The sequence below is a fragment of the Avrilella dinanensis genome (assembly GCF_002807015.1).
Classification (GTDB): Bacteria; Bacteroidota; Bacteroidia; order Flavobacteriales; family Flavobacteriaceae; genus Flavobacterium; species Flavobacterium dinanensis.
Genome location: NZ_NIPO01000001.1, coordinates 920,678 through 1,151,363, shown reverse-complemented (window position 1 = coordinate 1,151,363; position 230,686 = coordinate 920,678). Strand labels below are relative to the sequence as shown.

Annotated in this window: 193 protein-coding genes, 5 tRNA genes and 2 pseudogenes (2 of these 200 cut by a window edge); 104 read left to right on the top strand and 96 right to left on the bottom strand. The window is 37.2% G+C overall.

The genetic code is table 11. The features are described from left to right. On the top strand, positions 1 to 147 hold the end of the coding sequence (locus CDL10_RS05350) for an LLM class flavin-dependent oxidoreductase (RefSeq protein ID WP_100677583.1). The gene continues 837 nt to the left of window position 1, outside the view; 147 of the gene's 984 nt are visible here — the last part of the coding sequence; its start codon lies off the left edge, out of view; it ends in the stop codon at positions 145 to 147. Positions 148 to 335: 188 nt separating this feature from the next. Here CDL10_RS05350 and CDL10_RS05345 read toward each other — a convergent pair whose 3' ends face one another. The 12 genes from CDL10_RS05345 to CDL10_RS05290 form a co-directional block, all read right to left on the bottom strand. Next, positions 336 to 1,268 (bottom strand): peptidylprolyl isomerase, encoded by a 933-nt coding sequence (locus CDL10_RS05345; RefSeq protein WP_100677582.1) that lies wholly within the window; start codon positions 1,266 to 1,268, stop codon positions 336 to 338. A 196-nt stretch (positions 1,269 to 1,464) separates the two neighbouring features. Beyond that, entirely contained in the window at positions 1,465 to 2,682 is a 1,218-nt protein-coding gene (gene odhB, locus CDL10_RS05340) for a 2-oxoglutarate dehydrogenase complex dihydrolipoyllysine-residue succinyltransferase (protein WP_100677581.1), read from the bottom strand. 34 nt (positions 2,683 to 2,716) lie between these two features. Next, positions 2,717 to 5,458, bottom strand: coding sequence for a 2-oxoglutarate dehydrogenase E1 component (locus CDL10_RS05335; protein WP_100677580.1), 2,742 nt, complete (start codon positions 5,456 to 5,458; stop codon positions 2,717 to 2,719). 187 nt (positions 5,459 to 5,645) lie between these two features. Then, a complete protein-coding gene (locus tag CDL10_RS05330) occupies positions 5,646 to 6,263 on the bottom strand; it encodes a LysE family translocator (RefSeq protein WP_100677579.1) in 618 nt (205 codons plus the stop codon). Beyond that, complete coding sequence (locus tag CDL10_RS05325; protein WP_100677578.1) at positions 6,248 to 7,276, bottom strand: quinone-dependent dihydroorotate dehydrogenase; 1,029 nt, start codon at positions 7,274 to 7,276, stop codon at positions 6,248 to 6,250. Before CDL10_RS05325 ends, CDL10_RS05330 begins: the two co-directional genes overlap by 16 nt. A gap of 63 nt (positions 7,277 to 7,339) precedes the next feature. Then, on the bottom strand, positions 7,340 to 8,440 hold the full coding sequence (gene prfB / locus CDL10_RS05320) for a peptide chain release factor 2 (RefSeq protein ID WP_100677577.1): 1,101 nt from the start codon (positions 8,438 to 8,440) through the stop codon (positions 7,340 to 7,342). A 267-nt stretch (positions 8,441 to 8,707) separates the two neighbouring features. Then, complete coding sequence (gene guaB / locus CDL10_RS05315) at positions 8,708 to 10,183, bottom strand: IMP dehydrogenase (protein ID WP_100678652.1); 1,476 nt, start codon at positions 10,181 to 10,183, stop codon at positions 8,708 to 8,710. A 57-nt stretch (positions 10,184 to 10,240) separates the two neighbouring features. After that, a complete protein-coding gene (locus tag CDL10_RS05310; protein ID WP_100677576.1) occupies positions 10,241 to 11,104 on the bottom strand; it encodes a hydroxymethylglutaryl-CoA lyase in 864 nt (287 codons plus the stop codon). Positions 11,105 to 11,289: 185 nt separating this feature from the next. Beyond that, a complete protein-coding gene (locus CDL10_RS05305) occupies positions 11,290 to 12,198 on the bottom strand; it encodes a lysophospholipid acyltransferase family protein (protein ID WP_100677575.1) in 909 nt (302 codons plus the stop codon). A gap of 12 nt (positions 12,199 to 12,210) precedes the next feature. Continuing rightward, complete coding sequence (locus CDL10_RS05300; RefSeq protein ID WP_100677574.1) at positions 12,211 to 13,659, bottom strand: glyceraldehyde-3-phosphate dehydrogenase; 1,449 nt, start codon at positions 13,657 to 13,659, stop codon at positions 12,211 to 12,213. Between the two features lie 118 nt (positions 13,660 to 13,777). Further along, positions 13,778 to 15,421 carry an acyl-CoA carboxylase subunit beta gene (locus tag CDL10_RS05295; protein WP_100677573.1) on the bottom strand — a complete coding sequence of 548 codons (1,644 nt, stop codon included), beginning with the start codon at positions 15,419 to 15,421 and terminating at the stop codon, positions 13,778 to 13,780. A gap of 221 nt (positions 15,422 to 15,642) precedes the next feature. Continuing rightward, positions 15,643 to 17,844, bottom strand: a complete 2,202-nt coding sequence (locus CDL10_RS05290; protein WP_100677572.1) for a TonB-dependent receptor — start codon at positions 17,842 to 17,844, stop codon at positions 15,643 to 15,645. A gap of 384 nt (positions 17,845 to 18,228) precedes the next feature. On the opposite strand from CDL10_RS05290, the gene CDL10_RS05285 reads away from it, so the two are divergent. Then, complete coding sequence (locus tag CDL10_RS05285; RefSeq protein WP_100677571.1) at positions 18,229 to 18,897, top strand: hypothetical protein; 669 nt, start codon at positions 18,229 to 18,231, stop codon at positions 18,895 to 18,897. A 472-nt stretch (positions 18,898 to 19,369) separates the two neighbouring features. Here CDL10_RS05285 and CDL10_RS05275 read toward each other — a convergent pair whose 3' ends face one another. After that, a complete protein-coding gene (locus CDL10_RS05275; protein WP_100677569.1) occupies positions 19,370 to 20,758 on the bottom strand; it encodes a dipeptidase in 1,389 nt (462 codons plus the stop codon). A 131-nt stretch (positions 20,759 to 20,889) separates the two neighbouring features. Here CDL10_RS05275 and CDL10_RS05270 point away from each other — a divergent pair. Next, a tRNA-Leu gene (locus CDL10_RS05270) sits at positions 20,890 to 20,971 on the top strand. Positions 20,972 to 21,091: 120 nt separating this feature from the next. Here the strand turns inward: CDL10_RS05270 and thiL are convergent. Together thiL and CDL10_RS05260 are read right to left on the bottom strand one after the other, a co-directional pair. Further along, positions 21,092 to 22,141 (bottom strand): thiamine-phosphate kinase, encoded by a 1,050-nt coding sequence (gene thiL, locus CDL10_RS05265; RefSeq protein WP_100677568.1) that lies wholly within the window; start codon positions 22,139 to 22,141, stop codon positions 21,092 to 21,094. A gap of 15 nt (positions 22,142 to 22,156) precedes the next feature. Next, positions 22,157 to 25,489 carry a glycosyltransferase family 117 protein gene (locus CDL10_RS05260; RefSeq protein ID WP_100677567.1) on the bottom strand — a complete coding sequence of 1,111 codons (3,333 nt, stop codon included), beginning with the start codon at positions 25,487 to 25,489 and terminating at the stop codon, positions 22,157 to 22,159. A 190-nt stretch (positions 25,490 to 25,679) separates the two neighbouring features. Between CDL10_RS05260 and CDL10_RS05255 the strand changes: the two genes are divergently transcribed. Together CDL10_RS05255 and CDL10_RS05250 are read left to right on the top strand one after the other, a co-directional pair. Then, positions 25,680 to 25,750 (top strand) — tRNA-Gln (locus CDL10_RS05255). Positions 25,751 to 25,806: 56 nt separating this feature from the next. Then, positions 25,807 to 25,877 (top strand) — tRNA-Gln (locus CDL10_RS05250). Positions 25,878 to 25,916: 39 nt separating this feature from the next. On the opposite strand, the gene CDL10_RS05245 is transcribed toward CDL10_RS05250, so the two are convergent. The 4 genes from CDL10_RS05245 to CDL10_RS05230 form a co-directional block, all read right to left on the bottom strand. After that, on the bottom strand, positions 25,917 to 26,765 hold the full coding sequence (locus CDL10_RS05245; RefSeq protein WP_100677566.1) for a bifunctional helix-turn-helix domain-containing protein/methylated-DNA--[protein]-cysteine S-methyltransferase: 849 nt from the start codon (positions 26,763 to 26,765) through the stop codon (positions 25,917 to 25,919). 68 nt (positions 26,766 to 26,833) lie between these two features. Next, the gene (locus CDL10_RS05240; RefSeq protein ID WP_100677565.1) at positions 26,834 to 27,502 is read right to left on the bottom strand and encodes a DUF1801 domain-containing protein; all 669 of its coding nucleotides are present in this window, start codon (positions 27,500 to 27,502) and stop codon (positions 26,834 to 26,836) included. Positions 27,503 to 27,512: 10 nt separating this feature from the next. After that, complete coding sequence (locus CDL10_RS05235; protein WP_100677564.1) at positions 27,513 to 27,875, bottom strand: DUF2200 domain-containing protein; 363 nt, start codon at positions 27,873 to 27,875, stop codon at positions 27,513 to 27,515. Between the two features lie 217 nt (positions 27,876 to 28,092). Beyond that, positions 28,093 to 28,347: a (2Fe-2S) ferredoxin domain-containing protein gene (locus CDL10_RS05230; protein WP_100677563.1), complete on the bottom strand. Its 255-nt coding sequence runs from the start codon at positions 28,345 to 28,347 to the stop codon at positions 28,093 to 28,095. A gap of 188 nt (positions 28,348 to 28,535) precedes the next feature. On the opposite strand from CDL10_RS05230, the gene CDL10_RS05225 reads away from it, so the two are divergent. From CDL10_RS05225 to CDL10_RS05185, 9 genes are all read left to right on the top strand, one after another. Further along, entirely contained in the window at positions 28,536 to 29,591 is a 1,056-nt protein-coding gene (locus CDL10_RS05225) for a DUF3810 domain-containing protein (protein ID WP_100677562.1), read from the top strand. Positions 29,592 to 29,994: 403 nt separating this feature from the next. Continuing rightward, the gene (locus tag CDL10_RS05220) at positions 29,995 to 31,131 is read left to right on the top strand and encodes an efflux RND transporter periplasmic adaptor subunit (RefSeq protein ID WP_100677561.1); all 1,137 of its coding nucleotides are present in this window, start codon (positions 29,995 to 29,997) and stop codon (positions 31,129 to 31,131) included. 5 nt (positions 31,132 to 31,136) lie between these two features. Continuing rightward, entirely contained in the window at positions 31,137 to 34,310 is a 3,174-nt protein-coding gene (locus tag CDL10_RS05215; protein WP_100677560.1) for an efflux RND transporter permease subunit, read from the top strand. Beyond that, positions 34,300 to 35,754, top strand: a complete 1,455-nt coding sequence (locus CDL10_RS05210) for an efflux transporter outer membrane subunit (protein WP_100678651.1) — start codon at positions 34,300 to 34,302, stop codon at positions 35,752 to 35,754. The genes CDL10_RS05215 and CDL10_RS05210 overlap by 11 nt, the downstream gene beginning before the upstream one ends. Positions 35,755 to 35,897: 143 nt before the next feature. Next, positions 35,898 to 36,059, top strand: coding sequence for a 50S ribosomal protein L34 (rpmH, locus tag CDL10_RS05205; RefSeq protein ID WP_100677559.1), 162 nt, complete (start codon positions 35,898 to 35,900; stop codon positions 36,057 to 36,059). A 129-nt stretch (positions 36,060 to 36,188) separates the two neighbouring features. Next, positions 36,189 to 39,041: a carbamoyl-phosphate synthase large subunit gene (gene carB / locus CDL10_RS05200; RefSeq protein WP_100677558.1), complete on the top strand. Its 2,853-nt coding sequence runs from the start codon at positions 36,189 to 36,191 to the stop codon at positions 39,039 to 39,041. A 113-nt stretch (positions 39,042 to 39,154) separates the two neighbouring features. Beyond that, positions 39,155 to 40,126, top strand: coding sequence for a T9SS type A sorting domain-containing protein (locus tag CDL10_RS05195; RefSeq protein WP_100677557.1), 972 nt, complete (start codon positions 39,155 to 39,157; stop codon positions 40,124 to 40,126). 123 nt (positions 40,127 to 40,249) lie between these two features. Next, complete coding sequence (locus CDL10_RS05190; protein ID WP_100677556.1) at positions 40,250 to 40,846, top strand: hypothetical protein; 597 nt, start codon at positions 40,250 to 40,252, stop codon at positions 40,844 to 40,846. Between the two features lie 16 nt (positions 40,847 to 40,862). Then, a complete protein-coding gene (locus CDL10_RS05185) occupies positions 40,863 to 41,219 on the top strand; it encodes a hypothetical protein (RefSeq protein WP_100677555.1) in 357 nt (118 codons plus the stop codon). Positions 41,220 to 41,469: 250 nt separating this feature from the next. Here the strand turns inward: CDL10_RS05185 and CDL10_RS11585 are convergent. From CDL10_RS11585 to CDL10_RS05170, 4 genes and pseudogenes are all read right to left on the bottom strand, one after another. Next, positions 41,470 to 41,991: pseudogene (locus tag CDL10_RS11585) on the bottom strand (phage integrase SAM-like domain-containing protein); the annotation flags it as partial. Next, the gene (locus tag CDL10_RS11560) at positions 41,988 to 42,116 is read right to left on the bottom strand and encodes a hypothetical protein (RefSeq protein ID WP_262483254.1); all 129 of its coding nucleotides are present in this window, start codon (positions 42,114 to 42,116) and stop codon (positions 41,988 to 41,990) included. The gene CDL10_RS11560 and the pseudogene CDL10_RS11585, both read right to left, overlap by 4 nt. A gap of 291 nt (positions 42,117 to 42,407) precedes the next feature. After that, positions 42,408 to 42,482, bottom strand: a tRNA-Pro gene (locus CDL10_RS05175). Between the two features lie 6 nt (positions 42,483 to 42,488). Continuing rightward, a tRNA-Ser gene (locus CDL10_RS05170) sits at positions 42,489 to 42,572 on the bottom strand. A 220-nt stretch (positions 42,573 to 42,792) separates the two neighbouring features. On the opposite strand from CDL10_RS05170, the gene CDL10_RS05165 reads away from it, so the two are divergent. From CDL10_RS05165 to CDL10_RS05130, 8 genes are all read left to right on the top strand, one after another. Continuing rightward, positions 42,793 to 43,971 carry an acetyl-CoA C-acyltransferase gene (locus CDL10_RS05165; protein WP_100677553.1) on the top strand — a complete coding sequence of 393 codons (1,179 nt, stop codon included), beginning with the start codon at positions 42,793 to 42,795 and terminating at the stop codon, positions 43,969 to 43,971. A 137-nt stretch (positions 43,972 to 44,108) separates the two neighbouring features. Further along, entirely contained in the window at positions 44,109 to 44,873 is a 765-nt protein-coding gene (locus tag CDL10_RS05160; RefSeq protein WP_100677552.1) for a C40 family peptidase, read from the top strand. Between the two features lie 92 nt (positions 44,874 to 44,965). Beyond that, positions 44,966 to 45,529 carry a DUF4199 domain-containing protein gene (locus CDL10_RS05155; RefSeq protein WP_100677551.1) on the top strand — a complete coding sequence of 188 codons (564 nt, stop codon included), beginning with the start codon at positions 44,966 to 44,968 and terminating at the stop codon, positions 45,527 to 45,529. Between the two features lie 2 nt (positions 45,530 to 45,531). Further along, positions 45,532 to 46,482 carry a glycosyltransferase family 2 protein gene (locus CDL10_RS05150; protein ID WP_100677550.1) on the top strand — a complete coding sequence of 317 codons (951 nt, stop codon included), beginning with the start codon at positions 45,532 to 45,534 and terminating at the stop codon, positions 46,480 to 46,482. Between the two features lie 61 nt (positions 46,483 to 46,543). Further along, entirely contained in the window at positions 46,544 to 48,268 is a 1,725-nt protein-coding gene (locus tag CDL10_RS05145) for a phospho-sugar mutase (protein WP_100677549.1), read from the top strand. A gap of 101 nt (positions 48,269 to 48,369) precedes the next feature. Then, entirely contained in the window at positions 48,370 to 48,984 is a 615-nt protein-coding gene (locus tag CDL10_RS05140; RefSeq protein WP_100677548.1) for a transcriptional regulator, read from the top strand. After that, a complete protein-coding gene (locus CDL10_RS05135) occupies positions 48,959 to 49,699 on the top strand; it encodes a DUF3307 domain-containing protein (protein ID WP_207760138.1) in 741 nt (246 codons plus the stop codon). Before CDL10_RS05140 ends, CDL10_RS05135 begins: the two co-directional genes overlap by 26 nt. Positions 49,700 to 49,744: 45 nt before the next feature. Then, positions 49,745 to 51,574, top strand: coding sequence for an ABC transporter ATP-binding protein (locus CDL10_RS05130; RefSeq protein ID WP_165772986.1), 1,830 nt, complete (start codon positions 49,745 to 49,747; stop codon positions 51,572 to 51,574). A 78-nt stretch (positions 51,575 to 51,652) separates the two neighbouring features. Here the strand turns inward: CDL10_RS05130 and CDL10_RS05125 are convergent, their stop codons facing one another. Together CDL10_RS05125 and CDL10_RS05120 are read right to left on the bottom strand one after the other, a co-directional pair. Beyond that, a complete protein-coding gene (locus CDL10_RS05125; protein ID WP_100677546.1) occupies positions 51,653 to 52,915 on the bottom strand; it encodes an aminotransferase class I/II-fold pyridoxal phosphate-dependent enzyme in 1,263 nt (420 codons plus the stop codon). A gap of 152 nt (positions 52,916 to 53,067) precedes the next feature. Continuing rightward, a complete protein-coding gene (locus tag CDL10_RS05120) occupies positions 53,068 to 54,258 on the bottom strand; it encodes a pyridoxal phosphate-dependent aminotransferase (protein WP_100677545.1) in 1,191 nt (396 codons plus the stop codon). A gap of 148 nt (positions 54,259 to 54,406) precedes the next feature. Here CDL10_RS05120 and ccsA point away from each other — a divergent pair, with 148 nt between their 5' ends. The 14 genes from ccsA (at position 54,407) to CDL10_RS05050 (ending at position 75,375) form a co-directional block, all read left to right on the top strand. Further along, positions 54,407 to 57,583, top strand: coding sequence for a cytochrome c biogenesis protein CcsA (ccsA, locus tag CDL10_RS05115; protein ID WP_100677544.1), 3,177 nt, complete (start codon positions 54,407 to 54,409; stop codon positions 57,581 to 57,583). A 111-nt stretch (positions 57,584 to 57,694) separates the two neighbouring features. Further along, on the top strand, positions 57,695 to 58,252 hold the full coding sequence (locus CDL10_RS05110) for a glutathione peroxidase (RefSeq protein ID WP_394363835.1): 558 nt from the start codon (positions 57,695 to 57,697) through the stop codon (positions 58,250 to 58,252). Positions 58,253 to 58,374: 122 nt separating this feature from the next. Next, positions 58,375 to 60,021 (top strand): 2-succinyl-5-enolpyruvyl-6-hydroxy-3-cyclohexene-1-carboxylic-acid synthase, encoded by a 1,647-nt coding sequence (gene menD, locus CDL10_RS05105; RefSeq protein WP_100677542.1) that lies wholly within the window; start codon positions 58,375 to 58,377, stop codon positions 60,019 to 60,021. Between the two features lie 8 nt (positions 60,022 to 60,029). Continuing rightward, on the top strand, positions 60,030 to 60,758 hold the full coding sequence (locus CDL10_RS05100) for a DUF4197 domain-containing protein (protein WP_100677541.1): 729 nt from the start codon (positions 60,030 to 60,032) through the stop codon (positions 60,756 to 60,758). 152 nt (positions 60,759 to 60,910) lie between these two features. Beyond that, entirely contained in the window at positions 60,911 to 62,686 is a 1,776-nt protein-coding gene (gene argS / locus CDL10_RS05095) for an arginine--tRNA ligase (protein ID WP_100677540.1), read from the top strand. A gap of 20 nt (positions 62,687 to 62,706) precedes the next feature. Then, positions 62,707 to 64,875, top strand: coding sequence for a S9 family peptidase (locus tag CDL10_RS05090; RefSeq protein WP_100677539.1), 2,169 nt, complete (start codon positions 62,707 to 62,709; stop codon positions 64,873 to 64,875). 58 nt (positions 64,876 to 64,933) lie between these two features. Next, on the top strand, positions 64,934 to 65,344 hold the full coding sequence (locus CDL10_RS05085; protein ID WP_100677538.1) for a hypothetical protein: 411 nt from the start codon (positions 64,934 to 64,936) through the stop codon (positions 65,342 to 65,344). 107 nt (positions 65,345 to 65,451) lie between these two features. After that, positions 65,452 to 66,735: an NAD(P)/FAD-dependent oxidoreductase gene (locus CDL10_RS05080; protein ID WP_165772985.1), complete on the top strand. Its 1,284-nt coding sequence runs from the start codon at positions 65,452 to 65,454 to the stop codon at positions 66,733 to 66,735. A gap of 198 nt (positions 66,736 to 66,933) precedes the next feature. After that, entirely contained in the window at positions 66,934 to 69,507 is a 2,574-nt protein-coding gene (locus tag CDL10_RS05075) for a GEVED domain-containing protein (protein WP_100677536.1), read from the top strand. 114 nt (positions 69,508 to 69,621) lie between these two features. After that, positions 69,622 to 70,305: a DUF4294 domain-containing protein gene (locus tag CDL10_RS05070; protein ID WP_100677535.1), complete on the top strand. Its 684-nt coding sequence runs from the start codon at positions 69,622 to 69,624 to the stop codon at positions 70,303 to 70,305. Positions 70,306 to 70,344: 39 nt separating this feature from the next. After that, positions 70,345 to 72,042, top strand: a complete 1,698-nt coding sequence (gene dnaX / locus CDL10_RS05065) for a DNA polymerase III subunit gamma/tau (protein ID WP_100677534.1) — start codon at positions 70,345 to 70,347, stop codon at positions 72,040 to 72,042. 44 nt (positions 72,043 to 72,086) lie between these two features. Then, complete coding sequence (locus CDL10_RS05060; protein ID WP_100677533.1) at positions 72,087 to 72,935, top strand: transketolase; 849 nt, start codon at positions 72,087 to 72,089, stop codon at positions 72,933 to 72,935. A 12-nt stretch (positions 72,936 to 72,947) separates the two neighbouring features. Further along, positions 72,948 to 74,414, top strand: coding sequence for a hypothetical protein (locus tag CDL10_RS05055; RefSeq protein ID WP_100677532.1), 1,467 nt, complete (start codon positions 72,948 to 72,950; stop codon positions 74,412 to 74,414). Positions 74,415 to 74,418: 4 nt separating this feature from the next. Continuing rightward, positions 74,419 to 75,375: a transketolase family protein gene (locus CDL10_RS05050; protein WP_100677531.1), complete on the top strand. Its 957-nt coding sequence runs from the start codon at positions 74,419 to 74,421 to the stop codon at positions 75,373 to 75,375. A gap of 51 nt (positions 75,376 to 75,426) precedes the next feature. Here the strand turns inward: CDL10_RS05050 and CDL10_RS11355 are convergent, their stop codons facing one another. The 7 genes from CDL10_RS11355 to CDL10_RS05020 all read right to left on the bottom strand — a co-directional run bounded on the left by CDL10_RS11355 (position 75,427) and on the right by CDL10_RS05020 (position 83,318). Beyond that, positions 75,427 to 75,555, bottom strand: a complete 129-nt coding sequence (locus CDL10_RS11355; RefSeq protein WP_394363834.1) for a hypothetical protein — start codon at positions 75,553 to 75,555, stop codon at positions 75,427 to 75,429. Positions 75,556 to 75,667: 112 nt separating this feature from the next. Then, a complete protein-coding gene (locus tag CDL10_RS05045) occupies positions 75,668 to 78,007 on the bottom strand; it encodes a GumC family protein (protein ID WP_100677530.1) in 2,340 nt (779 codons plus the stop codon). Between the two features lie 10 nt (positions 78,008 to 78,017). Further along, positions 78,018 to 78,800, bottom strand: a complete 783-nt coding sequence (locus tag CDL10_RS05040; protein ID WP_100677529.1) for a polysaccharide biosynthesis/export family protein — start codon at positions 78,798 to 78,800, stop codon at positions 78,018 to 78,020. A gap of 2 nt (positions 78,801 to 78,802) precedes the next feature. Beyond that, positions 78,803 to 80,698 (bottom strand): polysaccharide biosynthesis protein, encoded by a 1,896-nt coding sequence (locus CDL10_RS05035; RefSeq protein WP_100678649.1) that lies wholly within the window; start codon positions 80,696 to 80,698, stop codon positions 78,803 to 78,805. Positions 80,699 to 80,798: 100 nt separating this feature from the next. Then, positions 80,799 to 81,539 carry an LPS export ABC transporter ATP-binding protein gene (gene lptB, locus CDL10_RS05030; protein ID WP_100677528.1) on the bottom strand — a complete coding sequence of 247 codons (741 nt, stop codon included), beginning with the start codon at positions 81,537 to 81,539 and terminating at the stop codon, positions 80,799 to 80,801. Then, positions 81,520 to 82,353 (bottom strand): twin-arginine translocase subunit TatC, encoded by an 834-nt coding sequence (tatC, locus tag CDL10_RS05025; protein WP_100677527.1) that lies wholly within the window; start codon positions 82,351 to 82,353, stop codon positions 81,520 to 81,522. Before tatC ends, lptB begins: the two co-directional genes overlap by 20 nt. Beyond that, positions 82,350 to 83,318, bottom strand: coding sequence for a KpsF/GutQ family sugar-phosphate isomerase (locus CDL10_RS05020; RefSeq protein WP_100677526.1), 969 nt, complete (start codon positions 83,316 to 83,318; stop codon positions 82,350 to 82,352). Before CDL10_RS05020 ends, tatC begins: the two co-directional genes overlap by 4 nt. Positions 83,319 to 83,407: 89 nt before the next feature. Here CDL10_RS05020 and recQ point away from each other — a divergent pair, with 89 nt between their 5' ends. Beyond that, positions 83,408 to 85,603, top strand: coding sequence for a DNA helicase RecQ (gene recQ, locus CDL10_RS05015; RefSeq protein ID WP_100677525.1), 2,196 nt, complete (start codon positions 83,408 to 83,410; stop codon positions 85,601 to 85,603). A gap of 107 nt (positions 85,604 to 85,710) precedes the next feature. On the opposite strand, the gene CDL10_RS05010 is transcribed toward recQ, so the two are convergent. Both CDL10_RS05010 and CDL10_RS05005 read right to left on the bottom strand, forming a co-directional pair. Continuing rightward, the gene (locus CDL10_RS05010; protein WP_100677524.1) at positions 85,711 to 85,941 is read right to left on the bottom strand and encodes a ferredoxin; all 231 of its coding nucleotides are present in this window, start codon (positions 85,939 to 85,941) and stop codon (positions 85,711 to 85,713) included. Next, the gene (locus tag CDL10_RS05005; protein ID WP_100677523.1) at positions 85,941 to 87,194 is read right to left on the bottom strand and encodes a peptidase U32 family protein; all 1,254 of its coding nucleotides are present in this window, start codon (positions 87,192 to 87,194) and stop codon (positions 85,941 to 85,943) included. Before CDL10_RS05005 ends, CDL10_RS05010 begins: the two co-directional genes overlap by 1 nt. A 118-nt stretch (positions 87,195 to 87,312) precedes the next feature. On the opposite strand from CDL10_RS05005, the gene gldA reads away from it, so the two are divergent. Continuing rightward, the gene (gene gldA / locus CDL10_RS05000; protein WP_100677522.1) at positions 87,313 to 88,215 is read left to right on the top strand and encodes a gliding motility-associated ABC transporter ATP-binding subunit GldA; all 903 of its coding nucleotides are present in this window, start codon (positions 87,313 to 87,315) and stop codon (positions 88,213 to 88,215) included. Here gldA and CDL10_RS04995 read toward each other — a convergent pair. The 12 genes from CDL10_RS04995 to gcvP form a co-directional block, all read right to left on the bottom strand. After that, complete coding sequence (locus CDL10_RS04995; protein ID WP_100677521.1) at positions 88,212 to 88,949, bottom strand: GIN domain-containing protein; 738 nt, start codon at positions 88,947 to 88,949, stop codon at positions 88,212 to 88,214. The two genes, gldA and CDL10_RS04995, sit on opposite strands and share 4 nt — an antisense overlap. A gap of 5 nt (positions 88,950 to 88,954) precedes the next feature. Further along, positions 88,955 to 90,034, bottom strand: a complete 1,080-nt coding sequence (locus CDL10_RS04990) for an acyloxyacyl hydrolase (protein WP_100677520.1) — start codon at positions 90,032 to 90,034, stop codon at positions 88,955 to 88,957. After that, positions 90,031 to 90,930: a mechanosensitive ion channel family protein gene (locus tag CDL10_RS04985; RefSeq protein WP_100677519.1), complete on the bottom strand. Its 900-nt coding sequence runs from the start codon at positions 90,928 to 90,930 to the stop codon at positions 90,031 to 90,033. Before CDL10_RS04985 ends, CDL10_RS04990 begins: the two co-directional genes overlap by 4 nt. Before the next feature lie 20 nt (positions 90,931 to 90,950). Beyond that, a complete protein-coding gene (locus CDL10_RS04980; RefSeq protein WP_100677518.1) occupies positions 90,951 to 91,565 on the bottom strand; it encodes a deoxynucleoside kinase in 615 nt (204 codons plus the stop codon). 462 nt (positions 91,566 to 92,027) lie between these two features. Continuing rightward, positions 92,028 to 92,522, bottom strand: coding sequence for a trimethoprim-resistant dihydrofolate reductase DfrA45 (gene dfrA45 / locus CDL10_RS04975; RefSeq protein WP_100677517.1), 495 nt, complete (start codon positions 92,520 to 92,522; stop codon positions 92,028 to 92,030). After that, positions 92,522 to 93,346, bottom strand: a complete 825-nt coding sequence (locus tag CDL10_RS04970) for a thymidylate synthase (protein WP_049581831.1) — start codon at positions 93,344 to 93,346, stop codon at positions 92,522 to 92,524. Before CDL10_RS04970 ends, dfrA45 begins: the two co-directional genes overlap by 1 nt. Before the next feature lie 3 nt (positions 93,347 to 93,349). Beyond that, the gene (locus CDL10_RS04965) at positions 93,350 to 93,967 is read right to left on the bottom strand and encodes a bifunctional nuclease family protein (RefSeq protein ID WP_100677516.1); all 618 of its coding nucleotides are present in this window, start codon (positions 93,965 to 93,967) and stop codon (positions 93,350 to 93,352) included. A gap of 71 nt (positions 93,968 to 94,038) precedes the next feature. Continuing rightward, positions 94,039 to 95,223 carry a metallophosphoesterase gene (locus CDL10_RS04960; protein WP_100677515.1) on the bottom strand — a complete coding sequence of 395 codons (1,185 nt, stop codon included), beginning with the start codon at positions 95,221 to 95,223 and terminating at the stop codon, positions 94,039 to 94,041. Between the two features lie 144 nt (positions 95,224 to 95,367). Then, on the bottom strand, positions 95,368 to 96,333 hold the full coding sequence (locus CDL10_RS04955; RefSeq protein WP_100677514.1) for an electron transfer flavoprotein subunit alpha/FixB family protein: 966 nt from the start codon (positions 96,331 to 96,333) through the stop codon (positions 95,368 to 95,370). 28 nt (positions 96,334 to 96,361) lie between these two features. Beyond that, positions 96,362 to 97,108, bottom strand: coding sequence for an electron transfer flavoprotein subunit beta/FixA family protein (locus CDL10_RS04950; RefSeq protein ID WP_100677513.1), 747 nt, complete (start codon positions 97,106 to 97,108; stop codon positions 96,362 to 96,364). A gap of 98 nt (positions 97,109 to 97,206) precedes the next feature. Next, entirely contained in the window at positions 97,207 to 98,316 is a 1,110-nt protein-coding gene (locus CDL10_RS04945; protein ID WP_100677512.1) for a hypothetical protein, read from the bottom strand. Between the two features lie 58 nt (positions 98,317 to 98,374). Further along, a complete protein-coding gene (gene gcvP, locus CDL10_RS04940; protein ID WP_100677511.1) occupies positions 98,375 to 101,224 on the bottom strand; it encodes an aminomethyl-transferring glycine dehydrogenase in 2,850 nt (949 codons plus the stop codon). 163 nt (positions 101,225 to 101,387) lie between these two features. Between gcvP and CDL10_RS04935 the strand changes: the two genes are divergently transcribed. From CDL10_RS04935 to CDL10_RS04915, 5 genes are all read left to right on the top strand, one after another. After that, entirely contained in the window at positions 101,388 to 103,802 is a 2,415-nt protein-coding gene (locus tag CDL10_RS04935) for a TonB-dependent receptor (RefSeq protein WP_100677510.1), read from the top strand. Between the two features lie 17 nt (positions 103,803 to 103,819). Next, on the top strand, positions 103,820 to 105,157 hold the full coding sequence (locus CDL10_RS04930) for a hypothetical protein (RefSeq protein WP_100677509.1): 1,338 nt from the start codon (positions 103,820 to 103,822) through the stop codon (positions 105,155 to 105,157). Positions 105,158 to 105,258: 101 nt separating this feature from the next. Then, complete coding sequence (locus CDL10_RS04925) at positions 105,259 to 105,621, top strand: hypothetical protein (protein ID WP_133119456.1); 363 nt, start codon at positions 105,259 to 105,261, stop codon at positions 105,619 to 105,621. 142 nt (positions 105,622 to 105,763) lie between these two features. Next, on the top strand, positions 105,764 to 106,750 hold the full coding sequence (locus CDL10_RS04920; protein ID WP_100677507.1) for a hypothetical protein: 987 nt from the start codon (positions 105,764 to 105,766) through the stop codon (positions 106,748 to 106,750). Then, positions 106,713 to 109,049 carry a hypothetical protein gene (locus CDL10_RS04915; RefSeq protein WP_100677506.1) on the top strand — a complete coding sequence of 779 codons (2,337 nt, stop codon included), beginning with the start codon at positions 106,713 to 106,715 and terminating at the stop codon, positions 109,047 to 109,049. The genes CDL10_RS04920 and CDL10_RS04915 overlap by 38 nt, the downstream gene beginning before the upstream one ends. A 64-nt stretch (positions 109,050 to 109,113) precedes the next feature. Here CDL10_RS04915 and CDL10_RS04910 read toward each other — a convergent pair whose 3' ends face one another. From CDL10_RS04910 to CDL10_RS04895, 4 genes are all read right to left on the bottom strand, one after another. After that, positions 109,114 to 112,068 (bottom strand): DUF7507 domain-containing protein, encoded by a 2,955-nt coding sequence (locus CDL10_RS04910; RefSeq protein WP_100677505.1) that lies wholly within the window; start codon positions 112,066 to 112,068, stop codon positions 109,114 to 109,116. Between the two features lie 86 nt (positions 112,069 to 112,154). After that, complete coding sequence (locus CDL10_RS04905; RefSeq protein WP_100677504.1) at positions 112,155 to 112,796, bottom strand: rhomboid family intramembrane serine protease; 642 nt, start codon at positions 112,794 to 112,796, stop codon at positions 112,155 to 112,157. Continuing rightward, positions 112,793 to 113,443 (bottom strand): DedA family protein, encoded by a 651-nt coding sequence (locus tag CDL10_RS04900; RefSeq protein WP_100677503.1) that lies wholly within the window; start codon positions 113,441 to 113,443, stop codon positions 112,793 to 112,795. The genes CDL10_RS04905 and CDL10_RS04900 overlap by 4 nt, the downstream gene beginning before the upstream one ends. A gap of 6 nt (positions 113,444 to 113,449) precedes the next feature. Next, positions 113,450 to 113,755 (bottom strand): rhodanese-like domain-containing protein, encoded by a 306-nt coding sequence (locus CDL10_RS04895; protein ID WP_100677502.1) that lies wholly within the window; start codon positions 113,753 to 113,755, stop codon positions 113,450 to 113,452. A 367-nt stretch (positions 113,756 to 114,122) separates the two neighbouring features. Between CDL10_RS04895 and CDL10_RS04890 the strand changes: the two genes are divergently transcribed. Both CDL10_RS04890 and CDL10_RS04885 read left to right on the top strand, forming a co-directional pair. Then, positions 114,123 to 115,229 (top strand): MBL fold metallo-hydrolase, encoded by a 1,107-nt coding sequence (locus CDL10_RS04890; protein ID WP_243389293.1) that lies wholly within the window; start codon positions 114,123 to 114,125, stop codon positions 115,227 to 115,229. A 406-nt stretch (positions 115,230 to 115,635) separates the two neighbouring features. After that, entirely contained in the window at positions 115,636 to 115,887 is a 252-nt protein-coding gene (locus CDL10_RS04885; protein ID WP_100677501.1) for a type B 50S ribosomal protein L31, read from the top strand. A 61-nt stretch (positions 115,888 to 115,948) separates the two neighbouring features. Here CDL10_RS04885 and CDL10_RS04880 read toward each other — a convergent pair whose 3' ends face one another. Both CDL10_RS04880 and CDL10_RS04875 read right to left on the bottom strand, forming a co-directional pair. After that, positions 115,949 to 116,518 (bottom strand): C40 family peptidase, encoded by a 570-nt coding sequence (locus CDL10_RS04880; RefSeq protein WP_207760137.1) that lies wholly within the window; start codon positions 116,516 to 116,518, stop codon positions 115,949 to 115,951. After that, on the bottom strand, positions 116,505 to 118,385 hold the full coding sequence (locus CDL10_RS04875; protein WP_100677500.1) for a DUF349 domain-containing protein: 1,881 nt from the start codon (positions 118,383 to 118,385) through the stop codon (positions 116,505 to 116,507). Before CDL10_RS04875 ends, CDL10_RS04880 begins: the two co-directional genes overlap by 14 nt. A gap of 140 nt (positions 118,386 to 118,525) precedes the next feature. Here CDL10_RS04875 and CDL10_RS04870 point away from each other — a divergent pair, with 140 nt between their 5' ends. Further along, on the top strand, positions 118,526 to 119,182 hold the full coding sequence (locus CDL10_RS04870) for an HAD family hydrolase (protein ID WP_100677499.1): 657 nt from the start codon (positions 118,526 to 118,528) through the stop codon (positions 119,180 to 119,182). Between the two features lie 22 nt (positions 119,183 to 119,204). On the opposite strand, the gene CDL10_RS04865 is transcribed toward CDL10_RS04870, so the two are convergent. From CDL10_RS04865 to fahA, 4 genes are all read right to left on the bottom strand, one after another. Continuing rightward, positions 119,205 to 120,968 carry a T9SS type A sorting domain-containing protein gene (locus tag CDL10_RS04865; protein ID WP_165772984.1) on the bottom strand — a complete coding sequence of 588 codons (1,764 nt, stop codon included), beginning with the start codon at positions 120,966 to 120,968 and terminating at the stop codon, positions 119,205 to 119,207. 63 nt (positions 120,969 to 121,031) lie between these two features. Continuing rightward, on the bottom strand, positions 121,032 to 121,472 hold the full coding sequence (locus tag CDL10_RS04860) for a hypothetical protein (RefSeq protein WP_100677497.1): 441 nt from the start codon (positions 121,470 to 121,472) through the stop codon (positions 121,032 to 121,034). A 111-nt stretch (positions 121,473 to 121,583) separates the two neighbouring features. Next, positions 121,584 to 121,949: a hypothetical protein gene (locus tag CDL10_RS04855; protein WP_133119455.1), complete on the bottom strand. Its 366-nt coding sequence runs from the start codon at positions 121,947 to 121,949 to the stop codon at positions 121,584 to 121,586. A gap of 174 nt (positions 121,950 to 122,123) precedes the next feature. Then, complete coding sequence (gene fahA / locus CDL10_RS04850) at positions 122,124 to 123,413, bottom strand: fumarylacetoacetase (RefSeq protein ID WP_100677495.1); 1,290 nt, start codon at positions 123,411 to 123,413, stop codon at positions 122,124 to 122,126. 115 nt (positions 123,414 to 123,528) lie between these two features. Between fahA and glyA the strand changes: the two genes are divergently transcribed. Together glyA and CDL10_RS04840 are read left to right on the top strand one after the other, a co-directional pair. Continuing rightward, positions 123,529 to 124,803, top strand: a complete 1,275-nt coding sequence (gene glyA / locus CDL10_RS04845) for a serine hydroxymethyltransferase (RefSeq protein ID WP_100677494.1) — start codon at positions 123,529 to 123,531, stop codon at positions 124,801 to 124,803. 95 nt (positions 124,804 to 124,898) lie between these two features. Next, complete coding sequence (locus tag CDL10_RS04840) at positions 124,899 to 126,077, top strand: carboxypeptidase-like regulatory domain-containing protein (RefSeq protein WP_100677493.1); 1,179 nt, start codon at positions 124,899 to 124,901, stop codon at positions 126,075 to 126,077. A 95-nt stretch (positions 126,078 to 126,172) separates the two neighbouring features. Here CDL10_RS04840 and CDL10_RS04835 read toward each other — a convergent pair whose 3' ends face one another. Next, complete coding sequence (locus CDL10_RS04835) at positions 126,173 to 126,589, bottom strand: hypothetical protein (protein WP_133119454.1); 417 nt, start codon at positions 126,587 to 126,589, stop codon at positions 126,173 to 126,175. Between the two features lie 154 nt (positions 126,590 to 126,743). Then, the gene (locus CDL10_RS04830) at positions 126,744 to 127,721 is read right to left on the bottom strand and encodes a PhoH family protein (protein ID WP_100678646.1); all 978 of its coding nucleotides are present in this window, start codon (positions 127,719 to 127,721) and stop codon (positions 126,744 to 126,746) included. Between the two features lie 89 nt (positions 127,722 to 127,810). On the opposite strand from CDL10_RS04830, the gene CDL10_RS04825 reads away from it, so the two are divergent. The 5 genes from CDL10_RS04825 to dnaN all read left to right on the top strand — a co-directional run bounded on the left by CDL10_RS04825 (position 127,811) and on the right by dnaN (position 132,623). Beyond that, positions 127,811 to 128,629, top strand: coding sequence for an SAM hydrolase/SAM-dependent halogenase family protein (locus CDL10_RS04825; protein WP_100677491.1), 819 nt, complete (start codon positions 127,811 to 127,813; stop codon positions 128,627 to 128,629). A 3-nt stretch (positions 128,630 to 128,632) separates the two neighbouring features. Beyond that, complete coding sequence (locus CDL10_RS04820; protein WP_100677490.1) at positions 128,633 to 128,929, top strand: putative quinol monooxygenase; 297 nt, start codon at positions 128,633 to 128,635, stop codon at positions 128,927 to 128,929. Positions 128,930 to 129,022: 93 nt separating this feature from the next. Continuing rightward, complete coding sequence (gene gldF / locus CDL10_RS04815) at positions 129,023 to 129,745, top strand: gliding motility-associated ABC transporter permease subunit GldF (protein WP_100677489.1); 723 nt, start codon at positions 129,023 to 129,025, stop codon at positions 129,743 to 129,745. Continuing rightward, entirely contained in the window at positions 129,742 to 131,418 is a 1,677-nt protein-coding gene (gene gldG, locus CDL10_RS04810) for a gliding motility-associated ABC transporter substrate-binding protein GldG (RefSeq protein ID WP_243389292.1), read from the top strand. Before gldF ends, gldG begins: the two co-directional genes overlap by 4 nt. An 83-nt stretch (positions 131,419 to 131,501) precedes the next feature. After that, positions 131,502 to 132,623 (top strand): DNA polymerase III subunit beta, encoded by a 1,122-nt coding sequence (dnaN, locus tag CDL10_RS04805; protein ID WP_100677488.1) that lies wholly within the window; start codon positions 131,502 to 131,504, stop codon positions 132,621 to 132,623. A 52-nt stretch (positions 132,624 to 132,675) separates the two neighbouring features. On the opposite strand, the gene CDL10_RS04800 is transcribed toward dnaN, so the two are convergent. After that, positions 132,676 to 133,518 carry a universal stress protein gene (locus CDL10_RS04800; RefSeq protein WP_100677487.1) on the bottom strand — a complete coding sequence of 281 codons (843 nt, stop codon included), beginning with the start codon at positions 133,516 to 133,518 and terminating at the stop codon, positions 132,676 to 132,678. Positions 133,519 to 133,644: 126 nt separating this feature from the next. Here CDL10_RS04800 and mnmE point away from each other — a divergent pair, with 126 nt between their 5' ends. The 6 genes from mnmE to CDL10_RS04770 all read left to right on the top strand — a co-directional run bounded on the left by mnmE (position 133,645) and on the right by CDL10_RS04770 (position 142,815). Further along, positions 133,645 to 135,039, top strand: a complete 1,395-nt coding sequence (gene mnmE / locus CDL10_RS04795; protein ID WP_100677486.1) for a tRNA uridine-5-carboxymethylaminomethyl(34) synthesis GTPase MnmE — start codon at positions 133,645 to 133,647, stop codon at positions 135,037 to 135,039. Between the two features lie 139 nt (positions 135,040 to 135,178). Further along, positions 135,179 to 135,613, top strand: coding sequence for a PIN domain-containing protein (locus CDL10_RS04790; protein ID WP_100677485.1), 435 nt, complete (start codon positions 135,179 to 135,181; stop codon positions 135,611 to 135,613). 9 nt (positions 135,614 to 135,622) lie between these two features. Next, positions 135,623 to 136,930, top strand: coding sequence for a pentapeptide repeat-containing protein (locus tag CDL10_RS04785; protein WP_100677484.1), 1,308 nt, complete (start codon positions 135,623 to 135,625; stop codon positions 136,928 to 136,930). Between the two features lie 275 nt (positions 136,931 to 137,205). Next, on the top strand, positions 137,206 to 139,095 hold the full coding sequence (locus CDL10_RS04780) for a DNA methyltransferase (RefSeq protein WP_100677483.1): 1,890 nt from the start codon (positions 137,206 to 137,208) through the stop codon (positions 139,093 to 139,095). Positions 139,096 to 139,099: 4 nt separating this feature from the next. Next, on the top strand, positions 139,100 to 141,634 hold the full coding sequence (locus CDL10_RS04775) for a DEAD/DEAH box helicase family protein (RefSeq protein WP_100677482.1): 2,535 nt from the start codon (positions 139,100 to 139,102) through the stop codon (positions 141,632 to 141,634). 86 nt (positions 141,635 to 141,720) lie between these two features. Next, positions 141,721 to 142,815: a Fic family protein gene (locus CDL10_RS04770; RefSeq protein WP_100677481.1), complete on the top strand. Its 1,095-nt coding sequence runs from the start codon at positions 141,721 to 141,723 to the stop codon at positions 142,813 to 142,815. A 314-nt stretch (positions 142,816 to 143,129) separates the two neighbouring features. Here the strand turns inward: CDL10_RS04770 and CDL10_RS04765 are convergent, their stop codons facing one another. The 6 genes from CDL10_RS04765 to recG all read right to left on the bottom strand — a co-directional run bounded on the left by CDL10_RS04765 (position 143,130) and on the right by recG (position 149,954). Continuing rightward, complete coding sequence (locus CDL10_RS04765; protein ID WP_100678644.1) at positions 143,130 to 144,290, bottom strand: ABC transporter permease; 1,161 nt, start codon at positions 144,288 to 144,290, stop codon at positions 143,130 to 143,132. A gap of 2 nt (positions 144,291 to 144,292) precedes the next feature. Further along, positions 144,293 to 145,243: an HlyD family secretion protein gene (locus tag CDL10_RS04760; RefSeq protein WP_100677480.1), complete on the bottom strand. Its 951-nt coding sequence runs from the start codon at positions 145,241 to 145,243 to the stop codon at positions 144,293 to 144,295. Between the two features lie 7 nt (positions 145,244 to 145,250). Beyond that, on the bottom strand, positions 145,251 to 146,630 hold the full coding sequence (locus CDL10_RS04755) for a TolC family protein (protein ID WP_100677479.1): 1,380 nt from the start codon (positions 146,628 to 146,630) through the stop codon (positions 145,251 to 145,253). Then, positions 146,627 to 147,079, bottom strand: coding sequence for a MarR family winged helix-turn-helix transcriptional regulator (locus tag CDL10_RS04750; protein WP_100677478.1), 453 nt, complete (start codon positions 147,077 to 147,079; stop codon positions 146,627 to 146,629). The genes CDL10_RS04755 and CDL10_RS04750 overlap by 4 nt, the downstream gene beginning before the upstream one ends. A gap of 104 nt (positions 147,080 to 147,183) precedes the next feature. Beyond that, on the bottom strand, positions 147,184 to 147,762 hold the full coding sequence (locus CDL10_RS04745) for a non-canonical purine NTP diphosphatase (protein ID WP_100677477.1): 579 nt from the start codon (positions 147,760 to 147,762) through the stop codon (positions 147,184 to 147,186). A gap of 83 nt (positions 147,763 to 147,845) precedes the next feature. Next, entirely contained in the window at positions 147,846 to 149,954 is a 2,109-nt protein-coding gene (recG, locus tag CDL10_RS04740) for an ATP-dependent DNA helicase RecG (RefSeq protein WP_100677476.1), read from the bottom strand. Positions 149,955 to 150,028: 74 nt separating this feature from the next. Between recG and CDL10_RS04735 the strand changes: the two genes are divergently transcribed. Then, on the top strand, positions 150,029 to 151,039 hold the full coding sequence (locus tag CDL10_RS04735) for a peptide-N-glycosidase F-related protein (protein ID WP_100677475.1): 1,011 nt from the start codon (positions 150,029 to 150,031) through the stop codon (positions 151,037 to 151,039). A gap of 112 nt (positions 151,040 to 151,151) precedes the next feature. Continuing rightward, the gene (locus CDL10_RS04730) at positions 151,152 to 152,933 is read left to right on the top strand and encodes a MutS-related protein (RefSeq protein WP_100677474.1); all 1,782 of its coding nucleotides are present in this window, start codon (positions 151,152 to 151,154) and stop codon (positions 152,931 to 152,933) included. A 137-nt stretch (positions 152,934 to 153,070) separates the two neighbouring features. On the opposite strand, the gene CDL10_RS04725 is transcribed toward CDL10_RS04730, so the two are convergent. The 10 genes from CDL10_RS04725 to CDL10_RS04680 all read right to left on the bottom strand — a co-directional run bounded on the left by CDL10_RS04725 (position 153,071) and on the right by CDL10_RS04680 (position 164,162). Beyond that, the gene (locus CDL10_RS04725; protein WP_100677473.1) at positions 153,071 to 153,850 is read right to left on the bottom strand and encodes a nitrilase family protein; all 780 of its coding nucleotides are present in this window, start codon (positions 153,848 to 153,850) and stop codon (positions 153,071 to 153,073) included. Between the two features lie 140 nt (positions 153,851 to 153,990). Then, entirely contained in the window at positions 153,991 to 155,643 is a 1,653-nt protein-coding gene (locus CDL10_RS04720) for an ELWxxDGT repeat protein (protein ID WP_100677472.1), read from the bottom strand. 220 nt (positions 155,644 to 155,863) lie between these two features. Beyond that, the gene (locus CDL10_RS04715; RefSeq protein WP_100677471.1) at positions 155,864 to 156,418 is read right to left on the bottom strand and encodes a hypothetical protein; all 555 of its coding nucleotides are present in this window, start codon (positions 156,416 to 156,418) and stop codon (positions 155,864 to 155,866) included. Positions 156,419 to 156,666: 248 nt separating this feature from the next. After that, a complete protein-coding gene (locus CDL10_RS04710; RefSeq protein ID WP_100677470.1) occupies positions 156,667 to 157,290 on the bottom strand; it encodes a porin family protein in 624 nt (207 codons plus the stop codon). Between the two features lie 111 nt (positions 157,291 to 157,401). Continuing rightward, positions 157,402 to 158,010: a response regulator transcription factor gene (locus CDL10_RS04705; protein ID WP_100677469.1), complete on the bottom strand. Its 609-nt coding sequence runs from the start codon at positions 158,008 to 158,010 to the stop codon at positions 157,402 to 157,404. A gap of 28 nt (positions 158,011 to 158,038) precedes the next feature. Then, positions 158,039 to 160,048, bottom strand: a complete 2,010-nt coding sequence (locus CDL10_RS04700; RefSeq protein WP_100677468.1) for an ATP-binding protein — start codon at positions 160,046 to 160,048, stop codon at positions 158,039 to 158,041. Positions 160,049 to 160,305: 257 nt separating this feature from the next. Next, positions 160,306 to 160,986 carry a metal-dependent hydrolase gene (locus CDL10_RS04695; RefSeq protein WP_100677467.1) on the bottom strand — a complete coding sequence of 227 codons (681 nt, stop codon included), beginning with the start codon at positions 160,984 to 160,986 and terminating at the stop codon, positions 160,306 to 160,308. Next, positions 160,940 to 161,899 (bottom strand): 1,4-dihydroxy-2-naphthoate octaprenyltransferase, encoded by a 960-nt coding sequence (gene menA, locus CDL10_RS04690; RefSeq protein WP_100677466.1) that lies wholly within the window; start codon positions 161,897 to 161,899, stop codon positions 160,940 to 160,942. The genes CDL10_RS04695 and menA overlap by 47 nt, the downstream gene beginning before the upstream one ends. 222 nt (positions 161,900 to 162,121) lie before the next feature. After that, the gene (locus CDL10_RS04685) at positions 162,122 to 163,654 is read right to left on the bottom strand and encodes a PH domain-containing protein (RefSeq protein WP_100677465.1); all 1,533 of its coding nucleotides are present in this window, start codon (positions 163,652 to 163,654) and stop codon (positions 162,122 to 162,124) included. Next, a complete protein-coding gene (locus CDL10_RS04680) occupies positions 163,638 to 164,162 on the bottom strand; it encodes a PH domain-containing protein (protein ID WP_100677464.1) in 525 nt (174 codons plus the stop codon). Before CDL10_RS04680 ends, CDL10_RS04685 begins: the two co-directional genes overlap by 17 nt. A gap of 145 nt (positions 164,163 to 164,307) precedes the next feature. Here CDL10_RS04680 and CDL10_RS04675 point away from each other — a divergent pair, with 145 nt between their 5' ends. Then, positions 164,308 to 164,814 (top strand): lipocalin-like domain-containing protein, encoded by a 507-nt coding sequence (locus tag CDL10_RS04675; protein WP_165772983.1) that lies wholly within the window; start codon positions 164,308 to 164,310, stop codon positions 164,812 to 164,814. A 60-nt stretch (positions 164,815 to 164,874) separates the two neighbouring features. Here the strand turns inward: CDL10_RS04675 and arfB are convergent, their stop codons facing one another. Both arfB and CDL10_RS04665 read right to left on the bottom strand, forming a co-directional pair. Continuing rightward, positions 164,875 to 165,273 carry an alternative ribosome rescue aminoacyl-tRNA hydrolase ArfB gene (gene arfB / locus CDL10_RS04670; RefSeq protein ID WP_100677462.1) on the bottom strand — a complete coding sequence of 133 codons (399 nt, stop codon included), beginning with the start codon at positions 165,271 to 165,273 and terminating at the stop codon, positions 164,875 to 164,877. Beyond that, complete coding sequence (locus CDL10_RS04665; protein WP_100677461.1) at positions 165,266 to 165,901, bottom strand: 4'-phosphopantetheinyl transferase family protein; 636 nt, start codon at positions 165,899 to 165,901, stop codon at positions 165,266 to 165,268. The genes arfB and CDL10_RS04665 overlap by 8 nt, the downstream gene beginning before the upstream one ends. An 85-nt stretch (positions 165,902 to 165,986) precedes the next feature. Here CDL10_RS04665 and ahcY point away from each other — a divergent pair, with 85 nt between their 5' ends. Both ahcY and CDL10_RS04655 read left to right on the top strand, forming a co-directional pair. Next, complete coding sequence (gene ahcY / locus CDL10_RS04660; RefSeq protein WP_100677460.1) at positions 165,987 to 167,303, top strand: adenosylhomocysteinase; 1,317 nt, start codon at positions 165,987 to 165,989, stop codon at positions 167,301 to 167,303. Positions 167,304 to 167,429: 126 nt separating this feature from the next. Continuing rightward, entirely contained in the window at positions 167,430 to 171,914 is a 4,485-nt protein-coding gene (locus CDL10_RS04655) for a choice-of-anchor L domain-containing protein (RefSeq protein ID WP_100677459.1), read from the top strand. Positions 171,915 to 172,187: 273 nt separating this feature from the next. Here CDL10_RS04655 and CDL10_RS11500 read toward each other — a convergent pair. From CDL10_RS11500 to fumC, 3 genes and pseudogenes are all read right to left on the bottom strand, one after another. After that, a pseudogene (locus tag CDL10_RS11500) lies at positions 172,188 to 172,376 on the bottom strand (uL13 family ribosomal protein); the annotation flags it as partial. A 183-nt stretch (positions 172,377 to 172,559) separates the two neighbouring features. Continuing rightward, the gene (gene rpsA / locus CDL10_RS04645; protein WP_100677457.1) at positions 172,560 to 174,320 is read right to left on the bottom strand and encodes a 30S ribosomal protein S1; all 1,761 of its coding nucleotides are present in this window, start codon (positions 174,318 to 174,320) and stop codon (positions 172,560 to 172,562) included. 723 nt (positions 174,321 to 175,043) lie between these two features. After that, positions 175,044 to 176,444: a class II fumarate hydratase gene (fumC, locus tag CDL10_RS04640; protein ID WP_100677456.1), complete on the bottom strand. Its 1,401-nt coding sequence runs from the start codon at positions 176,442 to 176,444 to the stop codon at positions 175,044 to 175,046. A 154-nt stretch (positions 176,445 to 176,598) separates the two neighbouring features. Here fumC and CDL10_RS11405 point away from each other — a divergent pair, with 154 nt between their 5' ends. Further along, a complete protein-coding gene (locus tag CDL10_RS11405) occupies positions 176,599 to 176,769 on the top strand; it encodes a hypothetical protein (protein ID WP_165772982.1) in 171 nt (56 codons plus the stop codon). 67 nt (positions 176,770 to 176,836) lie between these two features. Here CDL10_RS11405 and CDL10_RS04635 read toward each other — a convergent pair whose 3' ends face one another. The 4 genes from CDL10_RS04635 to CDL10_RS04620 are packed head-to-tail and all read right to left on the bottom strand — an operon-like array spanning position 176,837 to position 179,427. Beyond that, positions 176,837 to 177,328 (bottom strand): metallophosphoesterase family protein, encoded by a 492-nt coding sequence (locus CDL10_RS04635; protein WP_207760158.1) that lies wholly within the window; start codon positions 177,326 to 177,328, stop codon positions 176,837 to 176,839. Continuing rightward, positions 177,325 to 178,602: a M64 family metallopeptidase gene (locus CDL10_RS04630; RefSeq protein WP_100677454.1), complete on the bottom strand. Its 1,278-nt coding sequence runs from the start codon at positions 178,600 to 178,602 to the stop codon at positions 177,325 to 177,327. Before CDL10_RS04630 ends, CDL10_RS04635 begins: the two co-directional genes overlap by 4 nt. A 14-nt stretch (positions 178,603 to 178,616) precedes the next feature. Further along, positions 178,617 to 179,216, bottom strand: a complete 600-nt coding sequence (locus CDL10_RS04625) for a Fic/DOC family protein (protein ID WP_100677453.1) — start codon at positions 179,214 to 179,216, stop codon at positions 178,617 to 178,619. After that, positions 179,206 to 179,427, bottom strand: a complete 222-nt coding sequence (locus CDL10_RS04620) for an antitoxin VbhA family protein (RefSeq protein ID WP_100677452.1) — start codon at positions 179,425 to 179,427, stop codon at positions 179,206 to 179,208. The genes CDL10_RS04625 and CDL10_RS04620 overlap by 11 nt, the downstream gene beginning before the upstream one ends. Before the next feature lie 104 nt (positions 179,428 to 179,531). Between CDL10_RS04620 and truA the strand changes: the two genes are divergently transcribed. The 5 genes from truA to CDL10_RS04595 all read left to right on the top strand — a co-directional run bounded on the left by truA (position 179,532) and on the right by CDL10_RS04595 (position 185,083). Beyond that, positions 179,532 to 180,269 carry a tRNA pseudouridine(38-40) synthase TruA gene (truA, locus tag CDL10_RS04615; protein WP_100677451.1) on the top strand — a complete coding sequence of 246 codons (738 nt, stop codon included), beginning with the start codon at positions 179,532 to 179,534 and terminating at the stop codon, positions 180,267 to 180,269. Further along, positions 180,266 to 182,020: an ABC transporter ATP-binding protein gene (locus tag CDL10_RS04610; protein WP_100677450.1), complete on the top strand. Its 1,755-nt coding sequence runs from the start codon at positions 180,266 to 180,268 to the stop codon at positions 182,018 to 182,020. Before truA ends, CDL10_RS04610 begins: the two co-directional genes overlap by 4 nt. A 158-nt stretch (positions 182,021 to 182,178) precedes the next feature. Further along, complete coding sequence (lpdA, locus tag CDL10_RS04605; protein WP_100677449.1) at positions 182,179 to 183,570, top strand: dihydrolipoyl dehydrogenase; 1,392 nt, start codon at positions 182,179 to 182,181, stop codon at positions 183,568 to 183,570. A 138-nt stretch (positions 183,571 to 183,708) separates the two neighbouring features. Continuing rightward, positions 183,709 to 184,521: a VanW family protein gene (locus CDL10_RS04600; RefSeq protein ID WP_100677448.1), complete on the top strand. Its 813-nt coding sequence runs from the start codon at positions 183,709 to 183,711 to the stop codon at positions 184,519 to 184,521. Positions 184,522 to 184,549: 28 nt separating this feature from the next. Continuing rightward, positions 184,550 to 185,083: a hypothetical protein gene (locus CDL10_RS04595; protein ID WP_100677447.1), complete on the top strand. Its 534-nt coding sequence runs from the start codon at positions 184,550 to 184,552 to the stop codon at positions 185,081 to 185,083. Between the two features lie 61 nt (positions 185,084 to 185,144). Here the strand turns inward: CDL10_RS04595 and CDL10_RS04590 are convergent, their stop codons facing one another. Continuing rightward, on the bottom strand, positions 185,145 to 185,732 hold the full coding sequence (locus CDL10_RS04590) for a DJ-1/PfpI family protein (protein ID WP_243389291.1): 588 nt from the start codon (positions 185,730 to 185,732) through the stop codon (positions 185,145 to 185,147). Positions 185,733 to 185,785: 53 nt separating this feature from the next. On the opposite strand from CDL10_RS04590, the gene CDL10_RS04585 reads away from it, so the two are divergent. Together CDL10_RS04585 and lpxK are read left to right on the top strand one after the other, a co-directional pair. Beyond that, positions 185,786 to 186,124, top strand: coding sequence for a tRNA-binding protein (locus CDL10_RS04585; RefSeq protein ID WP_100677446.1), 339 nt, complete (start codon positions 185,786 to 185,788; stop codon positions 186,122 to 186,124). Between the two features lie 45 nt (positions 186,125 to 186,169). Next, positions 186,170 to 187,192, top strand: a complete 1,023-nt coding sequence (gene lpxK, locus CDL10_RS04580; RefSeq protein WP_100677445.1) for a tetraacyldisaccharide 4'-kinase — start codon at positions 186,170 to 186,172, stop codon at positions 187,190 to 187,192. On the opposite strand, the gene CDL10_RS04575 is transcribed toward lpxK, so the two are convergent. Continuing rightward, positions 187,175 to 187,888 (bottom strand): ZIP family metal transporter, encoded by a 714-nt coding sequence (locus tag CDL10_RS04575; RefSeq protein ID WP_100677444.1) that lies wholly within the window; start codon positions 187,886 to 187,888, stop codon positions 187,175 to 187,177. The genes lpxK and CDL10_RS04575 overlap by 18 nt on opposite strands. Positions 187,889 to 187,978: 90 nt before the next feature. Here CDL10_RS04575 and CDL10_RS04570 point away from each other — a divergent pair, with 90 nt between their 5' ends. From CDL10_RS04570 to CDL10_RS04560, 3 genes are all read left to right on the top strand, one after another. Further along, complete coding sequence (locus CDL10_RS04570; RefSeq protein WP_243389290.1) at positions 187,979 to 189,139, top strand: THUMP domain-containing class I SAM-dependent RNA methyltransferase; 1,161 nt, start codon at positions 187,979 to 187,981, stop codon at positions 189,137 to 189,139. Next, positions 189,132 to 189,368, top strand: a complete 237-nt coding sequence (locus CDL10_RS04565) for a hypothetical protein (RefSeq protein ID WP_100677443.1) — start codon at positions 189,132 to 189,134, stop codon at positions 189,366 to 189,368. Before CDL10_RS04570 ends, CDL10_RS04565 begins: the two co-directional genes overlap by 8 nt. 72 nt (positions 189,369 to 189,440) lie before the next feature. Further along, positions 189,441 to 190,859, top strand: a complete 1,419-nt coding sequence (locus CDL10_RS04560; RefSeq protein WP_100677442.1) for a DnaJ domain-containing protein — start codon at positions 189,441 to 189,443, stop codon at positions 190,857 to 190,859. Here CDL10_RS04560 and CDL10_RS04555 read toward each other — a convergent pair. Both CDL10_RS04555 and CDL10_RS04550 read right to left on the bottom strand, forming a co-directional pair. Continuing rightward, complete coding sequence (locus tag CDL10_RS04555) at positions 190,833 to 191,564, bottom strand: DUF6048 family protein (RefSeq protein ID WP_243389289.1); 732 nt, start codon at positions 191,562 to 191,564, stop codon at positions 190,833 to 190,835. The two genes, CDL10_RS04560 and CDL10_RS04555, sit on opposite strands and share 27 nt — an antisense overlap. Further along, the gene (locus CDL10_RS04550; RefSeq protein ID WP_100677441.1) at positions 191,533 to 192,054 is read right to left on the bottom strand and encodes a DUF6452 family protein; all 522 of its coding nucleotides are present in this window, start codon (positions 192,052 to 192,054) and stop codon (positions 191,533 to 191,535) included. The genes CDL10_RS04555 and CDL10_RS04550 overlap by 32 nt, the downstream gene beginning before the upstream one ends. A gap of 185 nt (positions 192,055 to 192,239) precedes the next feature. Between CDL10_RS04550 and pgi the strand changes: the two genes are divergently transcribed. The 26 genes from pgi to CDL10_RS04425 all read left to right on the top strand — a co-directional run bounded on the left by pgi (position 192,240) and on the right by CDL10_RS04425 (position 218,349). Next, positions 192,240 to 193,787 carry a glucose-6-phosphate isomerase gene (gene pgi / locus CDL10_RS04545; protein WP_100677440.1) on the top strand — a complete coding sequence of 516 codons (1,548 nt, stop codon included), beginning with the start codon at positions 192,240 to 192,242 and terminating at the stop codon, positions 193,785 to 193,787. Positions 193,788 to 193,855: 68 nt separating this feature from the next. Continuing rightward, on the top strand, positions 193,856 to 194,275 hold the full coding sequence (locus CDL10_RS04540; protein ID WP_100678640.1) for an adenylyltransferase/cytidyltransferase family protein: 420 nt from the start codon (positions 193,856 to 193,858) through the stop codon (positions 194,273 to 194,275). 289 nt (positions 194,276 to 194,564) lie between these two features. Next, positions 194,565 to 195,572, top strand: coding sequence for a UDP-glucose 4-epimerase GalE (galE, locus tag CDL10_RS04535; RefSeq protein ID WP_100677439.1), 1,008 nt, complete (start codon positions 194,565 to 194,567; stop codon positions 195,570 to 195,572). A gap of 22 nt (positions 195,573 to 195,594) precedes the next feature. Then, entirely contained in the window at positions 195,595 to 196,977 is a 1,383-nt protein-coding gene (locus CDL10_RS04530) for a UDP-glucose 6-dehydrogenase (RefSeq protein WP_100677438.1), read from the top strand. A gap of 69 nt (positions 196,978 to 197,046) precedes the next feature. Continuing rightward, positions 197,047 to 198,021 (top strand): SDR family oxidoreductase, encoded by a 975-nt coding sequence (locus tag CDL10_RS04525; RefSeq protein WP_100677437.1) that lies wholly within the window; start codon positions 197,047 to 197,049, stop codon positions 198,019 to 198,021. A gap of 80 nt (positions 198,022 to 198,101) precedes the next feature. Further along, entirely contained in the window at positions 198,102 to 198,461 is a 360-nt protein-coding gene (locus tag CDL10_RS04520; protein WP_394363828.1) for a four helix bundle protein, read from the top strand. 33 nt (positions 198,462 to 198,494) lie between these two features. Next, positions 198,495 to 199,841 carry a nucleotide sugar dehydrogenase gene (locus CDL10_RS04515; RefSeq protein ID WP_100677436.1) on the top strand — a complete coding sequence of 449 codons (1,347 nt, stop codon included), beginning with the start codon at positions 198,495 to 198,497 and terminating at the stop codon, positions 199,839 to 199,841. 42 nt (positions 199,842 to 199,883) lie between these two features. Further along, a complete protein-coding gene (locus CDL10_RS04510) occupies positions 199,884 to 201,410 on the top strand; it encodes an oligosaccharide flippase family protein (protein ID WP_100677435.1) in 1,527 nt (508 codons plus the stop codon). Positions 201,411 to 201,469: 59 nt separating this feature from the next. Next, entirely contained in the window at positions 201,470 to 202,369 is a 900-nt protein-coding gene (locus CDL10_RS04505; protein ID WP_100677434.1) for a glycosyltransferase family 2 protein, read from the top strand. A 14-nt stretch (positions 202,370 to 202,383) separates the two neighbouring features. Continuing rightward, positions 202,384 to 203,598, top strand: coding sequence for an O-antigen ligase family protein (locus CDL10_RS04500; protein WP_100677433.1), 1,215 nt, complete (start codon positions 202,384 to 202,386; stop codon positions 203,596 to 203,598). A gap of 16 nt (positions 203,599 to 203,614) precedes the next feature. Further along, positions 203,615 to 204,700 (top strand): glycosyltransferase family 4 protein, encoded by a 1,086-nt coding sequence (locus tag CDL10_RS04495; RefSeq protein ID WP_100677432.1) that lies wholly within the window; start codon positions 203,615 to 203,617, stop codon positions 204,698 to 204,700. Next, positions 204,697 to 205,656 carry a right-handed parallel beta-helix repeat-containing protein gene (locus CDL10_RS04490; RefSeq protein WP_100677431.1) on the top strand — a complete coding sequence of 320 codons (960 nt, stop codon included), beginning with the start codon at positions 204,697 to 204,699 and terminating at the stop codon, positions 205,654 to 205,656. Before CDL10_RS04495 ends, CDL10_RS04490 begins: the two co-directional genes overlap by 4 nt. Continuing rightward, on the top strand, positions 205,656 to 205,802 hold the full coding sequence (locus CDL10_RS11400) for a hypothetical protein (protein ID WP_165772981.1): 147 nt from the start codon (positions 205,656 to 205,658) through the stop codon (positions 205,800 to 205,802). Before CDL10_RS04490 ends, CDL10_RS11400 begins: the two co-directional genes overlap by 1 nt. 30 nt (positions 205,803 to 205,832) lie before the next feature. Then, complete coding sequence (locus CDL10_RS04485; protein ID WP_100677430.1) at positions 205,833 to 206,555, top strand: 7-cyano-7-deazaguanine synthase; 723 nt, start codon at positions 205,833 to 205,835, stop codon at positions 206,553 to 206,555. A gap of 40 nt (positions 206,556 to 206,595) precedes the next feature. Beyond that, entirely contained in the window at positions 206,596 to 207,744 is a 1,149-nt protein-coding gene (locus tag CDL10_RS04480; protein ID WP_100677429.1) for a glycosyltransferase family 4 protein, read from the top strand. Continuing rightward, on the top strand, positions 207,737 to 208,732 hold the full coding sequence (locus CDL10_RS04475; protein ID WP_100677428.1) for a sugar-transfer associated ATP-grasp domain-containing protein: 996 nt from the start codon (positions 207,737 to 207,739) through the stop codon (positions 208,730 to 208,732). The genes CDL10_RS04480 and CDL10_RS04475 overlap by 8 nt, the downstream gene beginning before the upstream one ends. Next, positions 208,725 to 209,243 carry a sugar transferase gene (locus tag CDL10_RS11495; protein ID WP_243389288.1) on the top strand — a complete coding sequence of 173 codons (519 nt, stop codon included), beginning with the start codon at positions 208,725 to 208,727 and terminating at the stop codon, positions 209,241 to 209,243. Before CDL10_RS04475 ends, CDL10_RS11495 begins: the two co-directional genes overlap by 8 nt. Before the next feature lie 166 nt (positions 209,244 to 209,409). Beyond that, on the top strand, positions 209,410 to 210,633 hold the full coding sequence (locus CDL10_RS04465; protein WP_100677427.1) for an ATP-binding protein: 1,224 nt from the start codon (positions 209,410 to 209,412) through the stop codon (positions 210,631 to 210,633). A 5-nt stretch (positions 210,634 to 210,638) separates the two neighbouring features. Then, positions 210,639 to 211,244, top strand: a complete 606-nt coding sequence (locus CDL10_RS04460) for a sugar transferase (RefSeq protein WP_100677426.1) — start codon at positions 210,639 to 210,641, stop codon at positions 211,242 to 211,244. Next, complete coding sequence (locus tag CDL10_RS04455) at positions 211,244 to 211,882, top strand: acetyltransferase (protein WP_100677425.1); 639 nt, start codon at positions 211,244 to 211,246, stop codon at positions 211,880 to 211,882. The genes CDL10_RS04460 and CDL10_RS04455 overlap by 1 nt, the downstream gene beginning before the upstream one ends. A 7-nt stretch (positions 211,883 to 211,889) precedes the next feature. Continuing rightward, a complete protein-coding gene (locus tag CDL10_RS04450) occupies positions 211,890 to 212,132 on the top strand; it encodes a hypothetical protein (protein ID WP_100677424.1) in 243 nt (80 codons plus the stop codon). A 94-nt stretch (positions 212,133 to 212,226) separates the two neighbouring features. Continuing rightward, on the top strand, positions 212,227 to 212,448 hold the full coding sequence (locus CDL10_RS04445; RefSeq protein ID WP_100677423.1) for a hypothetical protein: 222 nt from the start codon (positions 212,227 to 212,229) through the stop codon (positions 212,446 to 212,448). Then, positions 212,449 to 212,763 (top strand): type II toxin-antitoxin system RelE/ParE family toxin, encoded by a 315-nt coding sequence (locus CDL10_RS04440; protein ID WP_100677422.1) that lies wholly within the window; start codon positions 212,449 to 212,451, stop codon positions 212,761 to 212,763. It begins immediately after the preceding gene. After that, positions 212,753 to 213,889 carry a DegT/DnrJ/EryC1/StrS family aminotransferase gene (locus CDL10_RS04435; protein ID WP_100677421.1) on the top strand — a complete coding sequence of 379 codons (1,137 nt, stop codon included), beginning with the start codon at positions 212,753 to 212,755 and terminating at the stop codon, positions 213,887 to 213,889. Before CDL10_RS04440 ends, CDL10_RS04435 begins: the two co-directional genes overlap by 11 nt. A 433-nt stretch (positions 213,890 to 214,322) precedes the next feature. Further along, positions 214,323 to 215,654, top strand: a complete 1,332-nt coding sequence (locus CDL10_RS04430; protein WP_100677420.1) for a peptide-N-glycosidase F-related protein — start codon at positions 214,323 to 214,325, stop codon at positions 215,652 to 215,654. 40 nt (positions 215,655 to 215,694) lie between these two features. Continuing rightward, positions 215,695 to 218,349 carry a DUF11 domain-containing protein gene (locus tag CDL10_RS04425; RefSeq protein WP_100677419.1) on the top strand — a complete coding sequence of 885 codons (2,655 nt, stop codon included), beginning with the start codon at positions 215,695 to 215,697 and terminating at the stop codon, positions 218,347 to 218,349. 406 nt (positions 218,350 to 218,755) lie between these two features. On the opposite strand, the gene CDL10_RS04420 is transcribed toward CDL10_RS04425, so the two are convergent. Further along, positions 218,756 to 219,220 carry a Dps family protein gene (locus tag CDL10_RS04420; RefSeq protein ID WP_100677418.1) on the bottom strand — a complete coding sequence of 155 codons (465 nt, stop codon included), beginning with the start codon at positions 219,218 to 219,220 and terminating at the stop codon, positions 218,756 to 218,758. A gap of 100 nt (positions 219,221 to 219,320) precedes the next feature. Between CDL10_RS04420 and CDL10_RS04415 the strand changes: the two genes are divergently transcribed. Then, positions 219,321 to 220,259 (top strand): LysR substrate-binding domain-containing protein, encoded by a 939-nt coding sequence (locus CDL10_RS04415; RefSeq protein WP_100677417.1) that lies wholly within the window; start codon positions 219,321 to 219,323, stop codon positions 220,257 to 220,259. Here the strand turns inward: CDL10_RS04415 and CDL10_RS04410 are convergent. Both CDL10_RS04410 and hutI read right to left on the bottom strand, forming a co-directional pair. Then, positions 220,248 to 221,270, bottom strand: a complete 1,023-nt coding sequence (locus CDL10_RS04410; protein ID WP_100677416.1) for a formimidoylglutamase — start codon at positions 221,268 to 221,270, stop codon at positions 220,248 to 220,250. The two genes, CDL10_RS04415 and CDL10_RS04410, sit on opposite strands and share 12 nt — an antisense overlap. Before the next feature lie 155 nt (positions 221,271 to 221,425). Then, positions 221,426 to 222,661 (bottom strand): imidazolonepropionase, encoded by a 1,236-nt coding sequence (gene hutI / locus CDL10_RS04405; protein WP_100677415.1) that lies wholly within the window; start codon positions 222,659 to 222,661, stop codon positions 221,426 to 221,428. Positions 222,662 to 222,946: 285 nt separating this feature from the next. On the opposite strand from hutI, the gene CDL10_RS04400 reads away from it, so the two are divergent. Then, entirely contained in the window at positions 222,947 to 223,336 is a 390-nt protein-coding gene (locus tag CDL10_RS04400; protein WP_100677414.1) for an acyl-CoA thioesterase, read from the top strand. A gap of 120 nt (positions 223,337 to 223,456) precedes the next feature. Further along, entirely contained in the window at positions 223,457 to 224,971 is a 1,515-nt protein-coding gene (locus CDL10_RS11350; protein WP_117615781.1) for a hypothetical protein, read from the top strand. A gap of 56 nt (positions 224,972 to 225,027) precedes the next feature. Here CDL10_RS11350 and ribB read toward each other — a convergent pair whose 3' ends face one another. The 5 genes in view from ribB to CDL10_RS04370 are tightly spaced (at most 6 nt apart) and all read right to left on the bottom strand, a layout consistent with a single transcriptional unit that may run on beyond the window. After that, the gene (ribB, locus tag CDL10_RS04390; RefSeq protein ID WP_100678638.1) at positions 225,028 to 226,161 is read right to left on the bottom strand and encodes a 3,4-dihydroxy-2-butanone-4-phosphate synthase; all 1,134 of its coding nucleotides are present in this window, start codon (positions 226,159 to 226,161) and stop codon (positions 225,028 to 225,030) included. 1 nt (position 226,162) lies between these two features. After that, complete coding sequence (locus CDL10_RS04385; RefSeq protein ID WP_100677413.1) at positions 226,163 to 227,608, bottom strand: LptF/LptG family permease; 1,446 nt, start codon at positions 227,606 to 227,608, stop codon at positions 226,163 to 226,165. 6 nt (positions 227,609 to 227,614) lie between these two features. Beyond that, positions 227,615 to 228,244: a LolA family protein gene (locus CDL10_RS04380; RefSeq protein WP_165772980.1), complete on the bottom strand. Its 630-nt coding sequence runs from the start codon at positions 228,242 to 228,244 to the stop codon at positions 227,615 to 227,617. Between the two features lie 4 nt (positions 228,245 to 228,248). Then, the gene (locus tag CDL10_RS04375; protein ID WP_100677411.1) at positions 228,249 to 230,675 is read right to left on the bottom strand and encodes a DNA translocase FtsK; all 2,427 of its coding nucleotides are present in this window, start codon (positions 230,673 to 230,675) and stop codon (positions 228,249 to 228,251) included. Between the two features lie 3 nt (positions 230,676 to 230,678). Continuing rightward, positions 230,679 to 230,686, bottom strand: the final stretch of a protein-coding gene (locus tag CDL10_RS04370; RefSeq protein ID WP_100677410.1) for a diacylglycerol kinase family protein. Its footprint extends 370 nt past the window's final position; only the last 8 of its 378 coding nucleotides appear in the window; the start codon falls outside the window, past its right edge; it ends in the stop codon at positions 230,679 to 230,681.

Here is a 230,686-nt window from a genome sequence, read left to right as displayed (position 1 = left end):
GGAACAAAAGAATCCGTTTCCGAAGATATCCGATATGTGATTCAAAAATTACAACTGGACGAAGTGATTGTTTCCTGCCCGATATTTCATATAGAAGACAAGCTGACGTCTATCCAATATTTTGCTGAGATAATGAATGAGTGGTAATCTTATACAAATAGAAACTCCGCCTTGAGAGCGGAGTTTTTGTTATGACTTATTAATGAGTTTGTTTAAAGTTTCAAGTTGTTATCGTTACAATGAGATTTAGAATTTCACGTTCAAAATTTCAAATTACTTTCAGCCCAACCTTGAATTTTTCTAACTTTATAAACTTTAAAAAATCATAATATAAACTATTTCACATTAATCAATTCTACATCAAAAATCAATGTAGCATCTGGCGGGATTACTCCTCCGGCTCCTCTTGAGCCATAGCCTAAATACGACGGAATAACCAACCGGGCTTTGTCGCCTACCTGCAACAGTTGTAAGCCTTCGTCCCAGCCTTCGATAACCTGCCCGATTCCGACAACAAATTCCAAGGGTTGATTGCGTTTGAATGAACTATCAAATTCCTGACCATTAGCAAGTTTACCTCTGTAATGTACGGAAACAGTATTTCCTTTTTCGGCTTTTTTTCCGTTGCCTTTTTCGGTAATCTGATAGCGTAATCCGCTTGATGTTTTCTCAAATCCCTGAGATATTTTATCCAACTCGGCCTCGCTACGTTGTTTCTCTTCTTCTAGTCTCTTTTCGCGAGTTCCTTCAAATGTTCTGAAAGCTTCAATCGCATTCCATTTCTGAGCTTCCTCCCCTACCCGAATGATTTCTAAACTGTTAATAACATCATTAGGTTCTATGGCATCAACTACATCTTGTCCTTCAATCACATATCCGAAAACAGTATGATTATTGTCCAGCCAAGGTGTTGCCACGTGGGTAATAAAAAACTGGGAACCATTTGTCCCGGGACCGGCATTCGCCATTGAAAGCACTCCTGGTCTGTCATGTTTTAAATCCGGGTGGAATTCGTCATCGAATTGGTAACCAGGGCCTCCGGTACCACTGCCACTCGGACAGCCTCCCTGAATCATAAAGTCACTAATCACACGATGGAATTTCAGTCCATCATAATAAGGTTTTCCTTGCGGACGAATATCATTTTCGAGATTTCCTTCTGCCAAACCCACGAAATTCCCTACTGTTCCGGGTGTTTTATCATAAGTAAGCTGAATGAGAATATCTCCTTTTTCGGTATTGAATTTTGCGTAAATTCCGTTTTCCATAATAAAATATTTAGTCAGGCAAAGATACTTTAATCCGTCTAAATACACAAAAAAAGGGTTGACTATCCAGCCAACCCTTTATTGCTTTTAAAGTTTCATGTTTTTTTGTTTAAAGTTTGGGGTTCACACCCGGGATTTTAAATAATTCGCTTTTTTATGAGCGATTTACTTTAAACAAGTTCAACATCAAAATCTATTATAATTCCAATGCTTTAGTTGGATTGTTATCCATCAAAAGCTCTACCGGATTTTCTAATGCTTCTTTCACAGCAACCAAGAACCCTACAGATTCTCTACCATCAATAATTCGGTGGTCATAAGACAATGCGATATACATCATCGGAGCGATAACCACTTGTCCGTTCACAGCTACCGGTCTTTCGATGATATTGTGCATACCCAAAATACCTGATTGTGGCGGATTGATAATCGGTGTGGACAACATCGAACCGAAAACACCTCCATTGGTAATGGTAAACGTTCCTCCGGTCATTTCATCGACAGTAATTTTACCATCTCTGGCACGGGTTGCTAATCTTTTAATCTCAGCCTCAATGCCCCTGAAAGTCAATAATTCTGCATTTCGCACTACCGGCACCATCAATCCTTTTGGTCCGGATACTGCGATAGAAATATCGGCAAATTCATATTTAATCTGGTCTTGTCCGTCAATCATTGAGTTTACGTCCGGATAAAGCTCCAATGCTCTTGTAACCGCTTTGGTAAAGAAAGACATAAAACCTAAAGACACACCGTGCTTAGCTTTGAATGCTTCTTTAAATTCAGTTCTCAATCGGTTTATCTCAGTCAGATTTACTTCGTTGAAAGTAGTAAGCATTGCCGTGGTGTTTTTTGCCTCGACCAAACGCTCAGCTACTTTTCTGCGAAGCATGGACATTTTTTTGCGTTCGCTGTTTCGCGGTCCTCCGGTTGGCGTTCCCATAGACGGTACGGCATTAACCGCATCATCTTTAGTAACACGTCCGTCTTTTCCGGTACCCTGAATAGTAGCCGGGTCAATGTTTTTCTCGTTTAATATTTTCTTCGCAGCCGGTGATGCAGAACCTGTTGCATAGGTTTGCTCAGCTTGTTGCGGTGCTGGTGCAGCTTGTTTTTCTTCCGGTTTTTTATCTTCTTTCACTTCTGTTGTTGCAGAACCACCTTCTGGTTTAGCCGCACTTGTGTCAATCAGGCACACTACTTCTCCAACAGCTACAGCATCGCCTTCTTCTGCTTTAAGGGTAATTATTCCACTCGCTTCAGCCGGTAATTCCAAGGTAGCTTTATCTGAATCAACTTCTGCTATTGCCTGGTCTTTTTCTACATAATCTCCGTCCTGAACCAACCATGTAGCAATTTCAACTTCCGTGATAGATTCGCCCGGGGAAGGGACTTTCATTTCTAAAACACTCATCGGTTATATCTTTTTGTTTTCTGTTAGTAACTATTTATTGGTCTAATTTATTAAAAACTTTTTGAATGGCAGCACGGTGTCTTGCCTGTGACCTCATTACCGAACCTGATGCCGGTGCTGATGCGTCTGCCGGAGAGGCTAATCTGAATTTTACCAAATCGAAATTCATCAGCATATAGCTGTAAGCTCCCATATTTCTCGGCTCTTCCTGTGCCCAAACATAATCATCTGCATTGGGATAACTCTCAATAATCGCTTTGATTTTCTCCTTATCCAACGGAAATAATTGTTCGATACGCACAAAAGCTACATCATTTCTTTCCAGATTCTCTCTTTCTGCAATCAAATCATAATAGAATTTACCTGACACAAAAACAACTGTTTTTACGGCATTTTTATCGGTAATTTCTTTGTCATCAATAACAGTTTGGAATCCGCCGGAAGTAAATTCTTCTTTGGAAGAAACAGCTTTCGGGTGTCTGAGCAAACTTTTCGGCGACATCACAATTAATGGTTTTCTGAAATCAGTAACCATTTGTCTTCTCAGCAAATGAAACTGATTTGCTGGTGTAGTTGTGTTCACTACAAACATATTGTGGTCGGAAGTCAACTGCAAAAATCTCTCTAATCTTGCAGAAGAATGTTCCGCTCCCTGATGCTCATAACCGTGTGGCAATAACATCACAATTCCGTTTTGGTTGCCCCATTTATCTTCTCCGGAAGAAATATATTGGTCGGAAATAATCTGAGCCCCGTTAGAGAAATCCCCAAACTGTGCTTCCCAGATGGTTAATGCCTTCGGATTGGTTAATGCATATCCATATTCAAAACCTAACACGGCATATTCGGACAACAATGAGTTGTAAATACGCATTTGTCCGTTTTGGTTTTTAAGCTGATTCAGCGGAATGTAACTTTCTTCAGTATCTTCTGTTTTGATAACAGCATGGCGGTGTGAGAATGTTCCTCTTTCTACATCTTGTCCTGAAAATCTTACGTCAAAACCTTCTGAAATTAGCGTTCCGTAAGCCAACAACTCGCCCATAGCCCAGTCCAAACGGTCTTTTTCGTAGTACATAGACTTGCGGTCGTCAATCAATTTTTGCGTTTTCTTGATAAATTTCTTATCGTTCGGTAATTTTGTCAGCAATTCCGCAACTTCATCGAGTAATTCCGGTTTCACATTGGTATTATAATCAGCCAGCATCGTTTTACGGTCAGCAATTTTGTAGGTTTCCCACTCATTTTGCATAAAAGGAATAACGATAGCCTTCTCATTGTTTCGGGCTTCTTCCAGATTTTGCTCTAAAAGATTTTTGTACTCGTCTTCAATATTTTTGGCGTCCTGCTCGGTAATCACTCCGCTGTCAACCAATTTCTTGGTATATTGCACAGTCACTTTCTGATGTTTAGAAATCAGTTTGTATAACAAAGGCTGGGTAAATTTCGGTTCGTCACCTTCGTTATGCCCATATTTTCTATAACCAATTAAATCGATAAATACATCTTCCTTAAAATGATTTCTGTATTCCAATGCAAACAAAAATGCCTTAACTGCCGCCTCGGTATCATCTGCATTCACGTGAACGACCGGTGCTCCGACAACTTTGGAAACATCTGTGCTGTACACACTTGTTCTCGCATCTGTTTGATTGGTCGTAAATCCAACTTGGTTATTTAATACAATATGAATAGTTCCGCCGGTTTTATAAGCCCTGAGTCCTGACATCTGAACAACTTCATACACAATACCTTGTGCCGCCACGGCAGCATCGCCATGAATAGCTATCGGTAAAACCTGCGACGGACTGTCGCTGTAATATTTATCTTGTAGAGCCCTTGATACTCCTTCAATCACAGCTCCTACCGTTTCCAAATGTGATGGATTTGGTGCCAGATTGATGCTCAATTTTTTATCACCAAAATCAGTCTGGGTAGAATATCCTAAGTGATATTTTACATCGCCGTCAAACGAATCAGCCACATCGGCATAATCCTTTCCGTCGAATTCGGTAAATATATTTTTCGGTTGTTTGTTGAATATATTAGCCAGCATATTCAACCTTCCGCGATGTGCCATACCTACCACAACTTTTTCGATACCCGACTCTGCAGCTGCATCAAAAAGCTGGTGCATTGCAGGGATAACCGTTTCCAATCCTTCAATGGAAAACCTTTTTTGACCTACATATTTGGTATGGAAAAAGTTTTCAAAAGCACTGGATTTGATGAGCTTGGCTAAAATTTCTTTTTTCTTGTCGGCAGATATATCGGCAGCACCTTTTTCAAAATATTCAGCTACCCATTTAATTTTTTCCTCATTGTTGGTGTGTTCGAATTCTACTCCTACCGTACCACAATATATTTTTTGCAAATGAGCAACAATTTCCTTGAGTGTAGCTTTGTTCAACTGAACCATTTTTGAAACCTCAAAAACAGTATCTAAATCGCTGTTGATCAAACCAAAATGCTCGATAGAAAGATTAGGCGGGTTTGCCACTTTGCGTTCTTTCAGTGGGTTGATTTGACTTAGCAAATGCCCGTATCTGCGATAAGCATTAATTAACCGGATAACATCAAACTCTTTTTGCAGGTGCAAATCATTGACGTCCTGTATTAATCCATCTACAGAACCATTGTATTCAGTGGCAAAATCATAGCCCTGAAAAAAGGCTCTCCAACTTGGCTCCACACTGTCGGGACTTTGTAAATACTGGTCATACAAATCTGCAAAGAATGCAGTGTGAGCTGCGTTTAAAAAGGAAAATCTATCCATAGTTTTGTCTTAAAGACACTTTATTGTTTGTATTTAAATTGCTACAAATTTACAATACTTTATTTATTCTACCATATACTTTTGTATAGATTTAAACACACTTTACATATCAACAAAAATAAGCAGATTTTTTTATGAATATATCAAAAAAGATTTGATAAAATAAGGATATATCAAAAAATGAATTTTAAACAAAGAACATCACTGCCAATCCGACAAATACAATAACCTGAAAATATTTCAAAAAAAGCTGGAATTTTACGTTCTTACGCATAAAACCGGTTAATTTGGACGCTAAAGCAGCATATAGTGAAAAAATAATCAAAGCCTGAAAGACAAAAATTATTTCCATGGTAAAAATCTGTCCTTTGATATTTTCATTGGACAAATCAATAAAATTAGGAATAACTGCCAGAAAAAACATCAATACTTTCGGGTTGCTGATGTTCATAATTAATCCCTGAAAAGTATTGGCTATTGGATATTTTTTCGTGTTTTTCTCTGTAGCAATCTCGACCGTTTCCGGCTCAGATTTCCAAACTTTGTATGCCAGCCAAAGCAAATACAAAGCACCGAAGTATTTGACTGCCTGAAATATTCGCTCGTTTTGTGAGATTATCTGAGAAATCCCAAATGCCAGCAAAGAAGTGTGAAACAACAGCCCGACGGACAAACCCACTGCTGACGCCAAACCATATTTTCTGCCTTTGGAAATGCTTTGGGCAATCACATACATCACGTCCGGACCAGGGGCAATCGTGAGCAAAAAACTAGCAATAAGCACCGTGCTTATTTGTTCTGACATGTTTTTAAAATAGCTTTGTTGATGTCTTTGACCAACTTTGGTCCTTCATAAATAAACCCGGTATAAACCTGCACCAGACTGGCACCGGCGTTGAGTTTTTCCAAAGCATCTTCAGCAGTATGGATTCCGCCTACTCCGATAATCGGAAATGCTCCGTTACTTTTTTCATGCAAAAACCGAATTACTTCTGTACTGCGTTTTTTCAATGGCTGCCCCGACAACCCGCCGGTTTCTTTCTGATTGGTAGATTGCAAGCCTTCACGCGAAATGGTGGTGTTGGTAGCAATCACTCCGGCAATTTTCGTATCCTGAACAATATCAATAATATCCATCAACTGCTCGTTGGTCAAATCGGGTGCTATTTTGAGCAAAATCGGTTTGGTTTTGCTTTTTTGCTGATTTAAAGTCTGCAAAGTGCTTAACAATTCTGTGAGTGGTTCTTTATCCTGCAATTCACGGAGATTTGGCGTATTAGGCGAACTCACATTGACCACAAAATAATCGACATAATCATACAGTGCATTAAAGCATATTTTGTAATCTTCCACCGCCCTGTCGTTTGGTGTCACTTTGTTTTTACCGATATTCCCACCAATCAAAACGCCTTTGTTTTTTTTCAGCCGTTCAACAGCCACTTGCACTCCGCTGTTATTAAAACCCATTCGGTTGATGATTCCTTTATCTTCCTTTAAACGGAACAACCTCTTTTTAGGATTCCCGTCTTGCGGTTTGGGTGTAATGGTTCCGATTTCGATAAAACCAAAACCGAAGTTGTTCAATTCGTTGTAGATTTTAGCATCTTTGTCCAACCCTGCCGCCAAACCTACCGGATTATTGAATTTCAAACCAAACACTTCCCGTTCCAGTTTAGGATTATTCACCTGATAAATAGAGCGTATCAATGCAGAAACACCGGGAATTTTATTCAAAAATGAAATCATTCCGAAAGTAAAATGATGTACTTTTTCAGGGTCAAACTGAAACAGTATCGGGCGGATAAGTGTTTTGTACATATATAATGTATTCGTTTAAAGTTTATTATTGACGTTGCAAAAAAAATGGTTTATATTTTACCATTATTGTTCGTCTTCGTTTTGTCCCATCATCATCAGATAGGCTTTTAAAAATTCGTCTATTTCGCCATTCATTACCGCATCTACATCGCTGGTTTCATATTCAGAACGAACATCTTTGACCAGTTTATACGGGTGCATCACATAATTTCTGATTTGCGACCCCCATTCGATTTTCTTTTTGCCGGCTTCAATTTCATCTCTTTTTGCTTGACGCTTTTGCAATTCCATTTCATACAACTGGGATTTAAGCAATTGCATCGCCTTGGTTTTATTATCTAATTGCGAGCGGGTTTCAGAATTTTCAATAATGATTCCCGTTGGGTGGTGGCGTAACCGAACGGCGGTTTCCACCTTGTTCACGTTCTGCCCTCCCGCACCAGACGACCGCATGGTTTCCCATGAAATATCTGCCGGAGAAATTTCAATCTCAATGGTATCATCTGCCAATGGATAAACATATACCGAAACAAACGACGTGTGTCGCTTGGCGTTGCTGTCAAACGGGGAAATCCGCACCAAACGATGCACGCCGTTTTCGCCTTTCAGGTAACCAAAAGCATATTCGCCGTCGAACTCCAGAGTCACTGTTTTGACTCCCGCAACATCGCCTTCCTGATAGTTAAGCTCTTTGATTTTGTATTTGTTTTTCTCGCCCCACATCATATACATACGCATCAGCATAGACGCCCAGTCACAACTTTCCGTACCTCCGGCTCCGGCAGTAATCTGCAAAACGGCACTCATGCTATCCCCTTCATCTGACAACATATTTCTGAATTCAATATCTTCAACAAATTGCAAAGTTTTTTGGTATTGCTGAGTAACCTCTTCCTCTGAAGCATCGCCGGACTGAGCATATTCAAGTAATATCTGCAAATCCTCCAAAGACTCTTTGGCATTAGTATAGTCTTCCACCCATTTTTTCTTCGAGCGAAGTTCTTTCATGATGATTTCCGCCTTTTTGGAATCGTCCCAAAAATCAGGTGCAAAGGTTTTTTCTTCTTCGTTGGTAATTTCAATCAGCTTTTTCTCGATTTCCAAATACTTATGCAAGGCATCGATTCGCTCACTGAGATTTCTTATTTGTTCGTTATTGACCATATTGTTGTGTCGAGGTAATTTCCTACAAAATTAATGAATTTATGGTTAAAATTTCAGAAAAAGTCGATTAGTTGGTTAGCTATGAGTAAAGGGCCATTAGCCTGTCTCGGGTGTCACTTCGTTACTTCGTCACAGTTATCAGAACTTGAAACAAAAAACCTACAGAGTTAGCACAACAACGTGTACAAACCCTGTAGGTTTCTTTCTACATCAAACACCCTTCATTCGCTAATAACTCATTAATCAGATTTCTTCTTGAGCTGAAAATTATCTTCTGGAATAATTTGGTGCTTCTTTGGTAATCGTGATATTATGCGGGTGGCTTTCGCCGATTCCTGATGCGGTCAGTTGAACAAAACGAGCGGTTTCCTGCAAGGTTTTGATATCTTTTGCTCCGCAATACCCCATTCCGGCACGTAAACCACCGATAAATTGCAACATACTCTCAGCCAGTTCGCCTTTGTATGCTACACGTCCTTCGATACCCTCCGGAACGAGTTTTTTCACGTCGTCTTCCACATCTTGGAAATAACGGTCTTTCGAGCCTTGTTTCATCGAGGCTAATGACCCCATACCGCGGTATGATTTGTACTTTCTGCCTTCATAGATTATGGTTTCGCCCGGCGACTCTTTCGTTCCTGCCAACAATGACCCTAACATCACGCAATCAGCTCCGGCTGCCAAAGCCTTCGGAATATCGCCTGTGTAACGGATTCCTCCGTCTGCAATAACCGGAACTCCCGAACCTTTCAGTGCTTCTGCTACTTCCAACACTGCAGAAAACTGAGGAAATCCAACCCCTGCAACCACGCGGGTAGTACAGATAGACCCCGGCCCGATACCAACTTTCACGGCATCTGCACCGGCTTCCGCCAAATATAAAGCCGCTTCGGCAGTGGCAATATTACCGACAATCACATCTATTTCAGGAAAACTTTTCTTGACTTCTTTCAAAACAGTAACCACGCCTTTGGTGTGTCCGTGGGCAGTGTCGATAATCAAGGCATCAACTCCCGCTTTGACCAATGCACCGGCACGCTCAACCGCGTCGGCAGTTACACCCAAGGCAGCCGCTACACGCAAACGCCCGTATTTGTCTTTGTTGGCATCGGGTTTCAATGTCAATTTGGTTATATCTCTGAAAGTAATCAGTCCGATTAATTCATTTTTGCTATTAACAACAGGTAGTTTCTCGATTTTATTTTCTTGTAATATATGTTCGGCATCTTCGAGCGTTGTTCCCTCAAATGCAGTCACAATATTATCTTTTGTCATCACTTCGGTGATGGAACGGTTGCCATCACGCTCAAAACGCAAATCACGATTGGTTACAATTCCTGCCAGTATATTATTTTCATCTATGATAGGAATACCGCCAATGCTGTTTTCACGCATCGCATTTTTGGCATCAACAACAGTCGCAGTAAGCGGAAGTGTAACCGGGTCGATAATCATACCCGATTCGGCTCTTTTCACTTTTCTTACTTCGGTTGCCTGTTGCTCGGCGGTCATATTCTTGTGCAATACACCGATTCCGCCCTCACGAGCCATGGCAATAGCCATCGCACTTTCGGTCACGGTATCCATCGCTGCCGAAATAACAGGAGTGTTCAGGGTAATATTTCTGGAAAATTTTGTTTGAATGTTTACTTCTCGTGGTAATACTTCCGAATAATTCGGGATAAGAAGTACATCGTCATACGTCAATCCCTGACCTATGATTTTTGAGGTGTGTGCTTTCATGTGCAAATCGTAGTTGAATTGCATGCAAATTTAATCATTTTTTTTGAAGTATGAAAATCAATGATAAAAATCAAATATTTTCATTGATTCATTATACGAACTTTCAAACGCAGTAGGTTTGATTCCCGTATCTATTTTATTTGCGGTAAAATAACTCAGCATTTTTTCGGTTGGCATATTTCCTGTCAAATCGTCTTTTGCCATCGGGCAACCGCCAAAACCTTTGATAGCTCCGTCAAAACGTGTGCAACCTGCTTTGTATGCCGCATCGATTTTTTCAAACCATCTGTCGGGCGTGGTATGCAAATGTGCTCCAAACTCAATATCGGAATATTGCGGAATGAGATTAGCAAACAGATAATCAATCACTTCGGGTGTTGAGCTCCCGATAGTATCGGACAATGAAAGGATTTTCACACCCATATTTGCCAGCTTTTCTGTCCATTCCGCTACGATTTCGACATTCCATGGGTCTCCGTACGGATTTCCAAATCCCATAGATAAATATGCCACAACTTCTTTGTTGGTTTTTTGTGCGATTTCAATGATTTGTTGTAAGGTTACGATAGATTCGGCAATGGTTTTGTGTGTATTACGCATCTGAAAATTTTCTGATATCGAAAACGGATAACCTAAATACTGAATTTCGTCATGCACCGACGCCAGTTCCGCTCCTTTTACATTGGCAATAATGGCGAGCAGTTTACTTTTGGTTTGTGATAAGTCCAACTGTGCCAGTACCTCAGCGGTATCCTGCATTTGCGGAATCGCTTTCGGGGACACAAAACTTCCGAAATCTATGGTGTCAAAGCCCGCTGCCAATAGTGATTGGATATACTGTACCTTTTTCTCTGTAGGAATAAACATTTTGATGCCTTGCATGGCATCTCGCGGACATTCGATAATCTTCACTGATTTCATCTGTTCATTTTTTTGCTTTTAACAGCAAACTTAATTGTTATGGCTGATTATAGCTTCAAATATAATTCATTTTATCTGAATAGGAAAAATTAAGTTAGTTTTCAGCCAATAGTGATTAGCCAAAAGCCATTAGTAACCTCAGTCGTTACTTTGTCACTTCGTTACTTCGTTACAATTTACAGTTGTCAGAACTTGAAACTACCTAGATTATTGTATAAGTCCTTTTTGCCACGGTGTTTCCAGCGTTTGTGCGTCCATAGGTAATATTCTGGTGCCTGATGGATTTGCTGTTCTACTTTTTGCAGATACTGTTTGGTCAGTTCAAATTTCGGAAGAGATTGCACATCGTCTGTCAAAACTTCAAAAGTTGCCTGATAATGTCCTCTTTTCATTTTTTCTACTTTGAGATACAGTACATTCATGTCGAATTTTTTAGACAAAACTTCGCCTCCGGCATAAACCGGTACTTCAATACCCAAGAATTTCTCCCAATGACTGTTTTTTTTCAGTTGAGGAGATTGGTCTGCAGCTAAACCATATATGCCTTTTATTCCTTTATTTTCGTTGGAACGTATGACTGATGCTGTTTCAAAAATATGAATGAGATGTGTTTTGAACCGTCCGCGGATTTTTTTGACTAAATCATCAAAATGTTTGTTGTTGATCTTTTTGTAAACAGCGTATCCCTCAAAATTAACGTAATTATTCATCGAAATAACCCATTCATAGCTGGCATAATGGGCACACATCAGAATAATACTTTTGTTTTGGGATTCCATTTCCCGATAGACTTCCATGTTGGTAAAAACAAATCTTTGATTGATTTGTTTCCGGCTTATTTTCATGGTTTTAATCATTTCCAAGAACATATCGCACATGTGTCGGTATGATTTTTTCTCTATGATTAAACGTTCTTTTTCAGAAAGATGCGGAAAAGTCAATGCCAGATTTTCTCTGACTGTTTTTTTACGATAGCCTATGAGATAATAAGTAATCCCATAGGCTATGTCTGATAAAAAATATAATATTCTGAACGGTAATAATGCAATCAGCCAAAGCAGTGGATAGGCTATGATATAGACAAGAAATTGCATTATATTTTGTTTTTAGTAATAAAAATATCTTCGGACTTGGGCAATGTATTTCGCCAATCGAACTACCTGCATGCTGTAACCGAATTCGTTGTCATACCATACGTACAGCACCATATTCTTCCCATCGGGAGAAACAATGGTCGCTCTGCTGTCATAGATAGACGGTGCCGATGTACCGACAATATCAGAGGAAACTAATTCGTTACTAATCGAATATTTGATTTGCTCTACCAGATTTCCTTCGAGAGCGTGTTTTTTCATGATTTCGTTGATTTCCTCAACAGAAGTAGCTTTTTCCACTTCCAGATTCAACACTACTAATGAACCATTTGGCACCGGAACTCTGATTGCATTAGAAGTCAATTTACCTGCCAATGACGGCAAAGCTTTTGCCACGGCACTCCCTGCTCCTGTTTCGGTAATTACCATATTCAAGGCGGCAGCTCTACCTCTACGGTATTTTTTATGTTTATTATCTACCAAGTTTTGGTCGTTAGTATAGGCATGGATAGTTTCCAAATGCCCTTTTTTCACACCTAAAGTACTCTCAACAGCGGCTAAAACCGGCGTGATAGCATTGGTTGTACACGATGCTGCCGACCAGATTTTGGTGGTATCCACATCATATTCATCGTGATTAACTCCATACACAATATTCGGCACACCTTTGCCCGGTGCAGTAAGCAGCACTTTGTCGGCTCCTTTTGATTTCAGATGTCTTGACAAGGCTTCTTCATCTTTGAAAACACCTGTGTTGTCGATAATCAAAGCATCTTCAATGCCATATTGCGTGTAATCAATATCTTCAGGTTGATTGGCTGTAATCATTCGTACAGGCGAACCGTTGATAATCAATGACTCATTTTCCACATCAATATTAACAGACCCATGGAAATCTCCATGCACGGAATCATACATCAAAAGAGAAGCTCTTTTTTCCAATGAACTTTCATCGTTAGGATCTCTGGTAACAATGGCTTTTAAACGCAACTGTTGTCCTTTTCCGATTTTGGACATCAACTCTCTTGCCAACAAGCGTCCGATTCGTCCAAAACCGTATAATACTACATCTTTCGGTTGGATTTCCGGTGAATTTTTAGCATCTTTCAACTTGTCCACCACAAATGACAAAGTATCATTGTATTTGTTTCCTTCCAATTGATATTCATAGGTTAATTTCCCTAAATCAATACGAGCCGGCGGCAAATCTGAAGTAGAGATAGCTCTTGCGATTTCTACCGTATCAAAAACGTTTATCGGTTTTCCTACGAATTTTCCGGCATATTCATGCAGGTTGATAATGTCGCTTACATTTCTGTCCAACAATTGATTTCTGAATAAAATCAACTCGATAGATTTGTCAAACCATAAATCGTTTACAAACTTGATTAGTTCTACGCAAGCTTTTCTTCTGTCTGCCTGAAAAGCCAATTCTTTTCCGTATGAATCGTTAGTTCCCATGAAATGAAAAATATAAATTAGATAAAATTAAGTCCTACAAAAGTAACAAAATAATTGATATGATAAATTTTAAATTTTTTGAAACAAAAAACGGCTATAAAATAGCCGAATATATTGTTTATACCTGTATTACTCCCAGATTAAATGGTTTTTCGATGGGTGCGTGATCGGCAGCCTCGATGCCCATCGATATCCATTTTCGGGTATCAACCGGGTCAATTATTGCATCTGTCCACAATCGGGCAGCGGCATAATAAGGCGAAACCTGTTTGTCGTATCTCGCTTTGATTTTTTCAAACAATTCTGTTTCTTTTTCCGGTGTGAGCTCCTTACCTTTTGCTTTGAGCGATGACGCCTCGATTTGCAACAGCACTTTTGCCGCCTGTGCTCCGCCCATTACCGCCAACTCTGCACTTGGCCAAGCAAAAATCAACCTTGGATCGTAAGCCTTACCGCACATAGCATAGTTTCCGGCCCCATAGGAATTACCTACCACAACCGTAAATTTAGGCACAACAGAATTGGACACTGCATTGACCATTTTTGCTCCATCTTTAATAATTCCACCATGTTCAGATTTTGAACCCACCATGAATCCGGTTACGTCCTGCAAAAACACCAACGGAATTTTCTTTTGGTTACAGTTGGCGATAAATCTCGTGGCTTTATCGGCAGAATCGGAATAAATCACACCGCCAAACTGCATTTCGCTTGGTTTGGTTTTCGCTGCAGTTGTTTTGACTACCATTCGTTGATTAGCGATGATTCCCACCGCCCAACCATCAATGCGGGCATAAGCCGTAATAATCGTTTGTCCGTAACCTTCTTTGTATTCTTCAAACTTAGAATTGTCCACCAAACGTTTGATAATTTCTTTCATATCATATTGTTCGGCTCTGGATTTTGGCAGAATACCATATATTTCCTCCGGATTTTCTTTAGGTTTAACCGCTTTCACACGGTTATAACCGGCTTTGTCAAAACCGCCTATTTTATCAACAATATTTTTGATTTTATCCAAAGCATCTTTGTCATCTTTTGCTTTATAATCCGTTACACCGGAAATTTCGCAATGTGTAGTTGCACCACCAAGCGTTTCATTATCAATACTTTCACCAATAGCAGCTTTTACCAGATAACTTCCTGCCAAAAATATACTTCCTGTTTTATCTACAATCAATGCCTCGTCGCTCATAATCGGCAGATAAGCCCCTCCGGCAACGCAACTGCCCATTACTGCAGCAATCTGCGTGATTCCCATTGATGACATCACGGCATTGTTTCTGAAAATACGTCCAAAGTGTTCTTTGTCGGGAAAAATTTCGTCCTGCATCGGCAAATAAACGCCCGCACTGTCCACCAAATAAATAATCGGTAACCGGTTTTCGATAGCGATTTCCTGAGCACGAAGATTTTTTTTGCCCGTAATCGGGAACCAAGCTCCGGCTTTCACAGTAGCGTCATTGGCGACAACGATACATTGTTTTCCTTTGATATAACCAATTTTCACAACCACACCGCCTGACGGGCAACCACCATGTTCGGCATACATTTCTTCTCCGGCAAAAGCCCCGATTTCAATGCTGTTTTTTCCACTATCTAACAAATAATCAATTCGCTCGCGGGCTGTCATTTTGTTCTGACTGTGTAGTTTGGCAATTCGTTTTTCCCCTCCGCCCAGCTTTACTTTGGCTAATCTTCTTTTAAGTTCAGAAACTAAAAGTTTATTGTGGTCTTCGTTTTTATTGAAGTTTAAATCCATAGTGTTATTTTTAAAGTTCGGCTAAAGTACAAATTTACAAACAATCTTCAAAAATTGTTTTAGTGATTGGTGAATTAGTTGATTAGGCAAAAGCCATCAGCAGTTCCAGTCTTCACTACGTTGCAATTATCGGAACTTGAAACAAAAAGAAAACCTACAGGGTCAGCACAATAATATGTACAAACCCTGCAGGTTTCCTCCAACTCTATACTACGGCAGTCTTAAAATTTAAGATTCAAGCCGAGCAAGAAATTCATAGTTGCCTGCGGATAATAACCTGCTCCTTCGATGGTTGATATTTGTTCCGGATTAGTCCAGTCATCGTCGTAGGTGTAATAATATCCGTTGGAAATATATTTCGTATCGAAAATATTATTTACCATCAAATCAATTCTTGCTTCTTTGAACCATTTTTTCAACGGCAAACGGTAACTTGCTACAAAATCGGTGGTGGTGTAAGCATCTAATTTTGAGGCATCGCTATCGGTATTTCCCATATACTGTTTACCAACATACTTAGTCAGCAATGTCAATGATAAATCATCAACCGGTAAAAAGGTAATGGCATTTCCGGCAATGAAATTCGGCGAAAAAGAAATATTTGTGTTACCAAAATCTTGAATTTCCCCATCAAATTCAGCCCGATAATCTATATTTTTATTTTGGCTTATGGCTAAATTCGGCTGCCATAACCATTTGTCATGAAAACGGTATCTGGCATCAATTTCGATACCGGCACGAAAGCTTTTCCCTGAATTTTCTCTGACGGGTGCTCCCACATCGTTCAATGCCCCCGTCAATACCAACTGGTTGGTATAGTGCATATAATAACCATTTACATTCAGTTGTAGATTGTCTTTATTAAGCTTCCACCCCAATTCAAAGTCGTCCATAGTTTCCGGCTTCGGATTACCGCTTTCATAATCGTTTCGGTTGGGTTCTCTGTTGGCTCTGGCATAAGATAAATAGAAATTACTTTCATCGTTTAACAAATAAGTCACCCCAGCTTTTGGATTGAAAAAATTGAATTTATCATCAACCAAACCAGTATCCTGCCCATTGGCTTCATAGCTCACGTTTCTCAATTGCAAATCGCCATACAAAACCCATGAATTATCAATGACATAAGTCGCTTTGGCAAAAACATTCGCATCGTTTTTGGTAGAATTATCGAAATAATATTGTCGCTTGTACTGATAAACCAACGGTTCTCTCGTCCACAAAATATCGCCGAAATGGTCGCCTTTGTACTGATTAACCGCACCGCCAATCATCAAATCAAAATCGTCTTTGTTATAATTGGCAGAAAAAGTGAATCCGTAAAAATCATTTTCGAGATATTTTCGACGGATAATATCCGATTCTTCAATCAGTTCGCCGTTAACCATCACAGGTTCAATACCGTATTCGGTTACATCTTCGCCAGCTTTATAGTTTTCATAGTAACCAAAACCATCAGTGTAGTGAAAAGCTAAACTCGATTGCCAGTAGTCTGACCATTTTTGGTGCCAATGTATCTGGTAATGATTTTGTTTATAATTATCGGTTTCGTTATCGTAAAAACGCATATTTCCGTCGTCATCAAAATACATTCCGGAGGTATTAAATCGCCTTCCAAATTCCTTAATATCAGCACTCTCTACACCATTCCACGCCTGATATGTTTTTTCATTTCCGCCAAAAGCCAACATCTTAATCAATGTTTGTCCTTCCACATAAGTACCTTGCAAAAAGTAGGACTGTAAACGACTCGACGCCCTGTCGATATAACCGTCAGAGTGCATGTCTGACAATCGTCCGGTTAGTTCAAAGCGGTTATCAATTAATCCTGTGGTAAATTTAACTGTGTGTTTTCTGGTATTGAACGACCCGAATGAATTGGAAATTTCGCCACCGGATTCGTAAGAATAACCATCAGTTAGCATATTCAAACTCCCGCCAAAAGCACCTGCTCCGTTGGTCGATGAGCCGACTCCTCGCTGCAACTGCATATTCTCGACACTCGATACGAAATCAGGCATATTTACCCAAAATGTTCCGTGCGATTCGGCATCGTTGTATGGAATACCGTTGATGGTTACGTTAATACGTGTTGCATCACTACCACGCACCCGGATTCCGGTGTAACCCACACCGTTTCCTGCATCGGACGTGCTAACTACCGAAGGCATAAAGTTCAGCAAAACAGGAATATCCTGTCCTAAATTCCGGTTTTCCAAATCTTTTTTGGTAATCTTGGAAAAGGTCATCGGTGTGTTGTCTTTGGCTCTTACTGACTGGATAATCAATTCGTCCAAAACTTCTTCGGTTTGTGAGTTTTTCAACGAATCGTTCTGTGTTTGTAACGATTCATCGGTTTGTGCAAATGCCGTCGCTGAACTTAAAACAGCCAGACCGACAGTGCAAAAAAAACATCTTTTCATTCGTAAAATAATTTTACAAATAAAAGGGGCGATTATTTTCTTGTTAAACAATAATGTGATTGTAGAACAACATAAATAAGCGTGCACTCTTATTTATGTTGTTTTTCCCTTGGCAGCATTACCCGCCCAGGTTCATTGGGTATGATCTCAGCCGTTTATAGGCACCCCTTTGAGAACGGTGCAAAGGTAATCATCTTTGGAAATATAACAAGGTTTTTTTGTTTTAAGTTGTGATGGAGTGACGAAGTGACGGGGTGACGGAGTAACATCGTGACAACTCTTGCTTTGTTATGCTGAGCCTGTTTCAGCACCTCATTCACTAATGGCAGTTTGGCTAATCGCTAATTTTGTTTCAAGTTTAAAGATTTTTTGTATCTTACCACTATGAAAAAGCTACGCTACATACCGGGTATGTTTTCTATTATTTTGTTGCCTTTGCTGGGATATATTTATTTTCAGTCAAATGGGTATTTTACTCAATTAACTGCATTGGATTTCGTTGCTGAAGGTTTTGAAGAAATGAGAGAATGGTGTGAAGAAATGAATAATATAGATTGTGGTAAAGAATATGACAAAAGAATTTATAAAGAAATAAGTTTAAACGGAAATAAAGAGGAATCTCAAAAAGCATTTCAATATATTGATAATTTTGTAAGCAAAGTGATTCAAACTGAAGATACCATCAACGGCTTAAAAGTTCATTTTGAAAAAGATGCTACTTACAGCGAATTTATTGAAGTACTAAATATTTTTAATGAAAGAGATGCCCGAATGTATCTTTTAGACAACAGCACAATGTATTTTGTAGGTAGAGATTTGCCGTCAGAAAACATAATTGATATTGATTGCGAGGGACCTCCTGTTGAATATCTGTCTGAGGAAAGAATCGCTAAAATTAATAAAGCTTTTGAAGCTAACAACAAAGATTCAGCATCTCAGCAAATTTTCGACAATCTAAAAACACAATTTTTGCAAAACAAAATCATTTACAGTGCTTATTTCATTTTTGTATTTGTAGCATTGACTTATCTTATTAAAAGAAAAAGCACTTAACTGTTTGAAACGCAAGTGCTTTTTGATGAAATTTTACTTTTGCATTTCAGTATAATATTTGTAAAACAACGGAATCGTTTCTTACTTAGCACACGAAAGGATTCGTACGGTAGCCTAGAAATATAACAAGGTTTTATTTATTAAATATTTTTTGTGCTTTTAGAGCCTGTTTAAATTTATCTTTTTTTTTCATTAACCACAATCTTTTATTAAAAGGATTATTAATACAATGACACTCACAACTACTAATATGATAGTTCTCAAATATATACTCATATTTATCATATCTATGAAACTATAATCTTTTTTAAATTTATCGTTTAAAATATGATAAATGCCATAAACTATAAATGCCAAAATAGCTATATATAACAATCCTTTCTCCATTAAAAGTTACGCCATTTAAAATTGACTTGTATCAAAAAAAAGCACTTGACTGTTTGGAACGTAAGTGCTTTTTGGTGAAATTTTATTATTTATACATTTCAGCATAATACCTGTAAAACAACGGAATCGTCTCAATTCCTTTCAAATAGTTAAACACTCCGAAATGCTCGTTTGGCGAGTGAATAGCGTCTGAGTCCAAACCAAATCCCATCAGAATAGATTTTGATTCCAGTTCTTTTTCAAACAAAGCCACAATCGGAATGCTACCACCCGAACGAACCGGTATTGGTGCTACACCAAAAGTGTCGGTATAGGCTTTCGCTGCCGCCTGATAGCCCATCGAGTCAATTGGCGTTACATATCCTTGTCCGCCATGGTGCGGTGTTACTTTCACTTTTACCGATTCAGGTGCAATGCTTTCGAAATGATTTTTGAATAAGGTTGTGATTTCTTCCCAATCCTGATTAGGCACCAAACGCATCGAAATTTTCGCATAAGCTTTTGAAGGAATTACTGTTTTAGCACCTTCGCCAGTGTATCCACCCCAAATTCCGTTTACGTCCAACGTAGGACGAATTGAGTTCCGTTCGTTGGTAGTGTATCCTGCTTCGCCATACACGTCGTCGATATCCAAAGCTTTGTTATATTCTTCCTGAGAAAAAGGGCGTTTTGCCATTTCATCTCTTTCTTCCTGAGAAAGTTCTTCTACCTTATCATAGAATCCAGGTATGGTAATACGATTATTTTCATCGTGCAACGAAGCAATCATTTTTGTCAAAACATTGATAGGATTGGCTACTGCTCCGCCATATAGCCCAGAGTGTAAATCGCGATTTGGCCCAGTTACTTCCACCTCAACATAACTCAAACCACGCAAACCTGTTGTAATAGACGGTTGTGTGTTGGAAATCATTCCGGTATCGGAAATAAGAATTACATCGTTTTTCAGCTTTTCTTTATTTCTTGGCACAAACCACGACAAGCTACTCGAGCCTACTTCTTCTTCGCCTTCAATCATAAATTTTACGTTACACGGCAAAGTGTTGGTTTGCATCATCAGTTCCAAAGCTTTTACGTGCATGAACATTTGTCCTTTGTCGTCACAAGCTCCACGGGCAAAAATTGCTCCTTCAGGGTGGATAGCGGTCTCTTTGATTACAGGCTCGAAGGGTGGTGAATCCCACAAATCAATCGGGTCGGCAGGTTGTACATCATAATGTCCGTAAACCAAAACCGTAGGTAAGTCGGGATTGATGATTTTTTCGCCATACACGATAGGATAGCCTGGTGTTTCGCATATTTCCACTTTGTCACAACCAGCTTTTTCTAAAAATTCTTTGACCTTGTCGGCTGTATTGATGACATCTTGCGTATAGGCACTGTCTGCACTGACAGAAGGGATTTTCAACAAGTCAATTAACTCATTTATAAAGCGTTCCTTGTTGTCCCTGACGTAATCGTTTATCTGTTCCATATTTGTAAAAAGAAAATAAAATTTTATTTGATAACAAATATAGTAAAAAAATATGGTTCAACTATTGCATAATAAATTTCTGTTCGTATATTTGCACTCGTCTTACAAGAACAACAAGTTCTTCCAAAGCCGCGGGTGTGGTGAAATTGGTAGACACGCCAGACTTAGGATCTGGTGCCGCAAGGTGTGTAGGTTCGAGTCCTATCACCCGCACTTTTAACCCTAACTTTTAATAAGTTAGGGTTTTTTATTTGTTGTTTTAGCCAACATATAGCCATTTAAACTAACAAAAAAGAATTAGCTCAATAAACTAATCCTAATTCTCTTTTATTTTTATTCCTCATTTCCCAAATGATTCCAACCTCGTGCTTTGAGAGGAATCTGAGTATTTTCTCTCGTGACCAGATTCATACCGGCAGTTTGTTCGGTAGTGTGTCCGATTACGGTAAGATTCGGGTTACCTTTGATTTTGTCAAAATCTTCCATTTTGATGGTAAACAGCAGTTCGTAATCTTCTCCGCCATTAATAGAAATCGTGGTGCTGTCTAAATTAAATTCTTCACAAACATTGATAAACTCAGGGTCGAGCGGTAATTTATCCTCATAAATCTGGCAACCCACGCCTGATTGCGTGCAAATGTGTATCAATTCTGAAGATAAGCCATCGGAAACATCAATCATCGACTGGGGTTTCACGTCCAAATCCTGCAAGAGCTTTTTAATATCTGTTCGGGCTTCGGGTTTAAGCTGTCTTTCAATGATATAGCTATACATATCCAAATCGGGTTGATTGTTCGGATTAACCAGAAAAACCTGTTTTTCTCTTTCTAAAACCTGTAACCCCATGTAGGCAGAACCAATATCGCCGGTCAAAATGATTAATTGCTTGTCCTTTGCTCCCGAGCGATAAGCGATATCTGACTTATTCGCTTCTCCGATTGCCGTTACACTGATAACCAATCCGGTTTGCGAAGATGCGGTGTCTCCGCCAATCAAATCTACCTGATAACGCTCACACGCCAGTTTAATGCCCGCGTATAATTCTTCGATTGCTTCCAAGGTAAAACGATTGGAAACTGCAATAGAAACCGTTACCTGCGTAGGCGTGGCGTTCATGGCACAAATATCGGAAAGATTAACCACCACGGCTTTGTAACCCAGGTGTTTGAGTGGCATATAACTTAAGTCAAAATGCACGCCTTCAATAAGCAAATCGGTGCTTACCAATGATTTTTTATTTTTGAAATCCAAAACAGCTGCATCATCTCCTATTCCTGTTAATGTGGACGGATTTTTTACTTCAAAATGCTGAGTCAAATGGTTGATTAATCCGAATTCGCCCAGTTTTTCCAATGATGTTTTTTGGTTTTTATTTTCGAGCATACCTTGTTTTTTTTATTACATCTGTCTGAAAACATCTTCTTTCAGACCGTCGGCTTCTATTAACGAATCCATTTGTTCTTGTTTTTCTCTTTCCATTTGTTCTTGTGCTTTCAGCGATTCATCATCTACGCCTGCTGCTCGCAAAAACCGAACAAAATAATTGCGATAACCTTTCAGTTTTTCTTCTATCGGAGAGGTAATCGTGCTGTCATATTCTTTTGCCATCAGTATCAGATTTTCCATTCGGTGCAGATTCGCCAAAACTTCATATCCGTATTCATTCTGTTCGTCAGGTTTCATGGATTGGTAGAAATATAACTGCTCGTCATATTTTGTTGTCAAACGCGTAATAACTTCATCTGCCTTTTGTTTTTCGCCAAGTACATAATACATTTCGGCAAATGGTTCAACGGTTTCATAATTGCCGTAATAATCAATCGGGAAATTTGCCAGTGCGGTATCTATCACGTCTTTGGCTTTTTTCTGCTGACCTTCTGCGATGAGTTGTTCACTCAATCTTCCCAGATAAATCCGGAAAAACAAGGAGTTTTTACGTGTTTCAGGGTCATGGTAAATGTTTTCGCTTCCGTAGTTGCCCCAATCCCAGCTCATCACGGTTCTATACATTTTATCTGTATCAATTCCGCCCATATTCAACGGATTCGGGTCACTTTTATCTACCGGTGTCTTTACTGGCACCAACTGATAAGCATATCCGGTTAATTGCAGATAATCTTTCATCCAGAGGAAATCTTCATCAGAAATTGCCCCACCTGTGAAATATATCGGGCGTTCCCAATTGTTATTGGCAATGATATCCATCATGATGATTCTCATTCTGTACAAATAAGAAGTATTCATATCAAAATCAATATACGGAACGATATCGTCATGATATTTATCTGAAACAACCTGGTTTTTCATCACTTGTTCCTTATCAACCGTAATACGTACTTTGTTGGTTGGAATACGTACAAACTCTTGTAAATTTTCTGTCTGAAATTTGGTTCTCGGGTCATCTGACGCGATATAATCCAACAATGAATTCAGTTCAATTCGTTCTTCGATTGCCGGCACAACAAAAGCCTGATACAGTTTTTTTCCGTTATATTGCTTATGGTTAAATCGGATTTTCAACGGGTCGGATTCATAGGCTTTCACTTTCATCTGGTCGATGTACCAATCGGCCTGTAACAAAGCGGTGCAAACCACCCGAACATCTGTACGATAACCTTCCACTTCCTGCAAATACCACAGCGGGAATGTATCATTGTCGCCAATAGTGAAAATAATCGCATTGGGCTCGCACGAGTCAAGGTAAGCCTTGGCTGTGGCGAGAGCCGTGTATTTTTCGGAACGGTCGTGGTCGTCCCAGTTTTCTTTTGCCATCAATATCGGCGAGGCGAACATACCTAAAACTAACACCACCGGCAAAGCAATCTTAGCATTCAAACGTTTGGATAATTCATCATACACGGAAAACACGCCGTAACCCACCCAAATCGCGTATATCATAAACGATGCCACCACGGCATAATCGCGTTCACGAGGTTCAAAAGGACGTTCGTTCAAGAATATTTTCAAGGCAAAACTTGTAAACAGGAATAATGCCAATAATACATAAAACGTTTTTTTGTCGCGACGGTAATGAAAAATAATTCCAATTAACCCGAGGATAAACGGTAACATATAATAATGGTTCCGCCCTTTGTTGTTCAATACATCAGAAGGAAGGTTTTTCTGTGAGCCCAAACGGATTTCGTCCAAAGGTGTAATTCCGGTGACCCAATTTCCGTTCATTCTGTCGTTATTCCCCTGAATATCATTCTGCCGGCCGGAAAAATTCCACATCAGGTAACGCCAGTACATATATCCAAACTGGTATTCAAACATAAACTTCATGTTGTTGCCAAAAGTCGGGTTTTGTATTTCAAAATATTCCGAAAATTCCGGATTCTGCAGAAATTCCGCATGGTACCTTTGCAGAGAAATTTCACCGGACTTAAGCATTGATTTCAAATCATAAGCCAGTTGTTGCAACTGTTGATCACCAGCAAACTTCGATTTGATTTTAAAATCCAACGGTTCGGTATATATCATATAGTTTAACGGGTGTGAACCGTCTATACTCCACATTCTCGGCAGAAAGCCTTTGAGTTCGCTCGAAACATTTTGTTCTGCATTTTTGTACTGATTAACAATCTCATATTTACCCGAAACCGTATCACGCTCATAGTTTGGCAATTCATCGACATAAGGTTGATTCTTATCCAGTTCCTGACGATAAGCCGTTGTAAAATAAGTATCATAAAACAACGAACGTGAACCGTATTGCTCCCGATTGTAATAAGCCAGTAACTCTGCCGCATCTGACGGTTTATTTTCATTTATCGTAATATCTGAATTGGCTCTGATAGGCAACATCAACCAACATGAAAATCCGATAAAAACAAACAACATACTAAGAATAACGGTATTTGCTGCGTGTTTTTCCTTTTGTCTTGTATATCTCAGACCAAAAATAAAGAATGCCACAATGAAAACAAAAGCCAGAATTGTCCCGGAATTGAACGGCAAACCTAATGAATTGACTGCAAAAATCTCGAATTTACCAAAAAACTGCATCGTCCATGGTAGCATAAACATAAATGCAAAAAACAAAATGGCGACTACCACTACGTTAGCCACAATAAAATTGATAATTGTTACCTGCGGATATTTTTTGAAATAATACAAAAATCCGATAGACGGGATAGTCAACAATGCCATGAAATGTACTCCAAACGACATTCCTATGACCAAGGCAATGACGAGCAACCATTTGTTGCCACGTGCTTCGTCGATGTCGTCCACCCAGCGTAAACCGAGCCACAACAGCAAAGCAATCATCATGGTTGCCGTTGCATATACTTCAGCTTCAACAGCACTGAACCAGAAAGTATCAGAAAAAGCAAAGGTCAAAGCTCCGATAAAAGCACTTCCTAAAATTGCACAAGCAGTGTTTTTGTTGATTTCTTTATAGCTTTTGACCACTTTCGTGAGAATGTTAGTGCTGCTCCAAAACATAAACAGAATAGCGAATGCACTCGACACCGCCGCCACCATATTTACCGCAAAAGCGATATTTTCAGAGCTACCTGCAAACATGGAAAAGAATGCTCCCAACATCTGATACAACGGTGCTCCTGGAGGGTGTCCTACCTGCAATTTGGTAGAAGTTGCGATATATTCGCCTGCGTCCCAAAAACTTAAAGTCGGTTCCACCGTAAGTGTATAAGTAATTAAAGCCACAGCAAAAGCTACCCAACCTAAAATGTTATTCCATTTTTTGAAATTAATTGTTTGCATATCCTGTTTTTATCTTTCTTGTTCTTTGGCATTTTAATAAAGATACAAAGAAAACGATTTTTTAAGGATTATGCACATAAAACGATTTTTTTAATTTTTTATTCATAAAGATTTGCGTTGTATTTTTTTTATATTACATTTGCAACCGCAAAGGCAAAACCACTTTGTTTTGCAACGTTCACGAGTTTATTGGCCTATGGTGTAATGGTAACACAGCTGATTTTGGTTCAGTCGTTCTAGGTTCGAGTCCTAGTAGGCCAACGAAGTTTTGTAATACAATACTTTTGGTTAATAAATTAGTGGTTATACGAATAGGATGGCCTATGGTGTAATGGTAACACAGCTGATTTTGGTTCAGTCGTTCTAGGTTCGAGTCCTAGTAGGCCAACAAAAAAATCCGTTTTCTGATGAAAGCGGATTTTTGCTTTTATAAATCTTTGTGAATCTGAGCCTGCTCCCACCCTATTATCGCGGTTTTCCGGGTTGTGCCCCAGCGGTAGCCTTCAAATTTTCCTGTCGATTGGATTACCCTATGGCATGGAATCAGGAAAGCAACCGGATTATTTCCTATCGCCGTTCCAATCGCTCTGGAGGCATTCGGGTTGTCCAGTTCTTTAGCGATTTTGCCGTAAGTAGATAATTTCCCAAACGGAATTTTCAGCAGGCTTTCCCAAACTTTCAACTGAAAATCAGTACCTTTCAGGTGTAATTTTATTTCCTGCAGCTTTACCTGGTCACTTTGAAAAATCCGTAAGGCACTCTGCTGCATAATATTGGTTTGCTTCCGAAATGTAGCATTCGGGAATTTATTTTTTAATCCGGTCAAAGCCAATAAATTATCATCTTCAAAAGCCAGATAACAAATTCCTTTTGAGGTAGAGGCGACAATCACATTCCCAAACGGGCTGTTTGAAAAACTATAGTCAACAGTCAGGTTTTTTCCTCCACTTTTGTATTCGCCGGGGGTCATTCCTTCAATATTCACAAACAAATCATGCAAACGGCTCGTACTCGACAAACCGGTGTCAAATGCCGCGTCAAAAAGCGTTGCCTGTTCTTCTCTCAGCAATCTTTTGGCATATTCCACACTTGTATATTGCAAAAATTTCTTCGGGCTGGTTCCTGCCCATTCCGTAAATATCCGCTGAAGATGAGCCGGACTATAAGTTGCGTTTTCTGCTATTTCATTGAGATTGGGCTGCTGCTGGAAATTTTCTTTTATAAACGCAATAGCTTCCGCTACTTTCTCATAATGAATTTGCTCTGAATTTTTCATTTTCCTTGTTTTGATGCTACAAATTTCGTCCATGTATCAAAGCAACAAAATCCGAAATATGCGATTTATTAAAATTCTGAATCCGATGAGTTTGTGTTTTCTAATTGTTTGTGAGAACCGTCACAGTTTGGTTTTCGTTTTGACAGCCCACAGACACAATCAGTTAATCCATATCCGTCCAAAATACGTTGTTTATTTTTTTCAATTCGGGCAAACCTGGTTTTTGATTGTTTCGGCTGGGCAAAATACAAAAAATAACCTTTTTGCCTGCCTTTTGTTAGTTTTTCAAATGCAGTTTTAAACGCTGAATCTTCTCTGAAAATTTGCTCTAATTCTTCTGGAATTACATAGTCTGAAACCGTCTTTGTTTTTACCGCTAATCCCTTTTTTTCTATTTCGATAGCCTCACGGATATATTCTTTAATTGTTGATTCCAGTTCTATGATTTCAGGCAAATCCGTGAATCGGATTTGTCGTGCCGATTGGGTATTTTTTGTTTGCTGAACCAGAATTTTTTCCGGGTCTTTCAACAATGCTCCTTTATGAAACAATATCGCACAATAGTTTTTGAATTCATGAATCAGGACTATATTTTTCCCATTGTTTGTGTAACATGGGTGTTTCCATTTGAACTCTTCTTCCACTTCGCACTTCAAAATAATTTCACGAAGTTTAATCAGTTCTGTCTGCCATTTTCCGAGGCGGGACAAATAGTTATTTACATCTTCGTTTCTCATTCTGTCCGTTTTACCCTCTCAGTATTTTATCCATTTTTTTACCTTTGGCTAATTCGTCCACCAATTTATCCAGATATCGTACTTGTTTTGTCAAAGGATTTTCGATTTCTTCTATCCGATAACCGCAAATTACACCTTTTATCAAGCCGGCATTCGGGTTTAATTCGGCGGTATTAAAAAATGTTTCAAAAGTGGCTTTTTCAGCAATTAATTCCTGAATTTTATCATCATCAAATCCGGTCAGCCAGGTTATAACCTGATGCAATTCTTGCTTTGTCCGTTCTTTGTTTTCTACTTTTGTCACATAATGTGGATAAACTTCAGCGAAAGTCATTTTTGCGATACGCTCATTGTGTTCGGGGGTCGTTTTCATTTATCGGTTTTGTTATTTACATACTCAACAAATTTACACAAATAACTTATATGATTTACCGGAATCGTTTTCTGGAGCTTACAAAACGCTTGTCATACAATGGAAATATCTTTTTTAGATTCCTGCGGAATGACAAGTTTGCGTTGAATGACAGTGTTGCAATTAGATAAAAAATCCATAGAAACTAAAAAAAACCGAACTAAAAATTCGATGCAAGTTAGGCGATAATCTGTTCTGCCATTTTGGTAGCTTTGGCAATATCGACTCTTTTTTTGTATTTTTTTGAAGACGGAAGATAAAAAACCGGGGCTTTCTTACACAATCCCTGACATTTCATTTTTTTGAGCGAAACCCTACAATCGCTGCTTTTCAACAAATTCTCTAACAAAGTTTTAGGTTCTTCATTACATCGTCCGCATTTTTTCCCGTCGCAAAAGTAAATTACTTCTTTGTCCTTTTTATTTTTTCCCACAATATTTGTTGCTAAAAAAATTTCTGAGGCAAATATAAGTTATTTTTATTTATTCTAAATATGTTTTAATTATTTTTTGTGCTTACTAAAATCAAAATGTAATTTAAAAAGGAACCTATATTGTTGTTGTAAAATTACAAGGATTTCATAGATTAATAGCTATATTTACTGCGAAAATTCAGAAAAAAATGAAAAAAATTATCTGCTGGCTATTCGTTTTGGCATTAACTTATTTCGGGGTGTATCTGGCAAAAATAAATCCTTCGTGGATTGATGATTTTTATCTACCATATATTTATGCTAACCTCAACCGGTTATTATTCTTTTCGTTTAATCATTTTGATTTTTCAGTCGGGGATATTTTATATGCTTTGGTCATTCTACTGCTCATCAGGAAAATTGTTCTCATCACCAAAACCAAAAGAAAAATTTTTATTCGGTTAGCTACTTTGGCTCTTCAGTTTGTAGCTATTTTTTACCTGTGGTTTAACCTTTCGTGGGGCTTGTGCAATTACCGGACGCCACTGCACGCCAAATTAAATATTCCTACGCAATATACATTAGCGGATTTGCAAAATGAAACACAACGGCTAATTGGTTTAGTCAATCAATTACAGCAAGAGGTATCTACTGACGGACAAACGATTGAGATTGATTCAGATTTAGAAAAATTCAGTTCATTGGCTTATGACGGTTATCAAAATATGAGAGAAAAAATACAATTTCCGGTCAAAAATATCAGCCGTGTGAAACCTTCATTGTACAGTAAAGCGAATACCAAAATGGGATTTGGCGGATATTTCAATCCGTTCACGCACGAAAACCAGGTTAATACCGAGGTTCCCGCTATTTCTCTTTGTGTAACAACTGCTCACGAAATCGCTCATCAGCTGGGTTATGCCAGCGAAAGTGAGGCTAATTTTTTAGGTTATATGGCGTTGCTGCATCAGGATAATTTGTCTTTTCAATATGCCGCCAACCTATATGCATTGCGTTATTGTTTGCGTGAAATTTTCCGGAATGATTATGAAAATGCTGATTTTTACTTCAGCCAAATTAATGAAGGTACAAAAAAAGACATTCAGCTTGTAGATGAATTCTGGCAAAGCAACAAAAACATTACTTCCGACTGGTCAAAGCAATTTTACGGGCAGTTTCTTAAATTAAACAACCAAAAAGAAGGTATGCGTTCCTATCATCAGTTTGTTAATCTTTTGATTGGATATCATCAGAAAAAGATATAAATCTAATAATCAATAAATTAAAAATATAATACAAAAAACAATGACCGTAAATTTAAGACAACTTTTACTTTGTTTTGGCATGAAGTATTCCTTACTATAAATTAATTATTATTAGATTTGCCGATATTGGTTGTTAATACACACCATAATGAACTGAAAACAGTGGAATTAAACAACAATAAAAGTAGAAAAGCATTTTTTATTTTATGGAGTTTGTAGAAACTTTCTACAAGAAAAAGAGAAAATTATAAAGCATAAATCAATTAACAAAACATTATCATTTGAATTAAACAACTATTATTCAATGCTTTAATTTAACAAAAAACAAATATGTTAAAATAAAAACACAACAAGGAAGTATTGGCAGATATATTGATTATACAATTTAGATATTACACAAATTATGAATAAAGAACGTTTATTGGACTGGAGCTTATTATTAGTTATCATTGCTTCGGTATTTGTTTCATGCGATTTCAATAAGAATTCAGATGAGGAATCTAACGACTTACTACTGCCAATCATTCATGTAGATACGACTACGGCAATTATCGAAAAAGAATATATGGGAAGCATTGAAGGAAAAATCAATGTAGAAATCCGCCCTCAGGTAGAAGGAATATTGGAACAAATTTTTGTAGATGAAGGCGATTTCGTTAAAGAAGGGCAACCTTTGTTTCAAATAGATGTATCTGCCTACAGAGAAATATACAATAATGCATTAGCTAACGAAAATGTAGAAAAGGCAAAGCTTAAAAATGCACAATTGGAAGTCGATAGATTAGAACCACTTATCGATAACGAGGTTATTGCCCCGGTAAAATTAGAAACAGCTAAATCCAATTATGAAATAGCCAAAGCCTCTTTAGCCAAAGCCAGTGCGGCAGTTGCGTCGGCAAAAATCAATATGGAGTTTACCACTATAAAAGCTCCGGTAAGCGGTTATATAGGACGGATTCCGAAAAGAATCGGTAATCTGGTTTCAAAATCAGACAAAGAGCCACTTACCTATTTGTCAGATGTAAGTGACGTCTATGTTTATTTTTCAATGAGCGAAACAGATTATTTATATTTTTCCAAAGCCAACAATCAGTCGCCCGATTCTTTAAAAGGTTCTTCATTAGGAACATTATTACCCGAAGCTACCTTGTTTCTGGCAGACGGAGTTGAATATTCCGAAAAAGGAATCATCGACGCAATCAGCGGACAGATTAACCGCAGTACCGGTTCTATCTCATTGCGGGCAAGTTTTCCGAATTCCAAAGATTTAATGCGTTCCGGTAATACAGGAACAATCAGAATAATGGAAACGAGGAAAAAAGTAATTTTGATTCCCCAGGAAGTAACCACCAATATTCAAGACAAAATCTTTGTTTATTTGCTGGATAATGAGAATAGAGTACAACTCAGAGAAATCAAAACAGAAGGTTCAACAAGCAAGCGATTCATCGTTTCAGAAGGATTAAAACCCGGCGACCGAATAGTAAGAACCGGATTCAATAAAATTTCAGAAGGAACAATTGTAGTTCCTCAAAACTAAGAAATATGCTTAAAGAGATTATCAACCGCCCTATTCTATCCGCAGTAATATCAATTATATTGGTGCTTTTAGGTGCTATTGGGGCGTTTTTCCTGCCTATTACCAGATTTCCTGAAATCGCTCCACCAAGTGTAACCGTAAGTTTATCTTACCCCGGAGCAAGTGCGGAAACGGTAGCTCAAAGTGTTTTATTACCTATTGAAGAAGCCATCAATGGTGTGGACGGAATGACTTATATCTCTTCCAAAGCCAGCAACAGCGGTTCGGGAAGTATCGTTGTAAATTTTGAAGCCGGTACCGACCCCGACCAGGCAGCCGTGAATGTTCAGAACAGGGTATCGAAAGCTTCCGGGCAAATTCCCAGCGAGGTTAATGAATCCGGAATTACTGTTGCTCCCCGGCAAAGCGGTAACATAATGACTATCAACATCTATGCTGATAATCCTGATGAAATATATGATGAAACATTTCTGCAGGCCTTTTCTCAGATTAATATCAACCGCGAAATACTAAGGGTTCCGGGCGTTGCTGCAGTATCGCGAGTTGGTGCAAGGGATTATTCCATGCGTACATGGCTTAATCCTGAAAGGCTTGCCTCATATGGATTAACACCTCAGGAAGTTATCAGTGCCATAAAAGACCAAAGTTTTGAAATCGCTCCCGGAAAAATCGGTGAAACATCAGACGAGGTTTTTGAAACTTCTCTACGACATAACGGGAGATTCAGCCTGCCTGAAGAATATGAAAACCTGGTGATTAAAACCAATGAAGACGGCTCATTTTTGTTTCTGAAAGACGTTGCTCGTATTGAGTTCGGTGCTTCAAACGTGGGTAGTGACAACAGTGTAAACGGCTACCCCGGACTGACACTTAACATTTCTCAGACAAGTGGTTCCAACGCACGGGATATTGATATCGGCGTGAGAGAAGTGCTGGAACGATTATCCAAAACTTTTCCTTCGGGTATTCATTACGACATTACTTATTCCGTTAAAGACCAGATAGATGAATCTATCAATCAGGTAAAAAATACTATTTTTGAGGCTTTTCTGCTGGTTTTTGTAGTGGTTTTTGTGTTTTTACAGGATTTCCGTTCAACTCTTATCCCGAGTTTAGCGATACCGGTATCCTTGTTAGGTACTTTATTCTTCATTTATCTTCTTGGTTTTTCCATTAATGTACTGACCATGTTTGCTCTCGTGCTGGCGGTCGGTATTGTGGTAGATGACGCCATTGTCGTTGTAGAAGCTATTCATGAAAAAATGCAGACAACCGGGTTATCCCCTCGTCAGGCTACTATATTAACGATGAGTGAGATACGTCGGGCAATTATTTCCATTACATTGGTTATGGCGGCGGTATTTCTTCCGGTCGGTTTCATGCAGGGGCCGTCAGGAATATTTTACCGGCAATTTGCCTACACCTTAGCCATTGCTATATTAATTTCAGCTGTTAATGCACTTACCTTTGCTCCGGCTATGTGTGCTTTATTTTTGAAAAAAACACATCATAGTAATGAACACCCGCCTTATCCAAAACAGCGATCCAGACAATGGATAAATAAAATGGAAAGCGGAAAGAGAAAATTCTTTAGTGGTTTTAATATCTATTTCGACAAATTCACACTGTTTTATGCCAGAATTCTGCACGTGTTGTTAAGAAGAACAAAACTGACTTTATTAGTGCTGGCAGGAATCATCGCTTTAGGATTCGTCCTCATGAACCGTACACCTTCTACATTTATCCCTACGGAAGATGACAGCTTTTTAACCTATACAGTTACTATGCCTCCGGGTGCAACTTTGGCAAGAACGAAAAAAGTATTGGCACAAACAGACAGCCTGTTAAAAGACAGACCGGAAATTGCCGGAATGACAAGTATTTCGGGATACAATGCTATTGATGCCGCTACCAGCCCGTCTTTTGCTGTAGGATATATCAACCTGAAACCTTATAAAGAAAGAGGCGGAGTAAAAGATATCTCTGAAATTATTAACGATATTCAGGAAGAATTATCTCAGCTGAACGAAGGTAAATTCAGTGTTTTTCCTCGTCCTACCATTCAGGGATTCGGAGATTTCAGTGGGGTGGAATTTGTTTTACAAGACAGGTTAGATAGTGGTTTTGACAAATTCGATGAACAGGCTCAGAACATTATCCAGCGTCTGAACGATTCTGAAGTGGTTGCTAATGCTTTTACCTCTTTTAATGCTAATTTTCCGCAATATATTTTAGATATCGATTATGTCAAAGCCAAAGCATTAGGAGTAAGTGCTAAAAACCTGATGACGACTATCAGAGCTTATTACGGTCGTGTGCAGGCAGGCGATTTCAGCCGGTTCGGACGTCAATATCGGGTGTATATGCAAGCTGATGTGCAGTACCGCGATACACCTGAAACTTTCAGCAGTATTTTTGTAAAAAACAACAAAGGCGAAATGCTGCCGGTCAATACGCTGGTTAAACTCAGACAGATATATGGTCCGGAAACAGTTACCCGATACAACTTATTTAATGCTATTTCTATTAAAGCCACACCGGCTGACGGATATTCAACCGGAAATGTCATTGATTTAATAGAAGAAATTGTCAGCGAAATTCCCGGAAATTACTCTCATGAATTTACCGGAATGACTCTGGAAGAAAAAAATACCGGAAACCAAGCGATATATATATTCGCAATAAGTTTATTATTCGTATATTTCCTGTTGGCAGCACAATACGAGAGCTTTTTACTTCCTGTGGCTATTTTGATATCTGTACCTGCCGGTATATTAGGCGTTTACAGTTTGATTAATATGGCGGGACTGAACAATAATATCTACGTACAGGTTGCTCTTATTATGCTCATCGGTTTGCTGGCGAAAAACGCCATTTTGATTGTGGAATTTGCCCTGCAAAGGCGTAAAAACGGTTACTCGATTGTGAAAGCAGCCATCGAAGGGGCGAAAGTCCGGTTAAGACCGATTTTGATGACTTCCTTCGCATTTATTGTAGGAATCACCCCTCTGATATTTACTGTCGGTCCGTCTGCGATAGGAAATAAATCTATCGGTTACGGAGCCATTGGCGGAATGCTTTTCGGAGTAATTATCGGTATATTTGTAATTCCTGTTTTGTTTTATGTTTTTCAGGGATTAGATGAAAAAATTAAAGGTAAGATACGCTATGACGAATAAATTAATCAATCTGCTTTTACTGCTAAGTGTGATTGCTATATCATCTTGTAAAAGCACAGTCAATCAATACGATTTTCAGGCAGAATTTCCTGAAAACTATCGGATTATAGATAGCTTATCCGGTCAGGATTCCACTAATATTGCGAATATAAACTGGGAAGATTTTTTCAATGACCCTCAGTTAAACGCTTTAATAGAAAGAGGTTTAGAAAATAATTTCGATATTCAGACCGCTGTGAAAGATATAGAAATATACCGTCTGAGACACAGTCAAAGTAAACTCGAATGGCTACCAGACGTGAGTTTAAACGCAGCCGATGTCAGCTATCAGTTCCGGTCAGAAAATTTTTATTCTAACCCTACAGCAAAGTGGTATGCAGAAAAAGGAACAGAACCGCCAACAAATATGTACACTTATAACCCTCAACAATCCACTTCATTGCAGGTCAGTTGGGAATTAGATATTTGGGGCAAACTGAAAAGGCAACAAAAACAGGCTCTTTTGTCTTATCTGCAAACCGAAGAAGTACAAAAAGCCATACGAACCAGTTTGATTAGTGAAATCGCAGAAGGATATTACAATCTGATTTTACTTCACGCACAGCTCGAAGTTGCCGAAACGAATTATAAATTATCGGAAAACACTTACAACCTGATTGAATTACAATACGAAGCCGGAGAAATAACAGCTTTGGCAAAGCAACAAACCATGTCACAAATGTTATCAGCAAAGGCATTGATACCATCACTCAAACAACAGATTTCTTTACAGGAAAATCAGTTGAGTTTTCTGTTGGGCAGTTTCCCTGAATCGTTTGACCTTTCCTACAGCAAACTGGAAAATTATTATTATAACGACACGTTGCACTCTGGTATTCCTTTGCAGCTCGTGCAAAACAGACCTGATGTCAAATCTGCCGAATATGAACTCAGAGCCATGAACGAGCAGGTTGGTGTGTCGCAGGCAATGCAATATCCATCAATAAGAATCAGTGCCACAGGTGGAGTAAATGCAATGTTGGTGGAAAACTGGTTCAACATTCCGGGGTCGCTGTTTGGTGGTTTAGTTGGCGGAATAACTCAGCCTATATTCAACAAAAAAAGACTCAAAACCAATTATGAAACTGCTTTATTAGAACGGGATAAAGCCGAAATTGAATTACAAAAACAAGTTAATAAAGCCATCAATGAAGTCACAGAGGCACTCATTATGGTCAAAACAACCGATGAACAGATAGACATCGCCATAGAACAGGTAAACAATTCATCATTAGCGGTAAGACAAGCCAACCTACTGTTTAATAGTGGATTTGCCACCTATCTCGAGGTAATTAATGCACAGCGGAATGCTTTGGAAAATCAGCTTAGTCTGAACACGTTAAGAAAAAATAAACTGGTGGCACGTATTCAATTATACCGGGCATTGGGTGGCGGCTGGAAATAATCTGTAGAAAAAAAATATTTTTTCGCAAAAAGAATTTGTAAGTGCAAAAAAGTTTATATATTTGCAACCGCTTTAGTGAGCAATCAGCCATTTCGTTTGATGGCTTTATTTTTAAGTAGAACTAAGATTTAAAGACAATAGTAATGAGTAAGAGAACGTTTCAACCATCAAAAAGAAAAAGAAGAAACAAGCATGGTTTCAGAGATAGAATGGCTACAGTAAACGGTAGAAAAGTGTTGGCCCGCAGAAGAGCGAAAGGTCGTCACAAATTAACTGTTTCTTGTGAACCAAGACATAAAAAATAATGATTTATCAATCATAAAACAAAAGGTGTTACTTTGAGCGTAACGCCTTTTTTTGTACTTTTTTCAAAATTACACCTATTTTTATCAATCAAAAAAGACGTAATTTTACGTCAAAAATAACAACATCTCATGCCAAAAGACCAATCAATCAAAACAGTCCTTATCATCGGTTCAGGACCAATTATTATCGGACAAGCATGTGAATTTGACTACTCTGGTTCACAGGCCGCCCGCTCACTGAGAGAAGAAGGAATTAAAGTAATTCTTATTAATTCCAACCCGGCAACAATCATGACCGACCCTTCTATGGCAGACCATATTTATCTTCTGCCATTGGACACCAAATCTATCGTCGAAATCCTGAAAAAACACCCGGAAATCGATGCTGTACTACCAACAATGGGCGGACAAACGGCATTAAACCTGTGTCTGGAAGCTGATGAAAAAGGTATTTGGAAAGACTTTGATGTAAAACTCATCGGTGTGGATACCAACGCCATTAATGTTACGGAAGACAGAGAGCAGTTCAAAGAATTTTTAAGAAGCATTGACATTCCTTTTGCCCCGGCAAAAACAGCTACTTCTTTTCTTGAAGGAAAAGAAATTGCCCAGGAATTCGGCTTTCCGCTTGTTATCCGACCATCGTTTACTTTGGGAGGAACAGGAGCGTCTTTTGTCTTTGAAGAAAAAGATTTTGACAAATTGCTTACTCGTGGATTAGAAGCGTCGCCTATCCATGAAGTATTGATTGACAAAGCTCTTTTAGGCTGGAAAGAATATGAATTGGAATTACTCCGAGATAAAAATGACAACGTAGTTATCATCTGTACTATCGAAAATATGGACCCAATGGGAATCCACACCGGAGATAGTATTACCGTTGCCCCTGCCATGACTTTGTCAGACAAAACTATGCAGAGAATGCGTGATATGGCAATAAAAATGATGTGTGGTATCGGTAATTTCGCCGGAGGTTGTAACGTGCAGTTTGCCGTTTCGCCTGACGAGAAAGAAGACATTGTCGCTATTGAAATTAACCCTCGTGTGTCGCGTTCATCAGCTTTGGCATCAAAAGCCACCGGTTATCCGATTGCAAAAATCGCCAGTAAATTGGCTTTAGGATATAATCTGGACGAACTGCAAAACCAGATTACCAAAAACACATCTGCCCTTTTTGAGCCGACACTGGATTATGTTATCGTAAAAATCCCTCGTTGGAATTTTGATAAATTCGAGGGTGCCGAAAGAACTTTAGGCTTACAAATGAAATCTGTCGGGGAAGTGATGGGCATCGGACGTTCGTTCCAGGAAGCCTTACATAAAGCGACACAATCACTCGAAATCAAAAGAAACGGATTGGGTGCCGACGGAAAAGGATATAAAAATTATGACCAGATTATCGACAAGCTCACTCACGCCAGCTGGGATAGAGTTTTTGTGTTGTACGATGCTATCGAATATGGCATTCCGCTTTCGACCATACACGAAATTACAAAAATCGATATGTGGTTTTTGAAACAATTTGAGGAGATTTATTCCCTCGAAAAAGAAATCAAAAACTATTCTTTAGAAACTCTACCAAGAGAATTATTGCTCGAAGCCAAACAAAAAGGTTTTGCCGACAGACAAATTGCACACATGCTAAACTGCCTGGAAAGTCAGGTATATAAACTAAGAGAAGAGAAAAACATCAATCGTGTTTATAAATTGGTAGATACTTGTGCAGCAGAGTTTGTGGCACAAACGCCATACTACTACTCTACTTTCGAAAGCGATATTGAAACCGCCGACGGAAAAGTTTATACCGACAACGAAAGTAAACGTTCAGACAAAAAGAAAATCATCGTACTTGGCTCAGGACCTAACCGTATCGGGCAGGGAATTGAATTTGATTATTCCTGTGTGCATGGCGTGTTGGCAGCATCTGAATGTGGCTATGAAACCATTATGATTAACTGTAATCCAGAAACGGTTTCTACCGATTTCGACACAGCCGACAAACTATATTTCGAGCCGGTATTCTGGGAACATATTTACGACATCATTAAACACGAGCAACCGGAAGGTGTTATCGTTCAGCTTGGCGGGCAAACAGCCTTGAAATTAGCTGAAAAGTTAGACAAATACGGCATCAATATTATCGGAACAAGCTACGAAGCTTTGGACTTGGCGGAAGACCGCGGACGTTTCTCTCATTTATTGACCGAATTAAACATTCCTTTCCCGAAATTCGGCGTAGCAACTACCGCTGACGAAGCATCAGCATTAGCTGACGAACTGGACTTTCCGCTATTGGTTCGTCCGTCGTATGTATTGGGCGGACAAGGAATGAAAATTGTCATCAACAAAAAAGAACTGGAAGAACATGTGGTAGATTTATTGCGTGACATTCCGGGCAATAAGTTGTTGCTCGACCATTATCTCGCCGGAGCTGTTGAAGCCGAAGCCGATGCTATTTGCGATGGCGAAAATGTATATATTATCGGAATAATGGAGCACATTGAGCCATGCGGAGTTCATTCCGGCGACAGTAACGCGATGCTGCCTCCGTTCAATCTGGGCGAGTTCGTGTTACAGCAAATCAAAGACCACACGAAAAAAATCGCCATTGCCTTGAAAACCATTGGCTTAATCAACATTCAGTTCGCGATTAAAGACGATACGGTTTATATTATCGAGGCGAACCCTCGTGCATCGAGAACGGTGCCTTTTATCGCAAAAGCCTACGGTGAGCCTTATGTGAATTATGCAACCAAAGTGATGCTGGGCAAGAACAAAGTAACCGACTTCGATTTCAATCCGCAACTCAACGGATTTGCTATCAAAAAACCGGTTTTCTCTTTCAATAAATTCCCGGGCGTAAACAAAGCTTTAGGCCCTGAAATGAAATCAACCGGCGAAAGCATTTTGTTTATCGACGACTTGAAAGACGACCAATTTTATGAACTTTATACACGAAGAAAAATGTATTTGACCAAATAAACAAATCAAAAATCAAACGCAAAAGGCTGGAAAATTAATAATTTTTCGGCCTTTTGTTTTTTAAAGAAATAAACTCTTATTTTTGAGCCCTAACAAAAGTAATATCATCATCTATGAAAAAAAATATTTTTCTGGCAGCATTATTAGCTGTATCAATGGGTGCAGCAGCACAAAATTTCTACACTTTTACCAAAAGTGAAGCCACCTACGAAGACTTATCCGATACGGTTTCTATGAACAATGGGGAGGCATGGATTAATCAACCATATGGACCGTTTGAATCTCCATTTTCTCTATTTATTTTTGGTGAGGAATTAAGTTCCTTTGGGTTTTCAGGGAGGGATTTTGGAACTGGTAATATGGAAATAAGTGTTTACTTTCATGCTTTTCATGCTTTTGTTATGGGAAGAGGTTTTTCAGATCCAGCAACATCCCCTATTTCATACAAAATTGAAGGCGAAGAAGGTAGTCGGATTTTAAAGTTAGAAGTAAAGAATGCAGGTCTGCTAGCTGAGTTCGACTACAGCAGCTCTACTTCTCTTTCTACTTACCTTAACTATCAAGTTTGGCTCTATGAAGAAGATTCCAGTATTGAATATCACTATGGATACCACAACATTAGCACAACGTCAATATTAAATACCTATGGGGTTTCCATGGTCAGCATAGAGTTTTCTCATTATACAGGAATAATCCATAAAGGTTACGTTACCGGCTCGATTGAGAATCCCGTTTATTTAGAGTTTTCCGAGAACAATCTACCCGATAACCCTGAGGAACTGCTCACGCTTGACGATGTACCCCAACCCAACACGGTTTATCGTTTTGAGCTTAATCCGGCATCTGTGGATGGTGTAGAAAAAACAGGTTTTTCTATATATCCGAATCCGGCAACAGAAATAGTTAATCTGTCATTTAACGAAACAATCTACACAGAGTATGCCGTTTATGATATGACAGGAAGAAATATTCTTTCGGGTACAATCAATGGTGAAAGCAATACGCAAATCAGTATAGAATCACTACAAAGCGGCACTTACATGCTTAAAGTAGGCAATACCACCAAAAAATTTATCAAAAAATAATCATTGACCAATCCCTCGCTATTTTGCGAGGGATTTTTTCATTAAATTAAAAAAAACACTTTTTATTCGGAATAATAAAATAAAAAAATAACTTTGGAAAGGATTCAATTATGATAACTGAGCATGAATAAATTATTTTATATTTTAAGCCTATTATTATTTGTCACATTTACAGCATGCCACAAAGAGCCAATAGACACGGTTGTCACTGATGATTATATTAAGGGTAAAGCAATTGTACGATTTGAATTAAACGGTGTAACTTATGGGGCAAGAGCGAATGACGTAGAAAGCTTTTACAACCCCAACGGAATTTTATACATTGCTGCAAATGCAAAAGATGAAAATAATGATTTTGATCAAATTTCTTTGTCAATAAACATTTCTTCTGCCGAAAAAGGTTTTTACCCTACCGACGGTTTTATAATAAACAATGAATTAGATTCGTACTCCACAGCCTTATTAAAGTACAAAAGACTTGATTGGCCGTATGCTACATTTCAATTCACCGCCGAAGAAACGACACAAAATATCAACAGAGGTGGTTCACTAACCATAACCGAGGTCAATGAATTTGCCGGGCAAATTGAAGGTCATTTTTCCTTTGAGTTAGCACCACCACCTAATGAAGAAGAGCACAATTTACCTCCGGATCACCCAGATTTAGCAATACGAAAAATTGAAAATGGCTATTTTAAATATGTAAACTTTAAAAATTAATTTAAATACAATTCTTATGAGAAATTTAATTATGACAGGCTTTATTGCCTTATGTTCAATCGCCTCCTTTGCAGGTAATGGAGAAACAGAAATTAATCAGTTGAGTATTTCAAACATTGAAAATGCAATTGACAACAGTCAAATATCAAACGATAGTGAACCAACGTACATATATGAATTTTCACTATGGTTTTATTTATCTGACGGAAGTGGTACAGGAACCAGTTATGGGCATAAGATAGCAATAACGGAAACTTGTATAACAGAAGCTGAAATGGAACAGATGAGATCTGCATATTTATTCATATATCAACTACAATATCCAGGACAAAATATTATTATAACAGCTAATCAAATAGAGTCATGTGACTAACATAAGTCATACTTAATTCGCTTAAAGTAGGTAATACCACCAAAAAGTTTATTAAGAAATAACCCGTTGGGTGTAATTAAATTGTTTGATTTTTAATATTATTAATTGGTCTGTCAAATATGAATTTATTGATATATTGAATCAATGTTAATGCNCGCTCAATAGAAAAATTTTTCTTTTCAAGAACAGCCAATTCTTCTTTTGACAAATGCCCTCTTTCTACTTTGTCAAAATGCAGTCTGTATTTGGCAAACGGATCTTTTTCCAGCCAATCCATTGTAATAGCCATATTAACGAGTTTTTTCAACCGTTCCAAATGCTTCATTACACCGTTCTTATTTAATGGTCGTTGATGGTCTGTAGGTTTGTGACTGTGTAAAAAGTTTTCAAAATCCAGCATAAACTTATAATTCAGTTTCTCAAGATAAATATCTTCTTTTTTGTAATGTTTTCTGATAAACTTTTTCAGATACGACACAGTAGTAGTATAATTTTTCAACGTACCCGGAGCAAGTCTTCCGGTTTCAACCTGCTTATGATATTCCGAAAGCTTTATCAAAGTCATTCCTTCCTTTTTATCTTCTCCAAGGTACAATGATTTAACAGCATCTACGGTAATCGTTTGGCGTTGTTGTATCAATTGATGATAACAATCAGTAATCAATGAACGAACCCGTTCAATATGATTGTTAAGTTTGATAACATCTTCCCGTTTACCTTTTGCTTTGCCTTTTACTTCATCCCAATTTTTGGGTAAGACTTTAGCTTTCAGGGAAATTTCAGACTTTTTCCATTTACCGTAATTCTTGCATATACGGCTCCCATCTCATTTTTCTGTTGTTTCGTCACTCTGATGACAAAGTGAATACCAAAAGTGTTCATTGTTCTCATATCCATTCATTTTGTGTTTAACCATTGTACTTTGATACAGTTCACTAATTCTAATCATTAGTTGCTCATAAAAAAGAAGTCAAAAGGCGATAAAAAGTGTTAAAATAAATGATTTAATATTCTGATATACATTTACTTACGCTATTTTCCGTGAGCAAATTTAAAACATAAAATTTACTCACTTAATCGCTCACAGATAGATTGATATAAATTGGGATATTTTGATACGAAAAAAAACAAAAAAACCGCAAATCCATAGAATTTGCGGGTTTATGACGTCACTTAGTGTAAGTGTTGTCGGGGTGGCAGGATTCGAACCTGCGACCTCCTGGTCCCAAACCAGGCGCGATGACCGGGCTACGCTACACCCCGAAAATGCGGAGAGACAGGGATTCGAACCCTGGCGACGGTTACCCGCCGACAGATTAGCAATCTGCTCCGTTACCACTCCGGCACCTCTCCTTTTTTGTGTGCTTAAAGAACTTAAAAGCGGTGGCAAATGTATAACAAGTTTTATATTAACGCAAATATTTTTTCGGGTATTTTTTTAATGTTTCAGAATTGATTATAAATCAACAGTATAAAAATAGCAGATTTCGCCACAAAAAATAATCTGTTATTTAATTTATTGGTTTTTGCGTCATATTTGATTAAATTCGCAACTTAAATAAATTTGTATATTATGAATAAAAGAGTAGTTATAGTTTCTGCAGCAAGAACGCCAATCGGAAGTTTCATGGGAGCATTATCAACTGTTCCCGCACCAAAACTGGGTGCTGTTGCGATTAAAGGAGCATTGGAAAAAATAAATCTTAAGCCAGAATTGGTTGATGAAGTAATTATGGGAAATGTGGTGCAGGCTGGTGAAGGTCAGGCTCCTGCTCGCCAGGCAGCTTTGTTTGCCGGATTGTCAAATGAAGTTCCGGCAACTACTGTGAACAAAGTATGTGCTTCAGGAATGAAAGCTATTATGCAAGCTTCTCAGGCAATTCAGTGTGGCGATGCGGATATTATTGTAGCAGGTGGAATGGAAAATATGAGCTTGATTCCGCATTATGCTCATATGAGAAACGGGGCAAAATTCGGTCCGGTTACTTTCGTTGACGGAATGCAAAAAGACGGCTTAACCGATGCTTATGATAACAACGCAATGGGTGTATGTGCCGATTTATGTGCCAGTGAGTACAATTTCAGCCGTGAAGACCAAGATATTTTTGCTGTTGAATCATACAAACGTTCGGCTGCAGCTTGGGACGCTGGAAAATTTGCTAATGAAGTTGTGCCGGTTGAGGTTCCGCAAAGAAGGGGAGAGCCTGTAATTGTTAATAAAGACGAAGAATTTACCAATATCAAATTGGAAAAAGTGCCGGAATTACGCCCTGCTTTTACCAAAGACGGTACCGTTACTGCTGCCAACGCGTCAACAATCAATGACGGAGCTGCTGCGGTAGTCTTAATGAGCGAAGAAAAAGCTAAGGAATTAGGTTTGAAACCTTTGGCATACGTTAAAGGATATGCTGATGCTGCACAAGAACCTCAGTGGTTTACAACTGCACCGGCAAAAGCTTTGCCAAAAGCGTTAGACAGAGCTAATGTGAAAATTGAAGATGTAGATTTCTTCGAGTTCAATGAGGCTTTTTCGGTAGTAGGATTGGCAAATACGAAAATATTAAACCTCAATGCAGATAAAGTTAATGTAAACGGAGGAGCAGTTTCACTCGGACACCCACTGGGCTGTTCTGGAGCAAGAATTGTGGTAACATTAATCAATGTATTGGAGCAAAACAATGCAAAATTAGGTGCGGCGGCTATCTGTAACGGTGGTGGTGGTGCGTCTGCTATTGTGATTGAAAGAGCTTAATATTGAGCAGAAAAAAAGAAGAGAGCAGGAATAAAGATGACTTTATTCTTGCCTCTTTTTCTATCGTAAAAAAAGAGTTTGGATAAATCATGATAAAATCCAGAATTTCTTATATTCTATTCCCTATTTTCTAAAAAATGTACGCAATCTGTAACCTGTCTATTGTACCGTTGAGAGCCGAACCTACCGACCGTAGCGAAATGGTTTCTCAGGTGCTTTTTGGCGAAACGATGAAAATAACCGACGTGAAAGGAGCTTGGAGTAAAGTTATTTTACAAAATGATTCTTACGAAGGTTGGATAGATAGTAAACAGATTAATTCAATTGAACCGGAGTGTTTTTCGGCTATACAAAACAGAAATCAATTGCTCAACGGCGATTTGATAGAACATCTTACCAACGATGCTCATGTATTGACCACCATTCCGATTGGGGCAGAGCTGACTTTTTTGTCTGTTCCCGAAGTAAATAAAGATAATTATATTTTTGAAGGCAAGGTTATTACTGGACAACAACCGAAGGAAAACTTAATCAACACAGCATTTATGTTTTTGAATGCACCTTATCTTTGGGGCGGAAAAACACCCTTCGGGATTGATTGTTCCGGTTTTTCGCAAATGGTGTATAAACTTAACGGATATCAAATTCCGCGCGATGCTTATCAGCAAGCGGGTTTGGGCGAAAATCTGAGCTTTATTGAAGAAAGTGAGCCGGGCGATTTAGCATTTTTCGATAATGACGAAGGTAAAATCATTCACGTCGGAATAATGATGAAAGATAATTACATCATTCACGCTCACGGAAAAGTCCGCATTGACCGCATCGACCACCTCGGTATATTAAATGTCGATACCGGAAGACACACGCACAAACTTCGTGTTATCAAACGCATTGTGGAATAAATTCTGCACAGCATTAATAATTTACTAAAAACATCGCCAAAAAGGCTAATTTTAGTAATTTAGCCAATTGACAATATTAATGCTTTTGCAAAATGGATACACACGTTAAAAAAACAGGATTACAGATTGGAAGTACATTAGCTATTATCTTGATTTTGTTTTATTTATTCGTATATATTTCGGATTATAGATATATGACTTCGGTAATTACCGGTTTCATACTGATTTTCTTTTGTATAATTTTTGGTTTTACCGCTTCTTATCTGACAAAGAAAAGATTAGGTGGTTTGATAACTTTCAAAAATGCTTTTATTCCTTATTTCTTGACCGTTATTATTGGTGTTTTGGGAAGTACGTTATTTTTATATGTTTTATACGGATTGATTGATACCGAAACAGGAAACAAAATCCATTTGGAAATGATTGAACTCAGTAAACAACAGGCAATAAATTTTGAAATGTCGCCTGAACAAGCCGAACAATCACTGGAAATGGTCACACGAGCGAATCCGTATAGCATCGGTAAGATGTTGATGTCAGCAGGAACAAGGATTTTAATGCTTTGTGTTCCGGGATTTTTAGCGGCCGTGCTGTTCAAAAATCAATCTGAACCGATGAAAAACCGTGCTGAAGTTAATGAAAATTTATCCAGATAATTATGGATATATCTATCGTTATACCACTTCTCAACGAATCAGAATCATTGCCTGAACTGCATGCCTGGATTGAAAAAGTGATGCAGGAAAATGGTTATTCATATGAAATTATTTTTATAGATGACGGCAGCACTGATGATTCATGGCAGATTATTAAGCAGCTTAATAATCAATATGATGAAGTAAAAGGAATTCGGTTTGCCAAAAATTACGGTAAATCACAGGCATTGAATATCGGTTTTAAAAGTGCAAAAGGCAATGTTGTTATCACGATGGACGCAGATTTGCAAGACAGCCCCGATGAAATCCCCGAGCTTTACGATATGATTGTAAACCAAAATTACGATTTGGTTTCGGGTTGGAAAAAAAAGCGATACGACTCAGTTTTGTCTAAAAACCTTCCGTCAAAACTATTTAACTGTGCAGCACGAAAAACGTCCGGGCTCACACTACATGATTTTAATTGCGGACTCAAAGCCTATAACCATAAAGTAGTTAAATCAATTGACGTATATGGTGAAATGCACCGCTATATTCCAGTGTTGGCAAAGAATGAGGGGTTTAACCATATTACGGAAAAAGTTGTGAAGCACCAAGCCCGAAAATATGGACAATCGAAGTTTGGCGTAAGTCGTTTTATCAATGGCTTTCTCGATTTGATAACATTGTGGTTTCTGTCCAGATTCAGCAAACGCCCGATGCACTTTTTCGGTTTTTGGGGCGTAGTCATGTTTTTTATCGGGTTTTGTTCAGCTTTATATATCGGCGGACTGAAATTGTATAAATTATATATGCACCAGCCTACTATTTTGGTTACCGACAATCCTTGGTTTTACATCGCTTTAACCACCATGATTATTGGTACACAATTGTTTTTGGCGGGGTTTATCGCCGAAATTCTCAATAGAAACAAAAAAGGTAAACGTTATAAAGTTATAGAGGTGACGGAGTGAACAAGTGACAGTGTTATATCGTCACTTGTTCACATCGTCACAAAACAAAAAAACAAACAAAATGCACATACCACAAAATATATTAGATAAAGTCAATCAATGGACACAGCCGCCTTTTGATGCTGAAACCCGTAAGAAAGTTGAGCAGTTAATGACCACAGATGTTGTAGGATTGGAAGATGCTTTTTATAAAGATTTGGAATTCGGAACAGGAGGAATGAGAGGTGTTATGGGAGTTGGAACCAACCGAATCAATCAATATACTCTCGGAAAAAACACGCAGGGACTTTCGGATTATCTGAAAAAAACTTTTCCGAACGAAGAATTGAAAGTGGCGATTGCCTATGATTGCAGACATAACAGCAATACTTTGGCAAAAGTGGTGGCAGATGTTTTTTCGGCTAACAGAATTAAGGTTTTTTTATTTTCGGATTTAAGACCAACACCTGAATTATCTTTTGCTGTAAGACATTTGAATTGTCAGGCAGGAATTGTTTTGACTGCTTCACACAATCCTCCTGAATACAACGGATATAAAGTATATTGGAATGACGGAGGTCAACTTGTTCCTCCTCAAGATGGAGAAATTATTAAAGTAATTGAGAATTTGTCTTACGAAGAAATTAAATTTAATTCCGATGAAAAATTAATTCAGTATATAGATTTTGAGATTGACGAAGCATTTGTAAAATCGACGGTTGAAAATGCCAGCTTTGGAACATCTGAAAATGCCAAACGAAATTTAAAAATCGTTTATACGTCACTTCACGGGACTTCGATTAAGTTGATTCCGACTGTTTTGGAAAAAGCTGGGTATTCTGATGTGAATATCGTTACGGAACAGGCAGAGCCGAATGGAGATTTTCCTACGGTAAAATCGCCAAATCCCGAAGAGCCCGAAGCTCTGACAATGGCTTTGGAATTAGCGGATAAAATTAATGCTGATATCGTTATCGGAACAGACCCCGACTCAGACAGATTGGGAATTGCAGTTCGTGATTTGGGCGGAAAAATGATTTTACTCAACGGAAATCAGACCATGGTAATTATGACTGCTTTCTTGCTGGAACAATGGAAAAGAGCAGGAAAAATTTCAGGAAAAGAATTTATCGGGTCAACGATTGTTTCGACGCCGATGATGCTTGATTTGGCTGAGGGTTACGGAGTGGAATGCAAAGTTGGACTTACGGGTTTCAAATGGATTGCCAAGTTTATCCGAGATTTCCCAAATCAGACGTTTATCGGAGGCGGAGAAGAAAGTTTCGGTTTTATGATTGGAGATGCAGTGCGTGATAAAGATGCTATCGGAGCTACGCTTTTGGTTTGCGAAATTGCCAGTCAGGCAAAAGAGGCAGGGAGTTCGCTCTACAGAGAACTACTGAACCTTTATATCGACTACGGATTTTATAAGGAGCGATTAATCTCAATTACCAAAAAAGGGATTGATGGGGCCAACCAAATCAAACAAATGATGATTGATTTACGTGAAAGTCCGCTTTCGGAAATTGCTGGAGAACGAGTAGTGATGATTGAAGACTATCAGTCTTCTGTTGCCAAAGATTTGATGAACGGAGCAGAATATCCTATTTCAATTCCGAAGTCGAATGTGCTTATTTATTATTTGGAAGACGGAAGTAAAATTTGTGCAAGACCAAGTGGAACAGAGCCTAAAATCAAATTCTATTTTAGTGTAAACGAGCCTTTGGAAAGTATTGAAAAAGTCAAAGAAACCGAGCAATATTTAGACGAAAAAATCCAAAGGATTATTGAGGATATGAAGCTATGATTTTTTATAACTAAATTTAATCATAATTTAATTTATAACTACTTTTGGTTATATTTTTGTTTATAACTAAATTTTGCTATATTTGTATTTTGTAAATAACAATGATTGCGATTATAACAGGAGATATTATCAATTCGAGAACGGTAGCTACCCGGGAGTGGTTACCTGTTCTGGAATCGGTATTGAGTAAATTCGGCGATAAAGAAAAAGACTGGGAAATTTTCAGAGGAGATAGTTTTCAGCTGGAAGTCGCTCCCGAAAATGTTATCAAAACAGCTATATACCTCAAAACAACTCTTAAAACAATCGAGTCTTTAGACTTGCGAATCGGAGTAGGAATCGGAGAAAAAAACTTTTCGACAGCCACTATCAAAGAATCAAACGGAGAGGCGTTTGTGTTTTCGGGAGAAGCATTTGAAGAACTCAAAAAAAGGACTTTCTCGATTAAAACCCGTTCAGAAAAAACCGACCAGCAAATAAATCTGATTTTTGATTTGTTGATGGTTATTATGGATAAATGGAATACCAACGTATCGAAAACTGTTCGTTTTGCTTTGGATTTTCCTGATTTGACTCAAACCGAATTAGCCGGAAAAATGAATAAAAAGCAAAGTCAAATCAGTCGTGAACTGAATAAAGCCGGTTTTGAAGAAGTGCTCAGAGCAACAGAATTTTGTCAATACATAATCAATGACGATGGGGTTATTTATTCTTAAAATATTGTTGGCTCATCTTGTAGGCGATTTCGTTCTTCAACCTAAAAAATGGGTAGAAGACCGAAGTAAGAACGGATATAAATCCAAATATTTGTATGGACATATAACCGTACATTTTTTGCTTTTGATATTGTTTTTCATTACCGAATTGCAAGCAGTTTTCGGATATATCGTATTGATTACCGTATCACATTTTTTGATTGATTTGGGTAAAATATATGTAGAGCGGACAAACCGTTTCAGTCCGTTAGGATTGTTTATAACAGACCAGCTATTGCATCTTTTTGTATTAGCGACAATCGTATTTTACTCGTTTTTAGACATATCATTTTTTTTGAATATTCCTGTTGAAAAATTACTGTTTTGTGTAATAGCATTGCTTTTGATCACGTCGGTTACTTCCATTGCCATGAAACTGTTTTTCAGAAAGTGGAGCGAATCTTTCAGAAAAAAAACACGTAAAAAAGAATCGCTCAAAAATGCAGGAAACGTCATCGGAATTACAGAGCGATTACTCATAGTTTTGTTTATAAACATTGGTTTTTTGGAAGGAATAGGGTATTTGCTCGCGGCGAAATCCATTTTTCGTTTCGGCGACCTGACCAATGCAAAAGACAGAAAACTCACAGAATATATACTATCAGGAACATTGATTAGCTTTGCCATTGCTATCGTCGTCGGAATCGGATTGCGGTATGCTTTGATAAACTTATAATAATAACTAACTAAAAAATTTCTTCTTTTGAGAAATTAAAGAATTATGATTAGCCAATACTTTAAAAAAATATTCCGTTTTGCCAAGCCGTACAAAAAATATATGTATTTGAATATATTTTTCAATGTACTGTACGCTTTGTTCAGTGCATTGTCGTTTGTGGCATTAATTCCGATGCTTACGGTAATGTTTGGGGACGAAGAAAAAATTTATGAAAAACCACAATACAACGGAGTTTTCGAGATAAAAGATTACCTACTCGATTATATGAATTATTATATTACGACTACTTCCGACACGAGTGGAACGCAATACACGTTAAATGTAATGATTATCGGGATAATCTCTTTGTTTCTGCTAAAAAATATGTTCAATTATTGGGCAATGTATTTCATTACATTTTTGCGAAACGGAATATTAAAAGACATCAGAAATGCTTTATATAAAAAATCTGTTGAATTGCCATTATCATATTTTTCAGAAAAACGAAAAGGCGATATGATTTCAAGAATGACCTCTGATGTATTGGAAATTCAGCATTCATTTTTATCAATTTTAGAATTGATTGTACGAGAACCTTTAACGATTTTATTTACGATAATCGTAATGTTTTCAATTAGTTACGAATTGACTTTGTTTGTGTTTGTTTTTATTCCGATTTCGGGATTTATCATTTCCAAAGTAGGGAAATCGTTGAAGAAAAATTCAGACAAGGCGGCAAGAGAACAAGGGTTTTTCCTTTCAATTATTGATGAAACACTCGGAGGACTGAAAGTAATCAAAGGATTTAATGCAGAAAAAAACTTTGAAAAAAGATTTCAGGATTCAACACAACGCTTTTTCAAATTGAACAATCGGATTCTGAATAGACAAAATCTATCCTCGCCATTGAGTGAATTTCTAGGAATCGTGACCATTGCTGTTTTGCTTATTTACGGAGGAAAATTAGTGTTTGACGGCAAACTTCTTGCAGGAGCTTTTATTGCTTATATCGGCATGGCTTACAATATTTTAACTCCAGCCAAAGCGATTTCCAAAGCATCGTATTCGGTTAAAAAAGGTGATGCAGCGGCAGAACGTGTTTTGGAAGTTTTGGAAACTGAAAACCCGATTACAAGCAAACAAGATGCTATTGGAAAAACTGATTTTACCCATAGTATTTCTGTTGAAAATATTACTTTTTCATATGAAAACGAACCTGTGTTAAAAGATTTTTCTTTGGAAGTCCCAAAAGGAAAAACGGTGGCTTTGGTTGGGCAGTCGGGCAGTGGAAAGAGTACAATTGCGAATTTACTAACCCGTTTTTATGATGTGCAAAACGGAAGTATCAAAATTGACGGAATTGACGTTAAGGATTTCAACTTACAAAGTTTGAGAGGATTGATGGGATTGGTCACACAAGACAGTATTTTGTTTAACGATACCATTAAAAACAACCTTTTACTCGGAAAGGAAAACGCAACAGACGACGAAATCATTGATGCTCTGAAAGTTGCTAACGCATATGAATTTGTTAAAGACCTGCCCAACGGAATCGAAACCAATATTGGAGATAGCGGAAACAAGCTCTCGGGCGGACAAAAACAAAGGCTTTCGATTGCAAGAGCTGTGTTGAAAAATCCGCCGATTATGATTTTGGACGAGGCAACTTCCGCTTTGGATACCGAAAGTGAAAGATTGGTGCAACAAGCACTCGAAAATATGATGCAAAACCGAACTTCGGTTGTGATTGCACACCGACTTTCAACCATTCAGAAAGCGGATACTATTGTAGTAATGCAAAAAGGCGAAATCATAGAACAAGGTACGCACGATGAACTAATAGCCAAAAACGGAATGTATTCCAAATTAGTTGCTATGCAGAGTTTTGAGTAACCCCTTTGTGGAAATAAAATAAAAAAAGAGTTACTTTTCAGAGCAACTCTTTTTTTTATTTGGTATAAGTTTAATCGATTAAGCCTCAGAAGTTTCGCTGATGCTTTCTGCCATTTTTTTGTAGGTTCCGTCTTGTAGTTTAGTACGGATAGCCTCAAAAGCAGTTAAAGTCTCGTCAATATCTTCAAAAGTATGTGATGCTGTCGGGATAACTCTCAACAAAATCAAACCTTTCGGAATTACTGGATATACTACAATAGACAAGAAAATACCATAATTTTCTCGTAAATCGTTAACCATAACCATTGCCTCCGGAATCGAACCTTCGAGGTAAACCGGCGTTACACAAGTATTGGTGTCGCCAATGTTAAATCCTTTTTCTCTCAGTCCGTTTTGGATTTTGTTTACGTTTGCCCATAATTTTTCTTTCAGCTCCGGGTGGTTTCTTAATAACTCCAAACGTTTCAGTCCGCCTAAAGTATAAATCATCGGCAATGATTTGGCAAACATTTGTGAACGCAGATTGTATTGCAGAAAGCTGATAAGATCATTGTCACCCGCTACGAATGCTCCGATACCCGCCATAGATTTGGCAAAAGTAGAGAAATACACATCAATATCGTCCTGGCAGCCTTGCTCTTCGCCGGCACCGGCACCTGTTTTTCCGAGTGTTCCGAATCCGTGAGCATCATCGACCAATAGTCTGAAATTGTATTTTTCTTTGAGTGCAACGATTTCTCTAAGTTTTCCCTGTTGTCCCCGCATTCCGAAAACACCTTCGGTAATTACCAGAATACCGCCGTTTTGTTCATTGGCGATTTTTACCGCTCTTTCTAAGTTTTTTTCTAAGCTTTCAACATCATTATGCTGATAGGTAAATCGTTTCCCCATGTGTAGCCGAACACCGTCAATGATACAAGCGTGAGAATCTACATCGTAAACGATAACATCATTTTTGGTAACCAGAGCATCGATGATTGATACCATTCCCTGATAACCAAAGTTTAATAAATAAGCGGCTTCTTTGCTGACAAACTGAGCCAGTTCTCTTTGTAGTTGCTCATGATAATCTGTATGTCCGGACATCATTCTTGCTCCCATCGGGTAGGCTGCACCGTATTCAGCAGCTGCATCGGCATCGGCTTTTAAAACCTCGGGGTGCGTCGCCAATCCTAAATAATCATTCAATGACCAGTTTAACACATCTTTGCCTTGAAATTTCATGTGTGGACCTAATTTCCCTTCCAGTTTCGGAAAAACATAGTAGCCTTCGGCTTGTGATGCCCATTTCCCTAAAGGGCCTTTATTTTTTTGTATTCTGTCGAATAAATCTTTTACCATAACATAAAAATTATATAGTGCAAATTTACGCTAATATCGTCATACTTTTTTCAAACGAATCATCGGTTTACCGATAACTTTACAAGGTTTACCGAAAATTAAACAAAAATAGCGAGACTTTTCGCCTCGCTATTCAATTATATATCAGTTAATTAATTGTTGTAGAATTTCAATGCTTCTTTCAGTATTTCTGCAGATTTCAACAAATCCTGCTGTTCGATTACATAGGCCAGACGAACTTCGTTTTTGCCCATTCCTTTGGTAGAATAAAATCCGGCGGCAGGTGCGAGCATTACTGTTTCGCCGTCATAATGAAACGATTCCAGTAGCCATTTTGAGAAATCTTCTGCGTCATCTACAGGTAGTTGAGCAATGCAGTAAAAGGCTCCTTTCGGGCTGGCAACTTTTACACCTTCGATTTGTTGCAGGGCATTTACCAAGGTATTTCTGCGTTGTAAATATTCAGCCTGAACTTCGTCGAAATAGCTTTGTGGCGTGTCCAATGCTGCTTCGGAGGCAATTTGTGCATAGGTCGGTGGAGACAAACGAGCCTGAGCAAATTTCATTACGGTTGCCATAAATTCCTGATTTTTGGAAACCACACAACCAATTCTTGCCCCGCACATGCTGTATCTTTTAGATACGGAATCAATAACGATAGCGTTTTCAGCAATGTCAGTTTGGGTCAATATCGAATAATGTTTGTGCCCGTCGTAAGTGAATTCTCGATACACTTCGTCAGCAATCAGGAACAAATCGTGTTTTTTAACCAATTGTGCCAGCTTTTGGATTTCTTCTTCGCTATACAAATATCCTGTCGGATTACCAGGATTACAAATCAAAATAGCTTTGGTTTTTGGTGTAATCAAAGCCTCGAAAGATTCGATTGGCGGCAGGGCAAAATTATCTTCAAATTTGGACATAACCGGAATGATTTTCGCACCTGACGAGGTCGAAAAACCGTTATAATTGGCATAAAAAGGCTCAGGGATAATAATTTCGTCGCCTTCGTCTAATATGCTACCTATGGCAAAAAGCAGTGCTTCCGAACCGCCTGTGGTAATGATAATATCTTCCATTTCTACCGGTAATTGGTGTGAGCGATAATATTTTGCTAACTTACGTCGGTAAGATTCAAAACCAGCGGAATGGCTGTACTCGAGTACCTCGATAACGGAATTTTTTACAGCTTCCAAAGCCAGGTCAGGTGTTTTAATGTCGGGCTGACCAATGTTCAAATGGTAAACTTTTACACCGTTTTTCTTGGCGGCATCAGCATACGGAACCAACTTACGGATAGGCGATTCGGGCATATTCAGCCCTTTTTGAGATATTTTTGGCATAGCGATAAATTATCTGATTATTGTGCTGACAAAAATAAATCATATTTTTGATTACTGTCTATAGGAAAGTCTTTAATTATTCGTTAAAATCTATTTAGCAGTAATTTTAATTACTACTTTTGTTGATTGTATAAGAATACTACGAAATATCATGCAAAAATTACTTTCCTTTTTGTTTTCCACCCGTTTAATGGCTGTATTATTCATCGTTTTTGCCATTGCGATGGGAGTCGGAACTTTTATTGAAAATGATTACAATACCGATACTGCCCGTATGGTCGTTTACAACGCCAAATGGTTTGAGGTAATCATGTTTCTGTTTGTGGTCAATTTCATCGGGAACATTCAGCGTTACAAATTATACAAGAAAGAAAAATGGGCTACGTTGTTGTTACACTTAGCCTTTATTTTTATTATGGTTGGAGCGTTTATTACCCGATACATCAGCTTTGAAGGTATGATGCGAATTCCTGAAGGCGAAACTTCAGAACAAATTTACTCTGATGCCACCTATGTAACCGTTTGGGCTGATGGAGATTTGGACGGAGAAATGAGAAGACGCACATTCAGTCAGCAACATTATTTTTCGGCTGCTCTTGGTAAAGATAATTTGGTAAGCAAATTTGCGTCCAACGATTTCACGATAAAAGGGGATTTTAATCAAATTCCGTTTAAGGTAGAATATGTCGATTTCATTATGGGAGCACAAGATTCCATTTACCCGACAGAAAACGGAAAACGTTTCCTTAAACTGGTGGAGTCTTCTGAAGGCGAACGCCACGAGCACTTTATTGAAGAAGGAACGGTTGCTCAGATTCATAATATGCAGTATGCTTATAATCAACCTACTGAAGGAGCTATTAATTTTACAACCGATGGCGATACGCATTTTGTAGAGTCACCTTTTGGTGGAGAATATACCATTATGGCTACTCAGGCTAAGGGAGAAGTGCCGGTTAATCAAAAAGATACCTTGAATTTCCGTTCGTTGTATCATTTAGGCCCCGTTCAGTTTGTGATGGATTATCCGATAAAAGGGGAAAAGAAACTCGTATCAAACAACGATTTTAAAGACGGTCAAACCGCAGATGCTTTGGTGGTTAAAGTAACTTCACAAGGCGAGGAGCAAATCGTTACACTCACAGGGTCAAAAGGACAAATGGGTGTTCCGCAGTCGTTTAAATTAGGCGAATTGGATTTTACTTTATTTTACGGTTCCAGAGTTTATACCACACCATTTAAAGTACAGCTCAACGACTTTATCGCAGAAAAATATCCAGGTTCTAACAGCTATAAATCCTACGAAAGTCAGGTTACAATTATTGACGGAAACGAACAGTTTGATGCCCGAATATACATGAACAATATTTTAGATTACAAAGGCTACCGGTTTTTCCAGGCATCGTTTTTTCCGGACGAATCCGGAACAGTACTATCCGTTAACCACGATTTCTGGGGAACAACCATTACCTATATCGGTTACGGACTTTTGTACCTTGCTATGCTTGCTATTTTGTTTACCAAAAACTCCCGTTTTGGCGAATTAGGTAAAAAGCTGAAAAAACTGCGACAGAAGAAAGCATCACTGATGATATTGGTGTTTGCGTTTTTATCCGCAGGAAGTTTGCAGGCACAGCATCAGCACAATATGATGCCGAATGAACAACAAATCGACTCATTGATTCAGGCTGTTAAAATACCTCAGAAACAGGCAGATGCTTTCGGACAATTGGTTATTCAGGATTATGGCGGACGAATGAAACCGCTCAATACTTTTACTTCCGAAATGCTGAGAAAAGTAGCTAAAACAGAGAAGTTTAAAGGTTTGGACGGCGATCAGGTTTTTATTTCTATGCGGCAGTATCCAATGTTGTGGCACCATGTACCGATGATTAACCTGAAAAGAGGTAACGATAGTTTGAGAACTATTCTCGGTTTGCCGACAGATGCTAAGTACGCGACTTTTATGGATTTCTTCGATGCAGAAGGTAATTATAAATTATTGGAAGTATTGCGAGAGGCAGATTTGGCATCAGTTAAAAATCAGTTTCAGAAAGATTTTAAAGAAGTCGATAAGCGGATTTATTTAATGAGTCAGGCACTGACCGGAACCATTCTGAAGATTTTTCCGGTACCCGATGATGAAAACAACAAATGGATTTCTGATATCGAACTCGAAGGTTCAGGGATTACCCCGCAGGACTCCGGTTATGTCTATATCAAAAATATTCTGCCGTTGTATTATCAATCTTTGACTACCGCTATGCAAAGCCAAGACAAAGATTACAGCAAAGCAGATGAATTGCTGGAGTCGATTAATGCTTATCAGCACAAATTTGGTACCGAAGTTATGCCGAGCGACCAGCATATCAAATATGAAATATTATACAACAAATACGACGTATTCAAAAAATTGTATATGTGGTATATGACTGTGTCTGCGTTATTGTTTGCTGTTTGTATTTACCAGATTTTTTACAACAATAAATTTCTGAGAATTACCAATAAGTTACTGACCTCTTTGGTTGTGGTGTGTTTTGCTCTGCATACAATCGGGTTGGCTATGCGTTGGTATATTTCGGGTCACGCACCTTGGTCTAATGCTTATGAATCTGTAATATATGTTGGGTGGGCAACCATGCTTTTCGGGTTTGTTTTCGGACGAAAATCGAGTTTGACAGTTGCTTCGACAGCATTTGTCACTGCGATTATTTTGTGGGTAGCACACATGCATCATTTCGACCCGTCTATCGGAAACCTTGAACCGGTGTTGGACTCCTACTGGCTTATGATTCACGTAGCGGTTATTGTTGCCAGCTACGGGCCGTTTGCTTTGGGAATGATACTCGGAATTGTAGCGTTGTTCCTGATGATTTTTACGTCCAAATCCAATAAAAAACGAATGGAACTGAATATCCGCGAACTAACCTACATCAACGAAATGGCTCTGACCGTAGGGCTGGTCTTGTTGACAATCGGAAACTTCCTTGGCGGACAGTGGGCAAACGAAAGCTGGGGACGTTATTGGGGCTGGGACCCTAAAGAAACCTGGGCGTTGATTTCAATTATGGTGTATGCCTTTGCTATTCACATGCGATTAGTTCCGTCCTTACGCGGAACGTGGATATACAATTTCTTTTCCGTTATTGCTTTCTACGCGATTTTGATGACCTATTTTGGAGTAAATTTCTATCTGAGCGGTTTGCATTCCTACGCTAAAGGCGACCAGATGGTTACACCTGGGTTCATCTATATATCGGTGGCTTGTGTTGGTGTTCTGGGAATTATATCCTACATTCAATACAGGAGATATTATAAAAAATAACACCAAAGCCCTCAGATTATTGAGGGCTTTTTTGTAACTTTGGGATAAAAGAAAAAAACAATGAAACGAGTTTTAATGAGAAATATTTTACTGTCAATCGGTTCGCTTTTTATGTTTGCTTGTTTTGGCGGAAAAAAAGTTTATACCGTTGATGAACAAACTAAAAACGAACTGTCAAATATGGAAAATAACAAAACGATTTACGATTTTAAAGTCAATGATATTACCGGACAAGAATTTGATTTATCTTCCCTCAAAGGAAAAAAAGTGATGATTGTAAACACAGCCTCCAAATGCGGGCTCACACCACAGTTTGAACAGCTTGAACAATTGTATAAAGAATTTAAAGACCAAAATTTTACCATTATAGGTTTTCCTTCCAATGACTTTATGGGGCAAGACCCGGGAAGTAATGAGGAAATTGCAGAATTTTGTAAGTTGAATTACGGTGTGACTTTTCCGATGATGGAAAAAATCGTGGTTAAAGGAAAAGACAAACACCCTTTATATCAATATCTGACCGAAAAATCTCAAAACGGTATTGGTGATTTTGATATCGAATGGAATTTCCAGAAATTTCTCATCAACGAAGACGGAACGATTGATAAAGTAATCAGTCCAAGAGTTTTACCTAATGACAAAGAAGTGCTTGACTGGATTAAGCAATAAGTGTAAAATAGATATAGCAAAAGTCTTTGTGTTTTCTCGCAAAGATTTTTTTATCTTCCACCGACAAGCAAAAAAATCAAATAACCTTTTCTGTATCTTTGAATAAATTTCAGATATTACCAATGATAATTCCCGAAATTCCGTTAGCACAAAGTGTATTACAGCTTTTCAAAGCCAAGCATATTCAGCATATCGTTATATCGCCCGGTTCACGGAATGCCCCGTTAACCATCGGTTTTTCTTCCGATGCATATTTCCGTTGTTACAGCATTGCCGACGAGCGTTGTGCCGGATTTTTCGCTTTAGGAATTGCTCGTGAGCTTAAACAACCCGTGGCATTGCTTTGTACATCAGGCTCGGCGGTGCTCAATTATTATCCGGCGGTTGCTGAGGCTTTTTACAGCCAGATTCCGTTGATTGTTTGCTCCGCAGACCGACCTTTAGCGAAAATTGACATTGGCGATGGACAAACTATCCGCCAACAGAATGTTCTGACAAATCATACGGTTTTTAATGCTAACCTTACCGAAAATGCTTTCCCGGAAAATGACCGGCTCATTCAAAAAGCTATTCACGAATCGCAAATCCAAAAAGGTCCGGTTCATATTAATATTCCGTTTGAAGAACCTTTGTATAATACAGTAGAAACACCGGATTATACCCCCGAATTGATAGACTTCTCTAATCCGGATATGGAAAATATAAATTGGAAAAAATACCAGGAAAAATGGGTGGAAGCAAAAAAAATATTAGTACTGATTGGTTCACAGGAACCCGGTTCGCTAAGTGAAAATACCATTCGGAAACTAGCTCAGTTACCCAATGTGGTTGTGATGACAGAAATCAATTCCAATGTAAGAGATGAACATTTTGTTAACCATATCGATATCTTGATTACGCCTTTTGATGAACAGGAATTTAAAGCTTTGCAACCTGATATTTTAGTAACTATTGGCGGAATGGTGGTGTCAAAACGTATCAAAAGCTTTCTGAGAAATTATCCGCCTAAAGAACATTGGCATGTAGATTTACTGCGGGCTTATGATACATTTGGTGTGCTTTCGGACGAAATCCAATCATCGGCAGAAACTTTCTTTTCCCAAATGTCGGAAGTCGTAACATCAAGCGATTATCAGCAAAATGTTTTGCAGGTTGTTGAACAGCGAAAAATACAACATCAGCATTTTTTAGCAAACGCTCCATACAGCGATTGGTTGGTATATGCCAAAATCTGGAAAAATCTACCGACAAATATTCGCCTGGAAATTAGTAATAGTGCGGCAATCCGCTATGCACAATTATTTGAAACACCGAAAAACACTGAGGTTTTCTGCAATCGTGGTACGAGCGGCATCGACGGCAGTACCAGTACGGCAATCGGAGCGGCGGTTCATAGTCCTAAACTGACTTTGTTGGTGACTGGCGACATCAGCTTTTTCTACGATAGTAACGCCTTGTGGAATGCTTATATCCCACAAAATTTTAAAATTATATTGATAAACAATGGCGGCGGCGGCATATTCCGTATTTTGCCCGGTCATCAGGAAAAGCCGAATTTTAATCAATATTTTGAAACTCAACATCAGCTTTCGGCGGAATATCTTGCCAAAATGTTTAATTTTGACTATTATCTTGCTGAAAACGAATCTTCCTTAAACGAAGGTTTGGAAAAGCTTTGGAATGCTGAGAAACCAGCTATCCTGGAGGTTTTTACTCCAACAAAAATGAATAATCAAATTTTAAAACAATATTTCGAATCATTAAAATAAAACATGTTATGAAAAAAATCATTTATCCGTTGTCAGCAGTTATTTTGTTTGGATTTACTGGCTGTGCAGAGTTGCAACAAGTGGCAAATCAATTGCCTGAGATACTGAACGAAAATGGACAAATCGGGCAAAATCAAATCGCACAGGCTCTTAAACAGGCTTTGAATCAAGGGATTGATAAACAGGTTTCTAAACTTACAAAAACCAATGGTTTTTACAATAATAGCCTGGTTAAAATAGGGTTGCCGGCTGAATTACAGCAAGTAGAAAAAACACTCCGCTCAGTTGGGTTAGGAAATTTGGCAGATGAAGGTATCAAAGCGTTAAACAAAGCTGCTGAAAATGCAGTGAAAGAAGCCACTCCTATTTTTGTGGACGCGGTTAAAAGTATGACGATTTCAGACGCGACCAATATTTTGATGGGAGATAAAAATGCCGCCACAAAATACCTGGAAAGAACAACTTCAAAGGCTTTATACAGCAAGTTTAATCCAGTGATTGAAAACTCATTTAGCAAAGTGGGAGCCGATAAAATCTGGGCGAATATCATCAAGCAATACAACAATATTCCGATGGTCAAGAAAGTGAATCCGGATTTGACAGATTATGTCACTCAGGAGGCTTTGAACGGTGTTTATACCATGATTGAACAAGAAGAATTAAATATTAGAAAAAATGCTTCATCACGTACCACCGACCTGATGAAATCTGTATTTTCTATGCAGGATAAAAAATAGTTTTTGGAAATATGAACAAGCTTTAAAAAGGCAAAAGAAATCACATCTTTTGCCTTTTTATTTTTTCACTATTTGGTGAGTTTGTTGTTTTTGTCAAAAGCATAACCTCAATTTTAAAACTCTGCACTATATTTGTACATTAAAACCGAAAATTGATGTTACAAGACATACTAACACCCAAAATACAAGAAGCTGTTGAGGCGAATTTTGAACAGAAAATAGATAAAATAGAGTTTCAAGCTACACGGAAAGATTTTGAAGGCGACATCACAATGGTGGTTTTTCCATTGCTGAAAATCATCAAAGGTAATCCGGTGGCAATCGGAAACACCATTGGCGAATATTTGGTTCAGCACGTGGATATTGTGGAGAAATTCAACGTAGTGCAGGGTTTTCTAAACATTGTGATTGCAGATGAATATTTTACCGATATATTCAGAGAAGCCTATCAAAATGCAAGTTTTGGCAATCATCGTCCAGAGGAAGAAAAAGCTGTGATGGTGGAATATTCTTCGCCAAACACCAACAAACCTTTGCATTTGGGGCATATCCGAAATAATTTATTGGGTTATTCGGTGGCGGAAATCCTGAAAGCTAACGGAAATAAAGTATATAAAACACAGATTATCAACGACCGTGGCATTCATATTTGTAAATCCATGCTGGCGTGGCAAAAATTCGGAAACGGAGAAACTCCCGAATCTACTGGATTAAAAGGAGATAAGTTGGTTGGGAATTACTATGTGGTTTTTGATAAGGAATATAAAAAAGAAATTGAACAACTTGTTGCTGGCGGAATGACTGAAGATGAAGCCAAAAAACAAGCTCCATTGATGATTGAAGCCCAGGAAATGCTGCGAAAATGGGAAGCTGGTGATAAAGAAGTGGTTGCTCTTTGGGAAAAAATGAACCAATGGGTATATGACGGTTTTGAAGAAACCTACGCCAATCTGGGGGTCGATTTCGACAGTTATTATTACGAAAGTAATACCTATTTGCTGGGTAAGGACGTGGTGGAAGAAGGTCTGCATAAAGGCATTTTTTATAAAAAAGACGACGGTTCGGTTTGGATTGATTTAACCGATGAAGGTCTGGACGAAAAACTGGTGCTTCGTGCCGACGGAACTTCGGTGTATATCACGCAGGACATCGGAACGGCGATTCAGCGTGTGAAAGATTATCAGGATATTACCGGAATGGTTTACACAGTGGGCAATGAACAGGACTACCACTTCAAAGTGTTGTTTTTGATTTTACAAAAACTGGGTTACGACTGGGCTAAGCACCTTCATCATTTGTCTTATGGCATGGTTGATTTGCCGTCCGGAAAGATGAAATCCAGAGAAGGAACGGTGGTTGACGCTGACGATTTGATGCATGAAATGACCGAAACAGCTCGTGAGATTTCGGAAGAATTAGGCAAATTGGACGGAATGTCTGAGGACGAGAAAAATAAGCTCTACCGCACAATCGGAATGGGGGCATTGAAATATTATATTCTGAAAGTTGATCCGAAAAAACGTATCTTGTTTGACCCGAAAGAATCAGTGGATTTTAACGGAAATACAGGGCCTTTTATCCAATATACTTATGCCCGGATTCAGTCTATCCTCAGAAAATCCGGCTTTGATTACAGCAGAGAAATCTATAATGGCGAATTGGAGCCAAAAGAAAAAGATTTAATCAAAAAAATGTTGGAATTTCCGGCTGTGATTGAGCTGGCAGGAAACACGTTTAGCCCGGCTGTGATTGCCAATTATACTTATGATTTGGTCAAAGAATACAACTCTTTTTACCAAAGCGTATCCATATTGGGCGAAACCGATGCCGGCAAAAAAGCGTTCAGAGTACAATTATCAGACAAAATCGGACAAATTATTCAAAAAGCGTTTGCTTTGCTCGGAATTGAAGTACCGGAGCGAATGTAATTAACTTAATAAATACAGTAATGAAAAAAGTGATTTTAGGAATATTCTTTTTGCTGACTCAAGTGGGGTTTGCTCAAAGAGATTTAACCATTGAAGAGGCGACTATTGGGGCATACCGCAATTTTGCACCCGAAAGTATGAACTTTATCCAATGGAAAAATGACAACAGTTTTACACATATCGATGAGATGTATCGCAACCTGATGATACGTACGCAGGCCGATGATTACAAACCGTCTGTTTTATTATCGTTGACCGATTTACAACAAGCGTTGCAAAAGAAAGTGACCGATTTTCCTGTAGCTCAGGTGTATTATTTTCCATATCAATACGAATGGATAAATGAGCATTTGGTTCGTTTCCCGATTCAGACTCAAGAGAAAAATTACGAAGTATTCTACGATTTCGACAAAAAAGAAGTGCTGGATATTTTTACTTACTCGCTCGAAGGTAAAGAAACCTTAATAAGTGAAAATAGACAATATCTGGCATATTTACAAGATAATGCTATTCGATTGGTTGATAATAAAGGAAAGATTACCGAAGTAACAGATTTTGACCATGGAATCGTTTACGGTAGTGGTTATACGCACCGGGAAGAATTTGGGATTAAACAAGGAATGTGGTTCAGTCCGCAGAATGATAAGTTGCTGTTTTACCGCAAAGACGAAAGTATGGTTTCCGATTATCCGCTGGTTGATTTTGGTCAGCGAGTGGCTGAAAATAAACCGATTAAATACCCGATGGCAGGAATGAAAAGTGAGGAAGTAACGCTTCAGATATATGACATCAACAGTCAAAAATTTATTCAGTTGCAAACCGGCGAACCCAAAGAGCAATTTTTGACGATGGTGACTTGGAGTCCGGACGGACAATCGGTTTTTGTCGGCGTATTGAATCGCGAGCAAAACCATCTGAAAATCAATCAGTATGATGCCAAAACGGGAGCTTTTGTGAAAACATTGCTGGAAGAAACTTCGGATAAATATGTCGAGCCTCAGCACCCGTTGTATTTTAATCCGGATAATGATAAACAATTTGTGTATTTCACAGATGTAGATGGTTACAGACAACCACATTTGTATGATACCAACGGTAAATTAATCAAAAAATTAGGTTACCAAGACGTGGTTGTGAAAGATATTATCGGTATAGATAACGGCCAATTGTGGTATGTGGGTACAGATAACCGTGCTTTGGACAATGCTTTGTATGCCGTAAATCTGAAAAATGGCAAAACGCAAAAAGTAAACCAGAACGGAGGAACACATGAATTTGTACTTAATCCGTCGAAAACTTATTTTGTTGACCAATACAGCACCATTAACCAACCAAACGTTTTGGAAGTGGTACAAGTGAAAAACCACGAAGCAACGCAATTGTTGTCAGCCAAAAATCCGTATGAAGGAACTATCAACTTGCCTAAAATGGAATTGTTGGAAATCACTTCTGATGATAATAAAACTACCCTAAACGGACGTATTATTTATCCGAAAGATTTTGATGCCAACAAAAAATATCCGGTGCTGGTATATGTGTATGGTGGTCCTCATGCCCAATTGGTAACCAACTCATGGCTGGGTGGAGCTTCGTTGTTCGATTATTACATGGCACAGCAAGGTTTTGTAGTGTTCACGCTTGACAATAGAGGAAGTGCTAACCGCGGACGTGATTTTGAACAGGTTATCCATCGTCAGTTAGGGCAAAATGAGATGAAAGACCAGATGAAAGGAATCGATTATCTGAAATCTTTATCTTTTGTAGATGCTGACAAAATCGGTGTTTCCGGTTGGTCGTTTGGCGGATTTATGACCACTTCTTTGTTATTGAATTATCCGGAAACTTTTAAAGTAGGTGTTGCCGGAGGTCCGGTTATTGACTGGAAATGGTACGAAATCATGTATGGCGAACGCTATATGGATACACCGCAGGAAAACCCGGAAGGTTACGAGCTGACTTCAACATTGAACAAGGTGGACCAACTGCAAGGCAGATTGTTGATTATTCACGGAGCACAAGACCCGGTGGTGGTGCAACAGCACAGTATGGAGTTTATCGAGGCTTGTATCAAAGCCGGCAAACAGGTTGATTACTTCTTGTATCCGACGCACGAACATAATGTGATGGGAATGGACAGGATACACCTCAATGCGAAAATTGCTGATTATTTTATGACGCATTTGAAATAATTATTAAAAATCCGGTTGAATTTTTTCACCGGATTTTTTAATAGTAAGTAAGATTATTATGATTGGTCATTTAAGTAAAAAAAGTGTAGTAGTTTTTTCTGTCATTATTTTGATTATAATACTTTTTGCCGGAATAAGTGCATATAAGTGGAGAGGCTCATCTTTTGTGTATGAAGAAGTGATTTTGGATAGTGAAATAGATATTTATGTTAATACAGTTAGGGTGTCAAGAGGAGGTGTTTATCTGAATGATAAATATACTATTTCCACAGCATGGAGGAAAGATTGTAAAACGAATATGGAGATAAGGTCACAGGGAATAAAAGATTTCAGCCCTCCATATAGACTTATAAAACCAAAAGGAAGTTTATTTTATATTATAAGACATGATACACTATGTTTTGAACTTCCTTCAAATGACAGATTCACAGACCCAACCTTTAAAGATTTATTTGGTACTTTAAATTGATTAATAATTAAACATCTCGTATGTGATATCCTAAATCTCTTTTAACATTCGGTTATTATCCGCGACATATTAGTAACTTTGCATGGTTAAAAAAAACAGTTTGAGTTATGATGAATATTCCAGATTCGGTAAACCCGAGAGTTGTGATTATCGGAGGAGGTTTTGGAGGGCTTTCTCTTTTTAATCAATTGAAAAACAAAGCTTTTCAGGTAGTGCTGATAGATAAGCACAATTATCATAACTTCCAGCCGTTGATGTACCAGGTGGCAACCAGTGGTTTAGAGGCGAGTTCCATTACCTATCCTATCCGCAAAGTGATGCAGGACAGGAAAGAGGCTTACTTCCGAATGGCAATGGTGGAAAAAATTGATACTGAAAACAAAAAAGTAGTTACCGATGTAGGGACAATCTATTATGACTATGTGGTTATTGCTACCGGTTCCGAGAATAATTTCTTCGGAAATGCTGAAGTCGAAAAAAACAGTTTGGTCATGAAAAGCATTCCTCAGGCACTCAAAGTACGGAGTATATTACTGGAAAGTTTTGAATTGGCTTTACAAACCAATGATGTCGAAAAACAGAAAACGCTGTTAAACTTCGTTATTGTAGGAGGAGGACCGACAGGTGTGGAGCTGGCAGGAGCTTTGGCAGAAATGAAAAAAGCGGTTTTCCCGAAAGATTATCCCGATTTGGACGTGATAAATCTCATGCAGATTAACCTGATTCAGGGAGCAGACAGAGTGCTGGACGCTATGAGCGAAAAATCGTCTGAGGCGGCAGAAAAGTATCTGCATAATCTGGGCGTGGTTGTACACAAAAATGTTCGTGTAACCAACTATGACGGGGAAATGGTTGAAACGCATGATGGACAAAAGTTTTATTCCAAATCCGTAATATGGTCTGCCGGAGTAAAAGGAAACACCGTTGATGGTTTGGCAGAGACAGTTGACAGAGCTTCAAGAATTAAAGTAAATCCGCACAATCAGGTAGAGGGCTTTTCAGATGTTTTTGCCATTGGTGATGTGGCGGCGATGTATGGCGAAAAATACCAGTACGGACACCCGATGATGGCACAGCCCGCCATTCAGCAGGGGAAATTGCTTGCCGAAAATTTAGAAAGACTGGAGCAAAACAAGGCGTTAAAGGCATTCAAATATAAAGACAAAGGTTCGATGGCAACCATCGGGCGGAACAAAGCGGTGGTGGATTTGCCTAAATCACATTTCCATGGAGTTTTTGCCTGGTTTATCTGGATGTTTATCCATTTGATTTCATTAATCGGATTCAAAAATAAAGCTATTGTTCTTTGGAGTTGGATATACAATTATTTTGTATTTGACCGTGAATCCAGAGTAATATTCAGACCTTACCGTACGCCAAACCGAGAATAAAATCTTCAAAATTTATTTTCCTAAGTTATATAGTGATGAGTTTTTAAATTCATCACTTTTTTATTTTTGTAAATTGATGAAATACAGTCTAATACATGATTTGGAGTATTTTGTTTATAATTATTCTAAATATTATTTTAATTAAATCTAAATAGTAATTATATTTGCCGCTGAGAAGCAATCTAAATTTTTCAAATCATGAACAAAAAAATTATGTTTAAAACGCTGTTTTTGGCAGCGTTTGGCATGCAGTTACATGCACAAGATTACTGCGAACCCGAATGGTCGGGTTGGGCGGTAAATGAACCTACCCGACCTGTTACTTTGGTTCAGTTTGGGGTTGAGGAAAATGCAGATGGTGCGATTAATAATCCTACATCTGCTTTGGTATCTACAGATACGCCACGTTACGAAGATTTCTCTTCCACAGTAGTAACGGTTAATAAGGGTGAAACCTATACATTAAAAGTGAAAGGAAATACCGATGGTAATAATACAGATTATATTACGGTATATTTTGATTGGAATGGAGATGGCGTGTTTTCTAACAGTACTCCTGCTACTATTGAAGAGCAACAACAATGGACTAATCAAAAAGAAAAGCATCAACACGGAATGTCGCTGATAAACAGTACAGGAGAAGACGGTGTTGAAGTTTCTTATACCGTAAATATTCCTACAGATGCTGTAACTGGTGAAATCAGAATGCGGGTGGTAAAAAATTACAACGCACCTTCTCCGGCACCTTGTAGTAACCCGTTTATCTTTGGACAAGTAGAAGACTATACGTTAAATATTTCAGAGGGCACATGTTATCCTGTCTTTGAGTACAATGCAGATGGGGAGATGATAACTCAGGTAATTTTTAATACGATTAACAATACTTCTCCATTCCAATCAGGTACCATGCCACAGTATGAGGATTTTACTGACATTAGTACCGAAGTACAGGCTGGTTCTGATTATGAATTGTCTGTGAAAGGACCTGCATCTACATTCCCTAGTGACGTAGTCGCTTATATCGATTTTAACCAAGATGGTGTTTTTGACCAGGATACTGAATTCTTCTATGTAGGTAGGTTGGCCGCAGCTAATCCGGCTAATGCAAATACGGTAACCACAACCATAACCATTCCTGAAACAGCTTTGAATGGTGAAACAATAATGAGAATTATCAAAAATTCCAATGTTGCTGCCTATTCTGATGACGAAGCACCAAACACAATTGTTGATGCATGTGCAGAAGATTTAAGAAGCGGACAGGTAGAAGAATATACTATCAATATTTTAGAAGCTACCGAGTCTGAATATTGTGTTCCTAACTTCTTCTACCCATCTTCATCTGCAGGTGTCATATTGAACCAAATATCTTTGACAGGAGAGACAATAACCTGGAATATTGACGCTATTACTTACGATGAAAACGGATATGCAAATTATACCGATGAACCTTCTGCTGACCTTCTTCCGGGAAGTGCTTATGATTTAAACTTTCACACAGATTGGCAAGACCCACATTTTATAAATGTTCGTGCCTGGGTGGATTATAACCAGAATGGTCAGTTTGATGACGAAGAAGAAATTGGTTATATCAATAGTGGAATGGCTTCTTCCGGAGAAGGTACTTTTAATTTTACTGTTCCGGAAAATACTCCGGTAGGTATTTATCGTTTGCGTGTGATAATGCAATTTCCAAACTCTGCACCAAATAACCTCACTCCTTGTGGGACAATAGATTCTTATGGTGTAGGTATAGATTACAATCTGCAAGTCATTGAAGGAGCAATAGGAATAACAACAGTTGAAGTCACTACCCAAGACAATATTCCTGCTGAGATAACTACTGAAAACGGAACTCTACAACTCGTTGCAACAGTAACTCCTTCTGATGTTAGTCAAGCTGTGACTTGGTCTGTTGAAGAAGGAACAGAATTTGTTTCGGTTGATGAAAATGGATTAGTAACAGCTATTGCTAACGGAACAGCTATTATTCGTGCCACTTCTGTGGAAGATGAAACCAAATATGGCGAAATCGAAGTGGTTGTAAATATAGAAGAAACACCTGTTGAGCCGGAATGTGAAGCCATTGAAACATTCGATGTAACCTTTGATGATTTTGAAAACTTCCCGGCAAATTGTTGGAGTAGCAATGATTCTTCCGAACATACATTTACAGTAATAGAAGAAGATTCAAATAAAATGTTACAAGTGTACAGCGGATTTGCCGAAGAAGAAGTTTACATTATTTCACCGGAAATGGTAAGTATTGACGGAGCTCACAGCGTAAGTTATGAAGTGATTTCATTCACACAACCGGGCACAACATTACAAATAGGAACCATGTCAGACCCATCAGATGTTAGCACTTTTGTGGTAGCCGAAGACGCGGTTGATACCTCAGTAGGTGTTTACACATCACAATTGGTTTCATCTGTAGAAGGTCACAAATACGTAGCGATTAAATATGTACACAACGGCGGACACAAATTGCTAAAATTGGATAACATCAAGTGGATAGTTCCTGCAAGCACCGGACAATTCGACCGAAATCAGGTTAAATTATACCCTAATCCAACACGTGATTTGATATATATTGATACGGATTTGAATCTACAAACCATTGAGGTGTACAACAATTTAGGACAGAGAATATTGACCACCAACGGGGCAGATAATTCAGTAGATTTATCGGCTCAACCAGCAGGTGTATATATTTTCAGATTGCAAACTGTTGACGGACAAAACGCAGAATATAAAGTAATAAAACAATAATTAAATTAATTTGAGTTATGTGAAGGCTGTCTTTTAGGCAGCCTTTACTGTTTTATGTTTTTGCACGATATTTGATTAATATTTAGTAATTTTGATGAAAGGAACTAATTACTTATGAAGAAATATTTTTTAATATTAATCCTGTTTAGCGTTTGTGTTAATGCCCAGGTCAATGATTGGGAAAAATATGCCGATACACTTTCAGTAACCATCAATCAATATGGAGATGAGGAAGTAGAATATGTTTTGGAAGAATTATTTATTAATTTTTCCAAAGAAGAAATAGAGCGTGTTAAAACCATGAATATCCTCAAACGTAGAATTCTCCGGGTTTATCCATACGTAGTAGCTACATCAGATAATCTGACTACGCTGAATGAGAATCTGGCAAAAATGGATACTAAAAAAAGAAGAAAAGCCTATATCAAAAGGTCAGAACAATATCTAACAGACCAGTTTGAAGAACGATTGAAAAAGCTATCAAGACAAGACGGTCAGATATTGGTAAAGCTGATTAACCGACAAACCGGGAAAACCACTTTCGATTTGGTTAAAGAATTCAAAAGTGGCTGGTCAGCATTCTGGTCGAATCAAACTGCGAAATTGTTTGATATTAACCTCAAAACCAAGTATAATCCGGCAGAAACGCTCGAAGACTTTTACATTGAACAAATCCTGCAAGAGCTGAAAGAAGAAAAAAGAATAAACTATCGCCCACCTGCTTTGTACAGCGATTTGGAAAAATTACAGAATTCCTGGCGAGAAAAATTAGGAGATTCCGGTTATTATCCGGAATAAATAGATTAAAAATCTTATATTTGTAGCTTATTATAGGATATGGAGCAATTTATAGTTTCGGCACGTAAATACCGACCTCAAACCTTTGCAGATGTAGTAGGTCAGGAGGTAATTACCAATACTTTGAATAATGCTATTGAGAACAATCATTTGGCTCAGGCATTGCTGTTTACAGGTCCGAGAGGAGTCGGAAAAACGACTTGTGCCCGTATTTTAGCAAGAAAAATCAATCAACCGGGTTATGACGACCCGAATGAAGATTTTTCTTTCAATATTTTTGAGCTGGACGCCGCTTCAAATAACTCGGTCGATGATATCCGAAATTTGATTGACCAGGTAAGAATTCCGCCGCAAACCGGAAAATACAAAGTATATATCATTGATGAGGTACACATGCTGTCCAATGCAGCTTTCAATGCTTTTCTGAAAACTTTGGAAGAACCGCCTCAGCACGTTATTTTTATTCTGGCAACCACTGAAAAGCACAAAATTATCCCGACAATTTTATCGAGATGTCAGATTTTTGATTTTAAAAGAATAACCATTCAGGACGCCAAAAATCATTTGATTCAAGTAGCCGAAAGCCAGTACATTACTTTTGAGGAAGATGCTTTGCAGATTATTGCCCAGAAAGCAGACGGAGCCATGCGTGACGCTTTGTCGATATTCGACCGTGTAGTGTCTTATTGCGGTAATCATCTGACCCGGCAGGCAGTGGCAGAAAACCTGAATGTCCTGGATTTTGAATATTATCTCAATGTGACTAACCTCATTGCAACCAACAATATCCCACAGCTTTTGCTGGAGTTTGATGAGGTTTTAGCAAAAGGTTTCGACGGACATCATTTTGTTATTGGCCTGGCATCGCATTTCAGAAATCTGATGGTAAGCAAAAGACCCGAAACAGCTAGATTGTTACAGGTTAGTGAGCAAAGTCAGCAACGTTTTGTTGAACAGGCAAACCAATTCAGTCACGAGCAGTTAGTCCGGGCTATTGACATTGCCAACCGCACTGAATTGAGCTACAAAAACAGCCAAAACCAACGGTTGCTGGTTGAATTATGCCTGATGCAGTTAGCTTCCGTTACCCACCCGGAGGCTGAAAAAAAAAAAGCTGAATTATTCCTGATTCCACCTTCATTCTTTGTTCAACCGACCATTAAAGACATTGAGGTAAAGCTACCCGAAGTAGTCAGGACAACTTCGCCTGAAGTAGCCGAACCGCAGACTGTGGTTGAAAAACCGCAAACAGACAATCGTTTGAGCGGAGCTTTGCCGGCATTGTCACTGAAAAGCGTGAAATACCGCAAGCAGATTGAACAGGAACTCAAAAAAAATCATACAGAAGAAAAAGACTTGCCCGAAGACCAATTCACTACCGAGCAGGTTTTGGATTTATGGAAAGAATATGCAGACAGGTTTACCAAAACCGGACGAATGCTCATGTCTTCCATCATGAATATGGTTGAACCCAAGATAGATGGAAACACCATAACGATTGAACTGCCCAATCAGGGGTCTAAAATCAGTTTTGAAGAAAATATCTATGATTTGACTAACGGTTTGCGTAAGAAGTTGAATAATTACGCCCTGCAAATCAAGGTAGAAGTAAATGAAACTATTACCATAAAAAAAGCATTCACTATCGAGGATAAATTCAATTATTTCAAAGAGTTGAATCCAAACATGGAAACCCTGAAAAAAATGTTTGACCTCGATTTGGACGCAGGTTCATAATTAACTGATAATATTACTTTATATTTGCAAAAACAAAGCAGACAATGAACGCAAACATTCCTCAATTAGAAGAACTAACAGTACAGGTTCGCAGAGATATTTTACGTATGGTACACGCCGTAAACTCAGGTCACCCGGGAGGTTCCTTAGGGTGTGCTGAATTTTTCGTGGCGATGTATCAGCATATTATGAAAAGAAAAGAAGGTTTTGACATGGACGGTCAGGACGAAGATATTTTCTTTTTGTCTAACGGGCATATTTCTCCGGTTTTTTACAGCGTGCTGGCTCGCAGCGGATATTTTCCGGTAAGTGAACTGGCAACATTCCGTAAAATAGATTCCCGTTTGCAAGGACACCCGACTACACATTCGCATTTGCCGGGTGTTAGAATGGCTTCAGGTTCATTAGGGCAGGGACTTTCTGTCGGAATCGGTGCTGCATTGACTAAGAAACTGAATCAGGACGAAAATTTTGTATATGTTCTGATGGGCGACGGCGAATTGCAGGAAGGTCAAAACTGGGAAGCGTTGATGTATGCTGCGGCAAATAAGGTTGATAACCTCATTGCGACAATAGATTTGAACGGAAAACAAATTGACGGTGCCACCGACGAGGTACTTCCGATGGGAAGTTTACGGGCAAAATTCGAAGCTTTTGGTTGGCACGTGTTGGAAATTGAGCAAGGAAATAATATTTCGGCAATTATTGATGGAATGAGCTCAGCCAAAGCGGCAGCGAAAAAAGGAAAACCTGTGATGGTGTTGTTGCATACCGAAATGGGTAATGGAGTAGATTATATGATGCATACCCATGCCTGGCACGGAAAAGCACCAAATAATGAACAGTTGGAAAATGCTTTGAGTCAGAATAAGGAAACATTGGGTGATTACTAAATTAACTTTTTTATGAGAAAATTATTTTATGTAGTAATTAGCTTAATTTCTGTTTCGGCTTTGGCTCAGACCAAACAGGTAGAATTTACTCAGAAACTGACCTACAAAATAAACCTGAAAGACTCTTTGTCGCCGTACTATGAAGATTATAATAATATAAGTTATAATCATTATATTGGAAAAAATAAGACAGAAAGTTTAATATCAATTTATTATAAAGAGTTTTTTAGTGATTCTACTACAGAAACTAATCTCTTTGTCAAAGATGAGTGGATGATTCCTATCACAGTAAGCGGTATTTCCAAGGCGGTTTCCTACTCAATTTACTCGGCTTCTAAATTAATTCCCAACAATAAAACAGTTTCCAAAATGGATCGTAAAGGGAGTTTTGATGGGATAGATTGCCAATATTATGGTGCTTACTCGGTAAATAAACAAGATGAAGAGCCCGAATTTTGCTTTTGTATAGACGAAGATAATGAAATAAATAATGCCAATATTTTATTCCCCGGAACAGGTATTGAAGGCTTGATTGTGTCGGTAGAGGAATCCAGAGACGGAAGCTTTAATATGACATATCAATCAGTTGAAAACACAAATTTGGTATTAGATTTTAATACCGATAAAATGCTTGCGGATATTGAGGAGTATAAAACAGAACAGGAACCTTCTGTTGATATTGCGGAATCTTATTCAGATGATGTGGTGGAGGCATACGACTATTCAGAGTATGAAAGCCGGAATGCAATATACAACGACCCGCTTTACAGCTATGGTACATTAAATGATTATACCTTGTATAACTATGTATATCCTGTTTATGGTGTCACTGCCAACCTTTTGTATAATACCGAAGAATATAGTTACAATAAGTCAGAGGCTAAATATACTCGTGAGCAGGTTTTAAAATTCTTTAAAAAAAATACCAAAAACTTAGTGAAGGATTTATCTTCTTCAAAACTTATTACCTCTGAAGAAAAGAAAACTTTGAACGATTTCTTTACCGATAAGATTAAAGAAGCGGAAAAATTTGAGCCGGAAGCATTGCCCGAAGTTGAAAATACTACAGATTATTACGCAGATTACGCCGTAGCAGCAGCAGATTCCGTCGTTTATGCCGATTACGACTATAATTATTACACAAAATATCAATCGCAATACAAAGATATTGATGTAGCTGATATTTCTTTGGCTTATGACCTCTTGAGCGGTAAGGAATTAAAGCAAAACGCCCCGGACTATTGCGATGATTTAAAAAACAAAATCCCTGATTTTAAAAATAAGGATTTAAAAAACCATGTTCACAATTTTGCCGGACAGATTTGTGATTTGTATCTCTATCAGAACGGAGGTAGTGTAGATTACTACGGAACAATCAATAGTATGCGTAAAAGCTTGCTGGAAATCGAAAAAATGAGAAACAACTTGTCTAAGAACGATAAGAAATTACTTGTAGAATTCTTGAAAAATTTAGATTAAAAAGATGAAAACACACCAAAATACAGGAAATAAAGACACTCGCTCCGGATTTGGAGCCGGATTAACCGAATTAGGTAAAACCAATCCAAATGTGGTAGCACTTTGTGCCGATTTAACCGGATCGCTCAAAATGGACGAATTCAAAGAAAACCACCCCGAACGTTTCTTTCAGGTAGGAATTGCCGAGGCCAATATGATTGGTATGGCTGCCGGAATGACTATTGGCGGAAAAATCCCGTTTACCGGAACATTTGCTAACTTTTCAACCGGAAGAGTTTACGACCAGATTCGCCAGTCGGTAGCTTATGCGGAAAAAAACGTGAAAATTTGTGCCTCGCATGCCGGTTTGACTTTAGGCGAAGACGGAGCCACACACCAGATTCTGGAAGATATCGGTTTGATGAAAATGCTGCCGGGAATGGTCGTTATCAACCCTTGTGATTACAACCAGACTAAAGCGGCAACTATTGCAATAGCAGATTATGAAGGTCCTGTTTACTTGCGTTTTGGTCGCCCGTCGGTGGCTAATTTTACACCTGAAAATCAAAAATTTGAGATAGGAAAAGCCGTCATTCTGAACGAAGGAACTGATGTTACCCTTGTCGCAACAGGGCATCTGGTTTGGGAAGCTTTGCAAGCGGCTGAAACTTTAGAAAAAGAGGGGATTTCAGCCGAAGTAATCAATATTCATACGATAAAGCCTTTGGACGAAGCAGCAATTTTACAATCGGTAACTAAAACAGGTTGCGTGGTAACAGCTGAAGAACACAATTATTTGGGCGGATTGGGCGAAAGCATTTCTGGACTATTGTCAAGAGAGTTGCCGGCACCGCAGGAATTTGTAGCAGTAAATGATCAATTTGGAGAGTCAGGAAATCCAACTGATTTAATGAATAAATACGGTTTAAATGCACAAGCAATTGTTGAAAAAACAAAAAAAGTGCTGACAAGAAAAAAGTAAATCAATCTACAATTTATATATAAAAAGGGCAATCGATTATCGATTGCTCTTTTATTTTTCATATACAAAATGCCCGGTAATGCTATATTTGAAAAGATAAACTTTTAATATTTGACCATTGCCTACGTTGTGGACAATCAATCGTCTTTTACCATCATCGGATAATTGATTAGTGACAATGCCAATGTATGGAGTTTACCATTGAATCTTTCGGAAATAATCAATTATTTGCTAAAAAAAACGCCATAAATTTCTATGAATTTATGGCGAATATTAATGATATGCCTGTAGGTTATTTTCTTATTCCTAAAAGTTTCTTCCACAACGGTCTGTTATCTGCTATGTTCTGACCATATCCGTACCCATACCCATAACCTTTGGTAGAATCAGTATCGTTGAGCAGGATAGACATATTTGGTAATTTGCTATCTCTATGTAAACTTTCCGGAATTTCCAGCATTTTCTTATCCAGTTTATTAGCTCTGATTACATAAATAAAACTATCTGCATGTTTTGCGATTAACAGTGTATCGGTCACTAGGCTGACAGGGGCGGTATCCACAATGATATAGTCATAATTCGCTTTTAAATAAGCAAACATTTCATCAACTTTACTACTCATCAGTAATTCAGCCGGATTTGGTGGAATAGACCCGGCAGTCAGTACATGGAAATCATTGAATTTGTCAATTTTTGTAATAAAATCTTCAATTGAAGCGTCATTGTTCGTTAAGTAATTACTTACTCCTCTTTCCGGGCTTGGAATATAATCTGATATTCTCGGGTTTCTTAAATCCGTTCCTACCAAGATGGTTCTTTTTCCGGATAATGCAATTGTAGCAGCGAGATTAACGGACACAAATGTTTTTCCTTCGCCGGAGAATGTTGAGGTAAGGAAAATCGTTTTAGACTTGCCTTCCTGTTTGTGTAACATAAATTCCAGGTTTGTCCGGACGATTCTCATTGCTTCGGCACTACTTGAGCGACTGTTGATGTCTATGAGCTCATTAGGAGTTTCGGAGGTAGGTACATCTCCCAAAAACGGAATAGGTGTTTTACCTTCAATATCCAGCCTTGTTTTTATTTTTGTATCTAACAGGTTAATTACGTAAATAACAATAAACGGAATAAGTAGTCCCAGAATCACAGCTGCCAATAGTATAATCATCTTTTTGGGAGAAACTGCTTTAGTAACCGGGATAGCAACGTCTATTACTTTTGCATTTAGCTCAGTAGCTGCCATGGTAATATTCGTTTCTTCCCGCTTTTGTAACAGGTAAAGATATAAAGCTTCCTTGACTTTTTGCTGACGGTCAATGATTCTGAATTCTCTTTCCTGTCTCGGTGTCTGGGCTATTTTTGTGTTGATTTCATTCTCTTTCTGCTTTAAATCATTGCGTGTGATTTTAAGATTGGAAAGTTGTTGATTTAAACTGTTCAACACATTTGCTTTCAACTCAGTGATTTGAACCCCTGCCTGAACGATTCTTGGATTATTTTCGGTAGCTCCGCGAGGAGAACTTAATAATCTGTCTCGCTCAATAATCATTTTGTTTATTTCATCAACAACGATGTTACCCTGTGCATAATTAGCGGGTATTAAATCGTATGGTTCGCTGGATTTCAGGTAGTTAATTAAATCTTGCGTGATTTTTATCTGAACTTCATTCTCAATAACAGATTTTTGAAACTCATTGAGTTTTTGCAAAGAAAGTCTGACTTCTGTTTCCAAGTCAGCGATTTGGTTGATGTTTTTATATTGCTCAACATCTTTTTCTACATCACCCAACTCTACAGCAATGATATCCAGACGATTGGAAATGAAATCAGCTGTGTTTTTAGAAACTATCCTTTTTTCAAAAATAGATTGCTCATTATATATGGCAACCAAATGATTGAGGTAATCGGAACCTTTTTCACTGTTCGGTAAAATAACAGATAATCTGAGTACATTGGCGGTTTTACTTGTAGGCTCGATGGAAAGACTGTTTCTTAGATCTTCTACTGTTTGTTCTCTCGACTTGATATCAATACCGATGGTTGCACTTTCTTTGAGTTCTTCTGTAGTTTTGAGGTTGTTACGAACAATAGCAAAAGAAATGCTGTCACTTTTAACTTTTTGTCCGAATTGATATTCACCTAAATCACCGCTATTTTCACTTTTGATATGGTATCCTTTGTCAGTAAATTTAACGGAATAGTATTGAGATTTAAATTTTTCAGAATCAAGCCCTTTAACATCAATTACCTTGATAGGTGTTTCACTGTAAATTTCAGTCTTTTTGATATTTCCTTCTGTGTAGTAGCTAATGTTCAGGTCTAATGAATCGACGGTAATTTCGCTGAGTGTTCTCGACTTTAATACTTCGATTTCATTATCAATAACTTTACCTCCGCCAAAAATGTCGAGTTCAGAAAAAGCCATGAGTTGGTTGTTCTGAGATTTGTCATCTTTGATTAATATGGTTGTTTGCGACTGGTATTTATTTTCAGCATACCTCAGATAAAGAAAAGCGATGACAAGGGCAACAAAACCGCTTAAAACAAACCATCTCCAATGTATGATATACTTAAAGATTTCTTCTTTAATATTTATATTTTCTTCTTTATTGTCGAATGAATAATTATCCATTTAAATCATTTTAATTGTTAATTCTGATACCAAGTGTGATGATAGAAACCAATAGTGAAATAGCACTAAACATAGTTGATATGTTAGGTCCTACTGCTGCTGAGTTTTTTCGGACGTTGTTTTGTTCTACAAAAACGATGTCATTTTGTTTGAGATAGTAGAAATCTGAATTCATAAAATCGGCATTGGTAATATCTACATAGCTGCTCTTTCTTATGCCGTTTTCTTCTCTCATGACCAATACTTTTTGGCGGTTTCCGTAGATAGTCATATCTCCGGACAAGGCTAATGCTTCAGGTAGAGTGATGCGTTCTGACCCGATAGTATGAACTCCGGCTCGGTTTACTTCGCCATGTACAGTAACCTTATAGTTGGTAATCCGTATGTTAATAATCGGATTTTTGATATCTCTTGATATTCCTTTTTTCAAAAAATCTGCCAGTTGAGCTTTTGTTTTTCCGGCAACGTGGATTCTTCCCAAAACAGGAAATTCTATATAGCCTTCGTCATCTACCAAATAAGTATGCTGTTGTCTTTGCCCGACTCCTACACCACTTGATACAACAGTTCCGTAAACATTATAAGGCTCAGCAATTTCCTGGTCTTCAGCAGAAACAACAATGAGCAACATGTCATCGGGTTGGAAAACTGTTTCAAAACTTTTAGGCGATTCCGGTTGCAGGTTTTCTATCTCCTGGTAAGGCATGAATTTTTTTCTTGACACGCAAGAGCTAAAAGTCAAACCTATAAAAATCACCATAGCCAATAACAGTATTGATTTTTTCTTTTTCATGATTAATTATCTAATTTTGCGAATATTGAATTTAAACTTTTATATTCAGGTACAATATGTTTTACCATTTTTACCATTTCCTGTGTATTGTATTCTCTTGCTTTTTCTATCAATTCTTCAACCAAAGTACTTATATCTTCAAAAACTTCGGTTTTGTCCATGCCAATCATAATTTTTTCATGGTAGGTAGGTAATGTTTTCGAAGAATCTTTCAGTAATTCTTCGTATAATTTTTCTCCGGGTCTTAATCCTACTATTTTGATAGAAATATCTTTATCAGGAACCAATCCGGCTAATTTAATCATTTTATAAGCTAAATCTATTATTCTGACCGGTTTACCCATATCAAAGATATAAATTTCTCCGCCTTCTCCCATAGAACCGGCTTCCAATACCAATTGACAAGCTTCGGGAATGGTCATAAAATAACGGATAATATCCGGATGTGTAATTGTAACGGGGCCGCCTTCTGCAATTTGTTTAGTAAATAGAGGAACTACGGAACCGTTAGACCCTAATACATTACCAAACCTTGTCGTAATAAAATTGGTTTTGCCCTGCGATGATTTCTTCAGGTATTTGTCCAGCGACTGCACATACATTTCTGCTACCCGTTTGCTGGCTCCCATGATATTACTCGGATTAACAGCTTTGTCTGTGGAAACCATAACAAATCTTTCCGTACCGTATTGCACAGCAAGGTCTGCCAGGTTTTTTGTCCCCATCACGTTGGTAAAAACGGCCTGTTCCGGATTGTTTTCCATCAAAGGGACATGTTTGTAAGCAGCAGCGTGATAAATCACATCAGGCTGATGTGTTTTAAATATTTGTTCTAATAAATGTTTGTTTCTGATATCCGCTACTAAAGAAATCGTGTTATTGTCCGGATAATCTTTCTTTATTTCCAGTGTTACCTGATGAAGTGGGGTTTCTGCCTGGTCGAGTATAATTATTTTTTTCGGATTATACTTGCTTAACTGCCAAACAATTTCACTGCCAATACTGCCGGCACCACCCGAAACCATAACGGTTTTTCCATTTATTTGCTCACTGATTTTGGTGTTGTTGAGTACAATAGGTTTTCTGTCGAGTAAATCCTCTATCTTGATATTCCGGATACTAGCAGTAACTTGTTTTTGGTTTTCAATATCTGTGAATGCTGGCAGATTATATACCTTAATATGATAATTCAGGCAGTCATCAACAATTTTAAGCGTTTCGTCATAATTCAGGGAATCATCGGCAAGGATAACAGAATTAACCCCCATAACTCTGGCTAAAACCGGAATTTTTCGGTTATAATTCAGTAAGGGGAGATTCAGTAACCGGTTGTTTTTTTGGATAGATTCCGATTTATTATCTATAAAACCAACTAATTTAAACTTATGTGGAGTCTCTGCCAAGATGGCGTTGGCTATCGCGATGGCTTTATCTCCAGAACCATAAATCACGGTTTTGATTAAATCTTTTTCCCGTGATACGTTGATATAATTTTCGAATACACTTTTGACTGCTATCCGGAAAAATAACAATAAACAATAGGCAATGATTCCATAAAACAAAACTCTTGTTGTCATAAAGAGTTTTTTATCAAAAATATGTTCTAAACCAAAGTTGATTATAAATAGGGTAATTAACGTAGATAATTCTGCCCAGAAAAGATTAACAGCATCAACAAAAGTGGTGTGCCGGATAATACCGGAATAAGTTTTGAAAACTCTGAAAAACAATATATGTACAAAAACAAACAGGGCAAACAAAAAGGCAGAATGTCCGAAAGGATAAGAGTCTATACCTATTCCGTCCAGAAGATAGTTGCACGCCATGGCAGAGAAAAACACGATACATATATCTATCAATAGAATAGACCACCGGGGTAAATACCCAAGGTTTTTCATGCGTTTCTTCGAGAGAAAACCCAACGTTCTATTTTTCTCTTGTCCCAAATTACAATTTATTAGCGAGTTGCAAAAGTATAAAACATAATGTTAAAATATCTTAAAATTCCAGTTTCTTTTTTCGTAATTCAAAATTTTGACCCAAATAAACTCTTCTTACCATCTCATCTTCAGCGAGTTCTTCCGGAACACCGGCTTTTAGAATCCCGCCCTCAAACATCAGATAAGTCTGGTCGGTAATTGCCAGCGTTTCCTGAACGTTGTGGTCTGTAATTAAAATACCGATGTTTTTGTTTTTTAATCGGGCAACAATTCGCTGAATGTCTTCCACGGCAACGGGATCAACTCCGGCAAAGGGTTCGTCAAGCAAAATAAATTTCGGGTCGGTGGCTAATGCCCGGGCAATCTCTGTGCGTCGTCGTTCTCCACCCGAGAGTAAATCTCCGCGGTTCTTCCGAATGTGATTCAGGCTGAATTCTTCAATCAATTCGTCCCGTTTCATTTCCTGTTCTTTTTTGGATAATTTGGTCAGCTGTAAAACACTCATGATGTTATCTTCCACGCTCAGTTTTCTGAACACAGAAGCTTCCTGAGCCAAATAACCAATTCCGTTCTGGGCTCTTTTGTACATCGGAAAATCTGTGATTTCCATATTATCCAGAAATATTTTTCCGCCATTGGGTTTTACTAATCCTACAATCATATAGAAAGAGGTTGTTTTACCTGCTCCGTTCGGGCCAAGCAAACCAACAATTTCGCCTTGGTTTACTTCAACGGATATTCCCTTGACTACTTTTCGCCCCTTGTAGGTTTTTATCAGATTATCGGCTCGTAATTTCATGGCTCTTTTCTTGGTTGCGTTTGGTAATTACTTTCGCAATTATTATGCTTAATTCATATAGAATAATCATCGGGATAGATACTATAATCTGGCTGATGATGTCAGGTGGAGTAACAATAGCGGCTACAATTAATATTAATACATAGGCATACCTTCTGAAATCTTTTAGATTTTGTGTACTTACAATCCCTAAATGTGCCAGAAAAAATATGATTACCGGCAATTCAAAAATTAATCCAGTAGCTAATGAAGTTGTTTTTACGGTTCCAATATACGAATTTATATCAATTTGATTCTTTATTTCCGGACTTATTTGAATACCAGATAGAAAATTGATAGACAGTGGCACTAAAATGAAGTAACCGAAAGCTACGCCAAGAAAAAATAATACCGATGTGCAAGCAAGGAAAATGCTGGCGTATTTTTTTTCATTCTGATACATCGCCGGACTGATAAACTTCCATACTTCCCATAATATAAATGGTGTTGCCAAGATAAATCCTGCAGTAATTGATGTCCATATCAATACAGAAAATTGTCCTTCCATGGTCCTGTTCTGTAACTCAAAAGGTAATTCTTTCTGACAGAAGCTTTTGTCTAAATCGAATCGGGTTGCCATATCACAAAACCATTGATAAGTAATGAAATCCGGTTTTTTAGGTCCGAATATCACCGTGTCAAAAAGAAAATCTGAGAAAGTAAATGCGACTGCGGCAGCAATAATAATAGCTATTGAACTCCGAATCAGCACCCATCTCAAATCTTCCAGATGGTCGAGAAAAGACATTTCTTTGGTAGAATTCTTTTTGCTCATGATAGTAATCCTCCTTTAATAATATCGTGTAAATGTATCACTCCGGCATATTTTCCGTTATCAGTTACCAGTAATTGGGTAATCTGGTGGTTTTCCATCATGTCCAAAGCCTCAGAAACCAAACGGTCAGTGTCGATCGTTTTGGGGTTTGGTGTCATAATGTCTTTAGCTTTCAGTTGCATAAACTGTGTATTGTTTTGTAGCATTCTCCGGATATCGCCGTCGGTAATAATACCGGTTAGTTTATCGCCGTCCAACACGGCAGTAACACCCAGACGTTTGCCCGATATTTCGATAATCACACTTTGAATATCCGAATTTGAATTGACTTTCGGTTGGTTTTCCTTATCCAGAATAGCTGATATTTTCAGTAATAATTTTTTACCCAAAGCACCGCCCGGGTGGTATTTGGCAAAATCATCAGCTGTAAACTGTCTGATTTTCATCAGGCATACGGCAATCGCATCGCCCAATGCCAGCTGAACAGTAGTAGAATTGGTTGGTGCGAGATTATTTGGTTCGGCTTCGTTTTCAATATATGCATTTACAACAAAATCAGACTGTTGTGCCAGATATGAATTCGGGTTGGAAGTCATGCCGATTAATTGATTACCATCTCTTTTCAGCAGAGGCAATAAAACTTTTATCTCAGGGCTGTTTCCGCTTTTTGATATGCACATCACAATGTCGTCCGGGCTAAGCAAACCTAAGTCGCCATGAACCGCCTCGGCAGCATGAAGGAAATAAGAAGGTGTTCCGGTTGAGTTCAGCGTGGCAACAATTTTTTCCGCAATGTGGGCACTTTTGCCGATTCCGGTAATAATTAATTTGCCTTTTGTCTGATAAATCGCTTCTACGGCAGCTGCAAACTGGTTGTCAAGAAAATTTATTGAATTTTCAATCGACTTACTTTCAGCTAATAACACAGATTTTGCGGTGTCTAAAATGTTTTCTGTTTGATTCAAATCAAAATTATCGTTAATAGTTGTTTTCTTTTAAAGAAATTACGTATATTTATATTCCACAAATTTAGCGAAAATAGCATAATAAAATAATGAAATCATTACAAATTGATTTACATCAGGAATTAAAGAAACATTTCGGTTTTAATCAATTCAGAGGATTACAGGAAAATGTTGTCAAAACAATCATTTCCGGGCAAAACACTTTTGTGATTATGCCAACCGGAGGTGGGAAATCACTGTGTTACCAATTACCCGCATTGGTTCTGGAAGGAACGGCAATCGTTGTTTCCCCGCTGATTGCCCTGATGAAGAATCAGGTAGATGCCATAAGAGGCGTTTCGGAGCATCACGGAGTGGCTCACGTTTTGAATTCGTCGTTGAACAAATCGGAAATTAACCAGGTTAAGGAAGATATCCGAAACGGAATAACCAAATTACTGTATGTTGCCCCGGAATCACTGATTAAGGAAGAATATACTTCGTTCCTGCAAACCGTTCCGTTGTCTTTTATGGCAATTGACGAAGCACATTGTATCTCGGAATGGGGGCATGATTTCAGACCGGAATACCGGAATTTGAGAAATATTGTCCGGCAAATAGGCGATATTCCTATTATCGGATTAACGGCAACTGCGACGCCTAAAGTACAGGAAGATATTCTGAAAAATCTGGAAATGCCCGATGCGAAAGTATTCAAAGCATCATTCAACCGCCCTAATCTGTACTATGAGGTAAGACCAAAGACCAAAAACATAGAATCAGACATCATCAAATTTATCAAACAACATAAAGGAAAATCGGGTGTAATATATTGTTTGAGCCGTAAAAAGGTCGAAGAAATTACTCAGGTTTTACAGGTAAACGGGATTAGTGCAGTACCGTATCACGCCGGGCTGGACGCCAAAACCCGTGCCAAGCATCAGGATATGTTTCTGATGGAAGATGTAGATGTAGTGGTAGCTACTATTGCTTTCGGAATGGGGATTGACAAGCCTGATGTGCGGTTTGTTATCCATCATGATATTCCAAAATCACTGGAAAGCTATTATCAGGAAACCGGACGTGCCGGACGCGATGGAGGAGAAGGGCATTGTTTGGCGTACTATTCTTATAAGGATATAGAAAAATTAGAAAAATTCATGTCCGGTAAACCCATTGCCGAGCAGGAAATTGGCTACGCATTGTTGCAGGAAGTGGTAGCTTATGCCGAAACATCTATGTCAAGACGTAAATTTTTGCTGCATTATTTCGGAGAAGAATTTGATGAGAAAAATGGCGAAGGCTGGGACATGGACGATAATATCCGCAATCCGAAACCACAACACGAGGCCAAAGACGATGTGGTTAAACTGCTTAACGTCATCAAGGAAACCAAGCAGATATATAAAGCTAAAGAAACCATCAATACGCTTATCGGGCGGGTAAATGCCGTTATTAAATCATATAAAACAGATACCCACCCTTTCTTTGGTTTGGGTGACGGTCAAACCGATAAATACTGGATGGCACTCATTCGGCAGGTGTTGGTTTTTGGGTTGATATCCAAAGATATAGAAAGTTACGGTGTGTTGAAACTTACCGATGCCGGCGAGCAGTTTTTGAAGTCGCCGACCTCGTTTATGATGAGTGAAGACCATGATTATGCTACAAATTCAGCTGAGAATACAGGTTCACAGGTAAAAGTGTCTTCTGTAGTTGATGAAGTGTTGATAAAACTGCTGAAAGATTTACGGAAAAAAGTTTCTAAGAAATTGAATCTGCCGCCTTATGTGATTTTTCAGGACCCGTCCATAGATGATATGGCATTGAAATATCCGATTACGCTGGAAGAAATGTCTTTTGTACATGGAGTGAGCGAAGGAAAAGCAAAAAAATATGGTAAAGAATTCATTGAACTGATAAAAAATTATGTAGAAGAAAATGATATTATTCGCCCGGACGATTTGATTGTAAAGTCAACGGGGGCAAATTCTTCTCTGAAATTGTATGTTATTCAGTCGGTTGACCGCAAACTTTCTTTTGAAGATATTGCCAAAGCCAAAGGGTTGGATATGGATAATTTACTGAAAGAAATGGAACAGATTGTGTATTCCGGAACCAAATTAAACATTGATTACTGGATTGAAGAATATCTGGACGAAGACCAGCAGGAAGAAGTTTTCGACTACTTTATGTCTGCCGAAAGTGACGCTATTCAGGACGCATTAGATGAATTTGACGGCGATTATGATATTGAAGAATTACGGTTAATGCGTATCAAATTTATTAGTGAAGTAGCTAATTAACAAAGGCTGTTTCGAAAAATGATGTTTTTTTGTTTGTGTCATACCGAAGGATTGAGGTATCTTTATTCTATTCTTAAGATTCCTCCTTCGTCGGAATGACACAATCTTTATATTGTTTTATGAGAAATAATCTTTACCGGACAAGCCTTGGCCGCCTTTTCGATAGCTTCTTCTGCCTCGTGATTGGGAATTTTAAGCGTATGAAATCCTTTTTTATCAGTAGATTTCAACAATACCGATTTCCCATCTTTTTTAGACATTCGGAAGAATTCCGGTGCAAATTCTTCACAGTAATTGCAACCGATACATTTATTTCTTTGTAAGGTAACAATAACCATTAAGCATCTACGATTTTGTACAGTTTATCAGACGGACGAACTTTAAATTTTGTTCTGAAAGTTACTGTATCCGATTTACTTGCTTTGTCTTTTTCCGGCTGTCTGTCTTTGTTGTGTATTTCCATTTCTTCAACAACCATTTCCTGCGAACCGGTTGTCGGTCCTTGGATAAGCACCGAATCCCCGATTTTTAAATCATAAGCTTCAATCAAAAACTCGGCAATATCTGCCTTTGGATAAAAATGTCTTCCTTTACCGATATATACTTTTTTTCTTGTGGCGTTTGAACCTGGGTTGTCTGACCATTCGCCCAACTCTTGCCCAAGGTAATAACCTGCCCAAAAACCTCTGTTGTAAACTGTGTTGAGCTGTTCCATCCACTGAGCTACTTTTTCTTCGGTGTAAGTACCGTCATGAACGGCATCAATGGCTTCACGGTAGCATTTTGTAACCGTTGCGACATATTCAGGAGCTCTTCCGCGGCCTTCTATTTTTAACACTTTTACGCCGGTATCAATAACTTGGTCAAGAAAATCCAAGGTGCATAAATCTTTTGGAGACATCATGTATTCATTGTCCAACTCGATTTCAAACCCTGATTCCTGGTCAATAACCGTATATTTTTTTCTGCAATTTTGTTTACACGCACCGCGGTTGGCTGATGAATTGTGCGAATGCAGACTCAAATAGCATTTTCCTGAAACTGCCATACACAAAGCTCCGTGACCGAAAATTTCAATCTCTACCAAATTACCGGAAGGACCTCTTACATCATCTTTTTCAATCTGTTCACAGATTTTCTTTACCTGAATCAGACTCAATTCACGGCTCATTACCATAGTGTCTGCAAATAGTGCATAGAATTTTACCGTTTCGATATTGGTAATATTAATCTGTGTAGAGATATGTACTTCCATGCCGATTTGCCGGGCATAGGAAATCACAGCCTGGTCCATAGCAATTACGGCAGTAATATGACTCTCTTTTGCCTTGTCCAACACTCTTTTGATGATGGAAAGGTCGTGGTCATAAATAATAGTATTCAGCGTAAGGTATGTGCGGACATTCTTTTCGCTGCATCTCCGGCTGATTTCCGGTAAGTCTTCCAACGTGAAATTGATGGTTGCTCTTGCCCGCATATTGAGTTGTTCAACACCAAAGTAAACAGAGTCTGCCCCGTTATCTATCGCCGCCTGCAAAGAAGTGAAATCCCCTGCCGGACACATTAATTCTATTTTTCCGCTTGCTGTCATTTCTGCCTAAAATTTTTGCAAAGATAAGCAATATTCAATATTTTGTATCAGTATATTTTCTGAGTTGTCTTTTTTGTGAGTATTTTAGTACATTTGTAAGTAAATCACTATTGAAATTATGTCTATAGAAGTATCGGGGTTAAGTAAATTTTACGGCAACCAAAAAGCGTTGGACGAAGTTAGTTTTAAAATCGGAAGTGGCGAAATCGTAGGTTTCTTAGGACCGAACGGTGCGGGAAAATCTACATTGATGAAAATTCTGACAACCTATCTCAAAGCAGATGAAGGAACGGCGGTCGTGAACGGAATTGATGTATCTTCTGATTTGAAAAAGGTCAAAAAGACATTAGGTTATCTACCAGAGCATAATCCGTTATACCTGGACTTATATGTAAAAGAATATTTGTATTTCAATGCTGATATTTATAAAGTAAGCAAAAACAGGGTGGAAGAAGTGATTGAACAAACCGGACTGACACCCGAGGTCAATAAAAAAATCGGTCAGTTGTCTAAAGGTTATCGCCAGCGGGTCGGTTTGGCAACAGCTTTATTGCACGAACCCGATGTGTTAATTCTGGACGAACCGACTACCGGCTTAGACCCCAATCAATTGGTGGATATCCGTGGGTTGATAAAAAGTATCGGAAAAGATAAAACGGTTTTTCTGTCCACGCATATTATGCAGGAAGTGGAGGCGATTTGTGACCGGGTAATTATTATTAACAAAGGTAAAATCGTTGAGGACAGATATTTGAATGCTGACAAGGCAAAAACTGATTTACAGATTTTACAGGTCGAATTTGATCGTGAAATTGAAAAAACATTACTGGATTCTTTGGCGATAATAGTTTCTGCTGAAAATATTGGAGGAAATTTGTGGGAAATAAGCAGTGATAGTCAAGATGATGTGCGTCCGTTAATCTTTGATTTTGCTCAGGAAAATGGGTTAAAACTACTGACAGTTCGTTTTAAAACACAAGATTTGGAATCTTTATTCCGTGAAAAAACAAAAACAAATTAAGGAATCCGATACTCAACTTTTCCCTTATATGTAGAAGAAATATTTTCGTTGGCGGCTTTGTGGTATAAAATGGCATGGCCGGTCGAAGCCAATGTTCCTTCGATAAAATTCAATGGATTCAGATGAATATTATTACTGCTTCGGTGGTAAAAATAAACTTCGTTTGCTAATAAATTTCGGGCATCTACTGCCGGACTTCCGCCATAAAGTGACACGATAAAACGCTGCGTTTTGCCAGACAGTTTGAAATAAGCTACCTTATTATCTTCGATAGAAATAGATTGATTGTCGAAAATTAAATCAAATTCAGATGAAGAACTGTTTTCGGGCAGGCTGCTGATGATGAAAATGTCAGGAAAAGTCAGCGTATCGGCAGAATATATCCGAAATTGCGTTCGGCTTTTTATGGTGTGTAGGGTTGGAGTGTGGATAGTGATTTTTGCTACTTTTTGTCGATGAATTAAATCGCAATTATTCAGGTTTTCAATAGTCAGAACACTGTCTTTAACCTGCGTGGTAATTTGTTCTATTCTGTTTTTGAATGAGTAAATATCAACCTGGTATTCATTGCTTTGCATAATTTCCACTTCAACACCTTTTGGAATGTCAATCGTATGAAAAGGTGCAGTTTCCATAGTTTGCATCATATCATCGCCGGCAGATTTCAGGCAGTTTCCGTCCGGATTACAAGCGGAAAAAATGAGTAAAATAAACAAATATCTGACTGTTTTCATAGTTGTTAAAGTTTATAACCGATACCTAGTTCAAAGGCTTCGGCTTTGGCAAAATGTGTTTTCAGCGACATCACGCCAAACCAGTTATTACCCACATAATAACGCAATCCTAATCGTTGATATAGTATTCCGTTTTCTTTGTATTTGTCATAAATATATGCCCCGATATTTCCCTCGGCAGAAAGGCGGTCAAAGTGAATTTCATATCCGGCAAAAATCCCGACTCTTTTCCAATCGGTATCGGCAGGACGGTCGGATTCAGGGTAAGAATGAGCAATATAAGGAATCATTTCTTTCACAGTGTTGGACAAAAATAATTCCGTACCGGCTTGTATACTGCCTGTATATCCCAGTCTTTTATCTGCCATTAAGGCAATATGATAAAAAGGTTTTTGTCCCATTCCGATAATATGGCTTTCGTTTACCCCACTTCGGAAAATCAAGTTATATCTCACTTTCGGATTGATTTCAGGAACTTGTTCAGTACCAGTTTCCGGATTATATTTTTCAAAAGTGTAACTCAATCCGGCTGTTAAAGCGATGGTGTTGGTGCTGGTATTAGGTGTTTTGATAGTCGCATTGGAATGATGAATCAGAAACAGTCCACCAAATGCTTCCCAGTTTTTCCAGATATTCTGCCGGTAGGTAAGCTGAAAATAAGTTGAAGGCATCAAACGTGAGCCATAGGCAAGGTTCCGGAAATTCGATTCTTTGTCATACGGATTAGTTGCGAATGCCACGCCTTGTGCTACCCGAAAGTTCAAATGACGATTGAGAAAATAAAAATCATAATGAGCGAATAGTCCGTACAAACCGCCCAACGTTTTGTTATGATTATTCTGATAATGAAAAGAAAAACCGATGTCGGGATAATTGTAATGTTTCTGCCAAAATGAATTTTTAAAAGCTTTTCTGGAAATTCCAATAAGAAAACCGTCGGGTTTGTCGGTAATCAGATGGGAAATCTGGTCGCTATGTGGCAATATACTTCCGGTATAATACTGAGATTCAATCCGCCAGCCATTATTTTGAGCAAACAATATTGCGGGGCAACAAAACAGAAAGAGTTTTACAAACACTTTCATTTTTTTGATTCATTTTTTTGGTGAGAACCGCTTTCATCAATTTTGAAATGAGGAATAGCGATATGCAGGTTGTTTTCCTTCATTTTTTGAACAATATCGTAGCGGATACTACTCAAAATTCTCGGTTCTCTGAAACTGTTTGTAATAAATACATTCAGACTGAGTTCATAAGCATATTCGCCAAAGTTTTCCAGCATCACAAAGGGTTGAGGATTTTTCAGCACATGCGTGTTTTTCAATGCAGAATCCATCAATATTTTTTCTGCTAAATCAAGGTCTTCATTCAAAGGAATCCGGATTTTTATTCCGGCTCTGACCGCCCGGGTTACTTGTGTATAATTAAAGAAAACGTCGGTAATAAATTTGTGGTTAGGTATGATAATAACTCTGTCTTCCCGCGTGATTACCCGGGTTGTGCGTAAGGTAATTTCTATCACTTTACAGGCTTCGCCTTGAATTTCAATCACATCGCCTGCCATGATGGTTTTGTCTGTCATGATATATAATCCGCCGATAATATCCTGAAAAAGCTCCCGCATTGCCAAACCCAAACCGACAAAAAATACGGCGGCGGCTGTGAGGATAATCGTAATATCGATACCAGACAGGCTGAGAATGGATATAAAAACAAAGAGATAAACGAAATAAGAAACAAAATTATACACCCCTTTGAAACGAAGTGTTTCTTCATCGTTGAGCTTTCGCGTAGCAAAAAGATAAATAACCTTTAGTGCATATTTTACAATGACCAAAGCAACGACAAGCAGTAAAACCGAACCGACGGTAATGGCTATTTTGGTGTTTCCCTGATTGTGGGTAAATAGCTCAAAACCAAGAAAATCACGCACAGCATGCCATAAATCAGAACTAACCCGTTCAACAGTAGTGTTTTCCATAGTTTTATTTTTCGCAAATTTTAAAATAATCCGTTGATTTCCGCATCAATTTTATGGATAATTTTTCCTAAATCTTCCTGATTATCCACAAAGTTAAGGGTGTCCACATCGACAATTAAAATTTTTCCTTTGTCATAAGATTTTGCCCACGATTCGTAACGTTCGTTCAGTTTGCTGAGATAATCGATTGAAATTGAATTTTCGTATTCCCGCCCTCTTTTATGAATCTGACTAACCAGATTCGGAATCGAGCTTCGCAGATAAATCAGTAAATCCGGGGCACCGATAAGTTCTTCCATCAGCTCAAAGAGTGATTTGTAATTCTTGAAATCCCGACCGCTCATCAGTCCCATATCATGCAGATTGGGTGCAAATATGTAGGCATCTTCGTAAATCGTCCTGTCCTGAATCGTGTTTTTGCCGCTTTCCCGCATTCTGAGAATTTGCCGGAAACGACTGTTCAGGAAATACACCTGAAGATTAAAGGACCAGCGTTCCATCTGATGATAAAAATCATCGAGGTACGGATTGTCAACTACATCTTCAAAATGAGGTGTCCACTTATAATGTTTCGCCAATAGCTGAGTGAGGGTCGTTTTTCCCGCACCGATATTCCCGGCAATGGCAACTTGCATAATTTGTAATTTAAGAAATGAAATAAAAATCTGATGCAGTAAAAATAGTTAAAAATTGACGAACAAAAAAGAAAATAATTTTTTATAGGTCATTTTTAAATTCATATATAATATTCAATAACACGCAATAAATCAACAGTGTTTTGAACTCGACGTTATATTTGTTCATACTGTAAGCACCTTTATAGATACTGATAGAGATTAACTTGATTCTGTTCGCAAGCTCAGATCCTGCGGAAATTGAAGATTCAACGAAGTCAATGACAAAAGCTATGTTTAAAGGCTTTGATAAAGTCTAAAAATATGTAATTATCTGACGACCGCTATAATTTTTTGTTTTTCAAAGAAAGTTGCTTATTTTTGGAAAACCAAATTACATTTTTTAGTTTTCATAATTTGGAGTTTTTGAAGTTAATATCTTAGCAAGGCATCTGAAAAGATGCCTTGCTTTGTTTTGAAAAACTATATCCGTTGATAAGAATAAATATCGAATACAAAACGATGTTTGTCGTCTTTTTTGTGATGTGTAATCAACTTTTTTTGCCAAATTTTTTCATCAATTTCCGGGAAAAAAGTATCACCGTCCAATGTGGTTTGCACTTCCGTAATCAGTAATTCGGTTGCAAAAGGCATCAGTTGTCTGTATATTTCTCCGCCTCCGATAACGAAAATTTTATCCAATTTTTTTTCTTGGCAAAATGCTAATGCTTTGTCGATATGGTCAAACACAAAACAATTTTCTGGTACGGTGTAATTTTTTTTTCTGCTGATAATGAGATGCGTACGGTTGGGTAGGGATTTGGGGAAAGATTCAAATGTTTTCCTGCCCATCACGATAAAATGCCCGGTAGTTTGCTGTTTAAAAAACTTAAAATCATCGGGCAGATGCCACAGCAACTGATTGTCTTTGCCAATAACCCGATTCTGAGCCACAGCGGCTATCATCACTATTTCCATTACACAGATACTTTTCCTTTGATTGCCGGGTGCGGGTCGTAATTTTCCAGCGTGAAATCGTCAAATGTAAAATTAAAAATATCTTTTACATTCGGATTGAGTTTCATCGTCGGTAACGGTTTCGGTTCTCGTGACAGTTGCAATTCTAACTGTTCGATATGATTATTGTAAATATGTGCATCGCCGAAAGTATGAATAAAATCGCCGTAACCAAGTCCGCAAACCTGGGCAACCATCATCGTAAACAAGGCATAAGACGCGATGTTGAAAGGCACACCCAAAAAAATGTCTGCTGAACGCTGATAAAGCTGGCAGGATAATTTTCCGTTGGCAACATAAAACTGGAAGAAAGCGTGGCAAGGCGGTAAAGCAGCTTTTCCGTTGGCGACATTTTCACTGAATGAAACCGAAGTGTCCGGCAAAACAGACGGATTCCATGCGGAAATTAACATTCGTCTGCTGTTTGGGTTTTTCTTCAGCGTTTCAATCAATTCTTTGATTTGGTCGATTTCTTCGCCATTCCAGTTTCGCCATTGGTAGCCATAAATAGGACCTAAATCGCCGTTTTCATCTGCCCATTCGTCCCATATCCGAACGCCGTTTTCTTTCAGATATTTGATGTTGGTTTCGCCTTTCAGAAACCATAAAAGCTCGTGAATGATTGACTTGAGATGGACTTTTTTGGTGGTTACCAAAGGAAATCCTTCCGACAGGTCAAAACGCATTTGATAGCCGAAAACGCTTTTTGTTCCGGTTCCTGTGCGGTCGCCTTTCTGCGTGCCGTTGTCCATAACGTGTCGGACTAAATCTAAATATTGTTTCATGGTCTAAAAATCTCTTTTTCTTAATTCATCTCTGATTCTTGCCGCACGTTCGTAATCTTCGTCGAGCACGGCAGATTCTAACATTTGAGTAAGGTTTTCTTTGGAATATTTGGCAAATTCGTTCGTGAAATCGCTGTCATCGGCACTTAAAAAGTTTTCGATAACTTCCTCCAGACTTTGCTCGGTAGCTTGTTTGGCATCTTCAACCACAGACAGATTCACGCCAGCTTTATCCAGAATATCTTTGAAAACAAAAATCGGAGCGTTGAACCGAACAGCGATAGCCACCGCGTCAGACGTGCGGGCGTCCAGAATCACTTCCTGACCGTTTTGCTCGGTAATGATATTGGAATAAAAGATACCGTCTTCCAGTTTGTGAATAAAAATCTGTTTGACACGAATGCTATATTGGTCAGCCATGCTCTTGAATAAATCGTGTGTGAGCGGACGAGGCGATTTCAAATCGTGTTCTAACGCAATGGCAATGGATTGGGCTTCAAAAGCTCCTATTACAATCGGAATTTTCAGGGTGCCGTTTACTTCTCCCAAAATCAGTGCGTAAGCACCGTTTTGTGAGTGGCTGTATGAAATTCCTCTGATGACTAATCTTATTAAACTCATAGGATAAATATAACCAAAAAGTGGTCAAACAAAGGTAATATCTTTAAATTTAATAGCCTAATTAGAGTTTTTTATATTTCTGTCTGCTTTCCTTGGTTGTTTATTCTGTGAAATTTATTATTTTCAATTAATAAACCCTGTGATTCTACTTTGGGGAAATATTTGGTGTAACCTTTTGGTTGAGCAACGTCGATGCCGATAATTTTTCCGTTGGATAATCTGTGAACTTCATCTTGTATGGTGTGTCCTACAATGATATTCGAGGTTTGGTAAAAGTTCAAAATTTTGTCAATTTCTTCTTGTTCCAACTCATCGAAATAACCACGATACCAGTACGGACTTGTTTGACTTGATAAAATTAGTTTTTCTTTTAATGGTCTGTCTTTTTTAGAATAATACGGAATTGCGTAATTATTTCTGGCGATTTGATTCATCTCTGAAATCGTTATCTTGTTTTCAACAATTTCTGGACTGATTCCTGCATGTACAAATGTATAATTGCCAATTTGTTCAACAATATTTTTTGTTTTCAACCATTTGCCTAAATAGGTCGTCGTATCGTATAGTTGGTGTTGCTTTACTCCCAAAACACGTGCAACAGTTTCATACTTATATTTAGCGTATTTATGATTTCCTTGAATGTTCATTATCTCGTGATTTCCTAATATAAAATGAACTTTTCCACCTGCCTTTTCCGCTTCTTGCTCCAATTTATAAATGAACCACAATACTTGCGTAGCGAAATAATCCCGGTCTATAAAATCTCCGTTCAAAACCAAATGTCCATTTCCAAATATCCAATTCAGGTTTTCGTCTATAACTTTATTGTTGATTAAAAAATCTCTGAGCGTTTTGTATTTACTTTCAATATCAGATATAGCGATAATTTTTTCCACACTTTCATAACGATATGGTTCATTTATCAAGCTATCTTTCAGAACAAAAGAAAAGGAAGAATTGTCAAGATAATAATAAGCAGATAATTCCGGATTTCCAGTTTTAGAAATTTGCTTTTGTTCTACATCATACCCATTTTCCTCAGTTCCTTGAATGTATTTAATTTCATAGATGCTGTCTTTTTCAAAGATAAAAGGACCTTCATTTGCTAAATTTTTACTGGAAACTAAATTGTTTTGCTCATATTCAATAGGTTCAAAATCTAACCCCCAAATAAATATCCCTACAAAAAAGAATATCAGAATGGCGGCTCCTATAATTGTAGAAATGACCTTGAATACTTTTAAAATTTTTTTCATTTTTGATTTAATCAATGTTATGCAAGATAACGGAGACTAAGTTTATATTTATTGTTTTCAAATAGAAAAACAGCTGTAAAATTCATTTACAGCTGTTTATATTTACATATTTACTTGAGATGTTGAAACAAATCAACATCACAATTAATTATTCGCTTTAAATGCTTTTAGTTTCTCGATTAATTTCGGAACTACTTCAAACGCATCGCCAACCACGCCATAATCAGCCACTTTAAAGAAAGGAGCTTCCGGATCGTTATTGATAACTACTTTTACTTTCGATGCATTAATACCTGCAATATGCTGGATTGCACCAGAAATTCCCACAGCAATGTATAGGTTCGACGCTACCGGTTTTCCTGTTTGCCCTACGTGCTCAGAGTGAGGACGCCAGTCTAAATCAGAAACTGGTTTGGAACAAGCGGTTGCAGCGCCTAAAACATCGGCTAACTCTTCAATCATTCCCCAGTTTTCAGGACCTTTTAATCCGCGTCCGCCTGAAACTACAATTTCAGCATCGGCAATAGTTACTTTTCCGGTTACTTTCTCTACGTTTTCTACTTTCACAGCAAAATCGCTGTCGTTCAAAGCCGGTGCGAAATCTTCTGCTGCGGCAGCTCCGGCAGTTTCAACCAACCCGAAAGAGTTTTTCGCCAATGCCAATACTTTTACGTCTGAAGTAATTTCGGTTACGTCAAAAGCTTTGTTGGAAAAAGCGTTTCTTTTTACCTGAAAAGGTGAAGTAGAAACAGGAAGTGCCACCACGTTGGAAGCATATCCTGCGTTGAGGTTTACCGCCACGATTGGTGCTGCATACAAAGAGTTGGTCGTTGAGGTAACAGCGACTACTTTTGCTCCTTCTTTTTCGGCAGCTTGTTTGATAACATCTGCATAAGCTTTGGCGTTGAATTTATCTAATTGAGTGTTAGATACTTTCAAAATTTTATCTACACCATATTTGCCTAATTCCGATACATCTTCGGTGTTTACAGTAACGGCTGTTACGGTGGTGCCTAATGATTCGGCAACTTTCTTGGCATAAGAAGCTAACTCAAGTGTTGTTTTCTTGAATTTACCTTCGTTGGATTCTGCGTATATTAAAACTGACATAATTTTTAAATTGAAAGGATTAATGAATTTAGATTACTTTAGCCTCGTTGTGCAACAAATTTACCAATTCGTCAAGGTTGTCCGGACTAACTAATTTTACTGCTGATTTCGGAGCAGGACGTTCAAATTTAACCACTTTGGTTTTGGTATCGTTTCCGGTAGCTTCCATCACGTTTAATGCTTTTGTTCTGGCACTCATGATGCCTCGCATATTTGGAATACGAAGGTCTTTTTCTTCTACGATTCCTTTTTGTCCGCCCACTACCAATGGCAAAGCTGATTTCAAGGTTTCTTTTCCACCGTCGATTTCACGAACCAAAGTTGCTTCATTGCCTTCTACTTCAACACCGATACATGAATTCACGAAATTGTAATTCAATAAAGAGGCTAACATTCCCGGAACCATTCCGCCGTTGTAATCCAAAGATTCTTTTCCGCAGATAACCAGGTCATAACCGCCGTTTTTTACCACTTCGGCAAGCTCTTTTGCTACCTGAAATCCGTCTGTCGGAGCAGCGTTTACTCTGATAGCTTCGTCGGCACCGATTGCCAAAGCTTTACGGATAGTAGGTTCGGTATCAGGACCTCCAACATTGACTACGGTTACATTGGCTCCTTGTTTTTCTTTGAACCAGATAGCACGCGTCAAACCAAACTCATCATTCGGATTGATAACAAATTGTACTCCGTTGGTGTCAAAAGCGGTATCGTCGTTCACAAAGTTGATTTTCGACGTAGTATCAGGCACATGGCTGATGCAAACTAATATTTTCATGTCGATTATTTATATTTTAGATTAATTCTTAATTGCAACGAAGGTAAAAAAAATATTCCAAAGAAATATTATGCAAGCATAATTTTTTTAGCTGCGTTTTATTCGTGATTTTGTATTCTTGGGTCATTCCAGAAATTTTCGGTATATCTGTCGCCTATTTCTAAAGGGTTTTCATTCAATATTTGACCGTCAGACATTGCTTTCGGTTTATCAGACAAGATATAAAACTCATTGACAAAATCCATGCGACTGTCCAGATTAGCCATTTTTGAGCGAGCCTGAGCATTTACTGTATATTTGCAAAAGGACGGATAATAACGATTATTGTTAACAGTATATTTTGCGTGATAATCAAGATAAACATTACGAATGCTGGCAATGATGATGTTCACTTTGTTGTATTGTACCTTTTCCTGAGGAGTTTCATATTTCATCTCAAGAACTAACTTTTTGTCGGCATCGTAAGTGAAATATCCTGCAATGAGCATCTTCTTTTTGCTTTTTTCTGTTGGAGTAAAGTAACAAGTGTGAATTTCTGATTCGCCTACTTTTTTGGAGGTAATGGTCACTTCATATTGTTTGAATTGATCAAGCATTTCTGCAATATGACGGAATTTTAATGTCTGCGAAAAGTTTTCTTTCGGGTGTGCCAGACTGGAAGAAATTGAAACTTTATTTTTTTCTTCCTCATTTAATTTTTTTTTACTTCTGGATTGTACAACGGCAATATCTACCTCGTTACCGGGTTTCATATACACATTAACGATAGCATCTGAATGATATTGAGAATAAGAAGCCACCGAGCCTTTACTGCGAAAATAGGCTTCCAAACCGGAATTAGCAGAAAAAGACTGAATCGAATTGTCGATGACTTCCTGCAAAATTGATTTCGGATTGCTGTAAATCAGTAATTCTTCCAATGTTTCTGAATTAGGCTGAAGTTCCCAAACAAAATTTTCGGAGGAAGTGAGCGTTTTCTCGGCATACAGATAAAGATAATCATCTACAAAAATGGTCTGATTAATCAGATTTTCCGGTAACAGAACTTCGCCTTTGTCATTGGTTACACCAAAAAAAGATTCGTCGTCGCTAATTACAGCAACTTGTTGCACGGGGTCTTTGGTTTCGTTGTCAATCAGCGTAGCTTTGATGTTTTGTGCAAAAACTGCCGACGAACATAAGCAAAGCAAAAAAATATATTTATACATAAGCTTTAATATAAAAAGAGGCAGTCTTTCATGACCACCTCTTTATTAATAAACAAATTTAACTTTCTAAATAAGCCTCAATCGGAGCACAAGAACAAATCAGATTCCTGTCGCCATAGGCATCATCTACACGACGAACTGCCGGCCAAAATTTATTCTCTGCCAGATAGCTCAGCGGATAAGCTGCTTTTTGTCGGCTGTAAGGTAAATCCCAATTATCAGCAGTCAGCATATCCAAAGTGTGCGGTGCATTTTTTAGCACATTGTTGGTGTCGCCTTCTTCCGTTTCATCAATTTCCTTTTTAATGCTGATTAAAGCATCACAGAAACGGTCAAGTTCTGACAAATCTTCTGATTCTGTCGGTTCAATCATCAATGTTCCGGCAACCGGGAAAGATACGGTCGGTGCGTGGAAACCGTAATCCATCAATCGTTTGGCAATATCAGTTACCTCAATGCCTTTTGCTTTAAACATACGGCAGTCCACAATCATTTCGTGAGCAGCACGACCTCTTTCGCCTGTATATAATATGGTAAAATCGTTTTCCAAACGAGCTTTCATATAATTGGCATTTAAAATAGCCATTTCTGTAGCGGCTCTCAGACCTTTTGTGCCCAACATCGTGATGTATCCGAATGAAATCAAACATACCAATGCAGAACCGTAAGGAGCAGCCGAAATAGCTGTAATCGCTTTGTCGCCACCGACTTTCACGATTGGATTGTTCGGTAAAAACGCTACCAAATGCTCAGCCACACAAATAGGTCCTACACCCGGACCGCCACCACCGTGCGGAATGGCAAATGTTTTGTGTAAATTCAGGTGGCAAACGTCTGCACCGATTTTGGCAGGATTCGTTAACCCAACCTGAGCGTTCATGTTGGCACCGTCCATATATATTTGTCCTCCGTTTTCGTGAACAATATTAGTCAAATCAATGATGGAAGCCTCATACACACCGTGTGTAGAAGGGTAGGTAATCATTGCACAAGAAAGGTTGTCTTTGTGCTGTTCGGCTTTCGCTTTGAAATCCTCTACATCGATATTTCCTTTTTCTGTGGTTTTTACCACGACTACCTTCATGCCAGCCATGGCTGCCGAAGCCGGGTTGGTTCCGTGTGCCGAAGCCGGAATCAAAGCGATGTTTCGGTGTGATTCGCCACGGGCTTCATGGTAGGCTCTGATAACCATCAATCCGGTAAATTCTCCTTGAGCACCGGAATTTGGCTGTAAGGTTGTTCCGGCAAATCCGGTAATAACGCTTAACTGATGTTCCAGTTTTTTCAGCATTTGCAAATAACCTTCTGCCTGAGAAGCAGGGGCAAACGGATGAATGTTATTCCAGTTTGGTTGGCTCAAAGGCAACATTTCCGACGCGGCATTGAGTTTCATTGTACATGAACCTAATGAAATCATCGAATGATTCAGTGCCAAATCTTTGCGTTCTAGTTTTTTGATGTAACGCATCATTTGTGATTCTGAATGGTAAGAGTTGAAAACCTCATGTTCAAGGAATGCAGATGTTCTTTCCAGTTTTACAGGAATCATTGCCTGAGGAGAAAATGCTGTGATTTTTTCTGTTTCTTTTCCGGCAGCTTCAGCGAAAATCCCAATGATGTTATTGATGTCTTCCAAATTGATAGTTTCGTTAGTGGACAAAACTACGGTATCGGCGTTCGGATAAAAGAAATTATAGTTTTTGCTTTCAGCGATTGTTCTTACTTTTTCAGCCGGAGCTTTGAAATGAAGTGTATCGAAAAATCCGTTGTTCACTTGTTCAAAGCCTAAGTTCTCAACAGCTTCAGCAATAGTTACAGCAGCGGCGTGTACTTGGTTAGCGATTTTTTTCAAGCCTTTAGGACCGTGGTAAACCGCATACATTCCTGCCATAACGGCCAATAATACCTGAGCAGTACAAATATTCGAAGTTGCTTTTTCTCTTTTGATATGTTGCTCACGGGTTTGCAAAGCCATGCGTAAAGCTTCGTTGCCATTCATGTCTTTGGTTTTTCCGATGATGCGTCCCGGCATAGAACGCTTGTATTCTTCTTTGGTAGCAAAATATGCAGCGTGAGGTCCGCCGAATCCGAGTGGAATCCCAAATCTTTGTGTGGTACCAACAGCTACATCAGCACCCAACTCGCCAGGAGATTGTAATCTTGCCAGAGACAAAATATCTGCCGCCAAAGCTACTTTGATGTCTTTGCTATGAGCATTGTGAATGAAATCAGCATAATCATATACCTGACCATATTTGCCCGGATATTGAAGAATTGCCCCGAAGAAATCTTCTCCGAAATTGAAATCTTCATGTTTGCCAATTACAAGTTCTACACCGATAGGAATTGCTCTTGTCTGTAAAACAGAAATAGTTTGTGGTAAAACTTCTTCTGAAACAAAAAACTTGTTGGCGTTATTTTTCTTTTGATCTCTTGTTCTTACATCAAACAAAAGTGCCATAGCCTCGGCAACAGCCGTCGATTCGTCAAGTAGCGAAGCATTGGCAATTTCCATTCCGGTCAGTTCAATGATTACGGTTTGGTAATTTAGCAAAGCTTCTAATCGCCCTTGTGCAATTTCAGCTTGATATGGTGTGTAGGCAGTGTACCAGCCCGGGTTTTCAAATATATTTCTTTGGATAACCGCAGGAACTACTGCTTCGTGATATCCCATTCCGATTAATGAACGAAAAACTTTGTTTTTCTGACCTAACTGAGTTGCATAATTCAAGTATTCATATTCACTCATTGCCGGCTCTAATTCCAGGTCCTTTTCTAATCGGATTTTGTCCGGAAATGTTTCATACAATAATTGTTCGATGTCTTTAACACCAATGGTGTCTAACATCTTTTGTGCATCGTCTGCTCTCGGACCGATGTGTCTTGAAGAGAATGAATTTTTTTCCATTTTAATAAAGGCGAATTATGGTTGTGTTATTAAAAGTGCAAAATTAAACATTTTTTCAGTTGGTTATGTTTTTTGGATATATATTTCATGAGGTTGGATAAAACGATTTTTTATTTGGATTCAATAAAAATAGTAATTAGTTTTGCCTGAAAATAATTTCGGTATGAGAAACTATTACTTGCTTATTGTGTTATTATTGACTGTGCACCATATAAATGCCCAACATAAATTAAATGGCTGGGTATATAATGATGGAGGCGAGATTCTGTCGGGAGCATCAGTTCGGATAACCAATCAGTCTTTTAGCCGTCAGACAACAGTTAATGAATCCGGAGAATATGTTTTTACAGATATTGTAGCAGGAAGCTATGAAATAACATCCTCTTATCAGGGGAAATCAGTGGAATATACTGTTCAGATTCCTGAGGAAAAAACATTTGATATTGTGTTTTTTACAGAACAATCAGGCGAGCTCGACGAGTTGACTATTCAGATTGAATCCGTAAAATCACAGAAAGAAAAAGAAGGTTTTGCGATGAATGTTGTAGAAACCAAAGAGGCGTCATTGCGAAACATACAAACCAATGATTTGCTCGACCGAACCGTTGGTGTGCGTGTTCGCCAGAATGGTGGTTTAGGTTCCGGTGTAAATTATAACCTTAACGGAATGTCGGGGAATGCTGTGCGGGTGATGATTGATGGTGTCCCAATTTCTATATTCGGAAGTTCATTCAACCTGAGTAGCATTCCGCCGGCTTTGATTGAAAGAATTGAGGTGTACAAAGGGGTGTTACCAGCTCATTTGTCTGACGATGCTATGGGTGGAATCATCAATGTTGTAATGAAAAAAGGTAAATATACGAATGCCAATGCGTCACTTTCTTATGGTTCGTTCAACACTTTTCAGGCAAACTTGTTCGGAAATTATAGCGATGAAAAATCAGGATTGACTTTTCGTTTTTCCGGATTCTATAATTATTCAGATAACGATTATGAAATTTGGGGCAAATTCGTCAAACAAACATTGCCTAATGGACAAATTGAAGAAAATCTTCGTGTAAAAAGGTTCAACGATGCATATAAATCATACGGAAGCAGGTTTGAGTTAGGTTTTGTAGACGTAAAATGGGCTGATGAGTTTTTTATCAACTACAATGGTTCTTATTCCTACAATGAAATCCAGCACGGTTTATATATGACCAGACCTTATAAGGGGAGATTCAGCGAATCGGAAGCGAATATCGTTAATGTAAATTACGCTAAAAAAGACATATTCATAAAAGGGTTGACGTTTCGTACCAATAACCAATTCGGAAAACGTAAAACAGTGGTTAATGATACAGTATCATGGGCATATAATTGGTACGGAGAAAAGGTCGTAGGTATTAAAGGTGACTATCTAAAAACACCAGACGGAGCACAGCAAGGAGCACCGACTATATTGCACGTGAACAGAAATGTGTTAGCTTCCAGATCGCAGTTAGACTACGAAATCACAGACAATCACAAAGTAGGGGTTAATTATTTTCTCGACAAGATGAAACGGACTGATGACGATTTGATGAAAACTGATTTACAGCGTCAGTTTATTCCGAGCGGGAAAAATAGCAAGCAGATTTTGTCGGCATATTATCAGGCACGATTTTTCGAAAGCAGATTGAAAACCAACCTTTTTTATAAATATTATCAGCAAAAAACCAACAAAATTGATCCGGCTATTCAACAGGGAGTGATTGTGCAAAATCAATATGAAAGAGATTTTAACACAAACGGTTATGGTTTTGCTGGTTCTTATTTGATTACCGATGCAGTAGCCTTGTTATTTTCTGCCGAAAAAGCAGTAAGAATGCCAACAGATAACGAAATTTATGGTGAACCGGATTTAAATATTGTATCTAATTTTGGACTGAAACCAGAAGAAAGCAATAACATTAATCTCGGATTCAAAATAGGACCGTATCAAGTAGCTAAACACCGATTTTCTTTAGGAGCTACAGGATTTATCCGTGATACCAAAGATAAAATTATGCGACGAGCAACCTCCAACCTTAATGATGCCGTAGAACAAGCACCTTTTGAAAATCTAGGCAAAACAAAATCACAAGGATTTGAGGTGGAACTAAAATATGATTATAACGAGAAATTATTCCTGATTGCACAAGCCTCGAAGTTTGACAGTCGATACAATGTGAAATATGACAATAACGGAAATGTGTTGAGCAATTATAATGTTCAGTTACCAAATGAGCCTTATCTCAATGCATATGTAGGATTGCAATATGCAGCAGGCGAAATCATTCAGAAAGAATCTTCTCTGAATATTTATTATGATTTCAACTTTGTTGATTCATTTTACGGGATCTGGGTACCAAGAGTTGTAAAAGGAGTGGAAGCTTTTGAGATTCCGCAACAATTTGTACATAATGCCGGATTGAGCTATACTTTTCCAAGCAAACAATTCGTGCTCAGTTTTGATATGAACAATATTTTCAATGCTCAGGCGTATGACAATTTCGCTGTACAAAAACCAGGCAGAGCTTTCTATGTGAAACTTAATTATTCATTTTTTAAATTATAAACTAACCAATAAATATCATGAAAAACAGATTTTTTAGACTTTTGACCATAGGGTCATTACTGACAGCCTTTGCATTCGTAGGATGTAACAACGATGATAATGCTACCGACAAAGAAGAAGGTAGGCAAGACGGCGAAAGATGGATTACCATTGCGGGTGCCAAACACGGAGATAATCCCGGTGACGGAAATGGAGGAACGGTAATTTATTCCGTATCTGAAGCAGATGCTAAAGATCCGAACAAAGAAATCCGTGTTTTTGAAGATGGCTTTAATGTTCGCTCGCAAAGAACTGCTCGTTTACAAATTTCTGAGGACGGAAACACTTTGTTTAATATCGCTTATGCTGGTGATAACGGAGGTGAATTTTCTACATATAGAGTAGAAGGCGGAAATAATTTCGTAGAGTATGGTGCTAAAGTAAGTATCGCAGAGTATGCCGGAACATCGCCTCGTTGGGCAAAATTATTTGACGGAGATCAAACCGGAGTAGCTGTAAATGTGAGTGCACCTACTCCAAATGAAGGAGATTATGAATATACCCGTGGTTTAGCAACAGTTTTAGCATTGGACTTGAAAAATGCTGCGATTGCCAATTATGAGCAGTATGAAATTCCGTTGACAGCCGAAGAAGAAAATCAGGGATACCATATCTTCAGGTTAGATGCACCGGTACTTAACAAAGCTAAAAATAAATTAATTATCGGTACATGGATGAGAAAAACAGACCCTCAGACTGGTGAAAATGATACAAATGCATATGAGCGTTTGGGAGCAAAATCGGTAGTGGTGGACTACCCTTCATTAACAAACCCAACTGTGATTACATCAACTAATGCTAATGGAGATACTAGCGGATACAGAAGTTTTAATAGCTTTGTGGCTGATGACGGTAACATCTACCAAGCGACACAAAGAGATGTAAATGGTTCTAAAATATTGAGAATCAACCAAAGCAATAAATATGATAATTCGTATGTATTCTCTTTAGATGATGCTTTAGGTGTGACAGGTTCTTATGTGGAATCCTGGAGATATGCAAGTAATGGAATCGCTTATGTGATGTACACCCATAATGGTTCGGAAGAAAGTGCACTGACAGGTAACAGTCAAAGCTTTTTGGCACGTGTAGATTTGTTCAATAGAACGGCCGAGCGAGTAGATTTACCTTATGATGCAGACTTATATTCTTTTCAATATCAAGGGTTTGCTGTTGTAGGAGATGAGGTGTATGTTGCCATAGCTCCGGTTGGGAAAAATGGAAATATTTATATCCTAAACAGCAAAACAGGGGAAGTAAAAAAAGGAGCAAAGCTTATTAATGAATCGGGAAATCATTTCATTGGAGCATTCTAAAATTTTTCATAATAATTTGTTTGCGAAAGCCTCAGACAGACATGTTTGGGGTTTTTGTTTTTTTGAATAAGGGCTTTCTATTTGTGATATATTTTGTAGTGATGAAAAATAGTTGTTTATCCATTGTTCTTATAGTAATGTTGTTGGTTTCTTGTTCAAGACAAATTCCTTTTGATAAAGAAGAATGGGATGCCAAAGATGATATTTTCTATAACCACAGAGAATTTATGATAGAAGATTTACAGAACAATTATCTGAAATCAGGAATGAAATATAAAGATGTTGCTGAATTGTTAGGACAAAAAGGAGAATATCACGATTCAATATATGTTCAACTCAAATATGATATTTACACCGATTATGGTTGGAGTTTTGATCCTGTCGAAACTAAAACTTTTGTTGTTAATTTTTTACCTGATTCAACTTATGTGAGTTCAGAAATTTATCATTGGAAAAAGAAATAATCTTGCTGACAAAGAAGACGTGTAAAAAAGTGTCATTTTGAGCGAAACGGGGCGGAATCGAAAAATCTTGTTTCGATGATAATTAGAGATTTCTCCTTCGTTGAAATGACAAATTTGTTGCTTTCTTTTCTATCTTTGAGATATGAAAAAATACCTCGTCATCTTATCGATATTTATTTTGTTTTCGTGTGTTTCTAAAACTGAAAAAGTACCGCTTTCGTTCTACTTTTGGCGTACCGCTTTCCAACTTACAGATACCGAAAAAGAATATTTGAATGATTTGGAAGTTCGCAGGTTGTATGTGCGTTATTTTGATGTAGCATTAAAAAACGCCGAGGCCATTCCTGTTGCACCTGTTATTTTTCAAGAAAAACCACAAGGCTATGAGGTTATTCCGGTTATTTATATTAAGAATGAAGTTTTTTTAAGCGAAAATACAACCGACAGTTTGGCAACTAAAGTGTTTAACTACATTCAGCAAATCAATAAATCGGCAGAAATAACCGTCAATGAAATCCAGTTTGATTGCGATTGGAGCTTGAAATCAAAAGATAATTATTTTCAGTTTATTGATGAATTTAAAAAACTGCACCCAAATCTTTCGGCAACAATTCGTTTGCATCAGATTAAATATCCCGAAAAAACAGGAATTCCCGAAGTAGAAACCGGTGTTTTGATGTATTACAATATGGGTGTGATTAGTGCCGGCGACGACAATTCTATTTACGAACAAGCGATTGCTCGGCGTTATATCAAATCATTGCAAAATTATTCCTTACCTTTGGATATAGCCTTGCCGATTTTTAGCTGGGGCGTACACATCCGAGACAATCAGGTGGTGAATTTGATTGGAGGAATGCGTCAGAAAGATATGCAGAACGACCATTTTAAGAAGCTAAACGAAAATCAATATCAGGTAACAGATGATTTTGTGTACAACGGACGTTATCTGGCAAAAGACGATGTAATTAAAATCGAAGAACCATCAGCAAAACAGCTAAAAGAAATGGTTACGGATTTAAGAAAAAACATAAAAAATAAACCCAAAGAAATTATTCTTTACGATTTGAGTGAACAAAATTTGACCGAATATGAAAAAAAGACTTATCAAGCTGTTTGCCATTGGTAGTGTTGCCGTTAGCATGATGTATGGAATTTACGCCTATGGCTGTGCCGACGGCTGGTGGGGTGCGGGTTACACTTCTATTTTTTCGCCCGAAATTACCGTAAATAACAAAAATTACGAACCGTTTTTTTACGATGATTATACCATTTTTTATAATGGATATAATATTCAGAGTACAACCGATTTGTTCAAAGAAGAAACGATAAAAGACTGGAAAAATTATCTGGGAAAATACGACGCAAAAACAGTGGAATATTATCTGTATGATGAAACGCTAAATGAAATTTTAGCTGAACTTTCGGAACCGGAAACCCCTGAAAAATTGTTAAATAATCTTGTGCAAAAACAATACGAGTTAGATTTCAGCCGTCAGGAAACGAAAAATTTTCTGGAGTTTATTTTAATGTCGCGAGGAATAGAATCTTATTCCAATCAAACCTATAATTACTGGGATTACGACAATCGGATAGCACTCAATGCCGACAAAGATTTTGTAAGCCACAAAGAACAGATTTATAACAAAACGTCCAAAAAAGATACATTTTATAAAAACCGTCTGTGGTTTCAGGTAGTTCGTGCCAAATTTTATTCGGAAGACAGAAGTTCTGTTATTCCTTTTTTTAACGAAACCGAGAAAAATCAACCCAAAAATAATTTGTATTATCAAGCGTTGAGCTATGTGGGCGGTGCGTATAAATCTGTGAAAAATTACGAGAAATCAAATGCTGTTTTTGCAGAAGTTTTTGATAAATCCGAACCTTTAATGCCATCGGCTTTGTTTGATTATCGACCATTGGGCGAGAAAGAATTTGAAAAATCGGTAAAAGCCGTTTCCGATAAATCGACCAAAGAAGCTTTGTATGCCTTGCAAGGCTATTATACCAACGAATTTACGGCTATGCAAGATTTGTACAAACTCAATCCGCAGTCGCCACATTTAGATTTTTTGTTGTCGCGTTGGGTCAATATCAACGAGCAAAGCATCAATGTTTACACAGGTTATGAAGCTTTGGATATTGTTGATACGAAAAAAACGAAATCAACATTTAAAAGCAAAATAAATAATACGGAATTGAAGTGGATTAATAGTGTGGCAGATAATAACAAAGTGGCTAATCCTTATATCTGGAAAGCTGCATCGGCGTATTTCAACTCGTTGGCTGGCGATTATCAAAAATCGGCAAATCAGTTGCAGCAAGCACATCAATTAGCCAAAAATACAGACCAAAAAGCACAGGTTCGCAGTTTGCGTTTGTTCAACAATTTGTTGAGTACCGATAAAATGGATATTAATGCCGAAAGCAAATTGATTGAAGATGTGAATTGGCTGTTTTATGATGAATCTAATGTGAATTATTGGGAATCATCAAATAGAATTACTTATTTACAGACGTTTACCAAAAAATATTTAAGTTCGATATATAAAACAGAAGGCAATCTTTTGATGGCTGAACTGACTTATCCGATTAATGGATTTTACAAAAACCAAAAACAAAGCGAAGCAATGGAACAACTGTTGTTGAGCAAAACAAAAACTGCCTGGCAGGAAGTTTTTGTAGGAATTTATCCATACAAATTGGCTGATATTTATGAAAGCAGAGGAATTTATTTGTTTTATCAGGATAAAATTGAGGAAGCAATTGCTGAGTTTGAAAAAATCCCAACTTTTGAAAGACGTGAATATAATTGGCAAACCAAAGAATATGAAACGGTAACAGTTGATTATAAAACGCAGGAATTGTATGGGAATCCTTTCAATGGAAAAATCAAAGATTGTAACGATTGTGACCACAAAGCTAAACAATCAGTAAAATATTCACAACTGTCATTTCTTAAAAAAATAAAGGAAATGCAGGAAAAAATCGAAGCCGGCGACGATGTGTATAACAATGCGTTGCTGGTCGGCAATGCGTTTTACAATGCGTCATATTTTGGTAATGCGCGTTCGTTTTATTACAACGATATTATTAGTGAATACGGAAATAGTATTTCCAACGAGCACGAACAAATGTTGTACGGAATGGAAAACGTGAAAAAGTATTATGGATTGGCACAAAAACACGCTGTTGATAAAGAGCAAAAGTCCAAAATGGCGTATATGCAGGCAAAAGTAGAACGCAATGATTTTTATGCGACCACTTATTTTATGCCGAATGATTATTTTTATCCATATGGCGATTTTGTAAGTTTTAAAAAATGGAAAGGTTTTGTTGATTTAAAAGAAAACTATTCCGACACCAGATATTATCAGGACGTGATTGCAGAATGCGGTTATTTCCGGAAGTATTTGGGGATAGAATAGATGAGATAAACTATAAAAAAAACTGCAAGATCACGTCTTGCAGTTTTTTTAACTCTTTAGTAGATTATTTAGTCTCTCTGGTCAGTTCAATATATCCACTGTGCAGGAATCCACCAATTATAAATGCCTGATAATAATAGGTTCCGTCAGGTAATAATTTGCCGGAATTGGATTGTCCTTCCCATTCATTAGTATAGAAATCTTTGCTGTAAACCTCAGTACCATAGCGATTGAATATGGTAATCTTTGCCACGTGGAAAGGCGTTAAATCGAGTTTGTCATTCAGTCCGTCCCCGTTTGGTGAAATGCCTTTCGGAATCACCACTTCCTGACGGTCAACATCGACACAGGTTTCACATACCGGTACAGGGTCTTCGTTGTGTTCTGATTCAACGGTAACGATATTGATGAAATCGCCCAGCTGGCTTTCGCTTATTTTTACCGTTACGTAGTAAGTTACTGTTTCTCCGACTGCCAAAACCGGAATAACATCGTATAAATTGCCATTTCCGGAAGTGTTTATGGTTGAATTCCAGCTCATATATACAGCTCCTTCTGGTAGAGGATCGCTTACGATAATGTCAATAGCATCACTCGGGCCGTTGTTGGTAACAGCAATCACATAAGTAGTTTCTTGTCCGGGTTTGTAGTAGATAATTCCGTCATCTTTTACCGCGTTGAGGTCAGCAGTACGGATAACCGGCACGATAGTGGGGTCATACAACTCAGCTGTTTTAGGGTCATCAGAAATGAAACTTTCCTGATCCAGTACGGTCGGTGTTTCGAGTGTAGCCTGATTCACGACTTCTCCCACTACAAAATCGTTGTGAGTAACTGTGTGTTTGGCGGTAATTATGGCTGTTTCTCCAGGTTCGAGCCTTGGGATAAAGTTCGGAACAAGACTTCCTGCATCTGCATTATCATCGGTAATATGGATTTCTATTACAGGTAATGGGCCGTCATTTTTGATGGTTATTTCATATTCAATCACTTCGCCGACACGATATACAGCCTCCTGCAAAGCATTTTTCTGGAAAATCAATCTACCTTTAGTAATGGTCGCTTCATCTGTGTTATTGTCCGGGTTTTTATCTTCATTGTCGCCCTGTACAGTTGCTATATTAACATATTCGCCTTGTTCGTTGATTTTAACTGTTATTTCTAAGGTTTCGGATTGACCTGGAGCTAAAGTTCCGATGTCCCATATTCCTGTTGTCTCATCATAGCTGCCTTGCGAAGCTGTTGAGCTGACATAGGTATATCCGGAGGGTAAAATATCTGTAACCTGAGCATTCATTTCTGTGAAAATCTCATCATTGTTGGTTACGGTTATTTCAAAAACGGCTTCATCATATTCCTGATTTAACAACTCTTTAGTGATAGACAAATCGCTACATGGATTGACAATTACTTCTAATCCTTCAGAAATAATTCCCCAGCCGCAGGTTCTAAATACATTGACTGAATAGACACCCGATTCGGTAGCAATCCATTCATTTTCCTCAGTCGTTCCTAAAGATTCTCCGTTTAAAAACCATTCGTATTCGAATATTCCCTCTGTGTTTTCAATAGCAAGAGTTACTGTACAATCATCGTTTTCCTGTAAGGTAACGGGAGTAGGAGATGCCTGACCGAATGCAGAGAAAAACGCCGACATTGAAAAGCCTTCGCCAGATTGCACAATGCTTGTTGTTAGAGGCATATCTGAAGTGATGATTAACTCGTCAGGGCTGGAAATATTCGTATCATTAAATGTAATCAGGTAAAACCCCGTTGTGCCTATAGCTGTTCTGGGAGACACGCCCGGATAAGTTTCTATATCCTGATTATTTACCATTACTGGTTCGTCTGGGCTTTCGATAACACAAAAAGCAGAGTAAGGTAAATTACTGTTATTATAGTGAATAAATTTTCTTGCCTGAATGTTTAATGCTCCGGCACACCCTCCGATGGGTAACACTGTAGAAATATCAGTTTCTGATTGTACTTCTGTCCCGGAATATACAATCACCGGTTTGTTCGTTTCTATCAGAGATGAGGAAAGAGCATTGGTTCTATCTCCGTGAAAAAAAGTGTGGTGGTCGCCAGCCGATGTCAAAGTTATGGTCTCCGCCGGATTTGCAGCAGATATTGTTCCGTCAGCATTATAATTAACTATTTCTACTGTTGTGTTGTCTTCCGCAGCAACAATAGTCGTTTGTTCTCCTCCATATCCGTTATTGATGTGATTTTGCGTAGCAGGAAAACCCCAGCCTCTTACGACGAGGTATTGAGTTCCTAACACACGAATAGGAGCAATCTGGTCAAAGGTACCGTCTTGCCCATTGGAAGGAGTCGGGTTATTCCAAGGAGTATCTCCCCAGTTTCCTGTGTTCATTACAACGAACTTGTCGGCAGTCAGCAAAGAACCTATAGGGGCGTGGAACATTCTGCTTTCTCCTTCATCTAAAGTCACAACTGTCGGGGGAGTAGTAGGGATAGTTACTTCGGTATCGTCTTCCGTTGCCATAACCGAATATACAGGATTGTTGTCTGATAAACCTATGGTACTTGTTCTGTAATAGCCGATTCTGAATTCTAACCCTTTGCCTTCTTCTCCAAAACTCACTAAAGAAGCATTCCCTTTTATGGTAAGATAACTGTTAGCAGCCGGAGCATCTGAGGCAATATTTCGCAAATTGACTAACACAGGAGCTTCTGCTTCTACAATCAACCCTCTGTCTGTGAGAGTGGTTCCGGGTGTATTTCTTGATAAACCGTTGGGGCTGCCCGGGAATCTATAGCTGATAGGATTATCTATGCTGACAGTTAACTCATCGGTTATTAAAGTACCATCACTTTTGCTGAGAGTTACCTGTACCGGGGTCGGACTGAGTGTTCCAATAACTATTTCATTAGCATCACTCCAATATTGCCAGGGAGCGGGTGCGACATAATGTTTTGAATAATATTGAGCATTGGCAGAAATACTGCTGATGATAAACAGTAATATAACGAAAGTTTTACAAAGTAGTTTCATTCCCTAATTGATTGTTTTTTTGTAGTTCATTGATATTCAGAAAGACAAATATAACAACTAATAAAGAAAATTAACGAAAATTTAGTTTATTTTTTTTGTAAAAATAAGAAAAATAAAATTATCGGAACAAGCATCAGGAGGATAATGAAATAATTATCCAGCATTAAATTAATGTCAAATAATATAGTGGTTATCAACCCACCGACAGCTCCGCCGATGTGAGCAGAATGCCCAATCATTCCGAGCTGCTTTTTCATTCCGTATAGTGAATAAAGCATATATCCTATGGCAAAGATATAAGCCGGAATCGGGATAGGAATAAAAAATAAGTACAATGACATTTCAGGGTAAATAGCAATACTGCCATACACAATCCCGGTTACTGCTCCGGAGGCTCCGATAGCGGAATAGTTGGGTTCGTTCTGATGTTGTTTTAATGTGAACAGATTTCCTGCTAATAGGCTGATAAAGTATATAACCAGAAAAATAACATAACCGAAATAACCAATAATTATCGGTGCGAATATATACAAAGTCAGCATATTGAAAATCAAATGAGTAACGTCGGCATGAAGAAATGCTGATGAAATCATGCGAATTCTTTCGCCTTGCTGAATTTTCCCGATATGAAACATATATTTCGAGAAAAAAGCCCGGTCATTAAACCCTTTGTAGCTGACAATTACATTGACTGCAATCAGCAGGATAATTATCAAATCAGTGGTCATGCTACCTGCTTACTTTTTCTCCATTCTTTCCATACCGAAAAGATTATCGGAACAATGGAAATAAAGATAATTAACAAAATTACTTTAGAAAAATTGTCTTTAATCAGCGGAATATTTCCAAGGAAAAAACCTGCCAGAGTTATCCCTACGACCCACAAGATAGCTCCGAAAATATTATAACTGATAAAAGTAGAGTAATTCATTCTGCCGATTCCCGCAACAAACGGAGCTAAGGTTCTTACAATCGGTACAAAACGGGCAATAACAATAGTTTTACTACCATATTTGTTATAGAAATCATGCGTTTTCTCAATATGTTGTGGCTGAACTGGTTTTTTGCCGAATATTTTAAAATTCAGCATACGGTTGCCGATGTTTTTTCCGATAGAGTAATTGAGGCTGTCGCCTGTTATGGCTGCGACAAGCAACAAGGCGATTACAATCCAGATGTTGAGACTTTCAGGGTATTGTGCTGCCAACATTCCGGCTGCGAAAAGCAACGAATCGCCGGGTAGGAAAGGCATAACAACCAGGCCGGTTTCTACAAAAATAATAAGAAACAAAATGGCGTAAATCCAAATGCCGTAATTTGCCAGAAGTTCCGCCAGATGCACATCTATATGCAGAATAAAATCAATTAAATCCATAGAGTTTTACTTAACAGGACCTTCCCATTCCGTAATTCCACCTACTAAGTTGTAGGTTTTTTCAAAGCCTAATTGTTGCATAATCATACAAGCCTGACCGCTTCGTCCGCCTGATTTGCAATATACATAGTAACTTTTGTTTTTATCTAACTTTTCTAACTCGTCCAAAAAGCCCTGACCTTGGTAAAAATCAAAGTTAATGGAATTCGGAATAGCTTTTTCTTCCACTTCTTCCTCGGTGCGAACGTCCAGAATCACAGCTTCTGAATCATTATTTGCCTGTTCCCACCATATATTTTGTTCTAAATCCATAGTTGATTGTTTAAAATGATGTCAAATTTCCACTGCAAATATACATAAACGCAACGAGAAAATTTTAAACTGGCAAGCTCTAAAATATATATTTTGTGAAATCAGTAAAATGTTTCCATTCTTTCGCAATTTGTTTACATTATGAAAAGATAATCATATCCGATTTTCCTTTGTAGATAAAGACGCATTCCGGAATCAACCGGAAAAGCATTGGTGTAATTCTTTTAACAAAATTATAAAAAGTAGCTCCCTGATTGGAGGTTGTTTTTGTGTATTTTAGCGGAGTGTAATGCAGATAGCACGGATTTATGCAAAAAAATCGATGACAATCTATGTGATTTGCAGGAAAACAAAAACAAAAAGAAAAATGAAAATATTCAAAAAAATGATAATAGGAATTATAAGCGTAATCGTTGTTCTCGTAATCGGCGGACTACTTTTTATGCAACACCCGATGTTTGGTAAATTACCCAAAGGCGAACGATTGGAACGTATCAAACAATCGCCTAACTATAAAGACGGAGTTTTTAAAAATCAATCGCCTACGAAGATGCTAATAAGCGATAAGTCAAGAATCCGGGTGTTTTGGGATTTTTTGTTTACCAAAGTAGAAGATTTGAATCCGTCCAAAGACATTCCGTCTGTTAAAACCGACTTGAAAAACCTGAATCCCGATGAAGACGTTTTGGTCTGGTTAGGTCATTCTTCCTTATATATGCAGATTGAAGGCAAAAAAATCGCTTTTGACCCGGTATTGGTTTCCGCTTCTCCCGTTCCTTTTGTGAACAAGGCATTTGCCGGAGCCAACAATTATCAGCCCGACGATTTGCCCGATTTGGATTATCTCATCATCACGCACGACCATTGGGACCACCTTGATTATAAAACGATGCTTAACCTGAAAAACCGAACGCAAAAAATCATTTGTCCGTTGGGTGTCGGGGTACATTTTGAACATTGGGGATTTGATGTTTCTAAAATTATTGAATTGGATTGGAACGATGCTACTCAGTTAGAAAGCCTGAAAATTACCGCACTACCTGCACGGCATTTTTCGGGTAGAGGGTTGAACTCTAACCATTCGCTTTGGGCAGGGTATATGTTGCAAAGTCCTTCTTTTGGGAATATTTATGTATCGGGCGACACGGGTTATGATACACATTTCCAAAAAATTAAAGAACAATTCGGTGTAATTGATTTCGCCATTATGGAAAACGGACAGTACAACGAAGAGTGGAAATACATTCACATGATTCCTGAAGATTTGGTTAAAGCGATTGAAGAATTGCAGCCCAAAAAACTGATGACCGTTCACAACTCAAAATTTGCTTTGGGAATGCATTCTTGGTACGAACCGTTGGACAAAATTGTTGATACTGCTGAAGAACATTCATTTAACCTGATTACCCCGATGATTGGTGAACCGGTTATGCTAAACGACAGTACACAAGTATTTAAGAAGTGGTGGAAATAAAAAAGTAAAGTATTACTTTTATGAATTCATTACTTCAGTCAATTGTTTTCGGATTACAGGATATGGAAATGACCCAATTGGCACCTAAACGATACTCAACGCCAAACTGATTACAGTAGAATATGACGTAACCGAATTTAGACAGATTTTGAAAGGCGTTGTAAAGCCTTTGCAAATTGGGGAATTGAATACCGAAATGCTTTGAAGGAGGAATAGGTTGGTTGACAGGTAAAAATGATTAAAAAATTAATTCATAGCCTATTGCAGATAATTAAAAAAGTTGTAAGTTTGCAGTCTGAATAATTTAAAAAAAGAAAAATTAAAAAGTTATTTGCTGTTTACACCTTTTTGGGCAGCCGAAAAGCTTCGGGGTAGCAAATAGCCATAACGATTAAAACATTTTATCATGAGAAAAGGTATTCATCCGGAAAATTACAGATTAGTAGCGTTTAAAGATATGTCTAACGAAGACATTTTTATTACAAAATCAACAGTAGATACAAAAGAAACTATCGAAGTTGATGGGGTAGAATACCCGCTTTGTAAAATGGAGATTTCGCGTACGTCACACCCGTACTACACAGGTAAATCTAAATTAATTGATACGGCAGGTCGTATTGATAAATTCAAAAACAAATACGCTAAATTCAAAAAATAATTTTCTTCTTCGAAGAAGAAAGCACCATACAAAAAAGACCTTTCATTCCGAAAGGTCTTTTTTAATTTACGTAACCGTACTTAACCAGATATTTCTCGAACCAAGGGTCTGATAATTTTGAAATAATCACGCCTTTGCTTGATGAAACATGAACAAAGCGGTCGTTTTTCAAATAAATGCCTACATGGTCAATCCGTTTTTTTCCGAATGAGAAGAAAACCAAATCACCTTCTTTAAGCTTATGCTTCTTGGTGGGTTTGATTTCTTTTGCCATATCCGCTGAGGTTCTCGGCAGATTAATTTGGTAGATTTCCCGGTAAAGATTTCCGGCAAATGCCGAACAATCTATTCCGGATTTAGAATTTCCGCCGAGGCGATGTTTCACACCGAGCCAGTCATTAATATAGTTGTAGAGATTGATTTGCGTGATTTCATTCGGGCTCACTTCCAGTTTTTTGGCAAACTCATGCTGAATCTGCCCGGTAGTTGTTCCCGAAACCGATGAGTCTGCTGGTTTGGAAGTTGTTCGGGTAGCTGAACAACCTGCCAGCACACTAAGCAGCACAAAACTCATCAACAGTTTTAAGAAAACAGAAAAACCGGTTTCCCGGTTTTTTTTATTCTGACTCATTGTTCGCATTTTTAAGATACTCGAGTTTTTCTTTCCAAAGTTTCAGTTCTTCTTTGTGACGCTCAATATTTTTATTGATTTCTTTCATCAAAGGATTGTTTTTGTCTGCCCCGGAAATAAACATCATGTTATTTTCCAGCTGCATAATATCTGACTGAACTTCATCGACCTTGCGTTGTAGGAAAGTAAATTCTTTCTGAATGCGTCGTTGGTCTTTTTCTTCCATCATGTTAGCCACTCTGTTGGTAAACTTAACCAGCTCGCCCTCTTTTTTGCCCATACTCAGTTTGTCGAAGAAAGTATCGAGCATACGGTTGAATTTTCCTTCAATATGACGGCGGGTGTGCGGCACTTTTCCGAGCGATTTCCAATGAGCGATATGTTGCTTGATCGCGTCTAAATCAGCATTGTGGTCGCCGGTCATTTCAAACGATTTCAACTCTTCCAGGTAATCTTTTTTCTTATTGAAATTATCCATTTCTTCGCCCATCGCCTTGTTTTTTATGGAATGGTATCTGTCGAAATAAGCATTACAGGTTTCTTTGAATTCTTTCCAGATTTCGTCAGAGTTTTTTCTTGGAACGTGACCTATCTTTTTCCAGTCTTCCTGAATCTGAATCATCATTGGCGTCACGCGTTCAAAGTCATCACTGTCTTTCAGCTCGCGTGCTTTGTCAATCAACGCTCGTTTTTTGAATAGATTTTCATGCTGTTCCTTTTTGATGTTTTTATAGAATTCGTTCTTTTGTTTATTGAAATTTCGGGTGACAGATTTAAATTTATCCCAAACTTCCTGATTGTTTTCCTGAGGAACTCTGCCTATACCGAAAAATTTCTCTCTCAACGTATTAATTGCCTTAATGGATTTTTGCCAATGGCTGTGCAGTTTATTCTGTGAATAATCCAAACGCTCTATTTCGTCGATGATATTGAGTTTTTGAGTCAGATTTTCTTTTTCTCTTTCTCTGTACTGCTCGTAATAAGCATCTTTTTTATCATGTAGTTGTTTGGTAATATCACTGAATTTCTGCCAGATTTCTTCTCTGATTTCGCGATCAACCGGGCCGGTTTCCTCTTTCCAGATTCTGTGTAAAAGCTGTAACTCTCTGAATGCTTGAGGGATATTTGTTTCGTTTAGCAAATTCTCTGCTTGCTCAATCAATTTTTGTTTTTGTTCGAGATTGTGTTTGAAATCCAAATCACGGGCTTCTCTGTCGAGATGCAACTGGTCGTAAAAACGCTCCATATGGAAATGAAAATCATTCCATACGATATTGTATTTGTCACGCGGAATTGCTCCGGCATTTTTCCAACGTTCTCTGATGTCCTGAATATCTTTTAACGCTGCGTTGTAGTTGCTGGTATTATCAATAAGTGCTTTGAGTTCCTCGATGATTTCCTCCCGACTCTTTAAGTTGTCTTTGAGTTGTTTTTCAATAGATTTATATTGGTTTTGCCGGGCAGATTTGTAGTTGTTATAAACCTCCTCGAAACTATGTTTTATCGGATAGTCAGACTGAAAATCCTGCTCTTCAGCGTCCGGGTTTTCATGGAAAAATAATTCTTTTTTACTCTCTACCCAATCGTTGTATTTGTCATAAAAGTTTTTACGGATTTCTTCCGCTTCGTCTTTAATGAGGATAGGTTTGTGGTTTTGCATTAATTTTTTCAGCGTTTCCACCAATTCGTCCATCGACAGAGATTCAAGGTTCAGGCTTTCTACCGAAGCGTCTTCGCCCAAAGAAATTTCTTCACTTTGTTCCGCATTAGACTCATTAATCGATTCTATGGCATCGACTTCTTTTTTGATTTCTTGTTCGTTTCCTTCTGCAATTTGCTGCAGGTTGTCATTCTTTTCTTCTAACATTACAATGGTGTTAATGGATTAAAATTTCCCTAAAGATAAATATATTCAATAAAAATACAAAAACTCTGATTTAAAAAACATATAAAAATATATTTTTGTTCCAAAACCCTGTGAATTGGCGTATATTTGCAATAAAAATCATGGTAAAAACCGTAATTTTTGACATGGACGGTGTGATTGTCGATACCGAGCCGGTACACAAATATGCTTATTTCAGACATTTTGAAGAATTGCGTATAGATGTTTCCGACGAACTGTATGCGAGCTTTACAGGTAATTCTACTAAAAATGTTTATCAGAAAATCAAAGATATTTACGGTATAGGAGGTGAGGTCAATGATTTGGTATTGCGAAAAAGAGCCTTGTTTAACGATGCTTTCGACACTAAACCTGATTTGAGTTTGATTTCAGGTGTTGAACGGTTAATTGAAGATTTACACCAAAATGAGATAGAACTGATTTTGGCATCATCGGCATCGAAAAGCACGATTTCAAGGGTTTTCAATCGTTTTGAATTAGACAGATTCTTTTCACACAAAGTCAGTGGCGAAGATTTTCCAAAGTCCAAACCCGACCCGGCGATATTTCTGCATGCAGCATCGCTTTCAAAAAACACCAAAGATGATTGTATTATTATCGAAGACAGCACCAGTGGAGTGAAAGCTGCCTGTGCTTCCGGGATTTTCTGTGTGGGGTATATTAGCGAAAATTCCAAATATCAGAATCTGGAAGGAGCGTCTTGCATCGTCCACGATTTTAACGAGATAAATGCTGATTTTATCCGGAGGGTTAAATAGAAAACTTTTCGTATTAACTAACTTATTTTTTCATTATTCGATAGGTCTGTTTGTCTGTTGTGTTAGAAATAGTTAATAAATACACACCTGAAACTAAAGAATTAATATCTACCGAAACTATTTCGCTGGTATTAATTGGTTGTTGAAAAACCCGTTGCCCTTGCATATCGTAGATGTCAATTTTAGTAAAACCTTCGATTTCTCCGGTGAGGTGCAAAACATTCTCGGCAGGATTGGGATAAATACTGATTTTCTTTTTGTCGAAAGTACCGCTACTTACAGGTTCGGTACTAAAGTAGGTATAAACCAAGCCGCCATAAGTTGAGCTACCTTCTTCGTCTAGTTCAAGCAGATTACCTTGTGTAATAAAATTCTCAGCATTGGAGTTACCACTGGTTTGCTCTACAGAGTAATAACCATTTTCTGCCGGAAAAATAGCTAGTGAAGCATCATCGCCCTCAAAGCCGTAGTAGCTCGAATACAACACCGTACTACCATCATTAGCCAATAGTAAATGATAGGAGTCATTATTATTGGCGGTAACCATGTTTTTCTCTGTTTGGTAAGCATCTTCGGTAGTGACACTTGCGGTGCTGTTGGTTTGACCAAAGAGCCAGATATTGCCATCGGAGTTGATACTTGCTATTCTTCTATGATCTAAATGGGTACCCGATTTAAAAACATTGTTGAAAAGATAGGTTCTCCATAACAGTTCTGAGCCGTCACTATTTAACCTGCCAATTAAGCCAACATAGCTGCTCGTGTTCATTAGCTCATCAATAAAAGCCCCTTCTGTTGCTTCATTTTCTAATGAAGATGAGCCATGTACTTGTATTATATATATATCATTTTCAAACACTTCCACAGTTCTTATAGACTCGTCGTAGTAAGTTCCCCAAGCTCTGGTACCATCAAAGTTAAATTTATTAACAAAACCACTTGTTAGAAATTCTCCATTTACATTGGTATTTGGAGCCATTTGGTATGCCCCCTCGGTACTAAAGTAAGAGTAGTTAGTGACTGGTACACCTGAAAAAAAATCAGTAGATATAACAAATCCCGCAACAATAATTCCGTTGGGCGTTGCTTTGATGCTTCTTATGCCTGTATAGTGCATACCAAAAAAAGTACTCCATTGGTAAGCTCCATTACTATCCAACTTTGTTAGTGTTGAAGTTTTGTTGGTTCCGAGTAAAAAGTCTTCAGGATTAGCTGTAGATTGAAAAGGAGCATTTTCAATTATTTCATCATTGTTTTTATAAGAAATAAAATATACATTATTATCTGCATCAGTGGTAATGGTTGAACCGGTGTATTCCTCACTACCGTAAAAAAAGTCTATATAAGTACACCATTGTAATTCGCCGGTTGCTGAGTATTTGGCCAAAAAGCCATTTTTGGGTACAGGGTCGGTAGGTATTTGGTTAAAATCAAATTCGGTGCGGTAAGCACCAAGGGTGGTAAAGTTTTCTGTTTCACTGGTATTCCCACCAATATACCAACTTCCGTCCTCAGCCCGGTGTTTGTTATAAATTTGAGTCGTTTCCGGCGAGCCAATTTCAATAAAGGTTTGAGTTGTCGATTCGGGTAACTGCAAAGCATTAATTTTATTGTTTTCCCCGCTATCTATATAATAAACAATTCCGTCATATATAGATATACCGTAAATCCAATTACTTTCTACCTTCCTATTTTCTTTCACACCCCAAATGTGGTGGTAGGAGGATTGAGAAAGAGCAGAAGTTAAATAAAAAAAAGTTAAAATAAATATATAGTTGTATTTCATAATAGGTGTCATTTTAAGAATCTACTATAAGCACAAGTTGTTTGCCTCATAGTAGATTCTTTTTTATAAATTATCTGTAAATTCAAAATAATGAATGTCGTTGTACCATACATAGAACATTTCATAAGGTTCTCCAGGAGGAGTGTGATAAGTCCCTGTTTCTGAATGAGGTCCATTACCTCCCAAGTTACCATTGTAACCAAAACCATCATCATATCCGCCTTTCAATCTGAATTTCATATATTGAAATTTGAATCTATTAGGTGTATTTCCTACTGGAGGTAAAGGTAAGGTCGCAATGGGTAAATTAGATGTTTGCCCAGGACCTTGTAATACATTTCCTGCAAAAGGCCATACATTTAAGAAAGGGAATTGTAAATTACTAGTTAGCCCATCTGAGATATGAAATACTGTTCCTCCCGGAATTAACAATTCACATGAATCGAAAGGAACATCGTTTACATATACATAATTTACGCCATTTATCGTACTGGTTTGAATCATTTGGATACAAAGATAAGTATAACAGTGGTTATTAATAACAAGCTGTGTTGCGTTAGCATTAAGTATAGTACCTAACACTAATCCTAAAGATAAAAATAACTTTTTCATAATTTATTTGTTTTTGATAAGTTCAATAAATCTAATAAAACCGAGGTAAGTGGTTCTTTCCTCTTCGGTAGTAAGGTCTTCGGGTATTTTCGTGTTCTCCGGCAAGCCATGCACTTTGAGTAAGGCTTTAGCTTCGGTAAATAATAAATTGGCTTTTTCAGAATCGGTTAATTGTTTTCCGGAACGGGATATTTCTTTAAGTTTGTTCTGAAAATTCTTTACTTCAACAAGTTCGTCTTGTTTTGCACTTTTGGTTGAATAGCTGGTTGTTGTTTCTTGTTGCTCATTGGTTGGAACATCTTCGCTGCAACCAAAAACTACAAATAGCATAGCAAACACAGTTAAACTCATGTACTTTTTTGTTTTCATAATGTCTAATATTTGAATTTCAGCCAACAATGTAGCAAAAATATTTTAACTTAACAAATAATAACAAAAAAATAAACGTAAAATAGTTTTATGGATAATATTTGAATAAAAAAATCCAAAAAGATTTATCACTAAACCTTTTCGGATTTTTTGAAAATAAATATGGTTACGAAATTACTTCACAAATGGGTCAGCCGGAAGTAGTTTGGAAGAAACTTCTCCAAAACCAATTCGTACTTTTCCGTTTTGGCAATAACCACGCATGATTACGGTGTCGTTATCTTCAATGAAAGTTCGTTTTTCTCCGTTATTAAGTTCTAGCGGCTTTTGTCCGCCCCATGTCAATTCAAGTAGTGAGCCAAAGCTGTCTTGTGTTTGTCCTGAAATCGTTCCTGACCCCATCAAATCTCCGGCATTGATTTTACAACCATTCACAGCGTGGTGTGCGAGTTGTTGACTCATTGTCCAGTACATGTATTTGAAATTAGAAACACAAATAGTGCTGTCATTTCCGTTTTCAGGCTGGATAATTACCTCCAGGTTAATGTCAAACGCATGATTGCCGGTTTGTTGCAAATAAGGCAACGGTTGAGGGTTTTCTTGTTTTGGACTTTCGCAACGGAAAGGCTCCAAAGCATCTAAAGTAACTACCCAGCATGAGATAGACGAAGCGAAATTTTTTGCCAGAAACGGTCCGAGCGGCACATATTCCCATGCCTGAATATCTCTGGCACTCCAGTCGTTGAGCAATACCATTCCAAAGATGTAATCCTCAGCTTCTTCGACTGGAATTCTGTCTCCGAGTTTGTTGGCATCTGTAGTAATAAAAGCGGTTTCGAGCTCAAAATCTACTCTTTTTGAAGGGCCAAAAACAGGTTGCTTTTCGCTTTTTGGCAAAGTTTGTCCGGTAGGTCGTTTAACCGCTACACCCGATGGTACAATTGATGAGCTTCTGCCGTGATAACCAACCGGAATGTGTAACCAGTTAGGTAACAAAGCATTTTCAGGATCTCTGAATAGCTTACCGACATTCGTAGCGTGTTCTCTGCTGGAATAAAAGTCGGTATAATCGCCGATGATAACCGGCAACTGCATTTCTACTTCTTCAATCGGGAATAAAACCACTTCTTTCTGCGATTCGTTGTCTCTTAATTCGGAATTGTCGTGCCGGAAAATTTCTGAAATTCTGTTCCGCACCAACCGCCATGTTTTTTTACCTAATGTGATAAAATCATTCAAAGAATCTTGTAAAAACACATCATCGTGTAAATCAATACCGTCAAAATAGCCTAATTGATGTAATGCACTCAGGTCGATAGCCTGATTTCCGATTCGTGTGCCTATGGTAATCACATCATCTTTGGTCAAAAAAACACCAAAAGGAATGTTTTGAATAGGAAAATCGCTGTTGGGTTCTACGTCTATCCAGGATTTAAGTTCCGGATTGTTAGCGTGAATAATCATATAAAAATTGATTTTAAAAGGGTTCTACAATTATTTTAGTCAAATATATCATTAAAGACTTATTTTAACAAACCAATTTCGTAAATTTGAATTCATTTTAACGAAATATTAGACCATGCAACACGATAAGGAAATTTTTGACTTAATTGCAGACGAAAAAGAACGTCAGATTCAGGGGTTGGAACTTATTGCTTCTGAGAACTTTGTGAGTGAACAGGTCATGCAGGCAGCAGGTTCTGTTTTGACGAATAAATATGCCGAAGGTTATCCGAATAAAAGATATTACGGCGGTTGTGAAGTTGTTGATATCGCAGAGCAACTCGCTATCGACAGGGCAAAGGCTTTGTTCGGGGCGGAATATGTGAATGTACAGCCACACTCGGGCTCGCAGGCAAATACAGCGGTTTATGCGGCAGTATTGAATCCCGGCGACAAAATTTTAGGTTTTGATTTATCCCACGGAGGACATCTTACACACGGTTCGCCAGTAAATTTTTCCGGAAAATTATACAATCCGGTGTTTTATGGCGTGAACAAAGAAACCGGAAGGCTGGATTATGACCACATTGCGGAAGTAGCTCAAAGAGAACAACCTAAGTTAATCATTGCCGGAGCATCAGCCTATTCCAGAGATATGGATTTTAAACGATTCAGGGAAATAGCCGACAGTGTTGGGGCGATATTGATGGCAGACATTTCGCACCCTGCCGGATTGATTGCTAAAGGAATTTTGAATGACCCACTACCTCACTGTCATATCGTAACGACAACAACGCACAAAACCCTCCGCGGACCGAGAGGCGGAATGATTATGATGGGCAAAGACTTCGAGAATCCGTTTGGAATAAAATCTCCGAAAGGCGAATTGAGAATGATGTCTGCATTATTGGATAGTGCTGTTTTTCCGGGTAATCAGGGAGGTCCTTTGATGCATATTATTGCAGCCAAAGCGGTAGCTTTCGGCGAAGCTCTTTCTGATGAGTTTTTCCATTACATTTTACAAGTAAAGAAAAATGCACAGGCAATGGCAGAAGCTTTTGTAAAAAGAGGCTATGATATTATTTCGGGCGGAACAGATAATCACATGATGCTTATTGATTTACGAAATAAAAACATTACCGGAAAAGATGCGGAAAAAACTTTGGGCAAAGCCGATATTACTGTAAACAAGAATATGGTACCGTTTGACGACAAATCGCCATTTGTAACTTCAGGTATCAGAGTGGGAACAGCTGCAATAACAACCAGAGGTTTGAAAGAAAATGATATGGAAACCATCGTTGATTTCATCGACAGAGCTATTCAAAATCACGATAATGACGATGCTTTAGAACAAATCGCTGAGGAAGTTACCGAAATGATGAGTGATAAACCACTATTCATGCAATAATAAATTTGACCAATTATAGAAAAGAGCCGATTTCGGCTCTTTTTTTGTAACATTTAGGCTTATAAGGCAACTAATCAGTTGTAAATAAGAAAATAATGAAAAAAATATTACTCTTTGTTTTGTTGGTTGTTTCGCCGTTTGTGGTAGCACAAAATGTGTTATATAAAGGTGTGGTAAAAGATTTTGAAACTGACAGTCCGGTGCCGTATGTGAGTATTACTGCCAAAGGGAGCAACAGCAGTACGGTAACTAATATTGACGGGAAATTCCAGATTTGGGTCAGTCCGGATACCAAAGAATTGACTTTTTCTCATTTGAGTTACAAACTAAAAAGTCTTTCGTTGAATAGTAAAAACAGAGAGAGTTTAACTATCTATCTGGATATAGCTGCTTATGAACTGGAGGAATTGCTAATTCCCAACCGACCGATAAAAGATATTATTCTGGAAGTATTGGATAATTCACAAAAACAGTTTTCTAACGATGTGGTTTTAAACACTTATTACCGCGAAATGCTCACGATTAATAACGAAATCAATACTTTCGGCGATGGAATGCTCGATTTTTATTACAAAGACAAAAAAGAAAGTGATATTATTGTGAACCAAAGCCGGTTTGCCCGTTTCAAATCAGAAGAATTTAAGGCTTATGAGGCCTCACCATTGACTTTGCATTTATTAAATATGCAGGAATTGGTTACCGATGCTTTTCAGTTTACAACGATGCGAAAGATTGTCAAAGAAAAAGAATATGGTTTGAGTCTTACACAGAAAACCGGAGCAGACGGAAGAACACTTACTATACTGCATTTTGAACCTGAATCGAATGCGAAAAAAGTTGCTTTGAAAGGAACAATGGTATATGATGAAGAAAAGAAATTGGTGCTGGATATAGAAATGAGTATTCACCCGGATTTTATAGAAAATCTGACTATGAGAAACAGGGTTTTCTTTCGGTTCAAGCCGAATAATGTGGTGCGGAAAACCATTTTCAATATAGACGGAAATCGTTATTATCTGTCTTATAAAATGGGTAGAATCCACGGAACAGTTGAGCGGGAAACCGAACGTTTTTATGCTGGCGGAAATTATGAATTAGTTATTGTTGATACCAAAATGGGTAATCTACAGCCTAACCCTGATTTGATTTACCATGAGCCTACACTCGAACGATTAGGGAAAAATTACACCACGCCTTATTGGAAAGAACACAACACATTGGTGCTGTCTGAAAAAGAAAAAGCCGTACTCGGACGACTTAATGAAGTGGAATGATTTTTTACCACGCGAAGTAATAGTTTTTTTATGATGAGTTAGTTAACGATTTGATATGCAGTAAATTTCCACTTTATATTTGATCTTGCCGGTAGTTATTTAAACATTTCTTTTAATTCATCTAAATATGAAAATTCCTCATAACCTAAATATTTATATTGAGATTGAATTTCGTTTTTTAATTGCTTGTAGTTTTTGTGGTAAAACTCTGAAATTTTAATCTTTTTTTTATTGTTTTGATAAAAATATAAATATTCATAAGTTCCACCTCTTGAGGGTAACATAGAATATTTCCAACCATCTATTTCTGAAGCTTTATAACTTTTAATTATTGCTCCGAAAAATCGTTTAACTACTATATTGTTTTGGGTAAGCTCGATAGTTATATACTTTGTTCTTAATTCTCCAAACACTAAATAGATAAATGTGAAGATTATTAGTCCAAGAATAAATATTTTCGGAAAAGGCTTATTATCATAATATGAATTTCCAAAGAATGTCGGAACTACCATAAACAATAGATAAAGACATACTATCGTTAATAATAAAACTAAATATGATTTGAATGTAAATTTTGATCTCAATGAATCTTTTCTTTCAAAGTACTGTGTCATGCTTGCAAAACTAATTAATCTATGCATCTGTGGCAACTCAATAAGTTGCTTATTATTGCTTAGTGACAATCTGACTGGCAAATTCATTGGCGTTTTCCACAATTTTATAGGCATCTACAATTTTCTTAACCAATCGGTGGCGTACAATATCTTTGTCGTCCAGGAACAATATGCCGATACCTTCAACATTAGCAAGGATATTCAACGCCTCTCTTAATCCGGAAGAAATTTTTCTGGGTAAATCCACCTGTCCGGGGTCGCCGGTAATGATGAATTTGGCATTTTTTCCCATTCGGGTCAGAAACATTTTCATCTGTGCGTGGGTGGTATTTTGGGCTTCGTCTAAAATCACAAAAGCATTGTCCAGCGTTCGTCCCCGCATAAATGCTAGCGGAGCAATCTGAATAATTCCTTTGGCGATGTAATCTTCCAAGGTTGCAGGCAGAATCATATCTCGCAAAGCATCGTACAACGGTTGCATATACGGATCCAGTTTTTCTTTCATATCTCCGGGCAGAAATCCTAAATTTTCTCCGGCTTCCACCGCAGGGCGGGTAAGAATTATCCGTTTGACTTGTTTTTCTTTCAATGCTTTTACAGCCAAAGCTACGCTGGTATAGGTTTTCCCTGTTCCGGCGGGACCAACGGCAAAAACCATATCGTTTTTCTGAACAAATTCAACGAGTTTTTGCTGATTAGGCGTTTTGGCTTTGACCTGTTTTCCGCCTACGCCATGCACCAAAACCGTATCGTGAAAATTGGCTTCTTTTTGAGGAGCATCGTCCAGAATAAGCCTTTCGATGATGTTTTCATTAATGGTATTGTATTTCTGAAAATATTTCACAACCCGATCGAAACGGTCTTCAAAAGCGTCCATAATTTCGCTGTCGCCGTATATTTTTACCAGATTTCCGCGGGCAACAATTTTCAGTTTCGGATAAAGTTTTTTCAGTGTAGTGAGGTGTATATCCTGTGGACCCCAAAAATCTTTGGGTGTAATCTGTTCCAACTCAATTATTCTTTCGTTCAAAAGCGTCAAATTTTAATTAAAATAATTAGTTTTGTATGTTCAAAGCTAATAAAAAATATTCAGAATTTGTTTAAAATCAGGTCAAATTCATGGCAATTATTACATTAACTACCGATTATGGTTTCCGCGATTTCTATGTGGCTTCGGCAAAAGGTGTTTTGAACAGCCGTTTTCCGGAGGCTGCTATCGTTGACATATCTCATGAAATTGATTTGTATAATATCGGAATGGGAAGTTATGTGCTGAAAAATGCGATTGAACACTTTCCGGATAAAACCATTCATGTCTTTGCCGTTGATGCTTCGCTGTCGCAACGTACAGATTATTTGGTTATGGAATACGAAAATCAGTATTTTATCGCACCCGACAACGGAGCTTTGAGTTTGATTCTGGTCGATGATGAACCGGCGAAGTTATACAAAACCATAGCCACTGGGCAAAAGTCGCTTTTTGCTTATTTTTCCGGATTGATAGAAAAAATTATCGCTGCTGATTTTTCCGGAATCGGAGCAGAAATAGATAAGGAAGGTATGGTGCAATCTACCGAACTGCGTCCGCAAATTTTATCGGAAGGAAATGCGATAAAAGGGCATATTGTCTATGAAGACCGTTATGGAAATGCAATCACAAACGTTTCCCGAAAACTGTTTGAAGATATAGGGCAGGGCAGGGCATTTGAAATGTTGGTAAGCCTGAAAAAAATCAGTCGAATCAATCGTTTTTACGATGATTTTAATACAGCAGATAAGCCGCTGAACGATTATCACGGACAGTTGTTTTCGATTTTTAACCAAAACGATTATTTACAGTTGTCGATTTATAAAGGAATTCCGGGAAGAGGCGGAACGGTTAAAAGTCTTTTGGGGTTGACCTATCGGGATTCGTTTGTTATCACATTTAAAGAATAAAATATGTTTGTAAGAATAGTAAAAATGAGTTTTCACGAAGATAAAATTGATGATTTTTTAGCCAATTTTCACGAAGTAAAAGACAAAATCAGAAATTTTGAAGGAAATAATTTTCTGGAATTATATCAGGATAAAAACAATAAATCAGTGTTTTTTACCTATAGTATCTGGCAAAATGAAGAAGATTTGGAAAACTACCGCCATTCCGATTTATTCAAAGAAGTTTGGAGTTATACCAAACAGTTTTTTAACGCCAAACCCGAAGCCTGGAGCGTAGATAAATTGGTAACTTTGGAGTAATTTATGGTTGGTTGTCGGTGGATTACAAACTAAAATTTACATTCGCTCCAACAACTTTGAACCTTAAAACTGAATAAAACTTTAAACCAACAAATGAAAGCAATATTAATCAAAGAAATCAAATCTTTTTTCGGTTCGCTTACCGGTTATCTGGTTATCGGAATATTTTTGATTTTATGCGGATTATTTCTCTGGATTTTTGACGGAGAGTATAATATTCTGCAAAGCAGATACAACGATTTAGCACCGTTTTTCCGGCTTGCCCCATGGGTTTTGTTACTCTTGGTTCCGGCGGTAACGATGCGGAGTTTCGCCGAAGAAAAAAAACAAGGAACAATGGAATTGCTACTGACCAAACCTGTGTCGGCACTCGAAATCGTTTTAGGTAAATATTTAGGTGCAGCGATTTTGATTCTCATAGCTATTCTACCAACATTATTGTATATTTTCGTATTGCAACCTTATGGTTTTCCGGAAAATAATATGGATTTAGGTAGCACTTTCGGGTCCTATATCGGATTGATTTTCCTGATTTTAGCCTACACCGCCATTGGTGTTTTTGCCAGTACGCTGACCGAAAATCAGATTGTGGCGTTTTTAATAGCTGTTGTCGGTTGCTTTCTGTTTTTTATAGGTTTTGAAAAACTGTCCGAAATGTTCAGTGTCGCATCTGTGGTAGAGAAAATCGGCATGAATTATCATTACAAAAGCATCAGCCGAGGCGTGATTGACACCCGGGATATTGTCTATTTTGTTACATTGTCATCAGCTTTTGTTGCCATTACTCATTTTCAAATTAAATCTTTAAGGAAATGATGAAGAACAGAAAAAACCAGATTTCGCTTATACTTGTTATCGTTTTTTTGGTAGCAATCAACTTGTTGTCGGGAGTGGTGTTCAAACGCTTTGATTTTACACAAGACAAAAGATATACGTTGTCGGAAACCACTCGCTCACTCATTCATGAAGTAAAAGAACCGATGTTGGTTGAGGTTTTTCTGGAAGGTAATTTTCCGGGGGAAATTCGTAAACTGCAAACCGAAACACAACAACTTCTGGAGGAATTTTCAGCGATTAATTCTGATATCTATTTCAAATTTACCAATCCGCACGACCAACCCGATGCCGACAAGTTTCTGGCCGATTTGCATGCCAGCGGAATGAAGCCACTTTCAGTAACGGTAAATGACAGAGGAAAACAAAGTCAGGAAATGGTTTTTCCGTGGGCGGTAATTACTTATGGTGAAAAATATGCGATAATTCCGTTAATGCGAAATGTGATGAGCGTTAGCCTTGAAGAAAATATCAATTCGTCGGTGCAATATTTAGAATATGCGTTGGCAGAAGGAATGCAAAAAGTGATTGTGCCGAAATCTAAAAAAATCGCGATAATCAAAGGCATTGACGCACCCGATGATATTTATTTTGCCGATTTGCTGATGAGTCTTCAGGAAAGCTATTTCATCGCTCCGTTTACGTTAGACAGCATTCAGGCAAACCCCAATAAAACCTTGCAGGAACTCAAAGAATATGAGTTGGCAATGGTCATGAAACCCAACAAAACTTTCTCTGAATCAGACGTGCAGGTTCTTGACCAATACATCATGAATGGCGGAAAAACAATGTGGCTGATTGACCAGGTACAAGCCGAAATGGACAGCCTGATGCAAAAAAGCGAGGCACTGACTTACCCGAAAGAAACCGGACTCAATGAAATGTTTTTTAAATATGGTTTGCGAATCAACCCGGTTTTGGTCAAAGATGAAATGGGAACACCAATCCGTCTGGCGGTCGGTCGTGAAGGTTCGGAAACGGTCTATGATAATTTTATCTGGAAATTCGCTCCGTTTGTGATGCCATCGAGTTCGCACCCGGTAGTGAAAAACCTGGAAGGAATCAAATTTGATTTTGTCAACAGTATCGACACTTTGAAAAACGGTATTCAGAAAACAGTATTGTTGCAAAGTTCGCCGTATTCATCAACGGTTGGTAGTCCGGGAATGATTGGTTTACAGATGTTGAATGAGGAAATCCAACCCGATTTTTATCAGGATAAAGGAAATATTCCGCTGGCAGTTTTGTTGGAAGGCGAGTTTACTTCGACTTATAATAACCGGATTTTACCTTTTAAGCAATCAGATTTTGTTCCGAAAAGCCAGCCAACCAAAATGATTGTGGTCGCTGATGGCGATATAGCGAAAAATCAGCTGGACAATAAAAAATTACCTATGGAACTGGGTTACGATAAATGGACAAACACATTATACGGCAATAAAGAGTTCATGCTCAATGCAGTAAATTACTTGCTGGACGATTCCGGATTGATGAGTTTGCGGAACAAAACCGTTAAGTTGCCATTGCTCGACAAAGAAAAAGTTTACAGCGATTACAGCCAGGTACAAATGCTGGTCGTAGGATTACCATTGATTATTTTGCTGATATTTGCCGGATTGTTCATCGTAATCCGAAGAAAAAAGTATCAAAAATAAACGAGGAAACTATTTTTATATTTGGATTTAAAAAAATATATTTGTACATCAAAACCGAAAAATCGGATAAATTATAAAACAAGATGAAATTTATTATTTCGAGTTCGTATTTATTAAAGCAACTACAGGTGTTAGGAAGTGTAATTAACACCAATCACACGTTACATATCTTAGACAATTTTCTGTTTGAAGTAGATGAAAATCAGTTAAAGATTTCCGCTTCAGATTTGGAAACTACCGTTACAGCCACGCTGGACGATGTGCAATCAACCAGCCAGGCAAGCGTTGCTATTTCGGCGAGATTGTTGCTGGATACATTAAAAACATTTCCTGACCAGCCATTGACTTTTGTTCTGACGGACGAAAATACCATTGAGATTAGTTCAGAAATGGGTAAATATGTGTTGGCATATCTTCCCGGGGAAGAATTCCCGAAAGCGGAAACCCTGGAAGAACCTTCCACAACAATTTTACCATCGAGTGTGTTGGCAACAGCCGTTAGTAAAACCATTTTCGCTGCAGGGAATGATGATTTACGTCCGGTAATGTCGGGGGTGTATTTTAATTTTTCGCCGAGCGGAGTGATTTTCGTGGCTACAGATGCACACAAATTGGTTAAATATTCTCAGACAGCGATTACTTCGGACGCCGAAACAAGCTTCATCATGCCGAAAAAACCGCTTAATATTCTGAAAAATATTCTGGCTTCAACAGACACAGATGTTCGTGTAGAGTTCAACGAATCCAATGCAAGATTTTCGTTTGATAATTACACTTTGACTTGTCGTTTGATTGATGGAAAATACCCGAATTATGAAGCGGTAATTCCGAAAGAAAATCCAAATAAACTGGAAATTTCCCGTACGCAGCTATTGAGTTCTGTGCGACGTGTTGCTGTGTTTGCGAGTAAAACAACACATCAAATCCGATTGAAAATTACCGGTTCAGAGTTGAATATTTCAGCCGAAGACATTGATTACTCAAATAAAGCAGAGGAAAGATTGACTTGTAATTACCAAGGAGATGATATGCAGATTGGTTTCAACTCTAAATTTTTGATTGAGATGTTGAGTAATCTGGAATCAGATACTGTGTTGTTGGAAATGTCATTGCCAAACAGAGCCGGAATCCTTACCCCATTGGAAGGACTGGAAGACGGCGAAAACATTTTGATGTTAGTCATGCCGGTAATGTTGAATAACTAATGGCGGTTTAAGCATAATATAAAATAACCTCTGAAAATCAGAGGTTATTTTATTATAATTCATGCAGAACCATGACGGGTTCATTAATATGGTATGATAATTTCTTGGTAAAACTGCTACCAAACAAACGGTCGAAGAAATTCCGGTTTCTGCGTACCATCGCCAGAATATTAATCTGCTGTTCTCCTATAAAGTCAAATATACTACCTTCTACATCGTTACTTTCAATGATATGGAAAGACACGAAAGATTGAGAAAATCTGTTTTTCCATTCGGTTAATTTCAGTTGAAAATCATCGTCATCAGGCGTGTTCGTGACGTGAATTACCTGTATTGCTGCGTTCAACTGTTCAGCAATATTGATGACTTCTTCCATAGCCGGAATATCTTTGTCTTTGAATAAAGTCGTGAAACCAATTTTTTTAAGACCTTCAAAACGAGCGTTGTGCGGAACGCTTATTACCGGTATTTTTACACCTCTGATTACATTAACAGTATTAGAACCTAACAGTTTCTTTTCAATTCCGGACGCACCGATGGTTCCCATAACAATAAAACTGATGTTTTGTTCATCAATAATTCTTTGGATAATAGGTAGTAATATTCCTCTTTCGAAAACAAAATCCATGGCAACATGGTCCATTTCATGTTTTAGAGCAAGGTCTTGTAATTCTCCCAGATGTTTTTTGTAATGAGTAAGCTCATTCTCTTCCAATTTGTCATAAACATCAAAAATTAAATCAGGTTCGCCGCTACTGGTTGTTGAAATAATCGGCATTTCATAAACGTGCAAAACCAACAATTCAGCATTGAGTGAATGAGCTAATTTTAGTGCATATAGAAAGGCATTGTTGGCTGTTTCTGAAAAATCGGTAGGAAAAAGAATTTTTGTCATCGGTTAAAATTTTGAGAATAAATATAGGAAAAAAACTTGTATAATGGAGGGAAATTGAAGTATATTTTCAGATAAATTCCTCAGATACCAATAAGAATTACTAAATTTGAATAAATCCAGAATATTATGTTATCTAACGATACAATTTGTGCATTGGCGACGGCTAACGGAATGGGAGCCATTGCTGTAATTCGTATTTCGGGACCGGACGCGATTACGAAAGCAGATGAAATTTTTCAGTCTAAATTCGGTAATAAAAAACTGTTGGCAGTAGATTCGCATACAGTTCATTTGGGCTATGTGAAACAAAACAATACTTTGCTGGACGAGGCTTTGTTTACCGTTTTCAAAGGACCGAATTCTTACACCGGCGAAGACGTGGTCGAGATTTCTACACATGGTTCGGTGTATATCCAGCAAAAAGTAATGGAACTGCTCAACCGAATCGGAGTTCGCAATGCTAATCCGGGCGAATATACTTTCCGGGCGTTTTGGAACGGAAAAATGGATTTGTCACAAGCCGAAGCGGTTGCCGATTTGATTGCGTCAGATTCTCAGGCTTCGCACGAAATTGCACTCAAGCAGATGCGTGGAGGTTTTTCCAACCAAATTAAAGAGTTGCGGGAAGAGATGATTAATTTTGCCGCACTAATGGAGTTGGAATTAGATTTTTCCGAAGAAGATGTGGAATTTGCTAACAGGGATAAATTCAATGAATTACTCAATAAATTACAAAACACGCTCAAAAAATTAGCTGATTCTTTCGCTTATGGAAACGTCATCAAAAACGGTGTGCCAGTAGCAATTGTCGGAGCACCGAATGCGGGTAAATCTACTTTGCTCAACGCCCTGCTCAATGAAGAGCGGGCTATTGTTTCCGATATTGAAGGTACAACCCGTGACACGATTGAAGAGGTGCTGAACATCAACGGAATAGCTTTTCGATTTATTGATACAGCCGGATTACGCACTTCGGGCGACAAAATAGAGCAAATCGGGATTGAGAAAACAAGGGAAAAAATCAAGCAGGCAAAGGTTGTGATTCATCTTTATGATGTGCACAGAATGACCGAACAAATGGTGGCTCAGCAGTTGGACGAATTGTTACAAAGTAATAACATCGTATTGAACGTTGCTAATAAAATAGACGAAACTTCAGCTAAAAATGCCATTTCAGATGAGCTGAAAAAAGAATTTCCTGATGTGATTCATTTAGCGATTTCTGCCCGGGAAAATATTGGAATTGAAGAGTTGAAACAAGCACTCAGCAATCAGGTGCAACAGTTGGGAAGCTCGTCTGACGATACGATTGTAAGTAATTCACGCCATCTATCAGCTCTACAAAATACGTTGAAGCAGATTCATAAAATCAGAGAAGGATTACAACACAATCTGCCGGGAGATTTGCTGGCTATTGATATCCGCGAAGCATTAGCTTATCTCGGAGAAATTACAGGAGAAATTGATGTGGACCAGGATATTTTGGGAACAATTTTTGGGAAGTTTTGTATCGGAAAGTAGTAGGTAGTTTGATAGCAGACTTTTTTGTTTGCTCCGTCCTTTTAAATGACCAAATTTTGGAAATATAGGATTTAACTGAAATAGTTAGGTTTTTAACATTTATTTGTATATTGCACTAACCTTACCATAGCAAAGCATAATGAAAATTTTAATTGATACAAACATTCTGATTCATTTAGAAGACAACAAAGTCATTAATGAGAGTTTTGCTCAATTTTACAGGTTAGCAATATCGAATAATTGTAAGATATTATATCATCCTTTAGCTATTCCTAAAGATTTGGACCGTGATAAGAATGTTGACAGGAAGCAAATTACACAATCTAAATTGAGAAAGTACGAAAGACTGATTGATTATTCAAAACCCGATGAAGATTTTAATAAAACGGTAGGATGTAAAAATGAAAATGATGAAATAGACAATTTACAGCTTTATCAGGTCAGCAGAAATTATGTAGATTATTTCGTTACGGAAGATAAAGGCATACGTTCAAAATCCAAAACATTAAATGTTATCACATTCAGACTTGTTAATTATCTGAAAAAGAAAGTAACTTTACGAAAAATAAACTAGATACCGATTTTGAAAAATAATAAAAAGTACATATTTTATATTTTAGTACTCTGCATTAGTATATATGTTTTTTATTCTTTTTTTTCAAGGATAAAATTTTTCTTTGAAGAAACAGCTTTGTGGTTATTTCCCAGTAATGAGGACAGAAATGGAGAGTTTTTAAAAATTGTACTTTCGGTTATTGGAGGTGCGGGTGTTTTATATAGTCTTCATTTAGCATATAAAAGACTTCTTTTAACAAATAAAGGTTTAGAACTTCAATCTGAAGCAATAAATAAACAGAGTGAACAGTTAGACTTGTCAAGAAAAGGGCAAGTTGATGAACGCTTTAAAAATGCTGTTGAACATTTAGGTAGTGATAAAGAACCTATAATATTAGGAGGGGTTGTTGAACTTCATCAAATTGCAAAGGAGGAAAAAGATAAATATTCTGCGGTTGTTTTTAATATTCTTACATCATATTTACGCTCTGTTTTAAAAGTTAGTATTCCAAGAGAAGATGATTTTTCTACTACAATACCACAGACTATCATTGATTTCTTATTTAAAAATGAAGGGATAGATTTGTATAAAAATTTAAAACCTAACTTAAGTTTTTGTAATCTTAATAGTTTAGATATTAATGGTTCTAATTTTACTTCAGGTAATTTTAGTTTTTCTATAATGCCAATGCACATTAATGATGTATCCTTTGAAGATGTAAAATTTGGGAGAACACAATTTACAAATGGAAGATTAAATAATGTAAACTTTAGAAGTGCTGACTTTCACGATAATTTATTTAATTTTTGTGAGTTAAATAATATTGACTTTTATGGAGCAAAATTTTATAGTCAATTTTTTATAAACACTAAATTTTGTGATTGTAAATTTTCTGATATGAATTTTTATAATTCAAAATTTTTATTGTGCCATTTTGAAAACTCCAATTTTATAAAATCAGAACTCTTGAATACTCATTTTTTAGGGTCTAATTTTGTTAGTTCTAATTTTTCTAACAATGAAATAACTAATGTAGATTATATTGGTTCTGGTTTTTTAGACACATCATTTGAAAGTCGATTTTTTAAATGTAATTTTTCAGGAATACAATTAAAATATAATTTTGATTATATTCAAGTTAAGGATATAGAAAAGAATATTGATAAGCCAATAAACAAAACAGGTATTAGAGAATTACCTTTAAATTCATTTTTAGATTGTTACTGGGAGACTTTAACATATAAAGATTACAAGGGCATAGAAAATGAATGTGAAACAATAGTTTCAAAGTGGGAAGAAAAATATAAAAAGGATGAATCAGGAAATGAGAAATAAAAATAAAATACATTTGTATCAATATTTTCCGTAATAAAAAATAACAAATGAACTAAAAAAAGATAACAAACATATTATAAAATATTAGCGTTTCGCTTTAAAATTTCCCGTACTAGAAATACGACCAATTTTTCAAACACCACGGGAAAGGTAAAAGATGAAATGCCTACGGTTTGCGTAGGCGTTCCTTTTGCTTTGTGGTGTGCCTTTGGTCGGGCTTCTAGTACAAGTAAAATAGGAATTAGCCTACGCTCTCTTTTAATACCGTAGCATCAATGAAACTATACCAAACTTTAGAATCCCAACTCAAAAAAGAACCCAATTTTGTAACCGATAACGGAGAACTCAAAAAATGGGTGGTAATTAGCAAAGCTCGAAACTTTGATGAAGAGCTGATTGAATTATTATTAAAAAATCAGGAACTAAAAGATAAATTTTTTGTAACTGTAAAAGATGTTTTGGTTTTTAATCAAAACCTGTTCATTCAGTTTTTAGAGCAGAAAAACTACCTGAACGACAGCTATACCCAATACAAAAACAAAGTCGGTCTGACCATTGACGGTAAATACCTGAAACAACGTAACGAAGTAGCGTTGGTATGGCCTTTTAAAGATTGTGTTTTGGAAGGCGGACAAAGCAGAGAGGAAGACAAACGGGAAGAAATCTTTTTCAATGAGATATTGGCACAAGACGAAATTACCCAACTTTTAGAACCCAAAGTGCTGACTAATGCCAAACGCTATGACAAAGACGGAGAAAAATCCTTTGACCAATTTAACCGCAATGAACAAGGCATTATTACTGACAATCTTATTATTAAAGGTAACAACCTTTTAGCTCTACACTCACTCAAACAGGAATTTGCAGGAAAAGTAAAGCTTATTTACATCGACCCGCCTTATAATACGGGTAATGATGGTTTTAAATATAACGATTCTTTCAACCATTCTACTTGGTTAACTTTTATGAAAAACAGGTTGCAAGTTGCAAGGGAATTATTAAGAAATGATGGAGTTGTTTTTGTTCAATGTGATGATAATGAGCAAGCTTATTTAAAAATATTAATGGATGAAATATTTGGAAGAGAAAACTTTATTGGTAATATAGTTTGGAAGGGAAGAGGAGGAAGACAGGATAGTAAGTTTATAGCCCAAATTCACGAAACAATTATATCTTTTTCAAAAAACACTTCTGAATTAGAACTTTTTAAAGTTACTATAGAGGATACTTCTAGCTATTCATTACAAGATGAAAAAGGGAAATATAAAGTTCAATTGATTAGAAAATGGGGAAGTAACAGTCGAAGAATTGATAGACCTAATTTATATTATGGAGTGCCATTTAAAGAAGAAATAATTTTTCCAATTCTTCCAAATGGAGATGATGGTTGTTGGAGATGGAGTGAAAATAAACTTAAAAAAGCTATTGAAAATGATGAGATTATATTAATTGAGAAAGACGGAAGAAAAGAATTATACGAAAAAATATATGAGAAAGATGGAACAAAACAAGTAGTTTTCAATTCCTGGATTGAAGAATCGTTCTCTGGTCAAGGAGCTAAAACTCTTCAAAACATATTTGATAAAAAAGTATTTGATTACCCTAAACCTGAACAGTTAATAGAAAAAATAATCGAAATATCTACGTTAGAAAACGACATCGTTCTCGATTATCATTTAGGAAGTGGAACAACCGCCTCAACTGCCCATAAAATGAATCGTCAGTATATCGGTATTGAACAAATGGATTATATCGAAACTGTTGCTGTGGAGCGTTTGAAAAAAGTTATTGACGGAGAACAAGGCGGTATTTCAAAATCCGTTAATTGGCAAGGCGGAGGTTCATTCGTTTACCTCGAACTCAAAAAATACAACCAAACCTTTATAGAGCAGATTGAACAGGCTAAAGACACAAATGAGCTTTTACAGGTTTGGGAAGATATGAAAGCTAAATCGTTTCTGAATTACAATGTGGATATTCAAAAACGGGAACAGCATATAGAGGAATTTAAAGCACTCACATTGGCAGAACAAAAACAGCATTTGTGTGAATTGTTAGACAAAAACCAATTGTACGTGAATCGTTCAGCATTTGACAATAAGGAGTTTGAATGTACCGAAGAAGAGAAAAAACTAACCAAAGATTTTTATCAGATTAAAGATTAAGCAAATGGCATTTCTACACGAAATATTCAACAATCCGTTTGCCAAAAAGGCTTTGGCACAAGTGGAATTACCAAATTATATAACCGACAACCTGAAATATGCCATACGTCCTTATCAGGAAGAGGCTTTTAAAAGGTATTTGTATCTGGAGCAGGAAGATTTTGAGGAAAAGCCAAACAAACCGTATCATTTGCTTTTCAATATGGCAACTGGAAGCGGTAAAACGATGGTTATGGCAGGTTTGATATTGCATTTGTACGAAAAAGGCTATCGTAATTTTCTGTTTTTCGTAAACAGCAGTAACATTATTCAAAAAACCAAAGACAACTTTCTGAATCAGAGAACATCAAAATATTTGTTCAAAGACAAAATCGTCATTAACGGAAAGAATGTTTTGATTAAGGAAATAGACAATTTTGACGAAGCTGATAATCAAAACATCAACATTAAGTTTGTCTCCATTCAGATGCTTACTTCGGGTTTGCTCTTAAATGTGAGGGAAAACGGTTTAAGCTTTGAAGATTTTGAGGACAGAAAGCTTGTTCTTATAGGGGATGAAGCCCATCACAATAATGCTGATGTTTGGGGAGATTTGGTGGAGCGTATCCATAAAATGAATTTTGACAATATTCTTTTGGAGTTTACCGCAACTTTGGACTATGAAAGTAGAAAAATAGTCGAAAAATATCAGGATAAAGTGCTTTATAAGTACGATTTAGCTCAATTCCGAATAAATAAATATTCCAAGGAAATCAACTTGGTTCGTTCGCATTATGACGAGCAAGACCGTATCATTCAGGCTTTGATTTTGAACCTGTACCGTCAGGAACTGGCTACTTCAAATAACATCAACCTAAAACCTGTTATACTGTTCAAAGCCAAACGAACTATTAAAGAATCGGAAGAGAACAAAGAAAAGTTCCATAAACTGATTGATGATTTTTCGATAGAAATGATTGAGAAAATCCAAAGAACTTCTACCGTTCCGATTGTACAAAAGGCTTTTAATTTCTTTGAATCCAAAGGTATTTCGACCAATGAAATCGTCAAACGCATACAAGCCAATTTCAAAGAAGAAAACTGCCTAAGTGCCAACAACGATACCGAAACGGAAAAGAACCAGATATTGCTCAACACTTTAGAAGACGAGAACAATCCGATAAGGGCTGTTTTTGCCGTTCAGAAACTCAATGAAGGCTGGGACGTGCTGAATTTGTTTGATATAGTCCGTTTATACGAAGACCGTGACGGAAAAAACGGAAAGCCTGGTAAAACCACACTGTCAGAAGCACAGTTGATTGGTCGTGGAGCTCGGTATTATCCGTTTGCTTTGGAAGTCGGACAGGATAAATACACCCGAAAATACGATGATGATATTTCCAATGATTTAAAGGTATTGGAAGAATTGTATTACCATACCAAAGAAGACAGCCGTTATATTTCGGAATTGAAAAAAGCTTTGGTTGAATCAGGTATTTATGAAGATGATGAGCATTTGGTAAGAAAACAACTTACCTTAAAATTGGATTTTAAAAAGACAGATTTATACCTGAACGGATATGTTTTTGCCAATAAAAAAGTTCCGAAAAACTTTAACAATATTAAATCTTTTTCCGATTTGGGAGTTAAGAAAACGGATTACCGTCATACGCTTTCTTCGGGCATAGGAAAAATGTCAAGTGCTATGGCTTTTGAAATGGAACATCCTGTTTCCAATAATGAAGTCATAAAAGGCAAAGAAGTAAATCTGTCGGATATTCCCAAGCACGTTGTTCGTTTTGCGTTGAGTCAAAATCCTTTTTTCTATTTTGATAATTTATCGCATTATTTTCCCAATATAGATTCTCTTTCTGACTTCATAGAAAATAAGGATTATTTAGGTGATTTGAAGATTACGTTTAAGGGAACACACGACAGACTTCAGGAAATTACACACTTTGACTATTTACAAGCTCTCAACGGACTTTTGCAAAATATTGAAACAGATATTAAGAATAATTCCACAGAATACGAAGGTTCGGAATACATCAAAAAACCGTTCTATGAAACTTTTACAGATAAAGAAATCAGAGTGCGAAAAGGAGATGTTCGTGAAAACGGTCAGGAAGAGTTAATAGCTAAGGAGTCTTGGTATCCTTTTAATGCCAATTACGGAACCAGTGAAGAAAAAAAGTTTGTAGAACTTTTTGCCAAACGGTTTAATGGTTTAACCGAAAAGTTTGAGAATATCTATCTTGTCCGAAACGAAAGGCATTTAGCCATTTACGATAAATCGGGACGTGCTTTTGAACCTGACTTTTTATTGTTTTGCCAACAACGAGACGGAGAAAGGTTAACATTTCAGGTTTTTATAGAACCCAAAGGGAAGCACCTAATAGCATACGACAAATGGAAAGAAGACTTTTTAAAACAAATCCGTGCAGAACAAAAGACTATTCCGTTACATACAGACAAATATCTGATTACGGCTGTTCCGTTTTATAATTATGAAAATGAAAATGAGTTTGCGTTAGAGTTGAAAAATGTGTTGGAAAGATAGAAAGTACTTTTGCGGAGAAAAACACTTTAATTACCGCAAAATATGCGGAGAATAATTTGTATATTTACCGCATAAATTCAGAATCAATGACAACTTATATACATCAACTTAAAAACTGGGCTAATTTCCAATGGAATGAGCAAGATTTTATTTCACTGTTAAGTGAAGTTAGAAACCTGCAAGGCAAACTTATGGGTAAAGTTGAATTGCTTGGTTTTGAATTGAAAGACGAAGCCAATTTAGAAACATTGATACAAGATGTTGTTCAGTCTTCCGAGATAGAGGGAGAAATTCTAAATCCTGAACAAGTTCGTTCATCAATTGCAACAAGGTTAGGTTTGGAAGATTCAGGATTACAACATTCCGACAGACATATTGATGGAGTTGTAGAAATGATGCTGGATGCTACTCAAAACAATGATAAAACATTGAGTGATGAAAGGCTGTTCGGTTGGCACGCTGCATTATTTCCAACAGGCAGAAGCGGAATGTATAAAATCGAAGTTGCTAAATGGCGTTCAGGCGATATGCAGGTAGTTTCGGGTGGAATGGGCAGAGAAATTGTGCATTACGAAGCACCAAAGTCAGAACTTTTAGAGCAGGAAATGAAACAGTTCATAGATTGGTTCAATACAGAATCTAATTTAGACCCTATACTGAAAGCTTCTGTTGCTCACTTATGGTTTGTAACCATACATCCATTTGATGACGGAAACGGTCGTATTGCTCGTGCTATTACCGATATGCAACTTTCTAAAGCTGATGGAGTAAACCAACGCTTTTACAGTATGTCGGCACAAATTAAAAATGAGAGAAAGTTCTATTACAAAATATTAGAACACACGCAAAAAGATGATTTAGATATTACAGAATGGATTGTTTGGTTTCTTGAATGTTTGAAGAACGCAATACTTTCTTCTAATACAATTATTGATAAAGTTGTAAAGAAACATCAGTTTTGGGCAAAAAATGCGGGTAAAATTAGGAATGAACGTCAGCAAAAAATGCTCAACAAGCTAATGGATAACTTTGAAGGCAATCTAACAACTTCTAAATGGGCTAAAATGATGAAATCATCACAAGACACCGCTTTGAGGGATATAACGGATTTGGTAAATAAAGGAGTTTTGGTAAAGGCAAAATCAGGCGGAAGAAGCACACATTATGAGCTTAAATTGTAAAATTTAGTTTTTTTGTATCTTTGATAGTATCAAATGATATTATGGGGTATCGGATCCAACCTTAAAAACATTCAATTTTGACTTTGTTTGACCTATGAAAAGCCTTTGTTTTCTAATGTTTTGTCCCGAAAAATTAAAATCTCATCAAAGTATTATATAAAGGGATTTATAGATATACTTTAAGTTCTTCATCGGTAAGTAGAGTAGTTTAATAAATATTAGTTAGTATGCGAAAAAAACTGAAAATTCTTATATCTTTATCAAGAACTTTCAGGTTTAAAAATCAGTGAATTATGTTTTTATTGCTCCCAAAGTCATATTTCTTCTTTCAGCACATTTTTCCTTTTGAAATACAACAACACGCCACTTAAAATCAACCCAATGAATGCAATAAGCAGCATATTAAAAATATAAGGATAAGTCAAAGTCACTGATCCATTTTCGACAATGAGAATCCGGAATGCCGGCAGAAAATGCGTAAGCGGAATCACTTGTGCAATCCATTGTATCCAAACAGGCATTTGGCTAAGTGGCCACGTAAACCCGGACAGAATAAAACTCGGTGTAGCAATTACCATCAGTACTTCGGTAGCTTTGAGCTGATTAGGAATCATGATACTGACCAAAATTCCAATAAAACTGACAGACAGCACAAATACACCGGCAATCAACGTTAGTGTGCCGATATTTTCATGAAAAGGAATTCTGAACCACAGTGTAAACAGATAATACAAAATCCAGATACCAAAACTCATGATTAAATATGGAATTACTTTGACTGCAATCATTTCCCATACCGATTTTGTCCGGCGTGCCAGCTCGGCGAAAGTTCCGTTTTCAAACTCTGAAGCGAAAGACAATGCAAGTCCCAGCAATAAAACCTGTTGCAAAACGGTGGCTAAAATTCCCGGCCAAAGAAAATACATATAGTTTGTACTTCGGTTATTTTGCTTGATAAATGTAGTTTTGAAAGGTTCGTACTGGCTTATGAGTAATTCTTCCGGAACACCCTGCTTTCTCAAGGTTTCTATCTGTGTGCCGGCTTTTAATGTTCCTAAAACCAACTGTATGGCTGATGCTCCGTAATTGGCAGTCAGCACATTGGACGTATTGACTAATGTTAATATTTCCGGATTGCGTTTGGTTAAAACTTCGCGTTCAAAATCTTTCGGAAAAAAGACCACACAAACCGCATCATTCTTTGCAACGGTTTCATCGAGGCGCGTTTCGTCATAAATGATTTCAGCAATATGAATAACCTCGTTGTCATTCATCATCTCTATGGCTTTGTTTGACATGGAACTCCTGTCTTGGTCAACCACCACAATGGGTAAATCGGTTACTTTTCCTTTCCCGTAAACATACCCTAACAAAATTCCGTACATAACTGGCGCTCCGATGAATAATAAGCGTAAGATTTTGTTGTCCCAAAACAACCGGAATTCCCGTTTTAGTAATTCTAAAAATGTTTTCATCATTATTGTTTTAATATTACCGTTGATTTGGTCAGAATGTCTTCGGTTTGGGTTGTTTGTTTTGGCAACACAATCATTTCGTACAAAGCATTCTGCATATCGTAATCCGGATAGGCAGTAGCAATATTGGCATAGGCACCGATTTGTTTAATGTTTTGTATTTCCGCTTCAATATTCTCATTGAGATAAGGAACAAAAACATGAATTGTTTCACCTTTTTTGTATTTTGTCAAATCGCTTTCGGGAATAGTAAAACGGAAATGAATCGTATTGGACAAAACGCCTTTAAATAAAGTATATCCCGGCAATGCCAATTCGCCTTGCTTGAGTGTGATTAAATTAATCTGCATATCCTGCGGTGCGATGATATAACGCTCTTTTTCTGCTACGCTGACTTCCTGCAATGCCCCGCTCGCTCGATCTTGTTGCCCGAGAGCCATCATTTGTTGTTCTATCCGGACACCGTTTTGCACATCGGCAATTTCGGCATCAACCGCCAGTAATTGTGCCTGAGCACCCTGATACTTAGCAAAAACCTCGTCGTATTGCTGTTGAGGAATCAGTGAGTCTTTGACCAAAGCTTCCATCCGGTTAAGTGATTTTTTGGCAAATTCGTACTGTTCTTTCAAAGCCGATTTTTTGGCATTCAGTTGTTTTAACTGATTTTGTGTAGCACCGGTAGTTGCCATCTGATATTGTGCCTGTGCTGATTTAACCGCACCTTCAGCCTGTGCTTTTTTGGCAGAGACTTCCGGAATATCCAATATAGCGAGCGTATCTCCTTTTTTGACAAAGTCGCCTTCCTTGACAAGGATTGTTTCGATGCGTCCGGCGAGTTTGCCTACAACCGCCAATTCGTCCCGTTCTACTTTTCCTTGTAATTCCTTGTCTGTGTTACTGCCACAAGCAATGAGTAACATGGATGAGGTTATGGCTAATACAATTTTTCTCATGATATAATTATTTTACAGTCAGATATTGCGTTAATGTTCCGGTTGATTGATAGGTTTCAATCGCTTTTTCTCTTTGTTTAGCAATCGCTTCATACCAGTCGAATGAAGCTTTGAACGTATCATTTTCAGCTTCCAGCCGGTTGTTAATGCCCATTAATCCGTTGGCATATTGTTTCTGAGCCAATGTGTTGTTGTTTTCTGCAATTTGTTTACGCTGTTGATGAATGGTCATTTGCTCTGTGGCTGTCTGGTATTCCGATTGATTTTTTGCCAGTAGTAAATCCAGTTTTTCTTTGGCATCGTTTAATTTCAGGTCGATTTGTTGCTGACTAAGTTGTGCCTCCTTGATTTTTTCTTTCCGTTCAAAACCTTCGAAAATACTCCATTTCATTCCAATACCGACCATAAAATTAGGATGTAAAGTCAATTCGTTTAGCCGAAACTCAGCATTTCGGTTTATTTGGTTTAGATATACATCTGATTTTAGATCAAAAACCGATGCATATTGATAAGATGCGAAAGCACCTATGTTGGGCAACAGACTTCCTTTTTCTTTTTTAATGGCATATTCATTGGCGGTTTTGAAAGCTTCCAGTGCTTTGATCTCATTTTTGTTATCTGCAGACAGTTCGCTTTGAACAATAATAGGTTCGAGTTGATAAACGGTATTCAATATTGTGCTTTTGTCCAGTTTGGTCGCTTGTATAAGTTTGAGCACCAAAAGCTCTTTTTTGCTTTCCACATCTTTTCTTTTAGACGCCAACTCGAGCTGAGCCAGCTTGATTTTATCCCGGTCATAAGGAATTGCCAAACCGGCAGAGATGGCTTTTTCCACCCGTTCAGTTTCTTTGTTTAATCTTTTTTCACTGTTATCGAGTAGTTTTTCTGCTTCGTGCAATAAAGCCAATTGGTCAAAACTTATAATAATATCCTTAATAATTTCATCTTTTTGGTTTTCCATCAGATAAGCGGTTCCCTCATTTTTATATTTCAACGCTTTGGCTCCGTTCGTAATTTGCCCACCGCTGAAAATAACCTGATTGAGTTTGAGTCCGCCTACGAAAGCTTGTCCGGAATTGTCAAAAGTGGTTTTTCCGTCAAAAAGCTGTATGCCTGTGAGTGGCAGTGTTTGTGTTGGTACATCAACGGTGAGCTCATTGTTGAGGTAAGCATACATTGCACTGGCTTCCAATCGGGGTAGGAATTTTTGTTTGATTCCTTTTTGCTTCATTTCCATTTTTTGGATTTCCAGATGATTGTTTTGCATCTCTACATCGTTCATTACAGCTTGTTGAATGGCATCATACAAAGATGGTGAAACGAGAATTTGTGCATACATTCCGCTCGCTGCCATAAGGCTGATTAAGGTAAGAATCAATTTTTTCATGATAGCTCTTTGTTAATATTCTCAAATATGAGTTGAAAACTGTCTCTGATATTCAAAGTTTGTTCTTCTGTCAGATTTTTGGTAGCAATATCAATGGTTTCGTTGACGACATTCATCATCGGAATTTCGATATTTCTGCCTTTTTGTGTAAGGAATATCAGCTTAAGCCTTCGGTCATTTTTATCGGCTTTACGCTCGACATAACCTTCTTTTTCCAGATTATCAATCAAACGGGTAATGCTGGGTTTGTCGCGATAAGTTGCTTCTGCTAGTGCTTGTTGTGAACAGCCGTCGTTTTTCCACAACACCGCCAGAATAGACCATTGTTCCCGAGTCAGATAAATATCGTTGTCTTTGAATTTTTTTACTAAAAATCGGTTGAGTAATAGTGGCACTCTGCCCATGAGCAGGTTGTACTTATTTTCGTTACTTAATTTAGTCGCTTTCATAAAGAAGGTTGTTTAAACAACAGCAAAGTTACATAAACAATGGTTTATTATGCAACTATTATTTAAGTGTTTTTTTAATTCTTCTTTAAAATATTGAATATTAGTTATTTAGTATTTGTTAAAAAATAAATAAGTTGTTTAACCGCTTTTCCCCTGTGGCTGATGATGTTTTTTTGTTCTATATCCATTTGGGCAAAAGTGTGGTCAAAACCACTTGGTGTAAAAACAGGGTCATAACCAAAACCATTTGTCCCGATTTTTTCGTGGGTAATATTTCCTTCCACAATACCGGTAAACAGATGTTGTTCATTATCGATGTTGAGAGCAATGACTGTTTTGAACCGGGCTTTCCGGTTCGTTTGCTCAGCTAATTTTTTCAGCACTAACTCTATGTTTTTATCATCATTTTTATCTTTTCCGGCATATCGGGCAGAATATACGCCGGGTTCGCCGTTCAGTGCTTCAATTTCGAGTCCGGTGTCATCTGCAAAACAGGGCAAACCGTATTTCTCAGTAACATAATTTGCTTTGAGAATCGCATTACTTTCAATGGTATTGCCGGTTTCCGGAATATCTTCGGTACAGTTGATATCAGCCAAAGACAATATTTCTATATCATCTGGCAATTGATTACTGATTTCTCTGACTTTGTTGAGGTTGTTGGACGCAAATACTATTTTCATAACTTAGATTATTTTTTTACCACAAAGGCACAGAGAAAAAAGAAAAACTTTGTGCCTCTGTGTTTTTTTTTGTAGTTATTTTTTTAACTGATGAAGCTATACAAACCGCTTTTCTTCATAATTTGTGTTAGAACTAATTTAAGTTTTTGGTGTTCAGGATTTTCTAATTTGATATCGTTTTGTAAAAGTAATACCGCTTGTTGTCGCGCCAGTGATAGAATTTGCTGGTCTTTAACCAGGTCTGCCATTCTCAGATTAAGCACGCCGCTTTGTTGCGTACCCATTAAATCACCCGGACCGCGTAGTTTTAAATCTACTTCGGCAATTTCAAAACCGTCATTGGTACGGCACATCGTGTCCATTCGTACCTGTGAATCGTTGCTGAGTTTGTTTCCGGTCATTAAAATACAATAACTCTGGTCGCCACCTCTGCCCACGCGCCCCCGAAGCTGGTGCAGCTGAGATAACCCAAACCGTTCGGCACTTTCGATAACCATCACGGTGGCATTCGGGACGTTTACACCCACTTCAATAACAGTGGTCGCTATCATAATCTGGGTTTCTCCTTTAACAAACCTCGCCATTTCACGGTCTTTTTCCGTAGCGGTCATCTGTCCGTGTACAATACTGATGGCGTAATCGGGTAGGGGGAAATCTCTCGAAATTCCTTCGTAACCGTCCATCAGATTTTTGTAATCGAGCTTTTCACTTTCCTGAATCAGCGGATACACCATATACACTTGTCTGCCTTTGGCAATTTCGTCTTTGACAAATTTCCAGACTCGTAGCCGTTTGCCTTCATAATAATGTATGGTCTGCACTGGTTTTCTGCCCGGAGGTAATTCGTCGATAACGGAAACGTCCAAATCGCCGTACAAACTCATCGCCAAAGTACGCGGAATCGGTGTGGCAGTCATTACCAAAACATGTGGTGGCAAATGATTTTTTTTCCATAGTTTCGCCCTTTGGTCCACGCCAAAACGATGTTGTTCATCAATAATTGCCAGTCCCAGATTGTTAAATTTAACTGGGTCTTCCAGAATGGCGTGTGTGCCAATTAATATGGTCAGGTTTCCGTTGATTAAATCTTCCAGAATCTGTCTGCGTTGAGCAGTTTTTGTTGAGCCGGTGAGTAGCCCAATATTAACCCCGATTTGCCCTGCCCATTCCTGTAATCCGTTAAAATGTTGATTAGCAAGAATTTCTGTCGGTGCCATAATACACGCCTGAAAATCATTGCCGATAGCGATTAACGCCGACAGGAATGCAACAACTGTTTTCCCTGAACCGACATCGCCTTGTAACAACCGGTTCATTTGCACAGGCTTCGCCATATCGGAACGGATTTCTTTAATCACTTTTTTCTGTGCATTGGTCAGCGGAAAAGGTAAGTGATTATTGTAAAAATCATGAAATTTTTCCCCTACAATTTCAAACGGATAACCTTGTATTTTCTGTTTTCTGAAAATATTCTGGTTGATGAGCTGCATCTGAATCAAAAACAATTCTTCAAACTTGATTCGGTATTGAGCTAGATTCAGTTTTTCTGCTGTTTCCGGGAAGTGGACGTGAAAAATAGCTTCTTGTTTTGATACCAGATGGAGTTTTTTTCTTAAATCTATTGGCAGAATTTCCTCCAATGCCGGCAGGGCATAATTCACGGCTTCGGCAATAATCCGCTGAATCACTTTGTTGGAAATATTCCGTTTGCCCAAAGTTTCGGTTGATGGATAAACCGCTTGCAGACCAGATTGAATTTTGTTTTGGTGTTCTTCGTACAATTCCATTTCCGGGTGGGGCATGGAAAGCGTTTGCCCATACCAATTGGTTTTTCCGAAAATGACATACGGCACATTAATTTTCAGGTTGTCGTTTATCCATTTGTGTCCGCGAAACCAAACCAATTCCATTTTAGATACGCCGTCCGTAAACGTGGCTACCAATCTTTTTCCGCGTTTTTGTTCAACGGTTTTCAGATGAATTATTTTTCCTATAATTTGGACTTCACTTTTGTTGTTTTTGGTTAATTCGTTGATTTTGTAATATTTAGTACGGTCTGAATATTTGTAGGGAAAAAAGTGAAGTAACTCGTTTACTGTAAATATTTGCAGTTCTTTTTTGATAATATCAGCCCGATTAGGTCCAACGCCTTTCAGATATTCAATAGGTAAATTCAAATCGGGTTGCTGCATAAATATTTATATAGAATTAGGTTTTTCAGAAAAATTTAATATTTTTACGTAAAATTAATCCAAAACATTGAAATATGAAAAAAATACTTTTGTTAGGACTACTTACTTTTGGTTTTATTGCTTGTAATAATGACGATAGTTCGCCGGAAGGGACAACTAATGTAAAAACATTTCAAAACGTTAAAGTAGCATTTGGGGACGGATTTGAGCAAAGTGCCGTTGGTACTTTTAATTTTCCGTCTGATTCTGAAAAGATTAAATCGATTAAGATGTATATTCAGGATATTTGCCCGAATAAAGAATGTGACGAATGGGATAGATATGCGAATGTATATGTAAAAAACCAGGAAACAGGAGAATGGTATGAAATCGGACGGTTTATTACGCCGTACTGGGTAGGTACAGAGTTATTGGAACGTGGTTTAGAAGTAGATGTAACTGATTTTAAATCACTACTTAAAGGGCAGACTGAATTAAAGATATATACCGAAACCTGGTTGGCGAAAGGAAGAACATATAGTGTTGATTTTGACTTTGTTTATGGCGAGCCGGACTATAAATATTCGGCTGTGGTACCGGTTATGCAATACAATCATTCTTCGATTGACGGAGTACCTTATGGGGTAACGCATAATCTGGATTTGACCAAAAGCATTCAATTGCCAAGTGGAGTAGAGAAAGCATATCTTCGTACGATTATTTCAGGTTGGGGGCACGCTACGCCGTATGATACAGGTGGCAGAGGTTGTGCTGAGTGGTGTTTCAGAACGCATCACGTTGCCATTAATAACGCACCGACTTTTGAGCATGAATTAGGTCCGCTTGGTTGTGCGAGTAATCCAATAAACAATCAATCACCTGGAAACTGGACAGGAGATAGAGCTGGTTGGTGTCCAGGAATGGTTGTTCCGGTAAGAGAAGATGAATTGAGTAGCGGATTGATTGGAAGTAATTTTAGTTTTGAATATCAGTTTGAAGACTGGACAAGCAATGGTAATGGAGGAAATGCATTTTACGCCATTTCAACCTTTGTCGTGGTAAAAAGTAATTCGCCGATTAACAATCTTCCGGTAGTAACGGATTGATAATTTTTCCGGTTCAGATATTTAGAGCACAGCAATAATTGCTGTGCTTTTTTCTTTTGAGTCCCTGGAATTTTATCCTTAACTTTCGCAGTCTTTAATTTAAAAAGGATTTATGACTAAAATTTATCAGGAAAACGTAATAGAACAAACGCAAATAGTCAGTAAATTAAAAAGAATTTCAAATGTGTTGAGTTTGTTGAGATTAGCAGTTGTGGTGCTGTTTCTGACCAGTTTATATCAGGTTTTGATTGAACAATCGGTAGCCGATATTTGGCAATTATTGATTTATGGTTCGGCAGCAGTTTTCTTGACTTTGCTGTTGATATATCAAAGAAATGCCAAAAAACTGGCGTATCACAAGCAATTATTAGCTATAAATAAAGATGAATTTAATTATTTGACTAACAATGATTTGCCTTTCGATAATGGTAAAGACTTTATCGACAGCCAGCATGCCAACAGTTTCGATTTGGATTTGTTCGGGGAAAAATCACTTTTTCAGCATATCAACCGCACAAAACTTACTTTAGGAAAAAAGAAGTTAGCTCAGTTATTTACCGAAACAGTTAATCCGAAGGAAGTTATTCGACGTCAAAAAGCGGTTCAGGAATTAAGTGAAAAATTCTCACTAAGACAACATTTTTCGGTGCTTTCCGCCTTGTCGGAAGATAAGGAAGAATATATGGATAATTTGAAGCGTTGGGTAAATAGCGACCAAAAAAGCAAGAAAGGTTTAGCGTTTTATTTGTCCTGGTTATTTCCGGTGTTGTTTTTCGTTCTGGTGGTTTTGTATGCTTTCGACAATACTTTAATTGATTCAAAATGGATTGGTTATTTGTTTATAATCAATATGTTATCAGTAGGTTTTAACTTTAAACATATCAATGGCGAAATTCAGAACTCGTCCAAGATTGCTCAAACCTTATCGACCTATTCCGGATTGATAAAAACGATAAAAGAAGTTGATTTTCAGTCTGATTTGTTAGTGCAAAAACAGAAGGAACTTGCCTCAGAAACCGTTTCGGCCGATTTGCTTATCAAAAAATTATCCCGCTTGTTTGAACAGCTCGACACCATCGCCAATATGTTTGTAGCGATTTTGCTCAATGGATTGTTTCAATATCATAACCACGTATATTACAGAGTTGTCAAATGGAAATCTGCTTACAGCCGGCAACTTTTCCATTGGTTGAATACTGTTGCGGATATCGAAGCACTGAACAGCGTAGCTAATTTTGCCTATAATAATCCGAAATATGTTTATCCGGCAATTAACGAAAATAATCATTTTGCTTTTCAACAGCTCGGGCACCCTTTAATCGAAAAAACGAAAAGAGTTTGCAACGATATTGATTTCAGGCAACAACGATTGACGATTTTGACCGGTTCGAATATGTCCGGAAAAAGTACTTTTCTGAGAACAATTGGCGTAAACTTGCTATTGACCGGGGCGGGGTCGCCGGTTTGTGCGACGGAAGCAACCGTTTGCCCGATTCCGCTTTGGGTTTCTATGCGATTAACCGATTCGCTGAAAGACGGCGAATCTTATTTTTATGCCGAAGTAAAAAGGTTAAAACAAATTGTGGTGGAAGCACAGCAACAACCGGTTTTTGTGTTGTTAGATGAAATTCTTCGCGGCACAAACTCTGACGATAAAACGCAGGGAACGATTGGCGTGATTGAAAAAATGGTAAATTGCGGAGCAACCGGAATGATAGCAACGCATGATTTGGAAGTTTGCACAGTAGAAAATAAATATCCGAATGTGTTGACGAATAAATCCTTTGAAGGAATTATTGCCAATGATGAATTGTCTTTTGATTACAAATTACGCGACGGTATTTGTCAAAATAAAAATGCCACCTTCATTATGAAAAAAATGGAAATTATATAGTATGCCGGGTGTCAAAAGCGACCTGCAAGATTTATATCTTAATTGCGATTTAACTTACGTATATATTGAAAAATGATTGGTGGATTTTATCAAAATATTTAAATATTCGTATTTATAAAGAATAAGAAAAATTTGTATTATGGGTTTGGAATAATGATAAAATCATCTGCATCGCGGAGGAAATTAAATTTTTTTCTGGCTTTTTCCAGGTTGTTTTTCTCTGATTCTACAATTTTGATACCTTCATTTTCGTATGGTTCAATCAGGTAATTACCCATGTAATCAACGGCTTGTGAATGTCCAGAATAAAAAATACCGGCTGGGTCAGTACCACAACGGTTTACACCAATCACATAACTCATGTTTTCCACCGCACGGGCTTTGAGCAATGTATCCCATGCATCAATCCGTTTGTCTGGCCAAGAAGCAACATAAATCAGCATATCATAATCTTCATTTTGGATTCGTGAAAATACCGGAAACCGCAAATCATAGCAAACTTGCAGAGCGATTTTCCAACCCAGATAATCTACAATAACCCGGTTTTTTCCGGCAGCATAATGTTTGTCCTCTTTTGCCAGTGAAAACAAATGCCGTTTGTCGTAGATTTGATAATTTCCGTCGGGATAAACGAACATCATTCGGTTGTAATAAGCATTTTGTTCCTTAACCACAAAACTGCCTGTTATAGCAAAACGGTGTTTTTGTGCAGCATTTTGCAACCATTGCAGCGTTTTGGAATTGGTAAATTCTTCCGCAGATTTTTCCGGATTCATCGTAAAGCCAGTGCTAAACATTTCGGGTAATACAACCAAGTCTACCTTATCTGCCAATGAATTTAATGCCTGAGTGAGATACGCCAGATTTACCTGTTTGTCTTCCCAAATCACATCAAATTGTACCAATGCTGTTTTCATCTTTCAAAGATAGGGAATTTTGATATAATCGGTTATTTGTGTAAATACATTACCAAAATTAAAACAGTACAAATGGGAATATTCGTACTGTTTAATCTAAAAATTTTTTATTGGGTTAATTCTGCAATATTTTTCAGAATCTACAATTTTGTAAATTTTGAAGAAAATGACTGGCCGCTACTTTCTTTGGCTTTAATAATATAGAGGCCTTTACCTAAGCTACTTATGTCAATATTGTCTTTTTTGTTTTCAGACAAAACAAGCTTCCCTAAAATGGAATAAACCTGAACATCTTCGAGTTCTTCCGAGAAATAGAGGATATCAGCAGAAGGATTCGGATATAATTTCACTTTACTATTTTGGAATATTTCTTCAATAGACACATTGTTGTCTCCGATAACATATATGCTTGGTCCAATATAAACGTTGTCTATGTAATCGTGGTAGTAGGCAGGAAAGTACAGGTTATTATTGAATACTTGTAATTTATCTGTAAAACGCAGTGCATCAAAATTTGGGTTTTCAGGAAGTATAATCTGAGTGGTTTCGGCAGTTCCTTCAGTTACCCATAGCTGATGACCATACTCTTCATTGGTAGTTGTAAAGTATAGTTTATCATCTAAAACAGTAAGGTTGTATGGTCCGCAATAGTTGCATGGTGCGCCACTTTCATTACCTTCGGTAATATCTATAACCAGGTTTGTTCCTTCCTCAGTTCCGTCGGTTACCCATAGCTCAGGTCCATGTATGCCATCATTGGCTGTAAAGTACAGTTTCCCGTCAAGTTCAGCCATAAAAGGTCGCATATATCCCATGGGCCGCTGTTGTGGATACCAATAAGATTGCCCATTTATACTTGTTGAGTTGATGTCTTTTACCATATGCGTTGCTTCTTCTGTTCCGTCGGTTACCCAAAGTTCAGAGTAGGAAGCATAAAAATATAAACTTCCATTACAGACAAATAAATCCTGAACACCATCATTAAATCCCATAATCATATAAGTTCCAGTGAGCGTTCCATCAGTCACCCAAAGACCTTCATTAGCACCGATTTTACCCGAAAAATATAATTTATCATTATATATTGTCAGTTCGTTGGCGTTAACATTATAAAAAACGTGTGTTCCGACTTCTGTACCATCACTTACCCAAAGCTTCAGTCCATAACCATCATCTACTGTGAAGTATATTAAATCGTTATAGATCACCGGAGGGTGTTCATCAAAATACTCGCTATGAGTCATAGAACCATGATATGGGTTAATATCTTTAACCATAAATGTTCCGGTTTCTGTTCCGTCACTTGTCCATAATTCGTGTCCGTACACACCGTCATCTGCCCAAAAATATAGCTTGTCGTTGTATGCCATCAGGTTTTTTGGGCTGGAGGAGCTATTTGGTTTTATATCTTTAACCAAGTAAGTTCCTTCTTCTGTTCCGTCTGTTGCCCATAATTCTTCAAGAATGAAAGGGGCATTGCCCACAAAATAAACAAGTTCTCCTGCTCCTGTAATGTTCATGGGGTCAGTGGCCATCTCTTGTTGTGAAAAAACTAAATGTGTACCGTTCGTAGTTCCGTCAGATGCGTGCAATTCATAATCAAAATCGCTGTCGCCAGTGTGTGCTTTGAAATAAATTTTATCTCCATAGGTTGTTATTTCTGAGTAGGAACCCCAGAAAAAGGGTACGTCTCCATCATTTGGATTAATATTTTTAAGCAAAACAGGTGTTGTCTGGGCACTCATAGTTAATATGACACCTAAAAAAAGCAAAATTATAAGTTCTTTTTTCATAATGAGTTAATTTAATTTTTTGTTTTTACCTGTTGGGTAAAATTAGTTTTTGATGATAATTCCTTGCTATTTTGAGTAGGTTTTTTATTCCGTTTATCATCTGAATATTAGAATACGAAACAGTTCCGATAAATATTGGGAGAAATTAACTTTTCGGATAGCCTTTTTATGTTTTAGTAATTTGAATTAATTACATTTCTTACCCGATTCCGACTGAACCTTAATCTTCATGCACAGGATTTCCTAACTGTTCCCAAGTCAGTAAACTACAACCTTGTTGGGATTGATAACTCGCATAAACAACCGCATTAGCATTAAGCTCTGTAAACTCAAATACCTGACTTTCTCCATAATTGTTAGAAATTTTAACCTTTGATTTTGAACTGTCTGTCCATTCCCAATCGTTATATGCGAAAGGAGTTCCGTTTATCCCGTCTTTATAATACATTTTACCGTTAGGAAAAAACGCATAATAATAGCCATCTTCATCAATTTCTTCCACGTCATTTTCTCCTTCGCAATTATACTCGATTTCCCCATAAATATACTTCCACCATTTTTGTGAGTTCGTTTGTGAAGTTGTCATTGATGAAGATGATGCACTTCCTTCATCATACCCTGTTAAAGTAACAAATCTTTCTCCGACAGGAACTATTTCTCCTTTAGGTACACCATTAAGATAATCCTTGTTTCCTCCGTTGTCATCGCTGCTGCACGAAATGACCATTAGTCCTAATGAGAAAACTAAACCGATTGTTTTTAATAAATTCTTCATTTTATATCTTTTTTAGTTAATTATTTTGACAAATGTAAAGGCTTTATCTAAACGAAAAAATACCCCGATTAGGGTATTTTTTCAAAAGAAGGTTACTTGATAACCATTAGATTTACACCAACAAAAGATAAATTAATAAAAAAACCTTACCCTTTTTTAGAAGAGTAAGGCAACATAAATATAGCTATTGGTAGATGAATAAATGTACTAATTCAAAAAACTATTTTTATGAAATAACTTATTCTTCTTTAAAATCTATATCCTACGGATACCTGAATTACTGAGTTTTTAACTTTGTAATCCCCTTCATCATCTCCTAAGTCCATAATGTTTGACAAACCTAAATTGTAACGAGCTCCAACAAAAATATTTTCAGTAAAATTATACCCCAATCCTAAATTCAGACCAAAATCAATAGATTTATAAGAATCTTTAACATCCATTCCGTCTTCTGATCCAGATTCTCCCCACTCAGTGTCATTATAGCTGTAATCTTCTTTTGCACTTAACAAAAGCCCTACCTGCGGACCAGCTTCAACAAATAGCGACTCTGTTGCATAATACTTCAACATCAAAGGAATGTTTAAGTAACTTAATTTTACTTTACCTTCCTCCGAGAAACCTTCTTCCGAAAACTCGTATTTCGCTCCCTGAATAGAGTATAGCAATTCGGGTTGGAAAGCGAATTGCTCTGCAAGTTTAATCTCTGCAAAAGCTCCTAAATGAAACCCAATTAAAGATTTTGTGTCTTCAACATCTCCTGTTTGGTTAGCAATGTTTAGACCTGCTTTAGCTCCAAATTTGATTTCTTGTGCATTACCTGCAATCGTAGCTACAGCTACAAATAATAATGATAGTACTAATTTCTTCATTTTTATTTTATTTAAGATTTAACACAGCAAACCTAAACAGAAAAATGATGTTAAAAAATACCCTAATCAGGGTATTTTTCAAAAACAGAAATGTAAAATTGCTATACTAAATTAAACCAAACCTCTTTCGATGGCGTATTTAACCAACATAGATTGGTTTTTTAGTCCTAATTTGTTGCGAAGATTTTTTCGGTGTGTTTCCACCGTATGTAAACTAAGGCATAAATCATCTGCTATTTGGTTTGCAGTATGTCCGAGTGCGATGAGTTTTAATATTTCTTTTTCTCTTTGTGTAATATCAAATGTTTCGGAAGATTTGATATTATTGAATTCAGAAGTTTTGCATTGTTCGCCAAATACAACGTCTAAGATAGCTTCTTTAAGGATTTCGATATTGGTGCATTTCGACAAGTAAATATCTGCTCCGTTGTGCATTGCATTCAAAACAAACTCCTCGCTGTAAAAGCTCGACAAAATCATTATTTTAATATTGCTGTTCAGCTTTTTGATTTGTTTGCAACATTCGATTCCGTCCATTTCGGGCATATTGATATCTAATATAACGATATCCGGTATGTTGTGGTTAATCAGGTTAATTAATTCTACTCCGTTATCAGCTAACCCGATAATCTCGACTTCCTCAACTTCTTTCAGTACCATCATAAGCGCTTCAGAAAAAAGCCGGTGGTCGTCTGCAATCATTAATTTTACCTTGTCCATATCATATGATTTAACGGATTACTTATCATCATACCGGAAGTTCAAACAAAATATTTGTGCCTTTTCCGGAAGGCTCAAATCTAACTGTTCCTTTTAGCTGGTTTACGCGTGAGTAAATACTCTTCCAGCCTACTCCCTGCTGTGCTTCTGACTCTGAAAAACCGATACCGTTATCAGAATAATTCAAAATAATATTTTTTCCCTTTGCCTCTAATTTGAGCTGAATAGAATCAGCCTTTGAATGCCTGATAGCATTCGAGAATAATTCCTGTATGATTCTGTAAACATTGATTTTGGTTTGTGAATCAAACTTAATATCTTCAGAAAATTCATAACTGATATATAGATTCTTGGTCTGATTGATACTTTTTACAAGCTCGTTTACGGCAGAGTTCAATCCGAATTTTTCCAGTGTAGGCGAAGATAATTCTCTTGAAATTGCTCTTACTTCATCAATGCTCATCTGCAATAAATCCAACCCTTTAGCTAAATTATTTCTGGAGGTTTCATTCTCTGATTTATTTTTTTCGGATTCTACATAAAGCTTAATGGTGGCTAACATTACCCCTAACCGGTCGTGCAATTCGTGGGCAATTTTTTGCTTGGTATTTTCTTTGCTTTCAAGTATTTTTATAACAGATTTCAGTTCTTCTTCTTTCAGTTTTGAAAGCATTTCCTGTTTTTCGATTTCGTGTTTTTTTCTTTGATTGGAATTTCTCATTCTCAGTAAAACCAAAAGCATGACAATGATAAGAATAACCGAAATAAGTGATATGATGACAATCAGATTATTTTTAATTTGTTTTTCCTTTTGCAGATGGGAATTTTGAAGTTCCGTGATATGTTTTTCCCTGTTTTCGGAATCATATTTAGCTCTTATCCAAGCAATGTTTCTCAAACTTTGTTCTGAAAGAATTTCATTATGCTTTTCGGAAGATTTTTGAAAGTAATACAACGCATTTTTGTAATCTCCTTGCTTTTCGTAAGATTCACTTAACAAATTTGTGACTGTCATAATTCCATTTTTGTCCTCTGTACTTTCATATATATCAAGAGCTTTTTCTAAATCTGTAATGGCTTTGTCATATTGTTCCAGCCATTTATAATTTTTAGCTCTCTGAAAATAAACTTTTCCGACCCACTTTTGAGCTCCCAAATCCTGATATGTTTTTAACGACCTGTTAAGGTAATCTAATGCCAAATCAAAGTTACCTTCACTATGATAAATATTTGCTATGTTATCATAGGCCATCGCTGTTCTAAAGGCATCTTTGTTGTTCTGAGCTAACTGCAATGCTTTTTCGTTATAATACATAATGCTATCCTTGTCTTCAAAGAGTTGATACACTACGGCTAAATTATTATAAACAAGCGTAACTTCACCTAATTCATTTTCTTTCTTTTTATACTCCAAAGACTTATTTATTAAGTCTAAGATATTCTTTTTTAGCGTGTTTGCCTCTTTTTCATAAAGTGTTCCAGATTGCTTTTTTGTATAAGCCCACCGCATTAAAGTAATGGCATAATTAAGCCGAATATGAGCTAAATGGTCTTCGAATACTTCATCTGTTTTTACCCCTTCTTGGCAAACTTCTATAGCTTGTTGAAAAGTTTCTGTAGCTTGCTCATATTCTGTTTTTTCCATATAAAGACGAGCCATTCCCTGAAGTACAGCACTTCGTGTTTGCAGGTTGTGGGTTCTTTCATAAAGAGCCTGTAAATCCTGTAAAGTTTGCTCTGTTTTATCCATATCACCCGCCAGAACACAGGCATTGTAAATCAACCTGAGAGATTTATCAAGGAGCATATCATTATTTTCTTTTACAGCCAATTCTTTTAGTTTTTCTGCAGTTTCTAAAGCTTTGGCTAAATCAAAAGTTTGATATTCCGCAGATAACTCTTCGTATATTTCTGCCTTATGCTGTATATCTTTGGAATTTATTAACTCAGACTCAAGACTATCCACCCGCTGCTGGTTTTGTCCGTATAGTGATAACCCAACAAAAAACATAATAAAAAAGAGGTAATATATTTTCATATTTACAGTTTAAATTGTATAAATATTTTGCAAATTAACGTTTTATTTTTATTATTAAAAGAATAGGGTTGGTAAAAAATAAATGATGAATCCGATAAAAGTGATATTTAAAACTTGTTTCTACAAATGTAAAGGCTTTGTACAAAGTAAAAAATACCCTAAAAAGGGTATTTTTGTCGATATGATAGTATGGAGGTTTTTTTTTTGTAAGCTTATTTTATCTATAAAAAATTTAAAGATGAAACAAAAACTACTTGCTATTTTAACTCTATCGAGTCACCAATCGGCAGTAAAATCAATTCTTTCTTTTTGTTGGCAAATTTTTGTTTGGCAACTTCGTGGTCGATTTTAATATATCCGAAAGTATCGTAGTGGTAGCCTAAAACATGATTGACATCTAAATATTCTGCGGCAATAGTAGCATCGTCCACGTCCATTGTAAAATTGCTTCCGATAGGTAAAATTGCTAAATCCAGAGGATTTCTCATCGGAATGAGTTTCATGTCATAAGTCAAAGCGGTATCTCCGGCAATGTAGATGTTTTTCTCTTCGGCTTCGATTACAAAACCACCGGGTTGCCCGCCATAACTCCCGTCCGGAAAACTACTTGAGTGAATAGCGTTGACATATTTTACTTTTCCAAAATCAAATTCCCACGTTCCGCCGTGGTTCATCGGGTGCGTTGTAAAACCTTTGGCTTCGTAATAACCAGCGATTTCGGCATTGGAAACAATGATTGCTCCTGTGTTTTTCGCAATCGTTTCCACGTCCAAGATATGGTCACCGTGAGCGTGCGTAATCAGGATGTAATCTGCTTTTAAAGCGTTTATATCAATATGTTTGGCTAATTCATTACCCGAAATAAATGGGTCGATAATCAGGTTTTTTCCATTAGCTCCAATTGCTAAAGAAGCGTGTCCAAGATAAGTTATTTTCATAAATTAGTGCATTTAAAATTAGTGCAATTGAAAGCAATAAAGATATAAAAAAAGTACTTAACGACAAACGTTTTAACTCTGGATCTAACAATCGGGGATTTTTTGTTTTGCCAACTATTCCAATATTTTTCAACAAAGGGATAAAGCCGATGGCATAAACAAATTGATACCACTTTGAAAACACATTCATAGCGTAAAGATTGATGAATATCACTGCGAATATGATTAAATAAAAATGGTATTGTTTCGCTTTTTCATAGCCCATTTTTACCACCATTGTTTTTTTGCCCATGACAGTATCATTTTCTACATCACGCATGTTGTTCATATTCAATACCGCCATACTCAGTAAACCGATTCCTGATGCAGGAAAAACGATTTTCCAATCCATAGAATGCCCGAATAAATAATAAGTTCCCAACGTGCTGACCAATCCGAAAAAGATAAACACAAAAACATCGCCTAATCCTTTGTAACCATAAGCCGAATTGCCCACCGTATATTTTATCGCTGCACCCACACAAGCTATCGCCAATACGAAATAGATGATTGCCTGAAGAAAATTTGCATTTCCAAAAGACGTATAAATCACTCCGACAGAAGTTATCAGCGACAAAACCAACGTGATGATAATCGCATTTTTCATCTGCTGTTTGGTAATTTCGCCGCTCTGTACCGCTCTTTTAGGACCTACCCTGTTTTCGTTATCCGTGCCTTTGACCGCATCGCCGTAATCATTGGCATAATTGGACAAAACCTGAAAAAACAAAGTCGTCAGCAAGCATAAAATCACGATAATGTAATAATTCGATTGTGTGTGGTAGTTTTGATATGCCGCCGCACTTCCAACCAAAATTCCGGATATTGATAACGGAAGTGTTCGCAGACGAGCTGCTTTTATCCATTTTTTCATATTTTTATATTTTTGCCACTAGTTATTTTTTACTTTAAATCTATGCATCTGTGGCTTTATATTATCTGTTTTACAAATCTCACAATAGTGTCAAGAACCAAAGGTTTTGCGTCTTTATGTGCCGTGTGCCCGGCATTCGGAACAATTAGCTTTCGAAACTGGTCATTTTTTGTAATATAAATTTGATGTCTGAACAAAAAATCTGATGTTCACTTTCCAAAACTACATCCATTGATAATTATTTTTCTCGATTTTATATAGCCATTCGTCGGACAGCTTTTGCAATTTACCAAAATCATAATAATAAAGCGTCACAGCACCACCAGCTGTATATAAATTCAAAGAACCCAACTTTCGTCCTTCCTGAAAATAACTTTGACTAAGGCTGATTTGTTGCACTTTATTGATTTGAAGATATGTGGTTGTAACGTCCCAAATGCCTTTTTTCAATACAATAAAATCGTCTTTGATGTACAGTTTTTCGTTTCGGTATCCGCAGTAAATCAAAAAGTAAAAGAACACCAAAAACGGCAGAATAACCCACGCATAATGCATCGTTTCACTGTAATAAAAAACACCCAAAGCAATCAATGCCGGAATACATAACCAAAAGAATTTGAGCAATAAAATCCGTTTGTGTGGTTTCAGAAATTCAGTTGGAATTTCTAAATCGGTTTGGTAAATCACGTGAAAAATTTTGTCCAGTTCCAAACGATTTGCTCCGGGAACGACCAGCCCTTTTTTCTGTTTATTGTTTTCTGTTGATTCCACTTGCTGGATTTTGACTTCAAACAAATTCATCAGCTTTTGGAAATAATTCTGTTGTACTTTGAACAGCTGTACTTTTTGCGATGGGACAGCGGTAATATGAGAATCGGTCAGTCCGTAGGAAACCGTCAACTGCTTGTTTTTGATGTTAATCTGATAATTGAAATAGGTAAACAAAGTCCGTATTAAATTAAACAAAATAATAAAAACAATCAGTCCGAATGCCAGAAGTAATCCAACCAATCCGATGTATTGTTCATACGAAACCGAATTAAAAATATCATTGTAAATCGAAATTTCGTCTTCATCAGTAAATAAAAAATCTTTTGTCTGCTCAATAATCTGAAACGAAAATGCAATCATTAATCCCAATGTTTGCAGATAATTCCTTGTCAATCCGATTTTGATTAAACTCGTCAATCCAATTTTAATTCTTTCTTCGGTTGCGGTGTTTTCAGGTTGTGAAATAAAGGTTTCATCTTGTTGTTCGGTTTTGTCAGTTTCCTCAGAAACAGCAAGTTCGGTGTTGGTTAAAACTTCTTTCAGTGCCAATGCCTTACGATAATCCACACCGTTGATAGCAATCTCAGTTTTGGAACTTCCTGCCGTATCCACCTTAACCATATACAAGCCAATCAGTTTATGGATTAATTTCTGATTTAGGTTCACTTCGTGGATTTTACCCAGCTTTACGACCGTTTTGGATTTGCTCAGCCAGCCTTTGTTGATAACTAACTCATCATCAATAACCTGATACGAATAATAGAAATAATTGATAAATAAACGGGAAATTAATAACACAAATATTCCTGCAAAAACAATATACAACCATGGTGATTTGTTATCGAAACCTCGAAGTGCCAGTACTGCCAATATCGGCCACAACGAGCGAAACATCACCCAAACTGCATTTCCCAAAACCAACCACAAGGCTTTTCGGGCTAATTTATTGGGTTGCGAAAAATCATACTTAGGCATTTGCTTCATCTTCCAGCTCCTGTAAACGGTTTAACAAAAAGGATTTCCAACGTTCGGCTTCTTCCAGCGTCAGTCCGGGAATCGCTACATCAACGCTGTCGCTTGCCGCTGTATGCAGCCCCAAAACTGCCAATCCTAGACGTTTGGCATACCAACCTTGTTTAATCACCACATGCTGTAAACGAATGTAAGGAACAACATTAGTAGATTTGAAAATCAATCCTTTTTTGTACAACACATCGTGTTTGCGAAAGGCGTATTGCTTCTTTTTGTATGTGATTAAAGGAAAACACCCGATGATTATAGATAATAACAAAACACCTCCGATGAAATAATATTTCTCCGGCTCATCAAAGATAAAAAAAAGAGCTATAGCAATCACAATTCCTATCAGAATGGTAATCAGTGTATTCATTCGGACAATCTTTACATAATCTTTGTGAAGATGCGTAAAATCAACAGCTTCATATTGCGGAATTTCGTCTAAGGAAATAGTGTTGTTTTCAAAATCAGACATATTTGAATTTTTTTCCAAAAATACGGTAATTATTTGTGTTTTAAAATAGCATTTTTTTGATGTTTAAATATTTTATATATATTTGTAAATGTGATATTTTACGAATATGTAAATGAAACCTGATTATTTAACTAAATTTTGTTATATGAAACGTATTTTTTCTTACCCCGTATTATTTTTGTTCTTTGTAGGCATTTTGTTTTCGTCATGCGAAAGTTCTGATGGATTCGACAATTATAACCCAAGTATAGATGATATTTTAAATCCCGGAAACCCAGGAAATCCCGGAGAACCTGGAAACCCTCAACCAACTTCTGCAATTGTTGGTAAGTGGGCAAAAGTTGGAATTTCTGATGGGTCGAATGGAGAGATATTATATCATGACCACGCATGTGCAACCACCAATGATTTTATTGAATTTATGGAGAATGGTACAGTCAGAGATGTTGCTTATCTTCCTAATTGCACTATAGGAGAAGAAGATTTTGGTACGTTTTCGGTAAATGGAGATATTTTGACTATTTCTAGTAATGACCCTAATGGAGAATTAGTTTCAGGCGAAATAACGATTTTGACGCTTACTGATTCCACTCTTGAGCTTTATGTAGAAGATTCAGGAATTTCTTTTGTTATAGTATATGAGGCATATTAAGCTAAGGGCATTTCTAATTTAAAAAAAAGCACGAAATTTTCGTGCTTTTTTTGCTTAAACTCAAAACCTAAACTTCCTATTTTGTTTTTTCTCGGCATTGCGTTTTTTGTCTTCCAATCGTTTTTTGATAACCGCTTTCGGGATTTTGGTAGCAATGCGTTTTTTGTCTTTTTTCAAAGCGTTCTCCAACAGCAGAAACAAACGTTGCGTACACAATGCTTTGTTTTTAAACTGACTTCGGGTATCGCTGCATTCAATGATGACAAAGCCTTCTTTGGTAAGGCGGTTGGTTAATTTTTCCGCTAATGTTGCTTTTTCATCGTCCGTTAATCCCGAAGAAGTTGCCGGAGCAAACTGCAATTGTATTTTTGTAGCTACTTTATTCACATTTTGTCCACCCGCACCTGAACTTCGGACGGCTTTGTATTGTATTTCGGTTTTTATGATTTCTCTATTCATTTTCCAATGCGTAAACTAAAGTGTAATTTTCAAAAGTCATAAAATAAAAGGTGAATTTACAAACAAATTGAAGTTCCTTGCAATCAACAAAAGCAGTTCCTTCAGTACTATTATTTGTGAAATCCTGTACGTGCATATCCTGTTTAAAACTCAAACTACGTGAGTTGCACATTTTGTACAGCGATTCTTTTGCACCCCAAACAATGCTTAAATCTTCGATGTAATTTTTATTTTTATCCAGAAACTCAAATTCCGTTTCAATAAATTTATCAGCAATGCGTATGATTTTCTCGCGTTGTTTTTCAATGTCAATCCCAACGTTTTTCGTGCTGACAATAATTGCAGAAAAATCAAAAGAATGTGTAATTGAGATGTGTTTTCCGTCGCTCAAAGCTGGTTTTCCGTTGCTGTCATAATTCAGGTCAAAATCAGTATAACCGGCTGTCTCCAAAAGTTTCCGTACGCTCAGAAAACCCTTTCGGTGTTGTTCAGAAAGCATTCCGTTGTAACGTTTCTGATGTTTTTCCTGCATCGACACACTTTGTTTCAGCTCTTCTTCAGTTTCGGTAATTTTCCAGACAAAAATTTCCGTTTCAGCATCAGCTTTTATGTTTTTATATAAAGGCATAAAATCGTGTTTATAATTTCATTGGCAATCAATTCAAAGTAAATCCGTAAATTTGCAGAAAATTGATTTACAAATATACAGATAGATGAGCACAAAAACGATACCTTACGTGGCTTATAAAGTGAAAGATATTTCATTGGCAAGCTGGGGAAGAAAGGAAATTGAATTGGCAGAAGCCGAAATGCCGGGATTGATGGCACTTCGCGAAGAATATAAAAACGAACAACCTTTAAAAGGAGCGAGAATTGCAGGGTGCTTGCATATGACTATTCAAACAGCGGTTTTGATTGAAACATTGAAAGCGTTGGGAGCTGAGGTTACCTGGAGTTCTTGTAATATTTTCTCTACGCAAGACCATGCGGCGGCGGCGATTGCCGATGCAGGAATTCAGGTGTATGCGTGGAAAGGATTAAACGAAGAAGAGTTTGACTGGTGCATCGAGCAGACGTTGTTTTTTGGTGAAGACCGTCAGCCGTTGAATATGATTCTGGACGATGGAGGCGATTTGACCAATATGGTTTTAGACCGTTATCCGGAATTGGTTTCGGGAATCAAAGGATTGTCTGAAGAAACCACAACAGGCGTTCATCGTTTGTATGAGCGTATGGCAAACGGAACACTTCCGATGCCGGCAATCAACGTGAACGATTCGGTTACAAAATCAAAATTTGATAATAAATACGGTTGTCGTGAATCTGCAGTAGATGCTATTCGTCGTGCAACAGATGTAATGCTAGCCGGAAAACGCGTGGTTGTTTGCGGATATGGCGACGTTGGTAAAGGAACGGCAGCATCATTCCGTGGAGCAGGTTCTATTGTTACCGTTACTGAAATTGATCCGATTTGTGCATTGCAAGCGGCAATGGAAGGCTACGAAGTAAAAAAATTGGATAATGTAATTGCTAATGCAGACATCGTTATCACAACAACCGGAAACAAAGATATTATCATCGACCGTCATTTTAAAATGATGAAAGACAAAACGATTGTTTGCAACATCGGACATTTTGATAATGAAATTGATATGGCTTGGCTGAACAAAAACTACGGTTCTACCAAAACAGAAGTAAAACCTCAAGTTGATTTATATAATATTGACGGGAAAGATGTAATCGTTTTGGCAGAAGGTCGGTTAGTGAACTTGGGTTGTGCCACCGGGCACCCGTCATTTGTGATGTCGAACTCGTTCACGAACCAAACATTGGCCCAAATTGAGTTATGGAAACATTCGGATAAATATGAAAATAAAGTGTATATGTTACCTAAATATTTAGATGAAAAAGTAGCCAAATTACATTTAAAACGTATTGGTGTAGAATTAGATACTTTGTCGGAAGAGCAGGCTAAATATATAGGAGTGAAAGTCGAAGGTCCTTTCAAGCCTGACTATTACAGATATTAACCTGTAATTTAAACCATATTAAAACCAGTCATTTTTTGGCTGGTTTTTTATTTTTTTAAACAATTTTATTTTTTTGTTTAGAAAATTATTATCTTTCGGTCTTTAAAAAGTATAAAATGTTTTATTATGAAAAAACAATATCTATTATTTTTGACTTTGGCGATATCATTTGTTGCTTTTGGAGTAATTAACCCATTAGAGGTTAATTTTCTAAAAGAAGGTAATGTTGCCACAGCAGAAGCAATCAACGATGCAGTAGATTGTGACGAGGCTAACCAATGTACCTACACATTCGTAATGACGGATGAATTTGGCGATGGTTGGAGTGGAGGCACAATGACTGTTTTTCAAAACGAAGAAGAAGTTGAGACATTTGGTTTAACAGGTGGAGCGACAGGCTCGATAGAAATCGCATTATGTGATGGAGAGCCGTTTTCATTATTTTGGAACTCTGGAGGCTCTTGGCAAGATGAAGTAGGCATTACAATTTTAGACGCTTTTGGAGAAGAAGTTTATTCAAAACCTCCAGATACTGGTTCGCCAGATTCTGAACTTTATACAGGCGTGGTCGATTGTACAGCACCTTCTTGCCCTAAACCAATAAATGTAGAGGCAGAAGTTACAGTAGATTCTGCGACAATTAGCTGGACAGAGCAAGGCGATGCAACGGAGTGGGAAGTGATTGTCGTGCCCGCAGGTTCGGGAGAACCAAGTGGCGATGAAGATGATATTATTCTGACAACAGACAATCCATATACTTTTGAAGATTTGGAAGGAACAACAACTTACGAATTTTATGTCCGGGCAATATGTGACGCAGCTACTGATGATATTAGTGGTTGGAGATCTTTTGTATTTATGACAGTCATAGCAAATGACGAGTGTGATGCAGCTACCGAGGTACCTGTAAACACTGATGCTACTTGTGACTTAACTGCCAGCGGCACTTTTCAAGGAGCAACGCTGTCGGAAGATATGCCTGGACCTTGTGACGCCTGGTCAACTATTTATCAGGATGTTTGGTTTGAGTTTGAAGCAACAGAATCGGCTCATGCTATATCAATTTTGAATTCATTTGATACTTATAGTATGTATATACAGGTTTTTTCCGATGATATTTGTGATGATTCTACATCTGAGCCTATGACTTGCGGAAACAGTCCAGTAATGGCTTCAGGGTTAACTGTTGGTGAAACTTATAAGATCAGAGTTTTTTCTACCTGGAATCTAACTTCCAGTTTTGATATTTGCGTAAGAACGTTGAACACTCCGGAGAATGACGATTGTGACGAAGCGATTGATGTACCGGTAAACACAGATGCAACGTGTACGTTAACTGTTCCTGGTACTTTTGAGGACGCAACACTTTCTTCTATTGGAGGCTTGATAACTTGCTATGAATGGGATGAGGCTGTCAAAGATGTTTGGTTTGAATTTGAGGCAACTGATGTCGTGCATAAAGTTTCTATGTTAAATAATAACGAGAGCTGGAGTAGTTATATAGAAGTTTTCGAAGAAGTTGATTGTAATACACCGGGTGCAGAGCCTATTTCTTGTGGTCAGGATGTAATAACTTTGTCTGGATTAACAATTGGTGACACTTATAAAGTTAGAGTTTCTACCTACTCGGCAACTAATAATTCTACATTTGATATCTGCGTTAGAACCTTAAACGCTCCGGATAATGATGATTGTGACGAAGCGACTGATGTACCGGTAAACACAGATGCAAGTTGTACATTAACAACTCCCGGTACTTTTGATGATGCAACACTTTCCTCTGTGGGGGGGGTGATAGCTTGTTATGATTGGGATGAAGCTGTTAAAGATGTGTGGTTTGAATTTGAAGCTACTGATACAATACATAAAGTTTCTATATTAAACGTTGCCGATACTTGGACTACCTATGTGGAGGTTTTTGAAGAAGCTGATTGTAATACGCCGGGGGCAGAACCTATTGCCTGTGGGCAGGGTACAATAACATTGTCTGGATTAACGATTGGAGATACTTACAAAATCAGGGTTTCTACTTATTCAGCTACCAATAATTCTACATTTGATGTTTGTGTTAGAACATTGCAAGCTCCGGATAATGATGATTGCGATGGGGCGGTAGAATTGCCGGTAAGCGAAACAATGGAATGTGAAGAAACTGTTTCTGGAACATTTTTGGACGCTACCCTAAGTGAGGGAGCTAGTGATGGGTGTAACGATTTTAATGAACCGGTTGTAGATGTATGGTATGAGTTTGAGGCTATAACCACTACACATGGGGTTGTTCTTAGTACTGAGGCAAGTGCTTGGAATGTCCATATTGAGGTATATGAAGAGGATATTTGCACCGGTTATCTCGATCCGATTGAATGTGGTCAAACTACGGAGCTTGTTGTGAATGATTTAACGCCGGGTGAGACCTATAAAGTCAGAGTAATTACTGTTTCAGCCACAGATGAATTTGACTTTGAAATGTGTGTAATTTCATTATTCCCACCAATTCGTGTAGCAGACGACGAACATACTGTTCCGGAATTGGTTGAAGATGTATTGATTGGTGATGCTGGGAATTGTACCGGAATAGAAAATATCAGTTGGGTAACGGGGACGGATTTCAACGATGTAAATGGTATTGCTTATTTTGAAAAAAATGGCTCGCAGTTTCCATTCGAAAATGGGATTGTATTGGCTACTTGTAGAGCGATAGATTCAGAAGGTCCTTCGGAACAACCTATACAATCAGGAAATATGAATAGCTGGCCGGATGATGAGCAATTGACAGACTATATGCATACTGTGTTAGGAAATAATGATGATTATCACAATGCTACAATATTGGAGTTTGATTTTACACCGGCCACAGATAGTTTGAAATTTAATTTTATTTTTGCTTCTAATGAGTATGGAGGATCTTTTCAATGTAGTTTTTCAGATGCCTTTGCATTTTTCTTAACAGATATAGATACAGGTGTGACGGAAAACTTGGCTATAGTGCCAGATACGACTGACCCTATTTCTGTAATAACCATCAGAAAAGAAATTCATTCTCCTCCAGGTTCTACAAATTGCGGGGATGCAAACCCGGAATATTTCCATGAATTATACTACCCTAATGGGCAGTATAATGGGCAATTACCGTTAATAAATCCAATTAATTACAGAGGTTGGACTGTACCTATGACGGCGGAGAGTGCTGTAACGCCAGGAAAAACTTATCGTATTAAAATGGTGATTCAAGATAGGGGAGATGCGTCTTTTGATTCAGCAGTATTCCTTGAAGGGGGGAGTTTTGATATAGGTTCGGTTGATTTAGGCGGTGATATGTTGATTGAGGATTTAAATGCAGTATGTGAAGACGACCAGGTGTTGCTGGATACACAATTAGACCCTGAGAAATATACTTTTGAATGGTACAAAGACGATGTGCTTATTGAAGGAGAAACCGGACCAACGTTAATAGTTACGGAAACCGGTGTATATCGAATTGAGGCTTATTATGAAGGAAATACAACTTGCGGTATCAGTGATAGTGTGCTTATTGAAATATACCCGATTATAGTATTAGAGGAAGATTTGCAAGATATTCCGGTTTGTGTTGTTCCGGGCAGAATGCCTGAGGTAGATATTACAATTCATGAACCGGTATTTGACCAGTATAAAGTAGGCGGTGCCGATTTTGAATACTCTTATCATTTGAGTGAGGATAATGCAAAGAATGATGTCGATGCTATCGAAAATCCTGAGGCATATACACCTGAAGCAATCCCGGTTACTATATACCTCAGAGTGTATAACACATTGACCGAGTGTGTTCAGGTATTTGAATTTGATATCATTCGCAAACCGCTATTGGATTTTACACCACATGATGATATCCCGATTTGTGTATATCCTGATTATTTTACTCCAACAGATTTAACACAAGTAGAAGAGTTTTTCAGAAATCAGACAATTGCATCAATAGTGTTCGAAGGCTATTATCTCGATCAGGAGGATGCCTATGATTTGGAAAATCCAATTACGGGAGATTTGACAGAATTTGTGGTAGATGAACTGCCGACCACAATCTATATGGCAATATTGAACGAAGAAACAGGTTGTTATTCATTTACCAGCTTTAATATTGTGGCAACAGAAACTCTAGACCCTCAACTGCCTGAAGATGTTGTGATTTGTGATGGATATTTAGTGCCCGAACTACCTGCCGGACAATATTATAGTGCTTCAGAATTCGGTGAAGGAGAGCGTGTTCAGCCAGGAACAATATTAGGAGAAGGAAATCATACCCTTTATATTAATATTGAAAATGAAATTGGTTGCGTTTTCAGTCACAGATATGATATTCAGGTAATTCAATGTACACCGCAAAGAGGAATATCTCCGAATGGTGACGGGTTAAATGATGCATTTGATTTAACAGAATACCATTTGTTAGAATTGAAGATTTTCAATCGTGATGGAATAGAAGTGTATTCTCACGGTATAGGATATACCGATCAATGGGAAGGACAGTCTAATAGCGGCAACCTGTTGCCAGACGGAACATATTATTATCATTTTATAACACCAACCGGAATAAAAACTGGATATGTTCAGTTGGTTCGTGAGGTTAGGTAAGTAAAACAAATGAACAAAAAATGGAGATACTTTTAGTGTCTCCATTTTCTTTTAAAAACATTTCCGCTTCCAACGGGTTCGTTTGTAGCCACTTGAGTATATATTTCAATAAAAGGGATAAAAATCTTCTCATTTCACTTGCATTATTTGATAAAAGAGTTTTATATTTGCGTCCTCGTTTGGGATAGGAGATGGGGGTTTAGGATAAAGTACATTATAGATTTTTGGATAGGGAATAAGACTTTGAATTTTTTTCAAAAAAAAGTACAAAANGTTGATAACCACTACGTTATCTCCGCAGTCCACGTGAGGCGTGAACCCTGGTTTGTGTTTTCCACGAAGTAGCTTAGCTATTTCGGAAGACAATCTACCCAAAGTCTGACCCTCAGCGTCGATGAGCACCCATTGCTTGTCAGCAGTCTGGCTGTTCAAAGATTGTGTCTTGTAACTTAAACTTTCCACTTTTTACTAATAATTTAATTAAACATTCCTGCCCTAAGACATTTCTTAGGGCTTGCAAAAATAAATAACTTTTTTGAGGTGGCAATATAGAAACTGTTATTTTTATTGATACGTTTTTTGCCTTTTACAAAAAAGAAAACCCCGGACTTTTAAAATCCGGGGTTTGTATTGAGAATGAATGAATTATTTCTCTCCGTCCATTTTTGCTTTTAATTCTGCTAAAGCGTCCAAATCACCTAAAGTGGTTTTTTCAGCTTGTGTATTAGCAGCTTTTTCAGCAGCTTGTTTCATGTTTTTCTCTTCTTCCTCACGGAAAGTAGCTGTATGAGATGCAACAACACGCTTGAATTCTTTGTTGAATTCGATTACTTTGAAATCTGCGTTGTCTCCTTTTTTCAACTTCTTACCGTCTTCTTTTTCTAAAAGACGTGAAGGGATAAATGCTACGATGTCTTCGTTGAAAGGAATAGTTGCTCCCTTATCATTAACATCTTCAAGAGTAGCATTGTGAACAGTACCTACGCCAAACTCCTCTTCGTATTTATCCCAAGGGTTTGCAGTAGTTTGTTTATGACCTAAAGATAACTTTCTTCCGTCAACGTCTAATTCAAGAACGATAACTTCTAATTGGTCGCCAACATTTACTACTTCAGAAGGGTGTTTCACTTTCTTAGTCCAAGATAAGTCAGAGATGTAAACCAATCCGTCAATACCTTCTTCTAATTCTACGAATACACCGAAGTTGGTGAAGTTACGAACTGTACCTGTGTGTTTAGAACCTACTGGGTATTTAGCAGTGATATCAGTCCATGGGTCAGGGGTCAATTGCTTGATGCCCAATGACATTTTTCTTTCTTCTCTGTCTAAAGTAAGGATAACAGCTTCTACTTCGTCGCCAACGCTTACGAAATCCTGAGCCGAGCGCAAGTGAGTTGACCATGACATTTCAGAAACGTGGATTAATCCTTCTACGCCTTCAGCTACTTCAATGAATGCACCATAGTCAGCTAAAACAACTACTTTACCTTTTACTTTGTCACCTACTTTAAGTTCAGCGTCCAAAGCGTCCCACGGGTGGGCGTGAAGTTGTTTCAATCCTAATTGGATACGTGTTTTTTCGTCATCAAAGTCTAAGATTACAACATTCAGTTTTTGGTCTAATTCCAATACCTCAGATGGGTGGTTGATACGAGACCAAGACAGGTCAGTGATGTGGATTAATCCGTCAACACCTCCTAAATCGATGAATACACCGTATGAAGTGATGTTTTTAACTACACCTTCTAATACTTGTCCTTTTTCTAACTGACCGATGATTTCTTTTTTCTGTTCTTCGATATCAGCCTCGATAAGTGCTTTGTGAGAAACTACAACGTTTTTGAATTCGTGGTTGATTTTTACCACTTTGAATTCCATAGTTTTATTTACATATTGGTCGTAATCACGGATAGGTTTCACGTCAATTTGTGACCCTGGTAAGAACGCCTCGATACCGAATACGTCCACAATCATACCACCTTTAGTTCTGCATTTCACAAAACCGTTTACGATTTCGCCTGTTTCATGTGCTTTGATTACACGCTCCCATGCTTTGATTGTACGGGCTTTTCTGTGAGACAATACCAATTGTCCGTTTTTGTCCTCTCTTACGTCAATCAATACATCTACTTTGTCCCCAACTTTAAGGTCAGGATTGTATCTGAATTCATTTAAAGAGATTACGCCTTCAGATTTTGCATTGATGTCAACAATAGCATCTCTGTCGGTAATTCTGACAACAATACCTTGTACTACTTCTGAATCGTCAGTAGAGATAAAAGTTTTGTCAACTAATTGTTCGAATTCGTTCAATTGTTGGTTGTCAACTTTTGCGATACCGTTTTCATACGTATCCCAGTCAAAACCTCGTAAGAATTCTTCTTGTGTTTGTGTTTGTTCAGACATGTCTGATTAAAATTTTGTATTCTGATGTTACAGAGTTTCTTCAGAAATAACCTCAGAAGTGATTAAATTGTTTTTTGTCAAACCTTTACCGAAACTCTTTATCTTAGTAAAAGCGAATGCAAAATTAATACTTTTTTTAATACGAAAGATATTTTAAAGGATTATTTTTCAGATTGTTGTCAGATATTTGATGTTGGAAGAAACCCGTAGGGCTTATATATGTTGTTGTGCTAACTGTGACGAGAAGTGACGAAGTGACGAGAGGTGACAAAGTGATGACCGAGACCAACTAATGGCTTTTGATTCTTTCTTCTTGGCTCTTAACTAATGCCTAAAAATAAATCGTTTCAATCATTGCAGAATGAATTAAAATCTGTAAATTTGTGGAGTGAAATCTACACATTGTGGAATTGATGTACACAAGACCGATATAAAAAGCAGGTAAAACTATAGTAAAGATGTTTTGGCATACCGTTTGCAATTAAATAAGCAAAAGTAGTTCTGAAAAATATTTACTGGACATTTACCAAAAAAGTAGTAAGTAGTTTTTTCAAAAAAGTAGTAGTTAATGTAGTTTTTGGTGGGTAGCTTGACGTCTTGTTAGGCTGCCCATTTTTTTTGTAGTAAAAAGAAAAAAATTAGCCACAAATTGCACTAATTTTCACGAAACAATTTGTGTTAATTATTGCAATCTGTGGCTTTCTTCTATTTTAAGGTATTGATTTATAAATTTATTTTCCCTACCATTTTTTCCGGTTTAACCCATTCGTCAAATTCTTCCGGAGTAAGATAGCCTAATCTCACAGCTTCTTCTTTCAAGGTAGTTCCGTTTTTGTGGGCAGTTTGAGCGATTTCAGCCGCTTTGTAATAACCGATTTTGGTATTCAGTGCAGTAACAAGCATCAATGAATTATCCAACAGACTTTGAATTCTTTCGTGGTTTGGCTCGATACCCTGAGCACAGTGCAGATCGAAAGAAATACAAGCATCAGCAATCAAATTGGCAGATTCTAAAAAGTTTGCCGCCATCATCGGTTTGAATACATTCAGTTCGTAATGCCCTTGTGTACCACCAATGGTAATTGCCACGTCGTTGCCCATAACCTGTGCAGCTACCATGGTTAAAGCTTCGCATTGAGTAGGATTTACTTTTCCGGGCATAATAGATGAACCCGGCTCGTTTTCCGGAATAATAATCTCTCCGATTCCCGAACGAGGTCCCGATGCCAGCATTCTGATGTCGTTAGCTATTTTATTTAAAGAAACTGCTAATTGTTTTAACGCACCGTGCGTTTCCACAATAGCGTCATGTGCTGCCAAAGCCTCAAATTTGTTTGCTGCCGTCACGAAAGGTAATCCTGTGAAATCTGCGATATATTTAGCAACCAAAACGTCATATCCGTCTGGTGTGTTCAAACCTGTTCCTACAGCTGTACCACCCAATGCCAGTTCAGATAAATGAGCTAAAGTGTTTTTCAATGCTTTCAGTCCATATTCCAACTGCATGGCATAACCCGAAAGTTCTTGCCCTAAGGTTAGGGGAGTGGCGTCCATCAGGTGTGTTCTACCGATTTTTACTACATCTTTGAATGCTTTAGCTTTTTCTTCCAAAGTGCGTTTTAATTGTTCAACGCCCGGAATCGTTTTCTTTACCACTGCTTTATATGCCGCAATGTGCATTCCGGTGGGGAAAGTATCGTTAGATGATTGAGATTTATTTACGTCATCATTCGCTTTCAATACCGGTTCGCCTTCGCCGATTTTTCCGCCTGCCAAAACTTGTGCACGGTTGGCAACCACTTCATTAACGTTCATGTTTGACTGCGTTCCGGAACCTGTTTGCCAGATTACTAACGGAAACTGGTCGTTCAATTTGCCTTCCAGTATTTCGTCGCAAACCTGAGCTATGGCATTACGTTTTTCGACAGGCAAAACGCCCAATTCGCAGTTGGCAAATGCAGCAGCCTTTTTCAGATAGGCAAAACCTTCAATGATTTCTTTAGGCATACTTGCCGGTTTGCCTATTTTAAAATTGTTTCGGGAACGTTCCGTTTGAGCACCCCAATATTTGTCAGCAGGTACTTTCACTTCTCCCATAGTGTCTTTCTCGATACGAAATTCCATGATTTATAATGATTAATTTTGTGTTGATAAAAATTTTGCCTAAAATTACTCATTATCTGTTTAACGGTAAAATATTCTATAAAAATTTTTAGTCAGGTGTTTGTATATTAAAAATTATGGGTTACATTTGCATAACAATAAAATCGTAATCAAAATGTTTGGATTTAGTCAATATTTAGCTTTTATAATAGGAGTTGTTATCTTGTTAATGGGATTTTGGTTGATGTTGTTTTTGGTCAACGTAGCCATAGTATGGGCTGTCGGTGGTACCAGAGATATGTTGCAGGAAAGAAAGGAAAAAAGAGAAACAGAAAAGCAAATTTAACTTTTGTTTTTTGTAAGTAAATAGAATGTAAGGCTATTGAGAAATCAGTAGCCTTTTTTGTGTTGAATTATTTCTTTAATTCAATGATTTCCATGTTTTTAATATCCGAACCGATTATTTCAAACCTGAGCATAGTCCTTGCCTGATGATGTCCGTATATGCCAGCTGCCCCAGGATTCAGATGTAAAATATTCAGCTGATTATCATATTGTACTTTTAAAATATGTGAATGCCCGCTAATGAAAATCTGAGGTCGTTCTTTGAGCAGTAAATCTTTTATTCCTTTGGCATATCTTCCCGGATATCCGCCAATATGCGTCATCAATACCTTGACTTTTTCACAGGTAAAAAGCTGGTTCAGCGGAAAATCTTTTCGGGCTTCCGTGCCGTCGATGTTTCCATATACTGCTCTGAGCGGTTTGAGCTCCCGGATTTTATCCGTAACAGCCAAATTGCCGATATCGCCGGCATGCCACACTTCGTCTGCATTTTGTACATGATGTAAAATCCGTTCGTCAATATAACTGTGTGTGTCGGATAATAAGAGAATTTTCATTATTCAGATTCGTTGGAGGTGTAAAATAAAATCATTTCTTCGATAGCACGACTACATACCTGGCAAAAATCTTCCGCCTGATTGATTTTCATTCGGCAATGATGTGATGGAATGTATAAACCGTTTCCTTTTAACCCTTCAAATGCACCGATTTGTACAGCATTCATCAATGAATCAGGGGTCGGAATCGGTGTTGTTTCTGCCACCAAATCCTGCCATTTACTTGTAAAATCAACCAATGAAGTGATGTTTTTTTCCCAAGGTTCAGTTTGTTGTACTGCTTTGTTTTCAAAAACGTCTTCTTCGTAAAAATATTCGTCTGCCAATCCGGCAAAACTGTGCCCGAATTCATGTACCACCACCGGAGCAAATTGTTTGTTTTTTGTTGTGGTAAGTGTGTAGGAATTCAAAATACCGCCACCGCCGTAAACATCTGTATTGGCAAGAATAATAATATGCTGATAAGGCACACTTTCCAGCAAACCGTGCAGTGATTTAATGTGTGAAGTCGTTAGATACCGTTCGGAATAAAAAGTGTCAAAATGTGATTGAACAGCCGTTGAATGCCAAATATTTTGTGAAGGAACACTCACGTTTGAATCTTCCGAAACCGATTTCACAGCGACAATTTCAAAAGCATTTTGATGTTTTTTAAAGGCTTTATGTTTGAATAGACTTTCCATGGCTTGTCGGGCATAATCCATAAAAAGAGGCATTTCGTCTTGCTGAAAACCTTCGGCAACGATGGCAATTTTAATCGGGTTTTCTACCGAAGATTTGTGAATGATTTCATACGGAACATCGTTGTTTTCTGTGGCTTTCCGAATGAGAATATCTGCTGGGTCAATGGTGTGCTTAAGCAAAATTTTCTCTTTGTGGTAAGCGTCAAAAAAAGAAACCTGTACATTGATTTTGTTTTTTGGAAAGGGAATGAGATAAGAATTTTCAAAGCTTTTTGATGCAGTTTTAGCTTCGTCCAAAGTCAGCCATTCCTGAAACAAACTTCCGAAAGGCAAAACGTAAATCAACTGTCGGGTCGTTTCATCATACACTTTGATTTGTCCATAACCCTGAATGGGGGTGGTGCTTAGATTTCCTTTTCGTCCGTGCCATTGATTCAGTTGTACTAAATCGCTCAGAAAAACATGTTGTTTGTCACTGTTTCCAGCAAAAATGTAATCCAAACGCAGGGTTTTGTCGATGAAATAATCTTCAAATTTCTGGGCATTTGCCCCAAAAGCAAACAAAAAAGTGAGTAATAAAAATAGTTGACGCATGGTGTTTTTTTTGATTAAGATTCAGAAATCAGCTCCAAAATTAATTTTGATAATATTTGAACATCGCTGTTTATTGTTCCTTGCATATAGCGATTGTAAATATCCATATTATCAGGCGGATTCAAGTTGAGTTTCAGCCCTTTTTCCAAGGCGAGTGAACGCAAAAATTCTCTTTGTACACGTCCGTTACCTTCTCTGAAAGGGTGCAAATAATTTACGTTATCTAAAATTTCGGCTAATTTATTTGCCAGTATTGTTTTGTCGTTGTTGTCGATAGATTTGTATTCAGCAATTAAACTGTCGATGTATTGAAAAGCGGTGTCAAACCGTTCCTCGTCAAAGAAAGGCTTTCCGTCTTTGCTGATATTTACAGTCCGGAGCTTACCCGCCCATTCATAAATATCCTGAAATAAATGTTTGTGAATACTAAGCAAACTTGCTGTACTTTTAATTTTGACGGGATTGTTAAATAATTCTTCAACTCTTTTAGAAACTTTTAAGCTCTCATAGACCAACAAAATTTTTTCGTCCACAATATTGGCTAAATTACGCAATACACCATTTTTATAAGTATATTTTAATTCAGAGTCAATATATCTGTAACTATTTTCCATGAATGTTATGCAACTTGGCTAAAAAATCCATTTCTGAGATTAAACCGTTTTTCCAATCTAAATATAATTGAATTAATTCAGTAGTCGGTTCAAAACCTTCAAACATATTGCTCCCGATAGCATTTGCTGTGCTTTCGAGTGTTTTTAGGTCTTTAAACTGCACACCCATCAGGGTCAGATTTTCACGGTCTATGGTTATGGCTTTGTACATTTTCAAATGCTCTTAGTATTACAAAGATAAGAAAATATTTAGTTTTTTGTTAATGGTACGTTCGGGGTAATTGAAGTATCTTTGTAACGTTAAATTTTTAAAGATTGAGATATTTCGTAGAATTTGCATATAATGGCACCCGTTATCACGGCTGGCAGTCACAACCCAACGCCGTTACAGTTCAGGAAGAAATGACAAAGGCGTTCGGTTTGTTGTTGCCGGCTGAACTGGAATTGGTTGGTGCCGGACGAACAGATGCAGGCGTACACGCCCGGCAGATGTATGCACATTTTGACTGGCATCAGGAAATTGATGAAGCCAAACTGGTCGCCAAACTGAATTCTTTCTTGTCTAAAGACATTGCCGTTTACCGGATTTTTCCGGTCAATGACGATGCACACGCCCGTTTCGATGCCACCCAACGCAAATATGAATATTATCTGCATACGAAAAAAAATCCCTTTTTGAATGAAACAAGCTGGTACAATCACCGTCCGTTGGATTTTGACAAAATGAACCAAGCTGCCAAAATCTTGTTTGAATATGAAGATTTTGAATGTTTTTCTAAAACACATACCGATGTTTACACCTATCTTTGTAAAATCTATCAGGCTGAATGGACGAATGTTGCCGAACATCAATGGGTATTTACGATAACGGCAAATCGATTCTTGCGGAATATGGTTCGGGCTGTTGTCGGAACGCTGGTCAATGTTGGTTTGGGAAAAATTGAGCCTGAAGATGTACACAAAATTATACAAAGCAAAGACAGGGGCAAAGCCGGATTTTCGGTGCCGGCATGCGGTTTGCACCTTGTTGAAGTTAGTTATCCTTATCTATGAAAAAAATAAATACAAGCACACTCAGAAAAGTTTTACGTTATATCACGCCATACAAATTTGTGGTCATCATCGTTATTGCCAGCGTGATATTGCTATCGGCATTTGCTGCTTTAAGGCCTTATATGGTTAAGCAAATTGTCGATAATTATGTGGAAGTAAAAGATGCCAACGGATTAGCAATGTACAGTTTTTTGATAGGCGTTGTACTTCTGGTGGAAGTGGTTTCACAATATTCGTTTTCATACAGTGCCAGCTGGCTCGGACAGCGGATTGTAAAAGATATTCGGGAAGAACTTTTTCATAAAATTACCCATTTCAAACTTCGTTATTTTGATAAAGAATCGGTCGGAAGGCTGATTACCCGGAATGTTTCCGATATCGAATCTATTGCCAGTATTTTCAGCCAGGGACTGTTTATGATTATTTCAGATGTACTGAAAATGGTGGTCGTGCTTGGCATTATGTTTTTTATGAATTGGAAACTCACGTTTGTCGTGATGGCGGCAATGCCTGTGTTGCTCTATGCTACAAGGGTTTTTCAACAACACATGAAAAAAGCCTTTGACGAAGTGAGAACGCAAGTCGCCAATCTGAATTCATTTGTACAGGAACGTATAACCGGAATGAAAATCGTCCAGCTGTTTACCCGAGAAAAACAGGAATATGAAAAGTTTGAAGAAATCAACCAAAAGCACAATCAGGCGTGGCAAAAAAACATTTTATACAACTCCATATTTTTTCCAATAGCCGATTTCGTTTCTCAGATAACGTTGGGTTGCGTTGTAATTTTCGGAGGTTTCAATATCATCGGTGGAGGTAATCTGACGACTACCGGAGATTTGGTTGCCTACACCATGATGATACCGATGTTGTTTAATCCGCTTAGACAAATTGCCGATAAATTCAACGTGATGCAGATGGGAATTGTGGCTGCCGACCGCGTTTTTGAAATCATGGACAGAGACGATGTGATTCAGACAGAAGGAAATCAGATTGCCCCAAAATTTCAAGGAAATATTGATTTTCAGGAAGTAAGATTTAGCTACAATCCGGAAGTAGAAGTGCTGAAAGGCATAAATCTGAACATTCAGCCCGGGCAAACCGTGGCGATTGTGGGTTCGTCCGGAGCGGGAAAATCGACGATGATTAATTTATTGAGCAGGTTTTATGAAATTGACAGTGGAAAAATTACCATCGACGGTACGGATATCAACGCGTTTACGCTACAAAGTTTACGCCGGCAAATCGCGATTGTATTGCAAGATGTGTTTTTGTTCAGCGACAGTATTTTGAACAATATCACGTTAAACAATCCCGCAATCAGCAAAGAAGATGTCGTTGAAGCTGCAAAGAAAATCGGGGTGCATGATTTTATTGGAACGTTGCCGGGAGGGTATGATTATAATGTCAAAGAACGCGGAGCGATGATTTCATCGGGGCAGCGGCAATTGATTTCGTTTTTGCGTGCCTATATGAGCCAGCCAAGTATTTTAATTTTGGACGAGGCAACTTCGTCAATCGATTCCCATTCGGAAGAGCTTATCCAACAGGCGATTAAAATCCTGACCAAAGACCGAACTTCTATTATTATTGCACATCGTTTGGCGACCATTACCCACGCTGACGTGATTATCGTGATGGACCAAGGGCAAATTGTTGAAAAAGGCACACATCAAGAGTTGCTGCAAATAGAAAACGGACATTATAAAAGTTTGTATCAATCACAGTTTCATGCAGCCGAAGCAGGTTGATAACAAAAAAACAATTTGGTGGTTTTCAAAATAAATGCTTAAATTCGCAACTGATTGAAATAGTTAAAAAAACAGCTTCAAATAACTTTTTAATTAAAAAATTAAATAACAATAATGTGCTGAAAGCTTAATGCTTACAGCCTAAAAACAATTAAAAAATGAAATACGATATCATCATCTTAGGAAGCGGTCCGGGCGGATATGTAACTGCCATCAGAGCCTCGCAATTAGGTTTTAAAGTTGCCGTAGTGGAAAAGGAAAATTTAGGGGGAATCTGCTTAAACTGGGGGTGTATCCCGACGAAAGCATTGTTAAAATCGGCTCAGGTTTTTGATTATTTAAAACACGCTTCTGATTATGGTTTGACTATCAATGGCGAAGTAGATAAAGATTTTGGAGCTGTAATTGCACGTTCACGCGGTGTTGCCGACGGAATGAGCAAAGGTGTTCAGTTTTTGATGAAAAAGAACAAAATTGATGTTATTGACGGTGCTGGAAAAGTAAAACCGGGCAAAAAAGTTGATGTTACCGATAAAGACGGAAAAGTAACCGAATATTTTGCGGATCATATCATTATTGCAACCGGAGCACGTTCTCGCGAATTGCCAAACTTACCGCAAGATGGTAAAAAAATAATCGGATACCGTCAGGCAATGACCTTGCCGGAGCAACCAAAGAAAATGATTGTTGTAGGTTCAGGTGCGATTGGTGTTGAGTTCGCTCATTTCTATAATTCTATGGGAACTGAAGTTACCATTGTTGAATTTATGCCAAACATTGTTCCTGTGGAAGATGAAGATGTTTCCAAACAATTTGAACGTTCTTTGAAAAAGGCAGGCATTACTATTATGACCAATTCATCGGTTGAAAAAGTAGATACTTCCGGAAATGGTGTAAAAGCTACGGTAAAAACAGCTAAAGGAGAAGAAATTTTAGAAGCTGATATTTTACTTTCGGCTGTGGGTATCAAATCAAACATAGAAAATATTGGATTAGAAGAAACCGGAATCAAAACAGATAAAGATAAAATTCAGGTAGATGAATTTTATCAAACGAATGTTTCGGGTTACTATGCTATTGGAGATGTGGTTCCGGGACAAGCTTTAGCTCACGTAGCATCTGCTGAAGGAATTCTTTGTGTGGAAAAAATTGCAGGTTTGCACGTAGAACCATTAGATTACGGAAATATTCCTGGTTGTACCTATGCAACACCGGAAATTGCGTCGGTTGGAATGACCGAGAAAAAAGCAAAAGAAGCCGGTTATGAAATCAAAGTAGGTAAATTCCCGTTCTCTGCATCAGGAAAAGCAAAAGCTGCCGGAACACCGGACGGTTTTGTAAAAGTAATTTTCGATGCCAAATACGGCGAATGGTTAGGCTGTCATATGATTGGAGCCGGCGTTACCGATATGATTGCCGAAGCTGTTGTTGCCCGTAAATTAGAAACCACAGGACACGAAATCTTAAAAGCTGTTCATCCTCACCCAACTATGAGTGAGGCTGTTATGGAAGCTGTTGCAGCTGCTTATGATGAAGTGATTCACTTGTAAGATTTTGTTTAAAGTTTAAGGTTTAAAGGTTCAAAGTTGAACTGAATAATAAAGAACCTCAAAGGAGCAATCTTTTGAGGTTTTTCTGTATATTTACTTTTAAAGTATGGTGGTTTTAAAAAAGATGTAATATCAAACATGAAAGAAATAGAAAAGCCCAAACAAAGAAGTCAGTTAAGGCAAATATTCGGAAAGGAATATTTTATCCTGAAACGAAAAATGGATTGGTTTTTCGGAAACAAAAAATGGGCGGTTTCTAAAAGTGAAAAATTATTTAAAAATACTGTTTTCCGGCACAAATCAATTATTCTTCGTTCTCTTAAAGACGTTGATATGTATCTGCAGGAAAACAAGAAAACCAACCTAAAGATTGCTGTTTCATACATTGACCATTTAATAATTAACCCGGGCGAAACTTTCTCAGTTTGGAAACTTGTAGGCAGACCTTCAAAACGCAAAGGATATCTGGAAGGACTTGTTTTAAAACAAGGAATGATTGCAAAAGACACAGGTGGCGGACTTTGTCAGTTAGGAAATTTGCTTTTTTGGATTTTTGCACATTCACCTTTGACAATTACAGAAAGACACCGACACGGATTTGACGTATTTCCCGACGTAAACAGAAAAGTACCTTTTGGTGCAGGTGCAACATTGTCTTATAATTACATTGATTTACAAGTTAAAAATGAAACTGATAATATTTTTCAATTGAAATTGTGGCTAAACGAAACACACCTGAACGGCGAATTATTCAGTAAAGAAAAAATTGACAAAGAATACAAGGTCGAAGAACGGAATCATTTAATGAAAATGCAGTTTTGGGGAGGTTATTCACGGCACAATCAAATTTTTAAAATAGAAAAGAATAAAGGTTTAACGACAGAAAAACTACTTGCTGAAAATCATGCGATTATGATGTATAATCCGTTTATAGGTAAGGATAAACAATAAAACTGTGGTTGGTAAAATATAATAATCCATGAACATCGTTGAAAATTTTTTGCTCAATCAATTAGATTTAAGATTAGAAAACAGGTATTTCGCTCGGAATCTAATCTTAAAAAATGAATTTGACTCCGAAAGTTTGGTTGCTCTTATCGACCGCACAAGCGGAAAACAGAAAGTTCATTTGTTGTGTTTCTGCGATACTTTTTCACGGACTCATTTGTTGTATTTCAAAAACGATTTCCAGTATTTTATTGATTTAGCAGAGAATGAAAACCACGAAACCAACAAAAGAAGTCTGACCAATATGTATATCGGTATGTTGAAACATACTCATAATGATTTATCTGCCGAACAAAAACAACAGCTAACCGAAATTTGCTTTTCATGGTTAATCGGAGAATCTCTCGTTGCAACAAAATCAAACTGTATCACTTGTCTGGATTTACTATCCGAAGAAAATAAATGGATTACTGAAGAGCTTACCGCAATTATTGAACAAATGTATCCGCAGATGACTGTTTCATTTCAAAGTCGTGCAAGAAAAATCCTCAAACGAAAAAGATGATTTCGTTAGATGCTGGCTATTAACACTCAATAGCCAGCATCTAACATCTAAAATCTTTGCATTAGTTTTGCCCAATCGTAATGCCCAATAATTGATAAAATTCTTTTAGCAAAGCAGGGTGTCCAGGCCATGCGGGAGATGTCGTCAAATTGTTGTCAGTAATCGCTTTATCGGCATCAATTTCTTTGTAATTTCCACCTGCGAGTGTAATTTCCGGACCAACAGCCGGATAAGCAGTAAGTGTACGGTTTTTCACAACTTCCGCAGCAGTCAGAATCTGAATACCATGACAAATAGCAGCCACAGGTTTGTTATTCTCGAAAAAATGCCGGGTGTATGCCAATACTTTGTCATTCAGTCTAATATACTCAGGAGCTCGTCCGCCACAAACATACAAACCGTCATAATCATCAAGTTGTACATCATCAAAGGTTTTGTTGATTTGGAAATTGTGTCCTCTAAGTTCTACATAAGTCTGGAAACCCACAAAATCATGAATGGCAGTAGCGATAATTTCGCCTTTTTTCTTTCCGGGGCAAACCACATCAACCTCACAACCCACAGATAAAAGTGCTTGAAACGGCACCATAATCTCGTAATCTTCTACGAAATCGCCGGCTAACATCAATATTTTTTTGCTCATCATCATAAAGTTTAAAATGTTACATCGTAAATTTACAAAGAAATAAAGACAATTACCTAATGGAAACACAAATAAACTGGGAAGATTTTGCTAAAATAGATATTCGGGTCGGAACGATAATCGATGCACAGATATTTGAAAAAGCCCGTAATCCTGCTTATAAGGTCTGGATAGATTTTGGCGGGGAAGGAATTAAAAAAACATCAGCTCAAATCACTAATTTGTATGATTTAAACGAGCTTATTGGCAAACAGGTTTTGGCGGTAATCAACTTTCCGCCTAAGCAAATTGCTGATTTTATGAGCGAATGTTTATTACTCGGAGCTGTAGGCGAAAACAAAGACGTAACTCTGATTTCGGTGGACAAACCCTGTGAAAACGGACTGCGAATTTCTTGATTCTGTAAGTATGATTATTGATTCAGAATCCCTTACATTTGCATTATGAAATGGCTGAGGTTTTTACTTTTTCCCTTCGGGATATTGTATTGGTTGATTACGAGTATTCGGAATTACCTCTACAATCACGTTTTGTATAAAAGCTACCAAGCACCGATTCCTGTGATTGCAGTGGGGAATCTGAGCGTTGGAGGAACGGGAAAGTCGCCTCAGACGGAATATTTAATCCGTTTATTATCAGATAAATACAAGGTGGCGGTTTTGAGCAGGGGTTACAAGCGAAAAACGGAGGGTTTTGTATTGGCAGATGAAAATACCCGGGTAGAAGATTTGGGCGATGAACCTTTTCAGTTTTTTTCTAAGTTTCATCACATACAAGTTGCTGTCGATGCAGATAGAACAAACGGAATCAAACAACTTTTACAGTCCGGCAATCCGCCCGAAGTGATATTGCTCGATGATGCGTATCAGCATAGGAAAGTCAAGGCAACAGCGTATATTTTGCTTACCGCTTATGGCGATTTGTATTGTGATGATTATATTCTACCGGTTGGAAATCTGCGTGAATCTGGTAGCGGAGCTGATCGTGCGGCAATTATTATTGTGACTAAATGTCCTGAAAATATTACTGAAACAGAAATACAGAAAATTAAAAACAAACTACAGCCTAAACCTTTTCAAAAAATCTTTTTTACGACCATCAGCTATGATGAATATGTTTATAACCAAACTGAAAAAATCCGTTTAGCCGATATTCCGGCAGAGCAGATTTTTGCTGTTTCCGGTATTGCCAATCCGGATTTGTTTTATGCACATCTGGCTGTTTCGGACAGATTGACTTTTCCTGATCATCATCATTTTTCAGCAAAGGATATTGACAAAATAACGGAAAAATCCAATGGAAAAATTATCATTACTACCGAAAAAGATTATATGCGGTTGAAAGGTAAATTACCTCAGGATAAATTATATTATTTACCGATAAAAACCGATTTTATTAAGGAAAAAGAAATCTTTGACCAAGCTGTTATTTCTGTTTGTAATGCTGAATTAAACCAAATACCCTAATACTATTCCCAGAACGATAACCGAGATTTTGGCGATATTGAATTTATGATTTTCGCTACTTTCAAAAATGATTGTGGAAGAAATATGAAAAAGAATTCCGATAACGACAGCTGAAATTTCCGTATAATAATGCGTAAGAAAATCTAATTTCTCAGACGCTAACGTTCCGAGTGGAGTCATCAAGGCGAAAGCAACCATAAATAAAATAATCCATTTTTTTGCCAAACCTGCATTAACAAAAAACATGGATAAAATGATAGCAATCGGCAGATGATGAATGGCAATTCCTATAGCTAAATCGTGGTGGTGGCTAACGGGCATTCCTTCCAATAATGCGTGAATACATAAGCTAATAAAAAGCGTCCAGGGCATTGCGTTCATTTTTTCGTGGGTATGAACATGTCCGTGTTCAGCACCTTTTGAGAAAAATTCCAATATGATTTGAAATAAAATCCCGACCATGATAAACAACCCGATTCTGTATCCTCCCGAATGGTCATGCTGATGTTCATCGTGATGATGACCGTGAAAAACAGTGTCATACACTTCGGGTAACAGGTGCATAACTGTTATAGACAACAAAAAAGCTCCGCTGAATGCCAACAGCAGTTTCAGATTTTTTTTGTTTTTTGGCTGAAATATCAGCCCGATGAAAGCACCCAGCAACACAGATACTAAAGGTAAAATATAGGTCATTTTCTACGATTAATCAAATTGATTTTAGCAAGCGACAAATTTACGCTATTTTTGCACTATTATAGCATTTTTTTGCTCAATACACGATATATGAATAATTATAAAATGGTAGCCAAAACATTTTTTGGTTTCGAAGATATATTAGCCCAGGAATTACGGGTTCTTGGTGCTCAAAATGTCGAGCAAGGCATACGAATGGTAAGTTTTTCCGGCGACACAGGATTTATGTACAAAGCCAATCTGAGTTTGCGTACCGCTTTGAAAATCCTTAAACCTATCAAAACTTTCAAGGTTTTTGACGAAGAAAGTTTATATAAAGGTGTAAAATCTATCGATTGGTCAGAAATTCTTTTCGCCAATCAGACGTTTGTGGTTGATGCTACGGCGTATAGCGAGGCGTTTAACAATTCGTTATTTGTGGTACTGAAGTCGAAAGATGCAATTGTGGACCAGTTTCGTGAGCAATTCGGCAAACGTCCGAGCATAGACAAACAACACCCCGACATTCGGATTCATGTGCATATTCAGAAAGATGTTTGCACCGTTTCCTTGGACACTTCCGGCGAATCGTTGCATCATCGTGGTTACCGGACATCAACCAATATTGCACCGATAAACGAAGTGTTGGCGGCAGGAATTTTGCTGTTGTCGGGCTGGAGAGGGCAAACACATTTTCTCGACCCGATGTGTGGTTCGGGAACATTTCTGGTTGAGGCAGCGATGATTGCGTGTAATATTCCGCCAAATATCAACCGGCGTGAATTTGCTTTTGAAAAATGGCGGGACTGGGACGAAGATTTATTTGACAAAATCGAAGAATCTTTATTGAACAAAATCAAGGATTTTCCATATCGGATTGTTGGATATGACAAAGCACCGTCGGCAGTCAGAAAATCACGGGAAAATGTTCGTAATGCCAATTTGGAGGAATATATTGATATTGAACAGCAAGACTTTTTTAAAACCGAAAAAGAAACCGAAGGACCTTTACACATGGTTTTTAATCCACCTTATGGCGAACGGCTGGATATTGATTTGGAACGTTTTTACCGCGAAATCGGAGATACATTCAAACGGTCTTACCCACAAACCGAGGCATGGTTTATTACCGGAAATGTGGAAGCCTTGAAATATGTCGGCTTAAAAACTACCCGAAGAATTAAACTATTCAATGGAAAAATTGAATCCCGATTAGTCAAGTATGATATTTACGAAGGAAGTAAAAGAGCAAAATTTCAAAAAAATGAGTAAACAAAATAAAGTTTTTATCGTGCAGTTTGTATGTTTCGCTGTGCTTTTTCTGCTTGGCAAATTGCTGTTGAGCTTTACCGAAATTACCGGTTTTATGAATCCGTTACTGTGTGCGGTTTTTGCCACGATATTATCGCCACAATTCAAAGTAATCAAAACAGACGAAGGTGAAAAAGTGATGATGCGTTTTCTGTTTAATAAAAAAATAAAGGAGATAAAGTGGTTGTAAATTAACCATGAAATAAAGTTTTTTTTGTTTATGCTGAGGCAAGGAAGCATCTCTTTTTTAAACAGGCTCTAAATGATTAACTACTACAAAATACTTGAAATACCTGATTTTTCAGACGACCAGACGATAAAAAAGGCCTATCGTACTTTGTCTAAAAAATACCACCCGGACGTTAACCGAAGTGAACAGGCTCATCAGTATTTTATTGTGATTAAAGAGGCGTATGAATATTTGTCTGACCCGAAAAACAAACGCTGGTTAGATGAAATTCTTATCAGGCAAAAGCAAATAAAAAACCAATCGACCGAATATGCCCGGAAAGAAAGTCAATCTGGGAATAACTGGCCACCACCAAAAATTCATTATTTCAAATCAAATACTTCTTTTTATTCTTTAGATGATATTGTCGTTATTGAATGGCAGGTGGAAGGAGCGAAAAGCGTTGATATAGATTATCTCGGAACGGTGAATGCGATGGGCAAACACGGGCTCAAACTCAAAAGAGTGGAAGAAGAGTTGGTGGTTAATATGCGTGTGACGGGTTTTGATAATCAACATTATTACCGCAAGTTGGTTTTCAAATATCGCGATAAAAATCCGAATGTGGAAGCGTGGCGACGACAGCGAAGAATCAATCCAAACGTTCGGCAGGAACATTTCAAAAAAGAAAATATTTTCGGAGTTTATGGCAGAGTTCCGGCGGAAACTTTCCGTCAGAGAATGATTGTTGCTACTGTGTTTTTGGCAGTGGTGTTGTGGTTGAGTTTTTGGCAGCAATGGACTTTTATGTTTTACCTGAGTCTGTTTGTCTATGTTTTTTTCATCAGCGTAACTCTTTCCAAGCGGTTGCATGATTTGAATACAAGCTGGTCAGAGGTTTTTTTATCTAATCCGTTCAATGGAATAAAAACACTTTTTACTCGCCGAGGGATTCAGAAAACCAATGATTACGGACCTTATCGTCCGCCGAAATATTTACATTTTAAGGATGCTTACCGCAAAATTATTTCCCAGTTTAAAAAATGGACTTTTTCGACAAAATTAGCAGTTTCTGTTACTTTGCTGTCCATTATCTTGCCGATGATTCCGTATTTACAACCGGTGGAACAAGGAAACTTTTACAAAGTTGGGTTGTATAGTTCTTCTACGACTTATTACCTGGTTTTGGACGATGAAATACATTTGCCGATTGATTACAAAATTTTTCGTTCGTTGCGAAACGGTGGGTATAATAGTATGAAAATTAATCAATTAATGCTAACTAAAGAAATTGCTTCTGTGGAATTTATCTCGAATAAGCAATCATTAACCAAAACGGTTTATTATGGATTTATCGGTACTCGCCCCGCTGTTTTAATGGTTTTGGTTTTTCTTTTACTTTTAGAATGGCAGCTGATTCAATCGTTTAACAAAGTTAAAAATCAAAATCAGTTGTCACAGATTATGTGGTTGATTTGCTTTATTTTATTGATTGTCTGGTTGGTTTTGTAACTGTTTTGGTGTTTTTTTATACAACGGAATAAAATAACTGATGGAATAATTGAACGAAGCCCCGATGTTTCCGCTGAATTTTTCACCATACCCCGGAATATATAAATTCTCAAAACCTTCGGGCTGTTTTTGATGAAGCAACAAGCTGAAACGAACAGAAAATCCCATAAAAACGTTGTCAAAAAGACGTGTTTTTATTCCGCCCACCAAATCGAGCCAGTGTGCGTGCAGTCCGGAACTTGTCAGATTCGGATAAATTTCATTTTCATCAAAATAACCGTCGGTAGTGAAAATTTTGTAGGAATGCAGAGTTTGTTCATGAAAACTCAAACCGTATCGCCCGCCGACATAAATCATGTTTTCCAAATCCATCCAGTTGTTGTGCATGTTATAGTCCAGACCGATTTTCAGGTATTGACCTTTGGTAGTAAAACTCAGGCGGTCTTCTTCCTTAAACTTTTCATCACGACCCAGTTCAGCTGCGATATACACTTTTTTGTTCCAGCGATAATCGCCGTTAATCTCGAAACCGGTGTAGTTATTATCCCAGATATTCCGGCTGAGTTTGAATAAATCTGTCCCGACTCTGAGTCCGTACCGTTGCGGGTAAACCGTGGGATTATCCTCATTTTCCTGAGCATAAACACTGATTGTTGAGGATAAAATGAGCAGACTAAAAATATATTTGAACATGTGTGGTGTCATTGGTTGTTATTTCATTTGTATAGTCCAAAGTGCTAATCCAACCCGGCAGGTGCTGAATGGTGTCATTCACAGAATTAACCCTAACTCTTTGGAAAACACTTCGGTATCCGCAAGCTTTGGAAACATATTCGCTACTCGTTTCATACCTGAAATCCAGCAGATTTGCCCGGGTAATCGTGTCATTGCCTATCCATTCCTTGAGTTCTACATACCAAACGGTATTTTCTTCATACACTTTGAGAGGCAATGTAAATGAGGCTCTGTTCAGAAATTGTATGACCGGAATGGTATCCTGATGAATATAGTCCAAAGCGTAGCAGTTAATCATCTGGGCGGTTTTTTGTTCTTCATTATTCAACCGATTGTATAAGGTAATATTTACCTGCGGGGTGTCAACATTTACGCCCCCACACAAATCGTTTTTTTCGCAGGCAGTGACAAAAAATATCGTAATCAAAAACGGAATAATATTCCTTTTTGTTGAAATCATAAATGAATTATTGGTTAAAAAATGACTTTGATTTTTCCGATGTAAATATACGTAAAAACTTCGCGTATTCGCAAATCTGTGTATTTGCGAATACGCGAATACACAGATTTGCACAAGATTACTATGAAATAAGATTTTTTTGCTGAAAAAATTACTATTTTTGTGACCTACTAAGACGATATATAATGTTGCCAAGGATAAATCCTACACATACAAAAGCCTGGAAAAAGTTAGAAAATTATTATAGTGCTCATTCGTTATCAAATAATAACAAAGCGACTGTTCGGATAGTTGAGAGCGGTCTGACTTATGATTTTTCTAAATCTTTAGTTAGTGCAGAGGCATTTTCTATGTTAACTGAATTAGCTGATGAGTGTGAGCTTTCTCGGGCTATTGACGATTTTTTCGGTGGAAAAGCGATCAATGAAACAGAGAAACGGGCAGTATTGCATACGGCTTTGCGTCAATTTTCTTCCAATGATTATTTATCAGATGATATTTATCAGAAGGTAACTCATGAACGAAGTCGCATTAAAAATTTTGTCAATGAAATATTATCAGGTGAGCGGTTGGCAAGTAATGGTAAGCCTTTTCGTCATGTAGTCAATATCGGTATTGGTGGCAGTGATTTGGGATTGCGTATGGCATACAAAGCCTTGAAACCATACAAAAATTCTGATTTACAATTACATTTTATCAACAGTATTGATGCCCAGCAGATAGAACAATTACTACAAGAAATTTCTTTAGAAGAAACTTTGTTTGTCGTGGTATCCAAAAGTTTTTCTACCAAAGAGACTTTGTCTAATGCCAATGTTTTTAAAGATTTGTGTATCGAACAATTAGGTAAAGAAAACTGGAAAAAACATTTTGCCGGGGTTACTGTTTATCCTTCGGCAGCAGCTGAATTCGGCATACAGCCCGATTATACTTTTTTGTTTTGGGACTGGGTTTGTGGCAGATTCAGTATGTGGAGCAGCGTAGGATTAGCTTTAGCATTAGGGTTAGGTTACGACATTTTTGAGCAGATGTTACGTGGGGCGGAAAAAGCCGACCAACATTTTAAAAATCAACCTTTTGAGGAAAATATTCCCGTCCGTTTGGCACTTCAGGGTATTGCTTATACCAATTTTTTAAAAGCACAAACAGAGGCGATACTACCTTATTCTGAATTATTAGGATTGTTGCCGACCTATTTACAGCAAGTTGCTATGGAAAGCAATGGCAAACGCATTGACCGGAACGGAGAAGTTGTAGATTATGCTACAGCACCCATTGTTTGGGGAGATTTGGGAAACAATGCCCAGCATTCCTTTTTTCAGTTATTGCACCAGGGTTCGTGGTTAGTTCCGGCTGATTTTATTTTGGTAAAAAAATACCAACATTCCTTTCATGAGCATCAGTTGCAACTGGCAGCCAATTGTTATGCACAAACAGAAGCACTTTTTAAAGGAAAAAATGAAAATGAAGTAAGGCAACAGCTTCAGTCAAAGCAATTATCGGAACAAGAAATAGAAGAGTTATTACCACATAAAATATTTTCGGGAAACAAACCATCTACATTAATTGAAATTGATGAGTTGACTCCGGAAAATTTAGGGATTTTATGTAGCTTTTACGAACATAAATATTTTGTACAAGGAATTATATGGAATATCTACAGTTTTGACCAATGGGGAGTGGAGCTAGGGAAAGAATTGGCACTAAATTGGGAAGAACAATTAAAAAAATAAGAAGAAAAATGAAAGAGAAAAATATAAACGAACAACTCTCGAAAAAAGTACCAACAGAAAATAAAGGAATTAAGGTAGGAATAACATTCAGTGCCTTTGATTTGCTACATGCAGGGCACATCAAAATGTTGGAAGACGCCAAGCGTCAGTGTGATTATCTGATTTGTGGATTGCAGACCGACCCTACATTAGACCGTCCGGAAAAGAACAGACCTGTGCAAAGTGTGGTGGAACGTTACATTCAGCTGAAAGGTTGTAAGTTTGTTGATGAGATTGTTCCGTATGCTACCGAGCAGGATTTGGAAGATATTTTACGGTCATTCAAAATAGATGTTCGTATCTTAGGAGAAGAATATAAAGGAAAAGATTTTACAGGACGTACTTACTGTGAAGAAAAAGGTATCGAGCTGCATTTCAATACTCGTGACCACCGTTTCTCAAGTTCGGGTTTAAGGAAAGAAGTAGCTCAGAAAGAAGCGGATAAATAAGCAAATAGGCAAATTCGCGAATACGCAGATTCGCGAATTTGCCTATAGGATATGATGCCGTGGTGCTCGGGGTAGCACACAAAGAGTTTTTAAACTTAGACCTGAGCCTTAAAAAATGAAAATGCTATTGTTGTTTATGATGTAAAAGGAGAGAAAACGGATAATAAGCTATAAGTATAGTAGTCAATTTAAATCCAAATCGTTACTAAGCAAAGTGTTTTTTGTATTTTAATTCAAAGTAGAGTAGTTTTAGGTTGTAATTTTTGAATATAAACATAGATTTGAAAAAATGGGAAAAATTTTAGTCACTGGAGGTTTGGGTTATATTGGTTCACATACGGTGGTTGTTTTGCAAGAGGCAGGCTATGAGGTTGTTATTGTGGATGATTTATCAAATTCTGACATTTCGTTTTTGGAAAGAATTACTGAAATTACTGGAAGGAAACCTGAATTTTATCAGCTTGATTTAAAAGACTATGATAAGGTATTAATATTATTCAAGGAAAAGAGGATTGATGGGGTGATACATTTTGCTGCTCACAAGGCTGTTGGAGAATCTGTTGTGAAACCACTGATGTATTATCGCAATAATATGTTGGGCTTGATTAACTTGCTGGAAGTTATGGAGGTGTGTGGAGTGGATCATATGATTTTTTCATCGTCATGCACAGTGTATGGCCAGGCAGAAAAGATGCCTATAGATGAACAAACACCGTTAAAACAACCGGAATCGCCTTATGGAAAAACGAAGCAGATGGGGGAGGAGATTATTGCAGATTATGTAAAAGCTACTCAAAAAAATGCTATTGCTTTGAGGTACTTTAACCCGGTGGGTGCACATCCGACTGGATTGTTAGGAGAAGTGCCTAATGGAATCCCTAATAATTTATTGCCTTATATTACTCAAGTAGCGGCAGGGATAAGAGAAAAATTAAATGTTTTTGGAGCTGATTATGAGACTCGAGACGGCACAGCTATTAGAGACTATATAGATGTAAACGATTTGGCAGATGCTCATGTCAAGGCCTTAAACAGATTAATTCATAAACAAAATAAAAAGTTCTTAGAATTTTTCAATCTAGGTACTGGTATAGGATCTACTGTTTTAGAGATGATTCATGCTTTTGAAAAGGCTAATGGTTTGAAAATTCCTTATGAGATTATTAATAGAAGAGAAGGGGATATACAGGAAGCTTATGCTAATTTTACTTTAGCAAAAAAGGAATTGGAGTGGGAACCTACATTATCTTTAGAACAATCATTACAGAATTCTTGGGAGTTTCAGAAAAAAATATAATAAATTGAAGTCCAAATATTAAATGAAAAACATAAAAAACATCACTTGTATAGGAGCCGGATATGTAGGCGGACCAACAATGTCTGTTATTGCACAAAAAAATCCTCATATCAAGGTAACGGTAGTTGACCTCAATACGGCTCGTATAGCTGCTTGGAATGACACAGATTTATCCAAATTACCGATTTACGAACCTGGCTTAGATACTGTTGTTGGCGAGGCGAGAGGTAGGAATTTGTTCTTTTCTACAGATATAGAAAAAGCCATTGACGAAGCCGATATGATTTTTATTTCGGTAAATACACCGACAAAAACTTACGGAAAAGGTAAAGGACAAGCGGCCGATTTGAAATATATTGAGCTTTGTGCCAGACAAATAGCGAAAGTAGCCAAAAATGATAAAATTGTTGTTGAAAAATCTACATTGCCGGTGCGTACTGCCGAAGCTTTAAAAAGCATTTTGCACAATACTGGTAACGGAGTAAATTTTCATATTTTGTCCAATCCTGAGTTTCTGGCAGAAGGTACGGCTATTCAGGATTTACAAAATCCCGACCGTGTACTGATTGGTGGAGAAAATGAAGATGCCATTCAGGCATTGGTAAATATTTACGCTGCTTGGGTACCGCAAGAAAATATTATTACCACCAATTTATGGTCTTCTGAATTGTCTAAATTAGTTGCCAATGCGTTTCTGGCACAGCGTGTGTCGAGTATCAATGCCATTTCTGAATTGTGTGAAGCAACAGGGGCTGACGTCAACGAAGTAGCTTTTGCTATTGGAAAAGACAGCCGTATTGGACCGAAATTCCTGAAAGCATCTGTTGGATTTGGCGGTTCTTGTTTCCAAAAAGATATTTTAAATTTGGTTTATATTGCCCGTACCTATAATCTAAACAAAGTAGCCGATTATTGGGAACAGGTGATTATTATGAACGACCATCAAAAGGAACGTTTTTCAGATAACATAATCAAAACATTATACAATACGGTTAACGGTAAAAATATCGCTTTTCTGGGTTGGGCATTCAAAAAAGACACCAATGATACCAGAGAGTCGGCAGCGATTTATGTCGCTGACCATTTGTTAGATGAAGAGGCTTTTATCACGGTATACGATCCAAAAGTTTCTGAAGAACAAATTTACAGAGATTTGGATTACCTAGGAACAAGAAGCCCGGAAGAAAATCGCCGTTTGGTGAAAGTAGCAAATGATCCGTACGAAGCTTGTGACCAAGCCCATGCCGTAGCTGTTTTAACCGAGTGGGACGAGTTTAAAACTTACGATTGGCAAAAGATTTATGACGATATGTATAAACCTGCCTTTGTGTTTGACGGAAGAAATGTATTAAATAAAAAGGAACTGACAGGAAAAGGATTTGTGGTGTATAATATAGGGAGTTGATAGGCAGATTCGCAAATTCGCGAATACGCAAATTCGCCTGCAAACAAATTAAGTAATAAAAAGCAAATAATGAAAAAAATCTTAATTACCGGAGGAGCAGGTTTTATAGGCTCTAACTTAACAGAATACTTTCTCAATAAAGGCTATTTTGTACGTTGTCTGGATAATTTTTCTACCGGATATAAACACAACATAGAAGAATTTTTGAGTAATCCAAATTATGAGTTGATTGAAGGGGATATCCGTGATTTAGCAACTTGCCATCAAGCTGTCAAAGGAATGGATTACGTACTCCATCAAGCAGCTTTAGGGTCAGTTCCACGCTCCATCAATGATCCAATTACTTCTAACGAAGTGAATGTTTCTGGTTTTTTGAATATGTTGGTAGCTGTTCGTGATGAAGGGATAAAGCGTATGGTGTATGCAGCGAGTTCATCCACTTATGGCGATTCAGAAAGTCTGCCAAAAGTAGAAGATATCATCGGAAAACCTCTATCGCCCTATGCCGTAACCAAATATGTAAATGAGTTATATGCCGATGTATTTGCTAAGACCTACGGTATGGAAATTATCGGTTTACGCTATTTTAATGTTTTTGGTCGCCGTCAGAATACGAGGGGGGCGTATGCAGCAGTGATTCCTTTGTTTACCAAACAATTGATCCAACACGAAAGCCCTACGATTAACGGCACAGGCGAAAATTCCCGGGATTTCACGTATATCGACAATGTGATTCAGATGAATGAACGGGCAATGCTGACTGATAATCCAAATGCAGTAAATACCGTTTATAATACTGCAGTAGGCGACCGTACTAATTTGAATGAATTAGCCGCTTATTTAAAAGAGTTTTTAACAGAATATGATACCGAAATAGCAAATATAGAGGTGAAACACGGCCCAAACAGAGTTGGGGATATCCCGCACTCTTTGGCATCCGTTGATAAAGCTAAAACCATGTTGGGTTATAAACCTACGCATAAAATTAAAGAAGGGTTGAAAGAAGCTGTCAAATGGTATTGGGAGCATAAGGAGATGCTCTAATTTGTGAGTAGTAGTTGGTGGCTTGTGAATGGTGAGAAATAAACTACCAAACACATATTGCCGTCTCAAGACTAAAAAATATGATACAGTCTTTTCGAGATCTAGAAATATGGCAAAGAGCAGTGTGTTTGGTAGATGATGTTTACCTTTTAACAAAGAGCTTTCCCAAAGAAGAGTTATTTGTATTAACTTCGCAGATTAGGAGATGTGTAATTTCGGTACCGTCTAACATAGCGGAAGGATTTGGAAGAAAAGGTACAAAAGAGTATCTTCAATTTTGTTATATTAGTTTAGGTTCTTTGGCGGAATTAGAAACTCAGCTAGAAATCGCTAAACGACAAGGGTATATAACAGAAGATTTAGAAAAATATATTCAAGACATCATTGTAATTAGAAAACAATTGTACGGATTAATAAAAAGCTTAAAAAATAAACTATAAAATTATTACAGAAATGTAATTCAAATAATAAAAATGAATAATACAAGTTCACAACCAACCACCAACCACCAACCACCAACCACCAATCACAAAATCGCCGTTATAGGTCTCGGGTATGTAGGATTGCCATTAGCACGATTATTTGCTACAAAACACAATGTGGTAGGATTTGATATTAATCAGAGAAGAATTGATGAATTAAGAAGCGGAAAGGATTTGACTTTGGAAGTAGAAGATGATATTCTTCAAGCTGTTTTGAAATCCTCTAATAATTCAGACAACGGACTTTTTGTAAGTAATAATTTGGATGATATCAAGGATTGTAATTATTACATCGTTACAGTTCCAACTCCTGTGGACAAAAACAACCGACCTGATTTAACTCCTTTATATAAATCTTCTGAAACAGTAGGTAAGGTATTGAAAAAAGGTGATATAGTTATTTATGAATCAACGGTTTATCCCGGAGTAACGGAAGAAGAATGTATTCCTGTTTTAGAAAGAATTTCTGGATTGAAATTTAACGAAGATTTTTTTGCAGGATATTCTCCTGAGCGTATCAATCCTGGGGATAAGGAGCATACAGTTGAAAAAATTCTTAAAGTAACTTCTGGTTCAACTCCGGAAATCGGAAAAAAAGTTGATGAACTATACAAATCTGTAATTATTGCCGGAACACATTTGGCTCCAACAATTAAAGTTGCAGAGGCTGCAAAAGTAATTGAAAACTCACAACGGGATATCAATATTGCATTTGTCAATGAATTGGCAAAGATTTTTAATTTGTTAGAGATTGATACCCATGCGGTGTTGGAAGCAGCAGGAACCAAATGGAACTTTTTACCGTTTAAACCAGGTTTGGTAGGCGGTCACTGCATTGGTGTTGACCCTTATTATTTGGCGCAAAAAGCACAAGAAAAAGGCTATCACCCAGAGATTATCTTGGCAGGTCGCCGATTGAACGATTCTATGGGCGAATACGTAGCCTCGCAAGTGGTGAAATGCATGATTAAAAAAGGCATTAATGTAAATGGTGCGAACGTTTTGAATTTAGGAATTACCTTTAAAGAAAACTGCCCGGATGTACGTAACACCAAAGCGGTAGATGTGATTCGTAGTTTAGAAGATTATGGTGTTAATATAACCACTTTTGATCCTTGGGCAAATAGTGATGAAGTTCATCATGAGTATAATTTAAAATCAGAATCAGACATAGAGCAAATTCGTAAATTCGCAGATTCGAAAAATGGATTCGATTCCATTATCCTAACCGTAGCACACAAAGAATTTTTAGATTTAAACCTAAACCATTTTCTTTCAGAAAATGGTGTGATTTATGATGTGAAGGGGATATTAAAGTATTGTGATAATAGGTTATAAAAAACATATGATAAGGTGTGTTGAAACATCTTTAATTTATATATGTCAGAATCAAAACGTATAGTAAAAAACACAATGTTTCTGTATATAAGAATGTTTCTTCTTATGGGAGTTACTTTATATACGTCTCGGATTGTGTTAAGAGAGTTAGGAGTATCAGATTATGGTATTTATAGTGTGGTGGGGGGCTTCGTTACTTTGTTAGGAGTTTTGAGCGGAGCTATGTCTTCGGCTACACAAAGGTATTTATCTTTTAGTATAGGTAAAGGAGATTTTGTTCAGTTAAAGAAAACATTTAGTATAACATTAACCATACATATTGGAATAGCTGTTTTAGGGTTGCTTTTGGCAGAAACCTTAGGTTTGTGGTATGTAAATTATAAAATGGTATTTCCAGATGATAGGGTTTTTGCTGTTAATATGGTATATCAATTTTCCATTTTAACTTTTTTACTGAAAATAATTCAAGTGCCATACAATGCGTTAATTATTGCTCGAGAGCGGATGAATATGTATGCTTATGTAAGTATATTAGAAGCAGTATTAAGATTAGCAATAGTTTTTATGTTGGTTTATTTTGGCTCTGATAAGTTAATTACCTATGCTATTTTAACCTTTAGTATAGCTTTTATAATTCGGATGATTTATCAGATTTATTGCCATAGAGAGTTCGCAGAGAGTCGGTATAAATTTCAATACGACAAAAAGTATTACAAAGAGCTAATAAGCTACTCTGGATGGAACTTTTTAGGCAATATTGCTTTTTTTGGTAAAAATCAAGGTATAAATATAGTTTTGAATTTATTTTTTGGAACAGTTGTCAATGCGGCTTATGGAGTCACAAATCAGGTGTATGGAGCAGTAAATTTATTTGTATCCAATTTTCAATTGGCATTAAATCCTCAAATTATTCAAAATTATTCACAAGGAAATTTGAAACAAGTTCATTATTTGATTTCTCAAGGGTCTAAGTTTTCTTTTTTTCTTATGCTTATTATTGTAACTCCTATTTTATTAAACACGGATTATATTTTACATTTATGGCTGAATAATCCACCTGAATATACAGTTGATTTTCTTCAATTGTGCTTAGTTAATATATTGATAGAATGTCTATCAGGAACGCTACTAACAGGAGCACAGGCAACAGGAAAAATGAAAAGATATCAACTAATCGTTGGATCATTAGTGTTTTTAAATTTACCACTAAGTTATTTAATGCTAAAGTTAGGTTTTGAACCTTATAGCACCTATGTAATTGCTATTATTATATCTTTACTTTCTCTCCAATTTAGATTGTTTTTCCTAAAAAGAGAAATGGAATTTGATGTAAGGGAATATTATTTTAGAGTGTTGTCAAAAGTTGCAGTATTAGGTAGTTTTGTGGCAGCTATAATATTTGGACTTCAAAATTATTGGGATTATGAACTTAATATTTGGACTTTTATTGTTGAGTCAATTTTTGTAATGGGGCTTTTGGTTCTAATGATTATTATAGTTGGTATTACTAAAAATGAAAGAAAACTAATACTTCAATTAATTAATAAAAAATTTAAGCGACATAAATAAGATTATTTATGTTATCTTACTAAAAATAAAAAATAGTAACGAAAGGCAATATAAAAGAAATGAAAGTAACAGTAGTAATCCCCGCAAAGAACCGAGAAAATACAATTGAAAGAGCCATTAATAGTGTACTTTTGCAAAAAGGTAATTTTAGCATAGAAATTATCGTTGTAGATGATGCTTCAATTGATAATACTGTATTTAAGGTTAAGGAATTAATCCAACAACATTCGGAAATTTCTTTAATTCAAAACAAACAATCCGTAGGAGGGGCTGCAGCGAGAAATATAGGGGCAAGACAAGCTACGGGAGATTATATCGCTTTTTTAGACAGCGATGATGAATGGTTAGAAAATCATTTACAAAAAAAAATAGAACTAATCAAAGTAAGTAATGCGGCAGGAGCTTTTGGAGCATTTAACATAGTTCGTGGAACTCAATTAAAAACTTTAAACTTTGCAGTGTTCCAAAATATGGATATGGCATCGTATATCTTTGAAAAAGGAGGTGACGCAAGAACATCTACTTTTGTATTTCAGAAAGATGCTTTTATGCAAGTGATGTTTGATGACGATTTAGGAAAGCATCAAGATTGGGACTTGGCAATACGGTTTGATAAAAAGTTTAAAATGGTATTTGACGACCAAAGAAACGTAAATATGTATGTGGATGGTGGAAATAGAATGAGTAATAAGAATAATTATAATGCATCAGAATATTTTCTTAATAAACACAAAGAAGGTTTGTCTAATCAAGCACTATATAATTTTAAATTAAACATTTGCTTTAATGCTTTTAGAACAGAAGGTAATTCAAATAACTTTAAAAAAGGGATGAATGATTTAAAAGCATTAGGAATGAAATCTGATGTAGTACATAGAAAAAAATACAAATTATTAAGTAATCCTTTTTATAGAGTATTATTACCTTTGGCGTTTTATTTACGTCGTAATTTTCAATAAGACAATAAAAATTAATGGAAAACCATAGTTTACATAAAGTAGTAAGTCGTAGAGAAACTATAAATAGTATAGGCTTGGCTATTCTTTTATGTGCTAACCCGTTGAGTTGGCTATTACCCATTGATAATATAATTGTTGCTATTTCATTAATTAGTTTATTAATAGTAATTGTCAATAATCCTATTACAACTTTTATCAATAAAAAACTTTTTGTAATAGTAGGAGTTATTCTATTATTTGTATTTAGCTATATGTTAGGTAGAGTTGAACCAGAAAGATTTTCTTTATATTTTCTTTCCTTTTTGGTTTTTGGCGTTACAGGGATATTGTATTCAAATACACAATTTGATTACAAAATATTTTATAAATCTATTTTGATAATAAGTATATTATCATTACCAGGCATTTATAGAATTTCAAGTACTGATTATAGTCACCTAATGGATGACGATGCTTTAATGTTTTTAATGGGAGTTTCTCAAGGAGCTTTACGTCTATTATTAGGAGTATTTATAGTAATGTTCTTATTAAAAAAAAGAATCTTAAAAATAGGAACTCTTTTGGTTATTCTTGTATATCTGTTTTTTTTCTTTAGTTTTGGTACACGTAGTTCTATTATGGGGTTGTTTTTATTTTGTATATTTTATTATTTAATTAAAAAAAATAAATTAACAAACCGGGCTTTTATTATAATATTGTTATGTGGTTTTATCTTTTCTTTTTTTATGATAGATATTATGCTAACAACTCAATATTTTTTGGATCAGATAGGGATTAATGTAAAAGCAATTGATAAGATGGTTCGAATGGCTACTATGGGAGAAGAACTTTCTAACGGAAGGGTTCGTTTGTGGGAACAAGCCTTCAAAGATATCACAGCTTCGCCTCTTTTTGGTAACGGTGTTTCTGCTTATGAAAAAACAAATGGAATTTATCCACACAATTTTCTTATTCAAGTTTTTCATGAAGGAGGTGTTTTATATTTTATCCCAATATTGATAGTTATTTTAAAGTTTTTTAGACTGATCTTTTCTAATATACAAACTAAAGAATCTAAGATATTCCTTATATATTTGTTATTTAGTGGTATGATTGAGCTCCTTTTTTCAAACGTATATTGGCGTAATGTCTATTTTTGGTTTTTTATAGGTTATGTATTAAATCTTTCTTTAAAACCACTAACTCCAAAAAAAGAGTCTTCAACGCCACATATAAAAGGTGCTGTATAATATAAAAATATAAGCTATGAGAATTTTACATATAATAAACTCTCTTAATACAGGAGGAGCAGAAAAATTGATAGTTGATACATTACTTTTGTATAATAAAAAAAACATTAAAGCAGATTTATTGTTATTGAAAAAATCGGATACAATTTTATACAAACAGATAGGAGAAGAAAATCTTAACATATTTTCTATTGATGCTAAAAGTTATTATAATTTTTCGAATATTTTCAAATTAAAAAAATATATAGGAAAATACGATATTATACATGCTCATTTATTCCCAACAGTATATTTATTGGCTCTTTGTAGATTTCTTTTTTATCCTAAAAAAATAATAATATATACAGAACATAGTACAAATAATAAAAGAAGAGATAAATTTTATTTCAAATGGATCGAGAAATTTATCTATTCACAATACAACAAAATCATTTGTATATCAAAAGGAACTGAAATCAAGCTAATAAAACATTTGGGAAATAGTTGTAAGAATAAATTAATTACTATAGATAATGGTGTAAATTTATCAGTATTTAATGCAAATGAATTACAAGCAGATATAAGAAATAAAGAAAAAATAGTACTTACTCAAGTATCAAGTTTTCGATATCCCAAAGATCAAGATACAATTATACGATCTTTAAAATTATTACCAGAAAATGTGATTGTGCAACTTGCAGGCTCTGGTCCGAGATTAGATGAATGTAAAAAATTAGCAGAGCAATTAAACTTACAAGATAGAGTAATATTCTTAGGACAAAGGAGCGATATTCCAGAAATTTTATATCATACAGATATATGTATAATGTCTTCTTTTTATGAGGGTTTAAGTCTTTCATCTGTTGAAGCTATGGCATGTAAAAAACCTATAGTAGCATCAAATGTGGAAGGATTAAAAGAAGTTATTGAAGGCTTTGGTATTTTGTTCGAAGCTGGAAATGAAAAAGAATTAGCAACTGAAATTCTTAGGTTAATTAATGATAATGTCTATTATAATCAAGTTGCAGAATTATGCTATAAACGATCAAAAGATTATGATATAAATATTATGGTATCAAATTATATTGCTGTTTATAAGAACGAATTAATAAATAAGTTATGAGTAAGTTTAAAATAATTGTCTGTTTAAGTTTTCTATTTTTATCAACTTTTGGATTAGCTAATCCAATTGATTTGACAAAATATTTACCAAAAGGATATGATACAACAGGTAAAACAGATTATACTTCATATCTTCAAAAAGGATTAGATAGTAACGACAACGTTTTAATGCCTAATTTTCCTATATTAGTGAATAAAAATGGACTTAAATTATCAAGTAATCAAACGATTAATTTTCAGAGTAAATCAAAATTAATTATGATGCCTAATGCAGAGACTAATTATGGCATATTGCATATTGTAAAGGTAAAAAACGTCAAGGTCATCAATCCAACTTTAGTAGGAGATAGAGATAAACATACAGGAACGAAAGGAGAGTGGGGAATGGGAATTAGTATCTTATCATCTCAAAATATTCAAATTATTAATCCCAGTATAAAAAATTGTTGGGGAGACGGTATATATATCGGTGAAGATAAAACATTAAAACAACCTAATGTCAATATAAAAATTAGTGGAGGAATAATAGATAATAATAGAAGAAATGGAATTTCTGTAATTTCAGTAAAAGGTTTAGAGATAAAAGATATAGAAATATGTAATACCAATGGTGTAAATCCAATGTCAGGTATTGATATAGAACCAAACAATAATCGACAATTCCTACAAAATATTGTTTTAAGTAATATTAAAACAGTTAATAACAAAAATGAAGGGGTTAAAGTATATTTAAAATATTATGTTGGCTCTAAAAACGAAATATCAATTGATATAGAAAATCTTAATGATTCTAAATCTCTTAACGGTTTAACATATTCCGGAGTTTTAAAAGAAGATTTTCTAAAAGCCAAAAATATGAAAGGGTATATTAAAGTCAAAAACTTTAAATCAGATAAAAAAAATCAAATAAAGAAACACAGAAGAACTGATTTACCAATTAAGTTTAAAGTCAATTAATGGAAAAATCAAATACAATTTATTTGAAGGGATTAAATGGTATTAGAGCAATAGCAGCTTTAGGAGTATTATTATCTCACACGAATTTAGCTTTAAAACATTTTAACGACAATAATATTAACTTTATAAATGCTTTAAAAAATTAAACAAAAGAGAGCATAATAATTATAATATATATGCAACAATTAAAAATTCTTTGGACAGGAGGTTGGGATTCAACATTTCGTATTCTAATGCTAAGAAAACACAATGTAACTATTGTTCCTTATTATGTTTATTTTAAGGGGAGAAAAACAAACGATGATGAATTGGCTGTCATATGTAAAATCAGAGATAAAATTATGACATTGCCTGACACTAAGGCTTCCATTCTAGATACAGTAATTTTTGAAGAATCTAAAAAAATTTCAAAAGACATACAACAAGCTTTTCTCAATTTAAGAAATGAGTCTTTTTTAGGGGCACAATATGTTCAACTAAGTGAATTAGCTCTACGAATTGAAGATCTTGAATTGGGGATTCATAAAGATGATAAGGCACATAAATTCATACAAGAATTTGGAGTATTAGATAAAATTAAATCAGAATATGGTAATGTTCTAATTTTAGATAAAGAAAAAACTTCTAATAAAGATGTAATTAATCTTTTCGGCAATTTTAGATTTCCCTTATTAAACCTTACTAAAGTTGAAATGAAAAAGATTGCTGAAAAAGAAGGAGTACTTCACATAATGAATGAAACCATTTTTTGTCATCATCTAATTAAAAATAAACCTTGTGGTTATTGCAATCCATGCATATATACAATACAAGAAGGGCTTAGTTATAGATTTGGTAATCTTGGCTTAATTAGATATTATTTATCTTATCCATTAAAAAAAATATTAGGTAAAATATAAACTAACTAAGTTCTTAGATTTTTCTATAAAATGTATAAAAATGAAAACAAAACTGATCCGTATAACAACTGTACCACAATCATTAAGAGGTTTATTGAAAGGACAACTCAACTACATGTCGACTAATGGTTTCGAAGTGATAGGGGTGTCAAGTCCAGGCGAAGCTTTACACGATGTGGAGAGAAATGAAGGGGTAAAAACGGTAGGTATAGAGATGACGCGCTCCATAACGCCGATTCAAGATCTAAAAGCCTTAGTACAGCTTATTCAATTATTTCGAAAAGAAAAACCACACATTGTTCATACGCATACACCAAAAGCAGGTTTGCTAGGGATGATGGCTGCAAAAATAGCAGGAGTACCTCATCGTTTACATACGGTGGCAGGTATGCCACTGACGGTAGCAACAGGCAGCAAAAGACAATTATTAAACCAAATGGAAAAATTGACCTATGCTTGTGCCACCAAAGTGTATCCAAATTCATTTGGCTTAGAAAAAATAATCTTAGATGAGAAATTTACTTCTCCTTCAAAATTAAAAGTAATAGGGAATGGCAGTTCGAACGGGATTGATACATCTATATTTGATCCAGCCCTAGTTAAAGATGAGGTTAAAAGTAATTTAAGAAAGGAATTAAATATAAATAATAATGACACAGTTTTACTATATGTTGGTCGTATAGTTAAAGATAAAGGTATAAACGAATTAGTTACGGCATTTAATAATATTATTGATGATTCATTAAAATTAATCTTAGTAGGTGGAGTGCATAAAAATGATCCTATTTCTAAGACGTCTAAAGAAATTATCGAAACCAACAATAGAATTAAGGCAGTTGGTATTAAAAGAAATGTAATAGATTATTACGCTATAGCGGATGTATTTGTATTTCCAAGTTATCGAGAAGGGTTTCCTAATGTTCTACTAGAAGCTTGTTCAATGGGATTACCATGTGTAGTTACAAATATAAATGGAAATAATGAAATTATTCAGGATGGTATTAATGGATTGATTGTTGAGCCCAGGGATGCAAATGGTTTAGAAATAGCTATTCGAAACATTATAAATTCTTCAATTAATTCTGATAATATTAAACAACAGAATAGAGAAATTATTCGTGAGAATTACGAACGAAAAAAGCTTTGGGAGAATATCCTAGATGAATATAAAAATTTAAAAAATGCTTAAAAATTTAATTTATATACCCTACTATATCATAAAAACTCCTCGTGCAACATTTATTAAAAATGTTAAATATGTGAGTAAGAAAGAAAAAAAATCTTTTATCACAATTTTATTTGATATTATAAAATGTAGTGTAGTACATAGTACTTCTTTCATGGATTATTTTTTACTTCGCTTTTTTAATAAAACGGAGGAAGAAAGAAAAGAATATGCTGGGACAGGTTTTATGTATGAGTATCAATTAAAAATGAATCCGATTCATTCTAGAAAAATTCTTTCGGATAAAGTTGAGTTTTTTAGACATTTTAATCAATCAATCGGTCGGGAATGGTATATTTTATCAGAATTTAGTCAAAATAGGAATTACATTATTGCTTTATTGCAGAGGTCTAAAAAAATTGTTTTGAAAGATTCAAAGGGTCAAGCGGGTAAAGAAGTTGAAGTAATTAACTCTATTAGTTATGATGCTTTAGTTTCATACATGATACAGAGAAAGTTTGATCTAATTGAAGAGTTTGTCTACCAGCACGACAATTTACAAAAATTAGCACCTAGAGGTTTAAACACAATTAGAATTATAACTCAAATAAATAAGAATAAAGAAGTTGACATTATAGGTACAATTCTTAGATTAAGTATTGATTCTAATACGGATAATCTCTCTGTTGGTAATGCTGCTGCATCAATAGATTTGATGTCGGGTAAAGTTGATCGTAAAGCTGTTTACGGAGATTTTACAAAAAATGATATCGAAATTCACCCAATATCTGGCGTGCGAATTGTTGATTTTAAAATTCCATTTTGGGAAGAAAGTATAAAATTAGTCAAGGACGCTGCTCTAAATTCGTTAGATAATAAATCAATAGGTTGGGATGTAGCTATTACAAACAATGGTCCTATTTTGATTGAAGGAAATCATAATTGGGGTAGAACTCTTTGGCAATTACCAGTGAATAAAGGTTTAAAAAAAGTTTTAGATCAATATGTATAAAAACAATATCAAACGCTTGTTAGATTTTACAATTGCCTTAATTGGTTTAATTGGTTTAATTTGTTTATCACCGATATTCATTATCGTAACCATAGGATTGTATTTTACGAATCAAGGCAAACCTTTCTTTTTCCAAGAACGTCCAGGGCTATATGAACGTATTTTTAAGATCATTAAGTTTAAAACAATGAACGATAAAAAAGATGTAAATGGTAAACTATTACCTGATGCCGATCGTTTAACACCTATTGGCGCTTTTGTTCGTAAAACCTCTTTAGACGAAATCCCACAATTGATTAATGTGTTGAAAGGCACTATTGTTCCTGTAAAAAATGTCGATACGTTAAAAAAAACTATGAAAAAAATGGCAGAGGATAAAGAATACTATAACAAGTTAAAAATAAACGCACGACCAATGATACAATCTCGATATGAACAATCAGTCGTTTGGAATGCATTATTGGAGGAGTATAACTCATTAATTAAATTATCTAATAAGCAAATTATCTAATTATCAGTATGTACAAAAACTTCTTCAAACGCCTCTTTGATTTCTTAGCTGCTTTTCAGGTAATTTATCATATAGTTATACGTTAAAGTTTTTATTTTTACTGTAAAGTTATAGTTATATCTATAATTATTTGTAGTTTTGCAGAAAGTTATAATCGTAATGCGTTATGAATCTGAACTTCCCAAATAGTATTCCACGCCCTTTATATATCGATAGAGTAGTTCCTTTTATCGGAAAAAACCTAATAAAAGTATTTACAGGTCAACGACGTGTTGGGAAAAGTCATTTATTGTTTCAGTTAATGGCAATTATCAAAGAAAATGACTCCGAAAGTAACGTCATTTACATCAATAAAGAAGATTTGGCTTTTAGAGCAATAAAAAATGCGGAGGATTTAAACAATTATATTCTTGAGCATAAATCGGAAAAGCAGCAGAATTATGTTTTCATTGATGAAATCCAAGAAATCGAGAATTTTGAGGATGGTTTACGTTCTTTACTATTAGATAATTCTATTGATTTATATTGCACCGGCAGTAATGCGGAGTTGCTTTCCGGAGATATTGCAGGAAGATTGAGCGGACGTTTTATAGAAATTCAAGTGTATAGTTTGACTTATACAGAGTTTTTAACCTTTCAACAATTGGAAGATACCGTGGAGTCTTTACAAAAATATATGAAATATGGCGGTTTGCCTTATTTGAAACATATACCATTGGAAGATGCTGTTGTTTTTGAATATCTTAAAAATATTTATTCAACTATTGTTTTTAGAGATGTTATCAATCGATATGCTGTTCGCAATACGTCTTTTTTAGAGCAATTAGTATTTTTCTTAGCATCCAATATTGGAAGTATATTTTCGGCCAAAAAAATCAGTGATTTTCTAAAATCTCAAAAAGTAAACATAGCACCCAATCAGGTACAAATTTATGCCCAGCACCTTACCAATGCTTTTTTAATTCATCAGGTGAAACGCTATGATGTAGAAGGCAAGCGATTATTTGAAATAGGAGAGAAATATTATTTTGAAAACTTAGGTATTCGCAATGCACTTTGGGGGTACCGTCCACAAGATATAGGAAAAATAATGGAGAATGTGGTCTATAATCATTTGGTAGCCCATAATTATGCGGTTAATGTGGGTATATTAGGAGCCAACGAAATTGATTTTATAGCCGAAAAAAACGGGGAAAAGGTATATATCCAGGTAGCATTATCATTATTGGAAGAAAAAACAATTCAAAGAGAGTTTGGTAATTTGCAAAAGATAAAAGACAATTACCCTAAAATGGTCATAACTATGGATACTTTTTCAGGAAATACCTTTGACGGCATTGAAGTTATAGATTTAAAAAGTTTTTTGACTAATATTGGAACTAATCTTTAAATACTATGTACAAAAACTACTTAAAACGTTTGTTTGATTTTTTAGCCGCTTTTTTTGGCTTAATCTTGTTAAGTCCAATATTTATCGTGGTGATGATTGGTTTGTATTTTGTGAATCAAGGCAAACCATTTTTCTTTCAGGCACGTCCGGGTAAAGGCGAACGTATTTTTAAAATTGTGAAGTTTAAAACCATGAATGATAAAAAAGATGTACATGGTAATTTGCTACCCGATGCCGATCGTTTAACACCTATAGGTGCTTTTGTACGCAAAACCTCGTTAGACGAGATACCACAATTAATCAATGTATTAAAAGGCGATATGTCCTTAATCGGTCCCAGACCATTGCGGACCTATTATTTGCCACTGTACAACGAAGAACAAAAAAAACGACACAATGTTCGACCTGGAATTACAGGCTGGGCACAAGTAAATGGGCGTAATGCGATTTCTTGGACAAAGAAATTTGAATTAGATGTGTATTATGTGAATAATATTAGTTTTTTATTGGATATAAAAATATTTTTTCTAACAATAAAAAAAGTATTCATTCGCGAAGGAATCAGCAAAGAAGGACATGTAACTACTGAAGCATTTAACGGTAAAAATTAATGATGAAAATTATAATTATTGGTGGAGGGAACGTTGGAGGATATGTTATTAATAATATTAAACAATTTACGGATAAATTTGAGATTATAGGTATTCTTGATGATGATATCAGTAAAATTGGTCATACCCTTTGGGGAATAAAAGTGATTGGAGAAATTGATAGAATTCATGAAATCTCATCAATTCATGATAATATAGGTGTTGTTATTTCAATAGCAAATCCCCAGATAAAAAAACGTGTAATAGAGAGGTTATCGATTATAAAAAATTTAAATTACCCTAATCTGATTCATAAAAACTGTTGGATTAGTAATAATGTTGAGATGGGGTATGGTAATATTATTTATCCAAATGTAAGTATTAATTACGAAACCATCATTCATAATTTTGTAACGATTAATATGAATGCTTCTTTGGGGCACAATTGTGAATTAAATGATTATGATACAATTTCACCAGGAGTTAATCTAGCAGGCTTTACAAAAGTTGGTTATTCTACATTTTTTGGAATAGGGTGTTCAGTAATACAAGGCCATAGTATAGGACGAAATGTTCTTATTGGAGCTGGTGCTGTGATTATTAATGATGTTCCTGATGGAGCAACAGTGGTAGGGAATCCAGGAAGAATCATCAAATAAAACAACCATGAAAAACTTTTTCTTTCTTTTCGTTGTTAGTCTTTGGATATCTTTTTCGGGTTTTGCACCAGCCAACTTTACAGAAGATAATATAACAGATATTGCCAAAGAGCAAGTCGTATATGTTACCAAAACGGGAAAGAAGTATCATAAAGGAAGTTGTCGTTATTTAAAAAGAAGTAAAATTAAAACATCAAAATCTAAAGCACAGAAACAAGGTTATACCGCGTGCAAAGTTTGTAAGCCATAATAGAGGTATATAGAGAAGTTAAAAAAAGAGTGTGATTGATACAGATAAATTTTGTAATTTTGGTATAAATAGTCTTTGGTTTAAATAGAAAAAAATGAATATTCAAGCAGAAAAAATAGTATTGGCTAAAATGCTTTTGGAAACAGAGAATCCACGAATCATTGCGTCTATAAAAAAAATATTCAGCAAAGAAAATAAGAGTGATTTTTGGAATGATTTATCTGCAGAACAAAAAGAAGAAATACAAAAAGCCTCCTTGGAAATAGATAATGATGAAGTCATTGATTACGATTTGTTTATGCAAAATTACCGTTAAATGGAACGTGAAGTTGTTCTTTCTAAAACAGCAGAAAAGAAATTGCGTAAACTTTTTGACTTCTTAACAGAACAATGGTCTGAAAATGTAAAAAATGAATTTATAAAAAAGCTAGATTTTTCTATCAATAGCATTAAAAACCAACCAGAGAGTTTTCCGGAATCTAAAACACAGAAAGGACTAAGGAAATGTGTGGTGACAAAGCAAACAACACTTTACTACCGCTTTAATAATAAGCAAATAAGTGTACTTACTGTATTTGATACAAGACAACATCCCCAAAAATTAAATAAAGATTTTAAAAATGAACGATAAAATATGGCTTTCCTCACCACACATGGGAGGAAACGAACAAAAATACGTAAATGAAGCATTTGAAGCCAATTGGGTAGCACCGTTAGGACCTAACGTAAACGGTTTTGAAGCAGATTTGGAAAAATATTTAAAGGCAGATATTAAAGTCGCGGCATTGTCAGCAGGAACAGCGGCTTTACATTTGGCATTGATTGAATGTGGAGTAACCCACGGCGATGAAGTAATCTGTCAGTCGATGACGTTTTCGGCATCTGCCAATCCTATTGCCTATCAGGGAGCGATACCGGTATTTGTAGATTCAGAACCGGATACGTGGAATATTTGTCCTGTTGCGTTGGAAGAAGCTATTAAAGACCGCATCGCAAAAGGAAAAACGCCAAAAGCTATTGTAGCCGTGCATTTATACGGCATGCCGTTCAAGGTAGATGAAGTAATGGCTATTGCCAATAAATACAACATTCCGGTGATTGAAGATGCTGCCGAAGCTTTGGGTTCTACCTACAAAGGAAAGGCGTGCGGAACGTTTGGTCGTTTTGGTGTTTTGTCGTTTAATGGCAACAAAATCATCACGACTTCGGGAGGTGGAGCATTGGTTTGTCATTCCCAGGAAGACAAGGATAAAACAGTTTTTCTTTCTACACAGGCAAGAGATAATGCACCACATTACCAACATTCAGAAATTGGTTACAATTATCGTATGAGCAACATCTGTGCGGGAATTGGTCGCGGACAAATGGAAGTTTTAAACGATAGAGTTGAAGCCCGTCGAAAGATGAATACTTTCTATCAGCAACTATTTAAAGATATTGACGGAGTAACCGTTTTTGCAGAGCCAAATTCAGATTTTTATTCCAACCATTGGCTGTCTGCAATTCTCATCGACCCGAAAATTACAGGCAAAACCCGGGAAGATTTACGTTTAGCCTTTTTGGAAGACAATATTGAATCTCGTCCTTTGTGGAAACCGATGCATTTGCAACCGGTTTTTTCCGGAACACCGTATTACGGGGGCAGCGTTTCAGAAGATTTGTTTGAGAATGGTTTGTGTCTGCCTTCTGGTTCTAATTTAACCGATCAAGAACGCGAGCGTATTACTAAAAAAGTGAAAGAAGTTTTTAGAAAATAAGCTAAATAATAATTTAATAACGACCGAAATTTCGGTCGTTTTTTTATCCATTCTCAGAAATTATTTAAGCTAAATAAATACTTTGCTACCCCTTGAAAATTTAACGCAGTTATAGCCAAAAAGAAGCATAATCCTGTTGTGCATTTGGACAAAAATTCGTCAGTTCGAGTAAAAATCTGAAAGATTTTGTATCGAGAACTAAATAAAAAGACTTCTCGATACAAAATTTCTTCCACTTCGTTACAGAAATCTCACTCGAAGTGACGTTAGTTGATATTTTTCGTTTCCTAAATGCACAACAGGTAAGCATAAGTAAATTATTAGATAAATTTTGAACAGACTCTTAGAATAAAATTAACTAAAATAGTACTTTGATATTATAATATAACATTATTTTAGTATTTTAGCCCATAGAACAAAAACAAAATAATTAATGAGAAGAATTACTTTAACACTTTTGACAGGTCTGGTACTAACTTTTTCTGGTCATGCACAAGACTATACTACGACAGTTTTTGATGAAGTTGTTTTCTACGATGGATACGCAGATACTTATACTGAGCCGGCTCCGCCTGAAGGAATTATCAGAATGTCGAATTCAAGATATGCCGCAAAACTGTCCGAAACACAATTGGACGGCATACAAGATACTTTTTCTATCGACGTTACTATCGGTGCTTTGTGTGATAATTATGACCGGCAAGGTGGTGTCTTTTTAGCTCTTGTTCCCGCAGGAGAAGATATTGATTCGGAAAACAAGCAGGTCATGGAAGTAGGGCGTTTCATTACGCCTTTTATGGATAAAAATGTAATGCCCGATGTAGTGCCGTATCATTACGAATTGAGTCATTTGGCAGGTCTGTTTCAAGATGAAGTGATAAGAGATAATTACGACATTTGGGTAGAATTTTTCTTATTTGGTGTGCCTTATGCTGCCAACACGGAGATAGATGGATGTGAAGGAAGAAGTGATGTTTTCAGAGGAACAATTGTGTTGAATTCTTCTGTTGATGAAGATAATCCGGCATCGAATTACATACCGAAACCGTTGTGGAGCCGATTACAGATGAACAAAACCAATAATTCAGACGAATGGGGAACTGCTGTAAGGTTGGTTAATTTTAGCAATGAAGAAGAATTGACAGATGCTCACGTTCAGTTGATTACTTCTGCACATGGAGCCAATTCAGGAGGAGAAGAATATATCAGAAGGCAACATTATGTGTATTTTAATGGTGAACAGGTCTTAACATACAGACCGGGAGGTGAATCCTGCGAGCCGTTCAGACAGTATAACACACAGCCTAATGGAATATATAGTCTATATCCCCGAACAGATGCTGATTGGGCCCAATGGAACAACTGGTGTCCGGGCGATGTGATTCCTAACAGATTTATTGAATTAGGAGACGTTCCTGCCGGGGAACATCAGTTTAAACTGACTGTTCCTACCGGACAATTTCCGAATGATAATGACGAAATAGTGTTGTCTGCATTTATTTACTCGGCAGACCATACACCACTTGATAATGAATATTTTCAAATTACAGATTATGTGATTTATCCTAATCCTGCCTCTGACAGGGTTCAGATAGAATCAAGTGAAGCAGTGAAATTGGTGCGTGTTTTTAATTTGGCAGGACAAAAAGTATTGGAAAATTCCGGTTCACAAATTAATATAGAAAACCTAAGTTCAGGTAGTTACCTAATGGAACTGAATTTTGAAAACGGAGTGAAAACTACAGAAAAACTGATTAAACAATAATCCTTAACCCTTGACTGTTTATAGTCAAATCAATAGAATAATGAAGTACATTAAAAACTCTTTTTACTTTCTGCTATTGACATTACTCACCTCTGTGAATGTATTCGCTCAATATACAGAAAAGCATTATATCGCTCCGGCACCATGGCAATACTGGAGCGAAGCTAATGAAATAGTCGTTTCTACCGCCGAACCCAACGAAGTTACGGTAGTTTTAACAAAAAGTGACGGAAGTTATCTGACCACATTTACCGTTTTGCCTGATTCGCCTGTTTCTTTTATTTTTGAAGGAACAGCCTCTGCATTAACACGAAATCAAACCAATACAACCTATAATGATAGAGGGTTAATTGTCGAAGCAACAGCACCGGTGATGGTCAATCTGAGGAATATTGCCTCCGATGCACCCGGTCTGACCAATGCTACGATTAAAGGAAATGCTTCCTTGGTGAGTTTTGGTAATGAAGGTGTCGGACTTGCATTCCGGTTGGGTTATTACAGAACGAGCTACACCGGGTTAAACACCGGACAACCGGTTTATTCTGTAATGGCTCTGGAAGACGAGACGGATATATTTTTAAACGGAGCATTTCAATTTACTTTACACGAAGGACAAAGCAGATTGTTTACTGCAGCGGTCGGTTCTCTGCTTACTTCAAGCAAGGGAGTTGTTGCCAATGTAGGAAGCTACGGAGATACCCCACAGGCGTGTGGCGGTAGTGGTGAAGACGGAACTTTTGACCAGATTGCACCTAACAATGTTTTGGGCAGACAGTTTGTTGTGGTACGGGGAGACGGGCAGGCAGGAACCGGAGACAATCACCCTGAACAAACAACAATTGTTGCAGCCGAAGATGGTACGCAGGTAACAATTACCAATTTTAATGCTGCCGGAACGGCGATTTCGACCAATACGCCTGCGCTGCTTAACGCTGGCGATTTCTATACTTTTCATCATGGAGATACAAATAATCAGTATTCGTCCAGTTTGATTGAATCTAACAACCCGATTGCCGTTTATTCGGGTACTGCCGTAGCGTGTGAAACCGATATTTCAACGGTTTTGCCGATTGGTGGCTGTGCGGGAGCTTCGGATGTAAGAACGAGAAAATTTATTGATTATAATGGTAACAATCTGCCATATTTTGGTTTTGTGATTATAGAATCACCAACCACGCCGGTATATATCAATAATCAAAATATAGAAACACTGACAGGGCAGCCAAGAATGGAAATTGGCGCAAGTGGTTTCTATATGATACGTTTTGATAACTCGTCGGTACAGAATCCAGATGAGATTATTATTACTTCTTCAGCACGACTGACAACAAGTCTGGTGCAGCAGGGTGTAGGATTTTCCATGTCCGGATTTTTCTCTGCATTTAGTGATGCTCCCGACCAGCCGTTTATTCCGGACGCTCAGGAAGGTTGCGGATTAGAGCTGGAAACTACACCGGGAATGGAACCTTATCAATGGTATTTTGAAGGAGAACCTATTGACGGAGCAACAGAAAATACATATACCGCTTTGGAAAGTGGTAACTATTCGGTACAGGGTACAAGAGATTGTGGAGAAACAACGATTTCAACACCTTTATATGTTGAGGTAATTCCTTGTACAGATTTATCCATTACCAAAACCGCATCTCAGGAAGATGAAAATTTCTATTTTGAAATAACCGTGACCAATGAGCAAGGGTTGGCAGATTCGGGAGTAGAAGTTGTCGATATTTTACCATCTGGTTATACGTATGTGTCTTACACAAGCACGCAAGGAACTTATGATGCTGAAACAGGTGTGTGGCAGGTAGGTAATTTAGATAGCGGAGAATCAGCAAGTATCCAGATTTTTGTGGAAATCAATGATGTCGGATTGCTTTTAAATGAGGCAACTGTTTCCGGTACAAATATAGATGTTAAGCAGGAAAATAATCGGGATACAGCCAAGATGGTCACTATCTACGATTTGAATCCATTAGATGACATGCACCACTGCGAAAGTGATGGGGATATTTTTGATTTAACGGAATATGACAACGTAGTTTACTACGGCAATTTGATTGTTAATGTAGCTTATTTTAATAGTTTAGATGATGCTGATGCAAACGAAAATCCGATTCCGAATCCTGAAACTTATCAGGGAACGGATGACGAAATGATTTGGGTGAGAGTGACACATATTGCAGAGGAAAACGTCTATGCCACAACCTCATTTACCTTATATATTCATGCCAACCCAGTGATCAACCCCTTACAACAGCCGTTGTACGGTTGTGAGGTAATAGGTACAGGCGGGTCAGGGGAGTTTGATTTGAGTTTAAATATAGGTAACATCACGATGAATACGCCTTATGTAGAGGTAGAATATTACTTAACGGAGCCTGAGGCGGAATTAGGTGATTCAAGTGTAGCCTTACCGACGGTTTACACAGGACCAAGCGGTACGATTTACGCCCGTGTGATAAACACACAAACAGGCTGTTATACAGTAACCGAGCAAGAGTTGATAGTAAGACCGACTCCAACGGCGAACGAATTGCCACCGGTCATCCATTGTGATGTCAACAACGACGGTTTTGGCAGTTTTAATTTAGCGTCCTTGGTTCACGAGATAGCAGGTAATCCAGTACCGGCAGATATAGACGTTACGTTCCACCACACCTTGGCANATGTTTTCTTTTCTAACGAAAAGTGAGTTTTTTTAGCCATTCTGCTTACCAAAGAATGTAAAAAAGGACGACTTTGAAGGTCGTCCTCATTCTTAGTATAAGCATTAATCTTATTGCTGGTTGGTTGCTCTCCAGCAGCGCTAACTTCCTCTTCAGATTAACTGGCGGAATATAACAACTATTTTGATAAAATCCACCAACTATTTTTCAGTACATTACCAAATTTATCTAATAATTTGTTTATGCTTCTTTTTGGTCATAACTGCGTTAAACTTTAAAACGATAGCTCTGCTATCCTTTGAAAATTTGCCTTGTTCTTGCCTCAAAAATAACCTATAAACATTTTTACAATACAAATTTAAACAGGCTCTAAACAAAAAGCCCGCGATTTAAATCGTGGGCTATGGAAAAAAATTCTGTCATTTAATTATCTTATCCTAAAAATGCCTGAAGCATCCAAATGTCTTTTTCCTGTTCTGTGATTAAGTCGCTAATCATAGAGTTAGTACCTTCATCATCAATTTCATCAGTGGTTTGCAGTAAAACTCTTTCTAATTTCAGCAAGCCCTGAATAGATTCAATAACTAATTTCACAGCCTGTTCATCGCCAGAAACATTTTTTCCGACTTTGATTTTGTTAAGCTCCAGATAATCAGCAAATGTATGCAATGGCACACCGTCCAGTGTCAGGATTCTTTCTGCGATTTCGTCCACGCGCATTTGGGCATTGTTGTATAATTCTTCAAACTTCACGTGCAAATCAAAAAATCTTTTTCCGCGTATGTTCCAATGCACACCTCTCAGGTTTTGGTAATAAACTTGGAAATTTGCTAACAATTCATTGAGCAACTCAATGTTTTTTTTAGTTTCTTTGTTGGGTAATCCTAAGTGGTTCATAATATCTGTGTTTTAAAATTATACCATAAAATTACTAAATTTTAGCCCGATATTTGTGAATCTATTATTAAAATATCTAATAACGCCATAAAGATTTATTATGACTATTACACAATTAGAATATGTGATTGCAGTTGCCAAGCACCAGAATTTCACGCTGGCAGCTGAAAAATGTAATGTGACACAACCAACTTTGAGTATGCAAATCCAGAAACTCGAAGATGAACTTGGAGTAAAAATATTTGACCGAAATAAAAAAAGTGTTTTGCTGACCGAAGTGGGAGCAGAGATTGTTAATCAGGCAAAAAATGTTTTGGGCGAATCGGAACGGATTTATGACATCATCGACCAGCAAAAAGGTTTTATCGGCGGAACTTTCAAACTGGGTGTAATCCCAACAATTACACCTACCTTGGTGCCGATGTTTTTAAAAACTTTCAACAATAAATACCCGAAAGTATTGCTGATTATTGAAGAATATCCGACGGAAGAATTGATATACCGATTGAAAAACGGTTTGCTCGATGCTGCGATTGCCGCCACGCCTTTGGAAGAAAAAAATATTGAGGAAAAACCTTTATATTACGAACCTTTTGTTGGGTATTTTCCGCCGTCATTTGCATTGAATGAGCCTTATGTGACGCCAGATGATTTAGACGTTAGTCATTTGCTGCTGCTCGAAGACGGGCATTGTTTCCGAAACGGTGTTTTGAATTTATGTAAGGCATCAAAATTACAGGCTGACAATAAATTTGAAATCAAAACAGGTAACTTTGAAACCATTGTAAAATTAGCCAACGAAGGCCTGGGAATTACCTTATTACCTTATTTACACACTTTGGATTTAAAACCCGAATATCAGAAAAATCTGGTAGCATTCAAAGATCCGAAACCTTCCAGAGAGGTCAGCCTGATTTTTGAAAAATCGGGACTGAAAGCCCATATCATCGAGGCTTTGTATGAAACAATCAAGTCGGTTGTGCGGGGTGCAATTGCTTTTTATGATGTTAAAATTATTAGCCCGAGATTAAACGGTTAGATTTTCTTTGGCTTTAATAAAATCAGTAATCATATAGCTGATTAGTTTCCCGACGAGGTTCGGGTTTTTATCCGAACCAAAATTGGGCGCACCTTCACATATATGCAGGTACGACGCTTTTTTGCTTTGCCCCATATAATGAATAAAACGCCGGGCATCAGTTGCCGTGAATCCCGTAGGTGTTATGGCACTTGACGGAATCATTTCAATACTATCCAAATCCATTTCAATACCATATCTTTTGTCTTTGATATGCTGGTGGGCGATGTTGAGCTGGGTGCTGAATGGTTTCTCTTCCCGAACAGCAATCTCTTCAAAAGTATTGTAAGCTACATCGCCGTTGGTATTTTTAATTTCCTGAAAAATACTTTTAGAGGTATAATTTTCGTGTAGTCCGAAAATAAAATATTTGTCTAAAAACTTTTCTTCATAAGCATAGCTGAAACCGTTTCCGCTGTGACGACCTTCACGTGCTCTGAAATCGGTGTGAGCGTCAAAGTTAATGGCGTTTACGGCTGTCCCTGTATGCAAAGCCAACGCTTTGATATTTCCGTAGGCATTGTTGTGTCCGCCTCCGATAATAACCGGAATTTTATCATATTTGTAGATGATATGCAACAGATGCGTGACCTCTTTGTCGATAAGTTCAACAAGAGGATAGAGTTTTTCCACATCAGTGGAAGGATTCGGCAGTAAATCATCAAACGAAAAACTTCCTAAAACTCCGACCCAATTACCTTTACAATATTTATTGTGCTGTATATTCAGAAGACTGTTCAAGGTATTTTTCCATGCCAGTTTTGTTCCGTTCCGACCAAAATTTGCTTGTACGCCAATGTCTTCCTCGATACCCAGCAGGATATATTTTGCAGGGGTTTCTGCCAGAAAATTCTCGATAGGGCGGTTCCCGGGAAAATCTACTTTTTCTCCGAATTTTTTCTCTCCTTTGCGGGGATTAGTGAATTTTTCGCATTGTTCGCTGTCAAAAGCTTTAAAATATACAGAACTCATTCCAATATGTTAATTAATATTTTTAACAGACTAAATATAAAAACATTGTTTATATTTGTCAAAGGTAAATGTCAATCGATGTAGCATCGATTAAAATATTTTTCATAACTATTTTTTTCACACCAAAAACATTCAATTGCTTTTGGTGTGTTTTTTTATATTCGTTTACCATTGATAATCACTTGTTCAATCAACATATCTCCAAAGTTATACGGAATTTCATAAAATGAATTCAGCTTTTCCGTAATCATCACATTGGCTTTTTTCCCTTTGGTAATACTGCCATGCGTGGATAACAAATCCATAGCATACGCCCCGTTGATTGTTGCCGCATTGATGGCTTCTTCCGGTGTCATACGAAGTTTGATACAAGCAGTTGCAACTACCAGATTCATATTCCCTGAGGGCGTTGTTCCGGGGTTGTAATCCGACGCAATCGCCAGTGGTAATCCGGCATCAATGATTTTTCTGGCAGGTGTGTAAGGAATTGTAATAAAGAAAGAGCAGGTTGGCAATGCTACCGGCATTGTTTTACTTCCTTTTAATACTTCAATATCTGCATCGGTTACGATTTCCAGGTGGTCAACAGACAATGCGTCGTTTTTTACACAAGATTCGATACCGTCAATAGCGGTAAACTGATTTACGTGTATTTTGGCTTTCAATCCGTATTTTTTTCCGGCTTGCATGACTCTTTCAGTTTCTTCTACAGAAAAATACCCGGTTTCCAGAAAAGCATCAACAAAATCAGCCAGATTTTCCTCTGCGATTGCCGGAATCATTTCATTGCACAACAAATCAATATAACCCTGATGATTTTCTCTGTATTCCAACGGAAAGGCGTGTGCCCCCAAAAAAGTAGATTTAATCATTCCGGGATAATCCGCTTTCAGCCGTTTGATAACCCGAAGCATTTTCAGTTCTGCATCAGTGGTTAGTCCATATCCAGATTTGATTTCAATAGCTCCGGTACCCATTCTCACTACATTATCCAAACGTTTTTTTGACTGTTTATAAAGTTCTTCTTCCGGGGTTTCTTGTAATTTTTTGGCAGAATTTAGGATACCACCGCCTCTTTCAAATATTTCTTCATAACTCAAACCGTTAATTCTATCCACAAATTCCTGTTCGCGGTTGCCTGCATAAACGATGTGTGTGTGGCTGTCCACCCAGGCAGGTAATACAAATTTTCCTTTGGCATCGATGATTTCATCAGCATTTGTATCCGATAAATCTTCCATTTTCCCGTAATTGGTAATCGTGTCATTTTCGATTTTCAAAAATGCATTTTCGATAGAAGGTAGGGTTTTCATTTCATCTCCCGACAAAAAACCGGGGGTGTTTTCTCTGACCTGCAAAAGGGATTTGATATTGATAATTAATAGGCTCATAGATAAAATATTTGCTCAAAATTACTTTTTTATTCGTTAATATAAAATTATTCGGATAAAGAAGATGTTATAATTTCACATATATTCTTTCTATATTTGCCCGAGTAAAGGTGAATCAGGTGAAAATCCTGAGCTGTCGCGCAACTGTAACCGGAATCAAACCGGAAGTCAGACCCCTTCAAAATGCTTTCGCGTCTAAAAGCTGACTGCTTGTTCCTTCTTGGAAATAGTACGTTTTTTATGGCTCTGAAGCATAATTAAATTAATCATTAAAACCATTTAATTATGAATTTAGAACAAAGAATCCAAAACTCCGAAACCCGCATTTTCAAAGCGGTTTTTCCTAACACGACCAACCATTATGACACTTTATTTGGTGGCACGGCGATGCAACTCATGGACGAAGTGGCTTTTATCACAGCAACCCGTTTCAGTCGGCAAAAAATGGTAACCATAAGCAGTGAACGTATCGATTTTACCCAACCGATTCCTGCTGGAACGATTGTAGAGCTAATTGGAAAAGTAACAAAAGTTGGTAATACCAGTTTGGTTGTTCATGTCGAAATTTTTGTGGAACAAATGTATTCATCGGGTCGCGAGAGTGCGATTTCAGGTAATTTTACTTTTGTGGCAATCGATGAAAACAAACGACCTGTGAGGATAGTTAAAGAATAATTTTGTCCGTTTCGGCATTAAATGTTTGGTTTTTTCTCATATCTGCAAAATTCCATATATTTGTTAGTCCAAACTTCCGGGTTTGGTCTGGAGTTTGTTGTTGAATGACAAAAAATATTTATGAAAAGAAAAATCAGATATTGTAGATGGTTGTTTTTATTGTTTCCGTTGGGTGTCTTTGCCCAGACAGATGGAACGCCCGAAAATACTCCCGACCCCATAGCCGTGGTAAACGGATACATCGTCAGGTATTCGGAGTTAGCTCGTTTGAAGCCTGAGTATATATCTTCCATGGCAGAGTTGGATGCTGAAGATGCTGTAAAATTATTCGGGGAAAGAGCCAAAGGTGGTGCCATTGTGATTAAATTAAAAGGAAGAAACACAACAGGAACAGGCGAGAAGGTAGAGGAAGAAGTGCTTACCCGAGCAGAGGAAATAGCAGAACAAAAAGCCAAGGAAGAAGCTGCCGAAGCCGAACGTCAACGATTAGCCGAAGAGAAAGCTCGTGAAGAAGCAACTGAAGCTGAACGTCAACGATTGGTGGAAGAAAAAGCCCGAGAAGAAGCAGCCGAAGCCGAACGTCAACGATTAGCAGAAGAAAAAGCTCGTGAAGAAGCAGCTGAAGCCGAACGTCAAAGATTGGCTGAACAAAAGGCTCGTGAAGAAGCAGCTGAAGCTGAACGTCAAAGATTAGCCGAGCAAAAAGCTCGTGAAGAAGCTGCCGAAGCTGAACGTCAAAGGTTGGCGGAGCAAAAAGCTCGTGAAAAAGCAGCCGAAGCCGAACGTCAAAGATTGGCTGAGCAAAAAGCTCGTGAAGAAGCAGCCGAAGCTGAACGTCAAAGATTAGCAGAGGAAAAAGCTCGTGAAGAAGCAGCCGAAGCTGAACGTCAAAGATTAGCAGAGGAAAAAGCCCGAGAAGAAGCAACTGAAGCCGAACGTCAAAGATTAGCAGAAGAAAAAGCCCGAGAAGAAGCAGCTGAAGCCGAACGTCAAAGATTAGCAGAAGAAAAAGCCCGAGAAGAAGCCGCTGAAGCCGAACGTCAAAGATTGGCAGAAGAAAAAGCCCGAGAAGAAGCCGCTGAAGCCGAACGTCAAAGGTTGGCTGAACAGAAAGCCCGAGAAGAAGCTGCTGAAGCTGAACGTCAAAGATTGGCAGAAGAAAAAGCCCGAGAAGCCGCCGAAGCCGAACGTCAACGATTGGCGGAAGAAAAAGCCCGAGAAGAAGCAGCTGAAGCTGAACGTAAAAGATTAGCTGAGCAAAAAGCCCGAGAAGAAGCAGCTGAAGCTGAACGTCAACGATTGGCGGAAGAAAAAGCCCGAGAAGAAGCCGCTGAAGCCGAACGTAAAAGGTTAGCCGAAGAAAAAGCTCGTGAAGAAGAAAACAAAATAGCTATTTCAGAAGCTGAAAAAACGGAAGAATCTTATTTTTCTTCTGATTTTGTAGGTCAGTTACAAAAGGATTTTGAAAAAAGTGTGAATGACCCGAAGGTAAAAAAAATACTGGTTAACGGACAGGAAGTTTCCAGAGAAGATGCGTTGAAAATAAACGTGTTTGATGTGGAAACGTCTATCGTTACTTATAATACAGAAAAAACAGAATCTGTGTTGGAAATAAGTTTATCTCAGAAGAATTAGAGGATTCTTTTACATAGAAATGAAATTAAGCCTGCAAATTTTGCAGGCTTAATGAATTAAAAATTTACAATTTCTGTGATTTCCAGACCGTATCCAATCATTCCGACGCGTTTGATTTGCCGGGAATTACTCATTAGCCTTAATTTGGAAATATTCAAATCGTGTAATATCTGGGCACCGATACCGAAATCTCTTTCATCTATTTCAAGTTTAGGTGCTTTGATGAGTTGTTGGTCTTCGGTTTGTAAAGATTTTAACTGGCTTAACCGGTTAAGCAAATCTGTGGAGCTGATATTTTTATCAATAAAAATGATAGCACCTTTCTCTTCTTTGTTGAGTACGTCAAACATGCGACTGAGTTTGTCACTGTCAGGACTGGTCAGAATGTCCAGTATATCACTGTTCACATGGGAAGAATTGATACGAGTCAGTACAGGTTCGCCGTCGTTCCACACGCCTTTTGTCAGGGCAATGTGAATTTTTTTATTGGTTACCTGATGATAAGCTCTCATTCGGTAAGTGCCATATTTTGTAGTCAGCTCAAAATCTTCTTTTTTCTGAATCAAGCTGTCGTGTTTCATTCGATATGCTACCAAATCTTCGATAGATACCAGTTTCATATCAAATTTTTCGGCAACTTCTTTCAGTTGCGGAAGTCTTGCCATCGTTCCGTCTTCGTTCAGAATTTCTACTAAAATTCCGGCAGGACTTAACCCTGCCAGTCTGGCAAAATCTACAGCAGCCTCGGTATGCCCAGACCTTCTCAACACACCGCCTTCTTTGGCGATAAGTGGAAAAATATGTCCGGGGCGACCTAAATCTTCCGGTTTGGTATCGGATTTGACCAAATGTTGTATCGTTTTGGCTCTATCATGAGCAGAAATTCCGGTGGTACAGCCGTGTCCGATTAAATCAACAGAAACGGTAAAAGCAGTGTGGTGCAAAACAGTATTGTTATTGACCATCGGTTTTAAATCGAGTTCTTTGCAACGTTTTTCTGTTAGCGGTGCACAAATCAGTCCTCGTCCGTGGGTTGCCATGAAGTTAATCATTTCGGGAGTCACTTTTTCGGCAGCTGCGATAAAGTCACCTTCATTTTCGCGGTCTTCATCATCGACGACAATAATCATTTTTCCCTGACGAATATCTTCGATAGCCTCTTCAATAGTATTGAGTTGTATTTTTGACATATTATTTTTTGGTTGTTTTTTCTTTTTTAAATCGTTTAGCAAACCATGTTTTGAGGTCATACCACATATTGTCCATACTGGTAATTCCACGGTCGCGTGTAGCTTTGTAGCTGAAATTGACGGCAAGAGGAAGCAGGGCAAAAGTGCCTACCCACGCACCAATCCAGCCTAATAAAACATTTTCTTGTGCCAGTTTGTAGCCAAAGGTATTAATGAAATGGTAGGTAATAAATATAATTACGGCGAAAACCATTGGCAAACCAACACCGCCTTTGCGGATAATAGCTCCTAACGGGGCTCCGATAAAGAACATCAGCATGCAGGAAAACGCCAAGGCATATTTATTTTGCAATACATATTCATGAAAATTGATTTCTTTCAGCTGGTTTTCGTTTCGGTCGATATTGTTTTGTACTGAAAATTTAATACTTTCTGCATTGCTTGCTGCCGACTGAAATATTTGTGCCAATCGCTGTGGGGCTTCACTTTTTAATAACTCATCTTCAGAATTGACGGCAATAACAGTTTTATTTTGTTTCTGCTGAAAAACAGATTTTTCTGTACGAACAGCAATATTCTCTGTTTGCGAATTGATTTCTCTGGACAGGTTTGTGCCTAATGAATCCATGGCTTTTCTTAGCTGGCTAACATTCATCATTTTGGCATTACTGTTGATTTCGTCTGTGTTTTCTTCCACTTCAAACTGGGCTAAATCTACTACAATGGTATATTTTTCAAAATGAGCTTTAGCAAAAGGCATTCTGTTTTGTTGTGAAAAAGTTTTGGTAGCGACATCTTCGTAATAATTTCCGTTTAGTAGATGAAGTTTAAGTAAATTGGCTGCCTCATCACTTTCAAGTTGCCCTTCGTGTGAACGGATAACTGTCCGGTTGATAGTTCCGATGTCGGATTTGATATGAATAGTCACATTTTCCAAATCTTGCCCTTTTTCCCCTTTTTTCTCATCGACTTTCATATTGATTTTACCCAAGTCGTTGAATTGCCCTGCCGCAATTGCCATAGCGGGTTTTGCCTGGATAATTTCGTGTCGTAAACTTGTAAATTTATATTCACTTTTTGGGGCAATATCATTCACAAACCAGAACGACACAAACGATAATCCGACAATAAATATAATCGGTACACGCATTGCCCTTTGCAGTGAAATTCCGGCAGATTTCATAGCAGCAAACTCATAATTTTCAGCAAAATTTCCGAAAGTCATGATTGACGACAACAGTACCGATAAAGGCAAAACCATAGAAATCATTCTTGGGGAATAGTAAAACAAAAACCGGACTACGGTAAACAAATCCAAATCTTTGCCTGCCAGTTCTTCAATATATACCCAAACGCCTTGTAAAACAAAAATGAAATACAAGACGGTAAAAACCGATAAAAATGATTTTACGAAAGTCGATAATATGTATTTGTCGATTATTTTCACTATCGGTTAGTCAACTTCATAAACATAATAACCCGGATAATCTGATTTTTTAAACTGGAATTCAGTATCCGGCATGTTTTGGTTACTTTTAAATGAATTGATAGTCAGAGTGTTTCTACTTTGAAAAGCATCAATCTCGATAATTTTATACACCATGTTTGTTTTGGTATCAATACCGATTAAACCACTGTTTTTTGTCTTTGTACCTGATTTTGGTGTCAGTTTGATAAATTGGATTTTTCTGCCGTCACCCAGTTGCTGCTCAATATCCCACTGGAAATTGTATTCACTTGTTTTGAAATACGATAGCAGGGTAGAAGGAGTCATAATGCCCATATCTTCCGATTGGTTGTAAATATTCACTTCTTTGTCCTGCGGATTGATGTTATACGTTTTTTTTCCGTCATAAATCATCGACAAACCATCGAGTTTAATATTGAATTTTTGCCCTTTGACTTTGATAAGACCGTCAAAAAAATTTTCATCACTCTGAAAGGTAAACGTAAAGCTATAATCTTTCAGACTATTGATTTTGTTTTTGGATTGCTCATACAATTTCATCGCTTTTTCAGATGTTTGTGCCTGAGCAATATGGATTGACATCAATGCCAAAATGAATAAAAAATACTTTTTCATACTACTAAATTTCATTATTTAAAAATTCTTCCAGTGAAATCAAGTCAGGAATATTCACCGAGCGGGCTTTGCTGCCTTCAAACGGTCCGACGATTCCCGCGGCTTCCAGCTGGTCTATCAATCGACCGGCTCGGTTGTACCCCAGTTTTAATTTTCGCTGTAACAGTGATGCCGAACCTTGTTGTGCCGTGACGATTACTTCGGCAGCTTCACGGAACAAAACATCTCTTTCCGATATATCTATATCAAGACTCGTGCCACCTTCTTCGCCGACATATTCCGGTAATAAATAGGCTTCCGGATAAGCCTTTTGCGAGCCGATAAATTCTGTGATTTTTTCGACCTCCGGAGTATCCACAAAACCGCATTGAACCCGAGTAACATCATTACCTTGCGTATATAACAAATCGCCTCGTCCAATCAACTGGTCGGCACCGGGACCGTCCAAAATGGTTCGTGAGTCGATTTTGGAACTTACCCGGAAAGCTATTCTGGCAGGGAAATTCGCTTTGATAATTCCCGTAATCACGTTTACCGACGGTCGTTGCGTTGCGATAATCAAGTGAATACCAATCGCCCGAGCCAGCTGTGCCAAACGCGCAATAGGCGTTTCTACTTCTTTTCCGGCAGTCATGATTAAATCGGCAAATTCGTCCACAACAAGTACGATATAAGGTAGAAAATGATGACCATTTTCCGGATTGAGTTTTCGCTGTTTGAATTTGACGTTGTATTCCTTAATGTTTCTGACCATAGCATCTTTAAGCAACGAATAACGGTTGTCCATTTCGATACACAAAGAGTTTAATGTATTGATAACTTTAGAGTTATCTGTGATAATCGCATCTTCGCTATCTGGTAATTTAGCCAGATAATGACGTTCGATTTTGTTGAATAAAGTCAGTTCTACTTTTTTCGGGTCAACCAACACGAATTTGACTTCTGCCGGGTGTTTTTTATAAAGCAATGATGTCAGCACAGCGTTGAGTCCGACAGATTTTCCTTGTCCGGTTGCACCCGCCATCAGCAAGTGAGGCATTTTTGCCAAATCCACCACAAAGGTTTCGTTAGAAATGGTTTTTCCGAGAGCAATCGGCAATTCCATTTCGGCATTCTGGAATTTGGCAGAGCTAATCAGAGATTTCATCGAAACGACTGTCGGCTTGGTGTTAGGCACCTCGATACCGATAGTTCCTCTGCCCGGAATCGGAGCAATAATCCGGATTCCTAATGCCGATAAAGACAAGGCAATGTCATCTTCGAGGTTTTTGATTTTAGAAATTCTCACACCGGCTTCCGGAATGATTTCATACAAAGTCACAGTTGGTCCGACAGTTGCTTTGATTTTGTCGATTCCGATTTTATAATTGCTTAATGTTTCAACAATTTTATTTTTATTTTCTTCCAGTTCCGATTGATTGATGGTAATGCTCCCTGAAGAATGGTCTATCAATAAATCAATGGTAGGGAACTGATAATTAGAAAGCTCCAGTGTCGGGTCAAATTCGCCAAAATCATCAACGAGCTTAGCCGCCAGATTTTCCTCTATTTCGTCTTCTTCCACCGCCGATTCGATAATGAAATCGCTATTATCATCAGTTGTTTCTTCCGTATAAACTGGTTTTTCTTCTGGTTCAGTTTTAATATCCAGCTCAATTCCGCTTATCGGCGGAGTTGTTTTTTCTTCTGTTTGTATTTCTTCCGGCTTTTCTTTTTGTGAAAAATCTGTTACCGACGAAGATGATGTTTGATGTTTTGTTATTTCTTTTTCTTCTTGATTTACATTGTTTTCAAAGTCTTTATCTGATGTTTTACTTAAATCTTCTAATACTTTTGATTTTGTTGTATTAAAAAACGAAGTGAAACTTTCCGGCGACATTTTTATTCTGAAAACGAGGTAAAACAATACGGCAAATATAACCAAAAGCATGGTACCGAATTTGCCTAAATATATTTGTAAATATTGATTGATTTCATAACCGACAACACCGCCGAGCACCGGATTTTTTTCGCCGAAATAACCGAATGCTACTGATATAATCAATATGGCGAATAGATCCCAGAACAATATTTTTCTCAATTTAGCTCCCGAAAACGGAAAAGCGAAAAAATAGGCCAAAAGAAAAGCTATTTTGACAAACAGGAATGAAGCTACGCCAAAACCTCTGTAAATGAATAAGTCAGACAAATAGGCACCGACTTTCCCAAGCCAGTTTTTTGCTTCAATATTTTTATCAGCCAGTTCACGAACAATATCCTGGTCATAATTTCCGTACATGAAATAGGAAATAAAACTGAACAGTAAAGCAAAAGCCGTAAACAACATAACGACAGAAAGCGTAAACAAAATCCGTTTACCGTTGGTTATTTTATTTTTCGTGGTGGATTGTGTTTTTTTAGTAGTCGTATTTTTTTTCTTTTTCACTGACATAATTTAAAAAT

Coding starts and splice junctions, on each gene's coding strand:
- CDL10_RS05345 (WP_100677582.1), bottom strand. CDS start 1,268: ATGGAAAACGGAATTTACGCAAAATTCAATACCGAAAAAGGAGATATT.
- odhB (WP_100677581.1), bottom strand. CDS start 2,682: ATGAGTGTTTTAGAAATGAAAGTCCCTTCCCCGGGCGAATCTATCACG.
- CDL10_RS05335 (WP_100677580.1), bottom strand. CDS start 5,458: ATGGATAGATTTTCCTTTTTAAACGCAGCTCACACTGCATTCTTTGCA.
- CDL10_RS05330 (WP_100677579.1), bottom strand. CDS start 6,263: ATGTCAGAACAAATAAGCACGGTGCTTATTGCTAGTTTTTTGCTCACG.
- CDL10_RS05325 (WP_100677578.1), bottom strand. CDS start 7,276: ATGTACAAAACACTTATCCGCCCGATACTGTTTCAGTTTGACCCTGAA.
- prfB (WP_100677577.1), bottom strand. CDS start 8,440: ATGGTCAATAACGAACAAATAAGAAATCTCAGTGAGCGAATCGATGCC.
- guaB (WP_100678652.1), bottom strand. CDS start 10,183: ATGAAAGCACACACCTCAAAAATCATAGGTCAGGGATTGACGTATGAC.
- CDL10_RS05310 (WP_100677576.1), bottom strand. CDS start 11,104: ATGAAATCAGTGAAGATTATCGAATGTCCGCGAGATGCCATGCAAGGC.
- CDL10_RS05305 (WP_100677575.1), bottom strand. CDS start 12,198: ATGCAATTTCTTGTCTATATCATAGCCTATCCACTGCTTTGGCTGATT.
- CDL10_RS05300 (WP_100677574.1), bottom strand. CDS start 13,659: ATGGGAACTAACGATTCATACGGAAAAGAATTGGCTTTTCAGGCAGAC.
- CDL10_RS05295 (WP_100677573.1), bottom strand. CDS start 15,421: ATGGATTTAAACTTCAATAAAAACGAAGACCACAATAAACTTTTAGTT.
- CDL10_RS05290 (WP_100677572.1), bottom strand. CDS start 17,844: ATGAAAAGATGTTTTTTTTGCACTGTCGGTCTGGCTGTTTTAAGTTCA.
- CDL10_RS05285 (WP_100677571.1), top strand. CDS start 18,229: ATGAAAAAGCTACGCTACATACCGGGTATGTTTTCTATTATTTTGTTG.
- CDL10_RS05275 (WP_100677569.1), bottom strand. CDS start 20,758: ATGGAACAGATAAACGATTACGTCAGGGACAACAAGGAACGCTTTATA.
- thiL (WP_100677568.1), bottom strand. CDS start 22,141: ATGCTCGAAAATAAAAACCAAAAAACATCATTGGAAAAACTGGGCGAA.
- CDL10_RS05260 (WP_100677567.1), bottom strand. CDS start 25,489: ATGCAAACAATTAATTTCAAAAAATGGAATAACATTTTAGGTTGGGTA.
- CDL10_RS05245 (WP_100677566.1), bottom strand. CDS start 26,765: ATGAAAAATTCAGAGCAAATTCATTATGAGAAAGTAGCGGAAGCTATT.
- CDL10_RS05240 (WP_100677565.1), bottom strand. CDS start 27,502: ATGAGAAACGAAGATGTAAATAACTATTTGTCCCGCCTCGGAAAATGG.
- CDL10_RS05235 (WP_100677564.1), bottom strand. CDS start 27,875: ATGAAAACGACCCCCGAACACAATGAGCGTATCGCAAAAATGACTTTC.
- CDL10_RS05225 (WP_100677562.1), top strand. CDS start 28,536: ATGAAAAAAATTATCTGCTGGCTATTCGTTTTGGCATTAACTTATTTC.
- CDL10_RS05220 (WP_100677561.1), top strand. CDS start 29,995: ATGAATAAAGAACGTTTATTGGACTGGAGCTTATTATTAGTTATCATT.
- CDL10_RS05215 (WP_100677560.1), top strand. CDS start 31,137: ATGCTTAAAGAGATTATCAACCGCCCTATTCTATCCGCAGTAATATCA.
- CDL10_RS05210 (WP_100678651.1), top strand. CDS start 34,300: ATGACGAATAAATTAATCAATCTGCTTTTACTGCTAAGTGTGATTGCT.
- rpmH (WP_100677559.1), top strand. CDS start 35,898: ATGAGTAAGAGAACGTTTCAACCATCAAAAAGAAAAAGAAGAAACAAG.
- carB (WP_100677558.1), top strand. CDS start 36,189: ATGCCAAAAGACCAATCAATCAAAACAGTCCTTATCATCGGTTCAGGA.
- CDL10_RS05195 (WP_100677557.1), top strand. CDS start 39,155: ATGAAAAAAAATATTTTTCTGGCAGCATTATTAGCTGTATCAATGGGT.
- CDL10_RS05190 (WP_100677556.1), top strand. CDS start 40,250: ATGAATAAATTATTTTATATTTTAAGCCTATTATTATTTGTCACATTT.
- CDL10_RS05185 (WP_100677555.1), top strand. CDS start 40,863: ATGAGAAATTTAATTATGACAGGCTTTATTGCCTTATGTTCAATCGCC.
- CDL10_RS11560 (WP_262483254.1), bottom strand. CDS start 42,116: ATGGATATGAGAACAATGAACACTTTTGGTATTCACTTTGTCATCAGA.
- CDL10_RS05165 (WP_100677553.1), top strand. CDS start 42,793: ATGAATAAAAGAGTAGTTATAGTTTCTGCAGCAAGAACGCCAATCGGA.
- CDL10_RS05160 (WP_100677552.1), top strand. CDS start 44,109: ATGTACGCAATCTGTAACCTGTCTATTGTACCGTTGAGAGCCGAACCT.
- CDL10_RS05155 (WP_100677551.1), top strand. CDS start 44,966: ATGGATACACACGTTAAAAAAACAGGATTACAGATTGGAAGTACATTA.
- CDL10_RS05150 (WP_100677550.1), top strand. CDS start 45,532: ATGGATATATCTATCGTTATACCACTTCTCAACGAATCAGAATCATTG.
- CDL10_RS05145 (WP_100677549.1), top strand. CDS start 46,544: ATGCACATACCACAAAATATATTAGATAAAGTCAATCAATGGACACAG.
- CDL10_RS05140 (WP_100677548.1), top strand. CDS start 48,370: ATGATTGCGATTATAACAGGAGATATTATCAATTCGAGAACGGTAGCT.
- CDL10_RS05135 (WP_207760138.1), top strand. CDS start 48,959: ATGACGATGGGGTTATTTATTCTTAAAATATTGTTGGCTCATCTTGTA.
- CDL10_RS05130 (WP_165772986.1), top strand. CDS start 49,745: ATGATTAGCCAATACTTTAAAAAAATATTCCGTTTTGCCAAGCCGTAC.
- CDL10_RS05125 (WP_100677546.1), bottom strand. CDS start 52,915: ATGGTAAAAGATTTATTCGACAGAATACAAAAAAATAAAGGCCCTTTA.
- CDL10_RS05120 (WP_100677545.1), bottom strand. CDS start 54,258: ATGCCAAAAATATCTCAAAAAGGGCTGAATATGCCCGAATCGCCTATC.
- CDL10_RS05110 (WP_394363835.1), top strand. CDS start 57,695: ATGTTTGCTTGTTTTGGCGGAAAAAAAGTTTATACCGTTGATGAACAA.
- menD (WP_100677542.1), top strand. CDS start 58,375: ATGATAATTCCCGAAATTCCGTTAGCACAAAGTGTATTACAGCTTTTC.
- CDL10_RS05100 (WP_100677541.1), top strand. CDS start 60,030: ATGAAAAAAATCATTTATCCGTTGTCAGCAGTTATTTTGTTTGGATTT.
- CDL10_RS05090 (WP_100677539.1), top strand. CDS start 62,707: ATGAAAAAAGTGATTTTAGGAATATTCTTTTTGCTGACTCAAGTGGGG.
- CDL10_RS05085 (WP_100677538.1), top strand. CDS start 64,934: ATGATTGGTCATTTAAGTAAAAAAAGTGTAGTAGTTTTTTCTGTCATT.
- CDL10_RS05080 (WP_165772985.1), top strand. CDS start 65,452: ATGATGAATATTCCAGATTCGGTAAACCCGAGAGTTGTGATTATCGGA.
- CDL10_RS05075 (WP_100677536.1), top strand. CDS start 66,934: ATGAACAAAAAAATTATGTTTAAAACGCTGTTTTTGGCAGCGTTTGGC.
- CDL10_RS05070 (WP_100677535.1), top strand. CDS start 69,622: ATGAAGAAATATTTTTTAATATTAATCCTGTTTAGCGTTTGTGTTAAT.
- dnaX (WP_100677534.1), top strand. CDS start 70,345: ATGGAGCAATTTATAGTTTCGGCACGTAAATACCGACCTCAAACCTTT.
- CDL10_RS05060 (WP_100677533.1), top strand. CDS start 72,087: ATGAACGCAAACATTCCTCAATTAGAAGAACTAACAGTACAGGTTCGC.
- CDL10_RS05055 (WP_100677532.1), top strand. CDS start 72,948: ATGAGAAAATTATTTTATGTAGTAATTAGCTTAATTTCTGTTTCGGCT.
- CDL10_RS05050 (WP_100677531.1), top strand. CDS start 74,419: ATGAAAACACACCAAAATACAGGAAATAAAGACACTCGCTCCGGATTT.
- CDL10_RS05045 (WP_100677530.1), bottom strand. CDS start 78,007: ATGGATAATTATTCATTCGACAATAAAGAAGAAAATATAAATATTAAA.
- CDL10_RS05040 (WP_100677529.1), bottom strand. CDS start 78,800: ATGAAAAAGAAAAAATCAATACTGTTATTGGCTATGGTGATTTTTATA.
- CDL10_RS05035 (WP_100678649.1), bottom strand. CDS start 80,698: ATGAAAAACCTTGGGTATTTACCCCGGTGGTCTATTCTATTGATAGAT.
- lptB (WP_100677528.1), bottom strand. CDS start 81,539: ATGAAATTACGAGCCGATAATCTGATAAAAACCTACAAGGGGCGAAAA.
- tatC (WP_100677527.1), bottom strand. CDS start 82,353: ATGAGCAAAAAGAATTCTACCAAAGAAATGTCTTTTCTCGACCATCTG.
- recQ (WP_100677525.1), top strand. CDS start 83,408: ATGAAATCATTACAAATTGATTTACATCAGGAATTAAAGAAACATTTC.
- CDL10_RS05010 (WP_100677524.1), bottom strand. CDS start 85,941: ATGGTTATTGTTACCTTACAAAGAAATAAATGTATCGGTTGCAATTAC.
- CDL10_RS05005 (WP_100677523.1), bottom strand. CDS start 87,194: ATGACAGCAAGCGGAAAAATAGAATTAATGTGTCCGGCAGGGGATTTC.
- gldA (WP_100677522.1), top strand. CDS start 87,313: ATGTCTATAGAAGTATCGGGGTTAAGTAAATTTTACGGCAACCAAAAA.
- CDL10_RS04995 (WP_100677521.1), bottom strand. CDS start 88,949: ATGAAAACAGTCAGATATTTGTTTATTTTACTCATTTTTTCCGCTTGT.
- CDL10_RS04990 (WP_100677520.1), bottom strand. CDS start 90,034: ATGAAAGTGTTTGTAAAACTCTTTCTGTTTTGTTGCCCCGCAATATTG.
- CDL10_RS04985 (WP_100677519.1), bottom strand. CDS start 90,930: ATGGAAAACACTACTGTTGAACGGGTTAGTTCTGATTTATGGCATGCT.
- CDL10_RS04980 (WP_100677518.1), bottom strand. CDS start 91,565: ATGCAAGTTGCCATTGCCGGGAATATCGGTGCGGGAAAAACGACCCTC.
- dfrA45 (WP_100677517.1), bottom strand. CDS start 92,522: ATGGAAATAGTGATGATAGCCGCTGTGGCTCAGAATCGGGTTATTGGC.
- CDL10_RS04970 (WP_049581831.1), bottom strand. CDS start 93,346: ATGAAACAATATTTAGATTTAGTCCGACACGTTATGGACAACGGCACG.
- CDL10_RS04965 (WP_100677516.1), bottom strand. CDS start 93,967: ATGAGTTTAATAAGATTAGTCATCAGAGGAATTTCATACAGCCACTCA.
- CDL10_RS04960 (WP_100677515.1), bottom strand. CDS start 95,223: ATGAAAAAAATTTTAAAAGTATTCAAGGTCATTTCTACAATTATAGGA.
- CDL10_RS04955 (WP_100677514.1), bottom strand. CDS start 96,333: ATGTCAGTTTTAATATACGCAGAATCCAACGAAGGTAAATTCAAGAAA.
- CDL10_RS04950 (WP_100677513.1), bottom strand. CDS start 97,108: ATGAAAATATTAGTTTGCATCAGCCATGTGCCTGATACTACGTCGAAA.
- CDL10_RS04945 (WP_100677512.1), bottom strand. CDS start 98,316: ATGTATAAATATATTTTTTTGCTTTGCTTATGTTCGTCGGCAGTTTTT.
- gcvP (WP_100677511.1), bottom strand. CDS start 101,224: ATGGAAAAAAATTCATTCTCTTCAAGACACATCGGTCCGAGAGCAGAC.
- CDL10_RS04935 (WP_100677510.1), top strand. CDS start 101,388: ATGAGAAACTATTACTTGCTTATTGTGTTATTATTGACTGTGCACCAT.
- CDL10_RS04930 (WP_100677509.1), top strand. CDS start 103,820: ATGAAAAACAGATTTTTTAGACTTTTGACCATAGGGTCATTACTGACA.
- CDL10_RS04925 (WP_133119456.1), top strand. CDS start 105,259: ATGAAAAATAGTTGTTTATCCATTGTTCTTATAGTAATGTTGTTGGTT.
- CDL10_RS04920 (WP_100677507.1), top strand. CDS start 105,764: ATGAAAAAATACCTCGTCATCTTATCGATATTTATTTTGTTTTCGTGT.
- CDL10_RS04915 (WP_100677506.1), top strand. CDS start 106,713: ATGAAAAAAAGACTTATCAAGCTGTTTGCCATTGGTAGTGTTGCCGTT.
- CDL10_RS04910 (WP_100677505.1), bottom strand. CDS start 112,068: ATGAAACTACTTTGTAAAACTTTCGTTATATTACTGTTTATCATCAGC.
- CDL10_RS04905 (WP_100677504.1), bottom strand. CDS start 112,796: ATGACCACTGATTTGATAATTATCCTGCTGATTGCAGTCAATGTAATT.
- CDL10_RS04900 (WP_100677503.1), bottom strand. CDS start 113,443: ATGGATTTAATTGATTTTATTCTGCATATAGATGTGCATCTGGCGGAA.
- CDL10_RS04895 (WP_100677502.1), bottom strand. CDS start 113,755: ATGGATTTAGAACAAAATATATGGTGGGAACAGGCAAATAATGATTCA.
- CDL10_RS04890 (WP_243389293.1), top strand. CDS start 114,123: ATGAAAATATTCAAAAAAATGATAATAGGAATTATAAGCGTAATCGTT.
- CDL10_RS04885 (WP_100677501.1), top strand. CDS start 115,636: ATGAGAAAAGGTATTCATCCGGAAAATTACAGATTAGTAGCGTTTAAA.
- CDL10_RS04880 (WP_207760137.1), bottom strand. CDS start 116,518: ATGAGTCAGAATAAAAAAAACCGGGAAACCGGTTTTTCTGTTTTCTTA.
- CDL10_RS04875 (WP_100677500.1), bottom strand. CDS start 118,385: ATGTTAGAAGAAAAGAATGACAACCTGCAGCAAATTGCAGAAGGAAAC.
- CDL10_RS04870 (WP_100677499.1), top strand. CDS start 118,526: ATGGTAAAAACCGTAATTTTTGACATGGACGGTGTGATTGTCGATACC.
- CDL10_RS04865 (WP_165772984.1), bottom strand. CDS start 120,968: ATGAAATACAACTATATATTTATTTTAACTTTTTTTTATTTAACTTCT.
- CDL10_RS04860 (WP_100677497.1), bottom strand. CDS start 121,472: ATGATTCAAACCAGTACGATAAATGGCGTAAATTATGTATATGTAAAC.
- CDL10_RS04855 (WP_133119455.1), bottom strand. CDS start 121,949: ATGAAAACAAAAAAGTACATGAGTTTAACTGTGTTTGCTATGCTATTT.
- fahA (WP_100677495.1), bottom strand. CDS start 123,413: ATGATTATTCACGCTAACAATCCGGAACTTAAATCCTGGATAGACGTA.
- glyA (WP_100677494.1), top strand. CDS start 123,529: ATGCAACACGATAAGGAAATTTTTGACTTAATTGCAGACGAAAAAGAA.
- CDL10_RS04840 (WP_100677493.1), top strand. CDS start 124,899: ATGAAAAAAATATTACTCTTTGTTTTGTTGGTTGTTTCGCCGTTTGTG.
- CDL10_RS04835 (WP_133119454.1), bottom strand. CDS start 126,589: ATGGTAGTTCCGACATTCTTTGGAAATTCATATTATGATAATAAGCCT.
- CDL10_RS04825 (WP_100677491.1), top strand. CDS start 127,811: ATGGCAATTATTACATTAACTACCGATTATGGTTTCCGCGATTTCTAT.
- CDL10_RS04820 (WP_100677490.1), top strand. CDS start 128,633: ATGTTTGTAAGAATAGTAAAAATGAGTTTTCACGAAGATAAAATTGAT.
- gldF (WP_100677489.1), top strand. CDS start 129,023: ATGAAAGCAATATTAATCAAAGAAATCAAATCTTTTTTCGGTTCGCTT.
- gldG (WP_243389292.1), top strand. CDS start 129,742: ATGATGAAGAACAGAAAAAACCAGATTTCGCTTATACTTGTTATCGTT.
- dnaN (WP_100677488.1), top strand. CDS start 131,502: ATGAAATTTATTATTTCGAGTTCGTATTTATTAAAGCAACTACAGGTG.
- CDL10_RS04800 (WP_100677487.1), bottom strand. CDS start 133,518: ATGACAAAAATTCTTTTTCCTACCGATTTTTCAGAAACAGCCAACAAT.
- mnmE (WP_100677486.1), top strand. CDS start 133,645: ATGTTATCTAACGATACAATTTGTGCATTGGCGACGGCTAACGGAATG.
- CDL10_RS04790 (WP_100677485.1), top strand. CDS start 135,179: ATGAAAATTTTAATTGATACAAACATTCTGATTCATTTAGAAGACAAC.
- CDL10_RS04780 (WP_100677483.1), top strand. CDS start 137,206: ATGAAACTATACCAAACTTTAGAATCCCAACTCAAAAAAGAACCCAAT.
- CDL10_RS04775 (WP_100677482.1), top strand. CDS start 139,100: ATGGCATTTCTACACGAAATATTCAACAATCCGTTTGCCAAAAAGGCT.
- CDL10_RS04770 (WP_100677481.1), top strand. CDS start 141,721: ATGACAACTTATATACATCAACTTAAAAACTGGGCTAATTTCCAATGG.
- CDL10_RS04765 (WP_100678644.1), bottom strand. CDS start 144,290: ATGAAAACATTTTTAGAATTACTAAAACGGGAATTCCGGTTGTTTTGG.
- CDL10_RS04760 (WP_100677480.1), bottom strand. CDS start 145,243: ATGAGAAAAATTGTATTAGCCATAACCTCATCCATGTTACTCATTGCT.
- CDL10_RS04755 (WP_100677479.1), bottom strand. CDS start 146,630: ATGAAAAAATTGATTCTTACCTTAATCAGCCTTATGGCAGCGAGCGGA.
- CDL10_RS04750 (WP_100677478.1), bottom strand. CDS start 147,079: ATGAAAGCGACTAAATTAAGTAACGAAAATAAGTACAACCTGCTCATG.
- CDL10_RS04745 (WP_100677477.1), bottom strand. CDS start 147,762: ATGAAAATAGTATTTGCGTCCAACAACCTCAACAAAGTCAGAGAAATC.
- recG (WP_100677476.1), bottom strand. CDS start 149,954: ATGCAGCAACCCGATTTGAATTTACCTATTGAATATCTGAAAGGCGTT.
- CDL10_RS04735 (WP_100677475.1), top strand. CDS start 150,029: ATGAAAAAAATACTTTTGTTAGGACTACTTACTTTTGGTTTTATTGCT.
- CDL10_RS04730 (WP_100677474.1), top strand. CDS start 151,152: ATGACTAAAATTTATCAGGAAAACGTAATAGAACAAACGCAAATAGTC.
- CDL10_RS04725 (WP_100677473.1), bottom strand. CDS start 153,850: ATGAAAACAGCATTGGTACAATTTGATGTGATTTGGGAAGACAAACAG.
- CDL10_RS04720 (WP_100677472.1), bottom strand. CDS start 155,643: ATGAAAAAAGAACTTATAATTTTGCTTTTTTTAGGTGTCATATTAACT.
- CDL10_RS04715 (WP_100677471.1), bottom strand. CDS start 156,418: ATGAAGAATTTATTAAAAACAATCGGTTTAGTTTTCTCATTAGGACTA.
- CDL10_RS04710 (WP_100677470.1), bottom strand. CDS start 157,290: ATGAAGAAATTAGTACTATCATTATTATTTGTAGCTGTAGCTACGATT.
- CDL10_RS04705 (WP_100677469.1), bottom strand. CDS start 158,010: ATGGACAAGGTAAAATTAATGATTGCAGACGACCACCGGCTTTTTTCT.
- CDL10_RS04700 (WP_100677468.1), bottom strand. CDS start 160,048: ATGAAAATATATTACCTCTTTTTTATTATGTTTTTTGTTGGGTTATCA.
- CDL10_RS04695 (WP_100677467.1), bottom strand. CDS start 160,986: ATGAAAATAACTTATCTTGGACACGCTTCTTTAGCAATTGGAGCTAAT.
- menA (WP_100677466.1), bottom strand. CDS start 161,899: ATGAAAAAATGGATAAAAGCAGCTCGTCTGCGAACACTTCCGTTATCA.
- CDL10_RS04685 (WP_100677465.1), bottom strand. CDS start 163,654: ATGAAGCAAATGCCTAAGTATGATTTTTCGCAACCCAATAAATTAGCC.
- CDL10_RS04680 (WP_100677464.1), bottom strand. CDS start 164,162: ATGTCTGATTTTGAAAACAACACTATTTCCTTAGACGAAATTCCGCAA.
- CDL10_RS04675 (WP_165772983.1), top strand. CDS start 164,308: ATGAAACGTATTTTTTCTTACCCCGTATTATTTTTGTTCTTTGTAGGC.
- arfB (WP_100677462.1), bottom strand. CDS start 165,273: ATGAATAGAGAAATCATAAAAACCGAAATACAATACAAAGCCGTCCGA.
- CDL10_RS04665 (WP_100677461.1), bottom strand. CDS start 165,901: ATGCCTTTATATAAAAACATAAAAGCTGATGCTGAAACGGAAATTTTT.
- ahcY (WP_100677460.1), top strand. CDS start 165,987: ATGAGCACAAAAACGATACCTTACGTGGCTTATAAAGTGAAAGATATT.
- CDL10_RS04655 (WP_100677459.1), top strand. CDS start 167,430: ATGAAAAAACAATATCTATTATTTTTGACTTTGGCGATATCATTTGTT.
- rpsA (WP_100677457.1), bottom strand. CDS start 174,320: ATGTCTGAACAAACACAAACACAAGAAGAATTCTTACGAGGTTTTGAC.
- fumC (WP_100677456.1), bottom strand. CDS start 176,444: ATGGAATTTCGTATCGAGAAAGACACTATGGGAGAAGTGAAAGTACCT.
- CDL10_RS11405 (WP_165772982.1), top strand. CDS start 176,599: ATGTTTGGATTTAGTCAATATTTAGCTTTTATAATAGGAGTTGTTATC.
- CDL10_RS04630 (WP_100677454.1), bottom strand. CDS start 178,602: ATGCGTCAACTATTTTTATTACTCACTTTTTTGTTTGCTTTTGGGGCA.
- CDL10_RS04625 (WP_100677453.1), bottom strand. CDS start 179,216: ATGGAAAATAGTTACAGATATATTGACTCTGAATTAAAATATACTTAT.
- CDL10_RS04620 (WP_100677452.1), bottom strand. CDS start 179,427: ATGTACAAAGCCATAACCATAGACCGTGAAAATCTGACCCTGATGGGT.
- CDL10_RS04610 (WP_100677450.1), top strand. CDS start 180,266: ATGAAAAAAATAAATACAAGCACACTCAGAAAAGTTTTACGTTATATC.
- lpdA (WP_100677449.1), top strand. CDS start 182,179: ATGAAATACGATATCATCATCTTAGGAAGCGGTCCGGGCGGATATGTA.
- CDL10_RS04600 (WP_100677448.1), top strand. CDS start 183,709: ATGAAAGAAATAGAAAAGCCCAAACAAAGAAGTCAGTTAAGGCAAATA.
- CDL10_RS04595 (WP_100677447.1), top strand. CDS start 184,550: ATGAACATCGTTGAAAATTTTTTGCTCAATCAATTAGATTTAAGATTA.
- CDL10_RS04590 (WP_243389291.1), bottom strand. CDS start 185,732: ATGATGATGAGCAAAAAAATATTGATGTTAGCCGGCGATTTCGTAGAA.
- CDL10_RS04585 (WP_100677446.1), top strand. CDS start 185,786: ATGGAAACACAAATAAACTGGGAAGATTTTGCTAAAATAGATATTCGG.
- lpxK (WP_100677445.1), top strand. CDS start 186,170: ATGAAATGGCTGAGGTTTTTACTTTTTCCCTTCGGGATATTGTATTGG.
- CDL10_RS04575 (WP_100677444.1), bottom strand. CDS start 187,888: ATGACCTATATTTTACCTTTAGTATCTGTGTTGCTGGGTGCTTTCATC.
- CDL10_RS04570 (WP_243389290.1), top strand. CDS start 187,979: ATGAATAATTATAAAATGGTAGCCAAAACATTTTTTGGTTTCGAAGAT.
- CDL10_RS04565 (WP_100677443.1), top strand. CDS start 189,132: ATGAGTAAACAAAATAAAGTTTTTATCGTGCAGTTTGTATGTTTCGCT.
- CDL10_RS04560 (WP_100677442.1), top strand. CDS start 189,441: ATGATTAACTACTACAAAATACTTGAAATACCTGATTTTTCAGACGAC.
- CDL10_RS04555 (WP_243389289.1), bottom strand. CDS start 191,564: ATGACACCACACATGTTCAAATATATTTTTAGTCTGCTCATTTTATCC.
- CDL10_RS04550 (WP_100677441.1), bottom strand. CDS start 192,054: ATGATTTCAACAAAAAGGAATATTATTCCGTTTTTGATTACGATATTT.
- pgi (WP_100677440.1), top strand. CDS start 192,240: ATGTTGCCAAGGATAAATCCTACACATACAAAAGCCTGGAAAAAGTTA.
- galE (WP_100677439.1), top strand. CDS start 194,565: ATGGGAAAAATTTTAGTCACTGGAGGTTTGGGTTATATTGGTTCACAT.
- CDL10_RS04530 (WP_100677438.1), top strand. CDS start 195,595: ATGAAAAACATAAAAAACATCACTTGTATAGGAGCCGGATATGTAGGC.
- CDL10_RS04525 (WP_100677437.1), top strand. CDS start 197,047: ATGAAAAAAATCTTAATTACCGGAGGAGCAGGTTTTATAGGCTCTAAC.
- CDL10_RS04520 (WP_394363828.1), top strand. CDS start 198,102: ATGATACAGTCTTTTCGAGATCTAGAAATATGGCAAAGAGCAGTGTGT.
- CDL10_RS04515 (WP_100677436.1), top strand. CDS start 198,495: ATGAATAATACAAGTTCACAACCAACCACCAACCACCAACCACCAACC.
- CDL10_RS04510 (WP_100677435.1), top strand. CDS start 199,884: ATGTCAGAATCAAAACGTATAGTAAAAAACACAATGTTTCTGTATATA.
- CDL10_RS04505 (WP_100677434.1), top strand. CDS start 201,470: ATGAAAGTAACAGTAGTAATCCCCGCAAAGAACCGAGAAAATACAATT.
- CDL10_RS04500 (WP_100677433.1), top strand. CDS start 202,384: ATGGAAAACCATAGTTTACATAAAGTAGTAAGTCGTAGAGAAACTATA.
- CDL10_RS04495 (WP_100677432.1), top strand. CDS start 203,615: ATGAGAATTTTACATATAATAAACTCTCTTAATACAGGAGGAGCAGAA.
- CDL10_RS04490 (WP_100677431.1), top strand. CDS start 204,697: ATGAGTAAGTTTAAAATAATTGTCTGTTTAAGTTTTCTATTTTTATCA.
- CDL10_RS11400 (WP_165772981.1), top strand. CDS start 205,656: ATGGAAAAATCAAATACAATTTATTTGAAGGGATTAAATGGTATTAGA.
- CDL10_RS04485 (WP_100677430.1), top strand. CDS start 205,833: ATGCAACAATTAAAAATTCTTTGGACAGGAGGTTGGGATTCAACATTT.
- CDL10_RS04480 (WP_100677429.1), top strand. CDS start 206,596: ATGAAAACAAAACTGATCCGTATAACAACTGTACCACAATCATTAAGA.
- CDL10_RS04475 (WP_100677428.1), top strand. CDS start 207,737: ATGCTTAAAAATTTAATTTATATACCCTACTATATCATAAAAACTCCT.
- CDL10_RS11495 (WP_243389288.1), top strand. CDS start 208,725: ATGTATAAAAACAATATCAAACGCTTGTTAGATTTTACAATTGCCTTA.
- CDL10_RS04465 (WP_100677427.1), top strand. CDS start 209,410: ATGAATCTGAACTTCCCAAATAGTATTCCACGCCCTTTATATATCGAT.
- CDL10_RS04460 (WP_100677426.1), top strand. CDS start 210,639: ATGTACAAAAACTACTTAAAACGTTTGTTTGATTTTTTAGCCGCTTTT.
- CDL10_RS04455 (WP_100677425.1), top strand. CDS start 211,244: ATGATGAAAATTATAATTATTGGTGGAGGGAACGTTGGAGGATATGTT.
- CDL10_RS04450 (WP_100677424.1), top strand. CDS start 211,890: ATGAAAAACTTTTTCTTTCTTTTCGTTGTTAGTCTTTGGATATCTTTT.
- CDL10_RS04445 (WP_100677423.1), top strand. CDS start 212,227: ATGAATATTCAAGCAGAAAAAATAGTATTGGCTAAAATGCTTTTGGAA.
- CDL10_RS04440 (WP_100677422.1), top strand. CDS start 212,449: ATGGAACGTGAAGTTGTTCTTTCTAAAACAGCAGAAAAGAAATTGCGT.
- CDL10_RS04435 (WP_100677421.1), top strand. CDS start 212,753: ATGAACGATAAAATATGGCTTTCCTCACCACACATGGGAGGAAACGAA.
- CDL10_RS04430 (WP_100677420.1), top strand. CDS start 214,323: ATGAGAAGAATTACTTTAACACTTTTGACAGGTCTGGTACTAACTTTT.
- CDL10_RS04420 (WP_100677418.1), bottom strand. CDS start 219,220: ATGAACCACTTAGGATTACCCAACAAAGAAACTAAAAAAAACATTGAG.
- CDL10_RS04415 (WP_100677417.1), top strand. CDS start 219,321: ATGACTATTACACAATTAGAATATGTGATTGCAGTTGCCAAGCACCAG.
- CDL10_RS04410 (WP_100677416.1), bottom strand. CDS start 221,270: ATGAGTTCTGTATATTTTAAAGCTTTTGACAGCGAACAATGCGAAAAA.
- hutI (WP_100677415.1), bottom strand. CDS start 222,661: ATGAGCCTATTAATTATCAATATCAAATCCCTTTTGCAGGTCAGAGAA.
- CDL10_RS04400 (WP_100677414.1), top strand. CDS start 222,947: ATGAATTTAGAACAAAGAATCCAAAACTCCGAAACCCGCATTTTCAAA.
- CDL10_RS11350 (WP_117615781.1), top strand. CDS start 223,457: ATGAAAAGAAAAATCAGATATTGTAGATGGTTGTTTTTATTGTTTCCG.
- ribB (WP_100678638.1), bottom strand. CDS start 226,161: ATGTCAAAAATACAACTCAATACTATTGAAGAGGCTATCGAAGATATT.
- CDL10_RS04380 (WP_165772980.1), bottom strand. CDS start 228,244: ATGAAAAAGTATTTTTTATTCATTTTGGCATTGATGTCAATCCATATT.
- CDL10_RS04375 (WP_100677411.1), bottom strand. CDS start 230,675: ATGTCAGTGAAAAAGAAAAAAAATACGACTACTAAAAAAACACAATCC.